Here is a 226,974-nt window from a genome sequence, read left to right as displayed (position 1 = left end):
TGTACCGGGAGGCCAGGCGCCGGGGCCTCGACCCGGTCGCCGCCTGGGCGGAGATCACCACCGACCCCGGCAGGCGGCGCGCCTACCAGGCCGTCCGGGGCAGGGGCGGGCTGGTCCGGATCGGCTGGCCCGAGGCGACCGAGATGATCGCCGCCGCGCACGTGCACACGATCAAGACCTACGGCCCGGACCGGGTGGCCGGGTTCTCCCCCATCCCCGCCATGTCGATCCTCTCCCACGCGGCCGGCTCGCGGTTCGTCTCGCTGATCGGCGGGGCCATGCTGTCGTTCTACGACTGGTACGCCGACCTGCCCGTCGCCTCCCCGCAGGTCTTCGGCGACCAGACCGACGTGCCGGAGTCGGCCGACTGGTGGGACGCCGCCTACCTGGTGCTGTGGGGCGCGAACGTGCCGGTCACCAGGACCCCGGACGCGCACTACATGGCCGAGGCCCGCTACCGGGGCCAGAAGGTCGTCGTGGTCTCGCCCGACTACAACGACGCGGCGAAGTTCGCCGACGAATGGCTGGCGATCCGGCCGGGCACCGACGGCGCGCTGGCCATGGCGATGGGCCACGTGATCCTCAGGGAGTTCTTCGTCGAGCGGCAGGTGCCGTACTTCACCGGCTATGTCAAGCGCTTCACCGACCTGCCCTTCCTGGTCAGGCTCCGCGAGCGCGACGGCGCCCACGTGCCGGACAAGTTCCTCACCGCCGCCGACCTGGGCGACACCGGCGAGGGCGCGCGCTGGAAGACGGTCCTGATGGGTGCCGACGGCCGGCCGGCCGTGCCCAACGGCTCGCTCGGCTTCCGCTGGACCGACTCCGGCAAGGGCCGCTGGAACCTCCACCTGGACGTCGACCCGCTGCTGACCCTGTACGGCGGGCAGGCGGTGGCGGTCGACCTGCCCCGCTTCGACGGCGGGGCGGGCGGCGTGCGCCGGGGCGTGCCGGTGCGACGGGTGGGCGAGCACCTGGTGACCACGGTCTTCGACCTCATGCTCGCCCAGTACGGCGTGGCCAGGGGCGGCCTGCCCGGCACGTGGCCCGGCGGCTACGACGACCCGGCCGGGCCGTACACCCCCGCCTGGCAGGAGCCGATCACCTCGGTCCCGGCGGGCCGGGCGGCGCGGATCGCCCGGGAGATGGCGGAGACGGCGGCGAAGACCGAGGGCCGCTTCATGATCGTGCTGGGTGCGGGCACCACGCAGTGGTTCCACGGCGACACGATCTACCGGGCGTTCCTGTCGCTGCTGCTGCTCACCGGCTGCCAGGGCGTCAACGGCGGCGGCTGGGCGCACTACGTCGGCCAGGAGAAGTGCCGGCCGCTGGCCGGCTGGGCGCAGCTCGCGGGCGGGCTCGACTGGTCCCGGCCGCCGAGGCAGGTGCCGGGCACGCCGTACTGGTACCTGCACACCGACCAGTGGCGCTACGACCGCTTCGACGCCGGGGAGCTGTGCTCGCCGCTGGGGCCGGGCGAGTTCGCCGGCCTGCACACCGCCGACCTGGTGGCGCAGGCGGTGCGCAACGGCTGGATGCCGATGGCGCCCGCCTTCGACCGCAACCCGCTGGAGCTGGGCGAGGCCGAGGACCCGGTGGAGTTCACCCGCCGGGAGCTGCGGGAGGGCAGGCTGAGGTTCGCGGCCGAGAGCCCGGACGATCCGCGCAACTGGCCGAGGGTGCTCACGGTGTGGCGCTCGAACCTGCTCGGCTCCTCGGCCAAGGGCAACGAATACTTCCTGCACCACCTGCTGGGCGCCGGCTCCAACCTGCCGGCCCCCGACCCGGACGCCCCGCACGGCAAGCTCGACCTGCTGCTGTCGCTGGACTTCCGCATGACGTCCACGACGCTGTTCTCCGACATCGTCCTGCCGGCCGCGACCTGGTACGAGAAGCACGACCTGTCATCGACCGACATGCACCCGTTCGTGCACGCCTTCAACCCGGCGATCGACCCGCCCTGGGAGACGAAGACCGACTTCGACGCCTTCCACGCCATCGCGGCCCGCTTCTCGGAACTGGCCGCCGAGCATCTGGGGGTGCGCCGGGACGTGGTGGTCGTCACCCCCCAGCACGACACGCCGGGAGAGACCGCGCAGCCCGGCGGCCGCCCGCCGGACGGGCCGGTCGTGCCGGACCTGGCCGTGGTGGAGCGCGACTACGGCGCCGTCGCGGCGAAGATGGCCGCGCTCGGGCCGCTCACCGAGAAGCTGGGGCTGCCGGTCAAGGGGGTGGTCTTCAGGCCCGACGCCGAGGTGGCCTGGCTCGGGCGGAGCAACGGGCTGGCCCGCGACGGGGTCGCCCGGGGACGCCCGCTGCTGGACACCGGGGCCAGGGCGTGCGAGGCGGTCCTGGCGCTGTCGGGCGTCAGCAACGGCCGGCTGGCGGCGCAGGGCTTCGCCCAGCTGTCGGAGCGGACCGGGACCGACCTGTCGGGGCTGGCCCACGACGGCCACCGGATCGTCTTCTCCGACACCCAGGCCCGGCCGGTCCACGTCGCCTCCAGCCCGGAGTGGTCGGGCAAGGAGGCGCACGACCGGCGCTACTCGCCCTTCACCATCAACGTCGAGCACGGCAAGCCCTGGCACACGCTCACCGGGCGCATGCACTTCTTCCTCGACCACGACTGGATGCACGAGTACGGCGAGGCCCTGCCGGTCTACCGACCGCCGCTGGACATCGTGGCACTGTTCGGCGAGGACGAGCAGGTGCGGGACGGGATCGTGGTCCGCTACCTCACCCCGCACTCCAAGTGGTCGATCCACTCCGAGTATCAGGACAACCTGCTCATGCTGACCCTCTCGCGGGGCGGTCCGACGATCTGGATGTCGGTCGAGGACGCCGCGGCGGCCGGGGTGGCCGACAACGACTGGGTCGAGGCGGCCAACCGCAACGGCGTGGTCGTGGCCAGGGCGGTCGTGTCGCACCGGATGCCCGCCGGGACCGTGTACATGTACCACGTGCAGGAGCGCGTGGTGGACGTGCCGCTCTCGGAGCGGACGGGCCGCCGCGGCGGCATCCACAACTCGCTGACCCGGGTGCTGATCAAACCGACGCACATGATCGGCGCGTACGGGCAGCTCTCGTACGCCTTCAACTACCTCGGTCCCACCGGCAACCAGCGCGACGAGATCACCGTCATCCGCCGCCGCTCGCAGGAGGTCGACTACTGATGCGTGTCATGGCCCAGATCGCCATGGTGATGAACCTCGACAAGTGCATCGGGTGCCACACCTGCTCGGTCACCTGCAAGCAGACGTGGACCAACCGGAGCGGCGTGGAGTACGTCTGGTTCAACAACGTCGAGACGAGGCCGGGACTGGGCTACCCGCGCCGCTACCAGGACCAGGAGAAGTGGCGGGGCGGCTGGGAGCTCGACCGTAAGGGGCGGCTGACGCTCAAGTCCGGCGGCCGGCTGCGCAGGCTGCTGAGCATCTTCGCCAACCCGATCATGCCGTCCATCCAGGACTACTACGAGCCCTGGACCTACGACTACGAGAACCTGACCTCGGCGCCGCTGTCGGCCGACACCCCGGTGGCCCCGCCGCGCTCGCTGATCAGCAACGAGCCGATGGCCGTGCGGTGGGGCGCGAACTGGGACGACGACCTCGGCGGGGGCCCCGCGCTGGCGGCCCGGGACCCGGTGGTGGAGCGGATCGGCGACCGGGTGCGGCTCGACTTCGAACGGGCCTTCATGTTCTACCTCCCCCGGATCTGCGAGCACTGCATCAACCCGGCGTGCGTCGCGGCCTGCCCCTCGGGGGCGTTGTACAAGCGCACGGAGGACGGGATCGTCCTGGTGGACCAGGACCGGTGCCGGGGCTGGCGGATGTGCGTCACCGGGTGCCCGTACAAGAAGGTCTACTTCAACCACCGGACCGGCAAGGCCGAGAAGTGCACGTTCTGCTATCCCCGGGTGGAGGTCGGGCTGCCGACGGTCTGCTCGGAGACGTGCGTGGGGCGGCTCCGCTATCTCGGGGTGCTCCTCTACGACGCCGACCAGGTCACCGCGGCCGCCTCCGTGCCCGACGACCGGGACCTGTACGAGGCGCAGCTGTCGCTGTTCCTCGACCCCCGGGACCCGGCGGTGGCCGAGGCCGCGACGCGCTCGGGCATCCCCGACGACTGGCTGGAGGCCGCCAGGAGGTCACCGGTCCACGACCTGATCATGAAGTACCGGATCGCGCTGCCGCTGCACCCGGAGTTCCGCACGATGCCGATGGTCTGGTACGTGCCGCCGCTGTCGCCCGTGGTCGACGCGCTGGCCGGCAGCGGGCACGACGGCGAGGACGCCGGCAACCTGTTCGGCGCGATCGAGACTCTGCGCATCCCCGTGGAGTATCTCGCCGAGCTCTTCACCGCCGGGGACCCGGCGCCGGTGACGGCCTCGCTGCGGCGGCTGGCCGCGATGCGCTCCCACATGCGCCGGATCAACCTCGGCGAGGAGCCCGACCCGTCGATCGGCGCGCGCGCCGGGCTGACCGGCGAGGACATCGACGGCATGTACCGGCTGCTGGCCCTGGCCAGGTACGAGGACCGTTACGTGATCCCGACGGCCTACGCCACCCGGCCCGGGTCGGTCGAGGAGATCGGCTGCAGCCTCGACTACGAGGGCGGCCCCGGCATGACGGGCCCGTTCGGCGAGACCTCCGGGCAGCCGGTGCCGGTGTCGGTCGAGAGCTTCCACTCGCTCAGGCAGCGCCAGACGAGCGAGGAGGTCACCCACGAACGCGTCAACCTCCTCAACTGGGACGGAAAGGGCGTCCCCGAGGGCATGTTCCCCAAGAGGGAGGACCGATGAGCGGCCACCCGGCCGGTCACGGAGCGGACCGCGTGGTGTGGCAGGCCGCCGCGCACCTGCTCGCCTACCCGGACGAGGACTTCTGGGCGCGGCTGCCGCTGGTCCGCCAGGCGGCGGGCGCCCGCTTCGGACCGTTCCTGGACCACCTCGCACGGGTGGACCGGGGCGGGCTGGCCGCGCACTACGTGGAGACCTTCGACTTCAGGCGCCGCTGCTGTCTCTACCTGACCTACTACGTCGACGGGGACACCCGGCGGCGGGGCGAGTCGCTGGCGGCGTTGAAGGTCCGTTACCGGGCCGGCGGGTGGGAGCTGTGCGGCGACGAACTGCCCGACTACCTGCCCGTGGTGCTGGAGTTCGCCGCGCTCGCCCCGGACGGGGCCGCGATCCTGCGGGACAACCGGGCCGGGCTGGAGCTGCTCCGGCTGGCGCTGCGCGAGTGCGCCTCGCCGTACGGGTCGGTGATCGACGCCGTGTGCGCCACGCTCCCGCCGCTCAGCGGCGCCGAGCGGGCGCTGGTGGCCCGGCTGGCCGGCCAGGGACCGCCGGCGGAGTCCGTGGGGGTCGACAGGTGAGCGGGCCCGCGAGGCGCGTGGGGCCGGCGGGCGCACCGGGGAGGGGGCGCGGATGAGCTGGACGGAGATCGCATTCTGGGTGGTGGCGCCGTATCTGACGCTGGTGCTCCTGGTCGGCGGGCTGATCTGGCGCCACCGCTACGACAGGTTCGGCTGGACCACCCGCTCCTCGGAGCTGTACGAGAGCCGGCTGCTGCGGATCGGCAGCCCGCTGTTCCACTTCGGGCTGCTGTTCGTGATCATCGGCCACGTGTTCGGGCTGGTGATCCCGGAGAGCTGGACCAGCGCGGCGGGGCTGAGCGAGGCGGCCTACCACGCGGCCGCGCTGGCCGTGGGGGGCGTCGCGGGGTTCTGCACGCTGGCCGGGATCGCCCTGCTGATCTACCGCCGCCGCACCACCGGACCGGTCTTCATGGCCACCACGAAGAACGACAAGATGATGTACGTCGTGCTGGTCGCCGCGCTGCTCGCCGGGCTGATGACCACGGTGCTCAGCGCCGCCTTCCAGGCCCACGACTACCGCCGGACGGTCTCCCCGTGGTTCCGTGGGATCTTCTACCTGCAGCCCGACGCCGGGGCCATGGTCCGCGCACCGTGGACCTTCAAACTGCACACGCTGGTCGGCATGCTGCTGATCGCGCTGTTCCCCTTCACCCGCCTGGTCCACGCCTTCGCCGCCCCGGTGGGCTACCTGTTCCGCCCCTATGTGGTCTACCGCAGCCGCGCCGCGACCGACCGCCAGGCCGTGCGGGCTCCTCGACCGGGATGGGACCGGTGAGCGAGGAGGGGCCGGTGCGCGGTCCTGGCGGCCGGGGGCGGAACGCCCGCGGCGACGTCCGGGGTCGTGCGCTCAGCAGCTCAGGTTGCCGCCGGGGGTGGTGCCGAGGATCTGGACGAACCGCTGGTAGGCGTTGATCCGGCTCTGTACCTGCGCGGGGTTCCTGCCGTTGCACTCCAGGGCGCCGTTGATGCTGCGGATCGTCTCGCCGAAGCCGGCGCCGTTGACCATCGCGTTGTGCGGTGTCATCGTGCCGGGGCCGTTCTGGGTCATCCAGTACCAGATGCCGGTCTTCCAGGCCACCGCCGGGTCGTTCTGCACCAGGTTGGGGTTGCGGAGCAGGTCGATGCCGAGCGCGTCGCCCGCCGCCTTGTAGTTGAAGTTCCAGCTCAGCTGGATCGGGCCGCGCCCGTAGTAGGCCGCCTGGCCGGCGGGGCAGCCGTAGGGCTGGCTCGCGTCGCAGTAGTGCGGATAGTTCGCGGTGTTCTGCTCGACGATGTGGACCAGGCCGCCGGTCTCGTGGTTGACGTTGGCCAGGAAGGCCGCCGCCTCCTGCTTCTTGACGGTGTCGCTGCCCGTCCTCGCGAAGCCGGGGTAGGCGTTCAGCGCCGCGACCAGGCCGTTGTAGGTGTAGAAGGGGTTGCGGCTCGGGAACATCTGGTCGAACTGCGCCTGGCTCACCACGAAGCCCGAGGAGGGCGGGTCGGTCGGCGGCGTGGTGGGACCGCAGGGGTGCGGCTCCCAGTACCACGTGCTGATGACCGGGTCGTAGCCGGGATTGTCGTGCTCGGCCCGGTAGAACTTGCCGTCGGTGTACTTGACGATGTCACCGGTGACGTACGGCCGTCCGGCCACCCAGTTCGGGTAGGAGCAGCCCGGTCCGGAGGTGGGCGTCGGGGTGGGGGTGGTGCCGCCGCACGTCCCCTGGTCCGCCCAGACGTCGGCGGTGCCCGGGACCTCGTTCTGGGTCCACCACTTCGCCGACCAGTTGTGACCGTTGTGGGAGGCGACGGCGCCGCCGGTGTACACGGCCCCGGAGTTCCACGGGGTGGCGCAGCTCGCGGCGGAGGCGGAGGACATCGGTACGACGACCGCGAGCACGCCCGCGACCGCCAGTGCGGCCAGTGCCGCCATGATGCGGTTTCTCGACATTCGATCACTCCTTCGCGCGGTGGGGGCCGCGCAGGTGGAAGGTGACCTCGCCGCCGGGAGTCCGTCTCTCCCGGCGGCGAGGGGCTCTCAGCCCAGGCCGTTGAGGTAGGCCCGGTGGCTGCGGGAGAACTCGAAGGAGTTGTACTTGTCCCAGTTGATCGACCAGGTCATCAGGCCGCGCAGGTTCGGGTAGACGCCGCGCGGCTTGTACGGCCCGCAGTTGGTGCCCTTGGCCAGGCAGTCGAAGGCCTTCTGGACCTCGGCCACCGTGGTGAAGCCGTTGCCCGCGTAGGCCGCGGCGGGCAGGCCGATGGCGACCTGCTCCGGGCGCAGGGCGGGGAAGACGTTGCCGGGGTTGCCGGCGATCGGGAAGCCCGCCAGGAGCATGTCGGTCATGGCCACGTGGAAGTCGTGGGTGCCCATGGTGTGGTACTGGTTGTCGAGCCCGGTGATCGGCCCGGAGTTGTAGTCCTGGACGTGCAGCAGGGTCAGGTCGTCCCGCATCGCGTGGATGACGGGGAGGTAGGACCCGGCCCGCTGGTCGGCCGAGCCGTTCGCGCCGGGGCCGTAGAACTGGTAGCCGAGCTGGACGAAGAAGGTCTCCGGGGCCATGGTCAGCACGAACTTGGCGCCGTATCTGGCCTTGAGGGTCTTCAGCGCCGAGATCAGGTTGACGATGACCGGGGTGGTCGGGGCGGCGAGGTTGGTGTCGCCCGGGTTGAGGTAGAGCGAGTGGCCCTCGAAGTCGATGTCCAGCCCGTCGAGGCCGTACCTGTCGATGATGGCGCTCACCGACTGGACGAACTTGTCGCGCGCGGCCGTGGTGGTGAGCTGGACCTGGCCGTTCTGGCCGCCGATCGAGATCAGCACCTTCTTGCCGAGCGCCTGCTTGGCCCGGATCCCGGCGATGAAGTCGGCCTCCGGCTCGACGCCGGGGCACTCGGCGGCCGGGCACTGCTGGAAGCGGATGTCGCCGGAGGTCACCGAGGTCGGCTCGCCGAAGGCGAGGTTGATGATGTCCCACTCGTTCGGCACGTCGGCCATCCGGATGTAGCCGGAGCCGTTGGCGAACGAGGCGTGCAGGTAGCCGACCAGCACCCGCCTGGGCAGGTCGCCCGAGCCGCCGCCGACCGTGGCGGAGACCTGGCCGGACCTGGCCGACTCGCCCGCCGCGTTGACGGCGCTCACCTGGTAGGTGTGGACGCCCGCGCCGGGGCGGTCGGTGTAGGTGGTGGTGGCCGGCGAGCCGACCTTGGCACCGTCGCGGTAGACGTTGTAGCCGGTCGCGTTCGAGGAGGCGCTCCAGCGCAGCGTGACGTCCGCGCCGCTGACCGTGACGGTCAGCCCGGCCGGGGTGGCCGGGGGCGGCGGGGTGTCGTTGCCGACCGTCACCGAGACCTGGTTGGACCTGGCCGACTCGCCCGCCGCGTTGACGGCGCTCACCTGGTAGGTGTAGCTGCCCGGGCCGGGGTTCTCGGCGTGGGTCGTGCCGGTGACCGTGGCGACCTTGGCGCCGTCGCGGTAGACGTTGTAGCCGGTCGCCCCGGCGGAGGCGGTCCAGTTCAGGGTGGCGGTGGTGACGTTGCCCGTGCCGGTCAGGCCGGTGGGCGCCGCGGGGGGCTGTCCCTGGCCGGGCGGGCCGTCCAGGACGACGTCGTCGGCCTGGTAGGCGCCCTGGCCGTACCAGCCGTTGACGTGGATCGTCACCGACGTGGTCGCGGCGCCCGTGGTGAACGCCCTGCTCAGCTGGGAGTAGGCCGACGGCGACGACGTCCACGTGCTCTGGTCCGTCGTCCCGGTGCCGCTCACCCCCAGGAACACGTAACCGCCCCGCACCCACGCCGACAGCGAGTACGACGAGGACGGCTTCACGCTCACCGTCTGCTGACAGCGCGCGGTGTCACTGCCGGCCGGCGTCGCCTGCAGCGCCTTCGACCCGCCGTGCACCGGTGACGACACCGCCGTGGCACCCGAGGACGCCGAACACGTCCACCCCGCCAGGTCGCTCTCGAATCCCGGATTCGACGCGATGTTGGCGGCGTGGGCGGGCGACGCGGCGAGCATCGTCCCGCTCAGCGCCAGTACGGCCGCCGCCGCGAGTTTCCTGAGGTTCAACCGAAGATTCATGACCTGCCTCGTGAGGCTGAGTAGGGGTGTCACGGTGGCGGGGCCCGCACCCCGGTCACGGGGTGCGGGCCGGGCCGGCTAGAAGCCGGCGGTGATCTTGGTGAACTCCCAGTCGGCCTGGGCGATGCCGCTGCAGTTCTCCTGGACGCCGCCGCCGGGGCAGGGGCGGTCACGGTTGACCGACCAGAACGCGAAGCGGGTCAGGCCCTTGGACTTGGCCCAGTCGCGGATCTGCGTCCACTGCGCCGGAGAGGTCTGCTCCTGCTGGTCGGACAGGCCGTTCATGCCGGAGATGCCCATCCGCGCGTAGGCCTGGGCGTCGGTCCAGCCGTTGGCCGACTTGAGGGCGTTCTTCAGGCCCTCGGAGGCGTTGATCGTGCTCTGGTACATGTTGGCGCCGCCGCCGAAGTCGAACGGCATGATCGTGTAGTTGTCGATCGGCACGGCGAGCGCCTTGGCCTGGTTGATCAGGCGGATGCCGGGGGCCGTCGGGCCGCTGGTCGAGGTGCCGAAGGTGACGACGACCTTGACGTTCGGGTTGTTGGCCTTGACGATCTTCAGGCCGTTGAGGATCCGGTCCTGCACGGTGTAGTTCTCGAACTCGTCGGTGTTCTCGATGTCGAAGTCGACCACCGCCGGGCCGACGGCGTTGATGACCTGCTGCACGGCGCCGGCGAAGGCGGCCGGGGTGGAGCAGTTCGGGCCGAGCTTGTTGCCCTGCCAGCCGCCGAAGGAGATCTGCACGCTGCCGCCGGCGGCCTTGATCTGGTTGATGGCCGCCTGGTCGGCGCCGCCGGTCAGCGGGCGCTGCCCGTCCCAGGCCGGGTTGCAGCCGCCGCTGGACAGGATGAACGCCATGGTGAAGGACTTGATGCCGGTCGCGTTCATCACCGTGACCGGGCTGGGCGGGTTGCCCCAGCCGGTGTAGAGGTACGGCGCGCCGTCCATCTTGCCGCCGGGGTTCGGGCAGCCGGTGGTGGTGCCGGTGACCTGGGCGCTGGGGGCGGACTCGCCGACGGAGTTGTAGGCCCTGACCGTGTAGGTGTGCGCCTCGCACGTGCCCAGGCCGGAGACCGTGGCGGTGGTGCCGGTGACCTGGGCGCGCTGGGTGGTGCCCTCGTAGACGCGGTAGCCGGTCACGGTGCCGGACGACGCGCCCCACGCCAGGGAGAGGCTGCCGTCGGTCGAGCCGGTGACCGACGGGGCGCCGGGCTGGCCGGGCGTGCCGTTGCCGGAGGTGGTGGCGGTGACCGGGCCGCCGACGCCGGAGAGGTTCCCGGCGGCGTCGCGGGCGCGGACGGTGTAGGTGTAGCTGGTCGAGGCGGCCAGCCCGGAGTCGGTGTAGGAGGTGCCGGTGGCGGTGGTCACCAGGGTCGAGCCCCGGTAGACGTTGTAGCCGGTGACGCCGACGTTGTCGGTGGAGGCGTCCCAGGCCAGCGAGACGCTCGACGAGCTCGTGCCGGTCACCCGGAGGTTGCCGGGCACGCTGGGCGGCGTGGGGTCACCGCCACCGGTGGCCACCTTCCACAGGGCGGGGACGTTGGACGGCTCCCAGCCGGGCAGGGAGGTGTGGCCCTGGATGCATTCGTAGTCGACGCCGTTGTAGGTCACCTGGGCGCCGACGGCATAGGCCGTCCACGCCTGCCACTGGGGGGCGGCGAACACGGCGGCCGCCTGGGGCGCGGCGTTCGCGGCGGCGGTGAGCCCGGTGAAGGTCATCGCCAGGGCGGCGAGTACGGCGAAGGCCATGCGACGTAATCTCATGCGCATTCCTAGGGGAGAGTCGCGAGATGCGGCTTGACGGTCCTGGAGAAGTTCCAGTTGTTCGAGGCGTCCCAGTTGATCGACCAGGTCATCGCGCCCCGGATCCCGGGATAGGCGCGCGGCGGCACGAAGCTGCCGCAGCCGGTCCGGGTGGCCAGGCAGGTCAGTGCCTGGTTCACCAGGGAGGGGGCGACGATCCCGCCGCCGGCCGCGCCGGGTCCGGCGGGCAGGCCGAGCGCCACCTGGTCGGGGCGCAGGCCGTTCTCCAACTGGATGCAGGCCAGCGCGGTCATGAAGTTGACCGTGCCCTGCGAGTAGGCGGCCATCTGGTCGCAGCCGAGCATCGAGCCGGAGTTGTAGAACTGGGTGTGGACGACCGTGAGGATGTCCTTGATGTTCAGCGCGAGCTTGAAGTACTCCGCGCCGGTGGACTGCATGTCGATGGTCTGCGGGGCCATCGTGATGATCAGGCCCGCGCCCGCCTTGGCGCGCAGCGCCCGCAGCGCCTGGCCCATGTAGGTGGCGTTGAGGCCGTTCTCCAGGTCGATGTCCACGCCGTCGAAGCCGTAGTTCTGCATCAGGGCGTGGACGGAGTCGGCGAACTTCGTCGCCGCGGCGGCGCTGGCCACCTGCACGCGGCCGAGCTCGCCGCCGACCGAGAGGATGACCTTCTTGCCACGCGAGTGGAGCGTCTGCACGTCGGCCTTGAACTGGGCGTCGGTGTAGCCGCCGAGGGAGGCCGACAGGCCGGGGTCGACGCCGAAGACGACCTCGCCGGGGGTGGTGGTGGACTCACCGAAGGCGATCGCGACCAGGTCGTACTCGTTGGGCACCGCCGACAGCTTGAGCTCGACGGCCGGGTTGTCGAAGTTGTGCCAGTAGCCGGTGAGGAAGTGCTTGGGCAGCGGGTTGTCGGGGCAGCCGGTCGTGGTGGCGCTCGCCGGGTCGCTCCTGGGACCCTCACCCGTGCCGTTGTAGGCCGCGACGGTGTAGGTGTGCGCCTCGCACACCCCCAGACCGGAGACCGTCGCCGTCGTGCCGGTCACCGTGGCCTTCAACACCGCGCCCTCATACACCCGGTAACCGGTCACCGTGCCGCTGGAGGCCCCCCACGACAGCGCGACACTGTTCGCCCCGCCCGTCGCCGTCACCGCACCCGGCTTGCCGGGGACCCCGGTGGTGCAGCCGGTCGTGGTGGCGCTCGCCGGGTCGCTCCTGGGACCCTCACCCGTGCCGTTGTAGGCCGCGACGGTGTAGGTGTGCGCCTCGCACACCCCCAGACCGGAGACCGTCGCCGTCGTGCCGGTCACCGTGGCCTTCAACACCGCGCCCTCATACACCCGGTAACCGGTCACCGTGCCGCTGGAGGCCCCCCACGACAGCGCGACACTGTTCGCCCCGCCCGTCGCCGTCACCGCACCCGGCTTGCCGGGCGCGGTCTCCCCGCTCCCGCCGCAGTCGGCGCCGTTGAGCTTGCAGCCGGTCGGTACGGCGGCCGCCCCGCCGGGGGTGCCGAGGAAGCCGAAGCTGACGCTGCCGCCGGCCGGGACGCTGCCGTTCCAGCCGACGTTGGCGAAGGTGAAGTGCTGGCCGCTGCGGGTCAGCGTGGCGTCCCAGAAGGATCCGACGCTCACCCCCGCCGGGAGGTCGAACTCGACCTTCCAGCTCGTCAGGGCCGTGGTGGAGTCGTTCTTGATCGTGTATTTGCCCTCGAAGCCGGAGCCCCAGTCGCCGACCTTGACGAAGGTGGCGGAGGCCGAGGCGGCCTGGGCGGGGACCGCGGCCATCATCGCCAGGATGAGGGCCGCCACGGCGACGAGAGATCGAGCGATGACGCGAAATTTCACGTTAACCTCATGGATTCGGTGGGGGGTGGCCGTACGGCTCGCACCCCCTGGGGGGTGCTCCTCGGGGAGAACGAGGAGGCGAGGCGCGAGCCGTACGGCGGGTAGGGCACGGTCCCGGCCCCGCAGGAAGGGCGGGAGCGCGCCGTGGATCAGCGCGGCCGTGCCCGGCGCGGTGGTGAGGGGCCGCCGGCACCGGTCCCCTCGGGACATCGCCCCGGACGGGTCGCCGGCCCTATGTGCCCGCCCGTCCCGGCGGCGGGGCGGGGACGGCGGAGACGCCCGCGGCGCCGGCTCCATTTGGTGGGAGTGGCGCGGGAAGGGGGCTTGCTGGGGCAGTCAGGACAAGTAAGGGGAGGGCGCGCCGCATGATCGCTCCCATCAGAGGGGAACTCGGGGGGATGAGGCGTCCGGACGGTCGGACTTCAGGCAGTGACGACTGCCGTTGTTGGGTTTCCGCAGCTTGCAATCCGGTCGGTCGGCGGCGGACGGGCCATGGAGGCTCCCCTTGGACATTTCTTTTAGGAAAGTTTCCTAAGAGTTGTCGCGATCGTAGCCTTGACAGACTTTCCCCACAAGGCCCAAAAACTCCAGGTTTCAACGACCCAGCTAGGCACGTTCCAGCCCCCGGGCAAGCGGCGCCGCAGGGGGCGGCGACGACGGCGGAGGCCCCGCACGGCCCGCCCGCCGCAGGGGGGCCTCCGCCGCGCCGGACGTCAGACCATGGCCTCCGACAGGGGCTTGCGGACCAGGTCGGGGACCTCGGCGTCGTCGGCCGCGTAGCCGATCGGGAACAGGATGTAGGGCCGCTCGTTGCCCGGACGCCCGCAGATGTCGGTCAGGAACGCCATCGGGTTCGGGGTGTGGGTCAGCGTGGACAGGCCCATCGCGTGCAGGGCGGCGATGAAGAACCCGCAGGCGATGCCGACGCTCTCGTTGACGTAGTAGTGCTTGACCCTGGCGCCGTCGGGACGCACGCCGTACTTCTCCGCGAAGCAGACCACCAGCCACGGCACCGTTTCGAGATAGCCCTTGTCCGAACCGGTCTCCAGGTGGGCCAGGGCCGCGCGCCACTCGGGGGTCAGCCGCCCGCCCTCGTAGTTCTGCCGCTCCTCGACCTCGGCCGCCTCCCTGATCCGCTTCTTCGTCTCCGGGTCGCCGATCACCACGAACTTCCACGGCTGCTGGTGGGCCCCCGAGGGCGCGGTGTTGGCCGTCCGGACGGCCAGCTCGACGCACTCGCGCGGCACCGGCTCGTCGCTGAAGAACCGCACGCTCCGGCGCAGGTCCATGTGCTCGTAGAACTCCCGGCCCCGCGTCACCATCTCGCCCTCGGGGTAGCGCACGGGCCGGTACGGGATGAACGGATGGGAATGCTCCCGTGCCACGATCGCCTCCATAGTTGACATATATGCAGGCGTAGTCTGAATCGCAGCCATAAGCGGGGCAACAGCGCGGCCGATCCGCTGGCAGATTGCCAGTACCAGGTACGGACCGCACTCCGGAGGTGGACAGATTGGCAGCTCGGAGGGACGGCCTGGACGGACTCGACCGCAAGGTGCTCCAGCTGATCAGGGAGCGCCCCCGGACCGGCCTGCTGGAGATCTCCCGCCTCCTCGGCGTCGCCCGGGGCACCGTCCAGGCCCGCCTGGACCGGATGGTCGCCGACGGCGTGATCACCGACTTCGGCCCCAACCTGTCGCCGCGCGCCCTGGGCTACCCGGTGCAGGCCTTCACCACCCTTGAGGTGGAGCAGATCTCCCGCGCCGACATCTCCACCGCCCTCGCGGCCATCCCCGAGGTCCTCGAAGCCCACATCGTCACCGGCCCCGGCGACGTCTGGTGCCGCATCGCCGGACGCGACCACGAGCACATCCAGCAGATCATCGACCAGACCCTGGCCATCCCCGGAGTACGGCGGAGCAGCACGGTGATCACCCTGTCCACCGTGGTCCCCCACCGGGTCCAGCCGCTGGCCGACGGCCGCTGAACCGGGCCCGCCGGCGGGACGGCGGACGCGGTCGCCGGCGGGCCCGGCCGTCGACGCGGCGGCCGGTCCGTCGTCGCGAGGGCCGGTCCGTCGACGCGGGGCCGTCCCGGGTCAGGGCAGTGAGGCGGGCAGCCCGAAGGACGCGAAGTGGTCGGCGCCGACGAACGAGGTGATCTCGGCGATCCGCTCGCCGCGCAGGGTCAGCACGTTGATCGACCAGCCGAGGTGCGCGCCGGCGCCGTCGTTCCAGAGGTAGCAGCCCACGCCGGGCTGGCCGTTCGCGCTGGTCGGCAGGTGCCGCCAGTTCCCGCATCTGGTCAGCGGGATCTGCACGGCGAAGTCGGTGACGGCCCTGAGGCCGTGGTACCAGTGCCCCAGCGGCGGCATCGACCAGGTGACGTCCTCGGTGAGCAGCGCGACCAGGGCGTCGGCGTCGCCGCGTTCCAGCGCGGCGGAGTAGCCGGCGACGATCTCCCGCACCCGGGCGTCGTCGATCCGGCGCAGCGTCTGCTGCTGGGTGACGGAGGGGATCTTCTCCGCCACGACCTTGCGGGCCCGGGCCAGGGCGGAGTTCACCGACATGGTCGAGGTGCTCATCATGGTGGCGATCTCGGCGGCGGAGAAGCCGAGGACCTCGAACAGCAGCAGCGCCGCCCGCTGGTTGCCCGGCAGGTGCTGCAGCGCCGCGACGAAGGCCAGTTCGACGGCCTCGCGCTGCTCGTAGCGCGCGCCCGGACCGGCCGGACCGTCACCGAGGCCCGCGTCGGGGTAGGGCCCCAGCCAGGCGACCTCGACCAGCGGGACGTCGCCGACCACGGCGCGGTCGCTGGAGGGGCCGAGGTCGACCGGCAGGGCCCGCCTGCCACGGGTCTCGATGGTGTCCAGACAGGTGCGGGTGGCCACGGTGTAGAGCCACGAGCGCAGCGAGCTGCGCCCCTCGAAGCGCGCGAGCCCCCGCCAGGCCCGCAGCAGGGCGTCCTGCAGGGCGTCGTCGGCGTCGTGGGTGGAGCCGAGCATGCGGTAGCAGTGGGCGTGCAGCTCCCGTCGCAGCGGCTGGACCAGGCGGGTGAAGGCGGCGTCGTCCCCGTCGCGCGCCCGGGCCAGGTCGGGATCCTGGGCGCCCTCCGCGGCCGGGCCGGCGGTCCGTGCGGAAAAAACTTCGCTCACGAGCGACGATTCTGCCCCACGGCGGGAGTCCCTTCTCCGACCGAGCACCGCAGCACCGTCGCAGGAGATTCCGATGAACCGCACGACGACCGTCACCTCCGGCTCCCTCAAGGTCCCGGGCGCCACGCTGTACTACGAGGTGCGGGGCCAGGGCCCCCTCGTGGTGCTCGTCGGCGCCCCGATGAACGCCACGTTCTTCGCGCCGCTGGCCGACCTGCTCGCCGCCGACCACACCGTGCTCACCACCGACCCGCGGGGCCTCAACCGCAGCCCCCTCGACGACCCCGACCAGGACTCGACCCCGGAGATGCGCGCCGACGACCTCTCCCGGCTCCTGACCCACCTCGACGCCGGCCCGGCCGCGGTCTTCGGCTCCAGCGGCGGCGCCGTCAGCGCGCTGGCGCTCGCCGTCGCCCATCCCGGGCAGGTGCACACCGTGATCGCGCACGAGCCCCCGCTCAACCGCCTGCTCGACGACCGGGAGGAGCGCGACGCCGCGGTCGAGGACATCATCGCCACCTACGTCTCCGGCGACGTCGCGGGCGCCTGGGCCAAGTTCATGGTCAACGCCAACATCGTGATGCCCGAGTCCGAGGAGTCCGGCGCGCCCGTGGCGGCGCCGGACGAGCCCGATCCGCAGCAGGTCGCCGACGAGCGCTTCTGGTTCCTGCACGAGATGCGCGCGACCACCCGCTGGGAGCCCGACATCGCCGCCCTGCGCGCCGGGCCGACCCGCGTCGTGGTCGGCGTCGGCGTCGAGTCGGCCGGCCAGCTCTGCGACCGCACGTCGGCCGCGCTCGCCGCGGCGCTCGGCACGGCGCCGACGGCCTTCCCCGGCGGCCACATCGCCTTCTCCGACGACCCCGACGGATTCGCCCCCCGGCTGCGCGCGGTCCTGCACGGCGGCTGAGCCACGGCGCCGCGAGCGCGGCGCGGGCCGTCGGAGCCCCGCCTGGCCTGACCGGCCAGGCGGGTGAACCGGGGAGGTCGGCCGGCCCGGGTCGCCTGGTGGGGCAGATGGCGGTCGCGGGCACCGGCCGGACCCCGTGTCCGCCATGGGGAGTACCGTGATACGGATCCCGTAACGCCCCCTGGAGCACCACTATGTTCTTCGGCATAACCGATATATGGACCTATGTCACCGGCGCCTTCTTCATCATCCTGCTGCCGGGCCCCAACTCCCTCTACGTTCTCACCACCGCCGCGCAGCGCGGGGTACGGCAGGGCTACCGGGGTGCGATGGGGGTCTTCCTCGGCGACACCATCCTGATGGCGCTCGCCGCCGCCGGGGCCGCCTCGCTCCTGCGGTCGACGCCGATCCTGTTCAACGTCGTCAAATACATCGGAGCCGCCTACCTGGCGTGGATGGGGCTGCAGATGCTGCGGGGGGCCTGGCGCTCCTGGCGGGCGGGCGGGACCGCCGAGTCCGTCGCGGCGGCGGAGCCGAGCGCGGACAACCCCTTCCGCAAGGCCCTGGTGATCAGCCTGATGAACCCGAAGGCGATCCTGTTCTTCATCGCGTTCTTCATCAACTTCGTGGACCCCGGCTACGGCACGCCCGCGCTGTCGTTCCTGATCCTGGGCGCGATCTGCCAGCTGTTCAGCGTGCTGTACCTGTCGATGCTGATCTTCGGCGGGACCTACCTGGCCCACCAGTTCCGGGCCCGCCGCAAGCTGTCGGCCGGGCTGACCTCGGGGGTGGGCGCGCTGTTCATCGGCTTCGGCGCGCGGCTCGCTACCGCGACGCTTGGTTGACCTTGGGCTTCGGCGCGCGGCTCGCTACCGCGACGCTTGGTTGACCTTGATCGCCACGCTGACGAGCGAGAGGAACAGGTCGGCGTCGGCCTTGCCCTCGATCGTCATGGTCACCCACCCGGCGTCCCGGCCGGGGGTGACCCGCCGGCAGTCGGTGAGCACCCGGGCCCACCGGTCGATCACGGCCGTGGTGAGCAGCAGCTCCGCGGTGTGATCCCCCGACATCCTGACGATCTCCCGGCCGCTGGTCCGGAACCCGATCCCCCTGCGGGTGCGTTTCAGTGCCAGATCGGGCCAGCGGACGAGCTGGGCCGCCACATTCGCGACACCCTCGGTTGACCGGTCGGACGTGTGCGCGCGCACTGCCATGCATGAATCGTCTCGGACCGGACGTCATCGGGAAAGCTCCCGTTTCCTAACCGTTACGGCCACACCGTACTTCCCATGGGGCCGCCGCCCCTCAGGCCGGCGACCAGGGCGGGCGGGCCGGGCGGCCGGCGGCGGGAGCGGGCGGGCCATACGGCCTTGGAAGGTTATAGGGAAGGCATGCATTCGGTTCGGGTACGGTAAGTGGCCCGCCGACACCGGACGGCCTCGCCGTACGCCCATGCGTCGGATCCGACAGGTCTGGCAGTCCCCTGTCGGGGTAGGCGCGGACCCAGCGCCGGTCATTCCACCGTCCCGTGGAGCGTTATGAGCCATCCACCCGTCGTCCTCCCCCGTCTCACCGTCCTGGCCCGGCAGGCGGTGCCGAAGGTCCTGGAAGGCGTCATCGCCCCCCTCGCCGTCTTCTACGCCGCGCTGGCCGTCCTCGGCGAGCACGGCGCGCTGATCACAGCGGTGAGCTGGGTATACGCCGGAGTGGGATGGCGGCTGGTCCGGCGGGTCCCGGTGCCGGGGACGATGGTCCTGGCCGCCATCGCGATCACCGTGCGGGCGCTGCTGGCCCTGTGGAGCGGGAGCATGAAGCTCTTCCTCCTCCAGCCGGAGCTGGGCACGATCTGCATCAGCATCGTCTTCCTGGCCTCGGTGCGGCTGAACCGCCCGCTGGTGCAGAAGCTGACCCTCGACTACATCCATCTGCCCACGGCGGTGCTGAAGCACGAACGGGTCCGCCGGTTCTTCGCCCGGATCACCCTGCTGTGGGCCTTCGTGCTGCTGGTCAACTCCGCGGTGAGCATCTGGCTGCTGGTCCACCAGTCGGTCGGCACCTACCTGCTGGTCCGCACCTCGGTCGTCGCCCTGATCAGCGGCCTGGCGGTGGCCGTGTCCGTCTACGCCTTCCGCCGCGTCCTGCGCCGCCTGCACCACGACCCGGCCCCCGCCTAGGAGCGCGCCGCGGGGGGAGCGGGGCGACGAGGGCCCGGACCGCGCGGCGCGACGGCGGCCCGCGGATGCTTGTCCTGGTTCCGGGCGCGCCGGGCGAGGAGTTCGAAGTGGACCTCTCCGGGGCGACCGGGCGAGACTGTGGGGATGCGCCAGGAGAAGACGGGCCCGCCCGGGGTGACGGTCGTGGAAGTGCCGCAGTGGCAGGGGTCGTCCTCGGCCACCGCCTCGCGGCTGAGCGAGGGGGCGGCGCTGCTGGCCGCCATGGTCCCCGACGCCGAACGGGTCACCGTGCGGGTCGGCCCGACACTCGCGGTGACCGCCGAGCGGACCCGCGCGGCGCTCTCCCACGCGCGGGAGCGCTTCACGGTCACGGTCGGCGGGGACTGCGGGGTGGAGCTCGGACCTATCGCGACGGCGGCACGGCGCCACGGCGAGCGGCTGGCGGTCGTGTGGTTCGACGCTCACGGCGATCTCAACACACCCGCCTCGTCCCCCTCGGGGGCCTTCCACGGCATGGTGGCGCGCACGCTGCTCGGTGACGGCCCGCCGGAGCTGGTGCCCGACCGGCCGCTCCCGCCGGAGCGGCTCGTCCTGGCCGGGGTGCGGGCGCTGGATCCCGCCGAGCGCGACTACGTCCGCGCTGCGGGGATCTCCCACCTCGGCGTGGCGGACCTGGCCGGACTCGTCGAGGCGGTGGCGGGGACCGGCGCCGGAGCGGTCTACGTCCACGTCGATCTCGACGTGCTCGACCCGGACGTGTTCGCCTCCGTCGGCGTCCCCGAGCCGGGCGGGCTTGCCCCGGCGGAGCTCGTCGCCCAGGTCGCCGCCCTGGCGGAGCGTTTCGAGATCGTGGGCCTCGGCGTCACCGAGTACGAGCCCGGGCGGCCGCAGGACAAGGACCTGCTCGCCGGGCTGGTCCCCGAGCTGGTGCGGGCCTGCCTCGGTCCGGACGCCCGGCGGAGCGGGCGTCGCGCGGAGGCGTGAGTGTGACGCGCCCGGCGGGCTCCGGCCGCGGCCGGAAGCGTGAGCGTGGCGCAACCGGGCGACTCCGGCGGCGGACGGAGGCGTGAGCGTGGCGCAACCGGGCGACTCCGGCGGCGGACGGGGCTCACCCGGCCCGAACGGGGCCCGCCCGGCTAGGAGCGCTCGCGCTCGACCAGGGCGAAGGCCCCGGCCAGGCCGATGACCAGACCGGCCAGCACGGTGAACAGGGTCACCAGTTCCAGCGCGCCCCCGCCGCCGGGGCCGCCGGATCCCAGGTCACTGGGCGTCAGCGTGACGAGCAGCCCCCACATCGACCAGCCGAACATGCCGCCCGAACCGAGCCAGGCGAGCGCCACCGGCATCCAGAGCGGCCGCCCGGACCTGCGGCGGACGACCGCCAGCAGGCCGGCCGCCCCGGCGACCGGCAGCACGGTGTTCACCGCGTTCTGCAGCCAGGAGGCGGGGGGACGGCCGGTGAGCGCCCCGGCGGGCAGCCCGAGGGGGATGCCGAGGAGCCAGCACAGGTTGAAGGCCGCCAGGACCGCGGCGACGGCCACGGCCCCCCATGCGACGAAGGTCTGCAGCTCCAGCGTCGGCCCCGCCGGGCCCTCCGAGGTCCGCCGGGTGAACACGCCGGGCCAGCGCAGGCGCGCGTGGTGGACGAAACCGGCGACGAGCCCGAGCCCCTGGCAGACGAAGCCGGTGTAGACCACGGCGAAGACCCATCCGGCCACCGGGCCGCTGCCGGGGAACGGGCCGCCGTCGAACAGGCCGACGAGGAAGGCCGGCACGACCATGGCCGCGAGCGGGACCAGCAGGCCGGTGCCCACCCACATCGGCGCGAGGAGCAGCCCTGCCGGGATCCGGCGTCCCCAGGGCCGGACGAAGGCCAGCGCGATCAGCAGCGCCACCGCGTCCAGGCCGAAGGTCAGCAGGTTGAGGCCGAAGAAGCCGCCGTCCTGGAGCACCGCCGGGTCGTCGATGCCGGCCGAGCCCCCGGTCAGCCAGGTGAGTTTGAGGGTGAGATAGGGCAGCGTGCCCGCGACGGCCACCGCGGTCGCCGTCAGTTGGAGGGCCCCTGCCCGCGTGTCGTCGCTCACTCGTGTCATGCCCGCGACTCTTCCGGTCACCGTCCCCTCGCTCCTCCCCCCGCGTGGGGATCCGCCTCCCCCGCACGGGGGTGGGAGGCGGGTCCCGGAGCCGGAGATCGGGGAAGGTCCCCGGGGTGGAACCGGCCGGGGGTAGGGGCACGAAGAAGAGGGCAGGGAGGTTTCATGGTCATCGCGCGACAACCGAAACGCTGGGCGGGGCTGCCGGTCTTCGCCGCCGCGCTGGTGCTGGTGGCGGCTGTGGGATCACTGTCGGCGGTCGACGCCGGCGGCGAGTATCTGGCGCTGGAGCGGCCGCCCTGGGCACCGCCGCAGTGGCTGTTCGGCCCGGCCTGGACGGTGCTCTACATCATGATCGCGATCTCCGGCTGGATAGCCTGGTCGGCGCGGGGCTGGACCCCCGCGCTCGGGGTCTACGCCGCCCAGCTCGCCCTCAACGCGGCCTGGACCCCGCTGTTCTTCGGCGCGGGCCGGTACGGCCTGGCCTTCGCCGAGATCGTCGTGCTCTGGGCGGCGATCGTGGCCACCGTCGTCCTGTTCCGGCCGATCAGCCGGGCGGCCGCCTGGCTCCTGGTGCCCTACCTGCTCTGGGTCACCTACGCGGCCTCACTGAACTTCGCCATCTGGCGGCTCAACTGAGCCGAGCAGCCCGGCCTCGTGGGCGAGGATCGCGGCCTGGACCCGGTTGCGGGCCCCGAGCCGGGTGAGGATCGCGCTCATGTGGGCCTTGACGGTCCCCTCCACCAGGTAGAGGCGGCGGGCGATCTGCCCGTTGGACAGCCCCTCCCCCACCAGGGCCAGCACGTCGCGCTCGCGTGGGGTGAGGGCGGCCACCTGCTCGCGGGCGGCCGCCGCCCGGGTCATCCGGCCGCCGGCGAGCTCGGTGATGACCCGGTGGGCGACGCGCGGCGAGAGGTAGGCGGCGCCGTCGGCGACGGCGTGGATCCCGGCCAGCAGCTCACGCGGGTCGCCGGACTTGAGCAGGAACCCGGCGGCGCCCTCGCCGAGCGCCCGGGCGATGTAGTCGTCCTCGCCGAAGGTGGTCAGCATCAGCACGGCGGTGCCGGGCGCGGCCCGGCGCAGCTCGGCGGCCGCCGCCAGCCCGTCCATCCGGGGCATCCGGATGTCGAGCAGGACGACGTCGGGACGGTGGCTCAGGGCCAGCTCGACCGCCTGCCGGCCGTCGCCCGCCTCCGCGACCACCTCGATCTCCGGGTCGGCGGCCAGGATGGCCCGCACCCCGGCCCGGATCATGACCTCGTCGTCGGCCAGCAGCACCCGTATCACGTCGCTCCATCCTCGTGGGGGAAACGGGCGACGACCTGGAAGCCGCCGCCCTTCGGTCCTGATTCGAACGTGCCGCCCGCCAGCCGCACCCGCTCGCGCAGCCCTATCAGGCCCAGCCCGCCGCCGCGGAGACGGGCCGGCGCCGCCTGGGCCGCCTGGTTGGTCACGGTCACCGTGATCTCGGCGGCGGACCTGAGGACCTCGACCGTCACCGCGGAGCCGGGGGCGTGCTTGGTGGCGTTGGTCAGCGACTCCTGCACGACCCGGCAGGCCGTGTGGTCGCGCAGCGACTCCGCGCCGCGCAGCTCCACCCGCACGCCCGACTCCCGCGCCCGGTCGACGATCTCGGCGACGCTCTCCTGCGACGGGGTCAGCGGCGCCTGGTCGCCCGCGCGGAGCACGCCGATGACCCGGCGCAGGCGCTCGGTGGTCTCGGCGGCGGCCTCGCGGAGCTCCCCGACGGCTCTGCGGTGCCGTTCGGACAGGTCGGGGGCCATCTCCAGGGCCGCGGCGCGCAGGGCGATGAGCGCGAGGTCGTGGCCGAGGGAGTCGTGCATGTCCTGGGCGATGCGGTTGCGCTCGCGGAGCTGCGCCTGGTCGACGATCAGGCTCCGCTCGCGGGCGCGGCGCTGCGCCAGCCGGCCGACCCCCCACGGCAGCAGGCCGGACAGCAGGACACCCGACAGGGTGGGGATCCAGAACTGCGTGGTCACGGCGTCGGGCCGCGGACCGCAGGAGGAGGCCGTGCTCAGGAGCGCGCCCACGCCCAGGATCGCGGCGAACGCCAGCGTCGCGGGGCGCGGATCGGCCGCCCGGCGGCCGGCCAGATAGGCGAGCACCATGGTCGCGGGGGTCAGCGCGTTCAGCGGCCACATCTTGACCGGGTCGTCGAGGTGCCAGAGATGGACGGTGGCCAGGCCCTCGCTGACGTTCCACGAGCCCGGTGCCAGGGCGAGCAGCATGGCCACCGGCGGAGCCCCGCGGCTCACGAGCACGGCGGCCCCCAGCACGGCCACCTCGGCGGCGGCCCAGCCCGGCGACGCCCAGCCGGTGGCCGGCTCCCACCAGGGAGGGACGACCGGGGCCACGGCCACCGGCAGGCACAGCAGAGCCCACAGCAGCAGGTCGCGCCGGACCTCCCGCCGGCTTGACCGCCGGATCCATCTCATCACACCTGCGACGTTACAAGGCCGTCGCGGCCACGCGTCTCGGTCGGAGGTAGCAGACCTCCCCTGACGAAAGTAGGGGGTCGAGGCGTCCGATCGCGCGATGTGCCCTCCCCTGCCCGCTCCCTAGGTTCGAGGAGACGGATCCCTGAGGGATCTCAGGGGCAAGGTCCGCCGGCTTCCGGGGCCACCCCCGATGCCCGGAGACCGGCGGGCCGTCAACGTGCTGTAGGAGACCTCTCCCATACCCGTAGGAGCTGCTGTGACACAGGCCATCCTCGACGCCCTGCACAATGTGATGACCTCGCCCTGGATCTATCTGGCGCTGTTCGCGGTGGCGATGCTCGACGGGTTCTTCCCCGTGGTGCCCGCCGAGACGTCCGTCATCACGGCCGGGGTGTTCGCCGCCTCCACCGGCGCGCCGAACCTCGCGCTGGTGATCGCGGTGGCGGCGCTGGGCGCGTTCGCCGGCGACCACGTCTCCTACGCCATCGGGCGCACCACCGGCAGCCGGCTGCGCGAGGGCAGACGCAGCGGCAAGGCGTTCGCCTGGGCGTCGAAGGCGCTGGCCGAACGGGGCGGGCTCGTGCTGGTGGTGGCCCGATACATCCCCGGCGGCCGGACCGCCTGCACCCTCACCATGGGCGCGGTCGCCTACCCCCGGCGCTCGTTCGCCCTCTTCGACGCCGTCGCCGCCGTCTCCTGGGCGGTCTACTCGGGACTGATCGGCTACGTGGGAGGCGCGGCCTTCGAGAACGACCCGGTCAAGGGTCTGCTGCTCGGCCTGGGCATCGCCGTGACGATCACCGTGGTGGTCGAGGCGGTCCGGCACGTGCGGCGCGGCCGGGGCGCCGGGGAGCCGGAGCGTGCCCTCGCCGGCCTGCGCGACTGACCGCCGCCGTGCTCAGGCCCGCCGCCAGATCAGCGTGTGCCATCTGCCGTTGTCGGCGGCGGCCAGGATGAGGCGGTTGCCGGCGAAGTTCAGCTCGTGGATCCGGGTGACGCCGGAGAGTGCCGGATTGAGCGCCATCTCGATGTCGTGGGCCACGTGGCCGTCGCGGATCTCGTAGCGGCCCGAGTAACACAGGAACGACGCGGCCGCCACGGCCCGTTCCTGGGGCGAGGCCTGCGAGAGACCGGCGCCGGGCAGCGGCGGACGCCCCGCCCGCGCGATGGTGGCGCTCATGTGGCCGTCGGGGGTGTAGCAGAGCAGGCCCACCGCGTCGCGGCCGAAGGGGTGGGAGGTCCGACCGTCCGGGTGGGCGATCCGCCACTCGACCAGCCGCCATGCTCCGACCAGATCCATGCCCGCGAAACTATGATAATCGAAGTCAGCCGGTCAACTGCCCTGACCTTGATATCAGGGAATTCTCATCCAAGTCAGGGTCGACCCCCTATGGTCCCGGCACCGCCGGGCACGGGACGCTGCCACTGGTCCACCGGAAGGACCGCTCCGGACGCCTTCACGAGACGTCCCGACCGTCCCGCCATGTCTTCACCCGCGATGAGAGGAGTGCGCATGACTGCAGTGGCAGCCGACCTGGCGCCGCCGGGACCGCCGTGCTCCGCGCCCGGGACCGCGCCGCAGCGGTCCGGGGCGCCGGCCCATGACCACCCGGCCTTCCCGGCCCGGCCTGGAGCGATCCACGAGGGGGCGGCGTGGTGAACACCGCCCCGGCACGGCGCCCGCCCGGAACGACGGTGGACCCGCCACGGCACCGGCCCGCGACGGCCCCGGCACCGCAGCGATCCGGGACGGCCACAAGCTCGGCACCGCACCGGCCTGCGACGGCCACAGGCTCGGTACTGCACCGGCCCGGGACGGCCACAGGCTCGGCACCGCAACGGCCCGGAGCGGCCGCGGCCCCGGCGCGGCGCTGGCCGGGGATGGCGGGGGCGGTCGCCGCCCTGGGCCTGACGGCCTACGCGCACGTGGCCGCCGCCGGCCCGGTGGATCCGGCCGGCGACCCGGTCGGCGGCCACACGCCGCTCGACGCCCGCGTCTGGGCCATGACCGGCGGCACGATCATGCTGGCCATGGCCTGCCTGTGGGTCGCCTACAGCCTGGCACGCGTGGACCCGACGCGCAGCGCCGCGGCCCGCGTCCTGTCCGTCGCCGGCGCCCTGGGGCTGCTGCTCACCGCGGTGTTCCCGGCCGGCGCGGCCCCCGGTCCCACCCCGGCCGGCGGGGAGATCCACAGCTGGTCGGCGGCGGTGGTCTTCACCGCGCTGCCCTGCGCGGGCTGGATGCTGGGCCGCCGGTTCCGGAGTCCGGCGCTGTCGGCCCTCAGCGTGCTCTCGGTGGCGCTCCTGGCCGTGTTCCTGGCCACCCGCCCGGGCTCGCCGGTCGCGGACCTGATCGGCGGCTCCGACTATCACGGCCTGGTCGAACGCCTGCTGCTGCCGGCCGGGGCGGCGCTGGTGTTCCTGGCCGCCCGGAGCACGGGAACCCTACCAGGCAGTAACAAAGGTGACATATCCCGCTTACCGACCCCCGCTTTACCTACGCTAACGTAGGTTACGGTTCCGTAGTCAGTGAGGGAGAAGCCATATGCGAGAGTTCAGCCAGACCGAGCTGCTGCTTGAGCTTGAGCCCGTTGTCGCCGGGGAGCTGGACCGTCACCACAAGGTGGCCAAGGAATGGTTCCCCCACGAATACGTCCCGTGGTCCGAAGGCAGGGACTACGACGGCGTCTTCGGCGGTGACGCGTGGGTCGAGACCGACTCCAAGCTCCCTGAGGAGGCGCGGGTCTCCCTCATCGTCAACCTGCTGACCGAGGACAACCTCCCCAGCTACCACTACGAGATCGCCACGGCCTTCGGCCGCGACGCGGCCTGGGGCACCTGGGTGCACCGCTGGACCGCCGAGGAGGGCCGGCACGGCACCGCCATCCGCGACTACCTGACGGTCACCCGCGCGGTCGACCCGGTCGCCCTGGAGCGGGCCCGCATGAACCACATGGGAGAGGGCTTCACCAACTCCTACGAGGGCGTGCTCCACTCGCTGGCCTACGTCTCCTTCCAGGAGCTGGCCACCCGCATCTCCCACCGCAACACCGGCAAGGCGTCCCAGGACCCCAACTGCGAGCGCCTGCTCGCCAGGATCGCCGCCGACGAGAACCTGCACATGCTCTTCTACCGCAACCTGCTCGACGCGGCCTTCCAGCTGACCCCGAGCCAGACGATGCGCGCCGTCACCGACGTGGTGACCACCTTCCAGATGCCCGGCACCGGGATCGAGGGCTTCACCCGCAAGGCGATGACCATCGCCAACGCCGGAATCTACGACCTGCGCCTGCACCTCGACGACGTCCTCATGCCGGTCCTGCGCCAGTGGGCCGTCTTCGACATGAAGGACCTCGACCCCGAGGGCGAGAAGGCCCGTGAGGAGCTCGCGGAGTTCCTCGCCCGCCTGGAGGTCTCCGCCTCCCGCTTCGTCGAGCGCCGCGAGGCCCGCCGCGCCCGCCAGGCCGCCGGCGCCTGATCACTCCTCCGAGGGACCGACACGTGCGGTCCCTCGTGTCCGTTCCCGCCGTTCTTCCGTCCCGCCGTTCTTCTGTCGCCGGCCGTTGACGGCGTGGCGTGACAGCACCCGTCCGGGTCACATCAGGGTGGGAACCTGCTGGGCGAGGACGAATACCCCCATCGCCAGGACGGCCCAGCCGAAGGCGCGGCGGAGCCGGTCAGGGTTGATATGGCCGGCCAGTTGCCCGCCGGCCAGACCGCCGACGACGGCGGCGACGGTGACGACGGCCGCCAGGCGCCAGTCAATGGTGACGGTCTGCAGGTAACCGGCGAGTCCGGCCAGTGACTTCATCGCGATGACCAACAGGGAGGTGCCGACGGCGGCGGCCATCGGCATGCCGCCGAGCAGGACCAGTGCGGGCACGACCAGGAAGCCGCCACCGGCGCCGACCAGGCCGGTGACGACGCCGACGACGACGCCGTCGATCAGAATCCTGCCGACCGGCAGGTCGGCGCCGGTCTTGGCGGAGACGCGGGAGCGCCCTCTGATCATGGCGATGGCGGTGGCCACCATCATGGCGGCGAAGCCGCCGAGCAGGATGGCCTCCGGCAGATAAGGGCCGATCAGTCCGCCTGCGTAGGCGCCCGCCATGCCGGCGGCACCGAAGATCAGGCCGGTGCGCCAGCGGACGCGCCCGGCACGGGCGTGGGAGATGAGGCCGGCGGCGCTGGTGGCGGCGACCACCAGCAGTGACATCGCGATCGCGGTCTTACCCGGCACCTGGGCGATGTACATGAGCATGGGCACCATGAGGATGGAGCCGCCGCCGCCGAACAGGCCGAGGGTGACGCCGACCGCGACGGCGGCGAGCACCGTCGCGATGAGCGCCCAGGTGGTGATCATGCCCGGGCCTCGCCACCGCGCAGCCGGGCGATGACGGCGTCGATGTCGAAGTCCCGGATGCGGTTGTAGGGCAGTTTGGCCAGGGCCATGCCCATCGCACAGGTGTCGGTGACAGCGGCGAAGGTCAGCCCGGCGCCGACGAACCCGGCGATGAACCGGGCCGGTGGCCACCAGATGCTGGCCAGGACCGAGGTGGCGACGATGCCGCCGGCCACCAGCCGCACCTGGCGCTCCAGCCCCCAGCGCTGGGCCCGGGTCCCGGGGATCGGACATGACGCGGAGGTGGTGGGGGCACCGGCACCGGTCCAGGCGTTCATCCCGCCCTCCAGCACCACCACGTCGGCCAGGCCGGCGCGGGTCAGCGCGGTGTGCGCCCGGGAGGCCCGGCCGCCGGACTGACAGATCAGCAGCATCGTGCCGCCGGCTTCGGCGACGATGCGCCGCAGGTGCGTGTCCACCTGGTCCAGGGGCAGGTTGACGGCGCCGGAGATGTGGGCGGAGGCGAACTCACCGGGAGTGCGCACATCGACGACGAGCACGTCGGGGTCGGCCGCGATCAGAGCGCGGGCGGCGGCCACGTCGACACTGGTCTTCATACTCATGATCAAGAAAATCCTGTTCTTCGGGAGCGGGTGGGGACAGTCGGATCGGGGTGATGGCCGACCGGCGGGGGCGGGTCAGGTGGCGGCCGGGTGCCGGAGCAGGTCGGTGACGCCGGCGCCGGTCAGCACGGCCGGCCGGTAGCCGGCGGCCAGCAGCAGGCCGGCGGCGATGCTCGCGCGGCGGCCGGAGCCGCAGGCGACCAGGACCGGACGGGAGGCGTCCAGCTCGGCGGGGATGCCGTGGGTCACCAGGTCGGGCAGGAAGCGGTGGGTCGCGCCGGGCAGCGCGGCGGCGGCGTGTTCGCCGGGCATCCGCACATCCAGCAGTTGGGCGCCGGGCCGGGCCAGGCGGGCGGTGAAGGCGGCCGGGTCCAGCAGTTCGAAGGTCTGGTCGGCGGCCGGCCCGGGGTCGGTGATGACGCCGCGCACGGTGTCGATGCCGATCCGGGCGAGCTGGGTGACGGCCTCGGCGATGTCCTGGCCGGGGTCGGCCACCAGGACCAGGGGCGCCTGGTAGGGCAGCAGCCAGCCGGCCCAGCTGCCGAAGTCGGTGCCCATCTCGATCGCGACCGCCCCGGGGAGCAGGCCGCCGGCCTGCCGGGCGCGCGGGCGGATGTCCACCACGCGGGTTCCCTCGGGCTGGTCGGCCAGATCCTCGACGCTCAGCGTGGGCACGGCCAGGGGCGGCATCGGCGGCACGCCCATGGTGTTGGCCGGCCCCATGTGCCGGTAGAACGCCGGGATCGGCATCGGGGCGGCGAGCAGCTCGTCGGCGAAGGCCTCGGCGTCGCCGATGGCCAGCAGCGGGTTGCCGGCGAGCTCGTCGGCGATGGTGGAGGTGTAGCGGCCGGCACCGGTGGAGGTGCAGAACGACCCCTCACCGTGGGTGGGCAGCAGTTCCACCCCGCCGGGCAGGCCGGCCAGCCGGTGCAGCGAGCCGTGCTGCAGCTTGGCCAGGCTACGGGCCCGCTCCGGACCCAGCAGGTCCGGCCGGCCGGCCGAGGAGACCAGCAGGCTGCCTCCGGAGAACACCGCGACCGGCTCGCCGTCGATGAGCACCAGATAGCTGGTGTGCTCGGGCGTGTGGCCGGGGGTGTGGATCGGGCGGATGCTCAGCCCCTGCCCGCCGGGGATGTCCTCCATGTGGAAGGCGGGGGTGTGCGGGTAGGCCGCGGCGGCCGCGGCGGGGAGCACCAGCTGCGCGCCCGTGGCGAGCGCGGCCCGCTCGCCACCTGAGACGTAGTCGTTGTGCAGGTGGGTCTCCAGCACGAACCGGAGCTCCACATCCCGCTCGGCCGCCTTGGCCAGAAAGCGGTCGATGTCGCGCTGGGGGTCGACGAGGATGCCGCGCCCCTCGTGGGTGAGCAGGTAGCTCTGGTCCCCCAGACCGGGGGTGCGGAACGAGGTGATCTCCATCGGGAGTCCTTTCGATCGGATAAAAATACCCCTGGGGGTATATGGAAGGCAGAAATGTGCCCCGCTCCAGCCCTCCCCCCGGACCGGAGGGCGGGCATGGCTCTACGGCGGCGTCACCCTCACGGACGGACCGCGTGGCGCGAGGCCGGCCGAGGCGGCGGACGCGACGGGAAGGACCGCCGGCGCCTCCTGGCCACTACGGCGATCTCCCCCGCGAGGGCGATATACCCTGGGGGGTATATCGGAGGCATGGGAATGCGCCGCCGGGACGACGCCACGGGCCCATGCCGTCCGCCGTCCACGGCAAGCCGCGGACCCCACCCCTTACGCCAGGGACAGGAAGAGCTTCTCCAGCTCCTCGACACTCATCGGAGCCTCCTCGCCGCGAGCCTGGGCGGCCTGGCAGTGACGCAGCCCACTAGCGACGATCTTGAACCCGGCACGGTCAAGCGCCTTGGAGACGGCCGCGAGCTGGGTGAGAACCTTCGAGCAGTCCTCGCCGGCCTCGATCATCCCGATCACGCCGGCCAGCTGCCCATGGGCCCGGCGCAGGCGGGTCACCGCGTCGCCGACCATCGACTCGTTCATCTCCATGCCGCCAATATACCCGGGGGGGTACCCTGGGGCAAACGGCGCCGCCTCGCCGGCGTAGTCGGCCCGCCCTCGTCATGCACCCGCCGGCGGACCCGGGCCTCAGGAGACCGTGACCGGCCGGCGGGCCTCGGCCACACCCGTTTCCGCGCGCAACCTGCGCAGGAAGAGCAGGACCAGCAGCGCGGCCAGGCCGGTGGTGACCGGCGGGACCACGAAGGCCAGCGGGGCGCCGACCCGGTCCACCAACTGCCCGGCGACCGCCGCGCCGGTGGCGATGCCCAGGCCGATCGACCCGTTGAGCCAGGTGAACGCCTCGGTCCTGACCTCGGCCGGGACGAGGGTCTCGACCAGGGTGTAGCCGGTGATGACGGCGGGGGCGATGACGAACCCGGCCATGGCCGCCCCGCCGTACAGCAGGGGGATGGATCCGGCGAGCGTCAGGGCGGCCGTCGTCGCGCAGAGCAGACCGACGGTGACGGCCAGCCTCACGGGGGCGCCGATCCGCCAGCGGACGACGCCGTAGAGGATGCCGCCGACGAAACTGGCCCCCGAGAAGGAGGCGTAGATCGGCCCGGCCGCGGCCGCCTGGCCGAGCGCGGCGGTGTAGGAGGTGATGCCGACCTGGAGGCTGCCGAAGACGGTGCCGAGCGCGACGAAGGCCACCGCGAGCACGGCCACGCCGCGCAGGCGCAGCACGCCCCGCCGGGAGCGGACCCGGACCGGTATCGGCTCCGGGGCGCCCCCGCGGACCGCGGCGAACACCAGCGTCCCGGCCACCACCATGACCAGCGCCGTCAGCAGCGCCCAGACCGGGGAGAAGCCCGTCGAGAGGGCCACCAGCAGGACCGGGGCGAGGGTGAAGGTCAGCTCGTCGGTGATGGATTCGAGGGCGAAGGCGGTGCCCAGCCGCTCCGAGCGCCCCAGCAGGTGCGCCCAGCGTGCCCGGACCATCGAGCCGACCTGCGGCACCGAGGCGCCGGCCAGCGCCGCCGCCGCCACCAGCGGGAGGGCCGAGGTGTGGGCGGAGGCGAGCACGAGCAGGGCGCCCAGCGCGACGGCGTGCACGGCGACCTGCGGGACGAGCACCTTCGGCTGGCCGTACCGGTCGGCGAGCCGCCCGGTCTGCGGCCCGGCCAGCGCCTGCGCCACGGCCGCGGCCGCGGCCGCGATCCCGGCGGCGCCGTACGAGCCGGTCGACCACTGCACGAGCAGGAGGATGCCGAGCTGCAACATGGCGTACGGCAGGCGCGCGAGGAACGCGGGGACGAGGAAACGCCAGGCACCGGGGGAACCGAGCACGGCAAGGTAGGACTTCATCACTCTCCGTCGGAGTCCAGACGGAGCGCCGCCCGGTCCGGGAGCGCACCGTCGTGGTGGGCTTCGACCGGGGTAGATACCGCCTATAGCGGCCGCCATGCGGTCATTACCTGCATCCGTTCAGAACGCACGAATCAGCCATTTTATGCCATGAAATGGACTCAGCGAGAGCCTGCCGCCCGCCACCGCGTGCCCCGGCCCCGGCGGCCGGGCCCCGCACCCGTCCTCGCGCCGGGGCGGGGCCCGTACCCGTCCTCACGCCAGGGTCGGGCCACGCACCCGTCTCACGCCGGGGGCGGGGCACGCGGCCGCCGGTCAGCCCCGCACGAGGTCGGCGAACGGCACCGAAGGGTCGGCGAGCCGGTCGGGGGCGACCGGGGCGCCGCCGCGGATCAGCTCCTGGACCGGCGCGATGCCCTCCTCCCACCGGTTGACGTGCATCCCCGCCACGACACGGCCGCCGGCGAGCCAGAAGGCGTGGAAGTCCCGCGCCTCCAGGTCTCCCCGGACGACGACGGAGTCGTAGCCGCCCGGCGCGAACCAGCCGGAGAACTCCATGCCGACGTCGTACTGGTCGGTGAAGAAGTAGGGCGGCCGGTCGTAGACGACCTTCTGGCCGAGCATGGCCCTGCCCGCGGCCAGGCCGCCGTTGAGGGCGTTGGACCAGTGCTCGACGCGGATGCGGGCGCCGTACAGCGGGTTGAAGGCGTTGGCCGCGTCGCCGGCGGCGTAGATGTCGGGATCGTCGGTGCGGAGGGACTCGTCGACGACGATCCCGTTGTCGACGGCCAGGCCCGCACGTTCGGCGAGCTCGACCTCCGGGCGCACGCCGACACCGACGATCACCACGTCGGCCGGGATCTCGCCGCCGTCGTCGGTGAGCACCGCCTGGACGCGCCCGTCGCCGCGGAACCCGGTCACCCCCCGGCCGAGCCGTACGTCGACGCCCTGGCGCCGGTGCACCTCGGCGAAGAAGGCGCCCATCTCGGGGCCGAGCGCCGCCTGCAGCGGCACCGGCCGCGGCTCGACGACCGTCACCTCGCAGCCGTATCCGCGGGCGGCGGCCGCGGTCTCCAGCCCGATCCAACCGGCCCCCACGACGACCACCCTGCCGCCGCCCCGGACGGCCCCGCGCAGCCTCTCGGAGTCGTCGAGGCTGCGCAGGTAGTGAACGCCGTCCAGGTCCGCGCCGGGCACGTCGAGGCGGCGCGGGGACGCGCCGGGGGCCAGGAGCAGCTTGGCGTATCCGAGCCGCCGGCCGTCGTCGAGCTCCACCTCGTGCCCGGACCGGTCGATGCCGGTCACCCGGCGTCCGGTCAGGAGCTCCACGGAGTGCTCGCCGTACCAGCCCTCGTCGTGGACGTAGACCTTGGCCTTCTCCTCCTTGCCGAGCAGGTAGCCCTTGGACAGCGGGGGCCGCTCGTACGGGCGCTCGGCCTCGGCGCCGATCAGCGTGATCCGGCCCGTGAACCCTTCCTCCCGCAGGGACTGCGCGGCCTTCGCCCCGGCCAGGCCCGCTCCGACGATGACGAACGTCTGCTCGGTAGTCATGGATCTCTTCCTATCGGATTCCCACCCGGGTTCCAACGGAGGCGGCGGCCCGCAGCGCGCGGCGCGGGCCGGACGCGCGCCGGAGCCACCGGTGCCACCGCCCGGCGGGACCGCCCGCGCGGCTCAGTTCAGCTCGTTCAGGGCGGCCACGAGCTGCTGTTCCTCGTAGGCGAAGTGGGCTTCCAGCTCGGCGGCCAGCCGGTCGAGGTCGGCCTGGACCCGCTCGACGTCGCCACCGTCGAGCAGCGCCCTGATCTCGCCGGTGATCCGCGCCACCACCACGTGCTCCTCGCGCAGCCGGGCCAGCGCCGGGGCCAGCTCGGGGAACTGCCGCTCAAGACGCGGGAACCCGAGCTCGTCCTCGCCGGTGTGGTGCGCGCGGAGCGCCTCGCAGTAGAGCAGGCAGTGCGTCCGCAGGTCCTCGCCGGGATCGGCGCCGCGGAGGCCGGCGAGCCGTTCGCGGAGCTCCTGGTGGATTTTGACCAGGTGCTCGCCGAGCGCCCCGGCGCGGGCCGCGTCCCTGCGGTGCAGCGCGACCACCGGGATGACCCGGTCCGTGCCGGCCTGGTAGGCGGAGAAGGCCGGATCGAGTCCGGCCTGCCTGGCGTAGAACCGGTCGCGCTCCTCGCCGTGCAGCACGACGGCGGTCGCCTCGTAGGTCTCCGCACCGGTCTCGACGGTCACCCGCGCGTCGGCGACCAGGTTGTGGTACCAGGCCGGATGCTTCGGGCCGCCCGCGTTGGAGGCGAAGACCATGATCCGGTCGCCCGCGGGCAGGTATACCGCCGGGGTGGTGTGACGCCGGCCGGATCGGGCGCCGGTGGTGGTCAGCAACACCAGCGACACCCCTTCGAACGGGCCGCCCACCTTCCCCCCGTTGGCCCGGAACTCCTCGATGACCTGCAGGTTGAAGTCGGACATGGATCGTCCCCTCGGGATAGGCTGACGACGTCAGCCACTTTGCTTTGATAGCAAAGCTAATTTAATCAGCAAGGTATCTGAGATGTCGACCGATGGCCTGAGCGTGGACGAGGGCGTCCGCACGCTGCTGCTGTTCATGCCGCGCATGGTCAGCCGGGTGAAGCGCATCCGCGTCCCCGAGGAGCTGCAGTCCTTCAACCTCGCCCCCCGGCACCTGTCGCTGCTGGCGTTCCTGCTCTTCGACGGGCCGATGGGCGTCAACGAGCTGGCCTCCCGGCTGAAGGTCGCACCGGCCACCGTGAGCCTGATGGTCGGCGACCTGAGCCGCAGCGGCGTCGTCGAGCGGCGCGAGGACGACGCCGACCGCCGTCGCACGATCGTGCGCATCGCCCCCGAGCACCAGACCTCGATCGAGAGCTGGCTCGCCAAGGGGGCCCACGCCTGGCGGCAGGCTCTCGAACCCCTGACGCCGGCCGAGCGCAAGCTGTTCGTCGACACACTCGCCGCCTACGAGCGGGCCCTCGCGGAGTGAGCGCCGGGCGGCGCGGAACGCACCGGAAAGCATGCGGACCAATGGCGGAAAACATTTCCGGACCTACGGAATTCCGCACCGCCCGATAAAGGCCGGGACGGCTCCCCGGCAGCGGCGTCCGACATCCCGGACCGCCGGGAAAATGCAAGCTCACCTGCCGTCAGGGCGATAAAACTTTCATTTACCATACCGCCGGTCCAATCCTCTGCCCCGGGCCGGGAGAGTATATATATTGCCTACGCCGTCAAGATCACGCCGCGGGTGAGAATTCCATCGAATTCCATCCGTCGCGCGCCTTTACATAAGGAGCATGCTGCATGCCATCGAAGCGACGTCTCATCCAGGCCGCGGCCGGCTGCGCGTTCACCGCGGCCGCCGTGTTGAGCCTCGGGGCCTCCTCTTCCGCGCAGTCAAGCGTTCCGGACATCTCGCCCGCCTCCCCACCCTCCGTGACGGAGCCGCCCGCCAAGCCCAAGGCCCGCGCGCTGACGGCCAGGGAGATCAAGCAGCAGGGACTGGACCGATACATCGACATGTCCCGCCAGCGGGAGACCGCCCCCACACTCGTGGACGCCTCCCAGAGCAAGGCCGCCGCGAGCGTTCCCACCCCCGCGATGAAGGCGGGCGCCGGCACCACCGGCCTCGCCTCGGGCTGCTGGTACCTGCAGACGGGGTACGGCTCGGCCACTCTCGGCGGGACCGCGGACCACACCTGGTGCGGCGACGGCGCCTCGGTCACATACACCTCGGCGAGCTGCACCGGGAGCACGAACTGGCCCACCTACCGGTATGAGGGCTGCCAGAACAACAGCAGCTACGGCGTGGGCTGGAACGTCTGGGACGTGACGGACCGGTGGCACTTCTGCACCGCCTACCGCCCCTCCACGGGCGCGTGCGGCAGCCGGTCGCACCCGTGGCAGAAGAACCGCTACGGCGCGAACGGGCAGGTCTGGTTCCTCGGGTGGAGCGGCTGAGGAACGGCTCCACCACGTGTTCCGGGCGACGGCGCCGGCCTCATGGCCGGCGCCGTCGCCGTGCCGTCCCCCAGAGGTCAGCGAGCGGGCCGGCGGGGGTGCGGCGGACCCGGTCGCCCACCAAATTTCATCACTTGTTGATTTTCTGGCCGGCGCGGCCTAACGTTGCAGGCACGCACTGGTTGCAGTGATGCAAGGAGTTGGCCGATGGGACCCCTGGACGGCGCGGAGCGCGACCGGCTGGCCGACGACATCGGCGATTTCCGGCGGGCCCTGATCCCCGGCACCGTGCTGCAGCTGCTGCGCGGGTTCGAGGGCGAGGAGCCCTCCGTGATCCAGATCGCCACCCTCTACGTTCTCGACCGCCCCGACCCCCCGACGCTCCGCGAGCTCGCCGGGCGCATCGACCGCTCGGTCTCGGCCACCAGCCGCCTGGTCGACCGGCTCGTACGGCGGGGCCTGGTCGGCCGCCACAGCGACCCCGGCGACCGGCGGGTCCGGCGGATCGCCCTCACCGCGGACGGCGCGGGCTTCCTGCGGGGCTTCGAGCGCGCCAGGGCGGACGCCCAGTGCGAGGTCATGGCCCATCTCACCGCCGACGAACGCGAGCTCGTGATCCGGGCCATGGCGCTGCTCGGCGAAGCCTCAAGGAGACGCACCCATGCGCACCCCACTCGTCCTGAAATTTGATGACATCAGGGCAGAGATGCTGCCCCTCGTCGGCGGGAAGGCCGCCAACCTCGGCGTGCTCACCGCCGCCGGCCTCCCGGTCCCGCCGGGACTGTGCGTCACCACCGAGGCCTACCGCAGGGTCACCGGGCAGGCCGGCCTCGACGGCGTGCTCGACGCCCTGGCCCGCACCCCAGCCTCGGACGCCAGGGCCCTGAACGGGCTGGCCACGCGGGCCCGCGAGCTCGTGCTCTCCGCCCCGGTCCCCGATGACATCGCCGACACCGTACGGCGCAGCGCGCACGGCCCCGTCGCGGTCCGCTCCTCCGCCACCGCCGAGGACCTGCCGCACGCCAGTTTCGCCGGGCAGCAGGACACCTACCTCAACGTGATCGGCGACGAGGCCGTGCTGGAGGCGGTCCGGCGCTGCTGGGCCTCGCTCTGGACCGACCGGGCGGTGGCCTACCGCGCCGCCAACGGCATCGACCACCGGACCGTGCTGCTGGCCGTCGTGATCCAGGAGATGGTCCAGTCGGAGGTCGCCGGGGTGATGTTCACCGCCAACCCGGTTACCGGGCGGCGGCACGAGGCGGTGATCGACGCCGGCCCGGGGCTGGGCGAGGCCGTGGTCTCCGGCGCGGTCAACCCCGACCACTACGTGGTCGACACCGCCACCGGCCGGATCACCGAGCGCCGGCTGGGCGACAAGCGGCTGGCCGTACGATCCCTGCCCGGCGGCGGGGTGGAGCACGTCGAGACCGGGATGGAGCGGGCCTGCGTCACCGACGCCCAGATCAGGGCGCTGGCCGAGCTGGGCGGCCGGGTCGAGGCCCACTACGGCTCGCCGCAGGACACCGAGTGGGCCATCGACGCCGACGGCACGCTGTGGCTGACCCAGTCCCGCCCGATCACCACTCTCTTCCCGATCCCCCGGCACGCCGAGCCCTCGGCGGCGGGTCCCGCGCCGGACGGGCCCGCCGACGCCGGCGGGACACAGATCTACTTCTCCTTCAGCGTCGCCCAGGGCATCTACGCGCCGATCACCCCGATGGGCGTGTCGGCCTTCCGGCTGCTGTCGTCGTCGGCCGCCGACCTGCTGGGGGCCCCGGTCGCCGACCGGTCCGGCGGGGCGCCGCTGCTGGCCGAGGCGGGCGGGCGGGTGTTCATCGACGTCACGGGGATGATGCGCAGCCGGGTGGGCCGGGCGCTCTTCCCCCGGGTGCTCGACGTGATGGAGGCCAGATCCGCCGAGGTGCTGCGCGGCCTGTCCGGCGATCCCCGCTTCAGCGTGACCCAGCGCTCGGTACGGCCCGCCCTGCGCAGGCTCGCCAGGAACGCGGCCCGCTTCCGCATCCCGCAGCGGGCCGTGCAGGCCGTGCTGGACCCGGCGTCCGCGCGCAGGCGCGCCGACCGGCTCGGCGCGGAGCTGCGGACGCGGCTGGCGTCCCCGCCGGACGCCACCCCCCTCCAGCGGCTCGACCGCGTCGAGTGGATCCTGGGCGGCCGGGCCGTCCCGGTGCTGCCCCAGGTCCTGCCGGGCCCGGCGGCCGGGTTCGCCATGCTCGGCCTGGCCTACCGCCTCCTCGGCGACCATGCCCGGCCCGGTGAGCTCCAGACGGTCCTGCGCGGGCTGCCGCACAACGTGACCACCGAGATGGACCTGGCCCTGTGGCATCTGGCCACCCGGATCCGCGCCGACCGGGAGGCCGCCGACCTGCTGCTCGGCACCCCGCCGGCCGAGCTGGCCGGGCGCTTCCACGCCGGGTCGCTGCCCGGCGTGGTGGAGCGGGGCCTGAAGGAGTTCCTGTCCGTCTACGGCGTCCGCGCGGTCGCCGAGATCGACCTCGGGGTGCCCCGCTGGTCGGAGGACCCGACGCACGTCCTCGGCGTCCTGGCCAACTACCTCCGGCTGGAGGACGCCGCGCTCTCCCCCGACGCCCTGTTCGCCAAGGGCGCCGCGGAGGCCGCGCTCATGATCAAAACGCTGGGCGCCCGCGTGGGAGGCGTCCGGGGCAGGGCCGTCCGCTTCGCCCTCGGCCGGACCCGGGCGCTGGCCGGCCTGCGCGAGCTGCCCAAGTTCTACATGGTCACCATCCTGGCCGCCATGCGCGCCGAGCTCATGACGGTCGGCGCCGACCTGTCCGCCCGCGGCCTGCTGTCCGCCCCCGACGACGTCTTCTTCCTGACCGCCAGGGAGGTCCGGGCCGCCCTCACCGGCGCGGAGCCCTCGGCGGCCGGAGCCGCGGCGGCCACGTCCGCGGCCGGCGCCCCGCACGCCCGCGCCGCCGCCGCGGAGCCCCCCGCCGGCGCGGGCGCGTCGCGGCCCGGCGGTGCGGTCGCGTCGCGGCCCGCCACGCTGCGGGCGCTCGTCTCCGGGCGGCGCGAGGAGGCCGCGCGCGAGCGGCGCCGTAGGCACCTGCCGCGTGTCCTGCTGTCGGACGGCACCGAACCCGAGGCCGTCGCCACCGCGGCCCCGGTCGACGGCGCGCTGACCGGCACCCCCGCCTCGGCGGGCAGCGTCACGGGGACCGCCAGGGTGGTCCTCGACCCGGTCGGCGCCCACCTGGAGCCCGGCGAGATCCTGGTCTGCCCCTCCACCGACCCCGGCTGGACCCCGCTGTTCCTCACCGCGGGCGGCCTGGTGATGGAGATGGGCGGCGCCAACTCCCACGGCGCGGTGGTCGCCCGCGAGTACGGCATCCCGGCCGTCGTGGGCGTCGCCCGCGCGACCGAGCACGTCGTCACCGGCCGGCGGATCACCGTGGACGGCACCTCGGGCGCGGTGATCATCGACTGAGGCCGCCGTCCCGCCCCCCGCGCCGTCACCGCCGGCTATCAGTCCACTCATAGCCCGGCAAATACCAGCAAACAGGAACCACCATTGACAGCCCCCGAATAGACAGGCCATTTTGTCGGAGGAAGTAACGACGGTTGAGCCGTCATCAATCGCCTCTCACCTACTCGGCGAGGCGACATCCTTCGGCCGTCGGGGATATGCACGGCATTCGAACTCTTTCCGGTTTCAGTAGTGTCGTGGATTTACTGAGGAATACGCCCGTGAAAAGTTCTCGGGCGCATGGCCCGACGGAGGTCACCGGCCTGTGGGGACCGCCGCCGCCGAGGGGCGCAGTTCCCCCGACCCCCTGGTGATCAGGCGGGTGGGCACCACGACGGTCCGGGCCCTGGACCGCTCGCCGTCCAGCCGGGCCATCAGCAGCTCCGCCGCCGCGCGCCCGATGGCCGCGGGATCCTGCGCGACCACGGTCAGCGCGGGCTCCAGCACCTCCGCGAGGGGCAGGTCGTCGAAGCCGACCACCGCCATGTCCCGGCGGCCGAGCCTGGCCAGCCCGAGGACCACGCCGGTCGCGGCGGAGTCGTCGGCCGCGAACACCGCCGTCACCGGGCTCCTGGCGCCGAGCAGCCGGGTGACGGCCGCCGCCGCGGCCTCGTGGTCGTGACCGATCTCCACCAGGGTCCGGTCGAACCCGATCCCGGCCTCGGCCAGCGCGTCACGATAGCCCTGCAGCCGCTCCCGGCGCGTGTAGAGCTCGGGCAGGTCCCCGACGAACGCGATCCTCCGGTGCCCGTGAGCGATCATGTGCGCGACGCCCGAGCGCGCCCCCTCCCGGTTGGAGGAGACCACGGAGTCGGCCGTGAGCCCGCTGGCGGGCCGGTCGAGGAAGAGCAGCGGCAGGCCCGCCGCCCGTTCGGCCCGCAGGTGGCGGTGGTCGCTGTCGGCGGAGGGCACCACGATGAGCGCGGTGACCCGCCGGGCCAGGAAGGTCGAGATCAGCGAGCGCTCGCGCTCGGCCGTCTCCGCCGAGGAGCCGACGATGAGCGTCAGGCCGCGGGCCCGCACCGCGCTCTCGAACCCGCCGGCGACGGTCCCGAAGAAGGGGTTGCCCATGTCAGGGATGACCAGCCCGACTGTGGAGTCGCGCGCGCCCACCCGCATGTTGCGCGCCATGAGGTTCGGCTGGAACCCCAGCCTGCCCATGGCCTCCAGGATGCGCTCGCGGGTCTCGGCGGCCACCGGGCCGTCGTCGTTGACCACCCGCGAGACGGTCTTGGCGGTGACACCGACCTCGCGGGCCACATCCGTCATGGTGGCGCGGCGAACCTTGGACATGGATCACCGCTCTTCTCGTCGGGGGCACGGCGTCGGAAACAGGCTAAAGGGTGCTCACCTACCTCCGGCACGCCAACCTCAGGAGAGCCGGCACGCCAACCTCAGGAGAGACCGACGGCGCGGGCCGCCCCCTCGTCGGTGACAACCGCGCCCCTGCCCGTCTCCACCCGCAACGCTCCCGTCATGATCGCGACCACCTCGGCCATGCTGTTACGCCGGGGGCGCGCATGCTTAAAGGCATCGAGTACTCCCTGGTGGGTCTGGGAGGTTCAAAATGTCAACGTTGACACATGTCAACGTTGACATCCGCTGCCATGGATGATGGGGTCCGCGAAAGGAAACGTCAATGCCTTACCGCTGCAACGGATCGGCAACGCCACCGGACCGCGTCGCGTCGCCCGCCCCAGAAAGGCAAGTCCCATGCCCCCCACCCAGGTAGCCGTGCTCGGTGAGTGCGTCGCCGACGCCTTCACGACCGGGAGCCCCGCGCAGGGCGAGCTCGCCCTGCGCGTCCTTCCCGGCGGGAGCCCGGCGAACACCGCCGTGGCCCTCTCCCGCCTCGGCACCCCCACCCGCTTCCTCGGCCGCATCTCGCGGGACTCCTTCGGCGCCCTGTTCCGCGCCCACCTCGGCGCCTCCGGGGTCGACCTGACCGGCTGCGTCGCCGCCGACGAGCCCAGCACGCTGGCGGTGGCGACGCTGGACGGGTCGGGGCAGGCCGTCTACACCTTCTACGCGAAGGGCTCCGCCGACTGGCAGTGGAGCACGGCGGAGCTGACCGCCGACCGGCTCGGCGACGTCTCCTGCCTGCACACCGGTTCCATGGCCCTGGTCGGCGCCCCCGGCGCGGAGCGCGTCGAGGAGCTGCTGGCCAGGACCGCCCCCCACGCCACCGTCTCGATCGACCCCAACGTGCGCGCCGCGTTCGTCGACCTGGCCGTCTACCGGGAGCGGATGCCCGTGTGGTGCGCGCTGGCCGACCTCGTCAAGCTCAGCGACGACGACCTGGAACAGATCCACCCCGGCGAGCCCCTCGAACAGGTCTGCGACACCTGGCACGCCGCGGGCGCCCGCCTGATCGTGGTGACCCGCGGCCCCAGGGGCGCGACCGTCTCCCTCGACGGCGAGCGGGCGACGGTGCCGGCGCCCGTCACGGAGGTCGTGGACACCGTGGGGGCGGGTGACTCCTTCACCGCCGCCCTCCTCCACCGGCTGCACGCCTCCGGCCTGCTCGGCGGGCGGCTCGACGCCCTCAGCCTCGATCAGGCCAAGGAAGCGGCGTCCTTCGCCAGCGGTGTCGCCGCGCTCACCTGCTCGGTGGCCGGGGCCAACCCGCCCTGGGCCCGTGACCTGACCGGGGACCTGGGCGGGGACCTGGGCGGGCCCACCGTCGGCGGGTGACCCGGCGCGGGACGTGAGCCGGCCCACCGAGGCCGGCTGACATCCCCGCCCGCGGCACCGTCCCCGCGAGGCCCTCGGGCCTGACACGGGACGCGGCCGCGCCGGCCGGTCGAGCCGGGGCGCGGGACAGTACGGCCGGGGACGGCCGAGGTGGTTCAGGTGGCCGGGGCCTTCTCCTCCTCCGGCTCCCCGCGCCGCGCCGTCCCCGGCGTCCCGCGCCCCTCCGGCCTTCTCCGCCGCGAGAGCGCCCGCCCGATCGACTCCGAGCGGCTGGCGACCAGCGGCCCGAGCAGGGCGAGGATGAGCACGTACCCGGCGATGAACGGCGCGAGCCTGCCGTCCAGCCCGGCGGCCAGCGCCATGGTCGCCAGCACGAGGGCGAACTCACCGCGCGAGAGCACGGTGAGCGAGATGTTGACCGCCTCCGTCCTGCCGAAGGAGTTCAGCTTGGCGGCCAGCACGCCGGCCACGACGTTGAGCAGCACGGTGATCGCCACCGCGATCACGATGGGCCAGGCCACCGAGAGCATGTCGCCCGGCTCGATGGACAGGCCGAACACGAAGAAGAACAGGGCGGCGAAGGCGTCCCGGAGCGGGTGGACGAGCTGGCGGATGCGCGGCGCCGCCCTGGTCGAGCTCAGAATGAGCCCGATCATGAAGGCCCCGATCGCGTCGGAGACGCCGAGCTCCTCCGCGACGCCGGCGGTGAAGATCGCCAGACCGGTGAACATCACCACGAGCAGCTCGTCGTCCCTGGTGGTCACGAGCGTGTTGACCAGCCGCGTCCCCCACCGGGCCAGGGCGGTCAGCACGATCAGGAAGGCGAACGCCTTGCCGAAGGAGATCGCGGCGGCGGTGAAGGTGTCGGCGCCGCTGAGCACCGGCTGCAGCACGGCCAGGTAGAGGGCGAGGAAGACGTCCTCGACCACGATGATGCCGAGGATGAGGCGGCTCTCCGGGTTGCCCAGGCGCCCGAGGTCGACCAGCAGCTTGGTCACGATGGCCGAGGAGGAGATTCCGATCACCCCGGCCAGGACCAGGGTCTCCCTGGTCCCCCAGCCGACGGTGAACCCGAAGGCCAGGCCGCCGCCGACGTTGAGCAGGATGTAGCCGACCCCCGCCAGCACCAGACGCCTGCCCCCCGAGACGAGGTCGTCCAGGGAGAACTCCAGGCCGAGGTAGAACAGCAGGAAGATCAGGCCGAGCGCGGCGACGACCTTCAGGTCCGCCGGATCGTCGACCAGGGCGAGGCCGGGGGTGTGCGGGCCGAAAAGGATGCCCGCGAGCATGAACAGGGGGATCGTCGGCAGCCCTATCCGGGTGCCGAGTCTGGCGATGATCCCGGCGGCCAGAAAGGACCCGCCGAGGGCGATGAGAGCGTCACCCAGTGCCACGATGACCCCCTTCGGGGCAGAATCCGGGCATGGTGAACACGTGTTCGTGGAACATGAAAAACCTCCGTCGAGCGATCTGGGTGTCAGTGCGTCACAGATCGCTGGACGGAGGGGCTCGGGGTCCGGAGGTGTCGTGTACGGCCCGCACGGCGGGGGCGGTCCGGGGCGGCCGGAGGACCGGGGCCGGTGCCCCCTCCTCCGGCCCGGCCGGGCCGGTGGCCGGCGGGGGCAGGCAGCGGTCCTGCTGATGCTGGACGGCCGGGGGCAGCACCGCCCCGCCTGCCAGTGTGATCGCGAGTCCGGGCTCGTGGTGAAGGCCGGGGGGCGCCGGGAACGGCGCGTGGACGACGGCGAACAGGACCAGCAGAAGGGCGGCGACCGTACCGACGACCTTCCGCGACAAACCGGACCCTAACGCTTGATGGAATTGTCCATTATTTTATCATTCGTCACCCGGCGGGACTGGGGGGCCGTGTAGGCCCACTGCCAGAGCAGTTCGAGCGGTCCCCGGTCGTAGCGCCGCAGCCACAGCGTGGACAGCGCCATGAACAGGGCGCAGATACCGGCCCAGGCGCCGATCACCCACCACGGCCGCAGGCCGGCGAACCGCGCGGCCAGCCCGAGCCCCCAGCCGTAGCAGAGCGTCGCGGCGGCCAGGTTCTGGAAGACGTAGCAGCTCAGCGCGGTGCGGCCGATGGCGGTCAGGCCCCGGCGCACCGTGCCGGGAGCGCCGCTCATCCGGTGCACGACCGTCGTGACCAGGGCGAGCAGGCCCAGTGCCACCAGCGGGGGCAGCAGATAGCGGTCGACCAGGAACCACGCCTCCCCGGCGAAGGAGGTCAGCAGGTTGAGCGGGAGGGCCACGCCGAGCCCGGCCAGCATGAGCCGCCCGCGGAGGGTGGCGCCCTGGACGGAGTCCTCGAAGATCCCGGCGCGCATCAGGCGCGATCCGAGCAGGAACAGCACGATCCCCATCGGGATGATGAACACGGCCTCGACCCGGTAGACGCCGATCAGCTGGATCCGGGCCGCGACCTGGTCGAGGTAGGCGCCCTCGGAGAACAGCGTGGACGCCTCCGAGGCCGGGGGGACCGTGCTGACCTGGCCGTAGACCATGATGAAGGTGGCCAGCCCGATCAGCGCCACGAACGCCGACCCCACAGTGATCATCCAGGCCCTGACCACCCGGTCGCTCCGGCCGATCAGGTACGCCACGATGATCGAGGTCACGGCGTAGCCCATCAGCACGTCGAACTCGAAGATCAGCACGTAGTGGATCAGGCCTTCGAGGAACAGCAGCCCGGCCCGCCACAGGTACCAGCCGGGCCAGGGCGCGTTCCGGCGCGCGGCCGAGCGGTACTGCAGCTCCAGCCCGACCCCGAACAGCAGGGTGAGCAGGGCCAGGAACTTGCCGTTGGCCAGGAATCGGAGGAAGGTCTCCACGGTCCCGGACTGGGCGAGCGCGTCCAGCGCGTTCGCCGGGCCACCCGGGCTGGTGAAGATCCAGATGTTGGTGCCCAGGGTCCCCATGATGGCGACACCCCTGAGCACGTCCAGCACGTCTATCCGTCGCGTCGTCACGCTTTCAACGATGTCCGCTCCCGGGCGGCCGGTCATCGTCACGCGGACCCATCCGGGATGTACATCTATGGATGTAGGCGTTCAGCCTTTGGTCGACGGCCGGGTGGCCCTTGGTCGACGGCCCGGTCCGGCGAGCCCCGCTCCGCCCCCGCGCCTCCGCGGAGACCGGCGCCGTTCACCTCATGCCCGTCCCCACCGGAGGCGAGCCCCGCCCGCCCCGTGCCCGTCCCCGCAGGAGCGCCGCCCCGTGCCCGCACCGTGCCCGGCCCCGCCGGAGCGGGGCACCGGCCTCCGCGAGGCTCCTGCCACTCCTGTCACACCCGCCTGTCACACCCGCCTGTCACGCCTGCCGCAGGATCCGCCGGTGCAGCCGTCCCGCCGCCTCGCCGTCCAGGCCGAAGGCCCTCTTGGCGGCCAGCCAGGCCGCCCCCGCGGCCCCGTCGCCGGCCAGGACCGTCGAGGCGCCCAGCCCCTCCCGTACGGCCGAGCAGACCGGCCCCCCGGTGGTCAGGACGCTCCCGGCCAGCACGACGGGGGTGTCCTCCCCCGCCTCGCGCACCTCGGCCACCGTCGCGCGGAGCAGTCCGGCCGCCGTCGCCACGATCTGCAGCGCGGCGGGGTCGCCCGCGTCGGCGGCCCGGCTCACCAGTGGCGCCAGCCTCGCCAGCTCCAGTGGGGAGCGCCCCTGGGCGTGGACCACGATCCGGACGGCCTCCGCCCTGCCGTCCGCGGGCGGCCACCCGGCCCCGCCGCCGCTCGGCCGGCCCATGGACGCCCCAGCGGGCCCTCCACCGCCGCCCGGAGGCGCTCCGGCGCGGTCGGCGCGGATCTCGCGGTCGGCGCGGATCTGCTCGGCGACCAGGCGCGTCAGCAGCCCGCCGCTCTCCCCCCGGGCGAGGCTGCGGACGGCCTCGCGGGCCGCCTCGCGCCCCAGCCAGAAACCCGACCCCTGGTCCCCCAGCAGCCAGCCGAGCCCGTCGGAGATCGCCACCGGCTCCTCGTCCTCGATGCGGGCGGCGGTGGCGCCGGTCCCCGCGATGAGCACGGTGCCGCGGGGCTCCGCCGTACCGGCGGCGAAGGCGATGGTGAGGTCGCCCGTCACGGCGGGGACGCAGCGCAGTCCGGCGGAGGCCCACATCCGGTCGAAGACGGCCCGGTCGAGTGCCCCCGCCCCGGCCATCCCGATGACCGCCCCGGCCACCAGGGCGGGGTCCACGCCGCGGAGGGCGGCCTCCAGCGCCTGCCGGATGTTGGCGGCGGCCGTGGCGGTGCCGTGGGCCGCCGGGTTGCCGCCGGCGGCCCTGCCGTGCCCGGCCCGCCGGCCCGAGGCGTCGGCCAGCACCGCGCGGGAGGAGGTGCCGCCGACGTCCAGTCCGAGAACGTACATCGGCTTACAGGTGTTCGCCGAAGAACGCCACGGTGGCCTCGACGGCCTGGGTGACGTAGGGCTCGGTGTCGTAGAGGTCGATGTGGAGCCTGGCGTCCAGCCAGTGGAGTCTCTTGGGGCCGTCCATCCGCTTGTACGCCTCCTCGGCACCCTCCGGGGAGCAGAAGCGGTCCACCACGCCGTGCACGATCAGGCCGGGCTTGGGGGACAGGAAGTCGGCTCCGGTCATGTTGTCCACGGTGATCAGCTCGCGGACGGAGGCCCTGGTGACCTCGTTGCGCCAGTGCGGCCGGGCGCCGCGCTCGGTGCCGTAGTAGGCGAACGGCTCGTCCCCCGGCATGGCGGCCTCACCGCCGACGGCCACGGCGGGCAGGTATTCCACCGGGCCGCCCCGGTCCTGGCGCTCCAGCACCTCGGTGAAGGAGGCCAGCGCGCCGTGGTAGCCGTCGGGCGACATGGCCGCGCGCATGCCGTAGGGGTTGTTGTAGGCCCCGGCGATGCCCGCGAAGACCTTCACCCGGGGGTCGAAGGCGGCGAACCGGAGCGCGTATCCGGCGCCCAGGCAGACGCCGACCGCGCCGATCCTGTCGCCGTCGGCCTCGGGCCGCGCGCGGAGCAGCGAGACCGCGGCCCGCAGGTCGTGCAGCTTGCCCTGCGCGTCCTCGTGGCAGCGCGGCGTCCCGCCCGACTCGCCCCAGTTGCGGTGGTCGAAGGCCAGCGTCACATATCCCGCCTCGGCCAGCCGGGCCGCGTACAGCCCGGTGACCTGGTCCCGCGTGCCGGTGAACGGCCCGGTGAGGACCAGGGCCGGGTGCGGGCCGGCCGTGGCCGGCACCCGCAGGTCGCCGACGAGCCTGATCCCGTCGGCCTCGAACTCAACTGTCTCGGTCACGCTGTCCAGTCTGTACGGTCGGCGCACCGCGGGGCGAGGGAGCCCGGCGCCGTGCTCCCGGCCCCCACCGCACCGGCGGGGACCGGGAGCGCCGACTACGAGTCGAACCCGAGGCCCATCCGGTCCAGGGTGCGCAGCCAGAGGTTGCGGCGGCCCTGGTGGAGGTCGGCCTGGGCGATCGACCAGCGGGTCATCTGGATCCCGGCCGAGCGGACCGGCTCGGGCGGGAAGGGCAGCGGCTTCTCCTTGACCATCCGCAGCTCCGTCCGTTCGGTCGGCTCGCCGTTGAGCAGGTCGAGCATGACGTTCGCGCCGAAGCGGGTCGCGCCGACGCCCATCCCGGTGTAGCCGACGGCGTAGGCGAGACGCCCGCCGTGCGACTGGCCGTAGAAGGCGCTGAAGCGGCTGCAGGTGTCGATGACGCCGCCCCACCGGTGGGTGAAGCGGAGCTCCGACAGCTGCGGGAACGTCGTGGCGAAGTGCCCGGCCAGCTTGACGAAGGTCTCGTCGCGCTGTTCGTACTCCGGCTTGATCTTGCCGCCGTTGTAGTAGACCGCGTCGTAGCCGCCCCAGAGGATGCGGTTGTCGGCGGTCAGCCGGTAGTAGTGGAACTGGTTGGCCGAGTCTCCGACGCCCTGCCGGTTGTGCCAGCCGACGGAGGCGAGCTGCTCGGCGGAGAGCGGCTCGGTCATCAGCGCGTAGTCGTAGACCGGCACCAGGAAGTGCTTCAGCCGCCGCAGCAGCGGCTGGAACACGCCGGTGCCGAGGGCGACCCTGGCGGCCCTGACGGTGCCGTGCGGGGTGAGCAGGTCCATGCTCGCCTGGGTGTCCTTGATGTTCCTGACCGGCGTGCGCTCGTAGATGCGCACGCCCACGGAGAGGCAGGCCTGCCGGAGCCCCCAGGCCAGCCGGGCGGGGTCGACCATGGCGCAGCCGTCGCGCTCCCAGAAGCCGCCGATGTAGGTGGGAGAGTTCACCTCCGCCCGGATCTGGTCCGCGTCGAGGACGTCGAAGCGGATGCCCAGCTCGTGGGCGATCTGGACACTCTCGCGCATCTCCTCAAGCTGCCAGGGCTCGGTGGCCACGTTCAGCTCGCCGGTGCGCTCGTAGCCGCAGTCGATGTCGTATCTGGCGACGGTCTCGCCGATCTCGTCGAGGTTGGCCAGCCCCAGTCGCTCAAGCGTGGCGACCTCCTCGGGCCAGCGCTCCAGCCCGTTGGCGATCCCGTGGGTGAGCGTCGCCATCGCGAAGCCGCCGTTGCGGCCGGACGCCGCCCAGCCGATCCTGCGTCCTTCGAGCAGGACCACGTCGAGCGACGGGTCTCGTTCCTTGGCCATCAGGGCGGTCCACAGCCCCGAGAAGCCTCCGCCGACCACCGCCAGATCGGCGGTCGTGTTTCCGAAGAGCCGCGGCTGCGGCTCGGGTTTCGCCGGACTGTCGAGCCAGTACGGCTTGCGCTCCGCATCAGCAAGAGCCTTCAGCGGATCCACAAATCTCACTTCCCTACGGTGAGTCAAATTATTTTTGTGTGTGTATCGCGTGGTCGTGAAGACCACACGCGGGTTCCCCCCGCCTGAATCCGATCTCGCCTCCCTGTTCTCTGCCGAGGATCTGGGTACACCGAAGCCCCGTGCCGCCCGGTGACGGCACGGGGCTTGACGGCAGCTAGGTGCGGCGGCGCGAGAGCACCGTGTTGAACACGGCGATCGCGACGCCTACCGCGAATATAAGGGTTCCGATGATGTTGACCTGTGGCGGCACCCCGATACGGGTGGCGCCCCAGATCCACAGCGGGAACGTCTGGAGGGCCCCGCTGGTGAACTGGGTGATCACGAAGTCGTCGATGGAGAGCGCGAACGCCAGCAGCGCGCCCGCGACGACGCCGGGCAGGATCATCGGGAACGTCACCCGCCAGAACGTCACCCACGTGGAGGCGCCCAGGTCACGGGCGGCCTCCTCGATCGAGCGGTCCAGCCCGATCACCCGGGCCCGCACGGTGATGGCCACGAACGACAGGGAGAACAGCACGTGCGCGATGACCACGGTCACGAAGCCGGTCTGCACCCCGCTGCTGATGAACAGCGACAGCAGCGAGGCTCCCATGACGAGCTCCGGCGAGGCGATGGCGGCGAACATCACGAGGTTGGTCGCACCCTGCCCGCGGAAGCGGTAGCGGCCCAGGGCCAGGCCCATGAGCGTGCCGATGACCGTCGTGATCAGCGTGGAGAGCACGGCGATCTGGAGCGAGTTGACCACGGCCCTGGTCAGCTCGGGATATTCGCCCAGCCGGCCCCACCAGTTCAGGGTGAAGCCCTGCCAGGTCACGTTCGACTTGCTCTTGGTGTCGTTGAAGCCGAAAACGATCATGACTGCGATCGGCAGGAACAGCCAGGCGATGATCAGCCAGACGTAGACCTTGAGCAGCCGGTCGCCGATCCGGGTCCTGCTCCGCCCACGCCCGGCGGGCGCCGTCTCCTGGGCGGCCGCCGGGGCCGCCGCGCCGAGTCCAGTGGTGCTCATCGGGCCGCCGCCTCCAGCACGTTCTCGGTGCCGAGCGCCTTGGCGTAGGCGAAGATACCGATCAGCATCGCCGCCATCAGCGTGAACGACAGCGCGGCGGCGGTCGGATAGTCGTTGTTGACGAGGTATTCGGTCTGGATGATGTTGCCGATCATCGTGTTCTCCGGGCCGCCGAGGATGCCGGCGTTGACGTAGTCCGCCGTCATCGGGACGAACGTCATCAGCACCCCGGCGAACACGCCCGGCAGCGAGAGCGGCAGCACGACCTTGGTGAACGCCTCACGCCGGGCGGCGTACAGGTCCTGGGCTGCCTCGACCACCCGGGGGTCCACCCGCTCCAGCGCGACGTAGATCGGCAGGATCATGAACGGCAGGTAGTTGTAGACCAGGCCGCCGATCACCGCCACCGTCGTCTGCAGCACGTGGAAGTCTCCGGACACCAGGCCCGCCGACTTCAGCGGTGCCAGCAGCATGCCGTCGTCGGCCAGCAGGAACTTCCACGACACCGTGCGCAGCACGAACGAGACGAAGAACGGCAGCAGCACCAGCAGCAGGTAGGTGGACTTGCGCGGGCCGCCCTTGAAGGCGATCCAGTAGGCCATCGGGTAGGCCAGCACGACGGAGATGACCGTCGCGGTCAGGCCGTAGCCGGCCGAGCGCAGGAACTGCGTCTGGTACTGGGCCAGCGCGTCGCCGTACACCGAGAAGTTGAACGTCTGGACGAACCCGTTCACCACGTCGCCCTCCTGGGTGGAGACCGAGGCCATGAAGACCATCGGCACCACCAGGAAGATCGCCAGCCAGAGGCCGCCCGGCAGGATGAGCAGGTAGGGGGCGAGGCGTTTCATCCCCGGTCAGCCCTGGGTGACCGGCTGGAAGATGGACTCGAAGACCTTCTCCTCGGCCGTGGTCAGTGCCTTGTAGGAGCGCAGCCTGGCCATGTCGGCGTCGGAGGGGAAGATCATCGGGCTGTTGGCGATCTGCTCCAGGGACGCCTTGTCCTCACCCTTGGCCTTGGCGGCGTCGGCGAGGACCAGATCCTTGGTGGCCGGCACCGGGGTGATGTAGTTGATGTATTCGACCAGCATCGTGGCGATCTTGGGCTGGTAGACGTAGTCCATCAACGTCAGGGCGTCCACCGGGTTCTGCGCGGTCTTGGGGATGCACATGTTGTCGGTCCAGATCGTGCCGCCCTCCTCGGGCACCACGAACCTGAGGTCCTTGCCCTCGGCGACCTGCTGGAAGATGTCACCCGACCAGGCCATGGTGATCCACACGTCGCCCCGGACGAGGGCGTCGACGTAGTCGTTCTCGTAGTATTTGCGCACCAGCCCCGCGTCGCGCTGCTGCCGGAGCTTGTCCCCGGCCTTGCGCCAGTCGGCCTCGGTGGACTTGTCGGGGTCGATGCCCAGGGCGAACAGGCCGAAGTTGGCGACCTCCTGGGTGTCGAGCATCATGCCGACCTTGCCCTTGTACTTGGGGTTCCAGAGGTCCTCGATGCTCTTGACCTCGTCGACGTACTTGGGGTTGTAGGCGATGCCGGTCAGGCCGACCGTCCACGGGATGGTGTGGGTGTTGCCCGGGTCCCAGGTCGGGTTCTTGACCTTCTGGGCCGCGTTGGCCGCGAAGTTCGGCAGCTTGGAGTGGTCCAGCGGGACCAGATAGCCCAGCGCCATGGCCTTGCTGAGCTGGAGGCCGTTGGTCATGACCATCAGGTCGTAGCCGATGTCGTTGTTGGCGGCGAGCAGCGGCTGGATCTTGCCGAAGAACGTGGTGTTGTCCTGGATGGCCTCCTGGTAGGTCACCTTGATGCCGGTGTCGGCGGTGAACATCTCCAGGGAGGGATACTTCTTGCCGTCCTTGTCGATGTAGAGCGGCCAGTTGGCGAAGCGCAGGGTGCCGTTCTGCTTCTGGGAGGCCCAGTAGTCGGTGACGGCGTCCGCCTTGGGCGCCTCGACCTTCTTGCCCTGGACTCCGCAGCCGGCCAGGGCCAGGCCCGCCGCCGACAGCCCCGCCAGGCGGAAGGCGTCACGGCGGGTGATCGAGCGGCTCTGCGTCATGCCTCGCAGGAAAGCCGGGTCTTGGGAGTGATGCATGGCGGTACTCAACTTCCGATCGCGTACGAGTGATGCGGCTGCCACGACAGCCAAACGGCGTCACCACGCTCTGCCGTACTCGTGCTGTCAAGCGCGTTCTGCTGGAAGACGGTGACCTCGGCGCCGTCGGCCAGGCTCACCGTGTAGCTGTTGTAGAGGCCCAGATAGACCACCTCGGAGACGACGCCGGGCACGATGCTGACATCGCCCGCCGGCTCCTCCGTGGAGATGGTGATCTTCTCGGGGCGTACGGTGACCGCGATCGGGTCCGCGACCCGGAAACCGTCTCCCGCCACCAGGACCCGGCCCTCCTGACCCAGCTTAAGCATGGCCGAGCCGGGGACGAGCCGGTCCACGGTGCCGCTGAGCAGGTTGGAGGTGCCGATGAAACCCGCCACGAAGGTGGTGGCCGGGCTCTCGTAGATCTCACGGGGCGAGGCGAGCTGCTCGACCTGGCCGTCGTTCATGACGGCGATGCGGTCGCTCATGGTCAGCGCCTCGCTCTGGTCGTGCGTGACGTAGACGAAGGTGATGCCGACCTCGCGCTGGATGCGCTTGAGCTCGATCTGCATGGCCTGGCGGAGCTTGAGGTCGAGCGCTCCGAGGGGCTCGTCCAGCAGGAGCGCGCGGGGCTTGTTGACGAGGGCCCGGGCCAGGGCCACCCGCTGCTGCTGGCCGCCGGACATCTCCCGGGGGCGGCGCTTCTCGCGGCCGGTGAGGGCCACGATCTCCAGCATCTCGCCGACGCGCCGCTTGATCTCGGCCTCGCCGACCTTCTTGCGCCTGAGGCCGAAGGCGACGTTCTCCCAGACGTTCATGTGCGGGAACAGCGCGTAGGACTGGAACACCATGTTCACGTCGCGCTTGTTGGGCGGCACGTTGGTCACGTCCTGGCCGTGCAACCGCACCGTGCCGCGCGACGGATCCTCGAACCCGGCGATCATGCGCATCGTGGTGGTCTTGCCGCACCCGGAGGGGCCGAGGAGCGAGAAGAACTCCCCTTCGGCGATCGTCAGGGTCACACCCTTCACCGCCTGGACGACTTCTCCGTGGGCGAGGTATTCCTTGACGACTCCGTCGAGCTCGATGGCGGGCACCTGGGCGGAGGTGGAGGCGGCCGACGCCGCCTCCGTGCCCGCCTGGATATCGGTCATACCAGGCTTATCCCTCTGTTCGCGGCTATTCGCCGATGTAGTGCATTACGTGCTTGACGCGGAGGTAGTCGTGGAGTCCGAAGACGGACAGGTCCTTGCCGTAACCGGAGTGCTTGAACCCTCCGTGCGGCATCTCGGAGACGAACGGGATGTGGGTGTTGACCCATACGACGCCGAAGTCGAGACGCTTCGACATCCGCATGGCCCGGCCGTGGTCGGAGGTCCACACCGAGCTCGACAGCCCGTACTTGACGCCGTTGGCCTTGGCCACCGCGTCGGCCTCGTCGGAGAAGGTCTGGACGGTGATGACGGGCCCGAACACCTCGTTCTGCACCATCTCGTCGTCCTGCTGGAGGCCGTCGACGATGGTCGGGGCGAAGAAGTAGCCCTTGTCGCCGACCTGGTGACCGCCGGTCAGGACCTTGGCGTGACCGGGGACCCGGTCGAAGAAGGCCGCGACGCGGGCGAGCTGGTCGGCGTTGTTGAGCGGGCCGTACAGCGCGTCCTCGTTGGACAGGTCACCGGTCACGGTGCCCGCGGCCGCCTCGGTCAGCGCGGCGACGAACTCGTCGTGGACGTCCTCGTGGACCAGCACGCGGCAGGCGGCGGTGCAGTCCTGGCCGCCGTTGTAGAGACCGGCCGTGGCGATGGCCTCGGCGGCGGCCTTGAGGTCCTTGACGTCGTCGAAGACGACGACGGGGGCCTTGCCGCCGAGCTCCAGGTGGACCCGCTTGAGGTCCTCGGCGGCGGTCTTGGCCACGGCCATGCCCGCGCCGACCGAACCGGTGATCGCGACCATCTGCGCCGTCGGGTGCCCGACGACGAGGGCGCCGGTCTCGCGGTCGCCGACGACGACGTTGAAGACGCCCTTCGGCAGGACCTCACCGAGGATCTCGGCCAGCTTGAGGGTGGAGACCGGGGTGGTGTCGGAGGGCTTGAGCACGATGGTGTTGCCCGCGGCGAGCGCGGGGGCGATCTTCCAGACCGCCATCATCATCGGGTAGTTCCAGGGCGTGACCTGGCCCACGACGCCGACCGGCTCGTGCCGGATGACGGAGGTGTGGTCGGCGAGGAACTCGCCCGAGGTCGGGCCCTCCAGGGTGCGCGCGGCGCCCGCGAAGAAGCGGAAGTGGTCGGCGGCGATCGGCGTCTCGTCCTCGGCCATCCGGGCCCGGGGCTTGCCGGTGTTACGGCACTCCGCCTCGTTCAGCTCGTCGGCCCGGGCGTCGATGGCGTCCGCCACCTTGAGCAGCAGGTTGGCCCGCTCGCCCGGGGTGAGACCGCTCCACGACTCGAAGGCGGCGGCAGCGGCGGCGTATGCTCCGTCGACGTCCTCCGCACCGGAGACCGGCGCCTGGAGGTAGGCCTCTCCGGTGCAGGGGTCGATGACATCGGAGAATCGGCCGCTCTTGGCGTCCACGAACGCACCATTGATGTAGTTGCGCAGACGGGTGGACTCATGGTTCTCAACCGGGGTGGTCAACGTTGACCTCCTTGCACAGTGGGGCCGAGTTGTCGCGACTCTTACAGAGTAGGTGCCTCGCGACAAGGGATTTCGTTGTGAAGATACCAAATTGCTACGAATTCGCTTGACAGAGCCCGAAGAACTGACACCATGTCGCATCGGAGCCGCAATCTGTCGGCACCAGCCCCGCAACATGACGCCAGGGAGCGCGGATGACGACGCCACCCAAGGTACGCCGCGAGAACGACGCGAGGCCAAACCCCGTCGTCCTCGACGAGATCTCCAAGCAGATCATCGAACAGTTGCAGGGCGACGGGCGCAAGCCGTACGCCGCCATCGGCAAGGCCGTCGGCCTGTCCGAGGCCGCGGTCCGCCAGCGGGTCCAGCGCCTGCTCGACGCCGGGGTCATACAGATCGTCGCGGTCACCGACCCGCTGGTCCTGGGCTTCCCCCGGCAGGCCATGATCGGCATAAAGTGCGAGGGCGACCTGGAGATGGTGGCCGACGAGCTGTCGGCCATCAAGGAGATCGACTACGTCGTGCTGACCGCCGGATCCCTCGACATCATGGTCGAGGTCGTCTGCGAGAGCGACCAGCACCTCCTGGAGATTCTCGGCAAGATCCGCGCCATCCCCACCGTCCACGCCACGGAGACCTTCGTCTACCTCAAGCTCCACAAGCAGACCTACTCCTGGGGCACCCGCTAGCCCGCTGGTCCCGCCCGCCCGGTGGTCACCGGACGGGCGGGGCCGGAGCGGACGCGGGGCCGGAGCGGACGCGGGGCGGGCGCGGATCCTCCGGGGCGGCAGGCGGCGGCCGAGGGCGGACTCAGACCTGCTCGGCGGCCAGCGGCGGCGCGGCGGCGCCGGTGATGGCCGGGACCTCGGCGTCGGAGGCGCGGACCATGCGTGGCCCGGCCGGGCCGTAGACCCCGCGAGGCTCGGGGAAGAGCGCCAGCAGCACCAGATAGAGCACGGCCGCGGTCGCCAGCCCCAGGGGGAGGGAGATGTCGACGCCGCCGGCGAGGTCGCCGAGCGGGCCGACGAACTGCCCGGGGATGTTGACCGACAGGATGGCCATGGCCGCGGCGAGGAGCCAGGCGGCCATGCCCCGCCAGTTCCAGCCGTGGGTGAACCAGTAGCGCCCGCCGCGCTGGCGGCGGTTGAAGACCTGCAGGGCCTCGGGGTCGTACCAGCCCCGGCGCGTCACGTAGCCGAGCATCATGATCACCATCCAGGGGGCGGTGCAGGTGATGATCAGGGTGGCGAAGGTGGAGATGCTCTGGGTCAGGTTGAGCGCGAAGCGGCCGAGGAAGATGAAGCCGATCGACAGCACGCCGATGAACACCGTCGCCTGCACTCGGGTGAAGCGCGGGAAGACGCTGGAGAAGTCCAGGCCGGTGCCGTACAGCGCGGTGGTGCCGGTGGACATGCCGCCGATCAGGGCGATGAGGCAGACCGGCAGGAAGTACCACGCGGGTGAGACCGCCAGCAGGCCGCCGACGTAGTTCGGGGCGGCCGGGTCGACGTAGTCGGCGGCCTTGGTCGCGATGATCGACGCGGTGGCCAGGCCGAAGAGGAACGGCAGGAGCGTGGCGAGCTGGGCCAGGAACGCCGCGCCCATCACCCGGGTGCGCGGGGTCGCGGCGGGGATGTAACGCGACCAGTCGCCGAGGAAAGCGCCGAAGGAGATCGGGTTGGAGAGCACGATCAGGGCGGCGCCGATGAACGACGGCCAGAACGCCGGGTCCGCCGTGGAGGCGAACACCCCCGGGTAGGACGGGTCGAAGTCACCGGCGAAGGCGAGGACGCCGAGCACGAACAGCACCGAGGCCGCCGCCACCGCGATCTTGTTGACCAGCAGCATGAAGCGGAAGCCGTACACGCAGACGACCAGCACCAGCCCGGCGAACAGCGCGTACGCCAGGCCGTAGGAGAAGTCCGACTCCGGCAGCCCGACCAGCCGGTGCGCGCCGCCGACCAGGGCGTCGCCGGAGGACCAGACCGAGATCGAGAAGAAGGCGATCGCGGTGAGCAGGGAGAGGAACGAACCGACGACGCGGCCGTGCACCCCCAGGTGCGCCGAGGAGGAGACGGCGTTGTTGGTGCCGTTCACCGGGCCGAAGACGGCCAGCGGCGCGAGGATCAGCGAGCCGACCACCAGGCCCAGCACGGTCGCCGCGAGCCCCTGCCAGAAGGAGAGACCGAACAGGATGGGGAAGGCGCCGAGCACGCAGGTGGCGAAGGTGTTCGCGCCGCCGAACGCCAGGCGGAAAAGGTCGATCGGGCGGGCCGTGCGGTCGGCGTCCGGGATGCGCTCGACGCCGTGCTGCTCGATCTCGGTGATGGACGGGGCGTCGCTCATGGGGTCTTCTCCGGGGAGGGCGCGGACAGCGCCAGCAGGCTGACGAGGTCGTAGGCGACGTGGGAGGCGGCCACCGAGGTGATCTCGGCGTGGTCGTAGGCGGGAGCGACCTCGACCACGTCGGCCCCGACCAGGTTGGTCCCGGCCAGGCCGCGCAGGATCTCCAGCAGCTCGCGGCTGGTCAGGCCGCCCGCCTCCGGGGTGCCGGTGCCGGGGGCGTGCGCGGGGTCGAGCACGTCGATGTCGATGGACAGATACAGCGGCCGGTCACCGATCCGCTGCCGGAGCGCGTCGACGACCTCGTCCACGCCCCGGCGCATCACGTCGGCCGAGGTCACGATGCCGAAGCCCATGCGCCTGTCGTCTTCGAGGTCCTTCTTGCCGTACAGCGGGCCGCGCGTGCCGACGTGACCGACCGCCTCGGTGTCGAGGATGCCCTCCTCGACGGCCCGGCGGAACGGCGTGCCGTGGGTGTACTCGGCGCCGAAGTAGGTGTCCCAGGTGTCGAGGTGGGCGTCGAAGTGGAGCAGCGCCACCGGGCCGTGCCTGCGGGCCAGGGAGCGCAGCAGCGGCAGCGCGATCGTGTGGTCGCCGCCGATCGTCACCAGCCTGGCCCCGGCGTCCTGGAGCTCGCCGGCGGCGTGCTCGATCGTCTCGACCGCCTCACCGATGTCGAACGGGTTGCAGGCGATGTCCCCGGCGTCGGCCACCTGCACGGCGGCGAACGGCGAGACGTCCAGACCCGGGTGGTACGGCCGGAGCAGCCGGCTGGCCTCGCGGACGGCCGAGGGGCCGAAGCGGGCGCCGGGGCGGTAGGAGACCCCACTGTCGAACGGCACCCCGACCACGGCCACGTCGCAGCGGCCGACCTCGTCCAGCCGCGGCAGCCGCGCGAAGGTGGCCGGGCCGGCGAAACGCGGGACGCGGGAGGAGTCGACGGGCCCCCGAGGTTCGGTCATGCGGCTCGGTCCTTTCACGAAAGAGCTGGTCAGCGAGATGTTTGGGTCAGTCTGCGATGTTTCGCCCACTGTATGCAATTGTGTGAACAACGAAGCGTTACGGTGTTTCTTGTGGCCGAACACAGACTCACGGTCGAGGAGCTGACCCGCTTCCCCGCCCTGCAGCTACGCGTCATCGCCGGTGAGGCCGGGCTGGCCCGGTCGGTGTCCTGGGCGCACGTCAGCGAGCTCGACGACCCCACGCCCTGGCTGCTCGGCGCCGAGGTGATCATGACGACGGGCCTGGCGATCCCCCGCTCCGCCGCGCGGCAGCGGGCCTACCTCGAACGGCTCGACGACGCCGGGGTGTCCGGGCTGGCCCTGTCGGCCCAGCTCCACGTGCCGCCGCTACACGAGGCGTTCTTCGCGGCGGCCGAGGAGCGGAGCATGCCGGTGCTCGAAGTGCCGCTGGCGGTGCCGTTCATCGCCATCGCCCAGGAGGTGGCGGCGGCGGTGCAGGAGGACGCCCGGCAGCGGCTCGGCGCGCAGTTGCAGGTGTTCGGCGCGCTGCGCTGGCTGGCCTCGGAGGACCTGGACACCGCGACGCTGTTCCGCCGGCTGGAGCGCCTGTCCGGCTACGAGGTGTATCTGTGCACGCCGCAGGGGCGTCCGCTGCTGCCCGGCGTCCCGGTGCCCGACCTCGGGACGCTGCCGGCGTCGGCGGACGCTCCCCCGACGATCCCCGGCGGCTTCGCGCTGCCGGTGCCCGCCCCGGGCGGCCCCGCCGGGTTCCTGGTCGCCTTCGAGCGGGAGGGCGCGCGCCCGGCCGGGCTGGCCGTGGTGCAGCACATCGCCACCGTCGCCGCGCTACAGGTCGCGATGGTCCGTCACGAGCGAGAGACGCTCCGGCGCGAGGGCGCCGAGATCCTCGCCGAGCTGCTGCAGGACGTGCTCGACCCGGCCACGGCCCGGCGGCGGCTGATCCGGCTGGGCCTGCCCGCCGAGGAGCTCGTCCTGCTGACGGTCCGCGGCGTGACCGACGACGCGCTGCTGCGCGCCCTCGACGACCGCCCCTGCCTCCTGCTCCGCCGGGGCGACGACCGCCACGTGCTCGGCTCGGCGGAGCTGGGTACGGCCGTCGCCGCCCTGCCCGCCGCCGCGGCCGGGATGAGCAGGCCGTTCCCCGCCGGGACGTCGCTGCGGGTGGCCCGGCGGGAGGCGGCCTGGGCGGCCTCCCGGGCCGCCGAGTCCGGCCAGCCGCTGATCCGCTACGGCGACGACACCACCGGACGGTGGCTGCCCGAGGACCCGTCGGTGCTGGCCGCGCTCGTGGAGCACGTGCTCGGCGAGGTGCTCCGCTACGACGCGGCCCACGACTCCCGGCTGCTCGCCTCGGTCCGCACCTGGATGGAGCGGGACCGGCGCACCGAGGACGCGGCGGCGGCGCTGCACATCCACCCCAACACGCTGGCCTACCGGCTGCGCAGGTTCACCGCGCTGACCGGCCGCGACCTGTCGTCCACCGGGGCGTTCGCCGAGGTGTGGCTGGCGGTCCGGGCCGCCGGACAGCTCGGCCTCACCGACTGAGACGCCCCGGAGGAGGGACGGGCCGACGCCACCGGGAAGGACGGGGCCGGGAGTTGGGGAGGGCGGGAGCCGGGAAGGGCGGAGCCTGGGAGGGCGGAGCCGGTTCACCGGCTGAGGTGCGCCTCCAGGACGTCGGCGACGCCGGTGAGGAACTCGTCCACCTCGCCGACGGCGTAGCCGGGCCGGAGCATCACCGTGGCGAACCTGGCCGCGCGCACGTCACCGGGGGTGACAGGCTGGTCGGTGGTGCCACGCAGGGTGGCGACGACCCGGTCGAGGAAGGCGTCCACCTGGTCCTCGTTGTAGCCCATGCCCAGCCGCCCGGCCCGGAAGGCGGCCCGCTCGATCCAGGCCGCCTGCTCCTCAGGGGTCGGAAGCCTTCCCGGCCACTCGGCGGACACCTCCTCGCCCTCCGCCGGGAGATCACCGGCCCACGCGTCTCCGGCAGCCGGCCCGGAACCGGCGGGCCCGGAATCACCGGCGGGCGGAGAGGCATCGGCGGGCGAGGGAGCGCCGGCGGTCGGGGGACCTCCGGCGACCGGAGCAGCACCGGCGGACGCAGGACCACCGGAGACCGGGGAAGCACCGGCGGACGCGGGAACGTCTGCGGACAGGGCGCTGCCGGGCCACGGGTCCTCGGCGGCGGACGAGGGCGGTGGCTGCGGGGCCGGGCGCGGACGGACGGGCACCGGCCCGCCGTTCCCGGCGGCCCGGGTCTCGACCGCCACGATGAACGCCTCCAGCGCGAAGTCCACGGCCATCTCGTTGTAACCGCCGAGCTTCGTGCGGAAGCGCGCGTCGCGGATCTCATCCGCGGTGATCGGCTCACCGTCCAGGGAGCCCCTGCCGAGGGTGCCCTCGATCCGGCGGATCAGGGCATCCACCTGGTCGGGGTCATATCCGGCACGCACCCCCAGCACCCGTGGAAAACGGTTCAACCCCGGATCCCTCCCGTCCCGTCCGCGATGTTCATCATTGTGATCGGACACGGCTGGTAAAGCGAGTGATCGCGGTAAGGTGACCGCCTATGCGCCTTTCCGAGGTGTCCTTCCGATATTCACGCCGTGCCCCCTGGATCCTGCGGGACGTCGAGCTCGCGCTCCGCCCGGGCTCCGTCGTCGAGGTCACCGGGCGCAACGGCGCGGGCAAGTCCACGCTGCTGCGCCTGCTCGCCGGGATCATCCCTCCGTCCCGGGGTTCGATCACCGATCGGCCCCGTGTCGTCGGCTACGCCCCCGACGTCTTCCCCGTGGACCAGCCGTTCACCGTCACCGCCTACCTGGCCCACATGGCCAGGATCCGGGGCATCTCCGCCGCCTCCGCCGAGGAGCTGGCCGGCCGGCTGAACGCCACCCACCTGCTGTCCCAGCCGCTCGGTGACCTGTCCAAGGGCAGCGCGCAGAAGATCGGGCTGATCCAGGCGCTGCTGGTCCCGCCCGGCCTGCTGATCCTGGACGAACCCTTCGCCGGGCTGGACGAGCAGACCCGCACCGAGCTCCCCGTGATCATCGGCGAGATCGCCGCCGCCGGCGGGACGGTCGTGGTCAGCGACCACCAGAACCAGCTCCAGGACTTCCCCGGCGCCGACCACTGGCTGGTCGCCGCCGGCGCGATCACCACCCAGGCCGGGGACCGGCCACGGCAGGCGGTCATCGAGGTGCTCGTGGACGCCGCCGAGGCCGAGGAGATCGAGCAGAAGCTCCGCGCCGACGGCTACACCACCAGGCGCCTCCAGTGACGGCCGGGAAGCCTCCTCCGAGCGGCGGCGCCGTCTCCCGGCCGGGCGCCTTCGCAGCCCTCCGGCACCCGCCGCATACCCGGAGACACCAGTGATCCCGCCCCGACGCGCCGGCGTCCAGCACCTGTCCGGGAGACGCCGATGACGCCCCTCGTCCGTTTCAAGCTGGCCGCCTACGCCCGGTCGCACCGGCTGTTCCAGCCGATCATCGGACTGCTGGCGATGCTGGCCGTCTTCTACTCCTCGACGGTCCCGCCGGGCAAGGAGCTGTCCTCCTACGCCGACTCGGCCGGGCTGCTCATCCTCGTCTTCGCCTGGGCGGCCCGGGGGCTGCTCGACACCGAGCCGGCGACACAGCGGCTGATCTCGATGACCGCGGCCGGCCGGCCCGGCCGGGAGGTCGGCGCCGGGCTGCTCGCCGCCCTCATCGTCAACCTCGCGATGGCGGCGACGGCGGTCGCGGTCCCGCTGGCCGTCGGCTTCGCCGCCACGCCCGCACCGGTCGACCTGGTCCAGGGCGCCGTGCTGCACCTGCTCGGCCTGAGCGTCGGGACGGCACTGGGCGCGCTGACCAGCAGGCCGATCCTGCCCTCCCCCGCCGTCTCGATGCTGGCCCTGTTCGGCGGCTATCTCGTTCTGCTGCTGGTCAGCCTCACCCCGGCGGGCCGTTTCACGGTGCCGATCATGCCGTGGATGCGCGCGGCGAACGCCGGCACGCTCAGCGGGGCCCTGCTCGCGCTCGCCGCCGCGGCGCTGTTCTGGTCGGTGGCGGGCATGACCGTCTACGTACGGCTGCGCCGTACCCGTCCCTGAGCGCCCGGCGGCGGCCCCCGGCTCCGGCGGTGTCCGCCGCCCGCAGGACCGCCGCGGCCGGCCGTCGGTGTCCGTCGCGACGCGCCGCCGGCGGCGGCAGCCGTACGGCGGGCCGCCTGGGCGGCGGGCTACTCGGCGGCGGCGAGCTGGCCGCAGGCGCCGTCGATCTCGCGGCCCCGGGTGTCGCGGACGGTCACCGGGACGCCGTGGAACTCCAGGCGGCGGACGAAGGCCCGCTCGTCCTCGGGGCGGGAGGCCGTCCACTTCGAGCCCGGGGTCGGGTTGAGCGGGATCAGGTTGACGTGCACCAGCTTGTTCTTGATGAGCTTGCCGAGCAGGTCGGCCCGCCACTCCTGGTCGTTGATGTCCTTGATCAGGGCGTACTCGATGGAGACGCGGCGCTTGGTCTTGGCCGCGTAGTCCCAGGCCGCGTCGAGGACCTCGGCGACCTTCCAGCGGGTGTTGATCGGCACCAGGGTGTCGCGGAGCTCGTCGTCGGGCGCGTGCAGGGACAGCGCCAGCGTCACCGGCAGGCCCTCGGCGGCGAGCTTGCCGATCGCGGGGACCAGGCCGACGGTGGAGACCGTGACGCCCCGGGCGGAGATGCCCAGGCCGGAGGGCGAGGGCTCGACCAGCCGGCGCACGGCGCCGATCACGGCCTTGTAGTTGGCCAGCGGCTCGCCCATGCCCATGAAGACCACGTTGCTGACCCGGCCGGGACCGCCGGGGACCTCGCCGGCGGCCAGGGCCCGCGCACCGGCGACGACCTGCTCGACGATCTCGGCGGTGGTCATGTTGCGGGTCAGACCGGCCTGGCCGGTGGCGCAGAACGGGCAGTTCATGCCGCAGCCCGCCTGGGAGGACACGCACATGGTGGTGCGGTCGGTGTAACGCATGAGGACCGACTCGACCAGCGCGCCGTCGAACAGCCGCCACAGTGTCTTACGGGTGGTGCCGCCGTCGGTCGTCATCTCCCGGACCGAGGTCAGCAGCTTGGGGAACAGCGCGGTGGCGATCTTCTCCCTGGCCGTGGCCGGCAGGTCCGTCATGAGCTCGGGATCGCCGTTGAACTTGTCGAAGTAGTGCCGGGAGAGCTGGTCGGCGCGGAAGGGTTTCTCACCCAGCTCGGCGACGGCCGTCCGCCGCTCGGCCATGGTCAGGTCGGCCAGGTGACGCGCGGGCTTCGCCCTGCGAGGCGCCACGAAGGTGAGCTGGCCGGGTGCGGGGGTCCCGGACGGGCTGACAGTCGACAAGTCCAACGCCTTCTCTCAACGGTTACTCGAAGCGGTAGTCGACTCTGATCTAGAGTCCGGAGGTATGGCGACAATCCGCCCCTCAGGCGAGCGGGGAGACGGCGTCGAGGTTGTGCTCACCGACATCAATCCCTACGGGAGCCGCACCCTGGTGGTCGAACGCGACGAGACTTCCTCGGTAGCTTACCTGTGCGGGGCCGGAGGCATTGTGCACGGAGCGGTATGGCTGGCCAACCACGGCCCGGCTCCGGCGGTGATCGACCTGGACCGCCTGAACTCCGGGCTGCCTCCGACGGCGCCCCGGGCGAACACCCGGCACCCCGACGGCAGGCCCCCGCTGGGCACGCTGCGACCGCTGTGGTTCGAGGAGGGCGACGGCGTCGCCCTGTACGAGAACGACGGACTGCTCGCCGTCATTCCTGGTTGGGCGGACACGGGCAGGGGCATGCCGGGCTACTCCCGTGACGCGGTGGGCGAATCACCTCTCGCCTGGTCGCTGGATGAGGCCCGCGAGAGCCTGGACCTCCGGCTGGCCAAGGCCCGCGCCTACTGGGACTGGCGGGGCAGCGACGGCGCCTGGGCCTCCTTCCAGCAGTTCGTGATGGGCCATCTGGACCGGGCGGTGGGGAGCGCGGGCCGGTTCTGGGACGCCGGGGGCGACCGGTTGCCCACGGTCGGCATCACCGAACGGCCGCCGGAGCCCGGGCGGGAGCACACGGTCCTGTCCACGGTGGGGATGAGCTGCCAGCGGATGCCCACCGTGGAGCAGTACATCGACCGCCCGGACGCCTACGCCCGGGTGGAGCTCGCCGTCGCCACCTCCGGCGACGCGCGGGACGCCGCCCGGCTGTTCCTGTGGCTGGGCCAGTATCCGTGGCACTCGGTCACCTGGCTGGGCCACGGCCACACCGCGAAGTGGTATCACCGGCCGGAGACGTTCCCGCTCGGCCCCGCCTACAGCGGCGTCGTCATGCTGACCGGGCTGCCGGGTCTGCCGGACCTGTCGGGCTTCACCTTCGGCGGAGACGCCGTGCAGTGGCTCTGGCTGGTCCCGATCACCGCCGACGAGCTGCACCTGGTCGCCGAGCACGGCTACCGGGCGCTGCTCCCCCGGCTGTCGGCCGACCGGCTCATCCGGGCGGGATGACCGGCGGGTCCCGGAGGGCGTCAGACGAGCAGGGAGAGCAGCGCCCAGACCGGGATCAGCGCGGCGACGAGGGAGTCGAGCCGGTCCATCAGACCGCCGTGGCCGGGCAGCAGGGTGCCCATGTCCTTGACGCCGAGGTCCCGCTTGATCACTGACTCGACCAGGTCGCCGAGCGTGGCGAAGACCACCACGACGGCGCCGATCAGCACGCCCTTCCAGACGGCACCGTCCAGCAGCCACGCCACCAGCCAGCCGCCCACGGCCATGCACGCCAGCGCCGACCCGGCGAAGCCCTCCCAGGTCTTCTTCGGGCTGATCAGCGGGGACATCTTGTGCTTGCCGAAGGAAATTCCTGCGAAATATCCGCCTATGTCACTCGCGACCGTGGTGGCGATGAAGACGACCACCCGGTCGGGGCCGTCGAGCGGATGCGCGAGCAGCAGCGCCACGAATCCGGCGAGCAACGAGGGGTAGACCACGACCAGGACGGTCGCGGTCATGTCGCGGACGTAGCCCTCGGTGCCCTGGAACATCCGCCACATCATCAGCACGAGCACGGTCATCGCGAAGACGCCGACCAGCCACGCGGGCCCGCCCCAGTAGGCGCCGCCGATCATGGCGGCCATCCCGGCCAGGACCGGGATCAGCGGGACGTTGATGTCCCTGGCGGCGAACGACTTGACCAGTTCGGTCACACCGACGCCCACCGCCGCGATCACCACGGCGAGGAAGAGCTCCTCGACGAAGTAGAGGGAGCCGATGGCCACAGCTCCCAGTCCGGCGCCCACCGCGATCGCGACGGGAAGATTCCGGCCGGTACGGCTGCCGCCCGCCGCAGATTCCAAGGGGGTCCTACTCTCATACACAAAATCCTTGTCCCGCGCGGACCTCCGCGCGAGACAAGGATGAGGGGCTCAGACTTCGAGCAGCTCGGCTTCCTTGTGCTTGAGCAGCTCGTCGATCTTGGCAACGTGCTTCTGGGTGAGGTCGTCGAGCTCCTTCTCGGCGCGACGCACCTCGTCCTCGCCGGCCTCGCTGTCCTTGACCAGCTTGTCGAGGACATCCTTGGCGCTGCGGCGGATGTTGCGGATGGAGACCCTGGACTGCTCCGCCTTGTTCCGGGCGACCTTGATGTATTCCTTGCGGCGCTCCTCCGACAGCTCGGGGAAGGCCACACGGATGACCTGACCGTCGTTACCGGGGTTCACACCGAGATCGGAGTTGCGGATCGCCTTCTCGATCGCGGCCATCGAGCCCTTGTCGAAGGGCTGGATGATGACCATGCGAGCCTCGGGGACGTGGAACGAGGCCAGCTGCTGAATGGGCGTGGGCGTCCCGTAGTACTCAGCGCTGATCTTGTTGAACATCGACGGGGTGACACGGCCCGTGCGGATACCGGCGAAGTCGTCCTTCGCCACCGACACTGCCTTGTCCATCTTTTCCTCGGCTTCGAGGAGGGTATCGTCGATCACAGCGGCTCCCTGTCTTCTCGGTCACTCACCATTTGCTCACTCGCTTCGCGGGACGCTCCTCCGTCGCGTACCACTCCACTCGCTACGTCAGGCTCGCTCCCTATTTCCCTGCCGGACTCACCAGCGTGCCGATCTTCTCACCGTGCACCGCCCGGAGGATGTTGCCCTCGCCCATGAGGTCGAAGACCACGATGGGCAGGCCGTTGTCCATGCACAGGCTGATGGCGGTGGCATCCATGACACCGAGGCCGCGGGTCAGCACCTCACCATATTCGAGGTGGTCGAACCGGACGGCGTCGGGGTTCTTCCGGGGGTCGTCGTCGTAGACGCCGTCCACCTGAGTGCCCTTGAGCAGCGCCTCGGCACCGATCTCCAGCGCGCGCTGCGCGGCGCAGGTGTCGGTGGAGAAGAACGGCGAGCCGAGCCCGGCCCCGAAGATGACCACGCGCCCCTTCTCCAGGTGGCGGATGGCGCGGCGGGGCAGGAAGGGCTCGGCGACCTGCTGCATGGTGATGGCCGTCTGAACGCGGGTCTCGATGCCCCGCTTCTCCAGGAAGTCCTGGAGGGCCAGGCAGTTGATCACGGTGCCGAGCATGCCCATGTAGTCGGCCCTGGCGCGGTCCATGCCGCCGGCGGACAGGGCGGCGCCACGGAACATGTTGCCACCGCCGACCACGACCGCGACCTGCACGCCCTTGCGGACGGCCTCGGCGATCGAGTCGGCCAGGTGGCCGACGACAGCGGGGTCGATGCCCTGCGGCTCTCTGCCGGCGAACGCCTCGCCCGACAGCTTCAACATGACCCGCTTCCAACGGAGCGGGCCCGGATACGACGAAACCGCCGACGTAGCGGGTTCTGAGTTCTCCGACACGGCGGCGGCCTCCTCGTTTAGTGCTCTGCTGCTGAGAGAAGCTGAGTTAAGACTAAGCCTGACCGACCTTGAAGCGGACGAAGGCCTGCACCTTGACGCCGTTCTCGTCGGCGAACTTCGCGATGGACTTCTTGTTGTCCTTCACGAAGGCCTGCTCCAGCAGGGTGAAGTCCTTGTACCAGCCGTTGATGCGGCCGTCGACGATCTTGCCGATGGCGGCCTCGGGCTTGCCCTCCTCGCGGGTCATCTCCTCGAAGAGCGCGCGCTCCTTCTCGATGACGTCGGCGGGGACGGCGTCGGCGTCGAGGTACTTCGGAGCCATCGCGGCGGCGTGCTGCGCGATATCCTTGGCGACCTGGGCGTTGGCGCTGTCGAGCTGCACGAGAACGCCGACCGCCGGCGGGAGCTGCGGGTCGGTCTTGTGCATGTAGGAGCCGATGAAGCCACCCTCGAGCACCGCGAAGCGGCGGATCTCGATCTTCTCGCCGAGCGCGGCGTTGGCCTCGTCGAGGTGCTCCTTGACGGACTTGCCGTCGAGCTCGGACTCCAGCAGGGCGGGCACGTCGGCCGGCTTGGTGTCCAGGATGTGCGCGACGACCTGGGCGGCGAGCTCCTGGAAGCGCTCACCCTTGGCGACGAAGTCGGTCTCGCAGTTGAGCTCCAGCAGCGCGGCGGCGGAGTCGCCGGACTGCTTCAGGGCGACCAGGCCGTTGGAGGCGGTGCGGGCCTCACGCTTGCCCACGTCCTTGGCGCCCTTGAGGCGCAGGAGCTCGACGGCGCGGTCGAAGTCGCCCTCGGACTCCTCAAGAGCCTTCTTGCAGTCCATCATGCCGGCGGCGGTCAGCTCACGAAGCCGCTTGACGTCGGCCATGTTCACGGAAGCCATTGTCTTTTCCTCGTGGGGATCATCACTGATCTCAGAAGTCGGCATGAGATCAGGTGGCTGGGTGGATCGGGTGGGTGCCTCGACTGAGCGCACCCACCCGGAGGAGCCTTGCGGGTCCGTACGGCTGGGCCGTACGGGAAGGGCCTAGGCCTGCTTCTCGGTGCCCTCGGCCTCGGCGGTCTCGGCCTCGGCGTCGTTCTCGGCGACCGGGGCGGCCTCGGCCGGAGCCTCGGCGGCCGGAGCCTCGGCGGCCGGGGCCTCGGCGGCCGGAGCGGCCTCGGCGCCGGCGAGGAGCTCCTGCTCCCACTCGGCCAGCGGCTCGGCGCCACCGGCGACGGCCGGCTTGTCGTCGCCGCGGTTGGCGCCGGCGCGGGCCATGAGGCCGGCGGCGACGGCGTCGGCGACGACGCGGGTCAGCAGGCCGACGGCGCGGATGGCGTCGTCGTTACCCGGGATCGGGTAGTCGACCTCGTCCGGGTCGCAGTTGGTGTCGAGGATCGCGACGACCGGGATGTTGAGCTTGCGGGCCTCGCTGATCCCGATGTGCTCCTTCTTGGTGTCGACGACCCACACCGCGCTGGGGACGCGGGACATGTCGCGGATACCGCCGAGGGTGCGCTCCAGCTTCTCCTTCTCACGCCGGCGCATGAGGAGCTCCTTCTTGGTGAGCCCCGACGCGGCGACGTTGTCGAAGTCGAGCTCCTCGAGCTCCTTCAGACGCTGAAGCCGCTTGTGCACGGTGGAGAAGTTGGTGAGCATGCCACCCAGCCAGCGCTGGTTGACATACGGCATGCCGACACGGGCCGCCTGCTCGGCGATGGCCTCCTGGGCCTGCTTCTTCGTGCCGATGAACATGATCGTGCCGCCGTGCGCGACGGTCTCCTTGACGAAGTCGTAGGCCCGGTCGATGAAGGCCAGCGACTTCTGCAGGTCGATGATGTAGATGCCGTTGCGCTCGGTGAAGATGAAGCGCTTCATCTTCGGGTTCCAGCGACGGGTCTGGTGACCGAAGTGAACGCCGCTCTCGAGCAGCTGTCGCATGGTGACGACGGGGGTGGACATGTGATTGTCCTCCAGGTCGGAGCGCCCGCCGGGGCGCTGATCTCGGTTGACGCGACAGCCTGCGGCTGTCGCCCTGATGCCCCGAGCCGGCTCCAGCTGGGCTCTCACCCGGACCGAGGGGACGGCTCTTGACGGGGCATGCGAAGTCGGCCCACGAGTGGCAGGCCATCGAAAAGTGTACCCGTAGACGGGCCTCGCCCTGACCTCAGCACGTCAAGGCCGGCCTATCGTTCCTGATCGTTTCCGGCTGGGATCCGCGCGCCGGCCGCCGCGCCCGGTCACTCCCGGGGCAGCCCGTGCGGCCTCCGCTCGGCGTGCGGGAAGAGGCTGATCTGGGCTTCGGAGATCCGCGCGCCGGCCGGGGCCCGCTCCCGCTCCCGGGTGGTGAGCCGGTAGGGGGCGATCAGCTCGTCGATCTGCTCACTGAGCCGCTTGAGCTCCTCGGCGTCCACCAGCAGGAGGGCCCGGCTGAACACCGATGCCGCCCGCCACTCGGGGGGCTCTCGGTCGAAGTTGCCCAGCGCCCGGGTCACCTCGTCGGCCGCCCGGTCGCGCACGGCCTTGATCAGCAGGTCCTTCGCGGCCCGGACCTCGGGCCGGTCGTCCGGCTCGGGGCTGACGGTCAGCCCCCCGCCGGGGGCGGCCCGCCACAGGCGCTCCCTGCCGTCGCCGCGCGCCGGAGCGTCCTCGGCGAAGCCGTACTTGGCGAGCATGCGCAGGTGGTAGCTCGCCGCGCTCGGCGTGACGCCGACGACCTCGGCCACGTCGGTCGCGGTGGCGGGCCCCTCGGTCTGGAGCCGGTTCAGGATGGCGAGCCGCGCGGGATGGGCGAGCGCGCGCATCGCCATGGGATCGGTGAGCGGCCTGCGTGCCTCGGTCATGTGCAAACCGTACCCATTTCAGATCTGAAGCATTGCCTTCACAACTATGAAGGATTATCTTCATAGTTGTGAAGGATTCCTTTCAGAAAGTAGCGTGATCCCCGTGTTCCAGCCCCTCCCCCTGCGCAAACAGCGTGACTACCGGCTGCTGCTGTCCGCCCGCGCCGTCTCCGAGACCGGCACCGAGGTCTCCCGGCTGGCCGTGCCGCTGACCGCCGCCACCCTGCTCGGCGCCTCCCCCGCCCAGATGGGCATGCTCGCCGCCGCGACCTCGCTGCCCTACCTGCTGATCGGGCTGCAGGCGGGCGCGGTCGCCGACCGGCTGAAGCGGCACCGGCCGGTCATGATCGGCTGCGAGGTGGTCTCGGCTCTCGCCATGGCCACGATCCCGCTGGCCTGGATCGCCGGGCTGCTGACCGTGCCGTGGCTGATCGCGGTGGCGTTCACCGTCGGGACCTGCATGGTGATCTTCCGCGCGGTGAACTTCCCGCACATGGTCGCGGTGGTGCACGACAGCCAGCGGACCGAGGCGCTCGCCGGCTTCCAGTCGGCCTACTCCCTGGCGAGCGTCGGCGGCCCCGGGCTCGCCGGGCTCCTCGTCCAGCTGATCACGGCGCCGTTCGCGATCGTGGTCAACGCGGTGTCGTTCCTGGCCTCCGCGTTCCTGATCCGGGCGATCAAGGCCCCCGAGGCCCACACTCCCGCTCCCCCGCGCGGCATGTGGACCGAGATCCGCGAAGGTCTGCGCAGCGTGGCCGGGCACCCGACGCTCCGCGCGCTCGCCGGCTGCGGAATGACGATCAACTTCTTCGGCCCCGCCTTCATCGCGCTGTTCGTGATCTACTCGCTCAACGTGCTCGGCCTGCCCGCCGGGCTGGTCGGCGCGCTCACCGCCTTCGCCGGCGTGGGTGGCCTGCTCGGCGCCGCGCTCACCCCGCGCCTGGCCCGGCGGTACGGCGAGAACCGGCTGCTGGTCCTCTCGGTGCTGCTCTTCCCGGTCGACTTCGTGGCCGCGGCCCTCGCCTCCGGTCCGACGTGGGCGAAGTTCCTTCTCATGTCCGCCAGCACGCTGGTCACCGGTATGGCCATCGTGGCCTTCTCCATCTGCTTCGGCGCCGTCGTCCTCCGCGAGGCCCCCGCCGAACTGCGCGGCCGGGTCAACGCCACGATGACCTTCATGATCCAGGGCGTCGTCGCTCTGGGCAGCCTCACCGGCGGTCTGCTCGGCGAGCTGCTCGGGCTCCGTCCGGTGCTGTGGATCTGCGCGGCCGGGGTGCTGCTCACGATCCCGTGGATCTGGTTCTCCCCGCTCCGCGACTCCTCCGCACAGCCAGCACGATGAAGCCGGCGGCCAGCCAGACCAGTCCGACGAGCTTGGCGAGGGGGGCGGCCAGGGCGATGATCCAGATCGCGACCAGCCCGCCGGCCACCGGCACCAGCAGGTGCCGCCACCAGTCCCGGCTCCCACGCCGGACCCGGAAATATCCGATCACGGAGGCGTGCAGCATCGCGAACGCCGCCAGCGCGCCGATGTCCACGATCGAGACCAGGACATCGAGGCCGTCGTCCCGGCTCGCCGCCCAGACGGAGACCGCCAGGGTGATCGCCCCGGCACTGAGCAGCGCCACCCTGGGCGTCCCCGACCTGGGGCCCACCGCCGACAGCCCGTGAGGCAGCCCCCCGCCCCTGGCCATGCCGTACAGCAGCCGTCCGGCCGCCGCCACCGCGGCCATCGCGGCGAACGCCGGGCCCACCGCTTTGGCGATCTTCATCAGGGTGGCCAGCCAGGGCGAGACCGACGCGCCGGTCACGTCGTAGAACGCCGTGCCCTGCGCGGCCGGGTGCGCGGCCAGCTCCGCCGGGGGCACCGGGTCCAGCACCCCGGCCAGATAGCTCTGGAGCACGAACAGCAGCCCGGCCACCCCCAGGCAGAGCAGCACCGCCCTGCCCACCTGGCGGGAGTCGCCGCTGGCCTCCTCGGCGAAGGAGGCGATGGCGTCGAAGCCGAGGAACGACAGGACCGCCACCGAGACGGCGCCGATCACCGCGGCCGTCGTCGTCCCCCCGAGCCCGGTGAACGGCGACAGCCACGGCCTGGCCGGACCCTCGCCGATCAGCACGGCCACCGCCATGACCACGAACACGGCCAGCACCACGATCTCGGCGAGGAGCACCACCAGACCCACCCGGGCGGCCAGCCGCACTCCGGAGACGTTCAGCGCCGTGGTCACCACGAAGGCCAGCGCCGTGAAGGCCCAGGCCGGGACGGCCGGGAAGAGCGCATGCAGCGCGATCCCGGAGAACAGGTAGGCCACGCTGGGGATGAGCAGATAGTCGAGCATCACCAGCCAGCCGGCCAGGAACCCGGCGCCGCGCCCCAGCCCAGCCGACGCGTAGGCGAACACCGACCCCGCCTCCGGCACCACCCGCGACATCTGCGCGTATGAGACGGCGGTGAAGGCCATGGCGATCGTCGCGATGACGTAGACGAGAGCCACCGCGCCGTTGCTCTTGGCGTCGAGCACCCCGAACACGCCGACCGGGGCCAACGGCCCGATGAACAGCAGCCCGTAGACGATCAGATCCCGGGCCGAGAGCGTGCGGCGCAGGGCGACCCGCTCTTCCACCTCGTGTTCTTCCACGTCAGTCCCCCTTTTCCGAGGCTACGGGGACTGCTTTCCCGAGGCTACGGGGGACCGCCCAAGGCTACGGGGACCGCCCCGCCGCCGGGAGGACGGATGCTCCCCACCTCGGCAGCACCGCCACACGCCCGGCCCGGCCACCGTACGGCGGCGCTCGCGCCCACCCCCGGCCGCACCACGCCACACGGCGTCTCCCGAGACCCCACCGACCTCACGCGGACCCACCGGCAAGCCACACGGCGTCTCCCGAGACCCACCAACCTCACACGGACCCACCGGCGCGCCCCACGGCCCCACGAGATCCCACCTACATGGGCGCGGACCCACCGGGGTGCCACACGGCCTCGTGAGATCCCACGAGACGACACGACTACCCACCGATATCGGCGCAGCCCCATCTACGCGCCACACGGCCCCACGAGCTCCCGTACGACGGCACGCGACCCCACCGACCTCACGCGGACCCGCCGGCGTGCCGTGCGATGGCGGCCGGACGGGGAACGGTCGATGTCCACAGCCGGGGAGCGCCCGTCCACAGAATGCCGCTCGGCGCGCTCGGAGCCGACGGGGATCTCTCATCCTCGGGAACGTGAACCCTCTCCGTGCCCTCGGGATCCGAGCCTCGCTGCCCGCCCTGCTGACCGCGCTGCTGTCCGCCGCACCGGGGGCGGCGGGTGCGCACAACCCGATCGGCAGAGACGGCATCACCGCCCAGGGCGGCACCATCGACCCGAGCACCCAGGGCAGCGCCGGCGGCCCTCGCAGCGCCATGACACAGGACGGCCCGATCGGCCCGATCGGCCCTGTCAGCTGGGTCAGTCGGGTCAGCCGGGTCAGCCCGATCGGCGGGAGCGGAGCGCCCGAGCCCTGGGCCCGTTGGGACTGGCCGCTCGCCGGGCGGCCCCGTGTGCTCCGCGGCTTCGCACCCCCGGCCCAACCCTGGCTGGCCGGGCACCGAGGGGTCGATCTCGCCGCCGCACCCGGAGCGGAGGTTCACGCAGCCGGAGCCGGGACGGTGGGTTACGCGGGGCCGCTCGCGGAGCGGGGTGTGGTGACCGTCCTCCATGCCGACGGCCTGCGGACGACCTACCTGCCTGTCCGTCCGTCGGTACGGCGCGGCCAGACAGTGGGTCGGGGCGAGGTGATCGGTGCCGTCCAGGACGTTCCCGGTCACTGCCCGGCCACCTGCCTGCACTGGGGCCTGCTCCGTGACGACCTGTATCTCGACCCGCTGCTCCTGCTGGGCCACGGCCAGGTCCGGCTGCTCCCCGTCTGGCCCGCACCCCAAGGTCACGCCGGCGACGGAGCGGGACTCCGCCCACACCAATAACGAGGACGGAGCCTGATCACACCAGTGGCCGACCGGGATTCCACTCACACCAGTGATGGGGCGGAGACCGATCACACCAGTGACCAACCGGGACTCCGCTCACATCACTGACAGAGCGGCCCGATCACACCAACAACGGGGGCGGAACCCGACCACATCAGTGACGGGGGCAGAGACCGATCACACTGGTGACCGACCGGGACTCCGCTCACATCAGTGATGGAACGGAGATCCCTTCTGGTGGGGAGGCGCCGCTTCTGGGACGGATCGCTCTCATCGGCCCGGCGGTCTTTCGGGGCGCAGGCGCCAGCCTCGGGGGACACGCTCGATGTGTCCGGCGGCGGCCAGGCCGCCGAGGCAGGACAGCACGGTCTCCAGGTCGACGCCCGCGGCCACCGCTATCGTCGCCGGGCCCGCGCCGGTCCGGGCGGGCACGGCCTCAAGGACCCTTCGGGTGTCGGGGTCCAGCCGGTCGCGCGGGAGCACCGGGCCACGCGCTTCGGGAGCAAGGTCACCGCCCATCGCCCCGACAAGCTCGATCATCTCCTCGGGGGTGGTCACGCAGACGGCCGTCCCCTGCCGGATCAACCGGTGACATCCGGCCGAGGTCTGCGAGGTCACCGGCCCCGGCACGGCGGCCAGGTGGCGGTTCAGCGAGATGGCGTGCCCCGCGGTGTTGAGTGCCCCGCTGCGCACGGCCGCCTCGATCACCACGGTGCCCCGCGACAGCGCGGCGATGAGCCGGTTGCGGACCAGGAAACGCGGCCGGATCGGGGTGGCGCCCATCGGGCACTCGCTCACCAGCACCCCCTGCGAGCGCACTGCCGCGAACAGCGAGTGATGCGCGCTGGGGTAGGCGATGTCGGTGCCGCAGGCGAGCACGGCGACGGTCGGCGTCTCACCGGCGAGGGCGCCGCGGTGGACCGCCCCGTCGATGCCGTAGGCACCGCCCGAGACCACGCTCCAGCCGCGTTCGCTCAGCCCGGCTCCGAAATCGGCCGCGACATGCGTGCCGTACGGCGTGGCGGCCCGGGAGCCGACGACCGCGACCGACCGCAGGCAGGAGAAGCGCAGGTCGGCCTCACCGTGGAGCCAGAGGGCATGGGGACCGGACTCGCCCAGGTCGCCCAGCTGGGTCGGCCATTCGGGGTCGCCGGGGATCACCAGGCGGGCCCCGTGGCGCTCCCCTTCGGCCAGGTCACGGGCGGGATCGGCCGTCTCCAACCGGGCTGCCCAGGAGGCGAACATCCGCTCAAGCCTGGCCGCGAGCCGCTCCTGCCGCGAGCCGGCCGGGCCCGGATGGCGGGACCGCGTGAACCACCGGGCGAACTCCGGATCGGGGCGCCCCCGGCGGACCTGGCCGACGGCGGCCTGCGGGCCTCGGGAGGCGACGAGCCTGCCCATCACCTCGTCACCGGGCTCGGCCAGCCGCATCAAGGTGACCCGGGCGAGCCGCTCGCTCACCGCTCCTCCCCCAGCCACAGTCCGAGCGCGGTGTTGGTCTCCTCGACCTCCGGTCTGTCCCTGCCGCCGAGGTCGGCCAGGGTCCAGGCCACCCTGAGCACCCGGTCCAGCCCCCGGGCGCTCAGCTCGCCGCTGTCCAGACAGCGGAGCAGGGGGGACATCGCCTCGGGTCGCGGGCGGTATTCGGCGTGGAGCGCGCGGGTCGGCATCTCCGCGTTGCACCGCCACGGCCTGCCCGCGAACCGCTTGGCGGCACGTCCGCGGGCCAGGAGCACCCGCTCGGCCACCACCCGGCTCGGCTCGATGAACCGGCGGTCGGCGAGGAGCTCGCGCCGGGTCGACCGGTGGAGGGTGGCCTTGACGTCGATCCGGTCGAGCAGCGGGCCGGAGAGCCTGGACAGGTAGCGACGGCGGACCGCGGGGGTGCACCGGCACGGGTCCTCGGGACTGGACGGCTGCGCGCACGGGCACTGGTTGGCGGCCAGCACCAGCATGAACCTGGCCGGGAAGGTGACCGAGCCCAGCGCCCTGGAGACCGTCACCCGGCCCGATTCGAGCGGCTGCCTGAGCGAGTCGAGGACGGTCGCCGGATATTCGGGGGCCTCGTCCAGGAACAGGACTCCCCGGTGGGCGAGCGACACCGCGCCCGGGCGGATCACCCCGCTGCCCCCGCCGATGACGGCCGCGACGGTCGCGGTGTGGTGGGGCGCCACGAACGGCGGGCGGGTCAGCAGCGGACGGTCGGCCGGCAGCACCCCGGCGACCGAGTGGATCGCGGTCACCTCCAGCGCCGCGTCCCGCTCCAGCGGCGGGAGCAGGGTGGGCAGCCGCTCGGCGAGCATCGTCTTGCCGGTGCCCGGCTGGCCCAGCATCCAGAAGTTGTGGCCGCCGGCGGCGCAGACCTCCAGCGCGCGGCGGGCGGCGGGCTGGCCGGCCACGTCGCCGAGGTCGGGGGCGCTCTCGGACGGGCCGTCCGGGACGAACGACCGCGCGCCGTCCGATCCGCCGGCGGGGCCGGGGAGCCCGACGGACGGGGTGTGCTCGGCCAGGGGCACGTTGACCGGGTCGTCACTGCGCAGCCAGCTCACCAGCTCACCCAGTGTGGCGACGGGGATCACGGTCACGTCCGGCACGAGCGCGGCCTCGGCGGCGTTGTGCGCGGGGACCACGACGGTGCCGGTTCCGGCCCCGGCCGCGGCGAGCACGGCGGGCAGCACCCCGCGCACCGGTCTCACCGAGCCGTCGAGACCGAGCTCGCCGAGGAAGAACAGCCGGGCGACCTTGGCGCGGGGCACGGCCCCGGCCGCCGCGAGCAGGGCCACGGCGATCGCCAGGTCGAAGACGCTTCCGCGCTTGGGCAGGCTGGCGGGGAACAGGCTGACGGTGATCCGCGCGTCGGGCCATCCGTAGCGGCTGTTGACCACGGCCGAGCGGACCCGGTCACGCGCCTCGCTCAGCGCGGTGTCCAGCATGCCGATGAGGTGCAGGCCCGCCATGCCGGCGCCGACGTCGGCCTCGACGTCGACGAGATGGCCTGCCACCCCGACCAGCGCGATGCAGCGGGTGCGGGCGACGGTCACGGTGTCGCCTCCTGGGCGGCACGCACGGGGCGCAGCCGGTCCGGGCAGCGGCCCGGTGTGGGGCCGTGACCGCCCCTGGGCGTGCCCAGGGGGCCGGCGAGCCGGTGGGAGCCCGCCCCGGGCGAGGCGGCCGTCAGCCGGGGCAGCGAGCGGCAGGGCTCGGGCATCTAGCACACCCCCCGCTCGTGGCGGAGGACGAGATCTCCGGCGAACCGCTCAAGGGCGATGACGTCGACGCGGATGGAGCCGTATCGCTCAGGCCGGGTGGCCAGCCATCTGACCGCGAGCCTGCGCAGGCGGGAGAGCTTCGCCTCGGTGACCGCCTCGAAGGCGGTGCCGTGGCTGCGGCCGGAGCGGGTCTTCACCTCCACCACGACGAGCGCCCGCCCCTCCCGGGCGACCACGTCGATCTCCCCGTCCGGGCACCGCCAGTTGCGATCCAAAATCTGCATGCCGTGCGCCAGCAGATAGTCGACGGCGACCTGTTCGCCGTGCCTGCCGAGCTCGTCCTTCGCGGCCATGGAACCACCTCCGGTCCCAGACCTTCGCTCAGCTCGCCCCGGTCCCGGCGGACCGGATCCGATTCTGTGGATACTCAGCCGGACGCGGGCCGCGCCTGTGGAGAACTCCTCAGTTGGAGAAACCCTCCTTGGGCATCTCAAGATCCGGCTTGGCCAGCTCCTCGACGTTGACGTCCTTGAAGGTGACCACGCGGACGTTCTTCACGAACCTCGCCGGTCGGTACATGTCCCAGACCCAGGCGTCCTGCATCTTCACGTCGAAGAACACGTCGCCGTTCTCGGCCGTCCGGACGTCGAGGTCGACCGAGTTGGTCAGATAGAAGCGCCGCTCGGTCTCCACGACGTAGGTGAACAGTCCGACGACGTCGCGGTATTCACGGTAAAGCTGCAGCTCCATCTCGGTTTCGTATTTCTCGAGATCCTCTGCGCTCATACCGATCCTCCTGTTGCACGCCTTCCGGCCCGCCCGATCAGGCGAGACCGGCCCCCATTTCATTCTCACCCATCAGCCCACCGGGCCCGGACCGCGCCACCGTCGCGAACGAGAATCGGTGGGCCGGACACGGGCCGTGAGTTTCGAGCGCCCTGCGATGGCTCACGGTGCCATACCCCTTGTGCACGGCGAAACCGTACTCGGGATGGCGCTCGTCGAGCGCGGTCATCATCCTGTCGCGTGTCACCTTCGCCACGATCGAGGCGGCCGCCACGCAGGCCGCGACCTGGTCTCCCTTCCACACTCCGAGCGACGGCACGGGCAGGCCCGAGACGGGGAACCCGTCGGTGAGCACGTAGCCGAGGTCACAGGACAACCGGGCGACGGCCCGGCGCATTCCCTCGATGTTGGATCTGTGCAGGCCGCGCGCGTCGATGTCGGCCGGTGGGATGACCACCACGCTGACCGCCTCCGCGGCCGCCATGATCAGCTCGTACAGCGACTCGCGCCGGGAGACGGTGAGCAGCTTGGAGTCGTTCAGGCCGCCGATCCGGCGGCTGAGGACCACCGCGGCGACCACCAGCGGGCCAGCGCAGGCGCCCCGGCCGGCCTCGTCGACGCCGGCCACGGGACCCAGCCCACGGCGGGCCAGAGCCCGCTCGTAGCCGTACAGTCCCGAATCCCGCCGGACCACACTCGGCGTGGGGCGGAACGCAACCGTCATGGCACCACGGCAGACATAGCGACCATGACCCGAGAGTACGCCCCATCCGGACCGTTCGGTACCGCTATCTCACCTTGGCGGGGCTGTCCCTACTTCGCCGTGGCGAAGATCTCCGGCTTGGCGAAGATCTCGGGCGTCGAGAGGACCGTCGCGTGGGAGAACGGCCAGAAGATCGCGAAGGCCCGGCCGATCACGTCGTCCTCGGAGATCGTGCCCTCGCCCTCCTGCTCCTCGTGGTCGCGCGAGTCCGCGGAGGCCGAGCGGTGGTCGCCCATGACCCAGAGCCGCCCCTTGGGCACGACCTTCTCGAACTTGCCGCCCGCGGCGAAGTCGTCGGGGTGCAGGTAGGCCTTCTCGTCGATCGGGACCCCGTTGACGGTGATCCGGTTCTGGGCGTCACAGCACTTCACGGTGTCGCCGCCGACCGCGATGACCCGTTTGATGGTGTCGCCGCCCGGCCAGCCCTTGAAGACCACCACGTCACCGCGTTCGGTCTCACCGTGCAGCTTGTTGACGACCACCCGGTCGCCTTCCCGCAGGGTGTTCTCCATCGACTCCGACGGGATCTTGAAGGGCTGGACGACGAACGCCTGCAGCAGCAGCGCCACCACCACGCCGGACACGATCAGGGCGACCGTCTCGCGCAGTCTGCCCTTGCGAGGTTCTGCCTTCTTGCTCTCGGATTCCGCGGACTTGCTATCGGGTTCCACAGTCATGAGGTACGGCTACCGCCTTGAAAGCCGACGACGCCACAGCACCAGCGGCACGGCCCCCGCGAGGCCGCCGAGGAGCGGGACCGCTCCGGCCGCGGCGGCCGCCTTGAGCGCGGGCTGCTGGAAGGTGTCGGGGATGGGGAGGATCTTAGCTCTGGAGAAGGGCCACACGATCACGAAGGCACGGCCGACCACCTTGTCCACCGGGATCGTCCCGCCGCCGGGGTCGCCGGTGTGGGAGCGGGAGTCGAGGGAGACCGCGCGGTGGTCGCCCATGACCCACAGGCGGCCCTCCGGGACCTTGACCTCGAAGGGATCGCGGGAGGGCAGGTCACCCGGGTAGAGGTAGTCCCGCTCGTCGAGGGGCACCCCGTTGACCGTGACCCGCCCCTGGACGTCACAGCACTTCACGGTGTCGCCGTGGACGCCGATGACGCGCTTGATGTAGTCCTTCTCGCCGGGGACCACGCCGAAGGCGGTGCCGACCCAGCGGAAGAAGGCGGAGACCGGGTTGGACGGCTCCGGCAACTGGACCTCACCGTCCCAGGAGTCCACGCCGGAGAAGACCACGATGTCACCGCGCTCGATGTCACGGGTGTGGTAGACGAGCTTGTTCACCAGCACCCGGTCGTTCGTCAGGAGGGTGTTCTCCATCGACTCCGACGGGATGTAGAACGCCTGGATCACGAAGGTCTTGATCAACAGCGCGAGGACCAGCGCGACGACGACCAGGACGGGGAGCTCCTTCCAGAAGGAGCCCTTCTTCTTGTCCTTGTCGCTCTCGGCGGTCTTCTGTGCGTCTTCGGCGACCACGCCCACCTCGTCCTCGACAGGCCGACGCGAGGCCGTGCCGTACTCCCGGTCTTCGCTAGTCATCGTGACGAGCCTAGATGATGGTCGATGTCATCCGACTGCCCGCCGGGTCACCATGGCTATGCGTCTTGCCCATAGGAGGTCAAAACCCTCCTTGCACACGGCTGGCCCGCACCCCGGGAGGGGGACGGGCCAGGACGGCACGGCGCGGGCTCTAGCGGGCGTCGCGCTTCTCGCGGATGCGGGCGGCCTTGCCGCGCAGGTCGCGCATGTAGTAGAGCTTGGCGCGGCGGACGTCGCCACGGGTCACCAGGGCGATCTTCTCGATGACCGGGCTGTGCACCGGGAAGGTGCGCTCGACGCCGACGCTGTAGCTGACCTTGCGGACGGTGAAGGTCTCACGGGCGCCACTGCCCTGGCGACGCAGGACGAAGCCCTTGAAGACCTGGACACGGGAGCGGGTGCCCTCGATCACTCGGACGTGCACTTCGAGCGTGTCACCGGGGCGGAAGTCCGGGATGTCGCTGCGGAGCGTGGCCTTCTCAAGCTCAGTGATCAGCGTGTGCATGGCAGTGGTACCTCATTTACGCGAGCACCCGGAGGTCCATCCGGCCGCGACGGAGCGGCATCATGATGGACACGCGTGCTGAATTGGACTGTGTCTTGGGAGTCAGGCCCTCTGCCCGACGGCGCGCGCCAACCAGCGGACAGTCGGCGGCAACGGTTCAGTCTGCCATATTTTCGCGACCGACCGGAAATCAACCAGTCAGAACGCCCCGGCGGACCGGTCCCACGGCCCGGGGACGACAGGCGGCCCGCCGCCCTGACCCCGGCGGTCAGCCGGAGAAGCCGAGCTCCGCCAGGACCTGGCGGTCATGCTTGTCCAGGCTCTCCGGATCGAGCGTCGACAGCAGCTCGGGCCGGTTCTTCGCGGTACGGCGGAGCGCCTCGTCCCGCCGCCACCGGGCGATCTTCCCGTGGTGCCCGGAGAGCAGGATCTCCGGGACCTCGCGCCCCCGCCATTCGGGCGGCTTGGTGTGGACCGGCCCCTCCAGGAGGTTCTCCATCGCCCCCGGCGCGAACGAGTCGTCCACGGCCGAGTGGGCGTTGCCGAGCACGCCGGGCAGCAGCCGCCCGACGGCCTCCACCATCACCAGCACCGCCACCTCGCCGCCGGCGAGCACGTAGTCGCCGATGCTGACCTCGTCCACGCGCATGCGCGAGCCGTACTCGGCCATGACCCGGGAGTCGATGCCCTCGTAGCGGGCCGGGGTGAACAGCAGCCACGGCTCGCGGGCGTACTCCATGGCCAGCTTCTGGGTGAAGGGCACCCCGCTGGGGGTCGGCACGATGATCCGGGGCTGCGCGCCGGGGCCGGCGGCGAGGACGGTGTCGATGGCCTCGCCCCACGGCTCGGGCTTCATGACCATTCCGGGCCCGCCCCCGTAGGGGGTGTCGTCCACCGTGCGGTGCACGTCGTGGGCCCAGTCACGGAGCTGGTGGAGGTGGACGTCGAGGATGCCGCGCTCGCGGGCCTTGCCGATGAGGGAGACGTCGAGCGGGGCGAAGTATTCGGGGAAGATCGAGATGACGTCGATGCGCATGTCAGACGGCCTGGTCCGGGTCGAGCAGGCCGGCGGGCCCGTCCACGACGAGGAGGCCCTTGTCCAGGTCGATCACGGGGACCAGCGCCTTCACGAACGGCACGTAGACCTCGGCCGTGCCCCGCCGTACGACGAGCAGGTCCTGACCGTGGTGGAGGACGTCGGTCACCTCTCCGACCCTCTCGCCGTCGGGGGTGACCACGGCGAGGCCGATGAGCTGGTGGTCGTAGAACTCGTCGGGGTCCTCGGAGGGCGGGATGTCCGCCGAGTCGATGACGAGCGTGGTGCCGCGGAGCGCCTCGGCGCGGTCGCGGTCGTTGACGCCCTCGAACCTGACCAGCAGGACTCCCGAGTGCCAGCGCCGGGACTCGACGACGAGCGGACCGGTCGACGCGGGGTCGGTGGCGACGGCCGTGCCCGGGGCGAAGCGTCCCTCCGGGTCATCGGTGCGGACCTCCACGGACACGTCGCCGCGGAGTCCGTGCGGGCGGCCGATCCGGCCTATGACAAGCTGCACGCCCGCCTCCCAAAGTTAGTCGTGTGTGGCAGAAAGCAAACGGGCCACCCACTGGATGGGTGACCCGTTCACTCGATGGATCGCGTCGGCTAGCGGGCCTCGTTCAGGTCGAGCAGATCGACCCGGACGTATTTGCCGTCGCCCAAGGCGTTCACGACGGTGCGCAGCGCCTTGGCCGTACGGCCACCACGGCCGATGACCTTGCCGAGGTCCTCGGGGTGGACCCGGACCTCAAGCACACGCCCGCTGCGGATGCGGCGAGCGTGAACCTGGACCTCGTCGGGATGTTCGACGATGCCCTTCACCAGGTGCTCGAGGGCCTCCTCGAGCATCTCAGGCCTCGCCTTCCGGCTTCTCCTCCGCGACCGGCTCAGCCGGGGTCTCGGCGGCGGTCTCGTCGGCCTTCACCGGCTTCTTGGCCGACTTCTTCGGCGTGGTGGCGGCGGCGTCCAGGGACAGCGCCTCCTTGGCCGCGGCCTCGTAGGCGGCGTGACGGTCAGCCTTGGGCTCGGCGACCTTGAGCGGAGCCGGAGCCGGCTCGCCCTTGAACTTCTGCCAGTCACCGGTGAGCTTGAGGAGCTTCAGCACGGGCTCGGTCGGCTGCGCGCCGACACCCAGCCAGTAAGCCGCCCGCTCGGCGTCGACCTCGATGCGCGAGGGGTTCTCCTTCGGGTGGTACAGGCCGATCTCCTCGATCGCCCGGCCGTCACGCTTGGTGCGGCTGTCGGCGATGACGATGCGGTACTGCGGGTTGCGGATCATGCCGAGCCGCTTGAGCTTGATCTTGACTGCCACTGGTGTGGTCTCTCCTGCATTAGAGCGTGGGTGAACGGCTTCTCATCGAGTGGGGCACGAGGAGAGGACCGCCCGTAGGGACAGGCGCGGCACGCGGGGGTGAGAGGGCACCCACGTGGTCACGATGTTCCAACATGTCATTGTGCCAGATGTACGGGAGTGCCCAGCCAAACAACGCCCATTCCGTCCGGCCCGCCGAGGGCAAATCTCGGTAATCCCCGTGTGTCCGGGGCACCGGCCGCAGCGCCCTGCTGCGCTAAATGGCCGCCGTGGCAACCACCCTGAGATCCCTGCTGCTGACCGCGACCGGTTCCCTCGCCGTCCTGGGCGCCGTGCTGGCCATGAGAGCGTCCGCCGCCACCGGCGGGTCGGTCCTGGCCAGAGGCGTCGAACTGGAGGTCCACGGCATTCCCGCACTCGGCCAGGAGGCGTTCGCCGGCAGTTGGGGCCGCGCCTTCGCCGGCCCCTCCGGGGGTGAGGACGACGGCGACTGGGCGGACCCCGACGGCGTCCGGGCCTTCGTCTCACTGGGCGGCAGGCGGCTGCGGGCGAGGGTCGCCGCGCCGGTCTCCTGGGAGGCGACCAGCCGGTTCGACGTCAGGCGGCTCAGGCTCAACCCCCGGGCCGGGCAGCCGCTGCTGGTGACGGGCACGGTGACGACCGGCGTCAGGTGGCGGCCGTCCGGTCCGGTGAGCGCCTCGGTCCTGGCCGCGCCCGGTAGCGTGACCGTGCTCGGCCGGCCGGTCGAGGCGGGCACGACGGTCATCCCGGCGACGGGCGCCCAGCTCGGCTATCCCGGGGTCGGGAGCGCGGTGCTCACCGTCGTCAGGACCGACGTACGGCGGACCGCCCCGCGCGCCGAGGCCGGGATGACCCTCGCGATCAGCGGGCGCATGCTCGACGCCTCGGGCGGCCTCGTCCACGACGGGCCACTGGCCGAGGTGACCCTCGGCGGCACCGGTGTCCACTGCGCCGGCGCCGGCGTGACACCGCGTCCCGCCCCGTCGCCGGCGTCGGACTTCGCCCCGAGCCTCGCCCCGTTCTCCGAGCCCGCGCCCGCCGCCACCCCGGCACCTGTCCCATTCCTGGGACCCGCCGCCACCCCGGCACCCGCCCCATTCCCGGGACCCGCCGCCACCCCGGCACCTGTCCCATTCCTGGGACCCGCCGCCACCCCGGCACCCGTCCCGTTCTGGGCGCCCGCCGCCATCCCGGGGCCGGCCGCCACGCCCGCCTCCTCGGCGGGCTCCTCGGGGCCGGTCACCGCACCGACCCCCGTCCCGGCCGCCGCACCGGCCCCCGTCGAGTCGCTGCTGACCGCGCTGGCCGCCCCGGCCGGCTGCGCACGGCCTCCAGCGTGAGCATCCGGACGACCGGGCGGGGATGGTCCGGGACGGCCGTGCAGGGTGGCCCGGGATGACCGCGCGGGGGTGAACGGGATGACATGCGGAGCGGGGGCGGCGGATCTCTCCGCCGCCCCCGCTCCGAGGTCCTACTTGGGCCGCACTCCCAGCAGTTCGAGTGTCGCCAGGATGATGAAGCCCACCATGATGACCAGCCAGATCCATCCGGCCCGTCTGTGGAACTTGCCGTCGCTCACTTCTGCCCGGGGAGCTTGAACTTCGAGGGGTCGAAGCCCGGCGGCAGCTCCAGGCCCGGCGGGAGCTGGCCGGCCCCCAGCTTGCCGAGGGCGCCGCCCGGCTTGGGGGCGCCGTCGGAAGCGTCGGCGGAGGGGGCCTTGCCGAGAGCCGCCTTGCGCGGGTCACCACTGACCCGTCGGCCCTTGGCCGCCTTCTTCTGCGCGGCCTTGTTGGCCTTGCGCCCACCGGGCATGCCGGGGATGCCCATCCCGCCGGCCATCCGCTTCATCATCTTCTGGGCGTCGAAGAAGCGGGTGACCAGGCCGTTCACCTCGGTCACCGTCACGCCGGAGCCCTTGGCGATGCGGGCCCGGCGGGAGCCGTCGATCATCTTGGGGTTCTGGCGCTCGCCCGGGGTCATCGAGCGGATGATGGCGGCGATGCGGTCGAGGTCACGGTCGTCGACCTGGTTGAGCTGCTCGCGCATCTGCCCCATGCCGGGCATCATGCCGAGCAGGTTCTTGATGGGGCCCATCTTCTGGACCATCATCATCTGCTCGAGGAAGTCCTCCAGCGTGAAGCCCTCGCCCGAGGTGAGCTTGCCCGCCATCTTGGCGGCCTCGGCCTCGTCGAAGGTCTTCTGGGCCTGCTCGATCAGGGTGAGGATGTCACCCATGTCGAGGATGCGGGAGGCCATCCGGTCCGGGTGGAAGGCGTCGAAGTCCTCGAGCTTCTCACCGGTGGAGGCGAACATGATCGGCTTGCCGGTGATGTGGCGGACCGACAGGGCGGCGCCGCCACGGGCGTCACCGTCGAGCTTGGTGAGCACGACACCGTCGAAGCCGACGCCCTCCATGAACGCCTGGGCCGTGGAGACGGCGTCCTGACCGATCATGGCGTCGACGACGAACAGGACCTCGTCGGGCGAGACCGCGTCGCGGATGTCGGCGGCCTGCTTCATCAGCTCCTGGTCGATGCCCAGGCGGCCGGCGGTGTCGATGATGACGATGTCGTGCTGCTGCCGCCGGGCGTGGTCGATCGACTGGCGGGCCACCTCGATCGGGTCCCCGACGCCGTTGCCCGGCTCGGGCGCGTAGACCGCGACGCCGGCCCGCTCGGCCATGACCTGGAGCTGCTGGACCGCGTTGGGACGCTGGAGGTCGGCGGCGACCAGCATGGGCGTGTGGTTCTGGTCCCGCAGCCAGCGGGCGAGCTTGCCCGCCAGCGTGGTCTTACCGGCACCCTGGAGACCCGCGAGCATGATGACGGTCGGCGGGGTCTTCGCGTAGCGGAGCCGCCGGGTCTCGCCGCCGAGGATCTCGATCAGCTCGTCGTTGACGATCTTGACGACCTGCTGCGCGGGGTTCAGCGCCTGGGAGACCTCGACGCCGCGGGCGCGCTCCTTGACCTGGGCGACGAACGTCTTGACCACGGGCAGCGCGACGTCAGCCTCAAGCAACGCGATGCGGATCTCGCGGCAGGTGGCGTCGATGTCGGCATCCGACAGCCGCCCCTTGGAACGGAGGGAGGAGAAGACCGATGTAAGCCGGTCGGAAAGCGTCTCGAACACGTGATTGGCCAGCCTCTGCGCTACAGGTCTGCGACTCGACCCCCCAGCCTATCCGTTGGGAGGCGCCACTAACGCCCCTACGGTCGGCGTCCCCGCCCGGGAACGCCTGCCCGCGTGGTCAGCGCCCCCATCCGGGAACGGCCATCCGCATGGTCAGCGCGTGCTCCACCAGCGTGATGAGCGTGGCCTTCACCGCGTCGCGCGAGCGCGCGTCGGTCCGTGAGATCGGGATGTGCGGCGCCAGTGTCAGCGCCTCGCGCACCTCTTCCTCACCGTGCGGGTAGGTCCCGTCCCAGCCGTTGACCGCGACCACGAACGGGAGCTTGGCCTCCTCGAAGTAGTCGATCGCCGGGAAGCTGTCGGCCAGCCGCCGGGTGTCGACCAGCACGATCGCACCGATCGCACCGCGCACGAGGTCGTCCCACATGAACCAGAACCGGTGCTGGCCCGGCGTGCCGAACAGGTACAGGATCAGATCCCGGTCCAGCGATACACGGCCGAAGTCCATCGCGACCGTGGTGGTGGTCTTGTTCGGCGTGAGACCTAGGTCGTCGATGCCGGCGCTGGCGTCGGTCATCACCGCCTCCGTGGTCAGCGGCAGGATCTCCGAGACCGCTCCCACGAACGTGGTCTTTCCCACACCGAATCCACCGGCGACGACGATCTTCGTCGATGTCAGGCCGCCGCCGCGGCTAGAGCCTGCGAAGTCCACTGAGCACCCTTTCCAGCAGGTTGAGATCCGGCTTGCCCGCGTCCAGCTGCGGCTGATGCAGCTGGACCAGACCCTCGGCCGCCATGTCCGCGACCAGGATCCGGGTCACGCCGAGCGGGATGCGGAGCATCGCGGAGATCTCAGCGACCGAACGCACTTGCCGGCACAGGGCGCTGATCGCCTGATACTCCGGGGTGCGGGTGGACAGATCATGATGTGCGGACGTCGCCGAGGAGACCAGGGCCTCCATGGCGAGCTGGGTCCGGGGGGCGGTGCGCCCCCCGGTCACGGCATACGGCCGGACCAGGGAGCTCTGCTCCACCGGCGCCGGTTGCATGAGATGTGAAGGACCACCCTGTTGCCGATAGAGATCGTCCATCGACTGATAAGGCGACCCGCCTAACGGGTCACCCTCACCGGTCCAACCGCGGCCTGTCACGGCATCCTCCTAGGATCATCGCCCTCACCTGGGATGGGAGGCCTGGAGTTCGGCGCGGACGGCCGGTGTGAGCACCTGGCCCGCTCGTTCGACAAGCAAGGTCATCTGATAGGCCACCAGCCCCATGTCACAGTCGGCGGCGGCCAGCACGGCGAGACAGGAACCGTCACTGATCGACATGATGAGGAGCAGCCCTCGCTGCATCTCCACCACCGTCTGGGTGACCGCCCCGCCCTCGAAGACCCTGGAAGCACCCTGGGTCAGGCTGATCAGACCGGCCGCGACCGCCGCCAGCTGATCCGCCCTGTCCCGGGGAAATCCATCGGAATACGCCAACGGCAGACCGTCCGCCGACACCACGACCGTGTGCGCCACGCCTGGGACGTTGTTCACAAAGTCAGTGATCAGCCAATTGACCCCCCGGGCGGCCTGGCTCATTTCGCGCACGTGTCATCCTCCTTGGCGACCATGATGAGCTCGCTCACCGGTCCTCCTTGTTTCCTTCAACATCCCGGCCGAAGTCGGGATACGGCTGCCCGTCACCGGCCTCGCCCCGGGCCGCCGCGCGGCCCTGCCGCACTCCCTTCTGGAAGCTCGCCAGCCTGTTGCGCACCGCCTCCGGGGAGACGGTCGGCCGGAGCACGGGGGTCTGCGAGGCCGCGCCCGCGTCGGGTGCGGCCGTGCCCGGCACCAGGTTCGCCTTGGGCACCCGCTTGGGCAGCCCGGAACCGGTGATCCCGCCGAGCGAGGGCTCGCTCGCCGCCTGGGCCGCCTGCCATCCCACGTCCGCGGGTGAGGACCAGGCGTCGGACGCCGGCGCGGGCGCGTCCGCTTCCTTGAGCTCCTCGGTCAGGTCCTGGACCGGGGCGGCGGGCTCGACCTTCTTGAACCAGTCGGACTCGACCGCGGCGAAGATCGGCAGGAACTCCTCCTTCGCCTCTTCCATGGGCGAGGAGTCGCGGACCACGGGCAGCGGGCCGGTGTTGTCGGCCACTTCGAAGGAGCGCCGTTCGAACGGCCCCGGGTCGGCGGTGGACGGCCAGCCCACCGAGTCGCCCTCACGGGACGGCGGGTCGGGCCAGACTCCGGAGTCGCCACCGCGCATCGACGCGTTCGACCACATCCCGGAGTCGCCCTCACGGGACGGCGGGCCAGGCCACGCCGCGGAGTCGCCCTCACGGGACGGCGGGTTCGACCACATCCCGGAGTCGCCATCGCGCGCCGGCGGGTTCGACCACACTCCGGTGTCGGCCTGGGGGGTGTTCGGCCAGCCGGAGTCGGCGCCCGGCGGCGGCACGTGGCCGGGCCAGGGGGTGTCGACCGGCGCCTGACCGAAGTAGCCGCCGCCCGGGGAGGGCTGCGGGGCCTCGAAGGAACCGAGCTGTCCGATGTCGAAGGAGTTGAAGGAGTGCTGGGCGGCGTCGAAGGAGGCGAACGTCGGCTGCGCGGGGTCGAGCCCGGTGGGACTGGCCAGCGCCGGCGCCCGGTCCATCGAGCCCATGGCCCCGGCCCCGGCCCAGTCGCCGCCCGGCACCTGGCGGGCGCCGGAACCGGAGAGCAGGGCCTCGGGGAGCAGCACCATGGCGGTCAGGCCACCGCTGTCCTGCTGGCGGAGCTGCACGCGGATGCCGTGCCGCAGCGCCAGCCGGCCGACCACGAACAGGCCCATTCGGCGGGAGACCGAGACGTCCACCACCGGCGGGTTGGCCAGCCGCCAGTTGGCCCGGCCGAGCTCCTCGGGGGTCATGCCGATGCCGATGTCGGTGACCGAGACCATCACGCCGCCGCCGTCGATGCGGTTGCTGGAGACGACGACCTTGGTCTCCCGGGGGGAGAAGGAGATCGCGTTCTCCACCAGCTCGGCGATCAGGTGCACGACGTCGTTGACGGAGGTGCCGACCACGGACACTCCGCCGGAGATCCGCAGGTCGACCCGCTCGTAGTTCTCGACCTCCGACAGCGAGGCCCGGACCACGTCGATCAGGGGGACGGGCTGGCTCCACCGGCGCGCGGGCTCCTGGCCGGCGAGGACCAGGAGGTTCTCGGAGTTGCGGCGCATGCGGGTGGCCAGGTGGTCGAGCCGGAAGAGGCTGCCGAGACGGTTCTCGTCCTGCTCGCCCTGCTCCAGGTTCTCGATGAGGGAGAGCTGCCGTTCGACCAGGGTCTGGGTGCGCCGGGAGAGGTTGACGAACATGGCGTTGACGTTGCTCCGCAGCGTCGCCTCCTGGCCCGCCAGGCGGACCGCCTCACGGTGGACCTCGTCGAAGGCGCGGGCCACCTGGCCGATCTCGTCGTCGGAGGCCACTCCGATCGGGATGACGTCCTCGGCCGCGGCCTCGCCGCTCTCGCGCATGCTCTGCACGGTCTCCGGCAGGCGCTCGCCGGCGATGAACAGCGCCTCGGTGCGCAGCGTGCGCAGCGGCTTGACCAGCGACCGCGCCATGATCGAGGTGATGATCAGGACGAGGATGAGCAGCAGTACGCTCAGCCCTCCGGCGATCAGCGCGCCACGCTGCTCGTCCTCCTGCAGGACGCGGCTCTGCGCGATCAGGGTGTCGGCGATCTGCTTCTCCACCCTGCGCATCCGGTCGATGCCGTCGGAGGAGGCGTCGAACCAGGTCGTCTGGTCGCCGGCACCGGTCCTGGAGACGTCGACGCGGACGAGCGGGGAGCCGTCGACGGCCAGGACGAGGGCACGGGCGCGCATGGACTCCGCGCGGTCCTTCTTCTGGCTGCTCACGGTGTCGTCGTAGAGCTGCCGCTGGGCGATCGACGCATCGGAGCGGAAGGTCGCCAGCTCGCTGTCGCGCTGCGCGCGGGCGGCCAGCATGGCGTTCAGGCCCTCGGAGGTGAACCCCCTGGCGGCGAGGGCGACGGCGAGGTTCGCCCGTTCCCTGGACGCCTGCTCCTTGGCCCTGGCCAGCGCTCCGAAGGCGGACGCGCTGCCGGTGAGCTCCTGGTCGGCGACACCCTGGATGATCTCGTCGTGCAGGGCCAGCAGGTCGGAGATCGTCCGGGAGTACATGGCGATCGTGGGCTGGGCGGGGAGCTGGGTGCCGACCGCGGTCTTGCGTACGCTGCCGAGCTCCTCGATGCGGCTGCGCATCTGGGCGAGCTCACTCCGGCCGCGCTCGCCGAAGCCCTCGGCGGCATCGCTGCCGGTGATGATGTCGATACGGTCTTTCACGCTCTTGGCCACCTGGTCGACGGCCTTGTACTGCTCCTGCAGCCTCGCCCTGCCGGTGCTGCCGCGGCCCTGGGCGACGAACCGGGCCGACAGGTCGCGCTCGGTCTCCAGGTTGTGCGCCAGGTCGCTCAGGTCGGCGACGAGCTCGGCGCTGGTGCGCACCTGCTCGTACTGGGCGGCGGTGCTGATCGAGGTGACCACCCGCAGACCACCCAGGACGATCGCGGCGGCGGTGGGGATGACGATGAGCGCGATCAGCCGCGTCCGCACGCGCCAGTTCTTGAGCGCGAGCTTGCTGCCGTTCTTCTCGGTCCCACGATCACCGAGGTCCGGAGCCGGGCCGCCCTCCGGCGGCACCCCCTCGGCGTCGAATGCCGGGGGAGATTCCGCCCCGGATTCGCGTTCGCTGGGGATTGACGCTGTCCTCACTGGCCTCCGCTACCTCTCCTCGGATCGTCTGCTTGGAGGGGATCGCGTCACGCATTTGATGTGCAGGTGACGCCGACGCATCCATGGGGTAGGGGTTATTGGAGCACAGCCGGAAGAGTTCGGCCAACAGCACATAACTCGCATTTTATGCGTAACCGGTACAACTAGGCCGTAACCGGACAGTCACTCTCCGACTCGACGTGCAAAGTTTCACAAAGTCGCGAAATCCATTTCTTGACACCCTGGGGTGCGACGACTAGACAAATCCCAGTCGTCGCGATTCATGGACGCGCGGTAAGCAGGCCCGGTTATGGCCCTTTTGCCCCATTAGGCCGATATTTGTAATTTGGGCGATCTACTCCGCTACTCTGATCCGCGGTCGGCATACCCCCCTTGATCACGTGCCTCCCGGGACTGTCTCCATGTCGCCCGCTACTTCAGCGAGTTCCGGCGGGGCGGTGAAATGCAGCTAAGGAGACCCCATGAGGTTCAGACTTGCGGGCCGGGCGGCCATCGCAGGGCTCGCTGCCGTGCTGGCACTGAGCGCCTGTGGTGGTTCGGACGACAAGCCCGACACCGCCAACGCGAGCGGGCTGGAGAAGTCCAAGATCTCGATCGGCGCGCTGCCCATCCCCGACTCGGCGGCGCTCTACATCGCCGACAAGAAGGGCTTCTTCAAGGCAGAGGGCCTGACCGTCGACATCCAGGTGGTCCAGGGTGGGGCCCAGGCGCAGCAGAGTCTGTTCGGCGGCTCCCTCGACGCCACGCAGACCAACTACGTCTCGACCTTCCTGGCCACGGCGGCCGGCAACAAGCCGAAGATCATTTCTGACCTTTACCAGGCGACCCCCAACTCCTTCAACCTCATGGTGGCCAAGGACTCCTCGATCAAGACCCCGGCCGACCTGAAGGGCAAGAAGATCGCGGTCAACAGCCTCAGGAACATCGGGACCCTGGCGGTGACCTCCGTGCTCAAGACGCACGGGCTCACCGAAAAGGACGTCGAGTTCCTGGAGTTCCCCTTCCCGGACATGGCGGGCAAGCTGGAGCAGGGCGTGGTCGACGCGGCCTGGATGACCGAGCCGCACCTGACCGCGGTCCAGAAGAACATCGGCGCCCAGAAGCTCGCCGACACCATGGTCGACTCGACCGCCGACTTCCCCATCGCCGGCGTGATCGTCACCGAGGACTTCGCGGCCAAGAACCCCAAGACCGTCGCCGCCTTCCAGCGCGCGGTCGCCAAGGCCCAGCAGATCTCCGCCTCCGACCGCAAGGCCGTGGAGGAGATCCTGCCGACCTACACCAAGATCGACGCGGCCACCGCCGCCGTCATCACACTCGGCACCTTCCCCACCAGCCTCGACGAGACCCGTCTGCAGCGGGTGGCCGACCTGATGCTTGAGCAGGGCCTGCTGAAGAGCAAGATCGAGGCCAAGTCCCTCCTTCTCGGAAACTCCGGGTGATCGGACGGCGCCTGCTCGACAGCAAACCGCTCTGCGGCGCCCTCGGCGCCGCGGGGCTGTTCTGCGTCCTGGAGGCAATCGGCCGGACCGGGCTGATCAGCCCGATCGTGTTCCCGCTGGCCTCGACGGTGCTCGGCCGCGCGGCCACGCTCGTGACCGACGGGGACTTCCTCCTCGATGTCGTCTCGACCCTCGGCGCCTGGGCTCTGGGGCTGCTGCTCACCGTCGTGGTCGCGGTGCCCGCCGGGTTCCTGCTCGGCACCCTGCCGCGGGTGGAGACCGCCCTCCGCCCCATCCTGGAGTTCCTGCGCCCGATCCCGTCGCTGGCGCTGATCCCGCTGGCGCTCGCGCTGTTCTCCGACAAGTTCGACATGAAGATCGTGCTGATCGTATACGCGGCCACCTGGCCGGTCCTGATGAACACGCTGTACGGCCTCAAGGACGTCGACCCGGTCGCCAAGGAGACGCTGCGCAGCTTCGGGTTCGGCCCGCTGGCCGTGCTGTGGCGGGTGTCACTGCCGAGCACCGCGCCGTTCGTCGCCACCGGCGTACGGCTGGCCTCGGCGATCGCGCTCATCGTGGCGATCAGCACCGAGCTGCTCGCCGGCGGCTCCGACGGCATCGGCGTCTTCCTCATCGAGGCGGGCGGCAGCTCCGACGCGATGCAGTACATCGTCGCCACCTCCATCTGGGCCGGGGTCATCGGCCTGGTCTCCAACAGCCTGTTCGTGCTGGCGGAGCGGCGAATCTTCCGCTGGCACAGTGCCCGGACGGAGGTCGTCTGATGGGACGCGCCCTGCGCGCCGTCGGCCGCCTGTGGGCGGTCCCGGTGGTCCTGGTGGTGTGGGAGCTCGCCACCCGCGCCGCGGAGAACCTCTCCTTCCCGCCGCCGACGGAGATCGCCGCCAGCATGTACCGGATGTGGCTGTCCGGCCCGGCCGAGCGGCTCTGGCTCACCGACGCGGCGCTGGAGAACATCCCCGCGAGCATCGGCCGACTGCTGGCCGGGTGGCTGCTGGCCGGAGTCGTCGGGACCGCCCTCGGGCTCGCGATGGGCCGCCTGCCGGTGCTCTTCCGGTTCGTGGACCCGCTTGTGCAGTTCGCCCGGGCCATCCCCCCGCCCATGCTGCTGCCGTTCTTCATGGCCCTGTTCGCCATCGGCCCGCAGATGCAGATCAACGTGATCGTGTTCGGCATCATCTGGCCGGTGCTGATCAACGCCGGTGAGGGCGCCCGGCACGTCGACCGCCAGCACCTGGACACCGCCAGGGTCTTCGGGCTGTCGCGCGGGCAGCGGCTTTTCCAGATCATCCTCCCCTCCGCGATGCCGAAGATCTTCGCCGGCCTGCGGGTCAGCCTGTCCCTGGCGTTGATCCTGATGGTCATCTCCGAGCTGGTGGGCAGCACCGACGGGATCGGCTTCCAGCTCCTGGACGCCCAGAGGTCTTACGATCTCCCCGGCGTGTGGGGGACCATCGTGGTGCTCGGTGTCTTGGGATACGTGCTCAACTCGGCGTTCCTCGCGGCCGAACGACGCGTCCTGTCCTGGCACCGGGCCGCCAAGCAGACGACCTGAGGACCTGCTGTGCTTGAGATCTCCAACCTGTCCCACACCTACGGCAGCGGGCCGGGCGCCCACACCGCGCTGGGCGGCATCGACCTGACGGTCGCCGAGGGCGAGCTGGTGTGCATCGTCGGCCCCTCGGGGTGTGGCAAGTCCACGCTGCTGCGCTCCATCGCCGGGCTGCTGCGGCCCACCGGCGGGCAGGTCGTGCTCAACGGCTCCCCCGTCGAGCGGACACCGGACAACCTGGCCGTGGTCTTCCAGGACTACAGCCGCTCCCTGTTCCCCTGGATGTCGGTGACCGACAACGTCTCCCTCCCCCTGCGGCGCAAGGGGATGGACAAGAAGCAGCGCAGGGCGGCCGCGCTGGAGGCGCTGGAGCAGGTCGGCCTGGAGGGCGCCGCGGCCAAATACCCGTGGCAGCTGTCCGGGGGCATGCAGCAGCGGGTCTCCATCGCCCGGGCCCTGGCCTACCGCCCCACCCTGCTGCTGATGGACGAGCCTTTCGGCTCGGTCGACGCCCAGACCCGCGAGGAGCTGGAGGACCTGACCCTGCAGGTCCGCAGCCACCACAACATGACCATCGTGCTCATCACCCACGACATCGACGAGAGCGTCTACGTCGGCGACCGTGTCGTGGTGCTGTCGAAGTCCCCGGCCGGGATCGTCGGCGACCTACGCGTGGACCTGCCCGGCCCGCGCGACCAGATCACCACGCGGGAGCACCCCGACTTCGTGCACCTGCGCGCCGAGGTCGGCCGCCTGGTCCGCGGCATGCGGAGCGGGGCGGCCCCCGCCTCCGACGACGAGGCGGCCCTCACCTCCGGAAACACGGCCCCCGACGACGAGACGACCTCAGCCTCCGAAGACACGGCCCCCGATAACGAGACGACCTCCGACGACGAAGCGACCCTCGCCTCCAACGACGAGACGACCTCCGACGACGAGGCGGCCCCCGCCTCTGACGACGAGGCGACCTCCGACGACGAAGCCGCCCCCTCCGACGACGAGGCGGCCCCCACCTCCGAAGACACGGCCCCGGCCCCCGGGGCGAAGGCGCCCGCCTCCCAGGAGCCGGCCTCCGCCTCCCGACAGGGAACTCCCGACGAAGGAACAGGAGTGTCAATGAGCGACCCACAGGCACCGGTCTGGGATGCGATCGGCGGGGTCTCCCGCTTCGCGGCCCTGGCCACGATGGCCGAGCTGGGCTGCGCCGATCACCTGAAGGACGGGCCGCTGAGCGTCAAGGAGCTCGCGGCCCGGTGCGGGGCGGACCCGTCCGGGCTCGGCCGGGTGCTCCGCCAGCTCGCCTCCATGGGCATCGTGGCGACGACGACGCCCGGAGTCTACGAGCTGACAGAGGCGGGCGCCACGCTCCGCGAGGACGCGCCCGACACGCTGCGCCCCGCCGTACGGATGATCGCCCAGGAGGGCTTCTGGTACGGCATGGGCACGGTCGCCCAGACGGTGCGCACCGGCAGGTCGGCCTTCATCGAGCGGCACGGCCCCCTCTACGGATACCTCAAGGACAACCCGGAGGCCGGGCGCCTGTTCGACGACTACATGGTGGCCAGGGCCCAGCCGTTCGCCGAGGCCGTGGCCGCCCGCTACGACTTCTCCGGCGTGCGCACTTTGGTGGATGTGGCCGGAGGCAAGGGGCACATCCTGGCTGCCGTCCTGAAGGCCAATTCAGACATCCAGGGCGTACTGTTCGATCTGGAACAAGTGATCCCGGGCGCACGGGAGTTTTTCGCCGAGGCCGGTCTTGAAGATCGGTGCAAATACCTCAGTGGTGACTTTTTCTCCTCGGTGCCCGCCGGGGCGGACGCCTACATGCTGGGCAGCGTGATCCACAACTGGTCCGACGAGGACGCCGTGCGGATCCTGCGCAACATCCGCGACGTCATCGCCGACGACGGCCGGCTGCTCCTGGTGGAGTTCGTGGTGCCGGACGACGACCGCGCCCACATCAGCAAGGACGTGGACATGCGGATGCTCGCCCTGTTCGGCGAGGGCCTGGAGCGCAGCACGTCCGAGTACGGCGAGCTGCTGAGCAGGGCCGGTTTCCGCTTCAGCCGCCAGGTCGAGCTGCCGGGCGGGGCCGGCATCGTCGAGGCCCGGCCGGTCTGAGCGGCGCGACGGCCGGTGGCGCGGGGATCCGCGTCACCGGCCGTCGGCGTTCCAGGAGGGCCGCTCGTTGAGGAACCTGACGTCCATGTCGGTGATCCGGCCCTGGTCGGCGGCCATCTCGGCCAGCTCCTGGGGGGTGAGCACCTCCGAGATGTCGCCGAAGCCCAGCGGCGCCCGCTCGGCCACCATCGCGAGGGTCCGCTCCATCGGCATCTCCCGGTTGGCCAGGACGAGCGGGGTGGTGGCCGCCCTCCTCTCCTCCTCGTAGGCGGCCAGACCCTCGACCGGGCCGGACCGGGCGAGGGAGCGGGCCAGCACCCGGGCGTCGAGCACGGCCTGCGAGCCGCCGTTGGACCCGACCGGATACATGGGGTGGGCCGCGTCACCGAGCAGGGTCGTCCGGCCCCGGCCCCACGACCGGAGCGGGTCCTTGTCCACCATGGGGTACTCCAGGATCCGCCCGGCCCCGGTGAGCAGCTCCGGCACGTCCAGCCAGGGGAACCGCCAGTCCGCGAAGTGCGGCAGCACGTCCTGCAGCCGGCCCTCCCGCGACCAGTCGGCGACCGGGACCGGCCCGCCCTCGGCCACCTTCACCTCCGCCACCCAGTTGACCTGGGTCCGGTCCGGCGAGACGGGATAGGCCACGAACTTGCACGACAGGTTGGACCCGGCGACGGCCACCGTGGCGCCGTCCAGGAACGGCCGCCCCTCGGTGATCCCCCGCCACATCCGGACACCGCCCCACAGCAGCGGCCCGTCGTGCGGGTGGAGCCGGGCCCGCACGGCCGAGTGGACGCCGTCGGCGCCCACCAGCACGTCGGCGGCCACGTCGACGTGCCGTCCGGTGCCCGTCTCCAGCAGCGACGCGGTGATCCCGTCCGGCCCCTCGGTGACGTCCTGGAAGGTCAGGCCGGTCCGGACCGCCCCGGCGCCGAGCCTGCGGCGCACCGCGTCGAGCAGCGACATCTGCAGCACACCCCGGTGGACGGAGTACTGCGGCCAGCGGTAGCCGGCGGCCCTCCCCCTGGGCAGCGACAGAATCGTGCCGCCGAAACGGTCGGTGTAGGTCTGAAAACTGGTCGGGACGCCGATCGCCGCCAGTTCCTCGCCCAGCCCGAGTTCGGTGAGCTCCCTGACGGCGTGGGGCTGGATATTGATGCCCACGCCCAGTGGGCGCAATTCCGCGGCCGACTCCGCGACCACGCATTCGATTCCCGCGGCGTGGAGGCTGAGCGCGGCGGTGAGGCCGCCGATCCCGCCTCCGATGACCAATACGCGCATCCGCTCCTCGTTCCGGTCCTCGTCCCGGCCGGGATTTCACCGGACCGATCTCCGCGCAAGATCATAACTCATGGACTTATGCCACGCCTTAATAGTTAATTCCGGCCGGCGTTCATCTGGAGCACCATGGCGGGAACGGCATGGCCGAGCCGAATTCCCTCCGCTAGAGTCGCTGTCGCTTCAAAGATCGCGGAGACGGGGGACCATTAGGCGCGCAGGCCCGTTCCGATTCCACTCATGAAATTCATCAATCCATTCAAAGGGGGAGTTCATGAGAATCAGAAACGCTTGCCTGGCCGCCGTGGTGGCCGCGCTGGCGCTCAGCGCGTGCGGCGGTGCGGACACCGGCGCCGCCCGGCCCGCGACCGGCGACGGGCCGGAGAAGACGGAGATCACCGTCGGAGTGGTGCCCGTCCCCTCGGCCGCGCCGCTGTTCATCGCGATGGAGAAGGGCTTCTTCGAGCAGGAGGGTCTGAAGGTCAGGACGGAGACCATCCAGGCGCCCCAGGCCGTCATGCCGAAGATCCTCAACGGCTCCATCGACACCTTCCTGACCAGCTACGTCTCCCTGATCGCCATCCAGGACTCCGGGGTGGCCAAGCTCAAGATGCTGGTGGAGTCCCAGCAGGGGGCACCGGGCGTCAACGGCGTACTGGTCACCGGCGACTCGCCGCTGAAGAAGACCGGTGACCTCAAGGGCAAGAAGATCGCCGTGAACGTGGTGAAGGCGCTCGGCGAGGTGACCACCAGCGCCCATCTGAAGGCCGCCGGGCTCGCCCCCGCGGACGTCAGCTTCGTGCCGGTGCCCTTCGCCGAGCAGCTCGCGGCGCTGCGGGCGGGCCGGGTGGACGCGGCCTGGATGACCGAGCCCTACATCTCGGCGGCCAAGAAGGAGCTGTCGGCCCGCGTCCTGGTCGACACCCTCACCGGCCCGACCGAGGGACTCCCCCTGGACGGCTGGGCGGCGAGCGCCGACTGGACGGCCAAGCACCCGAAGACCGCCGCCGCCTTCCAGCGCGCCCTGGGCAGGGCACAGAAGCTGGCCGCCTCCGACCGGACCGAACTGAACAGGGTGATCCCGGCCTACACCCGGATCCCGGCCGACGTGGCGGCGGAGATGACCCTGGGCACCTTCAGCACCTCGCTCGACGCCGCGCGGGTCCAGCGGGTGGCCGACCTCATGTCCGAGTTCGGGCTGACCAAGACCAAGATCGACGCCACCGCCCTCGTGGCGGGGTGACGGCCGCGCCCGGATGACGACGTGCCCGCGCCCCGAGGGGCGTGACCGTTGAACCTGCGGACGGCCCGCCGCGGCGTCACCGGCGTCGCCGCCCTCCTCGCCGTGCTGGAGACGCTCGGCCGCACCGGGCTGATCGACCCGCTGCTGCTGCCGCTCGCCTCCACCGTGACGGCCAGGGCGGCCGGGCTCGCGGCCGACCCGGACTTCCTGGCCGCCGCGGGCCACACCCTCCTGGCCTGTGGTGGCGGGCTGCTGCTCGCGGTGGCGGCGGCCGTACCGGCCGGGCTGCTGCTGGGGACGGTCCCCGCGGTCGAGGGCGCGCTGCGCCCGCTGATCGAGTTCCTCCGGCCGATCCCCTCGGTGGCGCTGATCCCGCTGGCCCTGTTCCTGTTCGCCGACGGCGCGCAGGCCAAGGTCGCGCTCATCGTGTTCACCGCGTCCTGGCCGCTGCTGATCAACACGGTGTACGGCCTGCGGGAGGTGGACCCGCTGGCCAAGGACACCCTGCGGAGCTTCGGCTTCGGCCCGCTGGCCGTCGTGCTCCGGGTCTCGCTGCCCAGCGCGGCCCCGTTCGTCGTCACGGGCGTGCGGATCGCGGCCTCGGTCGCCCTGATCGTGGCGGTGAGCGTGGAGCTCGTCGCGGGAGGCACCGGGATCGGTACCTTCCTCAGCGACGCGGCGGCCGGGAACCGGCGGGACGTGATGCTCGCCGCCGTCGTCTGGACCGGGGTCATCGGCCTGGCCCTCAACGCGCTGCTGGTCGCCGCCGAGCACCGGCTGTTCGGCTGGCGTCGCGCCGGGGCCGGGGAGGTCCGGTGAGGGGCCTGCTGATCCGGGTGAGGGGCCTGCTGATCCGGTCGTGGATCGTGCCCGTCGCGCTCGTGGCCTGGGAGCTGCTGACCCGGTGGGCCGGGGCGGTCTACTTCCCGCCGCCCTCGGTGATCGTGACCCGGCTGCACGAGATGTGGCTGTCCGGGCCGGCCACCCGGCTCTTCCTGACCGACGACGCGCTCGGCAACGTGCTGCCCAGTCTGGGCCGGCTGGCGCTCGGCTGGGGCGCCGCGTGCCTGGCCGGAGTCGTCGCCGGGGTGGCCGTCGGCCGCTCGGTGCGCCTGTCGGAGTACGCCGGCCCGCTGATCCAGCTCGGCCGGTCCGTCCCCCCGCCCACCCTGCTGCCGATCTTCCTGCTGCTGTTCGGCGTGGGGGCCCCGATGCAGGTGGCCGCGATCGTGTTCGGCGTCATGTGGCCGGTGCTGATCAACTCGGCGGACGGCGCCCGCCACGTGGACCGCGGGTATCTGGAGGCCGCCCAGGTCTTCGGGCTGGACCGGGGCCGGCGGCTGCTGCTGGTGATCCTCCCGGCCGCCGCCCCGAAGATATTCGCGGGCCTTCGGCTCAGCGTCTCGCTCGCCCTGATCATGATGATCGTCTCCGAGCTGGTCGGCAGCACCGAGGGCATCGGCTACCGGATGCTGGTCGCCCAGAGCGAGCTGGACATCCCGTCGATGTGGTCGGCCATCACCCTGATCGGCCTGCTGGGCTACGGCCTCAACACGGCCTTCCTCCGGGTGGAGCGGCGCGTGCTCGCCTGGCATCCGGCCCGGGGCTGACCCGCCCGGAGGCGCGGCGCGGGGCCGTGGCGTACGGGCGTGGCGTACGGGCGTGGCGTACGGGCGTGGCGTACGGGCGTGGCGTGGGGCCGCCTGGTGGCGGGCCCCACGCCACGGTCTCAGACCCGGAGCGTGAGGACGTGCTCGACCAAGGTGATCAAGGTCGACTTCACGGCGTCGCGGGACCGGGCGTCGGTCCGGACGACGGGGATGTGCGGGGAGATCGTCAGAGCCTCCCGCACCTCCTCCTCACCGTGGATGTGCGAGCCGCCGAAGCCGTTGAGCGCCACCACGAAGGGCAGCCCGGCCTCCTCGAAGTAGTCGATCGCCGGGAAGCTGTCGGCCAGCCGCCGGGTGTCGACCAGCACGATCGCGCCGATCGCGCCCTTCACGAGGTCGTCCCACATGAACCAGAACCGGTGCTGACCCGGCGTACCGAACAGGTACAGGATCAGATCCCGGTCCAGCGAGACCCGACCGAAGTCCATGGCCACCGTGGTGGTCCGCTTGGTCGGGATGTGCGAGAGGTCGTCGACCTCCGCACTGGCCTCCGTCATGACCGCTTCCGTGGTCAACGGCATGATCTCGGAGACCGCGCCGACGAAGGTCGTCTTGCCGACACCGAATCCTCCGGCGACAACGATCTTCGTCGACGTCATTCCGGCGTCAGAGCCTGCGAAGCCCACTGAGCACCCTTTCAAGCAAGTTGAGATCCGGCTTTCCGGCATCCAGTGACGGCTGGTGGATCTGCACCAGGCCCTCGGCCGCCATGTCCGCGATCAGGACCCGGGTCACGCCCAGCGGCATCCGCAGCAGAGCTGAGAGCTCCGCCACCGAGCGCACCTGCTGGGACAGCGAGATGATCGCCTGATACTCCGTGGAGAGCGTGCCCGTATCCACGCTCACGAACGTTGCCGAGGAGACCAGCGCCTCGAGTGCGAGCTGCATCCGAGGGGCGGTCCTTCCCCCGGTCACAGCGTACGGGCGGATCAGACGATCTCGCCCGCTCTTGGCCTGAGACGTGTTCGGGGTTTCCTCCCCCGGACCACGCCAACCTGGTGCGTCCATATCACCTCCCTATCGCTGAGCCGACTGCAGCTCGGCCCGGAGCGCGGGCGTGAGCGCCTGGCCGGCCCGCTCTGCCAGCAGTGTCATCTGGTAGGCCACCAGGCCCATGTCACAGTCCGGCGAGGCCAGTACGGCGAGCGCGGAACCATCACTGATCGACATGGTCAGCAGGAGACCCCGCTGCATCTCGATCACGGTCTGGGCGACGGGGCCGCCCTCGAACACCCGGGAGGCCCCCTGGGTCAGGCTGATCAGGCCGGCCGTGATCGCGGCGAGTTGGTCGGCGCGGTCCTTCGGAAAGCCCTGGGAGTAGGCCAGTGGAAGACCGTCCGCAGAGACGATCACCGCGTGGGCGACTCCCGGCATCTCCTTGACGAACTCGGTGATCAGCCAATTGAAGCCACGTGCGGCCTGACTGAGTTGGTGGTTCACTGCTTCTCTCCCTCGACGGCGTTGGACCGCTCGCTCATCTCAGCGCGGCCCTGCCGTACGCCTTGCTGGAAACTGGACAGACGACTGCGCACTCGTTCCGCCGAGATCGGGGGCATCGGCGGTGGCGGCGTCGCCGGCGCCGCGGAGGCGGATCCGGGGACGAGGTTCGCCTTGGGCACCCGCTTGGGCAGACCGGCGCCGGTCGTGCCGCCCTCCACGGGCTTCTTGGCCACCTCGGCCGCGGCCCAGCCTTGGTCGGAGGGGGTGCTCCACGGCTGCCTCTCACCGGACTGCATGCTCTGCCTGGGCTGGCGGACCGGCAGCGGCTGGGCGGCCTCCTGGGCCGGCTGCTCCAGCGGCCGAGGCCTGGGCACGGGCCGCTCCGCCTCGGACCCGACCTCGGGCTCGGGTTCGAGCTCGGTGGAGGAGCTGCTGCGGAACCAGTCCGATCCCACCGCCGCGAAGATCGGCAGGAAATCCTCCGACTCCGTCGCCGACACCTCGACCGCGGGAAGGTTCTGGGTGCTGTCGGCCGCTTCCTGCTGCGGCGGCGTCCACGGGTCGACCGGCGGCATCTCCGGCCAGGACGGCGGGAACGACGGCTGCGAGGCCGAGGCCGGCGGCTGCGGCGCCCGGGTCGGCGGCGCGGCCGGGGGCGGCGGCGAGACCGACGTGAAGGGCGACGACCACAGGTCCTCCACCGCGGAGGCGGACATCACCGGCGCCGACCAGATGTCGGCCGCCGGAGCCGGGGACGGCGGGGCGGCGGCCGCCGGGGCCGCGGGTGTCCGGTCGGCCGGCCCGCGTGCCGGGGCGGTGCCGAACGGGTCGGGGTTCGGCCCGGCCGCGAACGGGTCGGAGTTGGAGATGCTGCCGAACGACGACAGGGACGACATGCTCTGACCGGCCATGGCCAGCTCCGGCATCCCGGACTGGGCCACCACCTGCACGGGGAGCAGGACGACGGCGCTGAGGCCACCGACCTCCGGACGGCGGAGCTGGACCCGGATGCCGTGGCGCATGGCCAGGCGGCCGACCACGAACAGGCCCATCCGACGGGAGACCGACAGGTCCACGGCCGGGGGCTCGGCCAGACGGCGGTTGGCCTCGGCCAGTTCCTCGTCGCTCATGCCGATGCCCACGTCGGTGACCGCCAGGATGATGGCGCCCGTCTCATTGCCGTTGCTGCTCACCGTGATCTTGGTGTCCTGCGGCGAGAAGAAGATGGCGTTCTCGACCAGCTCGGCGATCAGGTGGACGATGTCGTTGACGGCCGAGCCGATGATCGAGGTGCCGGACTCCACCCGGAGGGACACCCGCTCGTAGTTCTCGACCTCCGACAGCGAGGCGCGGACGACGTCGCTCAGCGGGACCGGCTCGCTCCAGCGGCGGCTCTGCTCCTGGCCCGCGAGGACCAGGAGGTTCTCGGAGTTACGGCGCATGCGGGTGGCCAGGTGGTCCAGCTTGAAGAGGCTGGCCAGCCGGTTGTCGTCCTGCTCGCCCTGCTCCAGGTCGTCGATGAGGTCGATCTGGCGTTCCACGAGCGACTGGGTGCGCCGGGAGAGGTTGACGAACATCGCGTTGACGTTGTTCCGCAGCCGGGCCTCGTCGCCCGCCAGCCGGATGGCCTCGCGGTGAACCTCGTCGAAGGCCCGGGCCACTTCCCCGATCTCGTCGCGGGAGAGCACCCCGATGGAGGGCACCTCGACGTTGGGCGCGAGGTCCCCGGACTCCCGCAGCACGCGGACGGTCTCGGGCAGCCGGGTGTCGGCCACTTCGAGCGCCTCGCTGCGCAGCCTGCGCAGCGGCCGGACGAGCGTGCCGGCCACCCAGGCGGTGATCAGCAGGATCAGGATCAGCAGGACGACGATCGCGGCACCGGAGATGATGGCGCTGCGCTGCTCGTTGCTCTCCATCTCCTGGCTGCGGGCGACGACCGCGGCGGACAGGCCGCGCTCGACGGTCCGCATGCCGTCCACCGTCGCCGAGGAGGTGATGTACCAGTTGTTGATCCCCCGGATCCCCATGGGGGGCAGGGGGAGGAACTCTCGCATGCGGGACATGACCAGGGCGCGCGTGGCGTCGGCCCGGTCGATCCGCTGGCCGCTGACCGCTTCCCGGAAGCGCTTGATGTCGTTCGGGGAGGCGGTCGCCTGGAAGGCGGACAGCTCGCTGAGCTGGCTCTTGTAGGCGCCCAGGAACTCGGCGGGGTCGTCGAAGTCGAACTTGCGCTCCTGCAGGCCGACGAGGAGGATGCCGCGCTGCCTGGCGACCTGCTCCTTGGCCCGGCTCAGCGCGCCCAGCGCGAGCGCGTCACCGATGAGACGCTCGTCACCGCCGCTGCGACCGAGGTCGTCGTGGAGGGTGATGAAGTCGGCGATCATCCGCGAGTAGATGCTGAGGGCCGCACGCGGGAGCACCCCCTGCTCCATGGGCCTGCGCAGACCGGGCAGACCCTTCAGCCAGCGGTTCACCTGGGAGGTCTCGATGACGACCCGGGCCGCCTCCCCGCGGTCGAGGCCCTCGATCGACTTCTGCACCTGCGCGCTGACCTGGTCGACCACTTCACGCTGCTGCTTGACCTTGGTGAGCCGGGCGGGACGGCGCCTGTCGGCGATGTACCAGGCGGTGAGGTCACGCTCCTCGGCCATCTCGTGGGAGAGCGTGCCGAGCTGCTCGACGAGCGAGGCGATCTCGCTCATCCTGCGATACTCGCCGGCGCTGGCCAGCGAGCTGGTGAGCTGGAGTCCGGTCAGCGCCACAGCTGCCGCGGTCGGGAGCAGGATCAGCGCGACCAGTCGGGGACGCACGCGCCAGTTCGACGGCAGTAGTCGGCTGCCCACCCCTGACGCGCGGTGGCTCCGGCGGTCTTGTGTCATCACTGGCCTACGTAACCCCTCGCCGGGTGCGGATGCGGCGAAAGCAATTTGAGCACATCCTTTATGTCACTTCGAATGGAGTAAGTGTCGACAAATCCCCACAAAAGGGATATACGGCGCAGAATTTCAGGCCGGCCGGAAGGAGTCTCGCGCCTCGGGAGCCTGGTGTTTGATCATCAGATGGCGCGTCACGGAGTACTCCTGGACCGCCTCCTGGCTCATGTCCTTGCCGAATCCGCTGCCCTTGACCCCACCGTGCGGCGCCTCGGAGGCGATCGGCAGATGGTCGTTGACCCAGGTCACGCCCACGTCGAGGCGGTGCGAGACGCGCAGCGCCCGGGCCACGTCGCTGGACCAGACCGAGGAGGCCAGACCGTAGGGGGTGTCGTTGGCCAGCCGTACCGCCTCGTCCTCACCGTCGAACGGCAGAGCCACCAACACCGGCCCGAAAAGCTCACCCTGGACGATCTCGCTGTCCTGGCGGGCGCCGGAGATCAGCGTGGGCGGGTAGTGGAAGCCGGGGCCGTCCAGGGGGGCGCCGCCGCACAGGAGCGAGGCGCCCGCGGCGACGGCGCGCTCGACGAACCCGTGCACGCGGGCCCGGTGCCCGGCGGAGATCAGCGGACCGATGTCGGTCGCCTCGTCCCAGGGGTCCCCCGCCTTGATCTTCGCCAGAGTCTCGCGCAGCGCCTCGACCGCCTCGCCGTACACCTCCCGGGCGATGTAGACGCGGGTCGCGGCCGTGCAGTCCTGGCCGGTGTTGTAGGTGGCGCCCATGGCCACTCCCCTGGCCATCTCGGCCAGGTCCGCGTCGCCGAACACCAGCGCCGGCGCCTTGCCGCCGAGCTCCAGGTGGACCCGCTTCAGCGACCCCGCGGCCCCGCGCATGACGGCGCGGCCGGTCTCGGTGGAGCCGGTCACGCTCACCATGTCCACACCCGGATCGGTGACCAGAGCCTCACCCACCTCGGCGTCGCCGAGGACGACCTGGAGCAGGCCCTCGGGCGCCCCCGCCCCGGCGAACAGCTCGGCCAGCCGGAGCGTGGTGCCCGGCGTCTGCGGGGCGGGCTTGATGACCACCGCGTTGCCCGCGGCGAGGGCGGGGCCGATCTTCCAGATGGCCATCACGAGCGGGAAGTTCCACGGGGCGATCGACCCGACGACCCCGACCGGGCGGCGGACCAGCACCGAGGTGTAGCCGGAGCTGAGCACGCCGGCCCCGGTGCCCTCCAGCGAGCGGGCCGCCCCGGCGAAGAAGCGGAGGTTGTCGGCCGCGAACGGCAGCTCGCCGTCGCGGAACACCGCCGCCGGCTTGCCGGTCTCGGCGACCTCCAGCCGGGTCAGCTCCTCGGCGTCGGCCTCGACGAGGTCGGCGAAGCGCAGCATCACCTTGGCCCGCTCGGCCGGGGTGGCCCTGCTCCATTCCTCGTACGCCGCGCGCGCCCGCCGTACGGCGGCCGCGACCTCGGGGACCGGGGTGTCGGCCACCTCCCTGAGGAGCTGGCCGTCTGCCGGGTTGATCAACTTGCCCATGGAACTTCCCTCGTAATGGTGGTGCTCAGAGCTTTCAGGCGCCGGCCTGCTCGATCAGGTCGGCGGCCTTGCGCAGGCCGTCGCGGCGGCGGATCTCCTCACCGGCCGCCGCCAGGCGCTCGCGGAGTTCGCCGTCGCCGAGCAGCCTGTCCAGGGCGCCGGTCAGCTCCTCGTCGGTGAAGGTGTAGGTGCCCAGGCGGACGCCGTAGCCGAGCTCGTGGATCCGCTGCGCGTTGTCGTACTGGTCCCAGAACAGGGGCAGCAGGATCATCGGCTTGCCGAAGTGCAGCGCCTCGGTGGTGGTGTTGTTGCCGCCGTGCGTGATGACCAGGTCCGCCATGGGGATGATCTTCGTCTGCGGGACGAACTCGGCGCCCCACATGTTGTCGGCGAGCTTGATCTCCTCGTGCAGCGGGCCCTTGGAGACGATGAAGCGGTGGGGGGTGGTGCCCAGCACGTCGATGACCCGCTGCATCAGCGCGACGTCCGCCGAGCCGAGCGAGCCGAGCGAGAAGTAGACCAGCGCGCCGTCCCGCCCGGCCAGCGACGCGGGCAGCTCGAAGCCGCCGTCGGTCTCGCGGACCGAGGAGTCCAGGCGGTGCCAGGACTCGCCCAGCGGCCGGGCGTCGGTGTAGTCGGCGATCTCCGGGAAGACGTAGAGGTTCAGGTCGCCCTCGTGGATGAAGTCCAGCTCCGGCAGCGGCCGGGCGCCCTGGGCGACGACCCACTCGTTGAAGGCGGTCCAGAGCTCGCGGTGGGTCCGGTCGTACTCGGCGCGGAAGGGCTCCCACTCGGACCGGTCGTCGGCCGGCAGGCCGGAGAAGACCGGCGCGACGCCCTCGCCGCGCACCTCCAGCGGGTTGCAGGAGACGATGCGGACGAACGGCTTGCCGGCCGTGAGCAGTGCCGGGAAGGTGATGACGTTGTCCTCGACGATCACATCCGGCTGGACCCGCTCGATAATCGCCTTCAGCTGAGGCTCGCAGTACTTCACGCCGTCGACGAGCGCCTCCCAGATCGGCTTGGTCACCGTCTCAAGCTGATCCGAGGTCGACTTGCGATATTCCGGCGCGGTGTCCCGGATGAAGTCCTTCCAGAACTGCCCCGGGTCCTGCTCCTCTTCCGACGGCGGCGCGAGATCGACCAGGTCCTCCTCAAATCCGAGAGCCTCCAATTTGCCCTTCCAGGAGGCTTCAGCTGCGAAGACGACCCGGTGACCGCGCTTGCGAAGAATGTCGCCGATGCCGATGCAGTTGTTCGTCGGCCCGTAGGCGCTCTCCGGCATGAACAGGATCGTGAGAGACATCATGCCTCCAAGTGAGAGGAAATTCTGGCTTTGAAGAATGGTTCAATTCTTAGAGCTAGCTAAACCGCCGGAAAGCGGTCACTATGGACCCCGGCACAGAGCGTGGTTTTCAACGAGTGGGGGATTATGACGCGCAAGAGCCGGGCGGATCGTCGCCTGGATCTCATTGCAGCCGCACACCGGGCGATCATCCGGCACGGCACTGAGGGAGTGCACCTCAACCACGTCGCCGAGGAGGCCGGTCTGACCTCCGGAGCGGTTCTCTACCACTACCCCAACTTGAGCGAGCTGCTGGTGGACGCCCATCACGCCGGGATGGAACGTTTCTATGAGCAGCGTCTCAAGCGGATCAGCGGCATGCGCGACCCCGCCGACAAGCTCATCGTCGTCGTCCGCTCGGGCCTGCCGCACGGGCCGGACGACCCGGACGTGCGGCTGCTCAACGAACTCGGCGGGGCCGCCGCCCGCAACAGGATGTACGCCCTGCTGCTCACCACGCTCTACGACCGCCAGGTCTCCATGTATCAGAGCGTCCTGGAGACCGGGGCCGCCCTGGGGACCTTCACGCTGTCCGGCGACTCCCTCGTCATCGCGCGCAACCTCGTCGCGCTCGAAGATGCGTACGGTTACCGCATAACGGCCCGCCACCCGGTGATCGGCCCGCAGGAGGCGGCGGAACTGATCCTTTCCTACGCCAGGACCGTCACGAACAACCCGCTCAAGACGTCTCATTGAGGGATCAGCACCCCATCCTCGGCCGCCCAGGTGAGGGCGACCGAGGAGCCCGCCTGGACCTGGGTGGCCCCTTGCGTGGCCACCAGGACCGGCGTCGGGCGACCGTCCACCTGGACCGAGACGTGTGAGATGCCGCCGTAGAAGCTGACGTCCGCGACCTTCCCCCGCAGCACGCCCTCCCCCGCCACCGGGCTCACGGCCGCCTCGGCGCCTCCAGCGTCCTCGACGCCTTCAGCGTCTTCAGCGTCTTCAGCGCCTTCAGGGTCTTCGGCGTCCGCGTCCGCCGCTTCCTCAGCGCTCTCAACGCCTCCAGCGTCCTCGACGTCCTCAGCGTCCTTGACGTCCTCAGCACTCTCAACATCTTCAGCATCCGCCGCGTCCTCGGCGGCCTCGGCGCCCTCAGCACTCCCAACGCCTTCAGCGTCCGCCGCGTCCTGGGTGCCCTCGGCGGCCTCGGTGTCCTCAGCAGTCTCAGCGTCCGCGTCCTTGACGTCCTCGGCGCTCTCGGCGTCCTTGACGTCCTCAGCGCTCTCAACGCCTTCAGCGTCCTCGCTGCTCTCGGCGCTCTCGTCACCCGCCGCGTCCTGGGTGCCCTCCGCGTCTTCGGCGGCTTCGGCGCCCTCGTCGCCTTCTGCGCCCTCGGTGTCGTCGGCGTCCTCGGTGCCGTCGGCGCCCTCGGCCCCGGCCGCCGTCTCTTCGACGCTCTCACCCTCCGGTGTCGCGTCCTCGGCGACCGTCTCCTCGGCCGTCTCGTCCTCGGTGTCCGCCGGGGTCCAGCTGACCAGCCTGAGCCGCTCCGGCCGTACGGCGAGCAGCGCCGGCGCGCCCTCCTCCAGGTCGGACAGGCCGGGCAGGACGCCGAGCGCGTCGCTGGACAGGCCGTCCGCGCACGCCTTGCCCTCGAAGAGGTTGTTGGCGCCCACGAAGTCGGCGACGAACGGCGTGCGGGGCCGCTCGTACAGCGTCACCGGCGCGTCCACCTGCTCCACCTTGCCCGCGCTGAAGACCGCGATCCGGTCGGCCAGCGACATGGCCTCCTCCTGGTCGTGGGTGACCACGACGAAGGTGATGCCGACCTCGTGCTGGAGCCGCTTGAGCTCAAGCTGCATCTCGGCGCGGACCTTCTTGTCCAGCGCGGACAGCGGCTCGTCCAGCAGCAGCAGCCGCGGCCGCTTCACGATCGCGCGGGCCAGCGCGACACGCTGCCGCTGGCCGCCGGAGAGCTGCTGCGGTCTGCGCTTGGCCATCGCGCTCAGGCCGACCTTCTCCAGGACCTCCTCCACCCGCTCGCGGATCTCGGCCTTGGGCAGCTTCTCCCGCTCCAGGCCGTAGGCGATGTTCTTGGCCACGCTCATGTGCGGGAACAGCGCGTAGGACTGGAACATGAGGTTGACCGGGCGGCGGTGCGCGGCCTGGCTGAGCAGGTCGGCGCCGTCGAGCGTGACGGTGCCCGAGTCGGGGGACTCGAAGCCCGCCAGGATCCGCAGGAGCGTGGTCTTGCCGCAGCCGCTGGGGCCCAGCAGCGCGAAGAACTCCCCCTGCCGGATCTCCAGGGAGATCTCCGACAGCGCCGTGACGTCGCCGAACCGGCGGCTGACACCTGTGATCTGCAGCATTAGGACAGCGACTCCGTCAGTCGGGTCATCCGCTGGGCCACGATCACCACGGTGAAGCTCACGGCCAGCAGCAGGGTCGCCAGCGCGTTGATCTCCGGGGTGACCCCGAAGCGGACCATTGAGTAGATGACGATGGGCAAGGTGGGGGTGGTCGGCGCCGCGGTGAAGAAGGCGATCACGAACTCGTCGATGGAGAGCGTGAACGCCAGCAGGGCCCCCGCCGCGATGCCGGGCATGAGCTGGGGCAGCGTGACGCGGACGAACGTCGTCAGCGGCGTCGCGCCGAGGTCCCTGGACGCCTCCTCCAGGGAGGTGTCGGCGTGGGTGAGCCTGGTGCGGACCACCGCGGTCACGAAGGCCATGCCGAACACCGTGTGGGCCAGCAGCACCGAGTGCAGGCCGAGGGTCATCTTGATCATGGCGTAGAGCACCAGCAGGCCGATGGCCAGCACCAGGTCGGGCAGTACGGCCGGCAGCACGCCGAGCCCGTCCAGCAGCCGCGACCTGGTGTGACGGGCCAGGCCCACCGCCAGCAGGGTACCGAGCACGGTGGCGAGCGCCGTGGACCCGGCGGCCACGATCAGGGTGTTGACCAGGCCCTCACGGACGGTCTCGTTCCCGGCGAGCTTGCCGTACCACTTCAGGCTCAGGCCCTCGAAGGTGTAGGGCGACTTGCCGGCGTTGAACGACATGACGACGAGCACCACGATGGGCGCGTACAGGAATATGTAGGTCACCCAGAAAGGGACGTACAGCAGACGCGGTCTACGCACGGCGGGAACTCCAGGCCTGCAGGAGCAGCAGGACGATCAGGACGGCGAGGAGGGCAAGCGTGAGGGCGGAGCCGAACGGCCAGTCGCGCGCCTTGAGGAACTGGTCCCGGATCAGGTTCCCGACCATGATCGAGCGGCCGCCGCCGAGCAGCTCGGGGATGACGAAGTTGCCGAAGCTCGGCACGAAGACGAACATGCACCCGGTGACCACGCCCGGCAGGGTCAGCGGCAGCGTCACCGAGGCGAAGGTGCGGGCCGGCCTGGCGCCGAGGTTGGCCGAGGCCTCGCGGAGCTGCGGGTCCAGCTTCTCGATCGCCGCGTAGAGCGGGAGCACCATGAGCGGCAGGTAGGAGTAGATGAGGCCGGTGACGATCGTGCCCTGGTTGTACAGGAACTCGAACGGGCCCAGGCCGAGCTTGCCCAGCGCGGTGTTGACCAGCCCGGGGCCGCTGAGGAGAACGATCCAGGCGTAGATGCGGACCAGGAAGTTCGTCCAGAAGGGCAGCACGATCGCGACCAGCGCGACCGTCTTCCACTTCGCGGGGAGCTGGGCGATCACGTAGGCCGTGGGGTAGCCGACCAGCAGGGCGATCACCGTGGCGGCCGTGGCCAGCTTCAGCGAGTCGAGCACGACGTCGAGGTAGATCGGATCGAGCAGCCGGGTGAAGTTCTCCCCGGTCAGCTCGTAGATGACGCCGCCGAAACGTCCCCTGCGGAAGAACGCGTAGCTGATCACCAGCGCCAGCGGGATCAGCATGAGGATGATCAGATAGGTCAGGCCAGGGCTGAGGAAGACCAGCCTTCCGAGCACACGCGACCGGCGCGACCGCGACTTCGCGGTCGCGCCGGAGACGGTAGAGCTTGTCACTTCGCTGCCTGAACCTCGGTGGCCAGACGGGTGAACTTGGTGGAGTCCTCGCCCAGGTCGATGATCGACTCACCGGCCAGCAGCTGCGACGGGGTCATCTGGAGCGGCACGTTCTTCTCCACGAGGTCCTTGGGCAGCTTGTCCATGGCGGCCTTGTTCGGGACCTTGTAGAGGATGTTCTCCGCGGCCCAGCCGTGGATCTCCGGGTCCAGGATGAAGTTGATGAACGCGTGCGCGGCTTCCTTGTTCTTGGAGCTCTTCAGCACGACCATCGTGTCCACCCAGAGGTCGCTGCCCTCCTTCGGCACCACGAACTTGATGTTCTTCTCGCTGGTCGGGCACCAGCCGTCCCACGCCTCGACCATCACGGCCTCGCCGCTCGTGAGGCGCTTGCCGAAGTCGACGTCGTCGTAGCGGAGCAGGTTGGGCTTGGCCTCCAGCAGCTTCGCCTTGACCTTGGCCAGGTCCTCGTCGCTCTTGGTGTTGACCGACAGGCCGAGCGCCTTGACGGCGGGCAGGGCCAGCCAGCGCTCGGTGGTCATCATGGTGACCTTCTTCTTGGCCTCGTCCGGCGGGTTGAGGATGTCGTTCCAGCTCGTCGGCTCGGTCTTCACCAGGTCGCTGCGGTAGCAGATGCCGGTGGTGCCCCAGGTGTAGGGGACGGAGAAGACGTTGCCCTTGTCGTAGGAGAGCTCCTTGGCCTCGGGGTAGAGGTTGGCCAGGTTGGGGATGAGCTCGGGGTGGATCGGCTCCAGCAGGCCGGCCTCGTTGAGGGCCTGGGCATACTGGCCGGAGACGAAGGCCACGTCGAGGCCGGTGTCGGCGCCGGCGGTCAGCTTGCCCATGATGATCTCGTTGGTGTCGTGCAGCGTGACCTTGAGATCGGTCTTGAGTTTGTCCTTGACCCTCTTGGGAAGGTCTTCAGGGGTGTAGCCCGGCCAGACCGAAATGGTGATGCTCTGCTTGGACAGGTCCATGTTCGGGTCGAGCTGGGCGGACGAGGCGCTCGCGGCGGGCGCGGCGGCACTGTCCGTGGACCCTCCGCCGCAGGCCGAGACGGCGAGAGCGAGACCGGCGACCAGGGCGGCGGCCGGAAGACGACGGGTGTACCGGGCACGGGACACGACCGCTACTCCTTCAAATTTCAAGTGTAATTAGGGTAGACCGGCCGTTACGGACACGGCAGACCAAAGCAGGAGTGTTGCAGCCAAGAATAACTTGGGCAAGACTTTGCCGGACATCACCCCAGGGAAGTTTGGTCTGTCTGTTGAATCCACCTTCAATATGGGATCAGCTCGACACCGTGCCCCGTGCCGGCGACGGGCGGAGCAGCGCGCTGATCGCCGCTCTGAGCTGCGATGTCTCCGCACCGTTCACCGTCCGCCGATTCCATCCGCTACCCGGTCCGGCGACACCATGTTTTTCAACCGATGTTCAACTGTTACCGGTCGATGGCTCCTCTGGGACCCCCGAACGGGGCTTCGACGTGGACCAGACCAACCACTCGGTGGTCGTCGGCGAGAGCGTGGTCGTCAAGTGGCTCACCCCGCCGGCTCCGCTCCCCCAGCCGACCCCGGACATGTTCGCCCACCTGACCTCGGTCGGCTTCACCGCCACCGCCACGCCGTACGCCGCCGTGTCCCGCCGCGGCGACGACGGCGGTGAGCTGCTGCTCGCCCTGGTCACCGCCTATCTGCCCGACGCCCGGGACGGCTGGGAGTGGTGCGTGGACGAGGCCGTCGCCGGCGGCACGGACTTCGCCGCCGACCTGGGCGCGCTGGCCGCCGACCTGCACGCCGCGATGGCCACCCCGTCGACGACCTTCCCCGACCCCGTACGGCACGAGCCCGCCGCCCCGCAGGAGGGGACGGGCGCCTGGTCGGCCCGTGCCGGGCAGGCCCTGGAGGAGGCGCTCGCGCTGACCGACGGCGAGGACGGCGAGTGGCTCGCGGCCCACGCCGACGCCCTCCGCGCCGAGCTCGCCCCCCTGGCCTGGGCGGACGCCACCCCGCTGATCCGCATCCACGGCGACCTGCACGTGGGGCAGATGCTCCGCTGGCGGGACGGCTACGCGGTGATCGACTTCGACGGCAACCCGACGGTCACCGGCGCCGACCCCTACCAGCCCGCCGCCCGCGACCTCGCCCAGCTGATCACCAGCCTCGAACACGTCGGGCAGGTCGCCGTCAGGCGCCGCGACGCCCACCCGCTGGTGATCTCCGCGTGGGCCACCGCCGCCCGCGCCGCCCTGGAGTCCGCCTACCTCGCCCGCCTCGCCGGACGCGGCCACGCCACCCTGCTGGACCGTTCCCTGCTGCGCCCGTTCGAGATCGAGCAGGAGTGCAGGGAGCTCATCTACGCCGCCCGCCACCTGCCCCGCTGGCGCTACGCCCCCATGGGCGTCCTGCGGTCCTGGTATCCGTGACCGCCTGGCACCACCCGTGACCGGCCCCGTCCCCCGGCGGCCGTGACCGCGCCGGCCCTCCGGGGCCGGACCCGGTACCGCCCCGGAGCGGAGCCGTGCCACCGACTGAACCCAAGGCCGGTCCCCGTGCCGCCGACTGAACCCAAGGAGAGAATGTGAACCCCGAGCTGTACCTCGCCGATCTGGAGGCCAAGCCCGCCGCGCTGGCCGGTCTGGCGAGCGCCCTGGAGGCCGGCGACCCGTTCGACGGGATCCCGGCCGGGATCCGGCGGGTGGTCTTCCTCGGCATGGGCAGCTCCCGATACGCCGCCGGGGTCGCCGCGCTGCGCCTTCGGGCGGCGGGCGTCGACGCGGTGGCCGAGTACGCCTCGGCCTCCGTCTCCTACCCGCCGGGTCCGGACACCCTGGCCGTCGCCGTCTCCGCCACCGGTGGCAGCCGGGAGACCCTCGACGCGGTCGCCCGCCACCGGGGCCGCTCCTACGTGCTGGCACTGACCAACCGGTCCGGCTCGGCGATCACCGAGGGCGCCGACCTGGTGGTGCCGATGGCGGCGGGCGAGGAGCGCGGCGGCGTGTCCTGCCGGACCTTCCAGCACACCCTCGGCCTGCTCCTGGCCCTGCAGAACCGCCTCACCGCCCCGGGCCGCGCCACCTCCGCCGGCTCCGGCACCGCCCTGGACGTACCCGGCCTGCTCCGCCGCTCGGCCGAGGCCACCGCCGACCTGCTGGAGCGCCGGGGCAGGTGGCTGGACCCGGCGATGACCCTGCTCGACGGCCCGGCCGGGGTCTACACGATCGCCCCCGCCGAGCGCCTGTCCTCGGCCGAGCAGTCCGCCCTGATGTTCCGTGAGGGCCCCCGCCGCGCCGCCGACGCCTGCGAGACCGGCGACTGGTCCCACGTGGACGTCTACCTGACCAAGACTCTCGACTACCGCGCCATCCTGTTCCCCGGGTCCCGCTACGACGACCAGGCCATGGACTGGATCCGCCAGCGCGGCTCCACCGTGCTCACCGTCGGCGGCGAGCACCCCGACGCCAGGGCCGCCGTCCGCTATCTCCACGACGACGACCCCGACGTCGCCCTGCTCACCGAGACCCTGGTGGCCGAGCTCGTCGCCGCCCACTGGTGGCTGGCCCAGCACTGAGCGCGCTCACAGGCGGTGCAGACCGCTGAGGACGCGTTCCAGCAGTTGGAGGCCGGGGCCGTCCTTGTCGATCCGGGGATGGTGGACCCGGACCAGGCCCTCGGCCTCCATGTCCGCGACCAGGACGCGGGCCACGCCGAGGGGGATGCCGAGGAGGGCGGAGATCTCGGCGACGGAGCGGATCTGCCGGCAGAGCTCGCTGATGTCGCGGTATTCGCGGATGTAGGACAGGCCGAGCTGGGCGGAGGTGGCGGAGGAGACCAGGGCCTCCATGGCGAGCTGTGTCCGCGGGGCGGTCCGGCCGCCGGTGACGGCGTACATCCGGACCAGCGAGCTCTCCTCCTCGGGCGGCTCACCGTACGGCGACGGCCCGTAACCGGAGGGCTCCCCGTACGGCAGGCCGTACCCGGGCGGCGCCCCCTGCGGCGCCCCATGGCCGGGCGGCCCGCCGTACCGGGGTGGTTCCCCTCGCGGTGGGCCGTAGTCGGGGGATCCGCCCGGCGCCGGGCCGTAGCCGTCTCCCGATCCCGGTCCCGGTCCCGCTCCCTGTCCGCTCTCCTGGTATCCGCCCCACATGGCTCAGCCCTCCCGGTCCGGGAGCTCGTTGCGGGCCTTGCGCACGCCCTCCTGGAAACTCGACATCCGGCTGCGGACCCGCTCCGCCGAGACAGGGGCGGCCGGGGGCGGCTGGACCGGGTCGGGGGGCGGATTCACCGAGCCCGGCACCAGGTTCGCCTTGGGGGTCCGTTTGGGCAGGCCAGAGGTGGTCATCCCGCCGAGCGCGGGAGCGCTCGCGGCCTGGGCGGCCTGCCATCCGGTGTCGGCGGGGGACGACCAGGCGGCGGGCTCGGCGGGGACGGGGGCGGAGGCGCCGGGCTCACCTAGCTCACCGGATTCACCGGGCTCGTCCGGCTGCCCGGCCCCGCCGGCAGAGGCGGGGGCGGGGGCGCCGACGCGGAACCAGCCCGACTCCACCGAGGCGAAGATCGGCAGGAAGTCCTCGTCGGAGTCCAGAGCCGAGATCTCCACCTTGGGCAGCGGCCCGGTGGCGTCCGCCTCCGCCGGGCCCGGACGGTGATCGGGCAGGCCGGGCGGCGGCGGGAACCGTCCCTCCTCCCCCGCCGGAAGGCGCGGCCGCTCCGCCGGAGGGCTCCACACGTTCGGGCCGGTCGCCCACCGGGATCTGGTCTGCGGCGGCACGGCCGTCTCCTGCGGGACGGGCGCCGCCAGAAGGGGCACGGCGGCGGGCGAGGCCCCCGTCCGGGCGGGCACGGCACCCGGGACGGGCGGGAACGCCGGGCCCGCCGCGGTCTCGGGCACCGCGGGAAAAGGAGTGTCGGGCCTCGCGGGGAACGGGGAGTCGGGTGGCGCGACCGGGTGGAGCGCCCCGGGAGGCCGGGGCGGCCCGGCGGGCTGGGACAGGCCGGGCAGGGCGGCGAAGAGCGTCTCGGGGAGGAGGACCATGGCGGTCATGCCGGTGTCCTGGGGGCGGAGCTGGACCCGGATGCCGTGTTTGAGCGCGAGGCGGCCGACCACGAACAGACCCATGCGGCGGGCCACGGAGGCATCGGCCGTCTGGGGGTTGGCCAGGCGCCAGTTCGCCTGGGAGAGCTCCTCGTGCGTCATGCCGATGCCCTGGTCGGTCACCGAGACCATCACGCCGCCCCCGTCGATCCGGCTGCTGGAGACCACGACCTTGCTCGCCCCCGGCGAGAACGAGACCGCGTTCTCCACCAGCTCGGCGAGCAGGTGCACCACGTCGCTCACCGCGGGACCCGTTATGGCGACCTCGGACTGGACCCGGGTCACCACCCGGTCGTAGTTCTCCACCTCCGACAGCGAGGCGCGCACGACGTCCATCAGCTCGACCGGCTGCCGCCAGCGCCGCGCCACCTCCTGCCCGGCGAGGACGAGCAGGTTCTCGCTGTTGCGGCGCATGCGGGTGGCGAGGTGGTCCAGCTTGAACAGGTCGGCCAGGCGCTGGTCGTCGCGTTCGCCGCGCTCCAGCCGCTCGACCAGGGTGAGCTGGCGTTCCACGAGCGTCTGGCTCCGGCGGGAGAGGTTGACGAACATCGCGTTGACCGTGTTGCGCAGCTTGGCCTCGTCGCCGGCCAGCCGTACGGCCTCCCGGTGGACCTCGTCGAACGCCCGGGCGACCTCGCCGATCTCGTCGCGGGAGATGACCCCGATCGGCGGCACCTCGGCGGCGGTCCCGTCGTCGCCCACCTCGCGGACCCGCTGGACGTAGGCGGGCAGCCGTTCCCCGGCCACCTCCAGGGCCTCCCGGCGCAGCCGCCGCAACGGCCTGACCAGCGAACGCGCCACCCCCGTGGTGATCAGCAGCACGACCAGCAGCAGTCCGGCGACCGACCCGGCGACCAGCAGGGCACGGCTCTGCTCGGCGTCGCCGAGCTCCTGGCTGCGGGTGACGATGTCCTGGGCGTGCCGCTGCTCGACCTGCCGCATCCGGTCGATCGTGACCGTCGCCGCGTCGTACCACTGCCTGGCGTCGTCGCGCTCGGCCAGGTCCAGCCCCTTCAGCGAGGCCCCGGAGGCCGCGCGGAGCAGGACCAGCTCCCGGAGGAACTCGGCCTGGTCGGCGGTCCGGCCGTTGACGGTCTCGTCGAAGAGCCGGCGCTGCCCGCTGCCGGCCTCGGCGGCGAAGGTCTTGCGCTCGTTGCGCTCGGAGGAGAGCGCGCCGAGGAACTTCTCCATCTGCTCCTGCTCGAACCGGCCGGCGACCAGCACCACCGCCAGCAGCCCCCGCTGGAGCGAGGCGGCCTCCTTGGCGCGGGCGAGCGCGTCCAGGGTCAGCGCCTGGCCGTACAGCACGTCGTCGGCGCTCCCCTTGCCGAGCTCGTCGTGGAGGGAGAGCAGGTCGGCGATCACCAGGGAGTAGGCGTCGATGGCGGCGTCGGGCAGCAGCGCCGACTTCAGGGCCTGCTCCCGCAGCGGCCCGAGGTCGTCCAGCCGGGTGATCACGGTCTCGACCTCGTCCCTCGTCCGGCCGCTCACCGCCTTCCTGAGCAGGGTGCCGCTGTCGCGGACGTGCGCCACGGCGGCGTCCACCGCCTCCATCTGCCTACCCACGCCCTCCGCCTCGCGCTCGGGGCGGCCGAGGGCGATGAACCAAGCCGTGCGGTCGCGCTCCTCGGCCAGCTCGTGGGTGAGCGCGCCGATGTGGTCGGAGAGCCTGGCCAGATCGTTGACCTGCTGGTAGTCGGCGGCGGCCCGCATGGAGGCGAAGACCTGGACCCCGCCGAGCAGCACCGCCGCCGCGGTGGGGACCAGGATGAGCGCGACCAGCCTGGAGCGCACCCTCCAGTTCCGCAGGCGGAGCCCGCTCCCCGCACCCTGGATGTTGTGTGTACTCACCGACGCTGCCTCTCGGTGGACGAACCCGCTGGCCGAATTTCCCTTGGTTCCCGGTAATTCGAGCACATCTCTACCGGTGGGGCCAATCGAACACAGCTCCACAAATGATTACTTATGAGGCAGCAGGGATAAGATCTGGAGCTCCAGTTAAGGCTGGAACCCTTATTACGGACATCCATATAACCTTATTAAGTATTTCTCGTGCCCGTATGGCCGTTTGCACCGTTCCAGAAAGGAGAACGGGTATAAGTGCGGCGGCCTCCAAAAGATCACACGATTGTGATTCACGATATTTCCCCCATATGTTGACTCCTTACATCCGGAGGCTCGCCGGATCCGGGCGCCGAGCTTTGGAGGAGACAGTGGCCCCATCCGACGGTGCCGCGATCGAGGTCCGCGGGCTGTGGAAGATCTTCGGCCCCCGGGCCGAGCGCGTTCTCGACGGCCCCGACGCACGGCTCGACCCGGCCGCGCTCCGGGAGAAGACCGGCTGCGTCGCCGCCGTCAGGGACGTCGGCTTCACGGTGCGGCCCGGCGAGGTGTTCGTCGTGATGGGCCTGTCCGGGAGCGGCAAGTCCACCCTGGTCCGCTGCCTGACCCGGCTGATCGAGCCGACCGCCGGGGAGATCTCGATCGCCGGTCAGGACGTGCGCGCCGCCTCCCCGGCCCAGCTCAGGGACCTGCGCAGGCACCGGGTCAGCATGGTCTTCCAGCACTTCGGCCTCCTGCCCCACCGCAGGGTCCTCGACAACGTCGCCTACGGGCTGGAGGTCCAGGGCGTCCCCCGGGCGCGACGGCACCGGCGGGCCCGGGAGATCCTCTCCCTGGTCGGCCTGGACGGCTCCGCCGACGCCCGCCCCGACCAGCTCTCCGGCGGCATGCAGCAGCGGGTCGGCCTGGCCCGGGCACTGGCCGTGGACCCCGAGGTGCTGCTGTTCGACGAGCCGTTCAGCGCGCTGGACCCGCTGATCCGCCGGGACATGCAGGCGGAGGTCATCCGCCTGCACCGCGAGGTCGGCAAGACCATGGTGTTCATCACCCACGACCTGTCGGAGGCGCTCAAGCTCGGCGAGCGCATCGCGATCATGAGGGCGGGCGCGATCGTCCAGCTCGGCACCGCCGAGGAGCTGGTCGGCGCACCCGCCGACGGCTACGTGGCCGACTTCGTCCGGGACGTGCCCAGGAGCGAGGTGCTCTCGCTGCGCTGGATCTGCCGCCCCCCGCTGGAGGAGGAGCACCTCGACGGTCCCGCGCTCCCGGCGGCCACCGTCATCCGCGACGCGGTACCGGCCGCCATGGCGTCGGCCCGGCCGATCCGCGTCATGCGGGACGGGGAGCTGATCGGCGTGGTCGACCGTCTCGACATCCTCGCGGCGATGGCCGGCGGCCCGGGCGTGGCCGTACCGGACGCCCGCCACCCGCAGGACCCCCCGCGCTCGGAAGCCGGCCGCCCGCCGGACCCCAGTCGATCGGAAGCCCGCCACCCGCAGGACCCCCCGCGAACGGGAGCCGGCCACCCGCAGGACCCCACGGGCTCCGGGGCCCGCCCGGAGCGGCCCCGGCCGGCCACCGGGGCCGGGGCATGACCTCCCCGCCGGCGGCGCTCTCCCCGGCGCAGACGGTCCCACCCACCCCCCGCGCCAGGACGCCGCTGCCGTCCTGGCTGGCACCGCTCGGCGGCGCGGCCGTGGCGGTGGCCGCCTACCTGCTCTTCCGGGGCACCGCGCTCCTCCCCCACGACGACGACGCCGCGCAGTTCGCAGCCGTCAACGACGCGCGGGACTGGGTGGACGCCAACCGCAACGAGAGCCCGCTCTTCCTGTTCTTCGTGAACTACGTGCGGCTGTCCGTCGGCGCCCTCCACGACGTTCTCCGGCTCGTGCTGCACGGCGCCGGCTGGGCGGGGCTGATCGGGGCCGCGGGGACACTGGGCTGGCTGGCCGGCGGCCTGCGGATCGCGCTGCTCGCCGTACTGGGGACCGGCTCGTTCGCGGTGCTGGGGCTGTGGGAGGCCGCCGCCGACACCCTCGCGCTCGTGCTCACGGCGGTCCTGCTCTCGCTGCTCGTCGGCCTGCCGCTGGGCGTGTGGGCGGGCCGTTCGGTACGGCTGCGCCGCCTGCTCACCCCGGTCCTCGACGTCATGCAGATCATGCCGACGTTCGCCTACCTGGCGCCGATGGTGCTGTTCTTCCAGATCGGGCCCGCGTCGGCCACCGTCGCGACGATGATCTACTCGATCCCGCCCGCGATCAGGATCACCGCGCTGGCCATCGAGCAGGTCTCCCCGACGGCCGTGGAGGCCTCCACGGCGCTCGGCGCCACCCGCCGGCAGACGCTGTGCAAGGTCCACATCCCGATGGCGCGCGCCACGATCGCGCTGGCGATCAACCAGACCGTCATGATGGCGCTGTCCATGGTGGTGATCGCGGCACTGATCGCGGCCCCGGGGCTGGGCTCGGACATCGTCCGCGGGCTCTCCCGGGCCAACGTGGGCCTCATGCTCCCGGCGGGCATCGCCATCGTGGTCATGGCCGTCGTGCTGGACCGGATCACCATGGCCGCCGCGGCGCGCGGGCCGGTGCCCTCCGGTGCCCTCTCCTCCCGGTCCCGGCTCGCCGTCGCGGCGCTCCTCCTCCTCGCCACCGGGCTCGTGGCCCGGTCCCTGCCCGCCGAGTTCCCCCAGGAGTGGGTGCTCCGCCTGGCCGGGCCGGTGAACGAGGCCGTGAACTGGGCCAAGTTCTCCTGGTACGGCGTCACCGACGCGATCAGGAACGCCACCACCGAGGCGCTCCTCAACCCCCTGCAGACGGTGCTCACCACCGCCCCCTGGTGGCTGGTCGCGGCGGCCGTGCTCGCGCTCGCCTGGCGGACCGGCGGGGCGCGGCCCGCGGTCACCGCGGTGGGGTGCCTGCTCGCCACCGCGCTGCTCGGGCTGTGGCAGCACACCATGGAGACGCTCACCACCGTGCTGGCCGGGGTGGTGCCGACCCTGGCCGCCGGGCTCGTGCTCGGCGTCGCGGCGGCCCGCTCCCCCCGGTTCGCCGCCGCGCAGCGGCCGCTGCTCGACGCCGCGCAGACCATGCCCGCCTTCGTCTACCTGCTGCCCGCGCTGGCGCTGTTCGGCGCGACCCGGTTCACCGCGATCTTCGCCTCGGTGGTCTACGCGGTGCCGCCGGTCGTCCGGCTGGTGGAGGACGGGATCAGGAACGTCTCCCCGGCAGCCGTGGAGGCCGCGCGGTCGTCCGGCTCCACCGGCCGGCAGCTGCTGTGGAAGGTGCAGCTGCCGATGGCCCGCCCGGCGATCCTGCTCGCCGCCAACCAGGGCATCGTCATGACGCTCGCCATGGTCGTGGTCGGCGGGCTGGTCGGCGCGGGCGGCCTGGGCTACGACGTCGTCTCGGGATTCTCCCAGCGCACCGACTTCGGCATGGGCTTCGCGGCCGGGGTGGCCACCGTGCTGCTCGGGATCGTGCTCGACCGGATAACGCAGGGCGCCGACAGGCGCCCTTCCCCCCGAAAGAAGAAGAGGATCGCATGAGGATCGGACGTAGAGTCCGCCTGCTCGCCGGTGTTCTGACACTCGGGCTGGCCGCCGCAGGCTGCGGTGGCGCCAAGGTGGAGACCGGCGCCGGCCCGGGGCAGCCGTCCACCGGCGCCACCGGGTCGTCGGCACCGGCCACGGGCGGCACCGTGAGGATCGCCGTCAACCCGTGGGCCGGCTACGAGGCCAGCGCCGCCGTGCTCTCATATCTGCTGGAGAACGAGCTCGGCTACAAGGTCGAGAAGAAGGAGCTCGCCGAGCAGGTCTCCTGGGAGGGGTTCGAGAGCGGCGACGTCGACCTCATCGTGGAGAACTGGGGTCACGACGACCTGAAGAAGACCTTCATCGAGGAGAAGAAGGTCGCCGCCGAGGCGGGCTCCACCGGCAACAAGGGCGTCATCGGCTGGTACATCCCCAAGTGGATGGCGGACAAGTATCCCGACATCACCGACTACAAGAACCTGAACAAGTACGCCGGCCTGTTCAAGACCTCGGAGTCGGGCGGCAAGGGACAGCTCCTGTTCGGTGACCCGTCCTACGTCAGCAACGAAGAAGCGATCATCAAGAACCTGAAGCTCGACTACAAGGTGGTCGTGGGCGGCAGCGAGGCGGCGCTGATCGAGTCGGCCACCCAGGCCCAGAAGCAGCGCAAGCCGCTGCTGTTCTACTTCTGGGACCCGCACTGGCTGTTCAGCCGGATCGACCTGGTCCGCGTCAACCTGCCGCCCCACACCGACGGCTGCGACGCCGACCCCAAGAAGGTCGCCTGCGACTACGCCGAGCTGGACCTCGACAAGATCGTGAGCAGGAAGTTCGCCGAGACCGGCGGCCGGGCCTACGAGCTGGTCAAGAACTTCTCCTGGACCAACGAGGCGCAGAACGCGGTGGCCGACGACATGACCAACAACGGTCTGAGCCCCGAGGACGCGGCCAAGAAGTGGGTCGAGGCCAACCCGGCCGTCTGGACCTCCTGGATCCCCAAGTAACCGATCGGCCGATTCCGTGAGAAGACAACTCGCCGGGGCCGTCGCGGCGCTCCTCCTCCTCACCGCGTGCAGCGGCGAGGAGGCGGGGCCTCCGCCGGCCGGCGGCACCGTGAAGATCGCCATCAACGGGTGGGCGGGCTACGAGGCCAGCGCCGCGGTGCTCGGCCGGCTCCTGGAACAGGAGCTCGGCTACGAGGTGCGGAGGGTGGAGCTCAACGAGGCCCAATCCTGGGAGGGGCTCGAAAAGGGCACGGTGGACGTCATCGTCGAGAACTGGGGCCACGAGACCGAGAAGAAGACCTACATCGAGGAGAAGAAGGTCGCCGTATCCGCCGGAAGAAACGGGAACAGAGGGGTGATCGGATGGTATGTCCCGCAGTGGATGGCCGACCGGTACCCGGATATCACCGACTGGCGGCAGCTCAACAAGTACGCCCACCTATTCAAGACCGATAAATCAGGTAATTTCGGTCAGCTCCTTGACGGGGACGCCTCATACGTCACCAATGACGAGGCCCTGGTCCGCAATCTCAAGCTCGACTACAAGGTCGTCTACGCCGGCAGCGAGAAGGCCCTGATAAGGGCCGCCAGAACGGCGACACGGCGGCGCACCCCGCTGCTGATGTATTTCTACGAACCGCAGTGGCTGTTCACGCAGATCAAGCTGGCCAAGATCAACCTGCCGCCCTACGCGATCGGCTGCGACACCGACGCCGCCAAGGTCGCGTGCGACTACCCGCCCTACCTGCTCGACAAGATCGTGAGCAGGAGGTTCGCCGACACCGGCGGCCGGGCCTACGAGCTGGTGCGCAACTTCACCTGGACGAACGGCCAGCAGAACGCGGTCGCCGACGACATGACCAACAACGGCCTGAACGCCGACCAGGCGGCCCAGAAGTGGATCGACGCGAACCGGATCGTGTGGAAGGACTGGGTGCCCGACTGACACACCGCCCTCCGCCGCGGGCCGCGCCCGGCCTAGACCGACATGCCGCAGGCGGCGCGGACCCGCGGGAGACGCCCGGCCCGGGCCGGAAGGCCACAGGCCGTACGGGCCGCGCCCGGCCTAGACCGACATGCCGTAGGCGGCGCGGACCCGCAGGACGTGCTCGACCAGCGTGATGAGCGTGCCCTTGACGGAGTCGCGGGAGCGGGCGTCGGTGCGCACGACGGGGACGTGCGGGGCGAGGGCCAGGGCCTCCCGCACCTCGTCCTCGGTGTGCTGGAAGCGCCCGTCCCAGCCGTTGATGCCGACCACGAACGGGAGCTTGGCCTCCTCGAAGTAGTCGATCGCCGGGAACCCGTCGGCCAGCCTCCGGGTGTCGACCAGTACGACCGCGCCGAGCGCGCCGCGGACCAGGTCGTCCCACATGAACCAGAACCGGTGCTGGCCCGGCGTGCCGAACAGGTAGAGGATCAGGTCACGGTCGAGCGAGAGGCGGCCGAAGTCCATCGCGACCGTGGTCGTCGCCTTGTTCGGCGTGAGACCGAGGTCGTCGATGCCGGCGCTGGCGTCGGTCATCACCGCCTCCGTGGTCAGGGGGAGGATCTCCGAAACCGCGCCCACGAACGTGGTCTTGCCGACGCCGAACCCGCCCGCTACGACGATCTTCGTCGACGTCAGGCCGCCGTGGTTAGAGCCTGCGAAGTCCACTGAGCACCCTTTCGAGCATGTTTAGATCCGGTTGTCCCTGTTCGAGCCGTGGCTGGTGGAGACGGACGAGGCCCTCGTCGACCATGTCCGCCACCAGCACGCGGGCCACCCCGAGGGGGACCCTCAGCAGCGCCGAGATCTCGGCGACCGAACGGAACGAACGGCACATCCTGATGATGGCGTCCTGCTCGGGAGTGAGCAGGGCCAGCTCCTCGTCCATGATGAACGAGGAGGAGACCAGTGTCTCCATCGCCATGTGATACCGGGGCTCGGATCGGCCGCCGGTGACCGCGTATGGACGGAACAGGGGCTCCTCGTCCCCGGTTCCGTCACTCCCGAGCACGTCCCTCTCCAGTGAAGGACTCGGTTGCCGCGAAGGACTCGGACACTACCGCCCCCTGGAGGACTGCAGCTCGGCCCGGAGGGCCGGGGTGAGCGCCTGGCCCGCCCGGTCGACGAGCAGCGTCATCTGGTAGGCCACCAGCCCCATGTCGCACTCGGGAGAGGCCAGCACCGCGAGCACGGAACCGTCGCTGATCGCCATGACCAGCATGAGCCCGCGCTCCATCTCGACCACCGTCTGGGTGACCGCCCCGCCGTCGAACACGCGGGACGCGCCCACGGTCAGGCTGAGCAGGCCCGCCGCGACGGCGGCGAGCTGGTCGGCCCGGTCGTCGGGGAACCCGTCCGAGCTGGCGATCCGCAGGCCGTCCGCCGAGACGCACACCGCGTGCGCGACACCGGGGGTGCCGCGGACGAACTCGGTGATCAGCCAGTCGAACCTGCGCGCCTCATGGCTCAGGGTCGTCACGAGCCCTCCTCCTTATCTGCCAGGGTTCTGGCGGTCTCCTCGTTCAGTTCGGCACGGCCCCGCCGTACGCCCTGCTGGAAACTCGACAAACGGCTACGCACCCGTTCGGGCGAGAGGGACGGCATCGGGCTGGACGGCGCGCTGGCCGCGGCGCCGGGCACCAGGTTGGCCTTGGGGGTCCGCTTGGGCAGGCCGGCCGAGGTGATCCCGCCGAGGGCCGGGTCGCTGGCCGCCTGGGCCGCCTGCCATCCGGCGTCGGCCGCGGTCTGCCAGCCGCCCTGCTCCCGGACCGGCGCCTGCTGCGTGACCGGCTCGCGGACCGGCATGCCGTCCGGGGGCGTGGGCGCCTCGACCGCGGGGTCGACCGAGCCGAGCGGGTCCGGCGGCGCGGGGGTCTCCCGGGGCGCGGGCTCCTCGGTGACGGCCGCCTGCTCACCCGTGTCGTCGGCCCGGCGGAACCAAGCCGACTCGATGGAGGCGAAGATCGGCAGGAACTCCTCCTGCTCGGATTCGAGCGGGGAGACCCGTACGGCGGGCATCGACGCGGTCGCCGGATCCTCCTGGGGAGGCTGCCCCCAGGACGGGGCCGCGGGGGTTGGAACGCTCCCGCCGCCGTTCGCTCCGGGGACCGGACGCTTGGGGAGGGGGGATCCGCCGGTGGGCGCCGGGGCGCCGGACGGGCCGGCGTTGAGCGGCTGCGGCCGGTCCGGGGCCGGTTGGCCGCCGGGGAACGACGTGGAGCCGAACGGGGACGCCTGCGGGTCGGGGATCTGCCCGAACGAGGTCTGCCCGAACGAGGTCTGACCGAACGGGGAGGCCGAGGGGGTCGAAGTCTGCCCGAACGAGTTCTGACCGAACGGGGAGGCCGAGGGAGCCGAGGTCTGGCCGAACGAGGTCTGCCCGAACGAGTTCTGGCCGAACGGGGACTGATCGGGGGCGGGCTGCTGGGCCTGCGGCTCGGCGCCCCACGAGGGGGTGATGGACGGCGGCTGCGCCGCCTCGACGATCAGCTCCGGCGGGAAGAGGACCATGGCGATGAGGCCACCGATCTCCTGCGGGCGGAGCTGGACGCGGATGCCGTGGCGCAGCGCCAGCCTGCCGACCACGAACAGGCCCATCCGCCGCGACACCGACACGTCGACGACGGGCGGGTCGGCCAGGCGCCGGTTGGTCTCGATCAGCTCCTCGGTGGTCATGCCGATGCCGGCGTCGCTGACCGCGAGCAGCGCGGCACCGCCCTCGATCATGCTGCTGGAGACCACGACCTGGCTGGCCCGGGGCGAGAACTGGATGGCGTTCTCCACCAGCTCGGCGACCAGGTGGACGATGTCGTTGGCGGCGCTCCCGGCGACCGAGATCGTGCGGTGCACCTTGACCTGGACCCGCTCGTAGTCCTCGACCTCCGACAGCGAGGCGCGCACGACGTCGACGAGCTTGGCCGGCTGGCTGCGCCTGCGGGTCGGCTCGTGACCGGCCAGGACCAGGAGGTTCTCGGAGTTGCGGCGCATGCGGGTGGCCAGGTGGTCGAGCTTGAACAGGTCCGCCAGGCGGCCGCCGTCCTCCTCGCCCTTCTCCAGGCCGTCGATCAGCGAGATCTGCCGCTCGACCAGGGTCTGGGTGCGGCGTGACAGGTTGACGAACATCGCGCTGATGTTGGAGCGGAGCTCGGACTCCTCCGCCGCCAGCCGCACGGCCTGCCGGTGGACCTCGTCGAAGGCCTTGGCGACCTCCCCGATCTCGTCCTTGGTGTCGACCGAGATGGGGTCGATGTCGGGGGTGCGGGAGTCTCCGGAGACCCGGAGCTTGCGCACGACCTCGGGAAGGGTGAATCCGGCGACGTCCAGCGCCTCGGCCCGCAGCCGGCGCAGCGGCAGGACCATCGAGCGGGCGATGAGGACGGTGAGGCCGAGGACCAGCAGCAGCAGGAGCAGGATGAGGCCGGAGGTGACGATCGCGTTGCGCTGCTCGGTCTTCTCCAGGTCCCGGGCCCGGGTGATCACGTCACCGGCGACCTTCTCCTCGACCTGCTGAATCTTGTCGATGGTCGCGCCGTTGTCGGAGAACCACTGCTTGACCTCGTTGAAGTCGGACAGCAGGCGGCCCTCGTTGGCCGGGTCGCTGGCCAGCACGATCGCCCTGGCCTTGGTCAGCTCGGCGCGGTGCACCCTCTCGTCGATCATGGCCTTGACGAGGAGCTGGCCGTTGAGCGGGCTCGCCTCGACACCGAAGTCCGCCTTGTACTCCTCCATGCGCGACCGGGAGGCGATGAACTTCTCGATCTCTTGGGCGTTGACCAGCGAGGGCGCGTAGTAGCCGGCCAGCAGGCGGGCCCGCTGCTTGGAGATCTCCTCCTTGGCGTAGGCCAGCGCGCTGAGCGCACGGGTGTTGCCGACGATCTCCGGGTCGTCGCTGACCAGCGTGAGCTCCTCGTGGAGCTGGAGCAGCGGGGCGACCATGAGGCCGTACCGCTCCGCCTGGGCCGTACCGGAGAGCTCGCGCAGCTCCTTGAGGCCGGAGAGCTGGTAGGTCACGTCCCTGGCGGCCTCGGCCACCCGGAGGCCGTAGGAGTCGTCGATCGCCCGCAGGTCGAGGAGCACTTTTCCGACCAGCGCGTCGACGGTCTTGCGCTGCGCCCCGGCGTTGTCCTTCAGCCCCTTGTTGGAGGGCTGGAAGGAGGCCCAGGCGACCCGGTCACGTTCCAAACCGAGCGCCTGGGCGAGGTCGCGGATGTCGCCGGAGTATTCGGCCGCCGACTCGGTCCGCTGGTAGCCCGCCACACTGTCGACGGAGGTGACCACGCGGGTGCCGGCGAGCGCGACGCCCACCACGGTCGGCACCAGGATCAGGGCCGTGAGGCGCGACCGCACGCGCCAGTTCCGCAGGCCGAACCGGGCGGCAGGCCGCTTGCCGCGGTCGTGTGCCGGAGCACCGTCGCTCTCGGATGTCGCCGTCGTCACCGCTCTCGCTACCCCTCACCGTCACGACATAAGTGGCCAACATCAGACCACAAGGTCACGGGACATAATCGGCAAAACCGACAAACCGGACTTAATCGTTACGAAGGTGACAAGAGAACGATGGATTACGGTTACCGCAAGGCGGCAAGCACCTGGTCCCGCACCTGTGCCCGCTGGGCCTCATCGGTCAGAGGACGGCCGGCCCTGTCTACGACGTAGAAGACGTCTACCGCCTCTGCGCCGAGAGTCTCCACACGCGCAGCGCGTACGTCAAGACCGCAGTCCCCAAAAGCTCTGCCGATTCGCCACAATAGTCCGGGACGGTCGTGGGCGCGCACCTCCACGACAGTCGCCGTGTTGGAGGCGTCGTCCACCAGGGTGACCCGCGGCGGGGCCACCGGCACCCGGGCCGGGCGCATCGACCGGGCCCTTCTGGCCAGACGCTGCTCGATGTCGAGCCGGCCGGCCAGCACCAGGCGCAGGTCGGCCTCCAGGGTCGCCGGATCGGGCGGCGAGCCGTACTCGGGGACGACCGAGAACTCGATGACGGCGGTCGCCCCCGCCGAGGCGGCCGAGGCGGCGCGGACCACCATCCGGTGGGCGGCGAGCACGCCGGCCGCGCGCCAGAGCAGTCCCGACCGGTCCGGCGCGACCACGGTGACCGCTCCCCCGTTGACCCGTACGGCGCCGCCGCCGTGCCGGGCCAGCGACGCCTGCGCGGTCGACAGCGCCGGCGCGGGCGGCGGCGGGGTGCCCGACAGGACCGAGCGCACCCGGCGCACGAGGTCGGTGACCAGGGAGGCCTTCCAGGAGTTCCAGGCGGCCGGCCCGGTCGCGTTGCCGTCGGCCACGGCCAGGGCGGCCAGCAGTTCGAGGACCTCACGCGTGCCGACCGCCTCGGCCACCCGGGAGATCGTCACCGGGTCGTCCAGGTCGCGGCGGGTCGCCGTCTCGGGCAGCAGCAGGTGGTGGCGGACCACGGTCTCCAGGATGTCGACGTCCGCCGGGGACAGGCCGATCCGGGTGCCGATGTCACGGGCCACGACCGCGCCGGTGGTGGAGTGGTCGCCGGGCCAGCCCTTGCCGACGTCGTGCAGGAGCGCGGAGATGAGCAGCAGATCCGGCCGGGACACCTCGCGGGTGAAGGAGGCGGCTCCGGCGGCGGCCTCGATCAGGTGCCGGTCCACGGTGTAGCGGTGCACGGGATTGCGCTGCGGGCGGTGGCGCACCCGCTCCCAGTCCGGCAGGAGCCGGACCAGCACCCCCGCCTGGTCCAGCTCCTCCCAGACAGGCACCGCCGCTCGCCCCGCGCCGAGCAGCGCGACCAGCGCGTCCCGCGCCTCGTCCGGCCACGGGACCGGGAGCGGCGGGGACTGGGCCGCCAGCGTGTTCACGGTGGCGGGCGCGAGGGGCAGCCCCGCCTCCGCGGCGGCCGCGGCGGCGCGGAGCACGAGCACGGGGTCCTTGCGCGGGTTGACCCCGCGGGCGAGCACGACCTCGCCGCCGTGCTCGACGACGCCGTCGGCGAGCGGACGGCGGCCCCGGGGGGCGGGGCCCGACACCAGCCGGTCGACGGTGCGCCAGGTGGCGTCGAAGGCGTGCGCGACCGTCCGACCCGCCTCGGCGAGCCTGCGCATCAGCGCCTCGGCGTCGAGCAGGCCCAGTGCCCCGGCGACCGCGTCCTGCTCCTGGAGGACCAGCCGGTCGGCGCCCCGGGCGGTCACCAGGTGCAGGCCGTGCCGTACGTCGAGCAGGAGTTCGTAGGCCTCGCGGACCCGGGGGCCCGGGGCCGAGGCGACCCAGGCGGCGGCCACGGCCTGCATCGCCTGCACGTCGCGGATCCCGCCGTGCGAGTCCTTGAGATCGGGTTCGAGCAGGAACGCCAGCTCCCCGCTCGACTCCGCGCGCCTGTCGGTGGCCTCGCGCAGCTCGCCCAGGCGGCGCCTGGAGTCGGCCCGCCACTCGGAGAGCACCGTCTCGCGGGCCGCGCGCGTCAGCTCGGGGTCCCCCGCCACGTGCCGGGCCTGGATCAGCCCGAGCACCGCCTTGAGGTCGTCCCTGGCGACCGTGGCGGCCTCGTCCACGGTCCGCACCGAGTGGTCGAGCCCGACTCCGGAGTCCCAGACCGGATACCAGACGCGGTCGGCGATGCGCGCCACGTCGTCACGGCCGTTGTGCAGCAGGACCAGATCCAGGTCGCTGCCCGGAGCGAGCTCCGCGCGGCCCAGGCTGCCCACCGCGACGAGCGCGACACCGCTGAGGGCGCCGCGCTCGTCGGTGCTCCTGGAGTCCCCGCTCCTCCCCGTGCGCCCGTACGGCGTGCCGCAGGCGGTCCGGAGCAGGTCCGTCAGCCAGCGGTCGATGTCCGCGGCCCGTTCCTTGCGGGCCGCGGCGTACGAGCGGGTGTCGCCTCTCACCGGTCAGAGCGCCTCGGGTCCGCGCTCCCCGGTGCGGACCCGGACGACCGTGTCCACCGGGACCGACCAGACCTTGCCGTCACCGATCTTGCCGGTCTGCGCGGCCTTGACGATGACGTCGATGACGTCATCGGCGTCGTCCTCCTCGGCGAGCACCTCCAGCCGGACCTTGGGCACCAGGTCCACCTGGTACTCGGCGCCCCGGTAGACCTCGGTGTGGCCGCGCTGGCGGCCGTACCCGCTGGCCTCGCTGACCGTCATGCCCTTGACACCGAACTGCTCCAGGGCCGCCTTCACGTCGTCGAGCTTGAAGGGCTTGATGACCGCGGTGATGAGTCTCATGCGCCGACCTTCTTGGACGCCGGGGCGACGACCGCGCCGTTGGCGGAGGCCACACCCGAGGAGTGGATGGTGCCGAGGTCGTAACCGGTCTCGGCGTGGGAGGTGATGTCGATGCCGGTGACCTCTTCCTCCGTGCTGACCCGGAAGCCCATCACCCTGTCGATGATCTTTGCGATGACCCAGGTGATGGCAAACGAATAGGCGCCGACGGCCACCGGGCCCAGGATCTGCAGACCCAGCTGGATGACACCGCCACCGTAGAACAGACCCTTGTGCTGCTGCTCCAGGAACGGGTAGGCGGCGAGGAATCCGAGGGAGACCGCGCCGATCACGCCGCCGACCAGGTGCACGCCCACCACGTCGAGCGAGTCGTCGTAGCCGAGCTTGTACTTCAGGCCCACGGCGTAGGCGCAGACCGCGCCGGCCAGGGCGCCGATGAGCATGGCGGCCCAGGGGTCGACGAAGCCACAGGCCGGGGTGATGGCGACCAGGCCGGCGACGGCGCCCGAGGCGACGCCGAGGCTGCTGGCGTGGCCGTCGCGCGTCTTCTCAACCACGATCCAGGCGCCGGCGGCGACCGCGGTGGCGATCTGGGTGTTCATGAACGCCAGGCCGGCGGTGCCGTCGACGGCGAGCTCGGAGCCCGCGTTGAAGCCGAACCAGCCGAACCAGAGCAGACCCGCGCCGAGCAGCACCAGGGTCAGGTTGTGCGGCCGCATCGGCTCCTTGCGCCATCCGGCGCGCCTGCCGAGGACCAGCGCGAGGGCGAGTGCCGCCGCTCCCGCGTTGATGTGGACCACGGTGCCGCCGGCGAAGTCCTCGATGCCGAGGTTGAACAGCCAGCCGTTGCCCCAGACCCAGTGGGCCACGGGGAAGTAGACGACGGTCGCCCAGACGACGGTGAACAGCACCCAGGCGCCGAACTTGGCACGGTCGGCGATGGCACCGCTGATCAGGGCGACGGTGATGATCGCGAAAGTGAGCTGGAAGGCCGAGAAGACGAGGCTCGGCATGCCGGTGCCGTCGTCCTTGGTGGCCGTGTCGACCAGGCTCTGCAGGCCGAGGGCGTCGAAGCCGCCGACGAACTTGTTGACGATGTCGCTGCCGTTGTCGGTGAAGGTCAGCGAGTGTCCGTACAGAACCCAGGCGATGGTGACGGTGACGATGCTGACGAACGACATCATCATCATGTTCAGGACGCTCTTGGCCCTGGTCATGCCCCCGTAGAAGAACGCGAGCCCAGGAGTCATCAGCAACACCAGCGCGGTGGCCGTGAGCATCCAGGCAGTGGTGCCGCTATCGATCTTCATTCGATGCGACCCTCCCTTACAAATGGCGTGTGGCCGTTTTCACAGTCGCAGTGAACGCTTCCTGGGCTCCGTCGACCGGCCGCGCACTGACGTTGCGCCACAGCGTCCGCTTCCGCCGTTTCAGGTCCCGACCAGGTGTGTTTCGCATCTGTGAAACTCGGCCACACGGTGTTTCGAGGGTGTTTCGGACAGGGCGCCCCTTGGCCCGCAGATGACCACAACTATGCTTAGGCATGCCTTACCTAAAGCTCTAAGGGGAATCGATGACCTTCCGCACGGCCAGGGCCGCGGCCGCCGTCCTGCTGTCCACCCTCGCCCTCGCGGCCTGCGGCTCCTCCGGCGGCGGCCAGGCCGCCGAGGGGCCGACCCGCACGATCAAGCACGCGATGGGCGAGACGAAGGTGCCCGAGTCCCCCAAGCGGGTCATCGTGCTCGACACCGACAAGCTCGACACCATGGTCTCCCTGGGCCTCACACCGGTCGGCGCGGCGCAGGCGTCCGAAAATCAGGCCTGGCCGAAATACCTGGGATCCGCGCTCGACGCCACCAAGCCGGTCGGCACCCTCCAGGCGCCCAATCTGGAGGCCATCTCCGCGCTCAAGCCGGACCTGATCCTCGGCACGAAGTTCCGGCAGGAGCAGTTCTACGGCAAGCTCAGCCAGATCGCGCCCACCGTGTTCACCGAGAAGGTCGGGATCACCTGGAAGGAGAACCTCCTGCTCGACGCCGACGCCCTGGGGAAGAAGGCGCAGGCGGACAAGCTCCTCGCCGACTACCAGGCGCGGGCCGGCTCCCTGGGCGGCTCCGACGCGGTCGAGGTGAGCATCGTGCGCTTCATGCCCACCCAGATCCGGATGTACGGCCCCGAGTCGTTCAGCGGCATCGTCGTCGGCGACGCCGGTTTCGGCCGTCCCGAGCCGCAGCGGCTGGCCGACGCCCAGGACAAGCGCTTCGGCGAGCTGAGCCAGGAGAACCTCTCCCAGGCCGACGGCGACGTGCTCTTCTACAGCGCCTACGGCGCCCAGGCGGCGCAGAGCCAGGCCGCGGTCACCGGCGGCCCCCTGTGGAAGAACCTGCCGGCGGTCAAGGACGGCAGGGCGCACAACGTGGACGACGAGACCTGGATGCTCGGCATCGGCGTCACCGCCGCCGGGAAGATCCTCGACGACCTGGAGAAGTACGCCAAGCCCTGACGTCCCCGGAACCCGGGCCCCGTCCCCGACCCCGCGCGGACGGCCGGGGACGCGGCCCTGGCTCCCGCGGGGACGGGAAGAGGTCCGGCCACCTCAGCGGTCGCCGGCCACCTGGCCGGTAGGGCTGGGAAGATCCGGTCCGGTACGGCGCGGCCGTACCGGACCGGCGGACGGTCAGGCCGCCGTGGCCATCTTCCGCAGCCGCGCCAGGGCGTCGCGCTCGATGCGGCGGGCCCGGTCTCGGCCGATGCCGTAGCGCTCGCCGACCTCGGTCAGCGTGTGCTCGCGGCCGTCCATGAGGCCGTAGCGCCAGCGGAGCATCTCGCGGGTCTGGCCCTCCAGCCCGGTCAGCCACTGCTCCAGGCGCTCACGCTCCAGGATGTCCATCGCCTGCTGCTCGGGGTCGGCCCACGTCTCGTCGGCGATCATGTCGCCGAGCTCGGTCTCGTCCTCGTCGCCGACGCCGAGCTGGAGGGAGACGGGGTCGGAGGCCCAGCGGCGCAGCTCGCGGACCCGCTCGACCGGCAGCTCCAGCACCGCGGCCAGGTCGGCGTCCGTCGGCTCCTGGTCGAACTCGGCCAGCATGTCGCGCCGGACCCGCATCAGCCGGGTCATCTGCTCACCCGCGTGGGTGGGCAGCCGGACCGGCCGGGCCTGCTCGTGGATCGCGCGGCCCACCGACTGACGGATCCACCAGGTGGCATATGTGGAGAACTTGTAGCCGCGCCGGTAATCGAATTTCTCGACCGCCCGGACCAGGCCCAGGTTTCCCTCCTGGACCAGATCGATCAGCGGCATTCCCCTTCCGGAGTATTTGCGCGCGACCGCCACCACAAGACGTAGATTGGCCTGGATGAATTCGTCCTTGGCCCGCTGCCCCGAAACAGCCAGTCGTTCGAGCTCCTCGTCGGCGGCGTCCGCGATCCGCGGCTCCGCCAGTCCGCCGTCCAGCAACTGCTCCGCGAAGAGGCCCGCCTCGATCCGCTTGGCGAGCTCGACCTCCTCCTCCGCGGTGAGCAGGGGGACCCGCCCGATCTCAGCCAGGTAGGTCCCGAGCAGGTCTCGATCCGAGACGTGCTGATCCTGCGTCCGATTCCCCGTCGGCCTTGCCATCCGATGGCACCTCGCTCCGCCTGCTTATGGCATGCCCGCACGCTCGCCCAAGGCCCCGCGCGTGCAGACATGTCGCTTGCCTAATCAACGCTCGGATCAGGGCAAAGATTCCCTAAAAAAGTACGTCCGGAGAACGGTTTTGAATTTCCTCCTTAAGGAGGATGTCTTCGAACGTGACGTCACAGGCATTGCGGCTGCCCTCGCGGACCGGCTTCAAACCAGGCGGCGTCCCTCCTTCCAGACCTGCGCCACCAGTGGTACCCCCGGGCGGTAGGCCAGATGGACGTAGGACGGGGCGTCCAGGATCACCAGATCACCGCGGGCCCCCACCCGCAGCGTGCCGACGTCGTCGCGGCGCAGCGCCCTGGCTCCGCCGTACGTGGCGGCCCGGACCGCCTCCAGCGGCGTCATCCGCATCTCCCGGACGGCCAGCGCCACGCAGAACGGCATGGAGGAGGTGAAGGAGGACCCGGGATTGCAGTCGGTGGCCAGCGCGACGGTCACCCCGGCCGCCAGCAGGCGGCGCGCGTCCGGGTAGGGCGAGCGGGTGGAGAACTCCGCGCCGGGCAGCAGGGTGGCCACCACCCCGGCCGAGGACAGCGCCGAGACGTCCTCGTCGGTCAGGTGGGTGCAGTGGTCGGCCGAGGCGGCACCCACCTCCGCGGCGATCCGCGCGCCGGGGCCCTCCCCGAGCTGGTTGGCGTGGACCCGGGGCAGCAGCCCGGCCTTGACCCCGGCGAGCAGGATCTCCCTGCTCTGGTCGGCGTCGAACGCGCCGCGCTCGCAGAACACGTCGACCCACCTGGCGTACGGCGCGCAGGCCCGCAGCATCTCCCCGGTGACCGTGCGGACGTAGTCGTCGGCGGAGGAGGCGTCCGGAGGCACGACGTGCGCGCCCAGATAGGTGGTCTCCCCGGTGAACCTGCGGGCGATCTCCAGGGAGCGGCGCTCGTCCTCGACCGTGAGGCCGTAGCCGCTCTTGATTTCGACGGTGGTGGTCCCCTGGGCGAGCATCTCGGCGACCAGCGCGGCCGTCCGCCCGGCGAGGGCGGCGTCGTCGGCCGCGCGGGTGGCCGCGACGGTGGTCCGGATGCCGCCGGCGCTGTAGCGCTCCCCCGACATGCGGGCGGTGAACTCCGCCGTGCGGTCCCCGGCGAAGACCAGGTGGGCGTGGCTGTCGACGAAGCCCGGGATCACGCAGCGCCCGCCCACGTCCACGCGCTCGTCGGCGCCGGGGTCCGTGCCGGCGGCTCCGGTCCACACCACCGTGCCGCCGTCGACCACCATGGCGGCGTCCTCGATCTCCTCCCGCGCCGGGTCACCGGTGTAGAGCAGGCCGATCCGGTCAAAAAGGACGCTCATGCGCTCTCCCCCCGCGCCTCGGCGACCGCCGCGCCGAGCAGCGCGCCCACGTCGCCGAGGACGTGCCGGCCCTCGACGACCACCTGGCGGCCGCCCGAGATCACCGAGTGCACGTCGGCGGCCGTCGCGGCGAAGACCACCGTCTCCGAGGCGCCGTTGTGCGAGGCGCCCGCCGTACGGACCGAGTCGAGGCGCACCGACACCAGGTCGGCCCACGCGCCCGGCACGAGCGTGCCCGCGTCGGGGAAGCCCAGCGAGGCGTGTCCGGCGGCGGTGGCGGCCTGGAGCAGCTCGGCGGCCGTCCAGTGACCGCGCTGCTCGCTGGCCAGCCGCTCGTCCAGCTCGACCGCACGGGCCTCCTCGAACAGGTCGATGACCGCGTGGCTGTCGGAGCCGAGTGTGATCGGCGAGCCCGCCTCGAACATCAGCCTGGCCGGGCCGATGCCGTCGGCCAGGTCGCGCTCGGTCGTCGGGCACATGCAGACGTGGGTGCCCGACTGGCCGAGCAGCGCGATGTCCACATCGGACACGTGGGTGGCGTGCACGGCGGTGGAGCGGGGGCCGAGCACGCCGTGCTCGGTCAGCACCTGGACCGGGCTGGCGGCGTACATCTCCACACAGGCGGCGTTCTCGGCGCGCTGCTCGGAGACGTGGACGTGCATCGGGAGCGCGTGGTGGTGGGAGAACCTGCTCACCGTCGGCATCTGCTCGGCGGGGACCGCGCGGACCGAGTGGACGGCCACGCCGACCTCCACGTCCTCCGCGCCCCGGTAGGCACCGGCGAGGGCCTCGACCCGCACGGCCCAGTTGTCGGCGTCGCCGTCGCCGAAGCGGAGCTGGGTGCCGGTCAGCGGGGTGCCGAAGCCGCCGCTCAGATAGCAGGTGTCCAGCAGCGCGATGCGCAGCCCGGCCTCCCGCGCGGCCTGGACGAGCGCGTGCCCCATGACGTTCGGATCGTCGTACGGCCTGCCCCCCGGGCCGTGGTGCAGGTAGTGGAACTCCCCGACACCGGTGATCCCGGCCAGCGCCATCTCGGCGAAGGTGGCCCTGGCCAGTCTGAGGTAGGAGTCGGGGTCCAGCGTCGCGGCCACGCCGTACATCTGCTCACGCCAGGTCCAGAAGCTGCCCTTCTCCCGCTGCGTCACCCCGCGCAGGGCCCGGTGGAAGGCGTGGGAGTGCGCGTTGGCCAGCCCGGGGACGGTCAGCCCGTCGAGCCGGACGGCCCCCGCGGGAGGGTCGGCCATGCCCGGTGTGATCTCCTCGATGCGGGAGCCCGAGATCCGGACAAGCACCCCCGCGACGACCTCGCCGGGCGGCAGCCAGGCCAGCTCGCACCAGTAGTTCAGCTCCGGCACAGCTCCTCCAGGGCGGTGGCGAGGGCGGCGACCCCCGCGTGGCAGTCAGACATCTCGGCGTGTTCCTCAGGGGAGTGTGAGATTCCCGTTGGATTGCGTACGAACACCATCGCGCTGGGCACGCCCGCGGACGCCAGGATCCCGGCGTCGTGACCGGCCCCGGTCGGCAGGACGGGCACATCCCCCAGGACGGCGGCGATCCGCTCCCTCAGGACCACGTCGAAGTCGACGACGGGGGTCCACGATTCGGCGCTGACCTCGGCCCCGGAGAACTCGCTCAGCTCGGCGACCAGCGCCCGGACCGCGGCTTCGTCGCCGCCCCGGGCGTCCAGCCAGGCGCTGACCAGCCCGGGGACGGCGTTGGCGTTGTTGGGCGACACCCGGAGCTTGCCGAAGGTGGCCACCACACCGCCCCGCTCGGCGGCTTCGCGGGCGCGCAGCACGGTCCGGGCGAAGGGCAGCATCGGGTCGTCGCGGTCTTCCAGCCGGGTGGTGCCGGCGTGGTTGGCCTGACCGCGGAAGTCGAACCGCCAGCGGCCGTGCGGCCAGATGGCGGCGGCCACGCCGACCGGGGCGTCCTGGTGGACCAGCGCCTGGCCCTGCTCGACGTGGAGCTCCACGAAGACGCCGACGTGCCCGAGGGTCTCGTCGTCGCGGCCCAGCTCGCCGGGGTCGCGTCCGGCCCGGCGCAGCACCTCGGCCATCGAGTCGCCCCCGTCGTCGGTCAGGCCGCGGGCCCGGTCGGGGTCGAGCGCGCCGGTGAGCAGCCGGGAGCCCATGCAGGGGACGCCGAACCTGGCGCCCTCCTCGTCGGTGAAACAGGCCACCCCCAGCGGGCGGGCGGGCTCGAACCCCCTGGCCCGCAGGGCGTCGAGGGCGGCGAAGGCGGACACGACGCCGAGGGGGCCGTCGAAGGCGCCGCCCTGCCGCACCGAGTCGAGGTGGCTGCCCGTGACGACGCCCGGTCTGCCCGACGGGTCACCCCACCAGGCCCACAGGTTGCCGTTTCGGTCTTCTCGCAGGTCGAGGCCCCTTCCGGCGGCCTCCTGACGGAACCACTGGCGGAGCTCCAGATCGGCGGGCGACCACGCGTCGCGCAGGTAGCCCCGGGTCCGGCCGTCACGTCCGAGGTGCGCGATGGCACCCCACATCTCGTCGAACACCCCTCCATTATTGTGAATGGGGTCATTCATTGGCGAACCCGCGCCCCCTTCGGCGCGCGGACCCCGCCCCGCCCCGGGACACGGCCCCGCCTCAGGGCCGGGATCCGCTCCGGAGCGCGGCCCCGCGCCCCTCCGGCGCCCGGGCCCGGTGCTCAGCTCGCGGGCCCGGCCGTCGGGCGGACGGTGATCTCGGTGACGTGGGCGTCGGGAGAGGCCGTCACGGCCGCCGCCACCGCCCGGGCCACCGACTCGGGGGCCAGGTATTTCTCCGGCTCGTAGGTCCCGTTCTCCTGGGCCCGCACGCCGCGCTGCATGTCGGTGTCGATCCGCCCGGGGTAGACCGTGGTCACCCTGAGGCCGGGCTCCTCCAGCCGGAGCGCGTCGGCGAAGGCCCGCAGCGCGAACTTGCTGGCCGCGTAGGACCCCCAGTTGGGGTTGGCCCGCTGTCCCGCCCCCGAGTTGACCGCCACCACGTGGCCGCCGGCCGCGCGCAGCGCGGGCAGCAGCAGCCGGGTCAGCTCGGCCACCGCGACCACGTTGATCTCCATCGTCCGCCGCCAGACCTCGGCGGGGGTCTCGGCGATCCGCCCCAGCGTCACCACCCCGGCACTGTGCACGAGGACGTCGAGCCGGTCGATCCCGGCGACGTCGGCCTCGGTGACGGCGGTGAGCTCCACCGGCCAGGGCCGCGCGTGCGGCAGGCCCGCGCAGACCTTGGCCAGCGCGTCGACGTCGCGGCCGCCGAGCAGCAGGTCGTGGGTGGGAGCCAGGGCATGCGCGACGGCGGCCCCGACCCCTCGGGAGGCTCCGGTGACCAGCGCGGTCGGTCGTGCAGACATGCAGGTCACCTTACTCCGGTCACTCCCGGCTACCGAGGGCGGAACGTGGCGGGTCCGGGGCGCTCCAGCGTCAGGGCGTAGACGTCGTGGGGGTAGCGATGGTCGTTCGGGCGGATCCTGATCTCGCCGGCGGCGGCCTCCAGGATCACGCACCGGTACCACTCGCCGTCCTCCAGGAACTCCCACGGCCGCATCAGCACCTCCAGCCCCGACCGGTGGACCTCCTCGGCGGCCTCCCCCTCAGGGCGCGCCCCTCCCAGCGGGTAGCCGAACACGGTCAGCGGCTCCCATCCGCCGTCCACCGGCCGCAGGAAGCCCAGCAGGGCGCCGTCGTCGTCACGCCTGATCTCTCGCATGGTTGACACTGTATACAAATTTTAATAAAAATTTGGATATGTCTTCCACCCGTGTTCTACTTCTCGGCGTGCTGCTCGACGGCCCGCTCCACGGCTACGAGGTACGGCGCCGCCTCGAACTCATGGGCACCCAGCACTGGGCCAACGTGGCCTACGGCTCGATCTACCACGGGCTGGGCAAGATGGCCGACGAGGGCCTGCTGGATCGGATGGAGGAAGGCAAAGGTGGCAAGACCCTCTACGCGATCACCGACGTCGGCCGGGCCGAGTTCGGGCGTCACCTGCTCAGCCACTGGTGGGAGATCAAGCCGATCGTGGACCCGTTCCAGGTGGCGATCACCTTCATGGACCGGCTCTCGCCCGCCGAGCTGGCCTCGGCGATGGAGGCCAGGGCCGCCCAGCTCCAGTTCGCCATCGGGATGACCGAGCGCGCCATCGGCGGCAAGCAGGCCTACGGCGCCCCCCGGCACATCGACGAATGCCTGCGGCTCAACATCCTCCAGCTCAAGGCCCAGCTGGCCTGGGTCGACGGAGCCGCCGAGAAGGTCAAGAACGGCGAGCTCCCCTGAGGGGCGCCCGCCCCCGGAGAGCCGCCGGGCCCCGGAAAACCGGTTGAGCCTCCCCCGGCCAGAGGGTCCATCCTCTTCCTTGCCCCGCCGGAGGCCACCGCTCCCTCCTCACCCCTGCCGGGGACCACCGCTCCTTCCTCACCCCTGCCGGGGAGCGCGGCTCTCCGGCCCCACCCCCCGCTCCGGAACGGAGAAAGATGATCATCGAAGCGCACGGCCTGTGCAAGACCTTCACCGCCAGACGCGGACGAGGCAGGACAGAGGAGGTCGAGGCCGTCCGGGGCATCGACCTGAGCGTCGGCGAGGGCGAGATCTTCGCCGTCCTCGGCCCGAACGGCGCGGGCAAGACCACCACCGTCCGGATGCTGGCCACCTTCACCGCCCCCACCGCCGGCACCGCCCGGGTGGCCGGGCACGACGTGGTGAGGGAGGCCGCGAAGGTCAGGGAGCGGATCGGCTACGTCAGCCAGGCCGGGGGCGTGGACGACAACGCCCCCGGCCGGGAGAGCCTGCTGCTGTCTGCGCGCCTGTCCGGGCTCTCCCGGAGCCAGGCGCACACCCGCGCCGCCGAGCTGCTGGAGACCTTCAGCCTCACCGAGATCGCCGACCGCCCGGTGAGGTCGCTGTCCGGCGGGCAGAAGCGGCGCTTCGCGCTGGCCATCGGTCTGGTGAACCGGCCGCCGCTGGTCTTCCTGGACGAGCCCACCACCGGCCTGGACCCGCAGAACCGCGCCAACCTCTGGGACGAGGTCCGCAGCCTGCGCGACCAGGGCACCAGCGTGCTGCTGACCACCCACTACCTGGACGAGGCCGACGCGCTCTGCGACCGGCTGGTCATCGTCGACCACGGCCTGATCGTCGCCGAGGGCACCCCCGACAGGCTCAAGCAGGAGGTGGCGGGCGACGTCGTCACGCTCAGGCTCGACAACCTGGCCGCCGCCGGGGAGCTCCTGAACGCCCAGCCCTACATCAAGGAGACCCGGCCGGAGGACGACTGCCTGCGCGCCTACCTCGACGACGGCGAGCACAACCTGCCCGCCCTGCTCCGCGCCCTGGAGACCGGCGGCCTGGCGATCCGGTCGATCTCCCTCGACCGGGCCACGCTCGACGACGTCTTCCTGCGGCACACCGGCCGCTCCCTCCGCGACGCCGCCTGACCCCGTTAGGACCCCCCATGTTCCGACACACCATGCTGTTCTTCGGCTACGAGCTCGGCAACGTCCGCCGCAACCCGGTCTGGCCGCTGTTCGGCATCCTGCAACCCGTGCTCTATCTGCTGCTGTTCGCCCCGTTGCTGACCGGGATGGTCCCGGGCGGGACGCTGGTCGACGCGCTGAGGGTCTTCACGCCCGGCGCGATGATGATGATCGCCCTGTTCGGCTCGCTGTTCACCGGCTTCAGCATGATCAATGAGACCCGCAACGGGGTGCTGGAGCGGCTCGCGGTCAGCCAGGCCTGGCGTCCGGCGATCATCCTCGGCCGCGTGATGAAGGACATGCTCGTCCTCGTCCTGCAGGCGCTCCTGGTGATGGGGGTGGCCGTGCTGATGGGCCTGCGGCTGCCGCTGCCGGCCCTGGGCCTGATGCTGCTGCTCATGGCCGCGACCGGCCTGTTCGCCGCCAGCCTCTCCTACGGCCTGGCGCTGGCGATCCGCGACGAGAACGGCATGTCGCAGCTCGTCCAGTTCTTCGCGCTGCCGCTGACCCTGCTCGCCGGAATGATGCTGCCGGTCTCGCTCGGGCCGGAGTGGCTGCAGACGGCCGCCAGGTTCAACCCGCTCTACTACTCGGTCGAGGCGGGCCGTTCCCTGTTCGCCGGCGACCTGTCCGACGGCACGGTCCCGGTGGCCTTCGGCGTCTTCCTCGTGCTCGGCGCGCTCGCCCTGACCTGGTCGGTCCGCTCGCTGCGCAAGCTCGCCGGCTAGCCGTACCGCCCTGTGAGGTCAGGTACGCGGTGAGGTCAGGTACGCGGCCGGCGGGTGGTCGGCCGTTCAGCGCGGTGTGGCCGGCCGGTCGACGAAGACCCCGGCCTGGTCGGTCATCCGTTCGTACTCCTCCAGCCGGGCCTGCGTCCGCAGCGGCGCCGCGTCCGCCATGGCCTCCACCAGCACCATGGCCAGGGCGAGCGGCGCCGCGTGCGAGTCGAACACCAGCCGCTCGCCGACCGGGGCGTCCAGGATCACGTCGGCCTCGAACGGCACGTCCGGCCGGTCGGTGATCACCGCCGTCCGCAGGCCCAGCTCCCTGGCGTCGGCGAGGGCCTGTACGGCCTCGGCCGGATAGCGGGGCAGCACCACCGCGACCAGCCAGCCCGCCCCCGCCCGCCGCGCGGCGTGCAGGCCGTCGGCCAGCTCGGAGCCGCCGTGGGTCAGCAGCCGGACGTCGGGGTGGATCCGGCGGGCGAAGTAGGCGAAGGTGGTGGCCAGCCCGCTCGACACCCGCAGTCCGAGCACCGGCAGCGGCTCGCACCCGGCCAGACCGGCGCCCAGCTCCGCGATGGACGACGGGTCGTTCAGCCCCTCTCGGACCCTCCGCAGATTCTCGATCTCCACGTCGATCGCGGTCTGCAGGTCGTTGGCCCGCGACGGGCTCCGCTCGCCCATGACGAAGGGCCGCAGCGCCTGCCTGAGCTCGGGGTATCCCGCGAAACCGAGCACCATGGCGAACCTGGTCACCGACGGCTGGCTCACCCCGGCCCGCTCGGCCAGCTCCACACTGGACAGGAAGATGGCCTCGGCCAGGTGGTCGTCGAGGTAGCGCGCGATCCGCCGCTGCACAGGCGACAGCCGCCGGCCCTCCAGAAGTCGATCGAGTGCGTCCCCCACGTCACCTCCAACCGCCCGATCGTCGGCGGGAATTCCCGCCCGGCTCCCGCTCTCCCGCCCGCCGTCTCCCGCCCGCCCGCCTGCGGCGCACCTGCCCGCCGGCACGTCGGGGCGGGCGGGAGAGGGTCCGTTCCGGAACCCGCCCGCCGGAGCCCGTCGAGACCCCATGTCAGGGCCTTTCAGGACTCCCACGTCGAGCCTTTCAGGACTCCCGCATCAGACCCTCCGGAACCACTTTCAGGACCCGCACCAGACCCTCCGCGACTCCCGCGTCGGGCCTTTCAGGACTCCTGCATCGGGATGCGGACGCCGCGCTCTCGCGCCACCTCGACGGCCCCGTCGTAGCCCGCGTCGACGTGGCGGATCACGCCCATGCCCGGGTCGTTGGTGAGGACCCTGTTGAGCTTCTCGGCGCCGAGCTTGGTGCCGTCGGCGACGGTGACCTGGCCGGCGTGGATGGAACGGCCGATGCCGACGCCCCCGCCGTGGTGGATGGAGACCCACGCGGCGCCGGAGGCCACGTTGAGCATGGCGTTCAGCAGCGGCCAGTCGGCGATCGCGTCGGAGCCGTCGGCCATCCCCTCGGTCTCCCGGTAGGGGGAGGCGACCGAACCGCAGTCGAGGTGGTCCCGGCCGATCACCAGCGGGGCCTCGATCTCGCCGGAGGCCACCATGTCGTTGAACCGCTCGCCGGCCAGGTGGCGCTCGCCGTAGCCGAGCCAGCAGATCCGGGCGGGCAGACCCTGGAAGTGGACCCGCTCCCGGGCCATCCGGATCCACCGGGCCAGCGGCTCGTTGTCCGGGAACAGCTCCAGGATCGCCTGGTCGGTCTTGGCGATGTCGGCGGCGGATCCGGACAGCGCCGCCCAGCGGAAGGGGCCCTTGCCCTCGCAGAACAGCGGCCGGATGTAGGCCGGCACGAAGCCGGGGAAGTCGAAGGCGCGGGTGTAACCGGCCAGCTGCGCCTCGCCGCGGATCGAGTTGCCGTAGTCGAAGACCTCGGCGCCCGCGTCCTGGAAGCCGACCATGGCCTCGACGTGCTTGGCCATGGCCTCACGCGCCTTGCGGGTGAACCCGGCCGGGTCCTTCTCCCGCTCGGCGGCCATGTCCTCGAAGGCCACGCCGATCGGCAGGTACATCAGCGGGTCGTGCGCCGATGTCTGGTCGGTGACGATGTCGATCTCGGCGCCCCGGCGGAGCAGCTCGGGCACGGCCTCGGCCGCGTTGGCCTCGACGCCGATGCTCAGCGGCCTGCGCTGGTCGCGGGCCTCGTAGGCCAGGCGCAGCGCCTCGTCGAGGTCCTTGGCCCGCACGTCCAGGTAGCGGTGCTCGATGCGTCGGTCGATCGACCTGGGGTCGCAGTCGACGCAGATCACCACGCCGTCGTTCATGGTGACGGCGAGCGGCTGGGCGCCACCCATGCCGCCGAGCCCGGCGGTCAGCGTGATCGTCCCGGCCAGGGAGCCGCCGAACCGCTTGGCGGCGACGGCCGCGAAGGTCTCGTAGGTCCCCTGCAGGATGCCCTGGGTGCCGATGTAGATCCAGGAGCCGGCGGTCATCTGCCCGTACATGGTCAGGCCGGCGGCCTCCAGGCGGCGGAACTCCTCCCAGTTGGCCCAGTCGGGCACGAGGTTGGAGTTGGCGATGAGCACCCGCGGCGCCCACTCGTGCGTACGGAAGACCCCCACGGGACGGCCGGACTGCACCAGCAGCGTCTCGTCCCCCTCCAGCGTGGCCAGGGTGCGGGTGATCGCGTCGAAGGAGCGCCAGTCGCGCGCCGCCTTGCCGGATCCGCCGTAGACGACGAGCTGCTCGGGATGCTCGGCCACCTCGGGATCCAGGTTGTTCTGGAGCATACGGAGGGCCGCCTCCTGCGGCCACCCCTTGGCGGTGAGCGTGGTGCCGCGCGGCGCGCGCACGATCCGGCTGCCGGTCATGACCGAGCCTCCCCATCAGGACTGAATGAATGTATTCATATTTGTCACCTGGAGGCTACCGGTCAACCTGGACAGAGGGGGGCATCCCGGGCAGCACATCCGGGATGCCCCGTTTTCCGGTCGCCGGCCCGATCTTTCCCCTGGCCCTCGTCCCGCACGGACTGGACCGGAGACCGGACACGGCGGGTGCCCGGCAGGCACCCCGAGCGAAGGAGAAGCTCCGCACAGGCCGGGATGCCCGCTTTCCTGGGCGGCCAACCAGTCAGCGGGACGGGTGTCCGAATCATTACGTTACGTTCCGCAGAATTTGCCGCCGGCGACACCGGCCCCGAGCTCGGATCTACGTGGGCAGCAGGAACTGGGTGGCGGCGAGCTCGCGGTAGAGGTCGTCGTCGTCGAGCAGCTCATGGTGGGTGCCGACGGCCCGCACCCGCCCCGCCTCCATCACCACGATCCGGTCGGCGCTGGTCACCGTGGACAGGCGGTGAGCGATCACCAGCACGGTCGTCTCCTTCGCCACCTCGGCGATCACCTCACGGAGCCGTAGCTCGTTGACCGCGTCGAGCTGGGAGGTGGCCTCGTCGAGCAGGAGCAGCCGGGGGCGGCGCAGCAGGGCGCGGGCGATGGCCACCCGCTGGCGCTCACCGCCGGAGAGCATGATCCCGCGGTGACCGACCATGGTCTCCAGGCCCTCGGGGAGCCGGGCGACCAGGTCCTCCAGCCGGGTCAGCGCGAGCACCCGTCCGATGTCGGCCTCGCTCACACCCGGCGCGGCGAAGACCAGGTTCTCCCGGAGCGTGCCGTCCAGCACCGGCGCGTCCTGCTCGACGTAACCGAGGGAGGCGCGCAGCTCGCGCAGCGGCCACTGCCCGATGTCGCGGCCGTCGACCGTGATCGTCCCGGCCTGCTGCTCGTAGAACCGTTCGAGCAGGGCGAACACCGTGGACTTGCCGGCCCCCGACGGGCCGACGAGCGCGGTCATGCCACCCGCCGGGACCGCGAAGGAGACGTCGTGATGGACGACCGGCCGGTCGTCGCCGTAGCGGAAGGCCACCTCCTCGAAGGTCACCCCCGCCGGGGCCGTGCCGATCTCCCCCGCCGCGCCGCCCGCCTCCTCGGCCGGCAGCTCCTCGATCTCGCGGATCCGCTTCACCGCCGCCAGGCCGTTCTGCATCTGGGTGAACCCCTGGACCAGCTGCCCCACCGGAGCGACCAGGTAGAACAGGTAGAGCAGGAAGGCGATCAGCGAGGACACCTCCAGCGCGCCGGAGGCGACCCGCGCTCCGCCCACGCCGAGCACGGCCACGAAGGCGAGCTGCGCGGAGACCCAGGCGGAGATGCCGGCGATCGAGGTCCACCAGGCGACCGCGATGCCCCGGTCCCGCGCCTCGCGGGCCGCCTCTCCCACGGTGGCGATCTCGCGCTCCTCGGCGCCGCTGGCCTTGACCGTGCGGAAGGCCTGCAGCACCCGGTCGAGCACCGCGCCCATCTCGCCCACCGCCACCTGCGCCTGCGTCGAGGCCCGCCGGATGCGCGGCATGACCAGGCCCACGAGGGAGCCGACCAGGACCAGCACCGCCAGCGTGATGACCAGCAGCAGCCCATCCATGATCGCCATCATCACCACGGCGCCCAGGAGCATGAACACCGAGCCGACCATCTCGACGACGCCGTCGGTGAACACCGCCCGCAGCAACGTGGTGTCGGAGGTGACCCGCGACAGCAGGTCGCCGGGCTTGAGCCGGTCGACCTCCGACACCCGCAACCGCAGCATCCGCCCCACCAGGCTCTGCCGGGCGGAGAACACGACGCCCTCACCCATGCGCTCCAGCACGTATCTGCCGAGCGCGCCGACGCCCGCGCCCAGGAGCACGGCGGCCGTCAGGCCGAGCACCGGCCCGACCAGGGAACGCTGCTCGCCGAAGGCGTCGATGACCACCTTCGCCAGCAGCGGCATCGCGAGCCCGGCCAGCGAGCCGACGAGGCTGAGGACGCCGCCCAGGAGCAGGGCCCGTCTGTGCGGGCGGACGTAGGCGAGCAGGAGTCGCCAGGAGGCGGTCTCGGGCAATTTCATCTCCTCTGAGCTGACGTGACCGGCCCCCGGTCGCCGTCCTTCCTATCTACCGCGCACGGACCCACGCCGGGCGTCCCGTCCGGATCCGTAGACGAAAGTCGATGACGTCAACATAGGTTGACGTGATCGTCGATGTCAACCAAAGTTGACCGCCAAGGGGTCTAGGGGTGCTGAGGGTTAGGTGAGATCTCCGGAACACCCGTCCCGACTCAGGGGTGGGAGATCCGTCCCGGCTCGGGGGCGGAACACCTGTCCCGGCTCGGGGGCGGAGCGGGGCGAGAATCCCGCGTGGTCGACCGAGCGCCGAGCGCCACGCCCACCCCGCCGGAGGAGGACCCGGTCAGCCTGGCCGAGGAGGACCCGGCCGAACTGGCCGAACACCGCACCCACCCCGGCGGAAGAGGACCCGGCCGGACCGGCCGAACACCGCACCCACCCCGGCGGAAGAGCACCCGGCCGGACCGGTCCACGGCGAGAACCGGCATGGGCCCGAGCGCCTCACGCGCTCGTGCGGAGCGCGGCCCGCACCCGGACCGCGCGGCGCGAAGTCTCAGCGGGGTCCGACGGGCACGGCCCCGCGCAACGGGCACAGACCGCTCAACAGGCACGGGCCTCGCTCAACGGCCGGTGGCCGCTCAACGGGCACGGGCCCCACTCAATGGGCACGGGCCGCGCTCAACGGCCGGTGGCCGCTCAACGGGCACGGGCCGCGCTCAACGGCCGGTGGGCCGCGGGACGGGACCTAGGCGGGGATCAGCACCAGGCAGGCGTTGCTGCCGCCGAAGCCGAAGGAGTTGGACAGGACCGGGGCCGCGGGGACGGGGCGGGGCTCGCCGTGGACGAGGTCGATGAGGTCGCCCTCGGGGCCGCCGGTGAAGTTGGCGGTCGGGGGGACGAGGCCCTCGCGGGCCGACAGCAGCGCGATCACCGCCTCCAGCGCCCCGGCGCCGCCGACCAGATGGCCGGTCACGCCCTTGGTGGAGGTCACCGGGGGCGTGCGGTCGCCGAAGCAGCCGCGCAGGGCGACGGCCTCGGCGCTGTCGTTGTGCGGGGTGGAGGTGCCGTGCGCGTTGACGTGGCCGATGTCATCGGGGGCGAGTCCCGCGTCGAGCAGGGCGGCGCGCATGCAGTCGGCCGCCACGGAGCCGTCCCTGAGCGGCGCCACGATGTGGGCGGCGTCGCAGTTGGCCGCGTATCCGCCGATCTCACCGTAGACGCGGGCCCCCCGGGCCTCGGCGAGGTCGGCGCGCTCCAGGACGAGGAAGGCGGCGCCCTCTCCCATGACGAAGCCGTCCCGGTCCCCGTCGAAGGGCCGGCAGGCCTCCGCGGGCGAGCCGATCCGCTCCGACAGGGCCCCGACCCGGGCGAAGGCGCACATGGCCAGCGGGGACAGCAGCGCGTCCAGCCCGCCGGCCACCGCGGCGCCGACCACCCCGGAGCGGATCGCGCGCAGCGCCTCCCCGATCGCCGTGGCCCCGCTGGCGCAGGCCGTGTTGAAGGTCAGGCAGGGGCCGCGGTAGCCGTACCGGATGGCGATGCGCGCGGCCGTCGAGCTGGACATCAGCGTCGGCACGGCGTGGACGGGCACCTTCTCCCGGCCGAGCGTGTGGCCCACGATCAGGCTCTCCAGCGCGGCGAACCCGCCGCCGCCGGTGCCCACGTAGACGCCGCAGCCCTCGGCCGGCAGGCCCCCCGCGTCGGTGACGGCGTCGGCCGCCGCGGCGAGACCGATCTGGGAGGTGCGGTCCAGCGTCCTGAGCTCGCGTCCGGTGAAGTAGTCCAGCGGCTCGAAAGGGGCCAGCGGGCACCCGATCGGCACCGGCGTCTCCTCCTCGGCGAGTGCCGGGATCACGGTCGCGAGCGACTTGCCGGCCAGAACCGTGGCGAACGCGTCCCGGACGGTGTTGCCGGCCGGACTCTTCACGCCCAGCCCGGTGACGACGACGCGCGTCACCGGGCCGCCAGCGCGGCGTGCAGGATCCCGGCCATGTCGGCGACGGTCCGCGCGCCCGCGAAGTCGCCGGGTTCGAGCTGGATGCCCAGCTTCTCCTCGATGATGACGGCGATCTCCACCCATTCCAGGCTGTCGATCTGGTGGTCGGCGATGGTGGCGCTGGGCTTGACCTGATCGCTGGGCACGCTGAGCACCTCGGCGATCGCGGACCGGACTACGGATGTGGCTGAATCGAGGGTTGCCATTCGCCCGCCTTTAAAAGTAAAGGGATCGATCCACTCAGGTCCCCGCAATGCCCGGACTATAGCGAAACAGACACAAGTTCCGTCTATGTCCTACCAGCCTAAATTCTGGAAATTTCCACTCATTTACCGATGATTCATTGCTCAGAAAATCCGCCAATCCGGAGGCGGCCCGGCGGCGAATGGAGGAGCGGGGAATCCGGCCGGCTCCTTTCCCTCCCCAGCACCACCAGGCCGGTCACAGCCGTGGCCGGCGACCGAAAGGACCGACTGACACATGGAGCTCCGGATCAATCGGCGCGCTCTGATCGGCGCCGCCGCCGTCGCCGTCGCGCTCGGCCTGGGGCTGGCCGTACGGGGCCCGACCGGGCGGTGTGAGGAGCGCTCCGCGCCGGGCGCCCCCGGCGCGCGGACCGGCTCGCCGTACGTCCGCCGGGCACCGGCCTCCGGGGGCCCGCGGCGGGTCAGCCGCGGCGGCGGACGCCGTACTCCCTGCGCATCTCGGCCACGGTGTCCAGGATCTCGTCCTGGGTCTTGAGGAGCTTCGCCTCGGCCTCCTCGGTCCGCCCCTCGGCCGCCAGCCGGCGGTTGCCCGTCCGGCTGCCCAGCTTCCGCTTGGCCCTGGCCTTCATCTCACGCAGATTGAGCTTCTCGACGAGACTCACGATCCACACTCCTTCGGCAGGCAGGACCGTCGACTGCCCGGCGGGCGGCCGGATATGCCTCTCGGGCCCGACCGGCCGCCGTGGCGTGACAGGCGTCCTCGCGGGGCCGCGGTCAGTCGGGGGCGGGGACGTCGTCGTAGTCGGCGCCGGGTTCGGCGTCGCCCTCGTCGGCCCGGCGGAGCTTGATGTCCTCCACCCAGGCGTAGGACAGGCGCCTGATCTCGGCGATGCGCTCCCCGGTGACCCCGTACGCCTCGAAGTCCTCATCGGCGATCAGATCGACGAACTCCAGCCGCATCACCAGCTCGGAGAGGGAGAACTCCTCGTTGTGCAGGCGGGCCAGGCGCTCCAGGTCGCGGAAGCCGTACAGGTGGGAGACCGACGCGATGTCGATGACGTCGCGGGCGAGGCTCCGTTCGTGCAGGGCCCGCATCTTGAGCCCCACCGCGTCGTCCAGGGAGACGACGGACAGGTCGCCGACGATCACGGGCTGCTGCTGGAACGCCTCCCGCAGCAGGTCGAACTCGCAGCTCTGCTCGGTCACCGGGTCGCTCACGACCAGCCGGCCCATCCGGGGCGTGACCTCGACCACGGTGACCTCCAGCCCGCTCTCCGCCAGGGCCCGGGCGACCCCGTCCGCGACCTCGGACAGCGGCGTCTCGGCGGCGGTGGCGAAGTCGAGGTCGTTGCTGGGACGCTCGGTGAAGCCGTGGGCGTTCATGGCGTAGCCGCCGGCCAGGACCAGCCCGAACCGGGCGCAGACCGGGAGCACGGCCTGGAGCATCCGCTGCTGGAGGGGCGGCAGGAGCATCATTCCCGGCCCAGCGCGGCGATCTTGCCCTCCCAGGCCCGGCGGTAGCTCGGCCCGAGGCCGCGGCGGAGCGTGGGCCAGTCGGCGACCAGGAGCTCGGCGTTCAGGTAGGACTCGGCGTCCCCCCGGCCGCCGCCGGTGATGACCGTGCGGTAGAGGCTCATCCGCAGCAGCGGGTTCATCAGGTCGAACTCGGTGAGCCCCGACCAGCCGAGGTGGACGGGCAGGGCGACCATCCCCGTGGCCGGACCGCGCAGGTCGGCCAGGGAATCGGGGACCCGCTGATCGACACCGTCCCAGCGGGATGGAAGCGCGCTCACGCCTCCCAGTATGCCCGCCCGGCCACCCCCGGGCCCCGCCCACTCACCACCGGGCGCGGCGGCGGCTGGAGGGCAGGTCGTGCCGGCCGGAGACGAACTCCTGAAAGGCGATCTTGGCGCGGATCGCCGGGCGGCGCCAGTGCTCCTCGCGGCGCTCGGCCCTGGCCATCTGGCGGGGGCGGGGACGCCGGGCGCCGGACGCCATGAACCAGTGGGCCCAGGGCGATCCCGGGCGGGCCAGCCGTAGCGCGCCGGGGATCAGCAGGAGCGGGACGAACAGCCCGGCCAGCCCGGTCCAGATCTTGCCCTTGAGCAGAGTGACCACCGCGAGCACGAGGTTGCCGACGATGATCCCGGCGGTGATCCACGTCCCCTGCGGCGTGCCGTCGGAACGCTCCCAGCCGAGCGGGCGCAGGCCGAGCAGGAGCAGGCCGGTGAGGGCGATCGCGATGAACACCGCGTCGACCGACGTGCGCCCCTCCTCCTCCCAGTAGACGTCGTGCAGGTGCAGGATCAGCGCGAACTCGTCCAGGATCAGGGCGGCGCCGACGCCGAAGACGGCCGCCGTCACGGCGTACCAGCCCTGCGAGATGCCCGAGACGACCAGCCCCGACACCCCGCCGAGCAGGGTCAGCACCACGCCGAACACCACGTGGTGGATGTGCATCTCACCGACGTTGACGTTGCGGAACCAGCCGACCTCGGCACGGATGAGCCGGACGTTGATCCGGGTGAACACGAAAGTGACGATCAGCGCGACGAAGAAACAGAACAGCGGCAGCCGTCCTGCGTCCACGATTCGCTCTCTTAACAGATCTCCCACGGTTTCACCAGATTATGCGAGGAATCCCCGCAGCAGCGCGGCTGTCCCCTCAAGGTGCTCGGCCACGGCGCGGCGCGCGGCGTCGGGGTCTCCGGCCAGGATGGCGGCCACGATCGCCTCGTGCTGGGTGGCGGCGTGCTCGATGTTGCGCTGGAGCACGGGGATGGCGTTGAGCAGGTCGGTGACCCGCAGCCTGGCGTCGGCGCAGGCCGCGGCGAGCAGCGGGGAGCCGGTCAGCTCGGCGATGGCCAGGTGGAAGGCGGTGTCGAGGCGGCGGTAGTCGTCGGGCCCGGCCGAGTTGACCCCGGCCAGGCGCCGGCGCAGCGTGTCGCGCTGCGCCTGGCTCAGCTCGGCGGTGGCCAGCACCTGGGCGGCGCCGCACTCCACGGCCATCCGGAAGGTGAGCGCGTCGGCCAGGTCGTCGGTGCCCATGTCGGCCACGACCTTGCGCAGGTCGCCCTGGCTCGGGCGCGGCGGGGCGTAGGTGACGAACGCGCCGCCGTACCTGCCGCGCCGCACGGTGAGGTAGCCCGCCTCCTGCAGCGCGCGGATGGCCTCGCGCAGGGTGACCCTGCTGATCCCCAGCTGCACCGCCAGCTCCCGCTCCGGTGGCAGCTTCTCGGTCACCACTCCGAGTTTGATCGCCTGGAGCAGGCGTTCCACGGTCTCCTCGAACGCGTTCCCCGCACGCACCGGCCGGAGCACGGTCGTCAATCGCGGCGACTCGTCCAATCTCACCTCCACCCTTGACAACAGATCCTCACATGGAACTCAATGGTATGAGAGTAGCCCAATAAGACTCCGACGAGGGGAGCCGCTTGGACGTCAGCGAGCTTCGCGACGAGGTGGCCGCGGGACGGGTCGACACCGTGCTGCTGGCGATCGTCGACATGCAGGGCCGCCTGCAGGGGAAACGGCTGTCGGCGCGCTACTTCCTGGAGGAGGTGCTGCACCACGCCTCCGAGGGCTGCAACTACCTGCTCGCGGTGGACGTGGACATGAACACGGTGGACGGCTACGCCATGTCGTCGTGGGAGCGGGGATACGGCGACTTCGTGATGAGACCCGACCTGTCCACCCTGCGCCGGGTGCCGTGGCAGGAGGGCACCGCCCTGCTGATGGCCGACCTGGTGTGGGAGGACGGCTCGGACGTGGCCGCCTCGCCGAGGCAGATCCTGCGCCGCCAGCTCGACCGGCTGGGCGAGCGGGGCTGGGGCGCGTCCGTCGGGACCGAGCTGGAGTTCGTGGTCTACAACGACACCTACGAGCAGGCCTGGCGGCGCGCGTACCGGGACCTGACCCCGGCCAACCTCTACAACGTCGACTACTCCCTCCTGGGCACCGCCCGGGTCGAGCCGCTGCTGCGCAGGATCAGGCTCGGCATGGAGGGCGCCGGGATGTACGTCGAGTCGGCCAAGGGCGAGTGCAACCTCGGCCAGCACGAGATCGCCTTCCGCTACGCCGACGCCCTCACCAGCTGCGACAACCACGCCGTCTACAAGAACGGCGCCAAGGAGATCGCCTCCCAGGAGGGCATGTCGCTCACGTTCATGGCCAAGCCGAACCAGCGCGAGGGCAACTCCTGCCACATCCACATCTCCCTGCGGGACTCCGCCGGGGAACCGGTCATGGCCGGGGACGGGCCGTACGGGCTGTCGGAGACCGGGCGGCGCTTCATCGCCGGGCAGCTGGCCTGCCTGCGCGAGCTGACCCTGCTCTACGCCCCGAACGTCAACTCCTACAAGCGCTACGTGGCGGGCAGCTTCGCCCCCACCGCGGTCAAGTGGGGGGTGGACAACCGCACCTGCGCGCTGCGGCTGGTCGGCCACGGGCCGTCGCTGCGGATCGAGAACCGGGTGCCCGGCGGCGACGTCAACCCCTACCTGGCGGTCTCGGCCCTGATCGCCGCCGGGCTCCACGGCATCGACAACGAGCTGCCGCTCCAGGAGCCGTTCACCGGCAACGCCTACGCGTCGGGGGCGGAGACCGTGCCGCACACGCTCCGCGGCGCGCTGGAGCTGTGGGAGGGCTCCGGCAAGGCCCGCGACGCCTTCGGCGAGGACGTCGTGGCGCACTACGCCAACAACGCCCGGGTCGAGCTGGCCGCCTTCGACGCGGCGGTCACCGACTGGGAGCTGTTCCGGGGATTCGAGCGGATGTGAACATGAAGATCATCAATCCGGCGACCGAAGAGGTGGTCGCCGAGGTCGAGCCGGTGGACGCCGCCGAGGTGGACCGGGCGGTGGAGCGCGCCAGGCGCGCCTTCGCCACCTGGCGCGCCGTCGGCCCGGGAGATCGGGCCCGGCTGCTGCGCGCCTTCGCCTCCCTGGTGGAGGAGCACGCCGAGGAGCTGGCCCAACTGGAGATCGCCAACTCCGGGCACACGGTCGGCAACGCCCGCTGGGAGGCGGGCAACGTCCGTGACGTGCTGAACTTCTACGCCGGAGCGCCGGAGCGCAACCACGGCAGGCAGATCCCGGTGGCCGGCGGGCTGGACGTCACCTTCCAGGAGCCGCTGGGCGTCGTCGGCGTGATCGTGCCGTGGAACTTCCCGATGGTCATCATGACCTGGGGGGTGGCCCCGGCGCTGGCCGCGGGCAACACCGTGATCGTCAAGCCCGCCGAGTGGACGCCGCTGACCGCCCTGCGCCTGGCCGAGCTGGCCCTGGCGGCGGGCCTGCCCGAGGGGGTGCTCCAGGTCCTGCCCGGGACCGGGGAGGTGGCCGGGGCCCGCCTGGTCGACCATCCGGACGTGGCGAAGATCGTGTTCACCGGCTCGACCGAGGTGGGCAAGGAGATCGCGGCCAAGTGCGCCGGGCAGGTCAAGCGGATCACCCTGGAACTGGGCGGCAAGAGCGCCAACGTGGTCTTCGCCGACGCCGACCTGGACAAGGCCGCGGCGACCGCGCCGTACGCGGTGTTCGACAACTCGGGCCAGGACTGCTGCGCGCGCTCCCGAATCCTGGTGGAGCGCACCGTCCACGACGACTTCCTGGCACGGCTGGAGGCGGCGGTGCTGAAGGTCCGGGTCGGCGACCCCCGTGACGAGGCCACCGAGATGGGGCCGCTGATCAGCGCCGAGCACCGCGACCGGGTGGCCTCCTACCTCACCGGGCCGGTCCGCCTGCAGGGCCGGTGCCCGCAGGGACCCGGGTTCTGGTTCCCCGCGACGCTGCTGACCCCCGACAGCCTCGACGACCCGGCCTTCACCGAGGAGATCTTCGGGCCGGTGGTGGCGGTGGTGCCGTTCGACGACGAGGAGCACGCCGTACGGATCGCCAACGACACCAGATACGGCCTCAGCGGGTCGATCTGGACCAGGGACGTCGGCCGCGCCCTCCGGGTGGCCCGGGCCGTCGAGGCGGGCAACCTCAGCGTGAACTCCCATTCGAGCGTCCGCTACTGGACCCCGTTCGGCGGCTTCAAGCAGTCCGGCCTCGGCCGGGAGCTGGGCCCCGACGCCCTGACCGCGTTCACCGAGACCAAGAACGTCTTCATTTCGGAGGATTGACAGCCATGCAGCGTTTGCAGGACCGGGTCGCCGTCATCACCGGCGCGGGCAGCGGGATCGGCCTGGCCACCGCCCGCCGGTTCGCCCAGGAGGGCGCCCGCGTCGTGTGCGTGGACCTGGACGAGGCGAGCGGGTCGGCGGCCGCGGCCGAGGTGGACGGCCTGTTCGTCAAGGCCGACGTCACCAGCGAGGAGGACGTCGTCCGGATGTTCCGGACCGCCTTCGACACCTACGGCAGCGTGGACATCGCCTTCAACAACGCGGGCATCTCGCCGCCGGAGGACGACTCGATCCTGGAGACCGGGATCGACGCCTGGCGCCGGGTCCAGGAGGTCAACCTCACCTCGGTCTACCTGTGCTGCAAGCACGTCATCCCCTACATGCGGCGCCAGGGCAAGGGGTCGATCATCAACACCGCGTCCTTCGTGGCCGTGATGGGCTCGGCCACCAGTCAGATCTCCTACACCGCCTCCAAGGGCGGGGTGCTGGCCATGTCCCGCGAGCTCGGGGTGCAGTTCGCCCGCGAGGGCATCCGGGTCAACGCGCTCTGCCCGGGGCCGGTCAACACGCCGCTGCTGCAGGAGCTGTTCGCCAAGGACCCCGAGCGGGCGCAGCGCCGCCTGGTGCACATCCCCACCGGCCGCTTCGCCGAGGCCTCCGAGATCGCCGCGGCGGTGGCGTTCCTGGCCTCGGACGACGCGAGCTTCATCACCGGCTCGGAGTTCCTGGTGGACGGCGGCATCTCGGGCGCCTACGTCACCCCGCTGTGACCGCCGCGGCGCCCGGCGGCGGCCAGGACCGCCCGCGGAAGGGCCCCGGCCGTGTCTGCCCGCCCCAGCCCCTCCACGCCCGATAACGTGCCGGGACGTGGGCAGACGCCCCACGTCCCGGCGTCCGGCAAGAAAGAGATCATGTCCCGTCCCGTCATCGGCATCACCTGCTACATCGAGCCCGCCACGTTCACCGTCTGGGAGATGCCCACCGCGCTCCTGCCGTACGGCTACGTCGACCACGTGGCCCGCGCCGGCGGGCAGCCGGTGATCCTGCCGCCGGTGGGCGACCCCGCCGCGCTGGCCGGGCGCCTGGACGGGCTGATCCTGGCCGGCGGCGGGGACGTCGACCCGGCACGGTACGGCCAGGCCCCGCACGAGCGGACCGGCCACGTCCGCGGCTTCCGCGACGACGCCGAGTTCGGGCTGGCCCACGCGGCCCTGGAGCGCGGCATCCCGCTGCTGGGAGTCTGCCGGGGCCTGCAGGTCCTCAACGTCGCCCTCGGCGGCAGCCTGCGCCAGCACCTGCCCGACGAGGTCGGCCACAGCGGGCACGCCCCGGCCCCCGGCCGCTTCGGCCGGATGCCGGTACGGCTGACCCCCGGGAGCCAGATCGCCAAGATCCTCGACACCGAGACCGCGGACGTGGCCCACTACCACCACCAGGCCGCCGACCGGCTGGGCGCGGGCCTGACCGTGACCGCCCACGCTGAGGACGGCACGGTCGAGGCCGTGGAGCTGGAGGGCCACCCGTTCGCCCTCGCCGTCCAGTGGCACCCCGAAGCCGACGACGAGTGCCCGCTGTTCGAGGAACTGGTACGGCGCAGCCGCCCCTGACCGGCGCGGCCGCCCCGGCGGCGAGAACACGCGCCCGGGGGATTTCGCTCGGCCGGTGCGGGCGGTTAGGCTGGTCACGACACCGATGAATCCCGCGCGGGAGAGCGTCCTGACATCCAGGCCAGGACCCCTGAAGGAGCAAGCCCTCCCCGCGAACCTCTCAAGGCAAAGGACCGTGCGGGTAGGTGGCCTCTGGAAAGCAGGTCTCACGGCCTCGCCGAAGGTGAAAGTCCGGTAAAAACCGGGCGAAGCTCTCAGGCATCGATGACAGAGGGGGAGGATGCTCTCATCTGACCCCTGCCTGAGGTGCGAACATGTCCCGACCTACGCCGCTGCGCGGTGTCCACGAGGCCCTCGGCGCGACGCTGACCGATTTCGCGGGCTGGCTGATGCCGCTGCGCTACGGCAGCGAGTCCACCGAGCACAACGCGGTCCGCCAGGCGGCGGGCCTGTTCGACCTGTCCCACATGGGCGAGATCTTCGTGACCGGCCCGCAGGCCGGCGAGGCCCTCGACTACGCGCTGGTGGGCTACCTGTCCGCCCTTGAGCCGGGCCGCGCCCGCTACACGATGATCGTCTCCCCCTCCGGCGGCGTGCTGGACGACCTGATCGTCTACCGCCTGGCCAACGAGGAGTTCATGGTCGTCGCCAACGCCTCCAACTACCCGCGGGTCGCCGCCGAGCTCACCGAGCGCGCCAAGTCCTTCGACGCCGCCGTGGACGACCGCTCCGAGCAGTACGCGCTGGTCGCCGTCCAGGGCCCGCGCTCGCGCGCCATCATGGGCGAGGTCACCGACGCCGACCTCGACGGGCTGAAGTACTACGCCGGCCTGCCCGCCACCGTGGCCGGCCGCGAGGCCCTCATCGCCCGCACCGGATACACCGGCGAGGACGGCTTCGAGCTGTTCGTCGCCGCCGCCGACGCCGAGCCGCTCTGGGCCGCGCTCACCGAGGCGGGCGCGGCGCACGGGCTGCTGCCGGCCGGACTGTCGGCGCGCGACACCCTCCGCCTGGAGGCGGGCATGCCGCTCTACGGCAACGAGCTGTCGGCCGATCTCACTCCGTTCGACGCGGGGCTCGGCCGTGTGGTGAGGTTTGACAAGCCGGGCGATTTCGTCGGCCGGGCCGCCCTGGAGCCTCTCAAGGACGTCCCGCCGACCCGTCGCCGGGTCGGACTGGTCGCGACGGGCCGCCGGGTGCCCCGGCACGGGTATCCGGTGGTCTCCGAGGACGGCGCCGTCGTCGGCGAGGTCACCAGCGGGGCCCCCTCCCAGTCACTGGGCCGGCCCATCGCCATGGCCTACGTGGACAACGACCTGTCCACCGGCCTGGCGGTGGACATCCGGGGTAGTCGCGAACCGGTCGACGTCGTCGACCTGCCTTTCTACAGGAGGAAATAATGAGCAGCATTCCCGATGACCTGCACTACACCAAGGAGCACGAGTGGATCGCGGGCATCGATGACGGCCTGACCCTCACCGTGGGCATCACCGCCTACGCCGCCGAGGCACTGGGCGACGTTGTCTACGTGCAGGTCCCCGAGGTCGGGGCGACGGTCGCCGCCGGCGAGGCCGTCGGCGAGGTCGAGTCGACCAAGTCGGTGAGCGACATCTTCGCGCCGGTGGGCGGTGAGATCGTCGAGGTCAACCAGGCCGTCGTGGACGACCCGTCCCTGGTCAACAGTGACTCCTACGGTGATGGCTGGCTGTTCCGCGTCCGTCTTGAGGGCGACGCCGACGACCTGCTGTCCGCCGAGGAGTACGCCGCGCTCACCTCGGGTGAGTCCTGAAATTTCTCCTCTTGCGCCGTGATCACGCGCACCACCGGGTGCGCGTGGTCACGGCGATGTGAAGGCAAGGACCAGATCAATGGCGATCAGCGTCTTCGATCTCTTCAAGATCGGAATCGGCCCGTCCAGCTCGCACACCGGCGGGCCGATGGCCGCCGCGCACAAATTCGCCCGCGGCCTGGAGCAGGACGGGCTCCTGGAGAAGACCGCCCGGGTCGAGGTGATCCTGTACGGCTCACTCGGACTGACCGGCAAGGGCCACGGCAGCGACAAGGCCGTCCTGCTGGGCCTGTCGGGTGAGAAGCCCGAGCTCGTGGACGTCGACACCGTCGACGACCGGCTGGCCGCCATGCGCGCCTCCGGGACGATCTCCCTGTACGGCTCCCGCGAGATCCCCTTCGTGGTCGGCGAGCACCTCGTGTTCGAACGCAAGATCTCGCTGCCGCACCACCCCAACGGCATGCGCTTCACCGCCTTCTCCGAGACGGGCGAGCAGCTCCGCGAGAAGGTCTACTACTCGGTGGGCGGCGGCTTCGTGGTGGACGAGAACGCCACCGGCGCCGACCGGATCAAACCCGACGACACCGTCCTGCCGCACCCCTTCACGACGGCCGCCGAACTGCTCGCCCACTGCGCGGAGACCGGCCTGTCGATCTCCGGGCTGATGCTGGAGAACGAGAAGGCCTTCGGCCGCTCGGAGCAGGAGATCCGCGACCAGCTGCTGCACCTGTGGCGGGTCATGGCCGAGTGCGTCCGGCGCGGCACCGCCAAGGAGGGCGTGCTGCCCGGCGGGCTGAAGGTCAGACGCCGGGCCCACCAGCTCCACCGGCGGCTGCAGAGCGAGTCCCCGGAGAAGGACCCGCTGCAGACCATGGACTGGGTCTCGCTGTACGCCCTGGCGGTGAACGAGGAGAACGCGGCGGGCGGCCGGATCGTCACCGCCCCGACCAACGGCGCCGCCGGCATCATCCCGGCCGTGCTGACCTACTACGACCGCTTCACCCCCAAGTCCGACGACGACGGCGTGGTCCGCTTCCTGCTCACCGCGGGGGCGATCGGCGTGCTGTTCAAGGAGAACGCCTCCATCTCCGGCGCCGAGGTCGGCTGCCAGGGCGAGGTCGGCTCGGCCTGCTCCATGGCCGCCGCCGGGCTCACCGAGGTGCTGGGCGGCACCCCGGAGCAGGTGGAGAACGCCGCCGAGATCGGCATCGAGCACAACCTGGGCCTGACCTGCGACCCGATCGGCGGCCTGGTGCAGATCCCGTGCATCGAGCGCAACGCGGTGGCCTCGATCAAGGCCATCACCGCCGCCCGGATCGCGCTGCGCGGCGACGGCCGCCACTTCGTCTCCCTGGACAAGGCCATCAAGACCATGCGCGACACCGGCCGCGACATGCTCGACAAATACAAGGAGACCAGCCGCGGCGGCCTGGCCGTCAACGTCATCGAATGCTGAACCGGCCGTCCAGGAAACCCTGCACCTCCGCCAGCCACCGGTCCGGCTGGTCGATGTGGGCCATGTGCCCGGCCTCCTCCAGCACGCGCGCGGTGGCCGAGGGGATCAGCCTCTCCGCCCGCGCGGCGAGCGCGGCCGGGAAGACCATGTCCTGGCGGCCGTGCAGGAGCAGCATCGGCACGCCCAGCGCCGCCAGGCGCCGCGGGCCGTCCGGAAGGCGCGGCGAGGGCAGCCCGCCGTACGAGAAGCCCAGGACGTCGACGGCCGAGCCGCCGATCAGGGCGAGCAGGTCGGCCACGATCGCGTCCGGCGTGTACTCCAGATCGCCCTTCGGCGAGCGCCCGCATCCCCGCAGGTCGGGAAAGACCAGGCGGTGCCGGCCGGCCAGCCGGATCAGCGGCTCCACCAGGTAGCTGTGGTCCCAGTCCGGCCCGCCGTGGACGACCAGCAGGGTCCGCTCCGCGGACCCCTCGACTTCTCGGGTGAACAGGTCGATCGGCACGGGCTTCATCATCTCGTACGGGATCGCCCCGTCTCGCACCTATGCTGGGTGGCTCGTCACGGTGGCTCCTGTCATGGAGCCCGCCTGCCTCGGAGACTCGGGAGGTCCTGGTGCCAGCGGGAGAACGTCCGGCGAGCCGTTTCCTCCGCCTCTCCGGCGCCCACGGGCTCTTCCTGGCCGCCCTGCTGGCCGGCGCCGGGCTCAGGGTCCTGGCCGTGCTCGGCTACCGGCCGGCCCTGTGGTTCTGGGCCGACTCCTTCGTCTACCTCAACGCCGGACTCGACCCCCGCCCCATGGAGTCGCGCCCCTCGGGCTACTCCCTGCTGCTGTGGACGCTGCAGCCACTGTCGAGCGTCCAGGCCGTGGTCGTGCTCCAGCACCTGCTCGGCCTGACCATGGCCGTCTGCGTCTATCTCCTGCTGCGCCGGCTGGGCGGCCTGCCGGGATGGGGGGCGACGCTCGCCGCGCTGCCGGTGCTGCTGGACGTCCACCAGGTCCAGCTCGAACACCTCGTCATGGCCGACCTGCTGATGGAGTTCCTGGCGGTCCTGGCGGTCACGCTGCTGCTGTGGCGGCGCCGGCCGCCGGTGTGGGCCGCCCTCCTCGCCGGGGCCCTGCTGGCCGCGGCGACCGTCACCCGGACGATGGGGCTGCCGCTGACCGCCGTGGTGCTGGTCTGCCTGGTGATCGGCCGCGCCGGCTGGAAGGCGGTCACCGCCACCGCGCTGGCCGCCGCGATCGGCCTGGGCGCCTACGCCACCTGGTTCAGGTCCGAGCACGGCGACTACGGGCTCACCCGGGGCAACGCCTTCCTGTGGGCGCGCACGGCGACCTTCGCCGACTGCGCGAAGATCAAGCCCGCCGGGCCGGAGGCCGCGCTCTGCCTCCCCGGCCCGGTGAGCGAGCGCAAACCCCCACCCGTATACATCTGGGACGGCGCATCACCGCTCAACAAGGTCAAGGGCAGCTGGGCCGAGCGCGACAGGCTCGCCGGCGACTTCGCCGTCCAGGCCATCAAGGCGCAGCCCCTGGACTTCCTCCGGGCGGGCCTGACCGACGTGGCCCACATCTTCGACTGGACCCGCCGGGTCTATCCGACCCCCGGCCCGCAGAGCGCCTACGTCTTCCCCGACACGGCCCGGCCCTTCCCCAAGGGGACCGCCTCCCAGGGGAGGACCGCCGAGGAGGTGACCACGGCCTACCAGGGCGTCTCCGGCGCGCCCTCCCTGGTCGAGCCCTATGCCGGCTGGCTGCGCGCCTACCAGGAGCACGGCTTCCTGCGCGGCCCGTTCCTCGCCGCGATCCTGCTGGCCGGCCTCGCCGGCGTCCTGCTCCGCCTGCGGGACCTCGGCGGCGCCGTGCTGATGCCGTGGGCCGCCGGCACCGTGCTGCTGGTCCTGCCGCCCTTCATCGCCGCCTTCGACCACCGCTACGTGGTGCCCGCCCTGCCGCTGGTGTGCCTGGCCGCCGGACTGGCCTTCGGCACCCGGCGACGGCCGTCAGCGGCGCCTGACGTGCAGACGGACGGAGGCCCCGAGCCCGTCGTCGCCGACCGTCCTGCGGACCTTGCCGACGGCGTCCTTGTTCAGCCGCGCCACGAGTTTGGCGACGTCCGCCTCTGGCCCGCAGCTGATCCCGATCCGCAGCCGGTCGCCCGCCACCGCCCTGACATGGATGCGCCTGAGCCCTTCGACTTCTTTAAGCGCAACCCCCAGCATCGCGATCCCGCTGCCCGTCCGGCTCCCCCAGCGCCCCCAGCCCACGGCGCCCAGCAGCCACCGGATCGCCAGCAGCGTCAGCACCATCAGTAGCAGCGCGGCCAGCCAGCCCACCCACGGGTGCTCGGCAAGGTGGGCGGGCAGCTCCCTGTTCAGGATCCGGTCCCCGCGCGGCTGCGGGAGCTTGCCCCACCCCCGCAGGAACCCGTAGAGCCCGCCCCCGGCCAGCACCGCCCCGGTGACGGCCAGGCCGATCCGGTTGCCCTGGTAGACCTTCATCAGATCCCCCGCCTGCGCAGCCGTACCATGACCTCGCCCCCGCACATCGCGCCCAGTCCCGTCATCCGGTCGCCCACCGCCGTGCCGACCTGGCGCAGCAGCGGCCCGGTCCGCTCCGCGTCGCTGACCACCGTGATCTCGATGTTCCGCCAGCCGAGCCGCACCCGCGCCTTGTCCACGTCGTCGACCGACTGGGCCGCCGCCCGCAGCGTGCGGCGGAGCCCGGACCTGGTCAGGCCCATCACCATCCGGGGGTCGGCGGACTCCAGCGGCACCAGCCGGGTCCTGCCCGGCAGCGCCGCGAGCGCGAGCAGCAGGGTCCCGGTCATCACCGTGGCCAGCGACACCAGGAGCGGGATCGTGTCGGACCACTGTGCCTCGCCGACCCAGGCGGCGAACTGCCGGTACGGCATCCGCCCGAACGGCGAGCCCGTCACCAGCCCCACCGTCACCCCGGTCGCGGTGGACAGTGTGAGGGAGGCCGCCAGGGCGACCACCACACCGGCCGGGGTCCTGCCCGGTCTCAGCGACCGCAGCGACCGGCGGCGGACCGCGTTCAGGTTCTCCCCGCCCGCTGTGCTCCCCGCGCTCGACAGGATGTCCTGGAGAGTGCTCATCACCCGGTCAGGTTTACGCGGCCCTGGCGTCCCGCGCGGGTCCCGACCTGCCACTTTCACGATCTTGGAGCCGCCCTGGCCGGAGAATTTACCGCCGCGCCACCAATATGAACAATACTCACATTCGGTTGGATCAGGTTATCCTGCCGTCATGGACGACCGCCAGCGCTACGACCGGGCCACCGCGCACCTGGACCCCCCGTTCGCCCTGCTCGACCTGGCAGCCCTGCGCTCGAACGCGGCCGGCATGTCACGGCGGGCCGGCGGCAAGCCCATCAGGGTCGCCAGCAAATCGATCAGATCCCGGCCCGTCCTGGAACGGATCCTCGCCATGGACGGCTTCGCCGGGATCATGGCCTTCACCCTGCCGGAGGCCCTCTGGCTGGTCTCCACCGGCCTGCGGGACGTGCTCGTCGCCTACCCCACCGCCGACCGCGCCGCACTGGCCATGCTGGCCGCCGACACCCGCGCGGCACAGGAGATCACCGTGATGGTGGACCGGGCCGAGCACCTGGACTTCATCGAGTCCGCCGTCGCCGACGTCCGCGACCGCCACGAGATCCGGATATGCCTTGACATCGATGCCGGATTCATCGCCTTCGGCGGCAGATTCCGCGCCGGCGCCCGGCGCTCCCCCATCCGCGACGCCGACCAGGCCGCCGACCTGGCCGCCGACATCGCCAAACGGCCCGGCTTCCGACTGGTCGGCCTGATGGCCTACGAAGCCCAGATCGCCGGTGTCGGCGACAACCCTCCCGGCAACCCCGCCCTCACCAGGGCGATCCGCCTGATGCAGGCCCGGTCGCGGCGCGAGCTGATCATGCGCAGGGGCCGCATCGTCCAGGCCGTCACCCAGATCGCCGACCTGGAGTTCGTCAACGGCGGCGGCACCGGCAGCATCGACAAGACCGCCCGCGAGAAGGCCGTCACCGAAGTGGCCGCCGGATCGGGCTTCTTCCACCCCCGCCTGTTCGACTTCTACCGCGGCTTCACCGGCCGCCCCGCCGCCCTGTTCGCCCTGCCCGTCGTCCGCCGCCCGGCACCCGGCGTCGTCACCGTCCTCGGCGGCGGCTACCACGCCTCCGGCGCCCCCGGCCCCGACCGCCTCCCCCAGCCCTACCTGCCCTGCGGGCTCCGCTACGACCCCGACGAGGGCGCCGGCGAGGTCCAGACCCCGCTCCTCGGCCAGGCGGCCGAAGACCTGCGCGTCGGCGACCGCGTCTGGTTCCGGCACGCCAAGGCGGGCGAGCTCTGCGAACGCTTCGCCACCCTGCACCTGATCGACGGCGACGAGATCGTGGACGAGGCCCCCACCTACCGGGGCGAGGGCCGGACCTTCCTCTGACCTCTGACCTCTGAGCCGGGTCACCTTCCGGGCCTGGCCTCCGAGCCTGACCGTCCTCCGAGCCTGGCCTCCGAGCCTGACCGTCCTCCGAGCCGGGCCTTCCCTCGAACCGGGCCTTCCCTCGAACCGGGCCTTCCTCCGAGCCGGGCTTTCCTCCGGACGGAGACCGACACCGGCGGCGGACCCGCCGGATCAGCCGCGCCGGCGCCGCCAGAGCATGATCATCGCGCTGACCGCCAGCACCGCGCCCACCCCGATCAGGAGCGGCGCCAGATCCGGCTGATCGTCCGCCCACAGGTCATCGGGCTCATCACCCAGCCTGACCGGCCGCGGCGCGCCCCCCACCGCCTCGCCGACCCGGTCCCCCACCGAGACCAGGAACTGCCTCGCGCTCGTCTCCGCCTTGGCGACGGTGCGCCTCGCGACCTTCTTCGGGCTCACCCGATCGGCGATGGCGTCAACCGTCTGGGCCAACTCCGCACGGGTCCGCTCGATCCGCCGCTCCAACTCCGCGGGATCGGTGTCCGCCATGGCTCTCCTCTCATCGCCCTTGACATTGATCAGTCTGTCAGGTCCGACCCTCCCACGACACTTCAGGTCGGCCGGTAAGTTGACCCGGGAACGATTCCTCAGAGGAGCCACATGAAACTCGAGCCGGGCGACGCCGCCCCAGACATCACTCTCCCCGCCGCCGACGGCACCACCGTCTCCCTCGACGCCTACCGCGGCAAGCGGGTCATCCTCTACTTCTACCCCGCCGCGATGACCCCCGGCTGCACCAAGCAGGCCTGCGACTTCCGCGACAGCCTCGCCTCCCTGACCGCGGCGGGCCTGGTGGTCCTCGGTGTGTCGAAGGACAGCCCGGCCAAGCTCGCCAAGTTCGTCGAGCGCGACGCCCTGACCTTCCCCCTCCTGTCGGACCCCGACCTGGAGGTCCACAAGGCCTACGGCGTCTACGGCGAGAAGACGATGTACGGCAGGACCACCCTCGGCGTCATCCGCTCCACCTTCGTCATCGACGCCGACGGGAAAATCGAAAAGGCCCTCTACAACGTGAAGGCGACCGGCCACGTGGCCCGCCTCCGCCGCGAACTCGGGCTCGAATAAATACCGTTTTTCGCCATTTATCACAGCATGCGCATGCCCCAAGAAATGTCAGCCCCATTACCTATCCTTGGGGCATGCCAACCAAATACAAGTACACCCCCGAAATGCTGGCCGAGGCGGCAGCCAACTCCCTCAGCATCGCCGACGTCCTCCGCCACCTCGGCATCACCATCGCGGGCGGCAATCACGCCCACATCAGCCGCCAACTGAAGCGCCTCGGGATCGACACCTCGCACTTTCTCGGCCAAGCACATCATCGAGGACGGCGCTCGGCCAGGCGGCTTCCACCGAGCGAGGTTCTCCGCGTACGCCCGCCGGGTTCCCTCAGGACCAAGCCCCCTATGCTCCGCCGGGCGCTTCAGGAAGCGGGCGTGCCCTACCGGTGCGATGGCTGTAAGATCGAGGGCGTCTGGGAAGGTGGACCGCTCACGCTGCACGTCGACCATCTCAACGGCGACTGGCTTGACAACAGAATAAATAACTTGCGATTTCTCTGTCCGAACTGCCACTCTCAGACGGAGAACTTCGCAGGGAAAAACAGAGGGGCCGTAGCCCAACGGCAGGAGGCAGCGTCTTTAGGTGGCGCGCAGTCCGGGTTCGAATCCCGGCGGCCCCACAAACGTCCTAAGAATTATGCCGTCGATCTCAGGTCCGTGACGGCCAGTGTCACCCTGTCCCCCCAGGACGCTTTTTTCGTCGAGTATTACTTGAATCAGAAACGCGCCCGGACGAGATCCGCGGTGATGCGTAAAGCGATTCAACTGCTGCGCGAATCCACTCCCGAAGAGGACTACGCCGTCGCGTTCGGCGAGATGGACGAGGGTGCTGGGGCAGAGCCGTGGGACGCCGCGGAGGGCTGTGGCGGCGGGGAGCCGACGGGGTGAGGTCCGGCCGGTCGGCCGCAGCCCTGCGGCCGACCGGTCCCTGACCGCTCTCAGGTGGTGCGGCGCAGCAGGAGGGTGACGAAGCCGAGGGTGTCGCGATAGCCGTTGAGCCACATGTCGCGGTGGTCGTGGGCGGCGGCGAGGGCGGCGTCGCCGTCGGGGCCGGGGTGGTCGAGGGCCCAGTTGGTGAGGGTGCCGGTCCAGGACCACTCGTATTCGTGCCATTCGGCGGGTTCGCTGGTGTGCGCGTAGACGGTGGCGTATCCGGCGTTCTCGGCCTGGGCCACGGTCGCGGGGAGGTCTCCGTAGTCGTCGGGCCGGGCGTCGAGTACGGCCAGCGTCTGCGGGCTCGGGGGCCGCTCCCAGAAGCCCTCTCCCACCAGTGCGAGCCCTCCGGGGCGCAGGTGGCGGCTGATGTCCTCCAGGGTCTGGGTCAGGCCGCCGAAGGCATGGGTGGAGCCGACGCAGAGCACGAGGTCGTAGGGGCCGGTGCCGGTGAAGTCGGCGGCCGGGATGTCGTGGAGGCTGAGCCGGTCGGACAGCCCTCGGCGGTCGGCCTCCTTCTTGGCGGCGGCCAGCGCGTGCGAGGAGATGTCGACCCCGTCGGCGGTGGCGCCGGGGTGCAGTTCCAGGGCCCGTAGCGTCCAGGCGGCCTCTCCGCATCCGAGGTCGAGGATGCGTGCTCCGGCGGGGAGTTTCGCCCGGGTGAGAAGGCGTTCCAGATGCGCGTCGCTCACCGGGGAGGCGATCGGATGGTCCTGGTGGGCGATATGACTGATCAGTTGGCGTTCCACCGGGGTGAATATGCCCGACGTCGGGGGCGGTGCACCACTGAATAAATCCGGCGGGTGGTCAGGTGAGGGGTGTGAGGCCCGGCCGGTCGCGGGTGGCGGCGCCGGGGATCGGGTCGCGCGGTGCATCCTTTTCACCGCGCGACCCGGCGTGATTGTGATCCGCCATCACAAACATTCTCCCTTTACTCACCCCGGAGGGTGCTCCCGGAAACCATGATGCCCAATTGGGGGTAAAGAAGGCGTAAGCCATGGGTGATGTGCGACCTGGGTCGTAGACGGGGCTCCCCCCTGAGGGGGAAGGGCATTGATCTGCGGATACGTATTGTGGTGATGTGTTCGGCAGATTACGCGCCTGGAGCCGGCGCCATCCCAGTGCTGTGGACGCCCTGTGGCTGGCGCCGTTCATGCTGGCCTGTCTGGGCACCGTCGTCGGGCTGGCGCTGGATCCGGAGCTTTACCTCGGGCAGAGCGGGATGGGCTTCTGGGGCTATCTGGGGTTGGGTGTGGTGCTGGTCGTCCCGCTGTTCTGGCGGCGGAGGTGGCCCCTGACGGTGTTCGCGATCGTCTCGACGGTGAGTTTCGGGCAGTGGCTGTCGGGGGTGGAGGCGACGCCGTTCAACATGGCGGTGCTCATCGCGATGTACGCGGTGGCGTCGCTGTGCTCGCTGCGGTGGGCGATCGCGGCGGGTCTGGTGGCCGAGCTGGGGCTCGCCCTGTCTTTCGGTCAGATCACGACAAATCCTGATCCGCGCACTTTCGCCAGCGCCTCGGTGTTCGTGGTCGCGATCTGGATCGCGGGGATCTACGCCAACACCCGCCGCCACTATCTGGAGAGCCTGGAGGAGCGGGCCGAGCGGGCCGAGCGGGAGCGGGACCAGCAGGCCCAGCTGGCCGCGGCGGCCGAGCGGGCCCGGATCGCCCGCGAGCTGCACGACGTGGTCGCGCACAACGTGAGTGTGATCATCGTTCAGGCCGACGGGGCGGGTTACGCGATCGACAGCGATCCCGAGCAGGCCCGTAAGGCCATGCAGGCCATCTCCGTCACGGGCCGGCAGGCGCTGGCCGAGATGCGCAGGATGGTCGGCGTGCTGCGGACCGACGGCGCCGCCGTCGAGGAGGAATACGCCCCGCAGCCGAGCCTGTCGCAGCTGGACGACCTGGTGGCGCAGGTGCGTTCCTCGGGGCTGCCGGTCGATTTCCAGGTCACCGGCGCTCCACAGGAGCTGCCCGAGGGGGAGCAGCTGACGGTCTACCGGATCGTGCAGGAGGCGCTCACCAATACCCTCAAGCATGGCGGTCCGGACACCAGGGCCACGGTCGAGATGGAGTACGGCTTGCGCGAGCTGCTTCTGCGGGTGACCGATGACGGTCGCGGCGCAGCCGCCCCGGGGCGTCCGGGCGGGCACGGTCTGGTCGGCATGCGGGAGCGGGCGGCCATGTTCGGCGGGAGCGTCGAGGCCAGGCCCCGCATGGGCGGTGGGTTCCAGGTGACCGCGCGGCTGCCGATCGGCGAGACCGGGCGGAGCCGGGCCGCGTGACGGGCGTGCCGGACGCGGTGGGCGGAGTCTCCGTCCGGACCGTCGCGGGGCCGGGGAGCCGGTGCCGGTGGAGGCCGGCGAGCCGACGGAGGGGACGGGGAGCGGTGAGCGGCCGGTGATCCGGGTCATGTTGGTCGACGATCAGGTGCTGCTGCGGGCCGGGTTCCGCATGGTGCTCGGCGCGCAGCCGGACATCGAGGTCGTCGCGGAGGCGGGCGACGGGGCGGCGGCGGTCGAGGCGGCGCGGACGGCCGAGGTCGACGTCGTGCTGATGGACGTGCGGATGCCGGTCATGGACGGGGTGGAGGCGACCCGGCTGATCTGCGCGGCGGGCGAGCGGCCCCGCGTGCTGATCCTGACCACCTTCGACCTGGACGACTACGCGTTCGCGGCGCTGAAGGCGGGCGCTTCGGGGTTCCTGCTGAAGGACGTGCCGCCGTCAGACCTGATCAGTGCGATCCACTCGGTGCACAGCGGGGACGCGGTGGTCGCGCCGAGCACGACACGGCGGCTGCTGGAGCGCTTCGCCGTGCATCTCCCCTCTCCGGGCGCGGCGGAGCCGGCGGCGCTGACCGGGTTGACCGCGCGGGAGCGGGAGGTGCTCGTGCTGGTGGCCAGGGGCCTGTCGAACACGGAGATCGCCGACCGGCTGGTGCTGGCGGAGGCGACGGTCAAGACGCATCTGGGCCGGGTCCTGGCCAAGCTGAGCCTGCGGGACCGGGCGCAGGTCGTGGTGTACGCCTACGAGTCGGGGCTCGTGACCCCGCATTCGGCGGGCTGACGCGGCGATGGCGGGGCGCTCCTCGGCCGAATGGCCGATGCGGGGCTACCCCTGAGGTGGCGGTGATCCTTCCGCGGGAGCCCTGCGGCGGAGGGAGAGTCCGTCCTTCAGTCCGATGGCCTGCGCTTTCTCCGGCAATAGCGTTTATCCCGTCGTAAACGCAGATGTTTGCCGAGGAGAGTTGACGTGACCATCACCGGAGAGGTCGGCGCCTGGAAGGCGCGGGAGAGCGTGGCGGCCGCCGTGGTAGCCAGAGGTCTGACCAAGGTGTACGGGCAGGGGGACGCTGCCGTGCACGCCCTCCGGGGGGTGGACGTCTCCTTCGCGACGGGCGCCTTCACCGCGATCATGGGCCCCTCCGGGTCGGGCAAGTCCACGCTGATGCACTGCCTGGCCGGGCTGGACACGGTCAGCGGCGGGCAGGTGCACATCGGCGACGTGGAGCTCACCGGGCTGGGCGACAAGCAGCTCACCCTGCTGCGCCGCGAGCGGATCGGCTTCATCTTCCAGGCGTTCAACCTGCTGCCGACGCTGACCGCCGAGCAGAACATCCGGCTCCCGTTGGAGATCGCCGGGCGCCAGGCCGACCGGGATCTGTTCGACCGGGTCGTGGAGACCGTGGGCCTGCGTGACCGGCTCGGCCACAAGCCGACCGAGCTGTCGGGTGGCCAGCAGCAGCGCGTGGCGGTGGCCCGCGCCCTGATCAGCAAGCCGCAGGTCATCTTCGCCGACGAGCCGACCGGGAACCTGGACTCGCGCAGCGGCGCGGAGGTGCTGTCGTTCCTGCGTACCTCGGTGCACGAGCTCGGCCAGACGATCGTGATGGTCACCCACGACCCGGTCGCGGCCTCCTACGCCGACCGGGTGGTCTTCCTCCGTGACGGCCTGCTGGTCAGCGAGGTGGTCAAGCCGACGCCGCAGACCGTGCTCGACACGCTGATGAAGCTGGAGGCCTGAGTTGCTGAAGACGACTCTGGCCGGACTGCGGGCGCACAAGCTGCGCCTGCTGCTCACCTCGCTGGCGATCGCGCTGGGGGTGGGCTTCATCGCGGGCACGTTCGTGCTCACCGACACCATCGAAGCGGGTTTCACCCAGAAGTTCTCCGCGGCGGCTGACAAGATCGATGTCGCCGTGCTGCCCGTGCCGGACGAGAAGTCCGACGCGGTGCCGTCCGTCTCCGCCGCCACGCTGGAGAAGATCCGCGCCGTCGGCGGCGTCGCCGACGCGCAGGGGCTCGTGCAGGGCACCGCCGCACTGATCGGCAAGGACGGCAAGGCGGCCGGTGACTATCCCACGGCCGGCATCTCCATCGCCGAGGGCTCGCTGAACCGCACGGCGATCACCAGTGGCTCCGCCCCGAAGACCCCGACGGAGGCCGTGCTCGACGAGAACACCGCCGAGACCCGCGGTTTCAAGGTCGGCGACACCGTCACGGTGCTGGACTCCGGGAACGCCAAGCACCGGTTCACGCTGGTGGGCCTATTCGATGTCGGCCTCAACCAGGAGCTCGGCTACACCGGCGCGGTGGGCTTCACCACCGGCGCGGCCCAGACGATGACCGGGGAGAAGGGTTTCCGGGAGGTCGACGTCGCGGCCGCCGAGGGCGTGTCGCAGGAGACGGTGCGCGACTCGGTCGCCGCGGCCCTGGGCTCGGGATACGAGGTCAAGACGGGTAAGCAGTACGCCGACGCCATGGCCCGGCAGAACGGCGCCGACACCGAGTTCCTCAAGCTGGGCCTGCTGCTGTTCGGCCTGGTGGCGATGTTCGTGGCCGCGCTGGTCATCTACAACACCTTCAACATCCTGGTCGCCCAGCGGACGCGCGAGATGGCGCTGCTGCGCTGCATCGGCGCGACCCGCGGGCAGGTGTTCGGCTCCATCGTGCTGGAGTCCGTCGTGGTGGGCGTGCTGTCGTCGGTGCTGGGCCTGCTGCTGGGCTACGGGCTGGGCGCGGGGGCGCTGGCCGTGCTGTCCTCGGTCGGGGCGCCGCTGCCCGAGGCGACCGCCGCGCTGACGCCGCGCACGATCGCTCTCGGCCTGCTCATCGGCCTGGTCGTCACGGTGGGGGCGGCGCTGCTGCCGGCGCGGTCGGCGACGAAGGTCGCACCGATCGCGGCGCTGCGCACGCAGGTCGAGGAGCACACCTTCCGGGCGGGCCTGACCCGGGTGATCTTCGCGTCGCTGTTCCTGGTCGCGGGCGTGGGCGCCACGGTGGCCGCGCTGAACATGGGGGCCGGTCAGACCGCGCTCGTGGTGGTCATGGCCGGAGGCTCGCTCGTCTTCCTCGGGGTGCTGACCCTCGGCCCGGTGATCGTCAAGCCGCTCGGCGCCTTCGTGGGCTGGCTGCCCGCCAAGCTGTTCCGGGTGCCCGGCAAGCTGGCCGTGGACAACTCGCGGCGCAATCCCAAGCGGTCGGCCACCACCACCGTGGCGCTGACCGTGGGCGTGACGCTGATGACGCTCATCGCCGTCCTCACCGGCACCATCCGGATGACCTACACCCAGAAGCTCGACGACCAGTTCCCCGTGGACTACATGGTCCAGGCTCAGGCCCGGGACTCCGGGCTGCCCCGCGCGCTGGCCGAGGACCTGCGGACCAAGCCCGAGCTGACCTCGGTCGTCGCCTTCCGGGCGAGCGCCGCCAGGGCCGGTGACAGGAGCGAGAAGTATGAGGTCGGGACCTTCACCGCCGGCTCGGACTTCAGGCCGGAGCTCGCCACGGGCTCGATCGACCTTCTCCGGCCCGGCACCGCGGTCGTCGCCGACCACGTCGTCAAGCGCCTCAAGCTCAAGGTCGGCGACCGGCTGCCGGTGCGGACGGCCAGGGCCGGCACGGTGGACCTCACGATCGTGTCCACCTTCGACCCGCAGAACACCGATCTGGCCGAGGTGACCGTGCCGGACAAGGATTTCGAGCGCTACTTCGGCACGGTCGACGACAGCCGGGTGATGATCAACGCCAAGGACGGCGTCAGCCCCGAGCGGTCCCGCAAGGTGGTCGAGGCGGCGGCGCAGCCGTACCCGACGGCGAAGGTCGCCAGCTCGACGGATGTCCGGGGCGAGTTCGACGAGGCGCTCGACATGATGTTGATGATCATCACCGGCCTGCTGGGCCTGGCGGTGCTCATCTCCCTGCTGGGCATCGCCAACACGCTCTCCCTGTCGGTCCACGAGCGGACCCGTGAGTCGGCGCTGCTGCGGGCGCTCGGCCTGACCCGGCCCCAGCTACGGCGGATGCTCTCGGTGGAGGCGCTCATCCTGGGGCTGATCGGCGCGCTGGTCGGCGTGGTGCTCGGCGTCACGTTCGGCTGGGCCGCGGCGCGGACGATGACGGAAGACGTCGTCTTCCAGCTCCCGGTCCTGCAGATCCTGGCGTTCGTGGCGCTGTCCGGCCTGGCCGGGGTGGTCGCCGCCGTGCTGCCCGCCCGCCGGGCGGCGCGCGCCTCGATCGTGGGCTCGCTCGCCGCCGGCTGACCTGGCACCCTCCGCCCGCGGGCCGGGCACTCCGGTGGCCGACCGGGCCCCGCCCGCGGGTCGGGCTCTTCCCGGTGGCCGGCTGACCTGGCACTCACCGCCCGCGGGCCGGGCACTCCGGTGGCTGGCCGGGCCCCGCCCGCGGGCCGGGCGCTCCGGTCACCGGCTGGGCCTCCGTCCGCGGGTCGGGCTCCTCCCGGTGGCCGGGGCGCCTTCTATCGGGGGCGGCGCCCCGGCCACTGCTCCGCCACCGTCTCGGGGTTGAGCAGGGGACGGATGACGACCTCCCCGGTGGCCTTGTCGATCACGATGCAGCCCGCGCCGGCCGTGTCGGGCAGCACGCTGGGGTCGTCGGGCTCGGGCTCCTTCGCCCAGGCGACATAGCCTTCTTTGAAGGTATATATCCTGATCTCTGCGGCGGAGCCTGGGCTGCGGACACCGTTGAAATACTCCTCGGCGATGGCCCTGGCCTGGTCGAGCTTCACAGCCGCCGCCCCTCTCTGTCGATCACCACGCAGAAGACGCCCGTCACCGACTCGTACGGCGGCTCGACCGCCATGTGGCCCCGCTGCGCGTCGATCCAGATCACCTCTCCGCCGGAGTTGACCGCGTTCCACGCGTGGCTGCCGCCGGCCGGCCAGCGGTTGACGATGATCGCGGCGGCACCGTGCCCGCCCGCCAGCAGTGCCTGCGCGATGGGGACGTAGGCGTGGCGCCCCTGTCCCACGTACTGGAAGCGCTGGCCCAGCCACCGCTCGGCCCGCGCCACTCCCCCGGCCTCACCGGTGAGCAGCGGCTTTCCGACCCGGTCGTACTCCGGCCGCCGGGGAGCGGCCACCGCCGGCGCGCCGTGCCAGGTGGAGAGCACCGCCAGCGCGCAGTCCACCGCGTTGGTCGCCCGGAACGGGTCCTCGGCGGCCCCGGCCCCGTTGATCAGCCTGATCCACATCCCCCGCGGATCGGGGAAGCGCCGGGGCACCCCCTGCTCGGTGACCGGCACGGCCCGCACCATGTCCTCCTGGGTCTGCGGGTCGGGCCTGGCCAGCCCCCCGGCCACGCCGTACGGCCGGCACCGCTCCAGCCGCAGCGGCCTCCACTGCGCCCGCTCAGGAACCCGGTCGGGAACCCGGTCGGGAACCCGGTCGGGAATCCGGTCGGGAACCCGCTCGGGCTCCCGTGGCGCCGCCACCCCGGCCGGACCCGGAGCCTCCAGCTCGAAGTCGCGCCACCGCTGGCCGTCCGCCGTCACGACGGGGTTGTAGACCCCCGCGGGTAGAAACAACCGAGTCACCGGGTCCCCCTCGCCCATCCGCCTCGCGCCCGATGCTAGGCCGCTCTCCCCCGCGGCGTGGGCGAGTTGACCAGTTCAAGGGCCGGCGTCGCCCTGCGCCTCGGCGAGGTGCGCGAGCACCGTGTCCGCGATGTCGCCGAGAGTATCGATCTGTTCCGGGGTGAGCAGGTCGATCAGGTGGCGGCGGACCGACTCGACGTGGCCGGGGGCGGCGGCCTCGATGGCCCGCTGCCCTGACTCGGTGAGGACGATGACCGCGCCGCGGGCGTCGGTGGCGCAGTCCTCGCGGGTGACCAGGCCGCGCTCCTCCATCCGGCTGATGTGCCGGGACAGGCGGCTCTTGGACCACAGCATGCGGTCGGCGAGTGCCTGCAGGCGCCAGCGGCGGTCCTCGCTGGAGGTCAGCGCGGACAGCACGTCGTAGTCGGGATCGGACAGGCCCGACTCCCGGCTGAGGTCACGGGCGATCTGTGCGTCGAGCAACAGGCGCATCCGGCGGTAGCCGAGCCACGCCCGGAACTCCCGCTCGTCGAGCCACCGTGGGTCGGCCATGCGCCCACCCTAACCGTTGGTTGACATGTAACCAGAACGGTCCGCCCATCGGCCCGCCCGTCGGCCCCCGTCGCTCCTGCGGCCGCCGCGGGCAGGCGCCGGCCCGATGAACCAGAGGAGCGGGAGCCTCTGCCGGTCCGCGCACCAGGACCAGCAGGACCAGCAGGACCGGCAGGACCGGCAGGACAAGATGACATGTCGTAATCGTTTGAGGTCCGCAGGCACCTTGTTCGTCGGTCTCACCGCCGGTCAATATCTTCGCCATCCCCCCATCCGGCGCTGGTCCCAGAAAGGCGCACGCGATTTGAGCATCACCGACAGCACCGAGGCCCCGGCCGACGGTGTCCACCGCCTCCGCAAGAACGCCGTAGGGCTGGTCGGCGTCATCTTCATGGCGGTCGCCACCGCCGCGCCCATCACCGCGATGACCGGCAACGTCCCGATCGTCGTGGGCTTCGGCAACGGCCTGGGCGTGCCCGCCGGATACCTCGTGGCGACGATCGTGCTCACCGTCTTCTCGGTGGGCTACGTGGCGATGGCCAAGCACATCACCTCCGCTGGCGCTTTCTACGGCTACATCTCCCACGGCCTGGGCCAGGTCGTGGGCATGGTGGCCGGCCTGCTCGCCACCATGGCCTACGTCGTCTTCGAAGCCTCGATCATCGGGTTCTTCGCCTACTCGGCCAACGACACCTTCAAGAGCCTGGCCGGTGTGGACATCCACTGGCTCTGGTTCGCCCTGCTCGGCCTGGCGCTGAACGCGATCCTCACCTACTTCGACATCAACCTGACCGCCAAGGTCCTGGGGGTCTTCCTCGTCACCGAGATCCTCATGCTCGGGCTGACCGCCACGGTGACCCTCTTCCACGGCGGCGGCCCGGACGGCCTGATGGCGGAGACCCTCAACCCCGCGAGGGCCTTCACCGTCACCGGCCTGGAGACGGGCGCCGTCGGGCTCGGCCTGTTCATGTGCTTCTGGTCCTGGGTCGGGTTCGAGTCGACCGCCATGTACGGGGAGGAGTCCCGCGAGCCCAAGAGGATCATCCCGATCGCGACCCTGGTCTCGGTGATCGGCATCGGCCTGTTCTACACCTTCGTCTCCTGGATGACGGTGGCGGCCAACGGGGTGAAGGCGCCTCAGATCGCGGCCGAGGAGTTCGCCGGGATCTTCTTCAACCCCACCGGGGAACTGGTCGGGGAGTGGGCGGTCGACCTGTTCAAGATCCTCATCCTGACCGGCTCCTTCGCCTGCTCGATGGCCTTCCACAACTGCGCCGCCCGCTACCTCTACGCGATCGGCCGCGAGGATCTCATCCCCGGCACCCGCGCGACCCTGGGCGCCACCCACCCCAGGCACGGCTCCCCGCACATCGCCGGAGCCGTGCAGACCGCGATCTCCGTGGTGATCGTGCTGGCGTTCTTCTTCGCCGGGATGGACCCCTATCTGCACATCTACACCCTGCTCGCGGTGCTGGGCACGCTGGCCGTCCTGATCGTGCAGACCCTCTGCTCGTTCTCGGTGATCGGCTACTTCCACGTCAGGAAGAAGCACCCGGAGACCGCGTCCTGGTGGCGCACCCTGCTGGCCCCGCTCTTGGGCGGCCTGGCGATGGCCTACGTGGTCCTGCTGCTGTTCCAGAACCAGGAGGCCGCCGCCGGAGACGCCGCCAAGTCCCCGTTCTTCGCCCTGATCCCCTGGATCGTGCTCGGCGCCGCCGTGCTGGGTGCCGCCCTCGCCCTCTATCTGAGGGCCCGCAGGCCCGAGAAGTACGCGATCATCGGCCGGATCGTGCTGGAGGACACCGTCGAACGTGACTGACCGCATGTGAGAGTACGGCCGGCGCATGAGAGGCGGCCCGTCCTGAAGTACGGCCCGCGTCGAGGTACGGCCCACATTGAAGTACGGCCCGCGTTGAGGTGCGGCCCGCGTTGAAGTACGGCCCGCGTCGAGGTACGGCCCACATTGAAGTACGGCCCGCGTTGAGGTGCGGCCCGTGCCCCCGCGATGGCTTCACGGGGGCACGGGCCGTCCCCGTGTCCTACCGCAGCGCGTCGATCACCTCGCCCGCGGCGCGCTCTCCCTCGGTGGCGCCGCCGTTCATGAACCCCTGGAAGTCGTAGGAGCAGTGCTCTCCGGCGATGTGCACGTTGCCCTGCCTGGTCCCCTCGTAGCCCGCGTGCCTGTGCAGGTATCCGACCGGCCAGTAGGAGTAGGCGCCGAGGGCGTAGGGGTTCCTGTGCCAGGCCGAGAGCTGGGCGCGGCCGTTCCACTCCGCCTTCGTGCCGGGGAAGACCGTGTCGATCCGGGTGAGCGTCGAGGCGACGAGGGCGCGGACGTAGGCGTCGGAGTCGGTGGGGAACGGGGTGGACGGGTCGAGGGACCGGGCCGCGTCGCCGCCGCCGTACTGGATGAGCACCCCGGTCGAGCCGGCCTGCCCCTTGGTGGTGTCCCAGCACTGCTGGAAGGGCAGGTCGGTGAAGCAGTCCCCGGCCGACACCCCCGGCCACGGGCCGGCGCCGATCCAGGTCCGGCGGGTGAACTGCATGTTGAGCTTGGTGACGTAGCCCATCCGGGCGTCACGCAGCAGGGCCGTCATGCGGGCGTCGAATCCGGCGCGCGACAGGTCCAGGCGCTGCAGGATCGGCAGGGGCACGGTGAGGACCGTGTGGTCGGCGACGACAGTCCTGGTGGTGCCGCCGTTGTCGAAGGTGAGCGTCTGGGTGCCGTCGGCGTTCGCCCGCACCGCCAGCAGCTCCCAGCCCGTCTGGACCGAGCCGGACGGCAGGGCCGCCGCCATGGCCTGCGGGAGCAGGTCGTTGCCGCCGACGATGTGATAGCGCTCGTCCGACAGGCCCCAGACGTTGAAGTGGCCGGGATTGGGCTGGTAGCCCATCAGCAGGACCAGCGCGAGAGAGGACTGGTCGGTCGTCTCGGCCCCGTACTCGACGTTGTAGGCGACGTCGAGGAAGCGGCCGAGGTCCGAGGCGTAGCCGCCGGGCACCCGGGAGTCGATCCACTGCCGGATCGACATGTTGTCCAGCGCGGTGCCCTCCGGCGTGGTGCTGTCCCACCTCACCTCGCCGGCGGCCTGCAGGTCGGCGTGGAGCGTCTGATACATCTCCTTGAAGTCGGCGTCCGCCTGGGAGCGCGGGTAGTAGGCGCCGTTGACGTGCAGGATCTCCTCGGCGCCGTTCGGCCCGGCCCCGGCGAAGTTGACTGTGGACAGGCCGAAACGGCGGCACAGCTCCAGCATCTTCTTGTGTTCGACGTCGATCAGCTCGCCGCCGATCTCGGAGGTCTGGCCGCCCGCCCAGTGGGAGCGCTGGGAGTACATCCGGCCGCCGACCCGTGACGGGTCGGCCTCGTAGACGATCGGGGTGGCCCCCGCGTCCCTGAGGGTGAGCGCCGCGGTGAGCCCGGCGATCCCGGCGCCGATGACGGCCACCCGGGCGGGCTTGAGCGGCGGCTTGGCCTGCGGCGTGACGTCGGCGCGGGCGCGGCCCTGGGCGGAGCCGAGCGCGGTGACCGCCAGACCGGCCAGCGCGGCGCGCCTGAGCAGGTCACGGCGGGCGATACCGCCCGGTACGGCGGCGGCCTCGGCGCGCAGTCCGCGCAGGTCTTCGACGGGGATCCGGAGACGGCGGGCGTCGTGGTGCTCGGCTGCCAGGCGCTGGAGCGCGCGCAGGGACGAGGTTCGTGCCATGGGGGTGGCCTCTCTGATCGTGTTGGCGATCAGCATGAGGACCGGCGGGCCCCGGCGGCAGTCGGCATCGCGTAACCGATGTCGATCATCGCGTGACACTGTGCCGCGCCTGGCCGGCAGTGCGCCGGGACGGCCGCGGGCCGGCCGGCCCGCCACGCCGGGGCCCCTCCCCCGGACCTCGGCCCCTCCGGACCCCAGCCGTTAGTTGACATGTAACCAAAATGGCGGCAGTCTCTGTTTACACGTAAACCACTTCTGAGGGGGGCACGCCATGCCGCTGCTGAAGGTCATCGTCGCCAGCACCCGTCCGGTCCGGACCGGACGCGCCATCGGCGACTGGTTCACCCGCCACGCCGTCGAGCACGGCGGGTTCGACGTGGAACTCGTCGACCTCGCCGAGGTGGGGCTGCCGTTCCTGGACGAGCCCGAGGACGCGACCACGGGAAACTACGTCCACCAGCACACCAAGGACTGGAGCGCGACGATCGACGCGGCGGACGCGTTCGTCTTCGTCATGCCGGAGTACAACTACGCCTTCAACGCCCCCCTGAAGAACGCCCTCGACTTCCTCCACCGCGAGTGGGCCCACAAGCCGGTCGGGTTCGTCAGCTACGGCGGGCTCTCCGGCGGCCTGCGCGCGGTCGAGCTGCTCAAGCCGGTCGTGACCAAGCTGCGCATGGTCCCGGCAGGCGCTGCGGTGACCGTCTTCCGGCGCAAGAGCGTGGCCGCCGACGGCACCCTGACCGTCGACAGCACCCTGTCGGAGTCGGCGAGCGCGATGCTGGAGGAGCTCGGCCGGCTCACCCAGGCGATGTCCGTGATGCGCAGCTCCGTCTGACCGCCGCCCTTTGACCCCTTCGACCGCCTCGCTTCCGCCGTCCCCGTCCGCGCCGGGCCGGACCGCACCGGGCGTTCAGGCGACTTCGACGCTGACGCTGTGCCAGCCGGTGGCCCCGTCGGGGGTCACCGGGGCGTGGTCGGGGGTCTGGGTGTAGCCGGTGGCGTCCGTGGCCCGCACCTCGATCGTGTGGCTGCCGGGCGTGGCGTCCCAGTCGTCGACCACCCACTGGCGCCAGGTGTCGGCGGTCGGCGCCTCGGCCAGCCGGGCCTGACGCCACTGCCCGCCGTCGACCCGCACCTCGACGGCGTCCACCCCCTTGTGCTGGGCCCAGGCGACCCCGGCGATCACGGTACGGCCCGGCGCGACGCTGGAGCCGTCTCTCGGCAGGTCGATGCGCGACTGGGTCTTGATCGGCCCCCGCGCCGACCACCCCCTGGAGGTCCAGTAGGCCTCGTCCTGGTCGAACCGGGTGACCTTGATCTCCGTCACCCACTTGGTCGCCGAGACGTAGCCGTACAGGCCCGGGACCACCTGGCGGACCGGGAAACCGTGGTCGACCGGGAGCGCCTCGCCGTTCATCGCCAGGGCCAGCAGCGCGTCGCGCCCGTCGAGGACGACGTCGATCGGGGTGCCGCAGGTCCAGCCGTCCGCGGAGGTGCTGAGCAGCATGTCTGCCCCCGCCCGCACCCCCGCGTCGCGCAGGACGCCGGCCAGGCTGGCGCCCAGCCAGCGGGCGTTGCCGATGTATGGTCCGCCGACCTCGTTGGAGACGCAGCACAGCGTGATGTCGGCCTCCTCCAGGGGGAGTTTCATCAGGTCGGCGAGGGCGAGCTCGACGGGCCTGTCCACCATGCCGTGGATCCTCAGGGTCCAGTTCCGGGGGTCCACCTGGGGCACGATGAGGGCGGTGTCCACCCGGTAGAAGTCGTGGTTCGGGGTGACGAACGGCGACAGCCCCCTGATCTTCAGGTCGACGCCGGCCGGGAGCGGCGTGGCCCGGACGGAGGGCCGGGGCAGCTCCATGCCGACCCGGGCCGCGGCCACCTGGGCCCGCCCCGACAGCATCCGCCCCACCACGCCGGTCACTCCCGCGACGACGACGCCCCCGGCCGTCCCGATCAGCAGCCTCCGCCGGTCGAGCGTGCGGAGATCCTCCCCTGCCCGCATGACCGGCGGGACCGGCGTGCCGTGCCGTTCTCCCGTATCGTCTCCGGTCTCGTGGGCCTCGCCGGCCGGATGGGCGTCGTGGGCGCCGGTCGGCGAGCCCTCCTCCCGGGGAGCGGCGGCGCCCGCCTCCCGGGGGAGGAGGGCACGGCCCGTCAGGCGGTGCAGGGCGAACATGGCGGCGGCGACGCCCGCCAGCGTGGGGACGACGTCCACGGCGCCGGCGTCGGGCCGGGTCAGGACGGCCAGGACGCCCACGACGCCGAACGCGGCCAGGCCCGCCAGGCCGTACCGGATGTCCCTGGCGGCCAGGACGCCCACGGCGGCGGCGATCACGGCGAGGACCAGGAAGATGCCCGCCAGCAGGACGACTTTGTCGTTCTCGCCGAAGGTGCGGATCGCGAAATCCTTCAGTCCCGCCGGAGTGAGGTCGATGGCGGCGTTGCCGACCGCCACGACGGGGAAGGCGGAGGCCTTCACCAGGCCCGCGGCCAGCAGTGACACCCCGACCGCCACCGCACCGGACACCAGGCCGATCAGCGCCGCCGCCCACAGGGGCACGCGCCCGTTGCTCTCCATCCTCCGACGCTACGCCCATCGGAGCGAACGGGATCTTACGCCCCGATTACGATCCGGCCCGCTCCGCTCCGGAGCGCACCCGCCCGCGGCGGATGCCCCGCGTCACGGAGCGGGCGGGCTCACTCGGACCGGACCGCGTCACGGAACGGGCGGGCTCAACCGGACCGGACCGCTCAACCGGCCTGGACCGCGCAGCCGGCCGGGATCGGTCAGACGACCGCTTCGGCCAGGATCGGGGCCAGGGCGCGGAAGGCACGGCCCCGGTGGCTGATGGCGTTCTTCTCCTCGGCCGACAGCTCGGCGGTCGTCCGGCTCTCCCCCTCGGGCACGAAGATCGGGTCGTAGCCGAAACCGTTGGTCCCGCGCGGCGCGTCGATGATCAGGCCGTGCAGCGTGCCCTCGGCGACCCGCTCCTCCCCCGACGGCAGGGCCAGCGCCGCCGCGCACGCGAAGTGGGCGCCCCGGTGCTCCCGCGGCACGTCGGACACCTGCGCGAGCAGCAGGTCCAGGTTCGCCCCGTCGTCGCCGTGCCGGCCGGACCAGCGGGCCGAGAAGATGCCCGGCATGCCGTTCAGCGCGTCCACGCACAGGCCCGAGTCGTCGGCGATGGCGGGCAGGCCCGACGCCTGGGCGACGGCGTGCGCCTTGATCAGGGCGTTCTCGGCGAAGGTCAGGCCGGTCTCGGCGACATCGCCGATCTGCGGGAACTCCTCCAGGCCGACGATCTCCACCGGCACCGAGGCGGCGGCGAGGATCTGACGGAGCTCGACGATCTTTCCGGTGTTGCGGGTGGCCAGGACCACCCGGCTCACGACGGTGCCGGGGCGCCCGGCCGTCTCGGTGCTCACGCCAGCGCCGCCTTCTGCAGGCGGGTGAGCTCCGCGCACCCGACGACGCCCAGGTCGAGCAGCTCGTCCAGCGCCCCCCGGTTGAACGGCTTGCCCTCGGCCGTGCCCTGGACCTCGACGAACTCGCCGGCCCCGGTCATCACCACGTTCATGTCCGTCTCGGCGGCGACGTCCTCGGTGTAGCAGAGGTCCAGCAGGGGCGTGGATCCGACGACGCCGACCGACACGGCCGAGACCGAGTCGATCAGCGGGTCGCCCTTGCACATCTTCCGCTCGCGCATCCAGCTCACCGCGTCGGCCAGCGCCACGTAGGCGCCGGTGATCGCGGCCGTGCGGGTGCCGCCGTCGGCCTGGAGCACGTCGCAGTCGATGACGATCGAGTTCTCGCCGAGAACCTTGTAGTCGACGCAGGCCCGCAGGGACCGGCCGATCAGGCGGGAGATCTCGTGCGTCCGGCCGCCGATCTTGCCGCGCACCGACTCCCGGTCGTTACGGGTGTTGGTGGCCCGGGGCAGCATGGCGTATTCGGCGGTGACCCAGCCCTGGCCGCTCCCCCGGCGCCAGCGCGGCACGCTGTCCTGCACGGAGGCGGCGCAGAGCACCTTGGTGCCGCCGAACTCGACGAGCACCGAGCCCTCGGCGTGCGCGAGCCAGCCACGGGTGATGGTGACGGGTCTGAGCTGATCGGGAGAACGTCCATCTGCACGAGCCATGAAACTCACCCTAGGTCATATACGGCCCCGCTCCGCGCCAGTTCGATCCGCCCGCCGAAACCACCCCGGGAGGCGTCCTGGAGGATCCGCGCGGGGTCGTGCCAGGGCACGAGATGGGTCAGCACCAGGGTGCCCACGTCCGCCCTGGCCGCGTGCTCGGCGGCCTGACGGCCGGTCAGGTGCAGGTCGGTGGGGAGGTCGGGCCGCTCCAGGAAGGACGCCTCGCACAGCAGCACGTCCGCCCCCGAGGCGAGCTTGACCAGTTCGGCGGACTCGCCGGTGTCGGCCGAGTAGGCCACCGAGCGCCCGCCGTAGGAGACCCGGAACCCGTAGGTCTCGACCGGGTGGTTCATCAGCGCGGCTGTCACCTCGAACGGCCCCACCTCGAACACGCCCGGCGCCAGCGGCGCGAAGTCGAAGGCCGTCTCGAGCCCCGGCTCTTCGGGCATGCCGTAGGCGGCGGCCAGGCGGCGGGGCGCGTCGGCGGGGGCGTGGACCGGCACCCTGGGGAGCGGCCCTTCCGGGGAGTAGGTGCGCACCACGTGGTAGGGGCAGATGTCGAGGCAGTGGTCGGCGTGCAGGTGGGACAGGCAGATCGCGTCCACGTCGTAGAGGCCGATGTGCCGCTGGAGCGCGCCCAGCGCGCCGTTGCCGAAGTCCAGCAGCATGCGGAACCCCTCGGCCTCCAGCAGGTAGCAGGAGGAGGGGCTGTCCGGGCCGGGGAAACTCCCAGAGCACCCGATGATCGTCAGTTTCACGGCGGCCTCCTCCTTCTCGGCTCTTCTCAGATTGCGGCGCTGCATGCCACGGCCCGGGCGTCGGTGGCCGCCGTCTTCACGGGCACTGCCCGTTGCCGGGGACGTCCCCCACCGGCGTGAGCTCGACGGCCTCGATCTCGGGACCGAGGAAGCGCCGCCCGAGCTGCTCGAACAGCACGGTGTCGCCGGTGGCGCCGAACCGGTGACGGGGGGTGCGGCCCGTGGCGGCCAGGCCCCGGTCGTGCAGGACGCGATAGACGTCCTTGGCCGTCTCGTCGGCGCTGGAGACCAGCGTGACGCCGTCTCCCGCGACGTAGGAGATGGGCGCGGTCAGCAGCGGGTAGTGCGTGCATCCCAGGATCAGCGTGTCGCACCCGTCGTCCAGCACCGGCTGCAGGTAGCCGCGGATGACCTCGATGAGCTCCTCGCTCATCGTCTCCCCGCGCTCCACGAACTCCACCAGCCGGGGGGCCGCCACCCCGGTCAGCAGGATGTCCGGGGCGGCGGTGAACGCGTCCTGGTAGGCCATCGACTCGATCGTCGCCCGGGTCCCGATCACTCCGACCCGGCCGTTGCGGGTGGCCCGCACGGCCCGGCGCGCCGCCGGCTGGATCACCTCGACGACCGGCACGTCATAGCGTTCGCGCGCATCCCGCAGTACCGCCGAACTGGCGCTGTTGCACGCGATCACCAGCATCTTGACGTCGTGCTCGACGAGGTGGTCCATCACCTCCAGCGTGTAGGCACGGAGCTGCGCGATGGTCTTGGGTCCGTACGGCTGCCGCGCCGTGTCGGCCACATAGAAGATCGACTCACCGGGCAGCTGATCCATGATCGCCCTGGCCACCGTGAGGCCGCCCACACCGCTGTCAAAGATTCCGATACTCGCTTGCGACATGGTTCCCAAGGTTAGGCGACCTGGGACGACCGCTCACGGTAAGAATCCTCACAGTGCTTCCGGCGCCCCCTCACGTGCTTCCGGCGACGCCGCGCGCCGCGGCTCGGGAGCTGGTAACCGCCGCCTTCCCTCGTCACGTGCTCGCTACGCTGCGCGCGCTCCTCAGTCCAGGCACCGGCGCCCCCTCACGCGCTTCCGGCGACGCCGCGCGCCGCGGCTCAGCCTCGGCCCACCCGGGCGAGTTGGCGGGACTGGGCGACCAGGCGGCCGGCGGAGTCCCAGACCTCGACCTCCTCGTCGAACCAGCCGTCGCTGATCATCCGGCCGCTGCCGAGCAGGGTGAGCCAGCCGGGGGCGGGCAGGGCGCGCAGGTGCCAGGTGAGGTCCACGGTCGGCGCCCAGCCCCGGGCTCCGGCGGAGAAGACCACCGGCGGGAGCGCGTCCACGGCCAGGGCCAGCACGTAGGGGTCGGGGTCCTGCGGCTCGGCCATCCGGAAGTAGGCGCGGGCCTCGGGGCGGCCGGTGGGCCTGCCGTCGAGCCAGCCGACGGTGGGCGGGTCGAAGGCCATCTCCATCTGCGCGTTGAGCGTGATGTTCGACTCGGGCTTGGGGTCGGGCAGCCTGACGCACCGCTCGATGGGCGGCATGGCCGCCGAAGGACCGTCCGTCCAGTCGGGGACGGCCTCGTTCAGGGTCGCCGTCGTGACAAGGGTCTCGATGAAGGAGACATCGTCCTGGACCAGGGTCGCGCGGGTCATCGCGGCGGTGCGGCCGGCCTTGATCTGCTCCAGCCGCACCCGGGCGGGGCCGGGCCGGGGCGCGCGCAGGAACTGCGCGCTGGTGGTCACCGGATGGTCGTGCGGTGAGGCGTCCACGACGGCGCGCAGGAGCACGGCCATGAGGTAGCCGCCGTTGAGCGGCCCGCCGATCGAGTATCCCGGGTCCAGGCACACGTCGTAGGTGGTCTCGTCCACCCTGATGGCCTGCGTCGCCTCGTCGAACTTCGTCATTCACGCTCCCGAACCTTGTTCTAGAGCGCTCACTTTACCCAGTCCGCGCGACCTCCGCCCCATCGGCCCGGAACGCGTGCCGCTACCTGGGAAAACGAGATTCCGCTGAGAGACTGATAACCATTTTCCAAGCGATTTCGCGGGAGCAGGAGGCCGGGGATGGCGGGAGTCGGTGACCTCATCGGTCAGTCGGTGTGGGACTCGGAGGGGGTGTGGGTGGGCCAGGTGGTGGACGTCCGGATGAGGAAGAACCGCAGGGCCGACTTCGGGATGCAGCAGCAGTTCACGGTCTCCGGCCTGGTCGTCTCGCACCGGCGGGCCCCGGTGATGCTGGGCCGCACCCGCGACCCCGGCAACCGGACGAGTTGGCTGTTCAAGCTCCTGTCCCGGACGCTCTACACCGGCAGCAGCATCGTCTCGTGGGACGCGGTGGCCTCCACCGGAAACGGCGAGATCACCCTGAGAAAACCCGCCAAAGCGCTGCAGCGGGTCTGATTCTCCTTGGACAGAGCAATCGCCTGGTTAGTTCATTGCAAGGCGTCCGCTAGCGATGTGCACTAACTTCTCTTTATCCGAGAAGTCCACATTGTGAGTGAGCATGTCTGCCAACAATCCCCCCGACCAGTCGCCCACGCCGGGCCAGCAGCCCGACAGGACGATCGCCTACCGTTGGAACGAGGGTGCGCAGCAGCACGGTCAGCCGCACACCCAGCCCCATCCCCAGCAGGCCGGCTACCCGCAGCAGGGCCAGCCCGGCTACCCGCAGCAGCCTGGCTACCCGCAGCAGAGCGCGGGGGGTTACCAGCAGGGCCAGCCGCAGCAGGGCTACGGACAGCAGGCCGGCTACCCGCAGCAGGGCCAGCAGGGCTACGGACAGCAGCAGGGCCAGCCCGGCTACCCCGGTTACCAGCAGCAGGGCCAGGCCGGCTACCAGCAGCCCGGCTACCAGCAGCAGAACTACGGACAGCAGAACTACGGACAGCAGCCCGGTTGGCAGCAGCAGGGCACCGATTTCCTCGGCGCGGGACAGCCGGCTCCGCCCGCCGCCCGTAAGGGTGGCAAGGGCTGGCTGCTCGCGGTGGTCGCCGCCCTGGTCGTCGCCCTCGTGGGCGGCGGCGGCGCGTTCGCGGTCAGCATGCTCAGCGGCGGCGGCACCCAGCCGCACGACGTGCTCCCCGGCAACGCCGTCGGCTACGTGCGCCTGGACTTCGACCCGGCCGCCAACCAGAAGGTGGCGCTGTTCAGCATCGCCCAGAAGTTCACCGTCACCAAGGACTCCTTCACCGGCGACGACCCGCGCAAGGCCCTCTTCGACCTGGCCGACAAGATGGGCAGCGCCGGCAAGGTGAACTACGCCACCGACATCCAGCCGTGGATCGGGGACCGCGTCGGTATGGCCGTGCTCGCCCCGGCCAAGGCCGACGCCGATCCCGGTTTCGTGGTGGCCGTCCAGGTGACCGACGAGGCCAAGGCCAAGGCGGGGATCGCCAAGCTGATGGGCGAGGAGAAGTACGGCATCGCCTTCCGCGAGGACTACGCGCTGCTCAGCGGCACCCAGGCGGAGGCCGACCAGGCCACCAAGGCGGCGCCGCTGACCGACAACGCCAACTTCTCCGACGACCTGAGCGCCCTCGGCGAGACCGGTGTGCTCTCCTTCTGGATGGACGGCGGCAAGATCGCGCAGCTCGCCCCGGAGATGGCCGGCCAGGACGCCGCCGCCTTCGAACAGATCAAGAACGCCCGCGTGGCCGGCGCGCTCCGCTTCGACGGCAGCTACGTCGAGCTGGCCGGCATCAGCCGCGGCGCGCAGCCCCTGGAGGGGCTGGGCGAGCCGGAGGCCACCAGGATCGGCCAGCTCCCGGCCTCCACCGCCGGCGCGGTCTCGATCTCCGGTCTCGGCGACATCATCGGCAAGCAGTGGGCCCAGATCATGAAGTCGGCCGACCAGGCCGCCGGCGGGAGCTTCCAGCAGTTCGCCGACCAGGCCCAGCAGAAGTACGGGCTGGCGCTCCCCGCCGACCTGGTGACCCTGCTCGGCAAGAACATCACCCTGGCGGTGGACGCCAACGGCCTCGACAGCGGCCAGCCCAAGTTCGGTGCCCGCGTGGTCACCGACCCGGCCAAGGCGCAGGAGGTCGTCGGCAAGATCGAGAAGTTCCTCGCCGACTCGGGCACCGCCGCCCCGCAGCTCGCCAAGGTCCCCGGTGACGGCACCTTCGTCCTGGCCAGCTCGCAGGAGTACGCCGCCGAGCTCGCCAAGGAGGGGAGCCTGGCCGACGACGAGGGCTTCAAGCTCGCGATCCCCGACGCCGACTCGGCGACCTTCGCCGCCTACGTCGACCTCAACAAGGTCGAGAAGCTCTACCTCGAAACCCTCCAGGGCGAGGAGAAGGCGAACCTCCAGCAGCTGCGCGCCGTCGGTGTGAGCGGGACGCAGAACGGCAGCGAGGCGTCCTTCTCCCTGCGGGTCCTGTTCGACTGAGCCTGACCCCGCCGAGCGCCGCCCGGCCCGGCTCCGGCTGAGCCGGGCCGGGCCGGGCGGAGCCGGGTGCGGAACAAGCGGAACAGACAGAACACGCAGAAGGCGGGCACCCCGATGGGGTGCCCGCCTTCTGCTCTTCCGGAGGCGCCGGGCCCGGGGCCCGGTGGTCCCCCTACGCCCAGAGCTGGCCTTCGAGCCGCTCCTCGGCCTCGTCGAGGGTGCCCTCGTAGGCGCCGGTGGACAGGTATTTCCAGCCGCCGTCGGCCACCACGAACACGATGTCGGCCCGCTCCCCGGCCTTGACGGCCTTGCTCGCCATACCGAGCGCGCCGTGCAGGGCGGCTCCGGTGGAGACCCCGGCGAAGATGCCCTCGGCGGCCAGCAGCTCTCTCGTGCGCCGGAGCGCGTCGGCGGAGGAGACGGAGAAGCGGGTGGTCAGGACGTCGGGGTCGTAGAGCTCGGGGATGAAGCCCTCGTCCACGTTGCGCAGGCCGTACACCAGCTCGCCGTAGCGGGGCTCGGCGGCCACGATCTTCACGCCGGGGACGCGCTCGCGCAGGAACCGGCCGACGCCCATCAGGGTGCCGGTGGTGCCCAGACCGGCCACGAAGTGGGTGACGGCCGGCAGGTCCTGGAGGATCTCCGGCCCCGTCGTCTCGTAGTGGGAGCGCCAGTTGGCCGGGTTGCCGTACTGGTAGAGCATCACCCAGTCCGGATTCTCCGCGGCCAGGCCCTTGGCGACCCGGACCGCCTCGTTGGAGCCGCCGGCCGCCGGGGAGGAGATGATCTCCGCCCCCCACATGCGCAGGAGCTGGCGGCGCTCCTCCGAGGTGTTCTCCGGCATCACGCAGATCAGCTTGTAGCCCTTGAGCCGGGCGGACATCGCCAGCGAGATGCCGGTGTTGCCGCTGGTGGGTTCGAGGATCGTGCAGCCGGGCCGGAGGAGGCCGTCCTTCTCCGCCTGCTCGATCATCCACAGCGCGGGACGGTCCTTGATCGAACCGGTCGGGTTGCGGTCTTCCAGCTTGGCCCAGATCCGCACGTCCTCCGACGGTGACAGCCGGGGCAGGCCGACCAGCGGGGTACGGCCTACGGAATCGATCAGTGAGTCAAAGCGCATCGTCTACGGCTTCCGCTCCGTGGTGACAAACCAGAAACATCGGCGTGCGCCGCCGCCCGGTCGAGCGCGGCGGCGCCGCGCCGCTAGCGGGAGCCGCCGGCCACGGCCGGCAGGACGGTGACCGTGTCGCCGTCGGAGAGCGGGGTCTCCAGGCCGCCCAGGAAGCGGACGTCCTCGTCGTTCAGGTACACGTTCACGAAGCGGCGCAGCGCGCCCTTGTCGATCAGACGGTCCTTCAGCCCAGGGTGCCGGGTCTCCAGGTCGCCGATCAGCTCCTCGAGCGTCGCGCCCTTGGCGTCGACGGCCTTGGCGCCGTCGGTGTAAGTGCGCAGGATGGTCGGAATGCGAACCTCGATGGCCATCGCGGGTCAATCTCCTTGTGTCGTCATGGGAGTGCCGCCCACCGGATCCAGAACACCGGCGGGCACGGAGGGATTCCAGAACTGCCGGTCAGCGACAGTCGTAGACGACGACGGTGGGAGTGTGCGCGAACAGGAAGCTCTGCACGGCCGCGAGACCCGCGAGCCGGGCCCGTGCGCCGGTACGTGAGAGCACGACGTCCTCCAGGCTCGGGTCAACGGTCGACATGGTCATCAGCTTACCCAAAGGGACGATTCACATCACGGCCGTATCGGCCACTGGGACGCGGCTCACCCCGAGGTGACCGTGACCTCTTCCTCCTCCACCACCCCGTCGACGATCCGGTAGGAGCGCAGCTCGGCCTCCTCGCCCAGCTCCTCGCGGGTGGAGACCAGCACGTAGTGGGCGTTCGGCTCGGAGGCGTAGCTGATGTCGGTCCGCGAGGGGTATGCCTCGGTCGCGGTGTGGGAGTGGTAGATGACCACCGGCTCCTCGTCGCGGTCGTCCATCTCGCGCCAGACCCGCAGCTGCTCCATCGAGTCGAAGCGGTAGAAGGTGGGCGACCGCTCGGCGTTCTCCATCGCGACGAACCGCTCAGGGGAGTCGGAGCCGATCGGTCCGGCGATCACGCCGCAGGCCTCGTCCGGGTGGTCGGCCCGGGCGTGCGCGATGATCTTGTCAACCAGTTCCCGGGAGATCGTGAGCATGTCAGGAAGTTACCAAAGGGCACGGACCAAGGTGTCCTGAAGGTAGGTCAGCCAGTCGTAGGTGACATACGCCGGATAGCGCGGGTCGTCCTCCCCCATCCGGGCGATCTCGTCGTGGACCTCCTCGGTCACCTCCAGCCGGGTGCCGAGCGCGAGCCGTACGTCGTTCAGCGCGCGCATCCACGCCTGCGCCTGCTCCTGGGTGAGCTCGACCCGTCCGGGCTCGGCGCTGTCGAGCATGGTCTGCGCGTCGGCCCGCTTGCCGTCGCGCAGGGTCGCCTCGGTGTAGCGGCGGAACTCGGCGGACTGCTCGGCGTCCTCGTAGGCCGAGGGGAACAGCCGGGCCAGCACCGGGTCGGCGGACTGCTCGGACGGGCCGATGCCGAGCGCGCGCTCCAGCGGGTCGTCCCCGGTCTCCCCGGGCTCGATCAGGCCGAGGATCTGGGAGACCAGCGAACGCAGGATCGAGACCTCGGCCGCGTCGAAAACGGTGATCACACCGCCCTTGCGCCCACGCTTGAAGCCTGAACTCACCGCTCGCTCACCGATCCCCGTCCGTCTCCCGCCGGGGCCCGCCCCCGGTCGCCGCGGGACGGGGCGCCGGACGGGTCCCGCCGCGTCCGCCGCTCATGAATCCCGCTGCACGGTGGCCCACAGACCGTAGGAGTGCATGATCTGCACGTCGCGCTCCATCTCCTCGCGGGTGCCGCTGGAGACCACGGCCCTGCCCTTCTGGTGCACGTCGAGCATCAGCTTCTCCGCCTTCTCCTTCGAGTAACCGAAGACGGACTGGAAGACATACGTGACGTAGGACATCAGGTTGACCGGGTCGTTCCAGACGATCGTCAGCCACGGCAGATCGGGCCGGACGTCGATTGACGGACGCTCGACCTCCATTGGAGCGGTGCTACCCACATACACCAGTCTGCCCTACCGCGGGCTTAGTCTTCGACTCGTGATGACGAGCATGAGCAGGGCGTTGCTGACAGATCACTATGAGCTGACAATGGTGCAGGCGGCGCTGCGCAGCGGAGCGGCCGCACGACGGACGGTGTTCGAGGTGTTCGCCCGGCACCTGCCCGGAGGGCGGCGATACGGGGTGGTCGCCGGGACCGGCCGCGTGCTGGAGGCGCTGGAGAACTTCCGGTTCGGCGACGAGGAGCTCGCCTTCCTCCGTGACAACCGGGTGGTCGACGCCCCCACCCTGGACTTCCTCGCCGGCTACCGCTTCTCCGGCGACCTGTACGGCTACCGCGAGGGCGAGTGCTACTTCCCCGGGTCCCCCATCCTGACCGTGGAGGGCACCTTCGCCGAGGCCGTGCTGCTGGAGACGGTGCTGCTGTCGATCCTCAACCACGACTGCGCCATCGCCACCGCGGCCTCCCGGATGGTCCGCGCCGCCGGATCCAGGCCACTCATCGAGATGGGCTCGCGGCGCACCCACGAGGTGGCGGCCGTGGCCGCCGCGCGGGCCGCCTACCTGAGCGGGTTCGCCTTCACCTCCAACCTGATGGCCGGTCACCTGTACGGCGTGCCGACCGCCGGGACCGCCGCCCACGCCTTCACCCTGCTGCACGACTCGGAGCGGCACGCCTTCCAGGCCCAGATCGACTCGCTCGGCGAGGGCACCACGCTGCTGGTGGACACCTACGACGTGGCCGAGGCCGTACGGGCCGGCGTGGAGCTGGCGGGCCCCGACCTGGGGGCCGTCCGCCTCGACTCCGGCGACCTGGCCGAGGTCGCCCACGCCGTCCGCGGGCAGCTCGACTCGCTGGGCGCCGACAAGACCCGGATCCTCGTCACCAGCGACCTGGACGAGTACGCCATCGCGGCGCTGTCGGCCGCCCCGGTGGACGCCTACGGCGTCGGCACCTCGCTGGTCACCGGGTCCGGCGTGCCGACGGCCGCGCTGGTCTACAAGCTCGTCGCCCGGGAGGACGCCGAGGGGATCGTGCAGCCGGTGGCCAAGAGATCGGTGGGCAAGCCCAGCCGGGGCGGGCGCAAGAACGCCTTCCGGCAGCTCGACCCGGCGGGCACGGCGCTCACCGAGCTGGTCACCGTCTCCGGCGACCGCCCCGCCGACAGCCGCCCGCTCCAGGTCGAGCTGGTCCGCGGCGGCGAGGTCGTCGGCCGGGAGGAGCTGGAGGCGGCCCGCCTCCGGCACCGCGAGACCGTCGCCGAGCTCCCCGCCGAGGCCCACCAGCTGTCCCGGGGCTACGCCGCCATTCCGACCGTGTTTGACTAGCCTTCATGGCAACCGCACTGATCATCGTCGATGTCCAGAACGACTTCTGCGAGGGCGGCAGCCTGCCGGTGGGCGGCGGCGCCGAGGTCGCCGCGGCCATCTCCCGGCACGCCGCCTCGCACGACTACGACCATGTCGTGGCCACCCGTGACTTCCACGTCGACCCCGGCGACCACTTCGCCGCCGAGCCCGACTACGTCGGCTCCTGGCCCGCCCACTGCGTGGCCGGGACCTCGGGCGCGGAGTTCCACCCCGCCTTCGACACCGCCAAGGTGGAGGAGGTGTTCAGCAAGGGCGCCCGCGCCGCCGCCTACAGCGGCTTCGAGGGCAGCGCCCCCGACGGGACGGGCCTGGCCGACTGGCTCGCCCGGCGCCAGGTGAGCGCGGTGGACATCGTCGGCATCGCCACCGACCACTGCGTGCGCGCCACCGCCCTGGACGCGGTCCGCAACGGCCTGGCCGTGCGGGTGCTGCTGGACCTGACCGCCGGGGTGGCCAGGTCGACCACGGAGGCCGCGCTGGCCGAGCTCGGCGCCGCCGGGGCCGGCCTCAGCGGCGAGCCGGTGGTCCGTTCCTGACTCCGGCCGTACGGCCCCGGCCGGATCGATCGGCCCCGACCCCGACGGCACGGTCCCGGAAGGGCCTACAGGCCGGTCATGAAACTTCCAAGACGGTCGCTACCCGATGCGATAAGAGTATTACGGAGAGTCGTAATCCTCTGATCTCACGGTGGTGACCGTCCATGCTCGTGCTCGGTGTCTCATGGCTGATCCTGGCTCCCCTGTGTCTGTGGCTGCTGATACGCGGCAACGGCGCGACCCGGCTGGGCAGCGTGGTCGCGCTGGCCGGACTGGAGGTGACCACGCTCTGGGTCCACAGCACCACCCGGACCCCGTCCACCCCGGCCGCCCACCCCCCGGCCATGACCGCCCCGGCCGCCCGGCCCCCGGCCATGACCGCCCCGGCGGCGGAGCCGGCCGGGCGCGCGACGGCCTGCGCCGCCCGGCTGCCCTCCCCCGAGCAGGCTCGACCGGCCCGGAGCCAGGGCGACCTGCGCGCCGTGACGTTCCGCTGGACGGCCGTGGCGGACGAGTGCGACACCGCGACCGTCGTCCTGCGCCGCGACCGGCGGGACGTCAAGGTCTGGCTGCATGAGGGGCCGATGAGGCACCGGCCCGCCGGCGCCCGGAGGCTCCCGGTGAGCGTGGCGGACGGGATGGCCTCGGTGGAGGTGCGCCTGGCGCCGCCGCTGCCCGGCAAGGGGGCGTTCCGGGCCATCGACGGCCGGACCGGACGGCCGATCTCCCTGAGCTGACCCCCGAGTCTCCCTGAGCTGCCCCCCGAGTCTCCCTGAGCTGCCCCCCCCGAGCCTCCCTGAGCCGAACGGGCACGCGCCCATCGGTGCTCCAGGGCCGCCTTCCGGCTCCCGGAGCCCGCGTCCGCCGCGGGGCGGCGGCTAGTGCGACCGCTGGGTGGCCCAGTGGCGGATCTTGTCGATCCGCTCCTGGACCTGCTCGGCGGTGGCCTGCGCGATGGCCGGGCCGCCACAGGCCCGGCGGAGCTCGGCGTGGATGACGCCGTGGGGCTGGCCGGTGCGGTGGTTCCACGCGCCGACCAGCCCGTTGAGCTCCCTGCGCAGGTTGGCGATGAGCTCGTGCGGAGCGAGCTGGGGCTCCTTGGGCTCGGGGCGGTTCCGCTTGGCCTTGAGCTGGTCGGACTGGCGCTTGCTCAGCAGGGTCCGCACCTGGTCGGGCTCCAGCAGGCCGGGCAGGCCGAGGAAGTCTTCCTCCTCGGGGGAACCAGGCTCGGCGGCGGTGCCGAACTCGCCGCCGTCGAAGAGCACCCGGTCGAAGGTGGCGACCGCCTCCAGCGTCTCGAAGGGCAGCTCGTCCCCCAGGACGTCGGGGTTGTCCTTCTTGCGCTGGGCGTCGTCGAGCAGGAAGTCGTCGAGGCCCTCCTCCGGAAGGCTGCGGTCGAGCACGTGGTCGCGCTCGGCCTCCATCTCCCCGGCCAGCCCCATCAGGGTGGGCACCGAGGGCAGGAACACCGAGGCGGTCTCGCCGCGCTTGCGGGCCCGGACGAAACGGCCGACGGCCTGGGCGAAGAACAGCGGGGTCGAGGTGCTCGTGGCGTAGACCCCGACGGCCAGGCGGGGGATGTCGACGCCCTCGGAGACCATCCGGACCGCCACCAGCCAGCGGTCCTGGGACGCGGAGAACTGCTTGATCTTCTTCGACGCCTCGGGGTCGTCGGAGAGCACGACCGTGGCGCCCTCCCCGGTGATGGCGCGGATGTGCTTGGCGTAGGCGCGGGCGGTCTCGTGGTCGGTGGCGATGACCAGGGCGCCCGCGTCGGGGACGCCCCTGCGCACCTCGGTCAGCCGCCGGTCCGCCGCGTGGAGCACCTGCCGGATCCAGTCGCCCTTGGGGTCGAGCGCCGCCTTCCACGCCTGGCCGAGCTGGTCCTTGGTGAGCGGGGTGCCGAGGGTCGCGGCGATCTCGTCGCCCGCGCGGGTCCGCCAGCGCATCTCGCCCGCGTAGGCGAGGAAGATGACCGGCCGGACGACGCCGTCGGCGAGCGCCGGGCCATAGCCGTAGGAGTAGTCGGAGACGCTGCGCCGGATGCCCTCGCCGTCTTCCATGTAGGTGACGAACGGGATCGGGTTGACGTCGGACCGGAACGGCGTGCCGGTCAGCGCCAGGCGCCGCGCGGCGGGCTCGAACGCCTCGCGCACGCCGTCGCCCCAGGACTTCGCGTCGCCCGCGTGGTGGATCTCGTCGAAGATGACGAGCGTCTTGCGCGCCTCGGTCCGGGCGCGGTGCAGCGCCGGGTGCATCGAGATCTGGGCGTAGGTGACGGCCACGCCGACGTAGTCGCGAGAGGTCGCGCCCTGGCTGTTCTTGAACTCGGGGTCGATGGCGATGCCGACCCTGGAGGCGGCGTCGGCCCACTGCTGCTTGAGATGTTCGGTGGGTGTGACGATCGTCACAGCCCGGACGATCCCTCGCGACAGGAGCTCGCTGGCGATGCGCAGCGCGAAGGTCGTCTTGCCCGCACCGGGCGTGGCGACCGCGAGGAAGTCGCGCGGCTCACGTCTGGAGTAGAGGTCGAATGCCTCCTGCTGCCAGGCGCGGAGCTTCGGCGCGGTGCCCCAGGCGGCACGTTCGGGGTACGAGGGGGACAGGTGGGATGCGGCGAAAGTGCTCACAGTGTCCCCAGGGTAATCTGAGTCGCCGACAAGACGTGCCGATCCGGCGAGATGCTCGCCAAGGTCACCTCCGCGTGCTAGAGGTCTCCCGGCCGCGTACGGCCGCGCCCCCCGGGGCCTCCCGCCGTCCCCCCGACGCCCTGCCGCGGACGCCCGCCGGGCGCGCGGGAGCGGGCCGCCGTCACGCCTAACGGACCCCGGAGATCACCGTGTCGATCTCGGCCCGCAGCCGGGGGTCGTCGGGCTGGGCCATGCCGACCACGACGACCGGCCGTCCCCCGGCGCCGGTGAGAAACACCACACGGAGATAGGCCGGGCGGTTGACGACGTCTCGATACTCGGCCCGCAGGGCGCGGCTGTGGCCGCTCCGCCCGCCCACCGTGACCGCCCGGTCGTCGACGACCTCGACCTCGTCGCCGTGGAGCAGGAGCCGGGCGTAGATGTCGGCCAGCTCCACCGTCGCCTTGCGCACGTCGGTCACCGGCTCCGCGGGCCTGGACATCACCGTCGCCTCCCCGCCGCGGCCCGCCACCGCGGTGAACTCGGTGACCGGCGGCACCGTGCCCGCCCGCCAGCCCTCGGGCAGCGGGTATCCCACGCCCGCGAGGCGGTCGCTCACCACGGCGGGCGGCGGGGCGGCGGGCAGGACCCGGGGGGCCAGGACGACGGCCGCGACGGCGACGGTTCCGGCCCCGGCCGCCAGGGCGGTCAGGGCGAGCAGGCGGCGTCGGAGGCGGCCCGGGAGCCGGCTGCGGGGCGGGGCGGCCGGCGTGCCGTACCAGCGGGCCGAAGGCGGGAGGTCGTCAGGTGGCACGCCCACCGCGGACCCCCGCCCGCCACCGTCTTCCGGCTCTCCCACCGGCCGGGCCCGCGGGGAGCCGGGCTCCGCCTCCTCGGCGGCCCAGGGCCGCCCGCCGCCACGCCCCGGCCCGTCCACGGGCCGCGCCCGCCGCCGGCCGCCGCGCTCCGGCTCCTCGGCGGGCCATGTCCACGCGCCGCCCCGCTCCGGCTCCTCCCCGGCGGCCCAGGCCGGTCCGGCACCGCCCTCCGACGGCCGCGCCCGCCGCCGGGAGCCGCGCTCGGGCTCCTGCCGCGGACGCGCCCGGTGCTGCCCCCCGTGCCCGGCCTCCTCCAGGGGCGGCGCCGCGCGCCCGTCGTCGCGCCTGAGATCCTCGGCCGGCCGGGCGCGGCGGCCACCGCGCCCGGCCCCCTCCGGGGGCCACACCCGGCGCCCGGTCTCACGCCCGGGGTCCTCCGGTGGCCGCGCTCGGTGAGGGCGCTCGTCCACGACGACTCCTCCCGGTGGTCACGGTCATACCGTCCTACCATGCCTCCCGGGGCGCGGTCCGGCTATAGGTGATCGTGGTTACGTGAGTGACCGATGAGTCAGGAGACGTCCCGCATGCGCACGGCGACGATCACTCCGAGCAGTCCTATGGCCGCCATGAGGGCGGCGATCGTGGTGTAGCCGGTGGCGATGTCGTCGTGGCCGATCAGGTTGATCAGCACGCCGCCGACGCCGATCGTGAGCGCGCCGCCCAGGGTGTCGACGACCTGGAGAGCAGCGGAGTTGGCGCCCTGTTCCGCGTCGGGCGACTGGCGCATCGCGGTGACGCTGACGCTGGTGACGCCGATGCCCATGCCGAATCCGGCGACGACCCAGGCGGGCACGGTGACCCAGCCGGTGACGCCGGGCACGAGCGCGAGCATCGTCAGCAGGATGCCGGTGGTGACCGCGGCGGCGCCGAGCCGTACCAGCCGGGGGCGGTCGTATTCGCGGCGGCTCTGCAGGTAGGAGCCGGTGGTCCAGCCCAGGGCGCCCGTGGTGAGGGCGACGCCGGCCTGCGCGACCGACAGGCCGGACACCTCGGTGAGCAACAGCGGGATGAAGGCGTTGACCCCGAAGAACGCCGAGGAGAGCACGCCGCGCATCATGACCGTGGTGGGCAGGCCGCGGCCGAACCTGAGCGCCTTCGGCGGCAACAGCCGGGGCAGGCCCACGGCCAGCGCGACCAGTCCGGCGGCGGCGGCGATCCCGCCGGGGACCGGGGTGGTGTGCAGCCGGTCCACGCCGTACAGCAGCGCCCCGGCGCCACCGGCCGTGGCCATCGCCGCCAGGGTCATCGCCAGCGGCCGGGACCGGGGGCCGGCCGCCTCCGGGGTCGGGGCCGGGGCCTCGCCGCCGCGCAGCGCGGGCAGGAGCATCAGCATGGCCGGGATCACCAGCGGCACGATCCCGAAGAAGACCCAGCGCCATCCGAGCGTCTGGGCGATGAGGCCGCCGATGCCGGGGCCGACCAGCGCGGGCAGCACCCAGGCGGCCGACAGGGCGGCGAACACCTTGGGCCTGGCCTCGGAGACGTAGACCCGCACGATCATCACGTAGATGGCCACGATGACCGCACCGCCGCCCAGCCCCTGTACGGCGCGCGCCACGATGAAGAGTTCCTTGGATCCGGCGGCGCCCGCCAGGGCCATGCCGAGCACGAACAGGCCCACGCCGAGCAGGAAGGGCAGGGCGTGTCCCCGCCGGTCCGACCAGAGGCCGGCGACGACGTTGGCGAGCAGGCCGGAGATGAGGAAGGCCGAGAAGCTCATGCCGTACAGGTCGAGCGCGTCGAGATCCTTGGAGACCGCGGGCATCACCGCGCCGATCGACATGCCCTCGAAGGCGATCAGGGTGACGACGAGCAGGATGCCCAGGGAGGCCGTGCGGTATTCGGGACCGAAGATCCGGGGGGATCCGTATGGAGCGTCAAGTGTCTTCGGTGCTGTCACCCGTCAAGCGTAGTGTCCGGCTCCGGGGCACGGTACGTCGACCACATCTCGTGCATCCGGGCCGCCTGACCGGTGGTGAACTCCGACATGCAGTGGTCGTGGGAGTAGTCCATGAAGTTGTGGATCGGGTCGGGGTCGCCGCCCTTGCAGCTGTCCTTGCCGGCCGGACAGCCCTCGGTGGGCGTGCCCTCCGGCACGGTGTCGTCGATCCCGTCACCCGGTGACTGGCAGCCGTTCTCGAAGGTGTGCAGCAGCCCGAGCCAGTGGCCGATCTCGTGGACCCCGGTGTATCCCCGGTCGAAGTTGCGCAGCGACCCGCCGGGCAGGCTGCGCCAGTCGATGACCACGCCGTCGAGCTGGGGCTCGTTCTTGTACCAGTAGGGGTAGGTGGAGTAGCCGAGCACGAGCTGGCTGAGCTGGGCGACATAGAGGTTGAGGGTCTCCGCGCCGCCCTTGCGCGCCTTCTTTATCTGCGCCTCGTAGGAGAGCGGCTCCCGGAACCAGGCGACGTTGTCGGTCCGGGTCAGGTTGTCGAGGCGGAACTGGATCCCGGTGTCGACCCCGCCGTACCGGCCGGCGTAGGCGGCGTTGAGTGTGGCGATCTGGCTGCGCACCGCGGCGTCCTGGGCCCCCAGGGGGCCGGCGGCGATGACATGCACCTGGGTGGGGACCGTGATCGGGGTCCAGGGCCCGCGGCGCATCCCCGACAGGCGCCGTCTCAGATCGGCGAGCATCTCCGCGACCTGCGCCGGGTCCGGCGCGCGCGGCTCGGGCCCGCGTCCGGGGGTCGCGGCCCGGAGCGCCCTCGCGCACCCCGGCGACCCCTGGGACTCCAGGGACTCCGGCGACTCGGCCACAGCGGACGCCGGGGCGGCGGGAGCGGCGCCCGCTGTGAACAGGCATGCCAAAATAGCGGCGATCGCACGCCGAGCCATGAACTCCCCCGACAGGTCACATCTGCTGGTCGACTGCCGCTCCCCAGCGGCATCCCGACCGTAACCTCATCGGTGGCGATCACCCACGAACAACACTCACTTGTTGTCGTTGTTGTCCTCGCCCTTGGGCAGCCCCTCGTAGATCTCCTTGCACTCGGGGCAGACCGGGAACTTCTGCGGGTCGCGGTTGGGCACCCAGACCTTGCCGCAGATCGCGCGGACCGGAGTGCCGCTGAACGCGCTCTCCATGATCTTGTCTTTGTCGGCGTAGTGGGCGAACCGCTCGTGGTCGCCGTCGCCGAACGACAGGTCGGGCCGGATATCGCTCTCAGGGAGAATCTTCGTGTTCACCCTGTCGATTTTATGCCCGCACCACCGCGGTCCCCGCGCCGACGCTCGCCACGGCCGCGGCCCCGGCCGTCCAGCCCAGCGCGGCGCCCCAGAGCAGCCCGGCGGCCAGGGCCCCCAGCAGCAGCCCGGCGTAGGCGCCGGGACCGGCCTCGACGGTCTGGGAGATGACGACCGCGCGCAGCAGGTTGGCCACCAGCGCGCCCAGGACGAAGGCGCCCCAGCCGGCGAAGAAGGCCCGCACGGCCCCGCCCCGCCGGTGGGTGGTCACCCAGGCGACCACTCCGGCCAGGGCCAGGGCGGCGAGGTTCTCGGTGAGCGTGAGAGGCCAGCCGGTCTCGCCGAGCGGGACCGCCCGCAGGCCGGGCAGGCCGTACGGCAGGCCCACGGCGGAGGGCACGGCGAGATAGCCGGCGGCGGTGGCGAGGCCGGCGCCGAACACCCCGAACGCCGAGACGATCAGCAAGGTAACGACCGTCGGCAGGCTATTGCGAACAATGCTCATGTTCGGCAGGCTAGCGCCCAACCGATTCCCGTGAAAGACCCGGATCCGGGGGCCGCCGCATCCCGTGCGCCGGGCTCCACCGGGTCCCGCCGCGTCCCCGTCCGCCGTGCCGGGACGCGCGGCACAGCCCTGGAAGACGGCGGGGAGATGGAGGCATCCGGATGAGGCACCCACGGCCGGCCGTCGCAGGACGGGCCCCCGACGGAACGGGCACCACCGGCCACCGGCCCCCGGCCGCCACCGGAAGGACGCCCCGATGAGGCGCCCGCGGCTGGCCGTCGCGGGGCTGGCCCTGGCCGTCGCCGCGGCGGGCGGGGTGGCCTCGGTCGCCCGGGGCGACGCGCCCGAGCGGGTCCCGCGATACGTCACCGACGACCGGGGACGGGCGCTGACGCTGCACGGCTTCAACACCGCGAGCAGCGCCAAGAGCACCCCGGACGCGCTGCCCGAGCTGACCGAGGCGGACGTCGAGACCGAGTACCGGGCGATGGGCACGAACTTCGTCAGGTTCCTGATCCAGTGGCGGGCCGTCGAGCCATCTCCCGGCGTCTATGACACGAAATATCTGGAGAAAGTGGCTGAGCGGGTCGGCTGGTACGCCAAGCGGGGCTACCACGTCATGCTCGACATGCACCAGGACCTGTGGGGCGACCGCGTCACCCCCGACGGGCACGCGGGCAACGGCGCTCCCGGGTGGGCCACCCACACCGACGGCCTGCCGGTCGCCCGCGCACACGACACCTGGGAGCTGTACTACCTCGACCCCGGCGTCATGCGGGCCTTCGACCACTTCTGGAACACCACCGGCGAGCACCCCGAGCTGATGGACCACTACGCCAGGGCCTGGCGGGCGGTGGCCGAACACTTCAAGGACGACCCGGCGGTCATCGGCTACGACCTGATGAACGAGCCGTGGGGCGGCGCGGTGCAGGGCGCGGCGTTCGAGAACGGGCCGCTGGCCGAGCTCTACCGCCGCACGATCGCGCAGATCCGGAGCATCGACCAGGACAACTGGATCTTCGTGGAGCCGCAGGCGGTCGGGGTCAACTGGGGCCTGCCCAGCGGCCTGCCCCGGTTCGAGGACCCGCGGGCGGGCGAGCCGCGGATCGGCCTGGCCCCGCACATCTACCCGCTCCCGCTGGACCTCGGCGAGGACTACGTGGGCGCCGCCCGCGAGTGGACCGACACCACGCTCGGCTGGTGGCGCTCGAACATGCTCCGCCTCGCCGAGCGCCAGGACGGGCCGGTCATCCTGGGCGAGTTCGGCCTCGACACCACCCGGCCGGGCGCCGTCGAACTGGTGGAGCGGATGCTGGAGGTGACCGACGAGCTCGGCATGGGCCGGGCCTACTGGTCGCGCGACCCGGGGCCCTGGGGCCCCTACGACGGCAAGGGAGCCCCGGGCCCGCTCGTGCCCGTCTACGCCAGGCCGTACCCGAGGGCGATCGGGGGCGTCCCCCGGCAGGTCGCCTACGACCGCGCGTCCCACTCGCTGACCGTCCGCTTCGACGCCAACGGGACCGGCCCGACCGAGGTCTACCTGCCCGCCGACGAGTTCCCGCGGGGCGGCAGGGTCACCGGGGCCCTGTCCTCCACCTGGGACCCCGACCGGCGGATCCTCACCGTGACGACCCCCGCCTCGGGCACGCAGACGCTCACGGTCACACCCGCGTGAACGGGTACGGCTCCCGCCAGGCGATGGCGGGAGCCGTACGGTGACGGGATGGGTCAGCCCATGTGGATGGGGCCGTCCTCGGACTTGCGGCCCGCCTTGACGAACAGGGCGAGCACGGCCGCGAGGACCGCGACGCCCGTGCTGACCAGGAAGCCGAGGTGCATGCCGTCCAGGAAGGACAGGTGTGAGACGCCGGCGATGCCCTGGACGACCTGCTCGGGCACGCCGGGCATCATCTGGGCCGAAGGCGCCCCGCCGAAGGTCGCCAGTTCCTTCAGCCCGTCGACCTGCTCGGCCGGGAGCGGCGGGAGCTTGGCGTCCGCCCAGTGGCCGGGGTAGACGTCGGCCACCCGCGCCGACACGATCGCGCCGAGGATGGCCGTGCCGAGCGCGCCGCCGACCTGCATGGCGGACTGCTGGATGCCGCCCGCGACGCCGCTGAGGTCCTCGGGCGCGTTGCCGACGATGATCTCGGTGGCGCCGACGAAGACCGGCGAGAGCCCGAAGGCCAGCAGGACGAACGGGATGCCGCTGTCCATGAACGCGGCGTCGAGGCTGAGCCTGGACATCAGGAACATCGCCAGGGCTGTGACCAGCATGCCACCCGCGATAGTGATCTTGGTGCCGAGCTTGCCGATGAGCACGGCGGCCAGCGGCGAGGCGACGATCATTCCCGCGCTCATCGGCAGCATCCGCAGGCCGGACTCCAGGGGCGTGAGCCCGTGCACGCCCTGGAAGAAGAAGGTGAGGAAGAACATCGCGCCGAACATGGAGAACGCGACGAGCATCATCAGGCCGGTGCCGATGGAGACCGAGGCGTTGCTGAAGAGGCTCAGCGGCAGGAGCGGCTCGGCGACCCGGGCCTGCCACCACACGAACACGGCGCCGATCAGCACGGCCGCGGCCAGGAAGCCGATGGTCAGCGGGTCGCCCCAGCCCCAGTCGGGAGCCTTGATGATGGCCCAGACCAGGGCGAACATCGCACCCGACAGCAGCACGACGCCCAGCCAGTCGACCTTCGACAGGGTCTGCGCCCTGCTCTCGCTGAGCACCCACAGGCCCATGGCCATGGCCACGACGCCCACGGGGACGTTGATGAAGAAGACCGACTGCCAGCTCACGTGCTCGACCAGCAGGCCGCCGACGATCGGGCCGGCGGCGCTGGACAGGCCGATGATGCCGCCCCAGGCGCCCATCGCCATCTTCAGCCGCTCGCCGGGGAAGGCCACCCGCAGCAGCGCGAGGGCGGCCGGCTGCAGCAGCGCGCCGAACAGGCCCTGGAGCACGCGCAGCCCGATCAGCATGCCGACCGAGGAGCTGAGGCCGATCGCGAGCGAGGTGAGCGCGAAACCGGCGACGCCCACCAGGAAGATCCTCTTATGGCCGAACAGGTCGCCGAGCTTGCCCGCGGTGATCAGGAACACGGCGAGCGCGAGCAGGTAGCCGCTGGTCACCCACTGCAGGTCGGCAAGGGATGCCTTGAGGTCCTGGGCGATCACCGGGTTGGCGATGGCGACGACGGTGCCGTCGAGCATCACCATGATCACACCGAGCGACACCGAGAGGAGCGTGAGCCACGGGTGCCCCTGCCTCGACGACGTGCCGGGATCTGGCGGCGGCGGTGCGGCCACCGTCTTGGCGTCTGCCATGGAAGGGTCCCCTCGTGAGTCTGATCGCCCCCGCTTGAGGCGTGTCAACCTGAGGTAATTTATGGCAGTCCCTGACATATGACAAATCATTTTAAGAGTCATGTCATGACATATGGCAGACTGTGAACTATACGTTTCGAAGGGGTGACATGCATGAGTCGACCCGGCCTACGGGAGCGCAAGAAACAGAAGACGAGACTGGCGCTGGTCGACGCCGCCCTCGACCTGTTCGCGGAGCAGGGGTACGAGGCCACGACCGTCGACCAGATCGCGGCCGCCGTGGACGTCTCGCCCCGCACGTTCTTCCGCTATTTCGCGACCAAGGAGGACGTCGCGCTCTCCCTGCCGCTCGACGGCGTCGAGGTCATGCTCGCCGAGCTGACCGCCCGGCCCGCGGAGGAACCGCCGTTCACCGCGCTCAGCCATGCCCTGCGCGCGATGGTCACCATGTTAGAGGAGGGGGATCTTGCCGACCGGACCAGGTTCCTCAAAGCGCGTGAGCTGATCGACGGCACCCCCGCGCTGCTGGCCGGGAGCGTGCGGCGGATGATGGAGCACGAGCGGCGGCTGGTCGCCGAGGTCGCCCGGCGCGAGAGCGCCGACCGCGACGACCTCCTGGCCAACTTCGTCGTCGCGCTCTTCACCAGTGTGACCCGGATCGGCTTCGAGTTCTGCGCGCCCGACGGCGGCTACGACCTCTCCGCGCTGGCCCGGCGCCTGGAGGCGATGCTGGCCATGGCCGAGCGCTCGATGCGCCCCGGCTGGGACCGCGCCCGCCAGGGCCCTCAGTTCATCGAGGGATCGTCCGGGCAGGTCGCCACGTAGGCGAGCTCGCCCCGCTGGCGGCGGAGCACGGCCCGCCACAGCGACCCGGGGTCATGGTGGAAGGTGTCGCCGGGCTCGGAGTCCACGACGTACCAGGCGCCCTCGCCGATCTCGGCCTCCAGCTGCCCCGCGGTCCAGCCGGCGTATCCGGCGAAGATCCGCATCTGGGCGATCTCCCCGGCGAGGATCTCCGGCGGGGCGTCGAGGTCGACGGTGCCGAGCCGGGAGACCGCCGCGGTGCCCGCGTGCAGCCGCCGCCAGCCGAGGGGCTCCTGCCCGCTCGGGACGGCGGCCAGGGCCAGGGCGCTGTCGGTCTGCACGGGGCCGCCCTGGAACAGCACGGGCGGGCCGGTCACCATGGCGTCCCAGGTCGGCAGCACCTGCGTCACCGAGATGTCGCTGGGCCGGTTGAGCACCACGCCCAGCGTGCCGCCGTCGTGGTCGTGCTCCAGGACCAGGACCACGCTGCGCCGGAAGTTGGGATCGTCGAGTTGCGGTGTCGCCACCAGCAGACCACCGACGTAGATCGCCTCCGCCATACCTCCATCATGAGGGGTCGGGCCCACCTCGCGCTGCTCCACCCCGGCCACAGATCTCCAAGATCTCCCGGCATGTTACCCAGAGCGCACGGGCAGCGACTTTATGCGGCAATTGCGACCGATCCGGAGGAACCCACCGCTCCATTCCTCTCGGCCTCACACATCACCGGGCCGGGAAATCCCCTTGACCTTACGCACCACCGGGCCGGGAAAAACCGCCACTGAAACGTGTATCGACTTTCACGTTTATCTGCATTTTGATTTTTCCTATCATCCCTCCATGGACTTGGAAGTACGTCATCTTCGGGTCATCCATGCCATAGCCGAATACGGCAGCATCTCCAAGGCCGCCTCCTCCCTCGGGCTGTCCCAGCCCTCTCTGGCCGGCCAGTTGCAACGGATCGAGCGCATGATCGGGGGGCGCCTGTTCGAGCGGGTCCACGAGGGCAGCCGCCCGACGCCGCTGGGCGCCTGGCTCCTCGACCGCTCCGGCTCGCTGCTGCACGCGTTCGGCACGTTGCAGCGCGACGCCCGCCACCGCGTCGAGCGGGGGACGGGCAAGCCGGTGATCCGGCTTGGATGCGGGAACACCTCCATCGCCGGCCACATCAGCAACTGCCTGTACGACCTGGCGCCCCACGCCGACCTCACCATCCGGACCGAGGAGTGCATGGACGTCCTGCCCGCGCTCCTTTCGGCCGGACGGCTGGAGCTGGCCGTCCTGGGCGACTATCCGGGCTACGAGCTGCTGCCCCCACCAGGCGTGATCTACGAGGTCCCGGCCACCGAACCGATCTTCGTGGGCGTGGCGGCCTCCCATCCGCTGGCCCGGTGCGAGGAGATCGAGCTGGCGGACCTGGCCGAGGAGGAGTGGGCGATGCCCCCTCAGGTGGAGTTCGGCTACCGCGAGCATTTCTGGGCGGCCTGCGCCGAACGCGGTTTCGTGCCCCGCGTCTCGTTCTCCCTCAACGCCAACCTCGCCTACGACCTGGTCAGGGCGGGCCGGTGCGTGGCGATGTTCCAGGCGACCCATCAGGGGCGGGCGGGGATCGCCGTGCGCCCGCTGGTGGACACGCCCCTGGTCTTCCGTCACATCATCGGATGGACCCAGTACGGCCCGCTGGCCGACAGCGCGGTGCCGCTCGTGAGCAGCGTGATGCGCGCGTACTGGAGTGAGGCGCTGAAAGCCCCCGCATACGCGTGCTGGATCAAACGCAACGGGCAGCCGCCCCATCCGCCGCAGTGATCTCCGTTCCGCCGCGGTGATCCATGTCCATAGGAAGAACCTATGGACATCTAGAGGGTTCTGTAACAGGTATCAGTGATGCCACTTTTGGGTCAGCCCTGGCCGGCCTCGGCTCCTTAGGTCCCTTTCCCCCCAGGGGACTGGTGAGAGGAGTCACCCAGAGTGAGAACCAAAGTCAAGTTAGGAGCCGTCGCCGTACTGGCGGCCGCGGCCCTGGCGGCGCCCACGCCGGCTGGCGCGCTGAGCGCCCCGGCCGCCGGAGGGACCGCGCCCTCGGACCCGGTCCCGGTGAAGGTCTCCCCCGAGCGCGAGCCCGCTTCCGCCCCGCCGGACGCCGACGGCCGCAGACGCGCGATCACCAGCGCCGAGCGTGCCCTGGCCTCAGGCTCCAGGGCCCTGCGGAAGGCGCCCGGAGACCGTTTCGAGCGGGACAGGGTCGTCGTGGGGACACGCGGCCTCCAGTATCTCCACTACAAGCGCACCTACCGGGGACTGCCCGTCTACGGCGGTGACGTGATCGTCGTGACCGACAGGTCCGGCGGCACGGTGGAGAGCCTCAGCTCCGGCCAGCAGGCCAAGCTGGATCTGGACACCAGGGCCGCCGTCAGCGCGGAGGCCGCCTCGGCCACCGCGCGCGGCCAGCTCACGACCGTGGAGACCGCCGCCGCACCCGTGCTCGTGGTGCACGCGGCCACCGACCGGCCCGTGCTGGCGTGGGAAGTGATCGTCACCGGCGCCACCGAGCGGGCACCGAGCGTGCTGCACGTCTACGTCGATGCCCGGACCGGCGCGGTCATCGACAAGGTCGACGACGTCCGCGCCGGTACCGGCAACAGCTTCTACAACGGCAACCCGGTGACCATCCAGACCTCCGGCTCCGGCGGCTCCTACTCGATGACCGACACCACCCGGTCGGGCCTGCGCTGCGGCGGCCAGAACGGCTCGGCCTACACCGGCACCGACGACTCCTGGGGCAACGGCCAGGGCACCAACCTGGAGACCGCCTGCGTGGACGCGCTGTACGCCGCCCAGCAGGAGTGGAACATGCTGCGCGACTGGCTGGGCCGCAACGGCTTCAACGGCTCCGGCGGCGCCTTCCCCGCCCGCGTCGGCCTCTCCGACGTCAACGCCTACTGGAACGGCTCCTACACCAACTTCGGCCACAACCAGGCCAACAGCAAGCAGGCCACCCCGATGGACGTGGTGGCACACGAGTACGGCCACGCGATCTTCCAGTTCTCCGGCTCCGGCGGCGCGGGCAGCGGCAACGAGGCCGGCGGCCTGAACGAGTCGACCGGCGACATCTTCGGCGCGCTGACCGAGCACTTCGCCAACCAGCCGGCCACCCTCGACGATCCCGACTATCTCGTCGGCGAGGAGGTCGACCTGGTCGGCCAGGGGCCGATCCGCAACATGTACAACCCGGGCGCGCTGGGCGACCCCAACTGCTACAGCTCCTCCATCCCCAACACCGAGGTGCACGCCGCGGCCGGCCCGCAGAACCACTGGTTCTACCTGCTGGCCGAGGGCACCAACCCGCCCGGCAAGCCCGCCAGCCCGGTCTGCTCCGGCCCCTCCAGCCTGACCGGCATCGGCATCCAGAAGGCCGGCCAGATCTTCATGTCCGGTCTGAACGCCAAGACCATCCCGTGGACGCACGCCAAGGCGCGCTCGGCCACCGTGGCCGCGGCCAAGCAGCTGTTCCCGAACAGCTGCGTCGAGGTCAGCGCGGTCAAGGCCGCCTGGACCGCCGTCAACGTCCCGGCGCAGAGCGGCGAGCCGCCCTGCACCGCGCCGGGCAACGACTACTCCATCTCGGTGAGCCCCACCTCCGGGACGGTCCAGCCCGGCGGGTCGGCGACGGCGACGCTGAGCACCTCGGTCGTGACTGGCAGCGCGCAGACCGTGACCCTGTCGGCGGCCGGCGTCCCCTCGGGCGCCACGGTGAGCTTCGACCCCGCCTCCGTCACGGCCGGCCAGAGCTCGACGGTGACGCTCGCCACCTCGGCGAGCACGCCGCAGGGGACCTTCCCGATCACCCTGAACGCCAGCGCCCCCTCAGGCGCCAAGTCGGTGACCTACTCGCTGACCGTCGGCACCGGCAACCCGCCGACCGGAGCGCCGGACATCCCGGTGGCCAACGTGAGCGCGCACCTGAACCAGCTGCAGTCGATCGCCTCCGGCAACGGCGGCAACCGGGCCTCGGCCACCTCCGGCTACACCGCCTCGCTGAACTACATCAAGGGCAAGCTGGACGCGGCCGGCTACACCACCACGGTGCAGAACTTCACCTACAACGGCCAGACCCACGCCAACCTGATCGCCAACTGGCCGGCCGGCCCCACCGGCCCGACGGTCATGCTCGGCAGCCACCTCGACAGCGTGAGCGCCGGCCCCGGCATCAACGACAACGGCTCCGGCTCGGCGGCGCTGCTGGAGGTCGCGCTGACCCTGGCCGACCGCAACCCCACGCTGACCAAGCACGTCCGCTTCGGCTGGTGGGGCGCCGAGGAGCTCGGCATGCGCGGCTCGACCCACTACGTCCAGAACGGCGGGGCCGCCGGCGTCGAGGCGTATCTCAACTTCGACATGATCGCCTCGCCGAACCCGGGCTACTTCGTCTACGACGACGACACCGCCCTGGAGAAGATCTTCAAGGACTACTACGCCACGCTCAGTGTCCCGACCGAGATCGAGACCGAGGGTGACGGCCGCAGCGACCACGCCCCGTTCAAGAACGCGGGCGTCAAGGTGGGCGGCGTCTTCACCGGCGCCTCCAGCGTGAAGAGCTCGGCCCAGGCCACCAAGTGGGGCGGCGCCGCCGGCCAGGCCTTCGACCGCTGCTACCACTCCGCCTGCGACACCACCTCCAACATCAACAGCACCGCGCTGGACCGCAACAGCGACGCCATCGCCAACGCCCTGTGGAAGCTGGCGGTGCGCTCCGGCCCGGTCGGTGACGACTACGCGATGGCCGTGAACCCGGCGTCCGGCACCGTCCAGGCGGGCCAGTCGGCCACCGCGACGCTCAGCACCACGGTCACCTCCGGCAACGCGCAGAGCGTGTCGCTGTCGGCCTCCGGCGCCCCCGCCGGGACCACGGTGACCTTCACCCCCTCGACCGTCACGGCCGGCCAGACGTCCTCGGTGACGGTCGCGACCTCGGCCTCCACCCCGGCGGGCACCTACACCATCGCCCTCAACGGCACCGGGACCTCCGCCAACCGCTCGGCGGTCTACACCCTGACGGTCGGCGGGACCGGCGGCGGCCGTACCTTCACCAACGACACGCCCTTCGCCATCGAGGACGGCTACCAGGACTCCAGTGACATCCCGGTCACCCTCACCGGGTCCCCGGACGCCACGTTCACGATCTCGGCCGACATCGACCACACCTGCTCGCAGGACCTGCGCCTGACCCTCATCCGGCCGGACGGGACGTCTCAGGTGCTGAAGTACGAGTCCTACACCGCCTGCACGCCGTACAACGGGCCGGTGCGGTTCACGGTGAACAACCCCGCCCGCTCCGGCAACGGCACCTGGACCCTCGTGGTCGGCGACTACTTCCAGAACGACACCGGCACCCTCAACAGCTGGAGCATCGCCTTCTGACCTCCGAGAGCACACCGAGAGGCAAGAGCACGGAGAACAGGGACGGCCCGGACGCCTCGGCGTCCGGGCCGTCCCGCGTCACGGACCGTCAGGCCTCGGTCAGGCCGCTGCGCGCCCGGCCGCCGGCCGACTCGCGCACGGCCGCCGCGACGGCGCCCGCCACATCGGCGTGGAACACGCTCGGGATGATGTAGTTGGGGCCGAGCTCCTCGTCGGTGACCACGGCGGCCAGCGCCCTGGCCGCCGCCAGCAGCATCTCCTGGGTGACCAGGTTGGCCTGGGCGTCGAGCAGACCGCGGAAGACACCGGGGAAGGCCAGCACGTTGTTGATCTGGTTGGGATAGTCCGAACGGCCGGTGGCGACCACGGCGGCGTGCTCGCGGGCGTCGTCGGGCGAGACCTCGGGCTCGGGGTTGGCCAGCGCGAAGACCACCGCGCCGTCAGCCATCGTGGCGATGTCGTCGCCGTTGAGGATGCCGGGGGCGGAGACGCCGATGAACACGTCGGCGCCCTTGACCGCGCCGCGCAGGTCTCCGGAGTAGCCCTCGGCGTTGGTGTGGTCGGCGATCCACCGCAGCGAGTCGTCCAGGTCGTCACGGCCGCCGTGCACGGCGCCCAGGTAGTCGCAGACGACGACGTTGTGCGCGCCGGCCGCCAGCAGCAGGCGCAGCACGGCCGTACCGGCGGCGCCGGCGCCGGCCAGGGCGATGCGGACCTGGCTCAGCTCCTTGCCCACCACCCGCAGCGCGTTGGTGAGCGCGGCGAGCACGCAGATCGCGGTGCCATGCTGGTCGTCGTGGAAGACCGGGATGTCCAGCAGGTCACGCAGCCGCCGCTCCACCTCGAAGCAGCGCGGCGCCGAGATGTCCTCCAGGTTGATGCCGCCGAATCCGGGGGCGAGGACCTGGACGGTGCGGACGATCTCGTCGACGTCCTGGGTGTCGAGGCAGATCGGCCAGGCGTCGATGTCGGCGAACCGCTTGAACAGCGCGGCCTTGCCCTCCATGACGGGCAGCGCGGCGGCCGGGCCGATGTTGCCCAGGCCCAGCACGGCCGAGCCGTCGGTGACCACGGCGACGCTGTTGCGCTTGATGGTCAGGCGGCGGGCGTCCTCGGGGTTGCGGGCGATGGCCATGGAGACCCGGGCGACACCGGGCGTGTAGGCCATGGACAGCTCGTCACGGTTGCGCAGCGGCACCTTCGACTTCATCTCGATCTTGCCGCCGAGATGCATGAGGAAGGTGCGGTCGGAGACCTTGTGGATGACGACGCCCTCGACCACGTCGAGCTTGTCCACGATCGCCTGGGCATGGTCGGTGTCACGCGCGGCGCAGGTCACGTCGATGCGCAATGTCTCGTGGCCCGCGGTGGTCACGTCCAGCGCGGTGACCACACCTCCCGCGGACTCTACGGCGTGGGTGAGCTGGCTGACGGCCTTACCACCCGCCGGCACCTCCAGGCGCACGGTGATGGAGTACGACACACTCGGCACGGTGGCCACAGTCAATCCGCTCCTTTGCGACTGACTTGGTTGGGATGCCTCCATGGTGCCACCCCCAGACGGGTGTCCGTGCCGGGCTTGTTCAGCTCAGCGCTGTCGATGCGGTCACAATCAGCTCCACGCACGTGTCGATCGGGATGCTCGTGCTGTCCAGCACCAGGTGGTAGTGGAGCGGGGAGGCCGGGTCGGCCCGGTAGAAATGACGGACGTAGGCGGCCCGCGCCCGGTCGTTGTCCTCCACGATCCTGCGCGCCTGGCGCTCGGTCACTCCGGTCAGGGTCGCGGTCTGGATCACCCTGCGTCCGGCGGGCGCGTCCAGCCGCACGTGCAGCGCGCCGGGGTGGTCGGCCAGGACCAGCGCCCCGGCCCTGCCGAGGATCACCCCGCCCTGACCCCGCGCGGTCTGCCTGATCACCCTCTCGGTGTGGGCGACGAAGTCCTCGGCGGGCAGGGGCATGTTCCCCGGGAGATACATGTCCACGCCGCCGAAGGAGACCGTCGGCAGCCGCATGGCCTCCGCCAGCAGCCGGCCGAGCCCGTGCTCGGCCCGGTCGTCATGGGCGAGCGCCTCCTCCAGCGTGCAGCCGAGCTCGTCGGCCACCGCGCTGGGGATCGCCCGGTCCACGAAGGGGACACCCAGGCGCCCGGCCACCGCCGGCCCGATCACGCTGCCGGCGGTGCCGTACGTCGCGGAGATGGTGACGACCCGCATGTCCTGTTCATGCCCCCAAAGTGGGGCATTCAGAACAAAAACCAGTATTTAGAACAGTGCGCTCGCCAGGTTCCTGCGGGCACGCCCGATCGACGGGTCGTCGCCCGGAAGGGCGTCGAAGAGGCCGAGCAGATGCATCCTGACCTTGTCGCGCTCGTCGCCCGAGGTCCGCCGGACCACCCCGATGAGCCGGTCGAAGGCCGTGTCCACGTCACCGGCGAGCATCTCGAAGTCGGCGGCCAGGAGCTGGGCGTCGATGTCGGCGGGGTCGGCCAGCCGGCCCTGCACCTCGGCCGGGTCGACGTCCTGGGTCCGCCGGATCAGCCCGAGCCCGGCCAGGCCCAGCTTGGCGTCCTCGTTGTTGGGGGAACGGGCCAGCAGCCGCTCGTAGGCGGCCACGGCCGCGTCGAGGTCGCCGGCGTCGATGGCCTGCTCGGCGGCGACCACGTCCGGGTCGGCCGGAGGCTCCTGCGGCCGCTCCTCGGCCTGGGCCTCCCCGGTGTCCGGCGGGAGGTATTGGGCCAGGGCCTCCATGAGCTGCGACAGCCAGTCACGCAGCTGCGGCTCGGTGGCGATGCCGGGGGCGACCGCCACCGGCTGACCCTGGAAGATGGCGTACAGGGCGGGCACGTTCTGCACCCGGAGCGCCTGTGCGATCTGCGGGCTGGCCTCGACGTCCACACGGGCGAGGACCCACCTGCCGGCGTTCTCGGCGGCGAGCTTCTCCAGCAGCAAACTGTATTCTTTCGCCTGCTCCGCGCGGGTCACCGTGAGCTCCAGCAGCACGAGGCTGTTCATGGAGCGTTCGACGACTTCCGTCGCGAAGTTGGCGTCATCGACGTAGACGACCTGCACCGGGGTGCCGCCGCTCTCCTGCGCCGCGGCCTCCCGCCGCGCCTGCGCGTCCAGCGCCTGCTTGCGCGCGCCGAGGTCCACGGCACCGTAGAGCGATCCGGGTCGAGTGAAGTCCGCTGGGCTCATACCTCCAATCCTGCCGTATCCCGATTACTGCGCCGACTCCCCACCGCTAGAAGCGGGCGGGCTCCAGGTATACGCCCCATTCGTCCCGGAGCACGCCGCAGATCTCCCCCAGCGTGGCCTCGGCGCGGGCCGCGTCGAGCATGGGCGGGATGAGGTTGCCCTCCCCCCTGGCGGTCCGGGCCAGCGCGGCCAGCGCGCCGTCCACGGCCTCCCGGTCGCGGGCGGCGCGGCGGGCGGCGAGGACGCGGTTCTGCTCGCGCTCGACCTCATGGCCGACGCGCAGGATCTCCAGCGGCTCCTCGACGGAGGCCGCGTGGCAGTTGACCCCGACGATCCGCTTGTCCCCCTTCTCCAGTTTGCGCTGGTAGCCGAAGGCGGCCTCGGCGATCTCGGACACGAACCAGCCGTCCTCGATGCCGCGCAGGATCCCCGAGGTCATCGACCCGTCGTGCCCCATGTCCCGGATCCTCGCGAAGATCGCCTCGGCCTCGGCCTCCAGCCGGTCGGTCAGCGCCTCCACGTACCAGGATCCGCCGAGCGGGTCGGCGACGTTGACGACCTCGGTCTCCTCCATGATCACCTGCTGGGTGCGCAGCGCGATCTCGGCGGCCTTCTCCGAGGGCAGCGCCAGGACCTCGTCCAGCGCGTTGGTGTGCAGCGAGTTGGTGCCGCCGAGCACGGCCGCGAGCGCCTCGACCGCGGTGCGCACCACGTTGTTGTACGGCTGCTGCGCGGTCAGCGACACCCCCGCCGTCTGGGTGTGGAAGCGCAGCCACTGCGCCCTGTCGGTCCTGGCCCCGTAGACGTCGCGCAGCCACCTCGCCCAGATCCGCCGGGCGGCCCGGAACTTGGCGATCTCCTCGAAGAAGTCGATGTGCGCGTCGAAGAAGAAGGACAGGCCCGGGGCGAAGACGTCGACGTCCAGCCCCCGCGACAGGCCGAGCTCCACGTAGCCGAACCCGTCGGCCAGGGTGAAGGCCAGCTCCTGCGCCGCCGTGGAGCCGGCTTCGCGGATGTGGTAGCCGGACACGCTGAGCGGCTTGTAGGCCGGGACGCCGGCGGCGCAGAACTCCATCAGGTCGCCGATCAGCCGCAGGTGCGGCCCGGGGGCGAACAGCCACTCCTTCTGCGCGATGTACTCCTTGAAGATGTCGGTCTGGAGCGTCCCGTTGAGCCGGGCGGCCGGCACCCCCTGCCGCTCGGCGGCCACGACGTACATGCAGAAGATCGGGGCGGCCGGGCCGCTGATCGTCATGGAGGTGGTGACGTCGCCGAGCGGGATCCCGTCGAAGAGCAGGTCCATGTCCAGCGCGGAGTCGATCGCCACGCCGCAGTGGCCGACCTCGCCGAGCGAGCGCGGGTCGTCGGAGTCGCGGCCCATCAGCGTCGGCATGTCGAAGGCCACGCTCAGCCCGCCGCCGCCCGCGCCGAGGATCATCCGGTAGCGCTCGTTGGTCTGCCGGGCGTTGCCGAACCCGGCGAACTGCCGGATGGTCCACGTCCTGCCCCGGTAGCCGGTGGAGTACAGGCCCCGGGTGAAGGGATACTCCCCCGGCCAGCCGATGCGCTCCATGCGCGGGTCGTCGCCGGTGGGCCCGTAGACCGGCGCGACGTCGAGGCCGGAGAGGGTCCGGAACCCGGAGCCGCGCGTGCGGGCCCCGTCGAACCGCGCCTGCCAGCGCGCCCGCCCCGCCTCGATCTCCCCGGCGTCCATGGCCAGCCCCCCTGTACGGCTCGCGGCTCCTGTCCGGCGTGTGGCCTCACAGAAAATACTAGGACGCCCTATTAATTCCCGGCCGGCGCGGGCCACCGTACGGCCGGCGCAGGCCGCTGTGCGACCGACGTGGGCCGCTGTGCGACCGGCGCGGGCCACCGTGCGACCGGCGCGGGTCGCCGGACCGCCGGACCGTCCCGGCCGTACGGCTCCGCCGGTCAGCCCTCGAAATCCCCCGCGGCCACCCGCAAGGTCCTGAGCAGCCCGAACATCTGCTCCAGCTCCGCCTCGCCGTACATGGTCATGGCGAAATCGGCGCCCATCAGATCGGCGGTCGCCCGGTCCACGACCTCCCGGCCCCCGTCGGTGATCTCCGCCAGCACCCCCCGGCCGTCCCGGGGGTTGCGCATGCGGCGGACCAGCCCGGCCCGCTCCAGCCGGTCCACGGTGTTCGTCACGCTGGTGGGATGCACCATCAGCCGCTCGCCGATCGTGGACAGCGGCAACGCTCCCGTCTTGCTGAACGTCAGCAAAACCAGTGCCTCGTACCGGGCAAAGGTCAAGTCATGCGGTTTAAGTAGCGTGTCCAGTTGCGAGAGCAGGATCTGGTGCGCTCTCATGATCGACGTGACGGCGGCCATGGCCGAGGACGGCCCGAAGTGAACACGCCACGTCTCCGCGGCGCGCTCGATGGGGTCGAACGGCAGATTCAGCTGACCTGTAGCCACAGGGCTACGGTAGCGCGGCCTCATCCCGGTTCGCCCATATACGTAGAGTCACCGGATTGACGGCTTCACCAAGAACCCGGGCGCCAAACGTCACGCTCAGTTATGGTTCCCACATCGAATGGTGAGGGCGTGGCCAAGTGGCAGCGCGGACTCGCTCCGGCCTGCGGGGGATGCAGACCGGATCGGTCGCCGAGGGGACCGGCGGCCGCATTCACGGCACGGGGGGTTGCTTGATGAACGACAACTCAATGGCGTGCGGACGCCGCACGGGCTTCTGCTCAGCCGGCACGGCGTGGACCCGCTCCACGCGCGCCGGTGCGTGAGAACAGGGGCGTTTCACGCGAAGAACTCCAGCAGAGCGCAATGGTGGCGGTCGCCGTCCTGCTCGTGCTTGGTGTGGCCGCGGCGTGGAGCGTCCTCATTCCCGGTGTCAGCGCGTGGGAGAACATCATCGTCGCGGTGATCGGCTCGCTCCGCGTCACCGGCCCCGTGGCCGCGGCGTTCGCCGCCTGGGTGGCGGTGCGCAGGCGGCGCGGGACCGGCCGGCGGTCACTGACGACCTGGCAGGCGGTGCGCGCGCCGCTGGCGGTCCTGGTGGCGGTCGGCGGCGCCTTCACCGCGACGCTGCTGGTCCTGGCGGTCCGGGCCATGCTCACCGAGCAGGCGGGACGGCTGCTGCCCAGCGGCCTGGTCATGGGCGTGGCCGGGCTGGCGCTGTACGTCGCCATCGGCTGGGTGACCGGCTGGCTGCTGCCGTGGACGATCACGCCGGTGCTCGCCGGGCTCGGCTGCTACGGCCTGTTCACCTGGCTGGCCCAGGGCGCTACCTGGGCCGACCGGCTCGCCCCCACCACGCAGGAGCCCTACGACCCCTTCCGGGGGCTCAGCGCCGCCGCCCTGACCGACCAGACGCTCTGGCTGCTGGGCGTCAGCGCCGCGCTGCTGCTCGGCTGGGCCGCGGTCGTGACCCGGCAGTCGCTCGTGCTGGCCGCCGCGCTGCTGGCGGTGCTGGCCGCCGGGACCGGAGTGGCCCGGCTGCTCAGCGAGCCGACGACGATCTCCGCCCAGCGGGTGGTCTACAGCTGCCAGGAATGGCCGATCATGGTCTGCGTGCATCCGGGGATGCGCACCGGGCTGCCCGAACTCGGCTCCGCGTTCGTCAAGATCGCATCCCGGCTGGCGGGGACGCCCGGTGAGTTCTCCCGGCTGGAGCAGCATCCCCGGCGCGAGGACGTCTCCCTGCCGCCCGGCGCGGCCCCGATCCACGTCGACGACCTGGCCGCCGGTTTCGCCGACGAGGCGGCCGACGAGTTCGTCGAGAGCCTGGCCGAAGACTGCGACGGCACCCCGGCCGGCGGATACCGCGACATCGTGTCCGCGTGGCTGCGCGGCAAGCCGCTGCCCAGCGGGCCGCTCCCCGAGCATCAATACGCCGCCGCCTGGTTCTCCGGCCTCACCGACGCCCAGCGGCGGGACTGGCTGCGGCTGTACTACTCCGACTTCGTCGGCTGCCGGCTGCAGAGCACTCACTTCGGCGGGCAGGTGGGAGAGACCTGGCAGACAGGCGGGCCCACGCGGCCGGAGCAGATCGGCCAGAACGGTCAGGGCCTGCCGGTCCCGCAGGCCGAGCCCTCCTACCAGGCGCCCGCCACCGTGCCCTCCGCCGCCCCGGTCCCGCCGGGCCTTCCGAGGGAGGCCCCCGCCGAGAGACCGCGGACGGAGACACGGCCGCGGGGCTGACAAGATCAGCATAGGCTCGGCGTGAGAAAGCGGCCGCCGAGGGAAGGAGACCGCTGTGAAAGCCCCTACAGAAGCACCGCCCGAGGTCCCCTCCGCGCCTCGCCGGCGTGGCTGGCGCTTCCTCGCCGGGCTCCTCGTCGCCGTCGCGCTCCTCGTCGTGGGCGCCCGCCTGGCCTGGTCCTGGCTGGACCCGTTCGGCGGGACCACGGTCGACCGCAGCCAGCCCGTGCTGCTGCAGTCCATTCACGACCTGAGCCGCTTCGAGGCGGCCACCGGCAACTTCCAGGTCGTCGTGGACCTGGAGAAGGACGCCGCCTTCCTGCCCGACGCCGTCAAGGGCAGCCGGACGCTCTTCGTCGGGGCGGGCGGCGTCGACGCCTACGTCGACTTCGGCGGCCTCGCCACGGGCGCGCTGACCGTCTCGCCCGACCGCAAGGAGGTCACGGTCAAGCTGCCGCGCGCCCAGCTCGAAAAGCCCAACCTCGACAACAAGCGCTCCTACGTCTACGCCCAGCAGCGCGGCCTGTTCGACCGGGTCGAGGACTTCCTGTCCTCCTCCCCGGCCGACCAGCAGGAGCTCTACGTGCTCGCCGAGAAGAAGATCGCCGAGGCCGCCCAGGCCAGCGACCTGCGCAACCGCGCCGACCAGAACACCAAGAACATGCTCCGGGGCATGCTGACCACCCTCGGCTTCGAGAAGGTGACCGTCAAGTTCGCCGACGAGCCCTGACCGCCCGGCGTCAGCCGACGGCCGCCAGCAGCTCGTCGGCGGCCCGGTAGGGATCGAGGCCGGCCTCCAGGACACGGGTGGCGAGGGCGTCCAGGCGCCGGTCTCCGTGGAGGTGGGCGGAGCGGGAGCGGAGGGCGGCCAGGGCGATGGCCTCGATCTCGGCGCAGGCCCTGGCATGGCGCCGGCGGCCCAGCTCACCGGAGCTCTCAAGATAGGCCAGGTGCCCGTCGAGGGCGGCGACCACCTCCTCGGCGCCCTCGCCCCGGACGGCCACGGCCGGCACGATCGGCGGCCGCCAGGCCCGTCCGGCCAGGGCGACCATGTTGCGGAGCTCGCGGACGGCCGCCTGGGCGCCATCGCGGTCGGCCTTGTTCACCACGAACACGTCCGCGATCTCCAGGATGCCCGCCTTGGCCGCCTGGACGCCGTCGCCCATGCCCGGGGCGAGCAGCACGACGGTGGTGTCGGCCAGTGAGGCGATGTCCACCTCGGCCTGGCCGACCCCGACGGTCTCGATGAGGACGACCTCGCACCCGGCGGTCTCCAGGACGCGCAGCGCCTGGGGCGTGGCCCAGGCCAGGCCGCCGAGGTGGCCGCGGCCGGCCATCGACCGGATGAACACCTCCGGGTCGGTGGCGTGCTCCTGCATGCGGACCCGGTCGCCGAGCAGCGCCCCGCCGGTGAACGGCGAGGACGGGTCCACCGCGAGCACGCCGACCCTCATGCCCCGCCTGCGGAACGCCTGGATCAGCATCCCGGTGGAGGTGGACTTGCCCACCCCGGGGGCGCCGGTGAGCCCGATGACCCGGGCTCGGGACGGCCGGTCCGCGCAGAGCTCCGCGGTGATCTCCCGGAGCCGGGGCGAGCCGTTCTCCACCATGGAGATCAGCCTGGCCACCGCGCGGGGCCGGCCCTCCCGCGCCCGCGCCACCAGCTCGGGGACGTCCAAGGCGGGTTCCGACGCGCCCCGAGCGGCCGCGGCGGGACTCCCCACGGCCGGGGGCCGCCGGTCCCGTGCGGCCGGCCCGGGACCCCGAGCCGCCGGTGACGGCGCGCCCCGAGCGGCCGTGCCGGAGGCGTCCCCGGCCGGGGACCGCTCGTCCGGCGCGGCCACGTCGGATCCCTCCGCGGTCAGGCCGAGGGGACGCGGATGATCAGCGCGTCGCCCTGGCCGCCGCCGCCGCACAGGCCGGCGGCGCCGAGCCCACCGCCCCGGCGCTTGAGCTCGTGGGCGAGGGTGAGGACGATGCGGGCGCCGGAGGCGCCGATCGGATGGCCGACCGCGATGCCGCCGCCGTTGACGTTGACCTTGTCGAGCGGCACGCCGAGCTCCTTGGCCGACTGGAGGACGACCTGGGCGAAGGCCTCGTTGATCTCCAGCAGGTCGAGGTCGTCGGCCGAGAGGCCCTGCTTGCCGAGGGCGTGCTTGATCGCGTTGGCGGGCTGGGACTGGAGCGAGTTGTCGGGCCCGGCCACGTTGCCGTGCGCGCCGATCTCCGCCAGCCAGTCGAGGCCCAGCTCCTCGGCCTTGGCCTTGGACATCACGACCACCGCGCAGGCGCCGTCGGAGATCTGCGAGGCCGAACCGGCGGTGATGGTGCCGTCCTTGCTGAAGGCCGGCCGCAGCCGCCCCAGGGTCTCGACCGTGGTGTCGCCGCGCACGCCCTCGTCGGCGGCGAAGACCAGCGGCTCCCCCTTGCGCTGCGGGATCGACACCGGGACGATCTCGTCGTCGAGCACGCCGTTCTTGATCGCGGCGGCGGCGAGCTCGTGGGAGCGGGCGGAGAAGGCGTCCTGCTCCTCGCGGGTCAGGCCCAGGCGCGCGTTGTGCCGCTCGGTGGACTCGCCCATGGACACCTGGTCGTAGGCGTCGGTCAGGCCGTCGAAGGCCATCGAGTCCACGATGTCGGCGCCGCCGTACTTCACCCCCCGGCGCAGGCCGGGCAGCAGGTGCGGGGCGTTCGACATGGACTCCATGCCGCCGGCGACCACGATGTCGAACTCGCCCGCCCTGATGAGCTGGTCGGCCAGGGCGATGGCGTCCAGCCCGGACAGGCAGACCTTGTTGATCGTCAGCGACGGCACGGACATCGGGATCCCGGCCTTGACGGCGGCCTGGCGGGAGGGGATCTGGCCCGCTCCGGCCTGGAGCACCTGGCCCATGATCACATACTGCACGGCTTCGGGAGCGACGCCGGAGCGCTCCAGCGCCGCCTTGATGGCGATGCCGCCGAGCTCGACGGCCGACAGACCGGCCAGCGAGCCGAGCAGCCGGCCGATGGGGGTGCGAGCTCCGGCGACGATGACGGAAGCAGACATAAAAGGGGCCTCCCTGGCGGGACTTGGGGCGACTTTGCCACCATACCCATGAGCACCTGAGCGACCGCTATGGAGGCCGGCCCTATGTTCATGCGTATCGACCATGTGGCAATCGCCTGTCACGACCTCGAGGAGAAGATCGCGCTCTTCGAACGGATCTTCGAGCTGACGGTGGTGGCGCGCGAGATCAACGAGGAGCAGGGCGTCAAGGAGGCGATGCTGCACGTCGTCGACGGCGACGGCGGCGGCTCCTACATCCAGCTCCTCGAACCGCTCTCCCCCGACACGCCGGTCGGCAAATTCCTCGCCAAGCGCGGGGAGGGGGTGCACCACGTCGCGTTCGGCGTCCCGGATGTGACCGAGGCCATGGGGGAGATCGGCGGCAGGGGCGTCAGACTGCTCGACGAGAAGCCCCGGCACGGCTCGATGGGCTCTTCCATCGCTTTCTTGCATCCCAAGGATGTGGGAGGAATGCTGACAGAACTCGTTCAGGCCCGGCCCACTGACCAAGGCCATAACCACTGATCGAGCGTTCTGTCAAATGCAAGAAAGGCTCATACGTAACAAATCGCGCAGAAAGTCGGAGGAGACCGCCAACACGGCAACACCAGAGTACGCTGGCCTATCACCGGACGTGGATCCCGCCACGGCTCCCGCCTCGGATGTCCGAAATCCCCCGTCCGGCCCGTGTAGCCGTCTCGACAACCCAGGATCGAGCCTCCATGCAGTCCGACATCGACGCCCAGCTCAACAACTTCTTTGAAGACGCCCCCGCTCGGGAATTCGACGTGGTGCTCCGTGGCTATGACCGGCACCAGGTTCACGACCATCTGAAGCAGGTCGACAACGAGCTGCGCCAGGCCCGGGAGCAGGTTCAGGGCCTGCAGCGAGATCTGTCCGACTCCCAGCGTCAGTTGCAGGAGCAGGAGCGCCCGACCTACTCCGGCCTGGGGGCGCGGATCGAGCAGCTGCTCCGCCTCGCCGAGGAGCAGGCCACCGAGCTGGTCCAGGCCGCCCGGTCGGAGGCGAACGAGATCAAGGCCGCGTCCAAGGTCGACGCCGCCGACCTGCGCGCCGCGGCGGAGAACGAGGCGGCCGAGAAGCGCGCCCTCGCCACCCGCGAGGCCGACGACATGCGCACCACCGCCGAGCGCGAGGCCGAGGAGATCCGCTCGACCGCCCGCCGGGAGGCCGACGAGCTGACCGCCACCACCGAGCGCGAGGTCGCCAAGCTGCGGGCCACCGCCGACCACGAGGTGGCCGAGAAGCGCGCCGACGCCGAGCGCGAGATCGCCAAGCTGCGCACCACCACCGAGCGCGAGGTCGCCCAGCTCCGCGCCTCGACCAAGCGCGAGCGCGACGAGGTCCTCACCACCGCCAAGCGCCAGGCCGACGAGATGCGCGCCCAGGCCCAGCGGGTCCTGGAGGAGTCCGAGGCCAAGCGCGCCCAGGACGAGGCCGAGTTCGAGATCCAGCTCGCCGCCCGCCGCGAGGAGGCCGAGCGCCAGGAGGCCGAGCGCCACGCCACCGCGCAGGCCAACACGCAGAAGCTGGTCTCCGAGGCGGAGCAGCGCGCGGCCACCGCCGAGCAGCGCGCCACCAAGGCCACCCAGCAGGCCGAGCAGACCCGGCGCGAGGCCGACACCCACGCCAAGCAGCTGCTCGCCAACGCGCGCAAGAACGCCGACCAGCTCGTCGCCGAGGCCAAGGCGAGCGCCGAGTCGATCGTCTCCGACGCCAAGACCGAGTCCGAGCGGACCCGCTCGGTGGCCCAGCGCCAGGTCGACGAGCTGACCCGCCAGCGCGACAGCATCACCAGCCACCTCGCCCAGCTCCGCCAGCTGCTCGGCGGCGCGCCGCTCCCGGCCTCCGAGCCGGAGCCCGCGATCGCCGCGGCCCCGGCCAAGCCGGCCATCCCCGCGGCCAACGGCAGCGAGAGCCCGGCTCCCGCGCCCGCCCCGGCCAAGGCCGAGACGAAGGACGACGACGCGGAGTGGTGGCAGGAGTAGGCACCACCGGATCGGGGCGTTGACGACGGCTACGGGAGAGCCTGGCGACCTTCGGGTCGCTAGGCTCTCCTTCTGTCTTTCCGCCGTCCCGCGCGGCTCCGCGCACCCCGCGGCGCGCTCGCGCGCACCCCTGAGCTAGGAGCAGCCGTGCCCGAAGCGTCCCAGACAGCCGACGTCCCCGCGGCGCCCGCGCCGGGACCTCGCACCTCCCCGGACGCCGACGCCCCCGCGGCCGACATCCCGCCCGACGCCGCCTCCGCCGACGTCCGGTCCGACGCCGCCGCGGCCGTCGCTCCGTCCTCCGCTCCGTCCTCCAGGGGCGCCGGTGCCGCCGAGGGCCCCCGTGCCTTCCCGGAGGCCCTGGAGGAGCACGCGGCGCCGTACGGCCGGCCGGGTAAGCCGCTGGCCAAGAACCCCTTCCTGATCGGCCTGACCGCCGGCATGGGCCTGCTGACCGCGTGGGCGCTGGCCCAGGCCCTGGTCACCTCGCGCAGCGTGATCGTCCTGGTCGTGGTGGCGATGTTCCTCGCCCTGGGACTGAACCCGGCCGTCGAGGCGCTGCAGCGGCACCGGCTGGCCCGCCGCGGGGCGATCACGATCGTCTTCGGCGCGGTGATCATGTTCTTCGTGCTCTTCGGGCTCGCGATCGTCCCGCCGGTGAGCCAGGAGATCACCGCGTTCATCGGCGCGGTCCCCGGCTACATGCAGGAACTGCTCACCAACCCCACGCTCAAGGAGCTCGACAGCGACTACCAGATCCTGACCCGGGCGGGGGACTTCATCACCGGCGGCGGCCTCGCCACGACGGTGGCCGGCGGCCTGGTCGGCGCCGGCGCCGTGGTGTTCAACGCGTTCTTCTCCGGGGTCACGCTGCTGGTCCTGACGCTGTACTTCCTCGGCTCGCTGCCCTCGATCAAGGACTACCTCTTCCGGCTCGTGCCGAGCAGTCGCAGGGAGCGGACCCGGGCGCTCGGCGACGAGATCATCAGCGGCATCGGCGGCTACGTGGCCGGCAACCTGCTGATCTCGGTGATCGCCGGCGTGGTCAGCTGGGTGTTCCTCGGCGTCCTGGGCGTCGAGTACGCCCTGGCGCTCGCCCTGGTCGTGGCGGTCACCGACCTGATCCCGCTGGTCGGCGCGACGATCGGCGCGGTGCTGGTGAGCGTGGTGGCGCTGCTGCAGTCGGGGACGCTGGGCATCGCCTGCGGGATCTTCTTCCTGGTCTACCAGCAGGTGGAGAACTATCTGGTCTATCCGCGCGTGATGAAGCGCTCGGTGGACGTGGCCCCGGCGGTCACCGTGATCGCCGCGCTGTTCGGCGGCGCGCTGCTCGGCATCGTCGGAGCGCTGCTGGCCATCCCGGTGGCCGCGGCGATCGCGCTGATCATCCGCGAGGTGGTGCTCCCCCGGCAAGCCCGGCTATGAAGCCGGCCACCGCGCGGTTGAACGCCTCGGGCTGCTCGATCGCGCTCAGGTGGCCCGCCTTCTCGATCACGGCCAGCCGCCCGTCCGGCACGGCCTCGACCATCGTCTCGGCGTCGGCGAGCGGGGTGAGCAGGTCCTCCTCCCCGACGATCACCAGCGCTGGCTCCTTGAGCCCGCGCAGGGTGTCGAGGGAGTCGGAACGGGCCGCCATGGCCCGCTGCGCCCAGGCCACGGCCTTCGGCGGGGCCGACTGGACCAGCCCGCGCACCCGGCCGGACACCATCGCCCTGCGCCGCGCGGTCGTCACCCCCAGCAGCGACGGGAGCACCTCCTCCACCAGGATCGAGGTGCCGCCGTCGAGCACGGCGGCGGCGATGCGCTCGCGGTTGGCCCTGGCCGCCTCGGCATCGGCGGCCGCCTTGGTGTCGGCGAGGACCACCCCCAGCACCCGGTCGGGGTGCCGGCGGCACAGCGCCATCGTCACGTAGCCGCCCATGGACAGCCCGCCGACGACGGCCCGGTCGACGCCCTCGTGATCGAGCAGGCGCACGACGTCGTCGGCCATCACGTCGAGGGAGGGGGCGTCGTCGCCCAGCACCGAGCCACCGAAACCGCGCAGGTCGGGGGTGATGACCTTGCAGACGGCGCTCAGCCCCTCGCGCTGGGCCAGCCACATGGCCGATGACAGAGGGAAGGCGTGCAGGAGGACGACCGGAAGTCCCTCGCCCGCCGATCGCGTGTACAGGTGCACGCAGTCCACCGTAATCGCGGAGCAGCGATCTGGCACCCCTTGATTCACAACGGGTTGTGATGGCGCGCTGACTCCACCGTCAAGGACGGGGCGGGCCCCTGCGGGCCGGCGCCTCCCCGCCCCCGGGGCCGTGGGCGCGGGCTCCGCCGCCGGGGGCCGGGCGGGACCCTACGGGCCGGCGACCTCCGTGGGGAGGGGGTGGGCGGCCGGGTTCACCCGTCGGACGATCTCGTTCAGGACGATCCGCACGTACGGCTCGCCGACCCACAGGTGCTTGGCGCCGTCCACCCCGATGACCTCGGCCTGGGGGACCCGGGCGAAGCGCTCCCGGGCCTTCTCCGGCTGCAGGTAGTCGTCGAACTCGGGGACCAGCGCGGTCAGCGGCCGGCCGAACGCCGCCCACACGTCGAGGTCGGCGTCGGTGGCCCGGTGCAGCGGCGGGGAGAGGAGGACGGCCCCCTCCACGAGCGGGTCGTGACCCCATTTGAGCACCAGCTCGGTGCCGAACGACCAGCCGACCAGCCAGACCCGCGGCAGGTCGTGGAACTCGGCGTACTCCAGCGCGGCGGCGACGTCGAGCCCCTCCTGCTCCCCCTTGCCGAAGGCGCCCTGGGAGGTGCCCCGGTCGGAGGTCGTGCCGCGCGTGTTGAACCGCAGCACGGCCAGGTCCGCCAGCGCGGGCAGCCGGTTGGCGGCCTTCTTGTAGAGGTGGCTGTCCATCATGCCGCCGTGCGTGGGCAGCGGGTGCAGGCAGATCAGCGTGGCCACCGGGGGCCGGTCGGCCGGCAGGGCCAGCTCGCCGACGAGGGTCAGCCCGTCGGCCGTGTGCAGCTCGATCGGCTCCCTGCGCGCGGGCAGCACCGTAGAGGCCCGGATCTCCATGTATCCCACTCCATCTCGTGAGCGGGCGCCGGTGGACCGGGGTCCGGGGACGGGCGCCACGCGATCGTCGTCAGTATCGGGTCCGGCCGGGGCCGCGCTTGACCCGGTTGCGCCAGCACGCGGTGTGCCAGTGCCTGCGCTCGTTCTCCCCGCCCGCCCATGCCGGCCAGCTCACCAGGTGCGGCAGGCCGGACCTGATCTCCTGGTCGCAGCCGGGGCAGCGGTAGACCTTGTCCGCTCCGGCGCCGGTGACCCGGCGCACGTGCCAGTCGCCGTCGGGCCACTCCTCGACCTGGTCGACCCCGGGCACGGACCCGCCGACCGGGCGGGAGGAGGAATTGCGGCTGCCGCCCCGGTCGAAGGGGCTCATCCGGCGGGCTCTGCGAGGGCTCATGGCAGGTCGCGGATGCTCCGCACCCCGGCCGTGACGAGCTGGTCGAGCAGCGGCGCCGGGGCCAGGGACGGCTCGCGATACTCGGCGTAGAGGGCGCGCAGCCCGTCGCGGACGGTCTCCAGCCCCAGCTCGTCGAGCATCTCGAACGGCCCGGTGGGGTAGCCGCAGCCCAGCCTCATGGCCGCGTCGATGTCCTCGACGCTCGCGTAGCCGGAGTCGTACATCCGCACGGCGTCGTTCAGATACGGGTAGAGGAGCGCGTCCACCACGAACTCGGCCCGGTCCTTGCACGGCACCGGGGTCCGGCCGGCGATCCGCACCAGGCCCTCCACGGCGCGCGCGGCCTCGGGCGAGGTGAGCACCGTGGAGGCGACCTCGGCGACCTTGTCGCCGACCAGGTGCAGGCCGACCAGGCGCTCGGGGTGCGGCAGCCCCGCGGCCAGCTCGACCACGGGGGTGCGCGACAGCGCGACGACCACGTCGGCGTCCTCCGTGGAGGCGGACTTGAACCCGGCGGCGGAGAGCCTGTCGGCGAGCTCCTGAGCCCCCTCGCCCAGCACCGCCACCGAGTTCACCGACGGTTTGTCCGCCGGCGGCCCGCCGGGCTCCTCGCCCCGGTAGAAGCCGCCGCCGGACTTGCGGCCGAGCAGGCCGGCGGTGACCAGCTCGCGCAGGATCGGCGCGGGGGCGTGGCGGCGGTCGCGGCTCTCCTGGAACAGCACGCACAGCACCTCGTAGGAGGTGTCCAGGCCGATCAGGTCGAGCAGGGTGAAGGGGCCCATCGGCAGCCCGACGCCGGCCTTCATCGCGACGTCGATGTCGTCGCGGGTGGCCAGGCCGCCGTCCAGCAGCGTGGCGGCGTGGTTGAGGTAGGTCAGCAGCAGCCGGTTGACCACGAACCCGGCGCGGTCGCCGACGGTCACCGGGGTCTTGCCGAGCCTGCGCGCGAGGTCCGCCACCTCCCCGGCCAGGCCGTCCTCGGTGGCCACCGTACGGATGACCTCGACCAGCTTCATGATCGGCGCGGGGTTGAAGAAGTGCATGCCCACGACCTGGCCGGGCCGGGTCGTGGTGGCCGCGATCTCGGTGACCGAGAGCGAGGAGGTGTTGGTCGCGAGCACCGCCGACGGCTTGCAGATGCGGTCGAGGTCGGTGAACAGGGCGCGCTTGAACTCCAT

211 protein-coding genes, 1 tRNA gene, 1 pseudogene and 2 riboswitches (2 of these 215 only partly in view) are annotated in these 226,974 nt (G+C 71.5%); of the genes and pseudogenes, 78 read left to right on the top strand and 135 right to left on the bottom strand.

Annotated features, from left to right (window positions below; genetic code table 11):
* The 4 genes in view from J2S55_RS01325 to narI are tightly spaced (at most 52 nt apart) and all read left to right on the top strand, a layout consistent with a single transcriptional unit that may run on beyond the window.
* On the top strand, positions 1-3,170 hold the 3' portion of the coding sequence (locus J2S55_RS01325; protein WP_306856689.1) for a nitrate reductase subunit alpha. Its footprint begins 373 nt before the window's first position; 3,170 of the gene's 3,543 nt are visible here — the last part of the coding sequence; its start codon lies off the left edge, out of view; it ends in the stop codon at positions 3,168-3,170.
* A complete protein-coding gene (narH, locus tag J2S55_RS01320) occupies positions 3,170-4,798 on the top strand; it encodes a nitrate reductase subunit beta (protein WP_306856688.1) in 1,629 nt (542 codons plus the stop codon). The genes J2S55_RS01325 and narH overlap by 1 nt, the downstream gene beginning before the upstream one ends.
* On the top strand, positions 4,795-5,373 hold the full coding sequence (gene narJ, locus J2S55_RS01315) for a nitrate reductase molybdenum cofactor assembly chaperone (RefSeq protein ID WP_306856686.1): 579 nt from the start codon (positions 4,795-4,797) through the stop codon (positions 5,371-5,373). Before narH ends, narJ begins: the two co-directional genes overlap by 4 nt.
* A 52-nt stretch (positions 5,374-5,425) precedes the next feature.
* On the top strand, positions 5,426-6,151 hold the full coding sequence (gene narI, locus J2S55_RS01310; protein WP_306856685.1) for a respiratory nitrate reductase subunit gamma: 726 nt from the start codon (positions 5,426-5,428) through the stop codon (positions 6,149-6,151).
* A 72-nt stretch (positions 6,152-6,223) separates the two neighbouring features.
* On the opposite strand, the gene J2S55_RS01305 is transcribed toward narI, so the two are convergent.
* From J2S55_RS01305 to J2S55_RS01285, 5 genes are all read right to left on the bottom strand, one after another.
* Positions 6,224-7,303: a glycoside hydrolase family 19 protein gene (locus tag J2S55_RS01305; protein ID WP_306856684.1), complete on the bottom strand. Its 1,080-nt coding sequence runs from the start codon at positions 7,301-7,303 to the stop codon at positions 6,224-6,226.
* A gap of 87 nt (positions 7,304-7,390) precedes the next feature.
* Entirely contained in the window at positions 7,391-9,430 is a 2,040-nt protein-coding gene (locus J2S55_RS01300; RefSeq protein WP_306856682.1) for a carbohydrate binding domain-containing protein, read from the bottom strand.
* A gap of 78 nt (positions 9,431-9,508) precedes the next feature.
* Positions 9,509-11,194 (bottom strand): fibronectin type III domain-containing protein, encoded by a 1,686-nt coding sequence (locus J2S55_RS01295; RefSeq protein WP_306856681.1) that lies wholly within the window; start codon positions 11,192-11,194, stop codon positions 9,509-9,511.
* Between the two features lie 8 nt (positions 11,195-11,202).
* Positions 11,203-13,041, bottom strand: coding sequence for a cellulose binding domain-containing protein (locus tag J2S55_RS01290; RefSeq protein WP_306856680.1), 1,839 nt, complete (start codon positions 13,039-13,041; stop codon positions 11,203-11,205).
* A gap of 713 nt (positions 13,042-13,754) precedes the next feature.
* Positions 13,755-14,426 (bottom strand): nitroreductase family protein, encoded by a 672-nt coding sequence (locus J2S55_RS01285; protein WP_306856679.1) that lies wholly within the window; start codon positions 14,424-14,426, stop codon positions 13,755-13,757.
* Positions 14,427-14,554: 128 nt separating this feature from the next.
* Here J2S55_RS01285 and J2S55_RS01280 point away from each other — a divergent pair, with 128 nt between their 5' ends.
* Positions 14,555-15,028, top strand: coding sequence for an Lrp/AsnC family transcriptional regulator (locus J2S55_RS01280; RefSeq protein WP_306856678.1), 474 nt, complete (start codon positions 14,555-14,557; stop codon positions 15,026-15,028).
* Between the two features lie 111 nt (positions 15,029-15,139).
* On the opposite strand, the gene J2S55_RS01275 is transcribed toward J2S55_RS01280, so the two are convergent.
* Positions 15,140-16,195, bottom strand: a complete 1,056-nt coding sequence (locus J2S55_RS01275; RefSeq protein ID WP_306856677.1) for a sigma-70 family RNA polymerase sigma factor — start codon at positions 16,193-16,195, stop codon at positions 15,140-15,142.
* Positions 16,196-16,268: 73 nt separating this feature from the next.
* Between J2S55_RS01275 and J2S55_RS01270 the strand changes: the two genes are divergently transcribed.
* A complete protein-coding gene (locus J2S55_RS01270; protein ID WP_306856676.1) occupies positions 16,269-17,105 on the top strand; it encodes an alpha/beta fold hydrolase in 837 nt (278 codons plus the stop codon).
* Between the two features lie 194 nt (positions 17,106-17,299).
* The gene (gene leuE, locus J2S55_RS01265; protein ID WP_306856675.1) at positions 17,300-17,950 is read left to right on the top strand and encodes a leucine efflux protein LeuE; all 651 of its coding nucleotides are present in this window, start codon (positions 17,300-17,302) and stop codon (positions 17,948-17,950) included.
* Positions 17,951-17,974: 24 nt separating this feature from the next.
* Here leuE and J2S55_RS01260 read toward each other — a convergent pair whose 3' ends face one another.
* Positions 17,975-18,319 carry a luciferase domain-containing protein gene (locus J2S55_RS01260; protein ID WP_306856674.1) on the bottom strand — a complete coding sequence of 115 codons (345 nt, stop codon included), beginning with the start codon at positions 18,317-18,319 and terminating at the stop codon, positions 17,975-17,977.
* A gap of 324 nt (positions 18,320-18,643) precedes the next feature.
* Here J2S55_RS01260 and J2S55_RS01255 point away from each other — a divergent pair, with 324 nt between their 5' ends.
* Together J2S55_RS01255 and J2S55_RS01250 are read left to right on the top strand one after the other, a co-directional pair.
* Positions 18,644-19,279, top strand: coding sequence for a VC0807 family protein (locus tag J2S55_RS01255; RefSeq protein WP_306856673.1), 636 nt, complete (start codon positions 18,644-18,646; stop codon positions 19,277-19,279).
* A gap of 144 nt (positions 19,280-19,423) precedes the next feature.
* The gene (locus J2S55_RS01250; RefSeq protein ID WP_306856672.1) at positions 19,424-20,263 is read left to right on the top strand and encodes an arginase family protein; all 840 of its coding nucleotides are present in this window, start codon (positions 19,424-19,426) and stop codon (positions 20,261-20,263) included.
* A gap of 152 nt (positions 20,264-20,415) precedes the next feature.
* Here the strand turns inward: J2S55_RS01250 and J2S55_RS01245 are convergent, their stop codons facing one another.
* The gene (locus J2S55_RS01245; RefSeq protein ID WP_306856671.1) at positions 20,416-21,372 is read right to left on the bottom strand and encodes a hypothetical protein; all 957 of its coding nucleotides are present in this window, start codon (positions 21,370-21,372) and stop codon (positions 20,416-20,418) included.
* Positions 21,373-21,537: 165 nt separating this feature from the next.
* On the opposite strand from J2S55_RS01245, the gene J2S55_RS01240 reads away from it, so the two are divergent.
* Complete coding sequence (locus J2S55_RS01240) at positions 21,538-22,011, top strand: TspO/MBR family protein (RefSeq protein WP_306856670.1); 474 nt, start codon at positions 21,538-21,540, stop codon at positions 22,009-22,011.
* Here J2S55_RS01240 and J2S55_RS01235 read toward each other — a convergent pair.
* Both J2S55_RS01235 and J2S55_RS01230 read right to left on the bottom strand, forming a co-directional pair.
* Entirely contained in the window at positions 21,979-22,659 is a 681-nt protein-coding gene (locus tag J2S55_RS01235; protein ID WP_306856669.1) for a response regulator, read from the bottom strand. The genes J2S55_RS01240 and J2S55_RS01235 overlap by 33 nt on opposite strands.
* Complete coding sequence (locus J2S55_RS01230; protein ID WP_306858538.1) at positions 22,656-23,828, bottom strand: sensor histidine kinase; 1,173 nt, start codon at positions 23,826-23,828, stop codon at positions 22,656-22,658. The genes J2S55_RS01235 and J2S55_RS01230 overlap by 4 nt, the downstream gene beginning before the upstream one ends.
* Positions 23,829-24,087: 259 nt before the next feature.
* On the opposite strand from J2S55_RS01230, the gene J2S55_RS01225 reads away from it, so the two are divergent.
* Positions 24,088-24,717, top strand: a complete 630-nt coding sequence (locus J2S55_RS01225; protein WP_306856668.1) for a DedA family protein — start codon at positions 24,088-24,090, stop codon at positions 24,715-24,717.
* 12 nt (positions 24,718-24,729) lie between these two features.
* Here the strand turns inward: J2S55_RS01225 and J2S55_RS01220 are convergent, their stop codons facing one another.
* A complete protein-coding gene (locus tag J2S55_RS01220; RefSeq protein WP_306856667.1) occupies positions 24,730-25,131 on the bottom strand; it encodes a lipocalin-like domain-containing protein in 402 nt (133 codons plus the stop codon).
* Positions 25,132-25,344: 213 nt separating this feature from the next.
* Between J2S55_RS01220 and J2S55_RS01215 the strand changes: the two genes are divergently transcribed.
* The 3 genes from J2S55_RS01215 (at position 25,345) to J2S55_RS01205 (ending at position 27,309) form a co-directional block, all read left to right on the top strand.
* Entirely contained in the window at positions 25,345-25,491 is a 147-nt protein-coding gene (locus J2S55_RS01215) for a hypothetical protein (RefSeq protein WP_306856666.1), read from the top strand.
* 221 nt (positions 25,492-25,712) lie between these two features.
* On the top strand, positions 25,713-26,342 hold the full coding sequence (locus J2S55_RS01210; protein ID WP_306856665.1) for a DUF998 domain-containing protein: 630 nt from the start codon (positions 25,713-25,715) through the stop codon (positions 26,340-26,342).
* A 34-nt stretch (positions 26,343-26,376) separates the two neighbouring features.
* Positions 26,377-27,309 carry an acyl-ACP desaturase gene (locus tag J2S55_RS01205; RefSeq protein ID WP_306856664.1) on the top strand — a complete coding sequence of 311 codons (933 nt, stop codon included), beginning with the start codon at positions 26,377-26,379 and terminating at the stop codon, positions 27,307-27,309.
* Positions 27,310-27,426: 117 nt separating this feature from the next.
* Here the strand turns inward: J2S55_RS01205 and J2S55_RS01200 are convergent, their stop codons facing one another.
* The 7 genes from J2S55_RS01200 to J2S55_RS01170 all read right to left on the bottom strand — a co-directional run bounded on the left by J2S55_RS01200 (position 27,427) and on the right by J2S55_RS01170 (position 34,595).
* Positions 27,427-28,194, bottom strand: coding sequence for a sulfite exporter TauE/SafE family protein (locus tag J2S55_RS01200; RefSeq protein ID WP_306856663.1), 768 nt, complete (start codon positions 28,192-28,194; stop codon positions 27,427-27,429).
* On the bottom strand, positions 28,191-28,796 hold the full coding sequence (locus J2S55_RS01195; RefSeq protein ID WP_306856662.1) for a rhodanese-like domain-containing protein: 606 nt from the start codon (positions 28,794-28,796) through the stop codon (positions 28,191-28,193). Before J2S55_RS01195 ends, J2S55_RS01200 begins: the two co-directional genes overlap by 4 nt.
* Positions 28,797-28,871: 75 nt before the next feature.
* Positions 28,872-30,212 (bottom strand): MBL fold metallo-hydrolase, encoded by a 1,341-nt coding sequence (locus tag J2S55_RS01190; protein ID WP_306856660.1) that lies wholly within the window; start codon positions 30,210-30,212, stop codon positions 28,872-28,874.
* 324 nt (positions 30,213-30,536) lie between these two features.
* Complete coding sequence (locus J2S55_RS01185; protein WP_306856659.1) at positions 30,537-30,806, bottom strand: metal-sensitive transcriptional regulator; 270 nt, start codon at positions 30,804-30,806, stop codon at positions 30,537-30,539.
* Between the two features lie 99 nt (positions 30,807-30,905).
* Positions 30,906-32,123 (bottom strand): MFS transporter, encoded by a 1,218-nt coding sequence (locus J2S55_RS01180; RefSeq protein ID WP_306856657.1) that lies wholly within the window; start codon positions 32,121-32,123, stop codon positions 30,906-30,908.
* Positions 32,124-32,438: 315 nt separating this feature from the next.
* Positions 32,439-33,674 (bottom strand): NAD(P)/FAD-dependent oxidoreductase, encoded by a 1,236-nt coding sequence (locus J2S55_RS01175; protein WP_306856656.1) that lies wholly within the window; start codon positions 33,672-33,674, stop codon positions 32,439-32,441.
* 123 nt (positions 33,675-33,797) lie between these two features.
* Complete coding sequence (locus tag J2S55_RS01170) at positions 33,798-34,595, bottom strand: nitroreductase/quinone reductase family protein (protein WP_306856655.1); 798 nt, start codon at positions 34,593-34,595, stop codon at positions 33,798-33,800.
* A gap of 82 nt (positions 34,596-34,677) precedes the next feature.
* Between J2S55_RS01170 and J2S55_RS01165 the strand changes: the two genes are divergently transcribed.
* The 4 genes from J2S55_RS01165 (at position 34,678) to J2S55_RS01150 (ending at position 39,567) form a co-directional block, all read left to right on the top strand.
* The gene (locus J2S55_RS01165; RefSeq protein WP_306856653.1) at positions 34,678-35,127 is read left to right on the top strand and encodes a MarR family winged helix-turn-helix transcriptional regulator; all 450 of its coding nucleotides are present in this window, start codon (positions 34,678-34,680) and stop codon (positions 35,125-35,127) included.
* A gap of 317 nt (positions 35,128-35,444) precedes the next feature.
* On the top strand, positions 35,445-36,101 hold the full coding sequence (locus tag J2S55_RS01160) for a hypothetical protein (protein ID WP_306856651.1): 657 nt from the start codon (positions 35,445-35,447) through the stop codon (positions 36,099-36,101).
* Between the two features lie 207 nt (positions 36,102-36,308).
* Positions 36,309-36,791 carry a MarR family winged helix-turn-helix transcriptional regulator gene (locus J2S55_RS01155; protein ID WP_306856650.1) on the top strand — a complete coding sequence of 161 codons (483 nt, stop codon included), beginning with the start codon at positions 36,309-36,311 and terminating at the stop codon, positions 36,789-36,791.
* Positions 36,763-39,567: a PEP/pyruvate-binding domain-containing protein gene (locus tag J2S55_RS01150; protein ID WP_306856649.1), complete on the top strand. Its 2,805-nt coding sequence runs from the start codon at positions 36,763-36,765 to the stop codon at positions 39,565-39,567. Before J2S55_RS01155 ends, J2S55_RS01150 begins: the two co-directional genes overlap by 29 nt.
* 294 nt (positions 39,568-39,861) lie before the next feature.
* Here J2S55_RS01150 and J2S55_RS01145 read toward each other — a convergent pair whose 3' ends face one another.
* Positions 39,862-40,899: a LacI family DNA-binding transcriptional regulator gene (locus J2S55_RS01145; protein ID WP_306856647.1), complete on the bottom strand. Its 1,038-nt coding sequence runs from the start codon at positions 40,897-40,899 to the stop codon at positions 39,862-39,864.
* A 420-nt stretch (positions 40,900-41,319) separates the two neighbouring features.
* Between J2S55_RS01145 and J2S55_RS01140 the strand changes: the two genes are divergently transcribed.
* The gene (locus J2S55_RS01140; protein WP_306856646.1) at positions 41,320-42,300 is read left to right on the top strand and encodes a carbohydrate kinase family protein; all 981 of its coding nucleotides are present in this window, start codon (positions 41,320-41,322) and stop codon (positions 42,298-42,300) included.
* Positions 42,301-42,455: 155 nt separating this feature from the next.
* Here the strand turns inward: J2S55_RS01140 and J2S55_RS01135 are convergent, their stop codons facing one another.
* The 11 genes from J2S55_RS01135 to J2S55_RS01085 all read right to left on the bottom strand — a co-directional run bounded on the left by J2S55_RS01135 (position 42,456) and on the right by J2S55_RS01085 (position 54,807).
* Positions 42,456-43,694, bottom strand: coding sequence for a cation:proton antiporter (locus tag J2S55_RS01135; protein ID WP_306856645.1), 1,239 nt, complete (start codon positions 43,692-43,694; stop codon positions 42,456-42,458).
* 91 nt (positions 43,695-43,785) lie between these two features.
* Positions 43,786-44,097 (bottom strand): hypothetical protein, encoded by a 312-nt coding sequence (locus tag J2S55_RS01130; protein WP_306856644.1) that lies wholly within the window; start codon positions 44,095-44,097, stop codon positions 43,786-43,788.
* A gap of 8 nt (positions 44,098-44,105) precedes the next feature.
* The gene (locus J2S55_RS01125) at positions 44,106-45,275 is read right to left on the bottom strand and encodes a DUF418 domain-containing protein (protein ID WP_306856643.1); all 1,170 of its coding nucleotides are present in this window, start codon (positions 45,273-45,275) and stop codon (positions 44,106-44,108) included.
* 340 nt (positions 45,276-45,615) lie between these two features.
* Positions 45,616-46,662, bottom strand: a complete 1,047-nt coding sequence (locus tag J2S55_RS01120) for an N-acetylglucosamine kinase (RefSeq protein WP_306856641.1) — start codon at positions 46,660-46,662, stop codon at positions 45,616-45,618.
* Positions 46,663-46,666: 4 nt separating this feature from the next.
* Positions 46,667-47,554: an alpha/beta hydrolase gene (locus tag J2S55_RS01115; protein ID WP_306856640.1), complete on the bottom strand. Its 888-nt coding sequence runs from the start codon at positions 47,552-47,554 to the stop codon at positions 46,667-46,669.
* 95 nt (positions 47,555-47,649) lie between these two features.
* The gene (locus J2S55_RS01110; RefSeq protein WP_306858537.1) at positions 47,650-49,044 is read right to left on the bottom strand and encodes an NAD(P)/FAD-dependent oxidoreductase; all 1,395 of its coding nucleotides are present in this window, start codon (positions 49,042-49,044) and stop codon (positions 47,650-47,652) included.
* A gap of 175 nt (positions 49,045-49,219) precedes the next feature.
* A complete protein-coding gene (locus J2S55_RS01105) occupies positions 49,220-50,074 on the bottom strand; it encodes an ABC transporter permease (RefSeq protein ID WP_306856639.1) in 855 nt (284 codons plus the stop codon).
* Positions 50,071-50,922, bottom strand: a complete 852-nt coding sequence (locus tag J2S55_RS01100) for an ABC transporter permease (RefSeq protein WP_306856638.1) — start codon at positions 50,920-50,922, stop codon at positions 50,071-50,073. Before J2S55_RS01100 ends, J2S55_RS01105 begins: the two co-directional genes overlap by 4 nt.
* Positions 50,923-50,928: 6 nt before the next feature.
* Positions 50,929-52,134 (bottom strand): ABC transporter substrate-binding protein, encoded by a 1,206-nt coding sequence (locus J2S55_RS01095; protein WP_306856637.1) that lies wholly within the window; start codon positions 52,132-52,134, stop codon positions 50,929-50,931.
* 44 nt (positions 52,135-52,178) lie between these two features.
* Positions 52,179-53,324, bottom strand: a complete 1,146-nt coding sequence (locus tag J2S55_RS01090; protein WP_306856636.1) for an ABC transporter ATP-binding protein — start codon at positions 53,322-53,324, stop codon at positions 52,179-52,181.
* A gap of 25 nt (positions 53,325-53,349) precedes the next feature.
* Positions 53,350-54,807: a gamma-aminobutyraldehyde dehydrogenase gene (locus J2S55_RS01085; RefSeq protein ID WP_306856635.1), complete on the bottom strand. Its 1,458-nt coding sequence runs from the start codon at positions 54,805-54,807 to the stop codon at positions 53,350-53,352.
* A 194-nt stretch (positions 54,808-55,001) separates the two neighbouring features.
* Here J2S55_RS01085 and J2S55_RS01080 point away from each other — a divergent pair, with 194 nt between their 5' ends.
* Positions 55,002-55,496, top strand: coding sequence for an Lrp/AsnC family transcriptional regulator (locus tag J2S55_RS01080; RefSeq protein ID WP_306856634.1), 495 nt, complete (start codon positions 55,002-55,004; stop codon positions 55,494-55,496).
* Positions 55,497-55,617: 121 nt separating this feature from the next.
* Here the strand turns inward: J2S55_RS01080 and J2S55_RS01075 are convergent, their stop codons facing one another.
* On the bottom strand, positions 55,618-57,153 hold the full coding sequence (locus tag J2S55_RS01075) for a purine-cytosine permease family protein (RefSeq protein WP_306856633.1): 1,536 nt from the start codon (positions 57,151-57,153) through the stop codon (positions 55,618-55,620).
* Positions 57,150-58,112 (bottom strand): agmatinase, encoded by a 963-nt coding sequence (speB, locus tag J2S55_RS01070; protein ID WP_306856632.1) that lies wholly within the window; start codon positions 58,110-58,112, stop codon positions 57,150-57,152. Before speB ends, J2S55_RS01075 begins: the two co-directional genes overlap by 4 nt.
* Before the next feature lie 111 nt (positions 58,113-58,223).
* On the opposite strand from speB, the gene J2S55_RS01065 reads away from it, so the two are divergent.
* Complete coding sequence (locus J2S55_RS01065) at positions 58,224-59,678, top strand: PucR family transcriptional regulator (RefSeq protein ID WP_306856631.1); 1,455 nt, start codon at positions 58,224-58,226, stop codon at positions 59,676-59,678.
* A gap of 104 nt (positions 59,679-59,782) precedes the next feature.
* Here J2S55_RS01065 and J2S55_RS01060 read toward each other — a convergent pair whose 3' ends face one another.
* A complete protein-coding gene (locus J2S55_RS01060; protein WP_306856630.1) occupies positions 59,783-60,616 on the bottom strand; it encodes a DivIVA domain-containing protein in 834 nt (277 codons plus the stop codon).
* An 89-nt stretch (positions 60,617-60,705) separates the two neighbouring features.
* Here J2S55_RS01060 and J2S55_RS01055 point away from each other — a divergent pair, with 89 nt between their 5' ends.
* Positions 60,706-61,416 carry an ATP-binding cassette domain-containing protein gene (locus tag J2S55_RS01055; protein WP_306856629.1) on the top strand — a complete coding sequence of 237 codons (711 nt, stop codon included), beginning with the start codon at positions 60,706-60,708 and terminating at the stop codon, positions 61,414-61,416.
* 141 nt (positions 61,417-61,557) lie between these two features.
* Positions 61,558-62,229, top strand: coding sequence for a hypothetical protein (locus J2S55_RS01050; protein WP_306856628.1), 672 nt, complete (start codon positions 61,558-61,560; stop codon positions 62,227-62,229).
* 128 nt (positions 62,230-62,357) lie between these two features.
* Here J2S55_RS01050 and rlmN read toward each other — a convergent pair whose 3' ends face one another.
* Positions 62,358-63,482 carry a dual-specificity RNA methyltransferase RlmN gene (rlmN, locus tag J2S55_RS01045; RefSeq protein WP_306856627.1) on the bottom strand — a complete coding sequence of 375 codons (1,125 nt, stop codon included), beginning with the start codon at positions 63,480-63,482 and terminating at the stop codon, positions 62,358-62,360.
* 64 nt (positions 63,483-63,546) lie between these two features.
* On the opposite strand from rlmN, the gene J2S55_RS01040 reads away from it, so the two are divergent.
* Complete coding sequence (locus tag J2S55_RS01040; RefSeq protein ID WP_306856626.1) at positions 63,547-64,629, top strand: suppressor of fused domain protein; 1,083 nt, start codon at positions 63,547-63,549, stop codon at positions 64,627-64,629.
* A gap of 20 nt (positions 64,630-64,649) precedes the next feature.
* On the opposite strand, the gene J2S55_RS01035 is transcribed toward J2S55_RS01040, so the two are convergent.
* The 6 genes from J2S55_RS01035 to J2S55_RS01010 form a co-directional block, all read right to left on the bottom strand.
* Complete coding sequence (locus J2S55_RS01035) at positions 64,650-65,474, bottom strand: phosphatidate cytidylyltransferase (RefSeq protein ID WP_306856625.1); 825 nt, start codon at positions 65,472-65,474, stop codon at positions 64,650-64,652.
* Between the two features lie 69 nt (positions 65,475-65,543).
* Complete coding sequence (gene frr, locus J2S55_RS01030; protein WP_306856624.1) at positions 65,544-66,101, bottom strand: ribosome recycling factor; 558 nt, start codon at positions 66,099-66,101, stop codon at positions 65,544-65,546.
* A gap of 100 nt (positions 66,102-66,201) precedes the next feature.
* The gene (gene pyrH, locus J2S55_RS01025; protein ID WP_306856623.1) at positions 66,202-66,900 is read right to left on the bottom strand and encodes a UMP kinase; all 699 of its coding nucleotides are present in this window, start codon (positions 66,898-66,900) and stop codon (positions 66,202-66,204) included.
* Positions 66,901-67,024: 124 nt separating this feature from the next.
* Complete coding sequence (gene tsf, locus J2S55_RS01020; protein WP_306856622.1) at positions 67,025-67,858, bottom strand: translation elongation factor Ts; 834 nt, start codon at positions 67,856-67,858, stop codon at positions 67,025-67,027.
* 144 nt (positions 67,859-68,002) lie between these two features.
* Positions 68,003-68,920, bottom strand: a complete 918-nt coding sequence (rpsB, locus tag J2S55_RS01015; protein WP_306856621.1) for a 30S ribosomal protein S2 — start codon at positions 68,918-68,920, stop codon at positions 68,003-68,005.
* Between the two features lie 278 nt (positions 68,921-69,198).
* Complete coding sequence (locus J2S55_RS01010) at positions 69,199-69,801, bottom strand: ArsR/SmtB family transcription factor (protein WP_306856620.1); 603 nt, start codon at positions 69,799-69,801, stop codon at positions 69,199-69,201.
* A 103-nt stretch (positions 69,802-69,904) separates the two neighbouring features.
* Between J2S55_RS01010 and J2S55_RS01005 the strand changes: the two genes are divergently transcribed.
* On the top strand, positions 69,905-71,143 hold the full coding sequence (locus tag J2S55_RS01005; protein WP_306856619.1) for an MFS transporter: 1,239 nt from the start codon (positions 69,905-69,907) through the stop codon (positions 71,141-71,143).
* Here the strand turns inward: J2S55_RS01005 and J2S55_RS01000 are convergent.
* Complete coding sequence (locus tag J2S55_RS01000) at positions 71,082-72,443, bottom strand: APC family permease (protein ID WP_306856618.1); 1,362 nt, start codon at positions 72,441-72,443, stop codon at positions 71,082-71,084. The genes J2S55_RS01005 and J2S55_RS01000 overlap by 62 nt on opposite strands.
* 589 nt (positions 72,444-73,032) lie before the next feature.
* Here J2S55_RS01000 and J2S55_RS00995 point away from each other — a divergent pair.
* Positions 73,033-73,773: a murein hydrolase activator EnvC family protein gene (locus tag J2S55_RS00995; protein WP_306856617.1), complete on the top strand. Its 741-nt coding sequence runs from the start codon at positions 73,033-73,035 to the stop codon at positions 73,771-73,773.
* A 273-nt stretch (positions 73,774-74,046) separates the two neighbouring features.
* Here J2S55_RS00995 and dprA read toward each other — a convergent pair whose 3' ends face one another.
* The 13 genes from dprA to rpsP all read right to left on the bottom strand — a co-directional run bounded on the left by dprA (position 74,047) and on the right by rpsP (position 82,937).
* Positions 74,047-75,237, bottom strand: coding sequence for a DNA-processing protein DprA (gene dprA / locus J2S55_RS00990; RefSeq protein WP_306856616.1), 1,191 nt, complete (start codon positions 75,235-75,237; stop codon positions 74,047-74,049).
* Entirely contained in the window at positions 75,234-76,817 is a 1,584-nt protein-coding gene (locus tag J2S55_RS00985) for a YifB family Mg chelatase-like AAA ATPase (RefSeq protein WP_306856615.1), read from the bottom strand. Before J2S55_RS00985 ends, dprA begins: the two co-directional genes overlap by 4 nt.
* On the bottom strand, positions 76,814-76,984 hold the full coding sequence (locus tag J2S55_RS00980) for a hypothetical protein (RefSeq protein WP_306856614.1): 171 nt from the start codon (positions 76,982-76,984) through the stop codon (positions 76,814-76,816). Before J2S55_RS00980 ends, J2S55_RS00985 begins: the two co-directional genes overlap by 4 nt.
* Positions 76,985-77,338 (bottom strand): YraN family protein, encoded by a 354-nt coding sequence (locus tag J2S55_RS00975; RefSeq protein WP_306856613.1) that lies wholly within the window; start codon positions 77,336-77,338, stop codon positions 76,985-76,987. It abuts the gene before it with no gap.
* Between the two features lie 109 nt (positions 77,339-77,447).
* Complete coding sequence (locus J2S55_RS00970) at positions 77,448-77,771, bottom strand: DUF2469 domain-containing protein (protein WP_012888569.1); 324 nt, start codon at positions 77,769-77,771, stop codon at positions 77,448-77,450.
* A 37-nt stretch (positions 77,772-77,808) separates the two neighbouring features.
* On the bottom strand, positions 77,809-78,495 hold the full coding sequence (locus tag J2S55_RS00965) for a ribonuclease HII (RefSeq protein WP_306856609.1): 687 nt from the start codon (positions 78,493-78,495) through the stop codon (positions 77,809-77,811).
* 89 nt (positions 78,496-78,584) lie between these two features.
* Positions 78,585-79,211, bottom strand: coding sequence for a signal peptidase I (gene lepB, locus J2S55_RS00960; protein ID WP_306856608.1), 627 nt, complete (start codon positions 79,209-79,211; stop codon positions 78,585-78,587).
* Positions 79,212-79,220: 9 nt separating this feature from the next.
* Positions 79,221-80,084 carry a signal peptidase I gene (gene lepB, locus J2S55_RS00955; protein WP_306856606.1) on the bottom strand — a complete coding sequence of 288 codons (864 nt, stop codon included), beginning with the start codon at positions 80,082-80,084 and terminating at the stop codon, positions 79,221-79,223.
* 151 nt (positions 80,085-80,235) lie between these two features.
* Complete coding sequence (gene rplS, locus J2S55_RS00950; RefSeq protein WP_306856604.1) at positions 80,236-80,589, bottom strand: 50S ribosomal protein L19; 354 nt, start codon at positions 80,587-80,589, stop codon at positions 80,236-80,238.
* 268 nt (positions 80,590-80,857) lie between these two features.
* Complete coding sequence (gene trmD, locus J2S55_RS00945; protein WP_306856601.1) at positions 80,858-81,625, bottom strand: tRNA (guanosine(37)-N1)-methyltransferase TrmD; 768 nt, start codon at positions 81,623-81,625, stop codon at positions 80,858-80,860.
* Between the two features lies 1 nt (position 81,626).
* Positions 81,627-82,142 carry a ribosome maturation factor RimM gene (rimM, locus tag J2S55_RS00940; RefSeq protein ID WP_306856599.1) on the bottom strand — a complete coding sequence of 172 codons (516 nt, stop codon included), beginning with the start codon at positions 82,140-82,142 and terminating at the stop codon, positions 81,627-81,629.
* An 89-nt stretch (positions 82,143-82,231) separates the two neighbouring features.
* On the bottom strand, positions 82,232-82,474 hold the full coding sequence (locus tag J2S55_RS00935; protein ID WP_012888562.1) for an RNA-binding protein: 243 nt from the start codon (positions 82,472-82,474) through the stop codon (positions 82,232-82,234).
* 1 nt (position 82,475) lies between these two features.
* Positions 82,476-82,937, bottom strand: a complete 462-nt coding sequence (gene rpsP / locus J2S55_RS00930) for a 30S ribosomal protein S16 (protein ID WP_306856597.1) — start codon at positions 82,935-82,937, stop codon at positions 82,476-82,478.
* A gap of 269 nt (positions 82,938-83,206) precedes the next feature.
* Between rpsP and J2S55_RS00925 the strand changes: the two genes are divergently transcribed.
* Positions 83,207-84,298 carry a hypothetical protein gene (locus J2S55_RS00925; RefSeq protein WP_306856595.1) on the top strand — a complete coding sequence of 364 codons (1,092 nt, stop codon included), beginning with the start codon at positions 83,207-83,209 and terminating at the stop codon, positions 84,296-84,298.
* A 235-nt stretch (positions 84,299-84,533) separates the two neighbouring features.
* Here the strand turns inward: J2S55_RS00925 and ffh are convergent, their stop codons facing one another.
* From ffh to J2S55_RS00900, 5 genes are all read right to left on the bottom strand, one after another.
* The gene (gene ffh, locus J2S55_RS00920; protein ID WP_306856593.1) at positions 84,534-86,087 is read right to left on the bottom strand and encodes a signal recognition particle protein; all 1,554 of its coding nucleotides are present in this window, start codon (positions 86,085-86,087) and stop codon (positions 84,534-84,536) included.
* A 118-nt stretch (positions 86,088-86,205) separates the two neighbouring features.
* Positions 86,206-86,766, bottom strand: a complete 561-nt coding sequence (locus J2S55_RS00915; protein WP_306858536.1) for a GTP-binding protein — start codon at positions 86,764-86,766, stop codon at positions 86,206-86,208.
* Positions 86,767-86,779: 13 nt separating this feature from the next.
* Positions 86,780-87,136, bottom strand: a complete 357-nt coding sequence (locus J2S55_RS00910; protein WP_306856592.1) for a DUF742 domain-containing protein — start codon at positions 87,134-87,136, stop codon at positions 86,780-86,782.
* A gap of 126 nt (positions 87,137-87,262) precedes the next feature.
* Positions 87,263-87,676: a roadblock/LC7 domain-containing protein gene (locus J2S55_RS00905; RefSeq protein WP_197048434.1), complete on the bottom strand. Its 414-nt coding sequence runs from the start codon at positions 87,674-87,676 to the stop codon at positions 87,263-87,265.
* A 43-nt stretch (positions 87,677-87,719) separates the two neighbouring features.
* Positions 87,720-90,854: a sensor histidine kinase gene (locus J2S55_RS00900; RefSeq protein ID WP_306856589.1), complete on the bottom strand. Its 3,135-nt coding sequence runs from the start codon at positions 90,852-90,854 to the stop codon at positions 87,720-87,722.
* 482 nt (positions 90,855-91,336) lie between these two features.
* Between J2S55_RS00900 and J2S55_RS00895 the strand changes: the two genes are divergently transcribed.
* Genes J2S55_RS00895 through J2S55_RS00880 form a run of 4 tightly spaced genes read left to right on the top strand, consistent with a single transcriptional unit; the run spans position 91,337 to position 96,011 of the window.
* On the top strand, positions 91,337-92,317 hold the full coding sequence (locus tag J2S55_RS00895) for an ABC transporter substrate-binding protein (RefSeq protein ID WP_306856587.1): 981 nt from the start codon (positions 91,337-91,339) through the stop codon (positions 92,315-92,317).
* A complete protein-coding gene (locus J2S55_RS00890; protein ID WP_306856586.1) occupies positions 92,314-93,102 on the top strand; it encodes an ABC transporter permease in 789 nt (262 codons plus the stop codon). The genes J2S55_RS00895 and J2S55_RS00890 overlap by 4 nt, the downstream gene beginning before the upstream one ends.
* Positions 93,102-93,893 (top strand): ABC transporter permease, encoded by a 792-nt coding sequence (locus J2S55_RS00885; protein ID WP_306856585.1) that lies wholly within the window; start codon positions 93,102-93,104, stop codon positions 93,891-93,893. The genes J2S55_RS00890 and J2S55_RS00885 overlap by 1 nt, the downstream gene beginning before the upstream one ends.
* 9 nt (positions 93,894-93,902) lie before the next feature.
* Positions 93,903-96,011 (top strand): methyltransferase, encoded by a 2,109-nt coding sequence (locus J2S55_RS00880; RefSeq protein ID WP_306856584.1) that lies wholly within the window; start codon positions 93,903-93,905, stop codon positions 96,009-96,011.
* A gap of 33 nt (positions 96,012-96,044) precedes the next feature.
* On the opposite strand, the gene J2S55_RS00875 is transcribed toward J2S55_RS00880, so the two are convergent.
* Positions 96,045-97,292 carry a flavin-dependent oxidoreductase gene (locus tag J2S55_RS00875; RefSeq protein WP_306856583.1) on the bottom strand — a complete coding sequence of 416 codons (1,248 nt, stop codon included), beginning with the start codon at positions 97,290-97,292 and terminating at the stop codon, positions 96,045-96,047.
* A gap of 271 nt (positions 97,293-97,563) precedes the next feature.
* Here J2S55_RS00875 and J2S55_RS00870 point away from each other — a divergent pair, with 271 nt between their 5' ends.
* From J2S55_RS00870 to J2S55_RS00860, 3 genes are read left to right on the top strand one after another with little or no spacing between them, the layout of a single operon-like run.
* Positions 97,564-98,532 (top strand): ABC transporter substrate-binding protein, encoded by a 969-nt coding sequence (locus tag J2S55_RS00870; RefSeq protein WP_306856582.1) that lies wholly within the window; start codon positions 97,564-97,566, stop codon positions 98,530-98,532.
* Positions 98,533-98,580: 48 nt separating this feature from the next.
* Complete coding sequence (locus J2S55_RS00865; protein ID WP_306856581.1) at positions 98,581-99,351, top strand: ABC transporter permease; 771 nt, start codon at positions 98,581-98,583, stop codon at positions 99,349-99,351.
* On the top strand, positions 99,348-100,142 hold the full coding sequence (locus tag J2S55_RS00860) for an ABC transporter permease (RefSeq protein ID WP_306856580.1): 795 nt from the start codon (positions 99,348-99,350) through the stop codon (positions 100,140-100,142). The genes J2S55_RS00865 and J2S55_RS00860 overlap by 4 nt, the downstream gene beginning before the upstream one ends.
* A 119-nt stretch (positions 100,143-100,261) precedes the next feature.
* Here J2S55_RS00860 and J2S55_RS00855 read toward each other — a convergent pair whose 3' ends face one another.
* The 6 genes from J2S55_RS00855 to J2S55_RS00830 form a co-directional block, all read right to left on the bottom strand.
* Positions 100,262-100,801 carry a GTP-binding protein gene (locus tag J2S55_RS00855; protein WP_012888545.1) on the bottom strand — a complete coding sequence of 180 codons (540 nt, stop codon included), beginning with the start codon at positions 100,799-100,801 and terminating at the stop codon, positions 100,262-100,264.
* Positions 100,802-100,808: 7 nt separating this feature from the next.
* On the bottom strand, positions 100,809-101,090 hold the full coding sequence (locus J2S55_RS00850; RefSeq protein WP_031158898.1) for a DUF742 domain-containing protein: 282 nt from the start codon (positions 101,088-101,090) through the stop codon (positions 100,809-100,811).
* Positions 101,091-101,219: 129 nt separating this feature from the next.
* Positions 101,220-101,642, bottom strand: a complete 423-nt coding sequence (locus tag J2S55_RS00845) for a roadblock/LC7 domain-containing protein (protein WP_012888544.1) — start codon at positions 101,640-101,642, stop codon at positions 101,220-101,222.
* The gene (locus J2S55_RS00840; protein WP_306856576.1) at positions 101,639-104,452 is read right to left on the bottom strand and encodes a sensor histidine kinase; all 2,814 of its coding nucleotides are present in this window, start codon (positions 104,450-104,452) and stop codon (positions 101,639-101,641) included. The genes J2S55_RS00845 and J2S55_RS00840 overlap by 4 nt, the downstream gene beginning before the upstream one ends.
* Positions 104,453-104,647: 195 nt before the next feature.
* Positions 104,648-106,054 carry an aminobutyraldehyde dehydrogenase gene (locus J2S55_RS00835; RefSeq protein WP_306856575.1) on the bottom strand — a complete coding sequence of 469 codons (1,407 nt, stop codon included), beginning with the start codon at positions 106,052-106,054 and terminating at the stop codon, positions 104,648-104,650.
* Between the two features lie 34 nt (positions 106,055-106,088).
* Positions 106,089-107,363: a glycosyltransferase gene (locus tag J2S55_RS00830; protein ID WP_306856574.1), complete on the bottom strand. Its 1,275-nt coding sequence runs from the start codon at positions 107,361-107,363 to the stop codon at positions 106,089-106,091.
* A 123-nt stretch (positions 107,364-107,486) separates the two neighbouring features.
* On the opposite strand from J2S55_RS00830, the gene J2S55_RS00825 reads away from it, so the two are divergent.
* A complete protein-coding gene (locus J2S55_RS00825; protein ID WP_306856573.1) occupies positions 107,487-108,095 on the top strand; it encodes a TetR/AcrR family transcriptional regulator in 609 nt (202 codons plus the stop codon).
* On the opposite strand, the gene J2S55_RS48200 is transcribed toward J2S55_RS00825, so the two are convergent.
* From J2S55_RS48200 to J2S55_RS00800, 4 genes are read right to left on the bottom strand one after another with little or no spacing between them, the layout of a single operon-like run.
* Positions 108,089-109,711 (bottom strand): polyamine ABC transporter ATP-binding protein, encoded by a 1,623-nt coding sequence (locus J2S55_RS48200; protein ID WP_370879583.1) that lies wholly within the window; start codon positions 109,709-109,711, stop codon positions 108,089-108,091. The genes J2S55_RS00825 and J2S55_RS48200 overlap by 7 nt on opposite strands.
* A complete protein-coding gene (locus tag J2S55_RS00810; protein ID WP_306856571.1) occupies positions 109,711-110,484 on the bottom strand; it encodes an ABC transporter permease in 774 nt (257 codons plus the stop codon). Before J2S55_RS00810 ends, J2S55_RS48200 begins: the two co-directional genes overlap by 1 nt.
* Positions 110,477-111,352: an ABC transporter permease gene (locus J2S55_RS00805; RefSeq protein ID WP_306856570.1), complete on the bottom strand. Its 876-nt coding sequence runs from the start codon at positions 111,350-111,352 to the stop codon at positions 110,477-110,479. Before J2S55_RS00805 ends, J2S55_RS00810 begins: the two co-directional genes overlap by 8 nt.
* A complete protein-coding gene (locus J2S55_RS00800) occupies positions 111,349-112,476 on the bottom strand; it encodes a polyamine ABC transporter substrate-binding protein (RefSeq protein ID WP_306856568.1) in 1,128 nt (375 codons plus the stop codon). Before J2S55_RS00800 ends, J2S55_RS00805 begins: the two co-directional genes overlap by 4 nt.
* A gap of 362 nt (positions 112,477-112,838) precedes the next feature.
* Here J2S55_RS00800 and J2S55_RS00795 point away from each other — a divergent pair, with 362 nt between their 5' ends.
* Both J2S55_RS00795 and J2S55_RS00790 read left to right on the top strand, forming a co-directional pair.
* Positions 112,839-113,777, top strand: a complete 939-nt coding sequence (locus tag J2S55_RS00795; RefSeq protein ID WP_306856567.1) for a hypothetical protein — start codon at positions 112,839-112,841, stop codon at positions 113,775-113,777.
* 155 nt (positions 113,778-113,932) lie between these two features.
* Positions 113,933-114,922: an SIS domain-containing protein gene (locus J2S55_RS00790; protein ID WP_306856566.1), complete on the top strand. Its 990-nt coding sequence runs from the start codon at positions 113,933-113,935 to the stop codon at positions 114,920-114,922.
* 6 nt (positions 114,923-114,928) lie between these two features.
* Here the strand turns inward: J2S55_RS00790 and J2S55_RS00785 are convergent, their stop codons facing one another.
* Both J2S55_RS00785 and J2S55_RS00780 read right to left on the bottom strand, forming a co-directional pair.
* On the bottom strand, positions 114,929-115,321 hold the full coding sequence (locus J2S55_RS00785) for a DUF742 domain-containing protein (protein WP_306858534.1): 393 nt from the start codon (positions 115,319-115,321) through the stop codon (positions 114,929-114,931).
* A 180-nt stretch (positions 115,322-115,501) separates the two neighbouring features.
* Complete coding sequence (locus J2S55_RS00780; RefSeq protein ID WP_306856565.1) at positions 115,502-118,297, bottom strand: sensor histidine kinase; 2,796 nt, start codon at positions 118,295-118,297, stop codon at positions 115,502-115,504.
* Between the two features lie 302 nt (positions 118,298-118,599).
* Here J2S55_RS00780 and J2S55_RS00775 point away from each other — a divergent pair, with 302 nt between their 5' ends.
* The 4 genes from J2S55_RS00775 to J2S55_RS00760 are packed head-to-tail and all read left to right on the top strand — an operon-like array spanning position 118,600 to position 123,770.
* Entirely contained in the window at positions 118,600-119,883 is a 1,284-nt protein-coding gene (locus J2S55_RS00775; protein ID WP_370879582.1) for a quaternary amine ABC transporter ATP-binding protein, read from the top strand.
* Positions 119,880-121,835, top strand: coding sequence for an ABC transporter permease (locus J2S55_RS00770; RefSeq protein ID WP_306856563.1), 1,956 nt, complete (start codon positions 119,880-119,882; stop codon positions 121,833-121,835). The genes J2S55_RS00775 and J2S55_RS00770 overlap by 4 nt, the downstream gene beginning before the upstream one ends.
* On the top strand, positions 121,832-122,824 hold the full coding sequence (locus tag J2S55_RS00765) for an ABC transporter substrate-binding protein (RefSeq protein WP_306856562.1): 993 nt from the start codon (positions 121,832-121,834) through the stop codon (positions 122,822-122,824). The genes J2S55_RS00770 and J2S55_RS00765 overlap by 4 nt, the downstream gene beginning before the upstream one ends.
* Positions 122,825-122,840: 16 nt before the next feature.
* Positions 122,841-123,770 (top strand): ABC transporter substrate-binding protein, encoded by a 930-nt coding sequence (locus J2S55_RS00760; protein WP_306856561.1) that lies wholly within the window; start codon positions 122,841-122,843, stop codon positions 123,768-123,770.
* 120 nt (positions 123,771-123,890) lie between these two features.
* On the opposite strand, the gene J2S55_RS00755 is transcribed toward J2S55_RS00760, so the two are convergent.
* From J2S55_RS00755 to J2S55_RS00725, 7 genes are all read right to left on the bottom strand, one after another.
* On the bottom strand, positions 123,891-124,478 hold the full coding sequence (locus J2S55_RS00755) for a GTP-binding protein (protein ID WP_370879581.1): 588 nt from the start codon (positions 124,476-124,478) through the stop codon (positions 123,891-123,893).
* The gene (locus J2S55_RS00750; protein WP_370879605.1) at positions 124,459-124,734 is read right to left on the bottom strand and encodes a DUF742 domain-containing protein; all 276 of its coding nucleotides are present in this window, start codon (positions 124,732-124,734) and stop codon (positions 124,459-124,461) included. The genes J2S55_RS00755 and J2S55_RS00750 overlap by 20 nt, the downstream gene beginning before the upstream one ends.
* A 132-nt stretch (positions 124,735-124,866) precedes the next feature.
* Entirely contained in the window at positions 124,867-125,289 is a 423-nt protein-coding gene (locus J2S55_RS00745; protein ID WP_370879580.1) for a roadblock/LC7 domain-containing protein, read from the bottom strand.
* Entirely contained in the window at positions 125,286-128,156 is a 2,871-nt protein-coding gene (locus tag J2S55_RS00740; RefSeq protein WP_306856559.1) for a nitrate- and nitrite sensing domain-containing protein, read from the bottom strand. Before J2S55_RS00740 ends, J2S55_RS00745 begins: the two co-directional genes overlap by 4 nt.
* Positions 128,157-128,377: 221 nt before the next feature.
* Positions 128,378-130,663: a [protein-PII] uridylyltransferase gene (locus J2S55_RS00735; protein ID WP_306856558.1), complete on the bottom strand. Its 2,286-nt coding sequence runs from the start codon at positions 130,661-130,663 to the stop codon at positions 128,378-128,380.
* A 3-nt stretch (positions 130,664-130,666) separates the two neighbouring features.
* Positions 130,667-131,005: a P-II family nitrogen regulator gene (locus J2S55_RS00730; protein ID WP_271216486.1), complete on the bottom strand. Its 339-nt coding sequence runs from the start codon at positions 131,003-131,005 to the stop codon at positions 130,667-130,669.
* Entirely contained in the window at positions 131,002-132,315 is a 1,314-nt protein-coding gene (locus tag J2S55_RS00725) for an ammonium transporter (protein WP_306856557.1), read from the bottom strand. Before J2S55_RS00725 ends, J2S55_RS00730 begins: the two co-directional genes overlap by 4 nt.
* A gap of 263 nt (positions 132,316-132,578) precedes the next feature.
* Between J2S55_RS00725 and J2S55_RS00720 the strand changes: the two genes are divergently transcribed.
* A complete protein-coding gene (locus J2S55_RS00720) occupies positions 132,579-133,508 on the top strand; it encodes an ABC transporter substrate-binding protein (protein ID WP_306856556.1) in 930 nt (309 codons plus the stop codon).
* A 174-nt stretch (positions 133,509-133,682) separates the two neighbouring features.
* Here J2S55_RS00720 and J2S55_RS00715 read toward each other — a convergent pair whose 3' ends face one another.
* The 6 genes from J2S55_RS00715 to J2S55_RS00690 form a co-directional block, all read right to left on the bottom strand.
* Positions 133,683-134,621: a sigma-70 family RNA polymerase sigma factor gene (locus J2S55_RS00715; protein WP_306856555.1), complete on the bottom strand. Its 939-nt coding sequence runs from the start codon at positions 134,619-134,621 to the stop codon at positions 133,683-133,685.
* A 213-nt stretch (positions 134,622-134,834) separates the two neighbouring features.
* On the bottom strand, positions 134,835-135,983 hold the full coding sequence (gene hutI, locus J2S55_RS00710; RefSeq protein WP_306856554.1) for an imidazolonepropionase: 1,149 nt from the start codon (positions 135,981-135,983) through the stop codon (positions 134,835-134,837).
* The gene (locus J2S55_RS00705) at positions 135,980-137,338 is read right to left on the bottom strand and encodes a formimidoylglutamate deiminase (RefSeq protein WP_306856553.1); all 1,359 of its coding nucleotides are present in this window, start codon (positions 137,336-137,338) and stop codon (positions 135,980-135,982) included. Before J2S55_RS00705 ends, hutI begins: the two co-directional genes overlap by 4 nt.
* Entirely contained in the window at positions 137,326-138,489 is a 1,164-nt protein-coding gene (locus tag J2S55_RS00700; protein ID WP_306858531.1) for an allantoate amidohydrolase, read from the bottom strand. The genes J2S55_RS00705 and J2S55_RS00700 overlap by 13 nt, the downstream gene beginning before the upstream one ends.
* A 164-nt stretch (positions 138,490-138,653) precedes the next feature.
* The gene (locus J2S55_RS00695) at positions 138,654-139,340 is read right to left on the bottom strand and encodes an SDR family oxidoreductase (RefSeq protein ID WP_306856552.1); all 687 of its coding nucleotides are present in this window, start codon (positions 139,338-139,340) and stop codon (positions 138,654-138,656) included.
* Between the two features lie 29 nt (positions 139,341-139,369).
* Positions 139,370-139,696: a hypothetical protein gene (locus J2S55_RS00690; RefSeq protein ID WP_306856551.1), complete on the bottom strand. Its 327-nt coding sequence runs from the start codon at positions 139,694-139,696 to the stop codon at positions 139,370-139,372.
* Positions 139,697-139,734: 38 nt separating this feature from the next.
* Here J2S55_RS00690 and J2S55_RS00685 point away from each other — a divergent pair, with 38 nt between their 5' ends.
* The 3 genes from J2S55_RS00685 to J2S55_RS00675 all read left to right on the top strand — a co-directional run bounded on the left by J2S55_RS00685 (position 139,735) and on the right by J2S55_RS00675 (position 142,189).
* A complete protein-coding gene (locus tag J2S55_RS00685; RefSeq protein ID WP_306856550.1) occupies positions 139,735-140,265 on the top strand; it encodes a PadR family transcriptional regulator in 531 nt (176 codons plus the stop codon).
* A gap of 197 nt (positions 140,266-140,462) precedes the next feature.
* The gene (locus J2S55_RS00680) at positions 140,463-141,422 is read left to right on the top strand and encodes an ATP-binding cassette domain-containing protein (protein ID WP_306856549.1); all 960 of its coding nucleotides are present in this window, start codon (positions 140,463-140,465) and stop codon (positions 141,420-141,422) included.
* A gap of 17 nt (positions 141,423-141,439) precedes the next feature.
* Positions 141,440-142,189: an ABC transporter permease gene (locus tag J2S55_RS00675; RefSeq protein ID WP_306856548.1), complete on the top strand. Its 750-nt coding sequence runs from the start codon at positions 141,440-141,442 to the stop codon at positions 142,187-142,189.
* 66 nt (positions 142,190-142,255) lie between these two features.
* Here the strand turns inward: J2S55_RS00675 and J2S55_RS00670 are convergent, their stop codons facing one another.
* The 10 genes from J2S55_RS00670 to J2S55_RS00625 all read right to left on the bottom strand — a co-directional run bounded on the left by J2S55_RS00670 (position 142,256) and on the right by J2S55_RS00625 (position 152,668).
* Positions 142,256-143,089, bottom strand: coding sequence for a MurR/RpiR family transcriptional regulator (locus tag J2S55_RS00670; RefSeq protein WP_306856546.1), 834 nt, complete (start codon positions 143,087-143,089; stop codon positions 142,256-142,258).
* A 281-nt stretch (positions 143,090-143,370) separates the two neighbouring features.
* Positions 143,371-145,026: a urocanate hydratase gene (gene hutU / locus J2S55_RS00665; RefSeq protein WP_306856544.1), complete on the bottom strand. Its 1,656-nt coding sequence runs from the start codon at positions 145,024-145,026 to the stop codon at positions 143,371-143,373.
* A gap of 340 nt (positions 145,027-145,366) precedes the next feature.
* Positions 145,367-147,100, bottom strand: coding sequence for an ABC transporter ATP-binding protein (locus J2S55_RS00660; protein WP_306856543.1), 1,734 nt, complete (start codon positions 147,098-147,100; stop codon positions 145,367-145,369).
* Between the two features lie 742 nt (positions 147,101-147,842).
* Positions 147,843-149,054 carry a beta-ketoacyl-[acyl-carrier-protein] synthase family protein gene (locus tag J2S55_RS00655; protein ID WP_306856541.1) on the bottom strand — a complete coding sequence of 404 codons (1,212 nt, stop codon included), beginning with the start codon at positions 149,052-149,054 and terminating at the stop codon, positions 147,843-147,845.
* Entirely contained in the window at positions 149,051-149,299 is a 249-nt protein-coding gene (locus tag J2S55_RS00650) for an acyl carrier protein (protein ID WP_306856539.1), read from the bottom strand. The genes J2S55_RS00655 and J2S55_RS00650 overlap by 4 nt, the downstream gene beginning before the upstream one ends.
* Positions 149,300-149,760: 461 nt before the next feature.
* Positions 149,761-149,961, bottom strand: coding sequence for a hypothetical protein (locus J2S55_RS00645; protein WP_306856537.1), 201 nt, complete (start codon positions 149,959-149,961; stop codon positions 149,761-149,763).
* A gap of 112 nt (positions 149,962-150,073) precedes the next feature.
* Complete coding sequence (locus J2S55_RS00640; RefSeq protein WP_306856535.1) at positions 150,074-150,775, bottom strand: nucleotidyl transferase AbiEii/AbiGii toxin family protein; 702 nt, start codon at positions 150,773-150,775, stop codon at positions 150,074-150,076.
* Positions 150,772-151,092 (bottom strand): hypothetical protein, encoded by a 321-nt coding sequence (locus J2S55_RS00635; protein WP_306856533.1) that lies wholly within the window; start codon positions 151,090-151,092, stop codon positions 150,772-150,774. The genes J2S55_RS00640 and J2S55_RS00635 overlap by 4 nt, the downstream gene beginning before the upstream one ends.
* 43 nt (positions 151,093-151,135) lie before the next feature.
* Positions 151,136-151,888 (bottom strand): hypothetical protein, encoded by a 753-nt coding sequence (locus tag J2S55_RS00630; protein ID WP_306856532.1) that lies wholly within the window; start codon positions 151,886-151,888, stop codon positions 151,136-151,138.
* Positions 151,889-151,927: 39 nt separating this feature from the next.
* The gene (locus J2S55_RS00625; RefSeq protein ID WP_370879579.1) at positions 151,928-152,668 is read right to left on the bottom strand and encodes a FadR/GntR family transcriptional regulator; all 741 of its coding nucleotides are present in this window, start codon (positions 152,666-152,668) and stop codon (positions 151,928-151,930) included.
* A gap of 65 nt (positions 152,669-152,733) precedes the next feature.
* Between J2S55_RS00625 and J2S55_RS00620 the strand changes: the two genes are divergently transcribed.
* The 7 genes from J2S55_RS00620 (at position 152,734) to J2S55_RS00590 (ending at position 160,278) form a co-directional block, all read left to right on the top strand.
* Positions 152,734-154,077, top strand: coding sequence for a glutamine synthetase family protein (locus J2S55_RS00620; RefSeq protein ID WP_306856528.1), 1,344 nt, complete (start codon positions 152,734-152,736; stop codon positions 154,075-154,077).
* 2 nt (positions 154,078-154,079) lie between these two features.
* Positions 154,080-155,426: an aldehyde dehydrogenase family protein gene (locus J2S55_RS00615; RefSeq protein WP_306856526.1), complete on the top strand. Its 1,347-nt coding sequence runs from the start codon at positions 154,080-154,082 to the stop codon at positions 155,424-155,426.
* Between the two features lie 5 nt (positions 155,427-155,431).
* The gene (locus J2S55_RS00610; protein WP_306856524.1) at positions 155,432-156,196 is read left to right on the top strand and encodes a 3-oxoacyl-ACP reductase; all 765 of its coding nucleotides are present in this window, start codon (positions 155,432-155,434) and stop codon (positions 156,194-156,196) included.
* A gap of 141 nt (positions 156,197-156,337) precedes the next feature.
* Positions 156,338-157,033: a gamma-glutamyl-gamma-aminobutyrate hydrolase family protein gene (locus J2S55_RS00605; RefSeq protein ID WP_306856523.1), complete on the top strand. Its 696-nt coding sequence runs from the start codon at positions 156,338-156,340 to the stop codon at positions 157,031-157,033.
* An 87-nt stretch (positions 157,034-157,120) separates the two neighbouring features.
* Positions 157,121-157,219, top strand: a riboswitch (glycine riboswitch).
* Positions 157,220-157,314, top strand: a riboswitch (glycine riboswitch).
* Between the two features lie 33 nt (positions 157,315-157,347).
* The gene (gene gcvT / locus J2S55_RS00600; protein WP_306856521.1) at positions 157,348-158,433 is read left to right on the top strand and encodes a glycine cleavage system aminomethyltransferase GcvT; all 1,086 of its coding nucleotides are present in this window, start codon (positions 157,348-157,350) and stop codon (positions 158,431-158,433) included.
* Positions 158,433-158,822, top strand: coding sequence for a glycine cleavage system protein GcvH (gcvH, locus tag J2S55_RS00595; RefSeq protein WP_306856519.1), 390 nt, complete (start codon positions 158,433-158,435; stop codon positions 158,820-158,822). Before gcvT ends, gcvH begins: the two co-directional genes overlap by 1 nt.
* A gap of 79 nt (positions 158,823-158,901) precedes the next feature.
* Complete coding sequence (locus J2S55_RS00590; RefSeq protein ID WP_306856518.1) at positions 158,902-160,278, top strand: L-serine ammonia-lyase; 1,377 nt, start codon at positions 158,902-158,904, stop codon at positions 160,276-160,278.
* Here the strand turns inward: J2S55_RS00590 and J2S55_RS00585 are convergent.
* Positions 160,265-160,780: an alpha/beta fold hydrolase gene (locus J2S55_RS00585; protein WP_306856517.1), complete on the bottom strand. Its 516-nt coding sequence runs from the start codon at positions 160,778-160,780 to the stop codon at positions 160,265-160,267. The two genes, J2S55_RS00590 and J2S55_RS00585, sit on opposite strands and share 14 nt — an antisense overlap.
* Positions 160,781-160,890: 110 nt before the next feature.
* Here J2S55_RS00585 and J2S55_RS00580 point away from each other — a divergent pair, with 110 nt between their 5' ends.
* Positions 160,891-162,591 (top strand): hypothetical protein, encoded by a 1,701-nt coding sequence (locus tag J2S55_RS00580; RefSeq protein WP_306856516.1) that lies wholly within the window; start codon positions 160,891-160,893, stop codon positions 162,589-162,591.
* Between the two features lie 185 nt (positions 162,592-162,776).
* Here J2S55_RS00580 and J2S55_RS00575 read toward each other — a convergent pair whose 3' ends face one another.
* On the bottom strand, positions 162,777-163,394 hold the full coding sequence (locus J2S55_RS00575) for a DUF6286 domain-containing protein (protein ID WP_306856515.1): 618 nt from the start codon (positions 163,392-163,394) through the stop codon (positions 162,777-162,779).
* 151 nt (positions 163,395-163,545) lie between these two features.
* Between J2S55_RS00575 and J2S55_RS00570 the strand changes: the two genes are divergently transcribed.
* Complete coding sequence (locus J2S55_RS00570; RefSeq protein ID WP_306856514.1) at positions 163,546-164,739, top strand: amino acid deaminase/aldolase; 1,194 nt, start codon at positions 163,546-163,548, stop codon at positions 164,737-164,739.
* Between the two features lie 192 nt (positions 164,740-164,931).
* Here J2S55_RS00570 and J2S55_RS00565 read toward each other — a convergent pair whose 3' ends face one another.
* Positions 164,932-165,270 (bottom strand): DUF3618 domain-containing protein, encoded by a 339-nt coding sequence (locus J2S55_RS00565; RefSeq protein WP_306856513.1) that lies wholly within the window; start codon positions 165,268-165,270, stop codon positions 164,932-164,934.
* A gap of 111 nt (positions 165,271-165,381) precedes the next feature.
* On the opposite strand from J2S55_RS00565, the gene bcp reads away from it, so the two are divergent.
* Entirely contained in the window at positions 165,382-165,846 is a 465-nt protein-coding gene (gene bcp, locus J2S55_RS00560; protein ID WP_306856512.1) for a thioredoxin-dependent thiol peroxidase, read from the top strand.
* Between the two features lie 20 nt (positions 165,847-165,866).
* Here bcp and J2S55_RS00555 read toward each other — a convergent pair whose 3' ends face one another.
* Complete coding sequence (locus J2S55_RS00555; protein ID WP_306856511.1) at positions 165,867-166,094, bottom strand: hypothetical protein; 228 nt, start codon at positions 166,092-166,094, stop codon at positions 165,867-165,869.
* Between the two features lie 93 nt (positions 166,095-166,187).
* Here J2S55_RS00555 and J2S55_RS48195 point away from each other — a divergent pair.
* The 3 genes and pseudogenes from J2S55_RS48195 to J2S55_RS00545 form a co-directional block, all read left to right on the top strand.
* A pseudogene (locus J2S55_RS48195) lies at positions 166,188-166,358 on the top strand (HNH endonuclease); the annotation flags it as partial.
* Between the two features lie 30 nt (positions 166,359-166,388).
* Positions 166,389-166,462, top strand: a tRNA-Leu gene (locus J2S55_RS00550).
* 127 nt (positions 166,463-166,589) lie between these two features.
* Positions 166,590-166,730 (top strand): hypothetical protein, encoded by a 141-nt coding sequence (locus tag J2S55_RS00545; RefSeq protein ID WP_306856510.1) that lies wholly within the window; start codon positions 166,590-166,592, stop codon positions 166,728-166,730.
* A 50-nt stretch (positions 166,731-166,780) separates the two neighbouring features.
* Here the strand turns inward: J2S55_RS00545 and J2S55_RS00540 are convergent, their stop codons facing one another.
* The gene (locus tag J2S55_RS00540; protein WP_306856509.1) at positions 166,781-167,524 is read right to left on the bottom strand and encodes an SAM-dependent methyltransferase; all 744 of its coding nucleotides are present in this window, start codon (positions 167,522-167,524) and stop codon (positions 166,781-166,783) included.
* Between the two features lie 332 nt (positions 167,525-167,856).
* Here J2S55_RS00540 and J2S55_RS00535 point away from each other — a divergent pair, with 332 nt between their 5' ends.
* The 4 genes from J2S55_RS00535 to J2S55_RS00520 all read left to right on the top strand — a co-directional run bounded on the left by J2S55_RS00535 (position 167,857) and on the right by J2S55_RS00520 (position 173,318).
* On the top strand, positions 167,857-169,062 hold the full coding sequence (locus J2S55_RS00535; protein WP_306856508.1) for a sensor histidine kinase: 1,206 nt from the start codon (positions 167,857-167,859) through the stop codon (positions 169,060-169,062).
* A gap of 127 nt (positions 169,063-169,189) precedes the next feature.
* Entirely contained in the window at positions 169,190-169,843 is a 654-nt protein-coding gene (locus J2S55_RS00530) for a response regulator (RefSeq protein WP_306856506.1), read from the top strand.
* A 186-nt stretch (positions 169,844-170,029) separates the two neighbouring features.
* The gene (locus J2S55_RS00525; RefSeq protein ID WP_306856505.1) at positions 170,030-170,800 is read left to right on the top strand and encodes an ABC transporter ATP-binding protein; all 771 of its coding nucleotides are present in this window, start codon (positions 170,030-170,032) and stop codon (positions 170,798-170,800) included.
* 1 nt (position 170,801) lies between these two features.
* A complete protein-coding gene (locus tag J2S55_RS00520; protein WP_306856504.1) occupies positions 170,802-173,318 on the top strand; it encodes an ABC transporter permease in 2,517 nt (838 codons plus the stop codon).
* Between the two features lie 215 nt (positions 173,319-173,533).
* Here the strand turns inward: J2S55_RS00520 and J2S55_RS00515 are convergent, their stop codons facing one another.
* From J2S55_RS00515 to J2S55_RS00505, 3 genes are all read right to left on the bottom strand, one after another.
* Entirely contained in the window at positions 173,534-173,803 is a 270-nt protein-coding gene (locus tag J2S55_RS00515; protein ID WP_306856503.1) for an SUKH-4 family immunity protein, read from the bottom strand.
* Positions 173,800-174,609, bottom strand: a complete 810-nt coding sequence (locus J2S55_RS00510) for a toxin glutamine deamidase domain-containing protein (RefSeq protein ID WP_306856502.1) — start codon at positions 174,607-174,609, stop codon at positions 173,800-173,802. Before J2S55_RS00510 ends, J2S55_RS00515 begins: the two co-directional genes overlap by 4 nt.
* A gap of 75 nt (positions 174,610-174,684) precedes the next feature.
* Positions 174,685-175,161: a MarR family winged helix-turn-helix transcriptional regulator gene (locus tag J2S55_RS00505; protein WP_306856500.1), complete on the bottom strand. Its 477-nt coding sequence runs from the start codon at positions 175,159-175,161 to the stop codon at positions 174,685-174,687.
* Positions 175,162-175,465: 304 nt separating this feature from the next.
* On the opposite strand from J2S55_RS00505, the gene J2S55_RS00500 reads away from it, so the two are divergent.
* Positions 175,466-176,980, top strand: coding sequence for an APC family permease (locus J2S55_RS00500; protein WP_306856498.1), 1,515 nt, complete (start codon positions 175,466-175,468; stop codon positions 176,978-176,980).
* A 220-nt stretch (positions 176,981-177,200) separates the two neighbouring features.
* On the opposite strand, the gene J2S55_RS00495 is transcribed toward J2S55_RS00500, so the two are convergent.
* Complete coding sequence (locus J2S55_RS00495; RefSeq protein ID WP_306856497.1) at positions 177,201-178,865, bottom strand: FAD-dependent oxidoreductase; 1,665 nt, start codon at positions 178,863-178,865, stop codon at positions 177,201-177,203.
* A gap of 271 nt (positions 178,866-179,136) precedes the next feature.
* On the opposite strand from J2S55_RS00495, the gene J2S55_RS00490 reads away from it, so the two are divergent.
* Positions 179,137-179,703, top strand: coding sequence for an NADPH-dependent FMN reductase (locus J2S55_RS00490; RefSeq protein WP_306856496.1), 567 nt, complete (start codon positions 179,137-179,139; stop codon positions 179,701-179,703).
* 75 nt (positions 179,704-179,778) lie between these two features.
* Here the strand turns inward: J2S55_RS00490 and J2S55_RS00485 are convergent, their stop codons facing one another.
* The 6 genes from J2S55_RS00485 to J2S55_RS00460 form a co-directional block, all read right to left on the bottom strand.
* On the bottom strand, positions 179,779-181,449 hold the full coding sequence (locus J2S55_RS00485) for a molybdopterin-dependent oxidoreductase (protein WP_306856494.1): 1,671 nt from the start codon (positions 181,447-181,449) through the stop codon (positions 179,779-179,781).
* 209 nt (positions 181,450-181,658) lie between these two features.
* Entirely contained in the window at positions 181,659-182,297 is a 639-nt protein-coding gene (locus tag J2S55_RS00480) for an XTP/dITP diphosphatase (RefSeq protein ID WP_306856493.1), read from the bottom strand.
* Positions 182,294-183,010 carry a ribonuclease PH gene (gene rph, locus J2S55_RS00475; RefSeq protein ID WP_306856492.1) on the bottom strand — a complete coding sequence of 239 codons (717 nt, stop codon included), beginning with the start codon at positions 183,008-183,010 and terminating at the stop codon, positions 182,294-182,296. Before rph ends, J2S55_RS00480 begins: the two co-directional genes overlap by 4 nt.
* A gap of 5 nt (positions 183,011-183,015) precedes the next feature.
* Positions 183,016-183,768, bottom strand: a complete 753-nt coding sequence (locus J2S55_RS00470; protein WP_306856491.1) for an MBL fold metallo-hydrolase — start codon at positions 183,766-183,768, stop codon at positions 183,016-183,018.
* Positions 183,769-183,844: 76 nt separating this feature from the next.
* A complete protein-coding gene (murI, locus tag J2S55_RS00465) occupies positions 183,845-184,666 on the bottom strand; it encodes a glutamate racemase (RefSeq protein ID WP_306856489.1) in 822 nt (273 codons plus the stop codon).
* A 218-nt stretch (positions 184,667-184,884) separates the two neighbouring features.
* The gene (locus J2S55_RS00460; protein ID WP_306856488.1) at positions 184,885-185,676 is read right to left on the bottom strand and encodes a thioesterase family protein; all 792 of its coding nucleotides are present in this window, start codon (positions 185,674-185,676) and stop codon (positions 184,885-184,887) included.
* A 159-nt stretch (positions 185,677-185,835) separates the two neighbouring features.
* Here J2S55_RS00460 and J2S55_RS00455 point away from each other — a divergent pair, with 159 nt between their 5' ends.
* Together J2S55_RS00455 and J2S55_RS00450 are read left to right on the top strand one after the other, a co-directional pair.
* Positions 185,836-186,171: a hypothetical protein gene (locus J2S55_RS00455; RefSeq protein WP_306856486.1), complete on the top strand. Its 336-nt coding sequence runs from the start codon at positions 185,836-185,838 to the stop codon at positions 186,169-186,171.
* Positions 186,172-186,274: 103 nt separating this feature from the next.
* Positions 186,275-188,158: a DUF3352 domain-containing protein gene (locus J2S55_RS00450; RefSeq protein ID WP_306856485.1), complete on the top strand. Its 1,884-nt coding sequence runs from the start codon at positions 186,275-186,277 to the stop codon at positions 188,156-188,158.
* Between the two features lie 172 nt (positions 188,159-188,330).
* Here the strand turns inward: J2S55_RS00450 and J2S55_RS00445 are convergent, their stop codons facing one another.
* From J2S55_RS00445 to clpS, 6 genes are all read right to left on the bottom strand, one after another.
* Positions 188,331-189,278, bottom strand: coding sequence for a PLP-dependent cysteine synthase family protein (locus J2S55_RS00445; protein ID WP_306856483.1), 948 nt, complete (start codon positions 189,276-189,278; stop codon positions 188,331-188,333).
* Positions 189,279-189,361: 83 nt separating this feature from the next.
* On the bottom strand, positions 189,362-189,640 hold the full coding sequence (locus J2S55_RS00440) for a MoaD/ThiS family protein (protein WP_306856482.1): 279 nt from the start codon (positions 189,638-189,640) through the stop codon (positions 189,362-189,364).
* Positions 189,641-189,728: 88 nt separating this feature from the next.
* Positions 189,729-189,866: a hypothetical protein gene (locus tag J2S55_RS00435; RefSeq protein ID WP_306856481.1), complete on the bottom strand. Its 138-nt coding sequence runs from the start codon at positions 189,864-189,866 to the stop codon at positions 189,729-189,731.
* Positions 189,867-189,928: 62 nt separating this feature from the next.
* Positions 189,929-190,345 (bottom strand): M67 family metallopeptidase, encoded by a 417-nt coding sequence (locus tag J2S55_RS00430; RefSeq protein ID WP_306856479.1) that lies wholly within the window; start codon positions 190,343-190,345, stop codon positions 189,929-189,931.
* Positions 190,346-190,354: 9 nt separating this feature from the next.
* Positions 190,355-190,879: a DUF2017 domain-containing protein gene (locus J2S55_RS00425; RefSeq protein WP_306856478.1), complete on the bottom strand. Its 525-nt coding sequence runs from the start codon at positions 190,877-190,879 to the stop codon at positions 190,355-190,357.
* A 93-nt stretch (positions 190,880-190,972) separates the two neighbouring features.
* Positions 190,973-191,242 carry an ATP-dependent Clp protease adapter ClpS gene (gene clpS / locus J2S55_RS00420; protein WP_031159029.1) on the bottom strand — a complete coding sequence of 90 codons (270 nt, stop codon included), beginning with the start codon at positions 191,240-191,242 and terminating at the stop codon, positions 190,973-190,975.
* 61 nt (positions 191,243-191,303) lie between these two features.
* Here clpS and J2S55_RS00415 point away from each other — a divergent pair, with 61 nt between their 5' ends.
* The 3 genes from J2S55_RS00415 to J2S55_RS00405 all read left to right on the top strand — a co-directional run bounded on the left by J2S55_RS00415 (position 191,304) and on the right by J2S55_RS00405 (position 193,905).
* On the top strand, positions 191,304-192,590 hold the full coding sequence (locus J2S55_RS00415; RefSeq protein WP_306858530.1) for a nicotinate phosphoribosyltransferase: 1,287 nt from the start codon (positions 191,304-191,306) through the stop codon (positions 192,588-192,590).
* A 5-nt stretch (positions 192,591-192,595) separates the two neighbouring features.
* Entirely contained in the window at positions 192,596-193,168 is a 573-nt protein-coding gene (locus J2S55_RS00410; protein ID WP_306856477.1) for an isochorismatase family protein, read from the top strand.
* Between the two features lie 164 nt (positions 193,169-193,332).
* Complete coding sequence (locus J2S55_RS00405; protein ID WP_306856475.1) at positions 193,333-193,905, top strand: hypothetical protein; 573 nt, start codon at positions 193,333-193,335, stop codon at positions 193,903-193,905.
* Positions 193,906-194,046: 141 nt separating this feature from the next.
* Here the strand turns inward: J2S55_RS00405 and J2S55_RS00400 are convergent, their stop codons facing one another.
* From J2S55_RS00400 to J2S55_RS00375, 6 genes are all read right to left on the bottom strand, one after another.
* Positions 194,047-195,798, bottom strand: a complete 1,752-nt coding sequence (locus J2S55_RS00400) for a DEAD/DEAH box helicase (RefSeq protein ID WP_306856473.1) — start codon at positions 195,796-195,798, stop codon at positions 194,047-194,049.
* A 187-nt stretch (positions 195,799-195,985) separates the two neighbouring features.
* A complete protein-coding gene (locus J2S55_RS00395) occupies positions 195,986-197,086 on the bottom strand; it encodes a hypothetical protein (protein WP_306856471.1) in 1,101 nt (366 codons plus the stop codon).
* 98 nt (positions 197,087-197,184) lie between these two features.
* Positions 197,185-198,576 (bottom strand): MFS transporter, encoded by a 1,392-nt coding sequence (locus tag J2S55_RS00390; protein ID WP_306856470.1) that lies wholly within the window; start codon positions 198,574-198,576, stop codon positions 197,185-197,187.
* A complete protein-coding gene (locus tag J2S55_RS00385) occupies positions 198,573-199,511 on the bottom strand; it encodes a zinc metalloprotease (protein ID WP_306856469.1) in 939 nt (312 codons plus the stop codon). The genes J2S55_RS00390 and J2S55_RS00385 overlap by 4 nt, the downstream gene beginning before the upstream one ends.
* A 96-nt stretch (positions 199,512-199,607) precedes the next feature.
* Positions 199,608-199,862 (bottom strand): DUF3039 domain-containing protein, encoded by a 255-nt coding sequence (locus J2S55_RS00380; RefSeq protein ID WP_306856468.1) that lies wholly within the window; start codon positions 199,860-199,862, stop codon positions 199,608-199,610.
* 10 nt (positions 199,863-199,872) lie between these two features.
* A complete protein-coding gene (locus J2S55_RS00375; protein WP_306856467.1) occupies positions 199,873-200,364 on the bottom strand; it encodes a hypothetical protein in 492 nt (163 codons plus the stop codon).
* A 256-nt stretch (positions 200,365-200,620) separates the two neighbouring features.
* Between J2S55_RS00375 and J2S55_RS00370 the strand changes: the two genes are divergently transcribed.
* Entirely contained in the window at positions 200,621-202,039 is a 1,419-nt protein-coding gene (locus tag J2S55_RS00370; RefSeq protein ID WP_306856466.1) for a cellulase family glycosylhydrolase, read from the top strand.
* 53 nt (positions 202,040-202,092) lie between these two features.
* Here J2S55_RS00370 and J2S55_RS00365 read toward each other — a convergent pair whose 3' ends face one another.
* Positions 202,093-203,688 carry an MFS transporter gene (locus tag J2S55_RS00365; RefSeq protein WP_306856465.1) on the bottom strand — a complete coding sequence of 532 codons (1,596 nt, stop codon included), beginning with the start codon at positions 203,686-203,688 and terminating at the stop codon, positions 202,093-202,095.
* A 153-nt stretch (positions 203,689-203,841) separates the two neighbouring features.
* Here J2S55_RS00365 and J2S55_RS00360 point away from each other — a divergent pair, with 153 nt between their 5' ends.
* Positions 203,842-204,513, top strand: a complete 672-nt coding sequence (locus J2S55_RS00360; RefSeq protein WP_306856463.1) for a TetR family transcriptional regulator — start codon at positions 203,842-203,844, stop codon at positions 204,511-204,513.
* Here the strand turns inward: J2S55_RS00360 and J2S55_RS00355 are convergent.
* A complete protein-coding gene (locus tag J2S55_RS00355; RefSeq protein WP_306856462.1) occupies positions 204,474-205,052 on the bottom strand; it encodes a YqgE/AlgH family protein in 579 nt (192 codons plus the stop codon). The genes J2S55_RS00360 and J2S55_RS00355 overlap by 40 nt on opposite strands.
* 280 nt (positions 205,053-205,332) lie before the next feature.
* Between J2S55_RS00355 and J2S55_RS00350 the strand changes: the two genes are divergently transcribed.
* Entirely contained in the window at positions 205,333-206,298 is a 966-nt protein-coding gene (locus tag J2S55_RS00350; protein WP_306856460.1) for a LysR family transcriptional regulator, read from the top strand.
* Positions 206,299-206,460: 162 nt separating this feature from the next.
* The gene (locus J2S55_RS00345; protein ID WP_306856459.1) at positions 206,461-209,910 is read left to right on the top strand and encodes a M28 family peptidase; all 3,450 of its coding nucleotides are present in this window, start codon (positions 206,461-206,463) and stop codon (positions 209,908-209,910) included.
* Between the two features lie 88 nt (positions 209,911-209,998).
* On the opposite strand, the gene J2S55_RS00340 is transcribed toward J2S55_RS00345, so the two are convergent.
* From J2S55_RS00340 to J2S55_RS00320, 5 genes are all read right to left on the bottom strand, one after another.
* On the bottom strand, positions 209,999-211,411 hold the full coding sequence (locus J2S55_RS00340) for an NAD-dependent malic enzyme (RefSeq protein WP_306858529.1): 1,413 nt from the start codon (positions 211,409-211,411) through the stop codon (positions 209,999-210,001).
* Between the two features lie 82 nt (positions 211,412-211,493).
* Positions 211,494-212,123, bottom strand: coding sequence for a cytidylate kinase-like family protein (locus J2S55_RS00335; RefSeq protein ID WP_306856457.1), 630 nt, complete (start codon positions 212,121-212,123; stop codon positions 211,494-211,496).
* Positions 212,124-212,171: 48 nt separating this feature from the next.
* Positions 212,172-213,104, bottom strand: coding sequence for a tetratricopeptide repeat protein (locus tag J2S55_RS00330; RefSeq protein WP_306856456.1), 933 nt, complete (start codon positions 213,102-213,104; stop codon positions 212,172-212,174).
* Positions 213,105-213,150: 46 nt separating this feature from the next.
* The gene (gene icmA, locus J2S55_RS00325) at positions 213,151-214,818 is read right to left on the bottom strand and encodes a coenzyme B12-dependent isobutyryl-CoA mutase large subunit (protein ID WP_306856454.1); all 1,668 of its coding nucleotides are present in this window, start codon (positions 214,816-214,818) and stop codon (positions 213,151-213,153) included.
* Between the two features lie 218 nt (positions 214,819-215,036).
* Positions 215,037-215,570, bottom strand: a complete 534-nt coding sequence (locus J2S55_RS00320; RefSeq protein WP_306856453.1) for a MarR family winged helix-turn-helix transcriptional regulator — start codon at positions 215,568-215,570, stop codon at positions 215,037-215,039.
* A gap of 339 nt (positions 215,571-215,909) precedes the next feature.
* Here J2S55_RS00320 and J2S55_RS00315 point away from each other — a divergent pair, with 339 nt between their 5' ends.
* Positions 215,910-217,286, top strand: a complete 1,377-nt coding sequence (locus tag J2S55_RS00315; RefSeq protein WP_306856452.1) for a hypothetical protein — start codon at positions 215,910-215,912, stop codon at positions 217,284-217,286.
* A gap of 55 nt (positions 217,287-217,341) precedes the next feature.
* Complete coding sequence (locus J2S55_RS00310; RefSeq protein ID WP_306856450.1) at positions 217,342-218,016, top strand: DUF4230 domain-containing protein; 675 nt, start codon at positions 217,342-217,344, stop codon at positions 218,014-218,016.
* A 10-nt stretch (positions 218,017-218,026) separates the two neighbouring features.
* Here the strand turns inward: J2S55_RS00310 and meaB are convergent, their stop codons facing one another.
* Entirely contained in the window at positions 218,027-218,965 is a 939-nt protein-coding gene (gene meaB / locus J2S55_RS00305) for a methylmalonyl Co-A mutase-associated GTPase MeaB (RefSeq protein WP_306856449.1), read from the bottom strand.
* A gap of 182 nt (positions 218,966-219,147) precedes the next feature.
* Positions 219,148-220,335 (bottom strand): acetyl-CoA C-acetyltransferase, encoded by a 1,188-nt coding sequence (locus tag J2S55_RS00300; protein WP_306856447.1) that lies wholly within the window; start codon positions 220,333-220,335, stop codon positions 219,148-219,150.
* Between the two features lie 84 nt (positions 220,336-220,419).
* Between J2S55_RS00300 and mce the strand changes: the two genes are divergently transcribed.
* From mce to J2S55_RS00285, 3 genes are all read left to right on the top strand, one after another.
* A complete protein-coding gene (mce, locus tag J2S55_RS00295; protein WP_306856445.1) occupies positions 220,420-220,860 on the top strand; it encodes a methylmalonyl-CoA epimerase in 441 nt (146 codons plus the stop codon).
* A gap of 197 nt (positions 220,861-221,057) precedes the next feature.
* A complete protein-coding gene (locus J2S55_RS00290; protein WP_306856443.1) occupies positions 221,058-222,344 on the top strand; it encodes a DivIVA domain-containing protein in 1,287 nt (428 codons plus the stop codon).
* A gap of 147 nt (positions 222,345-222,491) precedes the next feature.
* Positions 222,492-223,769: an AI-2E family transporter gene (locus J2S55_RS00285; protein WP_306856442.1), complete on the top strand. Its 1,278-nt coding sequence runs from the start codon at positions 222,492-222,494 to the stop codon at positions 223,767-223,769.
* Here J2S55_RS00285 and J2S55_RS00280 read toward each other — a convergent pair.
* From J2S55_RS00280 to J2S55_RS00265, 4 genes are all read right to left on the bottom strand, one after another.
* A complete protein-coding gene (locus tag J2S55_RS00280; protein WP_306856441.1) occupies positions 223,729-224,520 on the bottom strand; it encodes an alpha/beta fold hydrolase in 792 nt (263 codons plus the stop codon). The two genes, J2S55_RS00285 and J2S55_RS00280, sit on opposite strands and share 41 nt — an antisense overlap.
* Positions 224,521-224,688: 168 nt before the next feature.
* Positions 224,689-225,402: an alpha/beta hydrolase gene (locus tag J2S55_RS00275; protein ID WP_306856440.1), complete on the bottom strand. Its 714-nt coding sequence runs from the start codon at positions 225,400-225,402 to the stop codon at positions 224,689-224,691.
* 70 nt (positions 225,403-225,472) lie between these two features.
* Entirely contained in the window at positions 225,473-225,796 is a 324-nt protein-coding gene (locus tag J2S55_RS00270; RefSeq protein WP_306856438.1) for an Rv1322 family protein, read from the bottom strand.
* On the bottom strand, positions 225,793-226,974 hold the 3' portion of the coding sequence (locus J2S55_RS00265; RefSeq protein WP_306856437.1) for a 3-hydroxyacyl-CoA dehydrogenase family protein. 285 nt of this gene lie beyond the right edge of the window; the window shows 1,182 of its 1,467 coding nt (coding positions 286-1,467); its start codon lies off the right edge, out of view — the gene reads right to left on this strand; it ends in the stop codon at positions 225,793-225,795. Before J2S55_RS00265 ends, J2S55_RS00270 begins: the two co-directional genes overlap by 4 nt.

The organism is Streptosporangium brasiliense, assembly GCF_030811595.1.
Classification (GTDB): Bacteria; Actinomycetota; Actinomycetes; order Streptosporangiales; family Streptosporangiaceae; genus Streptosporangium; species Streptosporangium brasiliense.
This window is presented reverse-complemented; position numbering and strand designations above follow the sequence as displayed.

Excerpts from the sequence above, each read along its gene's own strand:
- narH (WP_306856688.1), top strand. The coding sequence starts at position 3,170 with ATGCGTGTCATGGCCCAGATCGCCATGGTGATGAACCTCGACAAGTGC.
- narJ (WP_306856686.1), top strand. The coding sequence starts at position 4,795 with ATGAGCGGCCACCCGGCCGGTCACGGAGCGGACCGCGTGGTGTGGCAG.
- narI (WP_306856685.1), top strand. The coding sequence starts at position 5,426 with ATGAGCTGGACGGAGATCGCATTCTGGGTGGTGGCGCCGTATCTGACG.
- J2S55_RS01305 (WP_306856684.1), bottom strand. The coding sequence starts at position 7,303 with ATGTCGAGAAACCGCATCATGGCGGCACTGGCCGCACTGGCGGTCGCG.
- J2S55_RS01300 (WP_306856682.1), bottom strand. The coding sequence starts at position 9,430 with ATGAATCTTCGGTTGAACCTCAGGAAACTCGCGGCGGCGGCCGTACTG.
- J2S55_RS01295 (WP_306856681.1), bottom strand. The coding sequence starts at position 11,194 with ATGAGATTACGTCGCATGGCCTTCGCCGTACTCGCCGCCCTGGCGATG.
- J2S55_RS01270 (WP_306856676.1), top strand. The coding sequence starts at position 16,269 with ATGAACCGCACGACGACCGTCACCTCCGGCTCCCTCAAGGTCCCGGGC.
- leuE (WP_306856675.1), top strand. The coding sequence starts at position 17,300 with ATGTTCTTCGGCATAACCGATATATGGACCTATGTCACCGGCGCCTTC.
- J2S55_RS01260 (WP_306856674.1), bottom strand. The coding sequence starts at position 18,319 with ATGGCAGTGCGCGCGCACACGTCCGACCGGTCAACCGAGGGTGTCGCG.
- J2S55_RS01255 (WP_306856673.1), top strand. The coding sequence starts at position 18,644 with ATGAGCCATCCACCCGTCGTCCTCCCCCGTCTCACCGTCCTGGCCCGG.
- J2S55_RS01250 (WP_306856672.1), top strand. The coding sequence starts at position 19,424 with ATGCGCCAGGAGAAGACGGGCCCGCCCGGGGTGACGGTCGTGGAAGTG.
- J2S55_RS01245 (WP_306856671.1), bottom strand. The coding sequence starts at position 21,372 with ATGACACGAGTGAGCGACGACACGCGGGCAGGGGCCCTCCAACTGACG.
- J2S55_RS01240 (WP_306856670.1), top strand. The coding sequence starts at position 21,538 with ATGGTCATCGCGCGACAACCGAAACGCTGGGCGGGGCTGCCGGTCTTC.
- J2S55_RS01230 (WP_306858538.1), bottom strand. The coding sequence starts at position 23,828 with ATGAGATGGATCCGGCGGTCAAGCCGGCGGGAGGTCCGGCGCGACCTG.
- J2S55_RS01220 (WP_306856667.1), bottom strand. The coding sequence starts at position 25,131 with ATGGATCTGGTCGGAGCATGGCGGCTGGTCGAGTGGCGGATCGCCCAC.
- J2S55_RS01215 (WP_306856666.1), top strand. The coding sequence starts at position 25,345 with ATGACTGCAGTGGCAGCCGACCTGGCGCCGCCGGGACCGCCGTGCTCC.
- J2S55_RS01210 (WP_306856665.1), top strand. The coding sequence starts at position 25,713 with ATGGCGGGGGCGGTCGCCGCCCTGGGCCTGACGGCCTACGCGCACGTG.
- J2S55_RS01205 (WP_306856664.1), top strand. The coding sequence starts at position 26,377 with ATGCGAGAGTTCAGCCAGACCGAGCTGCTGCTTGAGCTTGAGCCCGTT.
- J2S55_RS01200 (WP_306856663.1), bottom strand. The coding sequence starts at position 28,194 with ATGATCACCACCTGGGCGCTCATCGCGACGGTGCTCGCCGCCGTCGCG.
- J2S55_RS01195 (WP_306856662.1), bottom strand. The coding sequence starts at position 28,796 with ATGAGTATGAAGACCAGTGTCGACGTGGCCGCCGCCCGCGCTCTGATC.
- J2S55_RS01190 (WP_306856660.1), bottom strand. The coding sequence starts at position 30,212 with ATGGAGATCACCTCGTTCCGCACCCCCGGTCTGGGGGACCAGAGCTAC.
- J2S55_RS01185 (WP_306856659.1), bottom strand. The coding sequence starts at position 30,806 with ATGGAGATGAACGAGTCGATGGTCGGCGACGCGGTGACCCGCCTGCGC.
- J2S55_RS01180 (WP_306856657.1), bottom strand. The coding sequence starts at position 32,123 with ATGAAGTCCTACCTTGCCGTGCTCGGTTCCCCCGGTGCCTGGCGTTTC.
- J2S55_RS01175 (WP_306856656.1), bottom strand. The coding sequence starts at position 33,674 with ATGACTACCGAGCAGACGTTCGTCATCGTCGGAGCGGGCCTGGCCGGG.
- J2S55_RS01170 (WP_306856655.1), bottom strand. The coding sequence starts at position 34,595 with ATGTCCGACTTCAACCTGCAGGTCATCGAGGAGTTCCGGGCCAACGGG.
- J2S55_RS01165 (WP_306856653.1), top strand. The coding sequence starts at position 34,678 with ATGTCGACCGATGGCCTGAGCGTGGACGAGGGCGTCCGCACGCTGCTG.
- J2S55_RS01160 (WP_306856651.1), top strand. The coding sequence starts at position 35,445 with ATGCCATCGAAGCGACGTCTCATCCAGGCCGCGGCCGGCTGCGCGTTC.
- J2S55_RS01155 (WP_306856650.1), top strand. The coding sequence starts at position 36,309 with ATGGGACCCCTGGACGGCGCGGAGCGCGACCGGCTGGCCGACGACATC.
- J2S55_RS01150 (WP_306856649.1), top strand. The coding sequence starts at position 36,763 with ATGCGCACCCCACTCGTCCTGAAATTTGATGACATCAGGGCAGAGATG.
- J2S55_RS01145 (WP_306856647.1), bottom strand. The coding sequence starts at position 40,899 with ATGTCCAAGGTTCGCCGCGCCACCATGACGGATGTGGCCCGCGAGGTC.
- J2S55_RS01140 (WP_306856646.1), top strand. The coding sequence starts at position 41,320 with ATGCCCCCCACCCAGGTAGCCGTGCTCGGTGAGTGCGTCGCCGACGCC.
- J2S55_RS01120 (WP_306856641.1), bottom strand. The coding sequence starts at position 46,662 with ATGTACGTTCTCGGACTGGACGTCGGCGGCACCTCCTCCCGCGCGGTG.
- J2S55_RS01105 (WP_306856639.1), bottom strand. The coding sequence starts at position 50,074 with ATGAGCACCACTGGACTCGGCGCGGCGGCCCCGGCGGCCGCCCAGGAG.
- J2S55_RS01100 (WP_306856638.1), bottom strand. The coding sequence starts at position 50,922 with ATGAAACGCCTCGCCCCCTACCTGCTCATCCTGCCGGGCGGCCTCTGG.
- J2S55_RS01095 (WP_306856637.1), bottom strand. The coding sequence starts at position 52,134 with ATGACGCAGAGCCGCTCGATCACCCGCCGTGACGCCTTCCGCCTGGCG.
- J2S55_RS01090 (WP_306856636.1), bottom strand. The coding sequence starts at position 53,324 with ATGACCGATATCCAGGCGGGCACGGAGGCGGCGTCGGCCGCCTCCACC.
- J2S55_RS01080 (WP_306856634.1), top strand. The coding sequence starts at position 55,002 with ATGACGACGCCACCCAAGGTACGCCGCGAGAACGACGCGAGGCCAAAC.
- J2S55_RS01075 (WP_306856633.1), bottom strand. The coding sequence starts at position 57,153 with ATGAGCGACGCCCCGTCCATCACCGAGATCGAGCAGCACGGCGTCGAG.
- speB (WP_306856632.1), bottom strand. The coding sequence starts at position 58,112 with ATGACCGAACCTCGGGGGCCCGTCGACTCCTCCCGCGTCCCGCGTTTC.
- J2S55_RS01055 (WP_306856629.1), top strand. The coding sequence starts at position 60,706 with ATGCGCCTTTCCGAGGTGTCCTTCCGATATTCACGCCGTGCCCCCTGG.
- J2S55_RS01050 (WP_306856628.1), top strand. The coding sequence starts at position 61,558 with ATGACGCCCCTCGTCCGTTTCAAGCTGGCCGCCTACGCCCGGTCGCAC.
- J2S55_RS01040 (WP_306856626.1), top strand. The coding sequence starts at position 63,547 with ATGGCGACAATCCGCCCCTCAGGCGAGCGGGGAGACGGCGTCGAGGTT.
- pyrH (WP_306856623.1), bottom strand. The coding sequence starts at position 66,900 with ATGTTGAAGCTGTCGGGCGAGGCGTTCGCCGGCAGAGAGCCGCAGGGC.
- tsf (WP_306856622.1), bottom strand. The coding sequence starts at position 67,858 with ATGGCTTCCGTGAACATGGCCGACGTCAAGCGGCTTCGTGAGCTGACC.
- rpsB (WP_306856621.1), bottom strand. The coding sequence starts at position 68,920 with ATGTCCACCCCCGTCGTCACCATGCGACAGCTGCTCGAGAGCGGCGTT.
- J2S55_RS01010 (WP_306856620.1), bottom strand. The coding sequence starts at position 69,801 with ATGACCGAGGCACGCAGGCCGCTCACCGATCCCATGGCGATGCGCGCG.
- J2S55_RS00980 (WP_306856614.1), bottom strand. The coding sequence starts at position 76,984 with ATGCCCGAGCCCTGCCGCTCGCTGCCCCGGCTGACGGCCGCCTCGCCC.
- J2S55_RS00975 (WP_306856613.1), bottom strand. The coding sequence starts at position 77,338 with ATGGCCGCGAAGGACGAGCTCGGCAGGCACGGCGAACAGGTCGCCGTC.
- J2S55_RS00970 (WP_012888569.1), bottom strand. The coding sequence starts at position 77,771 with ATGAGCGCAGAGGATCTCGAGAAATACGAAACCGAGATGGAGCTGCAG.
- J2S55_RS00965 (WP_306856609.1), bottom strand. The coding sequence starts at position 78,495 with ATGACGGTTGCGTTCCGCCCCACGCCGAGTGTGGTCCGGCGGGATTCG.
- lepB (WP_306856608.1), bottom strand. The coding sequence starts at position 79,211 with ATGACTGTGGAACCCGATAGCAAGTCCGCGGAATCCGAGAGCAAGAAG.
- lepB (WP_306856606.1), bottom strand. The coding sequence starts at position 80,084 with ATGACTAGCGAAGACCGGGAGTACGGCACGGCCTCGCGTCGGCCTGTC.
- rplS (WP_306856604.1), bottom strand. The coding sequence starts at position 80,589 with ATGCACACGCTGATCACTGAGCTTGAGAAGGCCACGCTCCGCAGCGAC.
- trmD (WP_306856601.1), bottom strand. The coding sequence starts at position 81,625 with ATGCGCATCGACGTCATCTCGATCTTCCCCGAATACTTCGCCCCGCTC.
- J2S55_RS00935 (WP_012888562.1), bottom strand. The coding sequence starts at position 82,474 with ATGCTCGAGGAGGCCCTCGAGCACCTGGTGAAGGGCATCGTCGAACAT.
- J2S55_RS00910 (WP_306856592.1), bottom strand. The coding sequence starts at position 87,136 with ATGCAACCGGCGCCGGTGGAGCAGAGCTCCCTGGTCCGGCCGTATGCC.
- J2S55_RS00905 (WP_197048434.1), bottom strand. The coding sequence starts at position 87,676 with ATGAGCCAGGCCGCCCGGGGGGTCAATTGGCTGATCACTGACTTTGTG.
- J2S55_RS00895 (WP_306856587.1), top strand. The coding sequence starts at position 91,337 with ATGAGGTTCAGACTTGCGGGCCGGGCGGCCATCGCAGGGCTCGCTGCC.
- J2S55_RS00885 (WP_306856585.1), top strand. The coding sequence starts at position 93,102 with ATGGGACGCGCCCTGCGCGCCGTCGGCCGCCTGTGGGCGGTCCCGGTG.
- J2S55_RS00875 (WP_306856583.1), bottom strand. The coding sequence starts at position 97,292 with ATGCGCGTATTGGTCATCGGAGGCGGGATCGGCGGCCTCACCGCCGCG.
- J2S55_RS00870 (WP_306856582.1), top strand. The coding sequence starts at position 97,564 with ATGAGAATCAGAAACGCTTGCCTGGCCGCCGTGGTGGCCGCGCTGGCG.
- J2S55_RS00855 (WP_012888545.1), bottom strand. The coding sequence starts at position 100,801 with ATGACGTCGACGAAGATCGTTGTCGCCGGAGGATTCGGTGTCGGCAAG.
- J2S55_RS00850 (WP_031158898.1), bottom strand. The coding sequence starts at position 101,090 with ATGCAGCTCGCACTCGAGGCGCTGGTCTCCTCGGCAACGTTCGTGAGC.
- J2S55_RS00835 (WP_306856575.1), bottom strand. The coding sequence starts at position 106,054 with ATGGGCAAGTTGATCAACCCGGCAGACGGCCAGCTCCTCAGGGAGGTG.
- J2S55_RS00830 (WP_306856574.1), bottom strand. The coding sequence starts at position 107,363 with ATGATGTCTCTCACGATCCTGTTCATGCCGGAGAGCGCCTACGGGCCG.
- J2S55_RS00825 (WP_306856573.1), top strand. The coding sequence starts at position 107,487 with ATGACGCGCAAGAGCCGGGCGGATCGTCGCCTGGATCTCATTGCAGCC.
- J2S55_RS48200 (WP_370879583.1), bottom strand. The coding sequence starts at position 109,711 with ATGCTGCAGATCACAGGTGTCAGCCGCCGGTTCGGCGACGTCACGGCG.
- J2S55_RS00775 (WP_370879582.1), top strand. The coding sequence starts at position 118,600 with ATGTTGACTCCTTACATCCGGAGGCTCGCCGGATCCGGGCGCCGAGCT.
- J2S55_RS00770 (WP_306856563.1), top strand. The coding sequence starts at position 119,880 with ATGACCTCCCCGCCGGCGGCGCTCTCCCCGGCGCAGACGGTCCCACCC.
- J2S55_RS00765 (WP_306856562.1), top strand. The coding sequence starts at position 121,832 with ATGAGGATCGGACGTAGAGTCCGCCTGCTCGCCGGTGTTCTGACACTC.
- J2S55_RS00750 (WP_370879605.1), bottom strand. The coding sequence starts at position 124,734 with ATGGCGATGGAGACACTGGTCTCCTCCTCGTTCATCATGGACGAGGAG.
- J2S55_RS00730 (WP_271216486.1), bottom strand. The coding sequence starts at position 131,005 with ATGAGACTCATCACCGCGGTCATCAAGCCCTTCAAGCTCGACGACGTG.
- J2S55_RS00725 (WP_306856557.1), bottom strand. The coding sequence starts at position 132,315 with ATGAAGATCGATAGCGGCACCACTGCCTGGATGCTCACGGCCACCGCG.
- J2S55_RS00720 (WP_306856556.1), top strand. The coding sequence starts at position 132,579 with ATGACCTTCCGCACGGCCAGGGCCGCGGCCGCCGTCCTGCTGTCCACC.
- J2S55_RS00715 (WP_306856555.1), bottom strand. The coding sequence starts at position 134,621 with ATGGCAAGGCCGACGGGGAATCGGACGCAGGATCAGCACGTCTCGGAT.
- hutI (WP_306856554.1), bottom strand. The coding sequence starts at position 135,983 with ATGAGCGTCCTTTTTGACCGGATCGGCCTGCTCTACACCGGTGACCCG.
- J2S55_RS00700 (WP_306858531.1), bottom strand. The coding sequence starts at position 138,489 with ATGTGGGGTGCCATCGCGCACCTCGGACGTGACGGCCGGACCCGGGGC.
- J2S55_RS00695 (WP_306856552.1), bottom strand. The coding sequence starts at position 139,340 with ATGTCTGCACGACCGACCGCGCTGGTCACCGGAGCCTCCCGAGGGGTC.
- J2S55_RS00690 (WP_306856551.1), bottom strand. The coding sequence starts at position 139,696 with ATGCGAGAGATCAGGCGTGACGACGACGGCGCCCTGCTGGGCTTCCTG.
- J2S55_RS00685 (WP_306856550.1), top strand. The coding sequence starts at position 139,735 with ATGTCTTCCACCCGTGTTCTACTTCTCGGCGTGCTGCTCGACGGCCCG.
- J2S55_RS00680 (WP_306856549.1), top strand. The coding sequence starts at position 140,463 with ATGATCATCGAAGCGCACGGCCTGTGCAAGACCTTCACCGCCAGACGC.
- J2S55_RS00675 (WP_306856548.1), top strand. The coding sequence starts at position 141,440 with ATGTTCCGACACACCATGCTGTTCTTCGGCTACGAGCTCGGCAACGTC.
- hutU (WP_306856544.1), bottom strand. The coding sequence starts at position 145,026 with ATGACCGGCAGCCGGATCGTGCGCGCGCCGCGCGGCACCACGCTCACC.
- J2S55_RS00660 (WP_306856543.1), bottom strand. The coding sequence starts at position 147,100 with ATGAAATTGCCCGAGACCGCCTCCTGGCGACTCCTGCTCGCCTACGTC.
- J2S55_RS00650 (WP_306856539.1), bottom strand. The coding sequence starts at position 149,299 with ATGGCAACCCTCGATTCAGCCACATCCGTAGTCCGGTCCGCGATCGCC.
- J2S55_RS00640 (WP_306856535.1), bottom strand. The coding sequence starts at position 150,775 with ATGATGCTCCTGCCGCCCCTCCAGCAGCGGATGCTCCAGGCCGTGCTC.
- J2S55_RS00615 (WP_306856526.1), top strand. The coding sequence starts at position 154,080 with ATGAAGATCATCAATCCGGCGACCGAAGAGGTGGTCGCCGAGGTCGAG.
- J2S55_RS00610 (WP_306856524.1), top strand. The coding sequence starts at position 155,432 with ATGCAGCGTTTGCAGGACCGGGTCGCCGTCATCACCGGCGCGGGCAGC.
- J2S55_RS00605 (WP_306856523.1), top strand. The coding sequence starts at position 156,338 with ATGTCCCGTCCCGTCATCGGCATCACCTGCTACATCGAGCCCGCCACG.
- gcvT (WP_306856521.1), top strand. The coding sequence starts at position 157,348 with ATGTCCCGACCTACGCCGCTGCGCGGTGTCCACGAGGCCCTCGGCGCG.
- gcvH (WP_306856519.1), top strand. The coding sequence starts at position 158,433 with ATGAGCAGCATTCCCGATGACCTGCACTACACCAAGGAGCACGAGTGG.
- J2S55_RS00590 (WP_306856518.1), top strand. The coding sequence starts at position 158,902 with ATGGCGATCAGCGTCTTCGATCTCTTCAAGATCGGAATCGGCCCGTCC.
- J2S55_RS00575 (WP_306856515.1), bottom strand. The coding sequence starts at position 163,394 with ATGAGCACTCTCCAGGACATCCTGTCGAGCGCGGGGAGCACAGCGGGC.
- J2S55_RS00570 (WP_306856514.1), top strand. The coding sequence starts at position 163,546 with ATGGACGACCGCCAGCGCTACGACCGGGCCACCGCGCACCTGGACCCC.
- J2S55_RS00565 (WP_306856513.1), bottom strand. The coding sequence starts at position 165,270 with ATGGCGGACACCGATCCCGCGGAGTTGGAGCGGCGGATCGAGCGGACC.
- bcp (WP_306856512.1), top strand. The coding sequence starts at position 165,382 with ATGAAACTCGAGCCGGGCGACGCCGCCCCAGACATCACTCTCCCCGCC.
- J2S55_RS00545 (WP_306856510.1), top strand. The coding sequence starts at position 166,590 with ATGCGTAAAGCGATTCAACTGCTGCGCGAATCCACTCCCGAAGAGGAC.
- J2S55_RS00530 (WP_306856506.1), top strand. The coding sequence starts at position 169,190 with ATGTTGGTCGACGATCAGGTGCTGCTGCGGGCCGGGTTCCGCATGGTG.
- J2S55_RS00505 (WP_306856500.1), bottom strand. The coding sequence starts at position 175,161 with ATGGCCGACCCACGGTGGCTCGACGAGCGGGAGTTCCGGGCGTGGCTC.
- J2S55_RS00495 (WP_306856497.1), bottom strand. The coding sequence starts at position 178,865 with ATGGCACGAACCTCGTCCCTGCGCGCGCTCCAGCGCCTGGCAGCCGAG.
- J2S55_RS00490 (WP_306856496.1), top strand. The coding sequence starts at position 179,137 with ATGCCGCTGCTGAAGGTCATCGTCGCCAGCACCCGTCCGGTCCGGACC.
- J2S55_RS00485 (WP_306856494.1), bottom strand. The coding sequence starts at position 181,449 with ATGGAGAGCAACGGGCGCGTGCCCCTGTGGGCGGCGGCGCTGATCGGC.
- rph (WP_306856492.1), bottom strand. The coding sequence starts at position 183,010 with ATGGCTCGTGCAGATGGACGTTCTCCCGATCAGCTCAGACCCGTCACC.
- murI (WP_306856489.1), bottom strand. The coding sequence starts at position 184,666 with ATGTCGCAAGCGAGTATCGGAATCTTTGACAGCGGTGTGGGCGGCCTC.
- J2S55_RS00460 (WP_306856488.1), bottom strand. The coding sequence starts at position 185,676 with ATGACGAAGTTCGACGAGGCGACGCAGGCCATCAGGGTGGACGAGACC.
- J2S55_RS00455 (WP_306856486.1), top strand. The coding sequence starts at position 185,836 with ATGGCGGGAGTCGGTGACCTCATCGGTCAGTCGGTGTGGGACTCGGAG.
- J2S55_RS00450 (WP_306856485.1), top strand. The coding sequence starts at position 186,275 with ATGTCTGCCAACAATCCCCCCGACCAGTCGCCCACGCCGGGCCAGCAG.
- J2S55_RS00445 (WP_306856483.1), bottom strand. The coding sequence starts at position 189,278 with ATGCGCTTTGACTCACTGATCGATTCCGTAGGCCGTACCCCGCTGGTC.
- J2S55_RS00440 (WP_306856482.1), bottom strand. The coding sequence starts at position 189,640 with ATGGCCATCGAGGTTCGCATTCCGACCATCCTGCGCACTTACACCGAC.
- J2S55_RS00435 (WP_306856481.1), bottom strand. The coding sequence starts at position 189,866 with ATGTCGACCGTTGACCCGAGCCTGGAGGACGTCGTGCTCTCACGTACC.
- J2S55_RS00430 (WP_306856479.1), bottom strand. The coding sequence starts at position 190,345 with ATGCTCACGATCTCCCGGGAACTGGTTGACAAGATCATCGCGCACGCC.
- clpS (WP_031159029.1), bottom strand. The coding sequence starts at position 191,242 with ATGGAGGTCGAGCGTCCGTCAATCGACGTCCGGCCCGATCTGCCGTGG.
- J2S55_RS00415 (WP_306858530.1), top strand. The coding sequence starts at position 191,304 with ATGACGAGCATGAGCAGGGCGTTGCTGACAGATCACTATGAGCTGACA.
- J2S55_RS00410 (WP_306856477.1), top strand. The coding sequence starts at position 192,596 with ATGGCAACCGCACTGATCATCGTCGATGTCCAGAACGACTTCTGCGAG.
- J2S55_RS00405 (WP_306856475.1), top strand. The coding sequence starts at position 193,333 with ATGCTCGTGCTCGGTGTCTCATGGCTGATCCTGGCTCCCCTGTGTCTG.
- J2S55_RS00385 (WP_306856469.1), bottom strand. The coding sequence starts at position 199,511 with ATGGCTCGGCGTGCGATCGCCGCTATTTTGGCATGCCTGTTCACAGCG.
- J2S55_RS00375 (WP_306856467.1), bottom strand. The coding sequence starts at position 200,364 with ATGAGCATTGTTCGCAATAGCCTGCCGACGGTCGTTACCTTGCTGATC.
- J2S55_RS00370 (WP_306856466.1), top strand. The coding sequence starts at position 200,621 with ATGAGGCGCCCGCGGCTGGCCGTCGCGGGGCTGGCCCTGGCCGTCGCC.
- J2S55_RS00365 (WP_306856465.1), bottom strand. The coding sequence starts at position 203,688 with ATGGCAGACGCCAAGACGGTGGCCGCACCGCCGCCGCCAGATCCCGGC.
- J2S55_RS00360 (WP_306856463.1), top strand. The coding sequence starts at position 203,842 with ATGAGTCGACCCGGCCTACGGGAGCGCAAGAAACAGAAGACGAGACTG.
- J2S55_RS00355 (WP_306856462.1), bottom strand. The coding sequence starts at position 205,052 with ATGGCGGAGGCGATCTACGTCGGTGGTCTGCTGGTGGCGACACCGCAA.
- J2S55_RS00350 (WP_306856460.1), top strand. The coding sequence starts at position 205,333 with ATGGACTTGGAAGTACGTCATCTTCGGGTCATCCATGCCATAGCCGAA.
- J2S55_RS00335 (WP_306856457.1), bottom strand. The coding sequence starts at position 212,123 with ATGCGGGTCGTCACCATCTCCGCGACGTACGGCACCGCCGGCAGCGTG.
- J2S55_RS00330 (WP_306856456.1), bottom strand. The coding sequence starts at position 213,104 with ATGAGCCCAGCGGACTTCACTCGACCCGGATCGCTCTACGGTGCCGTG.
- icmA (WP_306856454.1), bottom strand. The coding sequence starts at position 214,818 with ATGGACGCCGGGGAGATCGAGGCGGGGCGGGCGCGCTGGCAGGCGCGG.
- J2S55_RS00320 (WP_306856453.1), bottom strand. The coding sequence starts at position 215,570 with ATGAGGCCGCGCTACCGTAGCCCTGTGGCTACAGGTCAGCTGAATCTG.
- J2S55_RS00315 (WP_306856452.1), top strand. The coding sequence starts at position 215,910 with ATGGTGGCGGTCGCCGTCCTGCTCGTGCTTGGTGTGGCCGCGGCGTGG.
- J2S55_RS00300 (WP_306856447.1), bottom strand. The coding sequence starts at position 220,335 with ATGTCTGCTTCCGTCATCGTCGCCGGAGCTCGCACCCCCATCGGCCGG.
- mce (WP_306856445.1), top strand. The coding sequence starts at position 220,420 with ATGTTCATGCGTATCGACCATGTGGCAATCGCCTGTCACGACCTCGAG.
- J2S55_RS00290 (WP_306856443.1), top strand. The coding sequence starts at position 221,058 with ATGCAGTCCGACATCGACGCCCAGCTCAACAACTTCTTTGAAGACGCC.
- J2S55_RS00275 (WP_306856440.1), bottom strand. The coding sequence starts at position 225,402 with ATGGAGATCCGGGCCTCTACGGTGCTGCCCGCGCGCAGGGAGCCGATC.
- J2S55_RS00270 (WP_306856438.1), bottom strand. The coding sequence starts at position 225,796 with ATGAGCCCTCGCAGAGCCCGCCGGATGAGCCCCTTCGACCGGGGCGGC.